General features: G+C 64.7%; 143 protein-coding genes, 1 other RNA gene and 3 pseudogenes. 70 read left to right on the plus strand and 77 right to left on the minus strand.

Annotated elements, in window-relative coordinates; all coding sequences use genetic code 11:
- Positions 1-4 precede the first annotated feature (4 nt).
- Positions 5-841, plus strand: coding sequence for a hypothetical protein (locus EJV47_RS09300; protein ID WP_126692872.1), 837 nt, complete (start codon positions 5-7; stop codon positions 839-841).
- A gap of 6 nt (positions 842-847) precedes the next feature.
- On the opposite strand, the gene EJV47_RS09305 is transcribed toward EJV47_RS09300, so the two are convergent.
- Positions 848-1,594 (minus strand): hypothetical protein, encoded by a 747-nt coding sequence (locus EJV47_RS09305; protein WP_126692873.1) that lies wholly within the window; start codon positions 1,592-1,594, stop codon positions 848-850.
- 217 nt (positions 1,595-1,811) lie between these two features.
- Here EJV47_RS09305 and EJV47_RS09310 point away from each other — a divergent pair, with 217 nt between their 5' ends.
- Positions 1,812-2,501 (plus strand): hypothetical protein, encoded by a 690-nt coding sequence (locus EJV47_RS09310; protein WP_126692874.1) that lies wholly within the window; start codon positions 1,812-1,814, stop codon positions 2,499-2,501.
- A gap of 109 nt (positions 2,502-2,610) precedes the next feature.
- On the opposite strand, the gene rny is transcribed toward EJV47_RS09310, so the two are convergent.
- The 7 genes from rny to radC all read right to left on the minus strand — a co-directional run bounded on the left by rny (position 2,611) and on the right by radC (position 9,839).
- Positions 2,611-4,275 carry a ribonuclease Y gene (rny, locus tag EJV47_RS09315; protein ID WP_126692875.1) on the minus strand — a complete coding sequence of 555 codons (1,665 nt, stop codon included), beginning with the start codon at positions 4,273-4,275 and terminating at the stop codon, positions 2,611-2,613.
- Positions 4,276-4,500: 225 nt separating this feature from the next.
- Positions 4,501-4,791 (minus strand): cell division protein ZapA, encoded by a 291-nt coding sequence (locus tag EJV47_RS09320; RefSeq protein ID WP_111480020.1) that lies wholly within the window; start codon positions 4,789-4,791, stop codon positions 4,501-4,503.
- Positions 4,792-4,837: 46 nt separating this feature from the next.
- Complete coding sequence (locus EJV47_RS09325) at positions 4,838-5,134, minus strand: hypothetical protein (RefSeq protein WP_126692876.1); 297 nt, start codon at positions 5,132-5,134, stop codon at positions 4,838-4,840.
- A 155-nt stretch (positions 5,135-5,289) separates the two neighbouring features.
- The gene (gene pheT / locus EJV47_RS09330) at positions 5,290-7,728 is read right to left on the minus strand and encodes a phenylalanine--tRNA ligase subunit beta (protein WP_126692877.1); all 2,439 of its coding nucleotides are present in this window, start codon (positions 7,726-7,728) and stop codon (positions 5,290-5,292) included.
- Positions 7,729-7,957: 229 nt separating this feature from the next.
- Positions 7,958-8,581: a DUF1684 domain-containing protein gene (locus EJV47_RS09335; protein WP_126692878.1), complete on the minus strand. Its 624-nt coding sequence runs from the start codon at positions 8,579-8,581 to the stop codon at positions 7,958-7,960.
- A gap of 155 nt (positions 8,582-8,736) precedes the next feature.
- Positions 8,737-9,018, minus strand: a complete 282-nt coding sequence (locus EJV47_RS09340) for a GIY-YIG nuclease family protein (protein ID WP_126692879.1) — start codon at positions 9,016-9,018, stop codon at positions 8,737-8,739.
- A gap of 92 nt (positions 9,019-9,110) precedes the next feature.
- Positions 9,111-9,839 carry a RadC family protein gene (gene radC / locus EJV47_RS09345; protein ID WP_165903687.1) on the minus strand — a complete coding sequence of 243 codons (729 nt, stop codon included), beginning with the start codon at positions 9,837-9,839 and terminating at the stop codon, positions 9,111-9,113.
- A gap of 128 nt (positions 9,840-9,967) precedes the next feature.
- Between radC and EJV47_RS09350 the strand changes: the two genes are divergently transcribed.
- From EJV47_RS09350 to EJV47_RS09370, 5 genes are all read left to right on the plus strand, one after another.
- Positions 9,968-11,218 (plus strand): metallophosphoesterase, encoded by a 1,251-nt coding sequence (locus EJV47_RS09350; protein WP_126692881.1) that lies wholly within the window; start codon positions 9,968-9,970, stop codon positions 11,216-11,218.
- Between the two features lie 114 nt (positions 11,219-11,332).
- The gene (locus EJV47_RS09355) at positions 11,333-12,016 is read left to right on the plus strand and encodes a hypothetical protein (protein ID WP_126692882.1); all 684 of its coding nucleotides are present in this window, start codon (positions 11,333-11,335) and stop codon (positions 12,014-12,016) included.
- A 110-nt stretch (positions 12,017-12,126) separates the two neighbouring features.
- Positions 12,127-12,927: a carboxypeptidase-like regulatory domain-containing protein gene (locus EJV47_RS09360; protein WP_126692883.1), complete on the plus strand. Its 801-nt coding sequence runs from the start codon at positions 12,127-12,129 to the stop codon at positions 12,925-12,927.
- 227 nt (positions 12,928-13,154) lie between these two features.
- Positions 13,155-14,075 carry a UV DNA damage repair endonuclease UvsE gene (gene uvsE, locus EJV47_RS09365; protein ID WP_126692884.1) on the plus strand — a complete coding sequence of 307 codons (921 nt, stop codon included), beginning with the start codon at positions 13,155-13,157 and terminating at the stop codon, positions 14,073-14,075.
- Between the two features lie 19 nt (positions 14,076-14,094).
- Positions 14,095-14,457: a hypothetical protein gene (locus EJV47_RS09370; RefSeq protein ID WP_126692885.1), complete on the plus strand. Its 363-nt coding sequence runs from the start codon at positions 14,095-14,097 to the stop codon at positions 14,455-14,457.
- A gap of 269 nt (positions 14,458-14,726) precedes the next feature.
- On the opposite strand, the gene EJV47_RS09375 is transcribed toward EJV47_RS09370, so the two are convergent.
- Both EJV47_RS09375 and EJV47_RS09380 read right to left on the minus strand, forming a co-directional pair.
- On the minus strand, positions 14,727-16,046 hold the full coding sequence (locus EJV47_RS09375) for a cystathionine gamma-synthase family protein (protein ID WP_126692886.1): 1,320 nt from the start codon (positions 16,044-16,046) through the stop codon (positions 14,727-14,729).
- A 128-nt stretch (positions 16,047-16,174) separates the two neighbouring features.
- A complete protein-coding gene (locus EJV47_RS09380; RefSeq protein WP_126692887.1) occupies positions 16,175-20,383 on the minus strand; it encodes a T9SS type A sorting domain-containing protein in 4,209 nt (1,402 codons plus the stop codon).
- Positions 20,384-20,849: 466 nt separating this feature from the next.
- Here EJV47_RS09380 and EJV47_RS09385 point away from each other — a divergent pair, with 466 nt between their 5' ends.
- On the plus strand, positions 20,850-22,220 hold the full coding sequence (locus EJV47_RS09385; protein WP_207895865.1) for a cytochrome ubiquinol oxidase subunit I: 1,371 nt from the start codon (positions 20,850-20,852) through the stop codon (positions 22,218-22,220).
- Between the two features lie 507 nt (positions 22,221-22,727).
- Here EJV47_RS09385 and EJV47_RS09390 read toward each other — a convergent pair.
- The 8 genes and pseudogenes from EJV47_RS09390 to EJV47_RS09425 form a co-directional block, all read right to left on the minus strand.
- Positions 22,728-24,362: a glycoside hydrolase family 32 protein gene (locus EJV47_RS09390; RefSeq protein WP_126692888.1), complete on the minus strand. Its 1,635-nt coding sequence runs from the start codon at positions 24,360-24,362 to the stop codon at positions 22,728-22,730.
- A 235-nt stretch (positions 24,363-24,597) separates the two neighbouring features.
- On the minus strand, positions 24,598-26,163 hold the full coding sequence (locus tag EJV47_RS09395; RefSeq protein ID WP_126692889.1) for a glycoside hydrolase family 32 protein: 1,566 nt from the start codon (positions 26,161-26,163) through the stop codon (positions 24,598-24,600).
- 97 nt (positions 26,164-26,260) lie between these two features.
- A complete protein-coding gene (locus EJV47_RS09400; protein WP_165903678.1) occupies positions 26,261-27,289 on the minus strand; it encodes a carbohydrate kinase family protein in 1,029 nt (342 codons plus the stop codon).
- Between the two features lie 92 nt (positions 27,290-27,381).
- Entirely contained in the window at positions 27,382-28,716 is a 1,335-nt protein-coding gene (locus tag EJV47_RS09405) for a sugar porter family MFS transporter (RefSeq protein WP_243651094.1), read from the minus strand.
- A 452-nt stretch (positions 28,717-29,168) separates the two neighbouring features.
- Positions 29,169-30,890: a RagB/SusD family nutrient uptake outer membrane protein gene (locus tag EJV47_RS09410; protein ID WP_126692891.1), complete on the minus strand. Its 1,722-nt coding sequence runs from the start codon at positions 30,888-30,890 to the stop codon at positions 29,169-29,171.
- A 263-nt stretch (positions 30,891-31,153) separates the two neighbouring features.
- Entirely contained in the window at positions 31,154-31,444 is a 291-nt protein-coding gene (locus EJV47_RS09415; RefSeq protein ID WP_165903679.1) for a TonB-dependent receptor, read from the minus strand.
- Positions 31,445-31,484: 40 nt separating this feature from the next.
- Positions 31,485-31,946 (minus strand): annotated as a pseudogene (locus tag EJV47_RS29135) (substrate-binding domain-containing protein); the annotation flags it as partial.
- Positions 31,947-31,955: 9 nt separating this feature from the next.
- Entirely contained in the window at positions 31,956-32,231 is a 276-nt protein-coding gene (locus EJV47_RS09425) for a hypothetical protein (protein WP_126692893.1), read from the minus strand.
- A gap of 433 nt (positions 32,232-32,664) precedes the next feature.
- On the opposite strand from EJV47_RS09425, the gene EJV47_RS09430 reads away from it, so the two are divergent.
- The 5 genes from EJV47_RS09430 (at position 32,665) to EJV47_RS09450 (ending at position 39,624) form a co-directional block, all read left to right on the plus strand.
- A complete protein-coding gene (locus EJV47_RS09430; protein ID WP_126692894.1) occupies positions 32,665-32,868 on the plus strand; it encodes a hypothetical protein in 204 nt (67 codons plus the stop codon).
- A complete protein-coding gene (locus EJV47_RS09435) occupies positions 32,868-33,737 on the plus strand; it encodes a UDP-2,3-diacylglucosamine diphosphatase (protein ID WP_126692895.1) in 870 nt (289 codons plus the stop codon). The genes EJV47_RS09430 and EJV47_RS09435 overlap by 1 nt, the downstream gene beginning before the upstream one ends.
- Positions 33,738-33,762: 25 nt before the next feature.
- On the plus strand, positions 33,763-34,809 hold the full coding sequence (locus tag EJV47_RS09440; RefSeq protein WP_126692896.1) for a glycosyltransferase family protein: 1,047 nt from the start codon (positions 33,763-33,765) through the stop codon (positions 34,807-34,809).
- A 175-nt stretch (positions 34,810-34,984) separates the two neighbouring features.
- A complete protein-coding gene (locus EJV47_RS09445; protein ID WP_126692897.1) occupies positions 34,985-36,442 on the plus strand; it encodes a GH1 family beta-glucosidase in 1,458 nt (485 codons plus the stop codon).
- Positions 36,443-36,885: 443 nt separating this feature from the next.
- Positions 36,886-39,624 (plus strand): choice-of-anchor I family protein, encoded by a 2,739-nt coding sequence (locus EJV47_RS09450; protein ID WP_126692898.1) that lies wholly within the window; start codon positions 36,886-36,888, stop codon positions 39,622-39,624.
- A gap of 124 nt (positions 39,625-39,748) precedes the next feature.
- Here the strand turns inward: EJV47_RS09450 and ssrA are convergent.
- The 3 genes from ssrA to EJV47_RS09465 all read right to left on the minus strand — a co-directional run bounded on the left by ssrA (position 39,749) and on the right by EJV47_RS09465 (position 41,773).
- Positions 39,749-40,119, minus strand: a transfer-messenger RNA (tmRNA) gene (gene ssrA, locus EJV47_RS09455).
- A gap of 109 nt (positions 40,120-40,228) precedes the next feature.
- Positions 40,229-40,999: an outer membrane beta-barrel protein gene (locus tag EJV47_RS09460; protein WP_126692899.1), complete on the minus strand. Its 771-nt coding sequence runs from the start codon at positions 40,997-40,999 to the stop codon at positions 40,229-40,231.
- 264 nt (positions 41,000-41,263) lie between these two features.
- Positions 41,264-41,773, minus strand: coding sequence for a hypothetical protein (locus EJV47_RS09465; RefSeq protein ID WP_126692900.1), 510 nt, complete (start codon positions 41,771-41,773; stop codon positions 41,264-41,266).
- Between the two features lie 237 nt (positions 41,774-42,010).
- Between EJV47_RS09465 and EJV47_RS09470 the strand changes: the two genes are divergently transcribed.
- From EJV47_RS09470 to EJV47_RS09490, 5 genes are all read left to right on the plus strand, one after another.
- On the plus strand, positions 42,011-44,050 hold the full coding sequence (locus tag EJV47_RS09470; protein ID WP_126692901.1) for a DNA polymerase III subunit gamma/tau: 2,040 nt from the start codon (positions 42,011-42,013) through the stop codon (positions 44,048-44,050).
- A 288-nt stretch (positions 44,051-44,338) separates the two neighbouring features.
- Positions 44,339-47,392, plus strand: a complete 3,054-nt coding sequence (locus tag EJV47_RS09475; RefSeq protein WP_243651086.1) for a M16 family metallopeptidase — start codon at positions 44,339-44,341, stop codon at positions 47,390-47,392.
- Positions 47,393-47,796: 404 nt separating this feature from the next.
- Positions 47,797-49,062, plus strand: coding sequence for an NADP-dependent isocitrate dehydrogenase (icd, locus tag EJV47_RS09480; RefSeq protein WP_126692902.1), 1,266 nt, complete (start codon positions 47,797-47,799; stop codon positions 49,060-49,062).
- 142 nt (positions 49,063-49,204) lie between these two features.
- Positions 49,205-49,699 carry a hypothetical protein gene (locus tag EJV47_RS09485; RefSeq protein WP_126692903.1) on the plus strand — a complete coding sequence of 165 codons (495 nt, stop codon included), beginning with the start codon at positions 49,205-49,207 and terminating at the stop codon, positions 49,697-49,699.
- Positions 49,700-50,190: 491 nt separating this feature from the next.
- Positions 50,191-50,598, plus strand: coding sequence for a hypothetical protein (locus tag EJV47_RS09490; RefSeq protein WP_126692904.1), 408 nt, complete (start codon positions 50,191-50,193; stop codon positions 50,596-50,598).
- A gap of 109 nt (positions 50,599-50,707) precedes the next feature.
- On the opposite strand, the gene EJV47_RS09495 is transcribed toward EJV47_RS09490, so the two are convergent.
- Complete coding sequence (locus EJV47_RS09495; RefSeq protein WP_126692905.1) at positions 50,708-51,424, minus strand: hypothetical protein; 717 nt, start codon at positions 51,422-51,424, stop codon at positions 50,708-50,710.
- 393 nt (positions 51,425-51,817) lie between these two features.
- Here EJV47_RS09495 and EJV47_RS09500 point away from each other — a divergent pair, with 393 nt between their 5' ends.
- Both EJV47_RS09500 and EJV47_RS09505 read left to right on the plus strand, forming a co-directional pair.
- Positions 51,818-52,114, plus strand: a complete 297-nt coding sequence (locus tag EJV47_RS09500; protein WP_126692906.1) for a hypothetical protein — start codon at positions 51,818-51,820, stop codon at positions 52,112-52,114.
- Between the two features lie 189 nt (positions 52,115-52,303).
- Complete coding sequence (locus tag EJV47_RS09505) at positions 52,304-53,176, plus strand: pirin family protein (RefSeq protein WP_126692907.1); 873 nt, start codon at positions 52,304-52,306, stop codon at positions 53,174-53,176.
- A gap of 279 nt (positions 53,177-53,455) precedes the next feature.
- On the opposite strand, the gene EJV47_RS09510 is transcribed toward EJV47_RS09505, so the two are convergent.
- The 13 genes from EJV47_RS09510 to EJV47_RS09570 all read right to left on the minus strand — a co-directional run bounded on the left by EJV47_RS09510 (position 53,456) and on the right by EJV47_RS09570 (position 71,871).
- Entirely contained in the window at positions 53,456-53,989 is a 534-nt protein-coding gene (locus EJV47_RS09510) for a DinB family protein (RefSeq protein ID WP_126692908.1), read from the minus strand.
- Between the two features lie 101 nt (positions 53,990-54,090).
- Positions 54,091-55,149 (minus strand): class 1 fructose-bisphosphatase, encoded by a 1,059-nt coding sequence (fbp, locus tag EJV47_RS09515; RefSeq protein ID WP_126692909.1) that lies wholly within the window; start codon positions 55,147-55,149, stop codon positions 54,091-54,093.
- Positions 55,150-55,459: 310 nt separating this feature from the next.
- On the minus strand, positions 55,460-55,957 hold the full coding sequence (locus tag EJV47_RS09520; protein WP_126692910.1) for a nuclear transport factor 2 family protein: 498 nt from the start codon (positions 55,955-55,957) through the stop codon (positions 55,460-55,462).
- A 123-nt stretch (positions 55,958-56,080) separates the two neighbouring features.
- A complete protein-coding gene (locus EJV47_RS09525) occupies positions 56,081-57,442 on the minus strand; it encodes an MFS transporter (protein ID WP_126692911.1) in 1,362 nt (453 codons plus the stop codon).
- A 3-nt stretch (positions 57,443-57,445) separates the two neighbouring features.
- The gene (locus tag EJV47_RS09530) at positions 57,446-58,123 is read right to left on the minus strand and encodes a beta/alpha barrel domain-containing protein (RefSeq protein ID WP_126692912.1); all 678 of its coding nucleotides are present in this window, start codon (positions 58,121-58,123) and stop codon (positions 57,446-57,448) included.
- A gap of 25 nt (positions 58,124-58,148) precedes the next feature.
- Positions 58,149-59,165 carry a sugar kinase gene (locus EJV47_RS09535; RefSeq protein ID WP_126692913.1) on the minus strand — a complete coding sequence of 339 codons (1,017 nt, stop codon included), beginning with the start codon at positions 59,163-59,165 and terminating at the stop codon, positions 58,149-58,151.
- Positions 59,166-59,316: 151 nt separating this feature from the next.
- Positions 59,317-60,759: a glucuronate isomerase gene (uxaC, locus tag EJV47_RS09540; RefSeq protein ID WP_126692914.1), complete on the minus strand. Its 1,443-nt coding sequence runs from the start codon at positions 60,757-60,759 to the stop codon at positions 59,317-59,319.
- Positions 60,760-60,872: 113 nt separating this feature from the next.
- A complete protein-coding gene (locus EJV47_RS09545; RefSeq protein ID WP_126692915.1) occupies positions 60,873-62,525 on the minus strand; it encodes a UxaA family hydrolase in 1,653 nt (550 codons plus the stop codon).
- A 195-nt stretch (positions 62,526-62,720) separates the two neighbouring features.
- Positions 62,721-64,241, minus strand: a complete 1,521-nt coding sequence (locus tag EJV47_RS09550; protein ID WP_126692916.1) for a tagaturonate reductase — start codon at positions 64,239-64,241, stop codon at positions 62,721-62,723.
- A 16-nt stretch (positions 64,242-64,257) separates the two neighbouring features.
- Entirely contained in the window at positions 64,258-66,330 is a 2,073-nt protein-coding gene (gene pelA / locus EJV47_RS09555; protein ID WP_165903680.1) for a pectate lyase, read from the minus strand.
- A gap of 39 nt (positions 66,331-66,369) precedes the next feature.
- A complete protein-coding gene (locus EJV47_RS09560) occupies positions 66,370-66,714 on the minus strand; it encodes a cupin domain-containing protein (RefSeq protein ID WP_126692918.1) in 345 nt (114 codons plus the stop codon).
- An 8-nt stretch (positions 66,715-66,722) separates the two neighbouring features.
- Positions 66,723-68,603, minus strand: coding sequence for a RagB/SusD family nutrient uptake outer membrane protein (locus tag EJV47_RS09565; RefSeq protein WP_126692919.1), 1,881 nt, complete (start codon positions 68,601-68,603; stop codon positions 66,723-66,725).
- Positions 68,604-68,622: 19 nt separating this feature from the next.
- Complete coding sequence (locus tag EJV47_RS09570; RefSeq protein WP_126692920.1) at positions 68,623-71,871, minus strand: SusC/RagA family TonB-linked outer membrane protein; 3,249 nt, start codon at positions 71,869-71,871, stop codon at positions 68,623-68,625.
- Between the two features lie 382 nt (positions 71,872-72,253).
- Here EJV47_RS09570 and EJV47_RS09575 point away from each other — a divergent pair, with 382 nt between their 5' ends.
- Positions 72,254-73,273: a LacI family DNA-binding transcriptional regulator gene (locus EJV47_RS09575; protein WP_126692921.1), complete on the plus strand. Its 1,020-nt coding sequence runs from the start codon at positions 72,254-72,256 to the stop codon at positions 73,271-73,273.
- 246 nt (positions 73,274-73,519) lie between these two features.
- On the opposite strand, the gene EJV47_RS09580 is transcribed toward EJV47_RS09575, so the two are convergent.
- Together EJV47_RS09580 and EJV47_RS09585 are read right to left on the minus strand one after the other, a co-directional pair.
- On the minus strand, positions 73,520-75,460 hold the full coding sequence (locus tag EJV47_RS09580; protein ID WP_126692922.1) for a glycoside hydrolase family 88 protein: 1,941 nt from the start codon (positions 75,458-75,460) through the stop codon (positions 73,520-73,522).
- Between the two features lie 185 nt (positions 75,461-75,645).
- Positions 75,646-77,298: a glycoside hydrolase family 28 protein gene (locus tag EJV47_RS09585; RefSeq protein WP_126692923.1), complete on the minus strand. Its 1,653-nt coding sequence runs from the start codon at positions 77,296-77,298 to the stop codon at positions 75,646-75,648.
- Positions 77,299-77,846: 548 nt separating this feature from the next.
- Here EJV47_RS09585 and EJV47_RS09590 point away from each other — a divergent pair.
- The 5 genes from EJV47_RS09590 to EJV47_RS09610 all read left to right on the plus strand — a co-directional run bounded on the left by EJV47_RS09590 (position 77,847) and on the right by EJV47_RS09610 (position 83,279).
- On the plus strand, positions 77,847-79,394 hold the full coding sequence (locus tag EJV47_RS09590; RefSeq protein WP_126692924.1) for an aldehyde dehydrogenase family protein: 1,548 nt from the start codon (positions 77,847-77,849) through the stop codon (positions 79,392-79,394).
- Between the two features lie 147 nt (positions 79,395-79,541).
- On the plus strand, positions 79,542-80,501 hold the full coding sequence (locus EJV47_RS09595) for a hypothetical protein (protein ID WP_126692925.1): 960 nt from the start codon (positions 79,542-79,544) through the stop codon (positions 80,499-80,501).
- A 61-nt stretch (positions 80,502-80,562) separates the two neighbouring features.
- A complete protein-coding gene (locus tag EJV47_RS09600; RefSeq protein ID WP_126692926.1) occupies positions 80,563-81,795 on the plus strand; it encodes a pyridoxal phosphate-dependent aminotransferase in 1,233 nt (410 codons plus the stop codon).
- A gap of 148 nt (positions 81,796-81,943) precedes the next feature.
- Complete coding sequence (locus EJV47_RS09605; protein WP_126692927.1) at positions 81,944-82,597, plus strand: cytochrome b/b6 domain-containing protein; 654 nt, start codon at positions 81,944-81,946, stop codon at positions 82,595-82,597.
- 154 nt (positions 82,598-82,751) lie between these two features.
- Complete coding sequence (locus tag EJV47_RS09610) at positions 82,752-83,279, plus strand: hypothetical protein (protein WP_126692928.1); 528 nt, start codon at positions 82,752-82,754, stop codon at positions 83,277-83,279.
- On the opposite strand, the gene EJV47_RS09615 is transcribed toward EJV47_RS09610, so the two are convergent.
- On the minus strand, positions 83,276-83,878 hold the full coding sequence (locus EJV47_RS09615; RefSeq protein ID WP_126692929.1) for a GldM family protein: 603 nt from the start codon (positions 83,876-83,878) through the stop codon (positions 83,276-83,278). The two genes, EJV47_RS09610 and EJV47_RS09615, sit on opposite strands and share 4 nt — an antisense overlap.
- Positions 83,879-84,273: 395 nt before the next feature.
- On the minus strand, positions 84,274-85,317 hold the full coding sequence (locus tag EJV47_RS09620; protein WP_126692930.1) for an NAD(P)-dependent alcohol dehydrogenase: 1,044 nt from the start codon (positions 85,315-85,317) through the stop codon (positions 84,274-84,276).
- A gap of 119 nt (positions 85,318-85,436) precedes the next feature.
- Between EJV47_RS09620 and EJV47_RS09625 the strand changes: the two genes are divergently transcribed.
- On the plus strand, positions 85,437-85,730 hold the full coding sequence (locus EJV47_RS09625) for a DUF3817 domain-containing protein (RefSeq protein ID WP_243651088.1): 294 nt from the start codon (positions 85,437-85,439) through the stop codon (positions 85,728-85,730).
- 191 nt (positions 85,731-85,921) lie between these two features.
- Here EJV47_RS09625 and EJV47_RS09630 read toward each other — a convergent pair whose 3' ends face one another.
- The 4 genes from EJV47_RS09630 to EJV47_RS09645 form a co-directional block, all read right to left on the minus strand.
- Complete coding sequence (locus EJV47_RS09630; RefSeq protein ID WP_126692932.1) at positions 85,922-86,614, minus strand: DUF1990 domain-containing protein; 693 nt, start codon at positions 86,612-86,614, stop codon at positions 85,922-85,924.
- Positions 86,586-87,161 carry a DUF1990 family protein gene (locus tag EJV47_RS09635; RefSeq protein ID WP_126692933.1) on the minus strand — a complete coding sequence of 192 codons (576 nt, stop codon included), beginning with the start codon at positions 87,159-87,161 and terminating at the stop codon, positions 86,586-86,588. Before EJV47_RS09635 ends, EJV47_RS09630 begins: the two co-directional genes overlap by 29 nt.
- 66 nt (positions 87,162-87,227) lie before the next feature.
- Complete coding sequence (locus EJV47_RS09640) at positions 87,228-87,878, minus strand: phosphoribosyltransferase (RefSeq protein ID WP_126692934.1); 651 nt, start codon at positions 87,876-87,878, stop codon at positions 87,228-87,230.
- 114 nt (positions 87,879-87,992) lie between these two features.
- Positions 87,993-88,637, minus strand: a complete 645-nt coding sequence (locus EJV47_RS09645; protein WP_126692935.1) for a dienelactone hydrolase family protein — start codon at positions 88,635-88,637, stop codon at positions 87,993-87,995.
- 168 nt (positions 88,638-88,805) lie between these two features.
- On the opposite strand from EJV47_RS09645, the gene EJV47_RS09650 reads away from it, so the two are divergent.
- From EJV47_RS09650 to nfi, 3 genes are all read left to right on the plus strand, one after another.
- Positions 88,806-90,374 (plus strand): serine hydrolase, encoded by a 1,569-nt coding sequence (locus tag EJV47_RS09650; protein WP_126692936.1) that lies wholly within the window; start codon positions 88,806-88,808, stop codon positions 90,372-90,374.
- Positions 90,375-90,418: 44 nt separating this feature from the next.
- A complete protein-coding gene (locus tag EJV47_RS09655) occupies positions 90,419-90,865 on the plus strand; it encodes a hypothetical protein (RefSeq protein WP_126692937.1) in 447 nt (148 codons plus the stop codon).
- A 119-nt stretch (positions 90,866-90,984) separates the two neighbouring features.
- The gene (nfi, locus tag EJV47_RS09660) at positions 90,985-91,674 is read left to right on the plus strand and encodes a deoxyribonuclease V (protein WP_126692938.1); all 690 of its coding nucleotides are present in this window, start codon (positions 90,985-90,987) and stop codon (positions 91,672-91,674) included.
- 10 nt (positions 91,675-91,684) lie between these two features.
- On the opposite strand, the gene EJV47_RS28390 is transcribed toward nfi, so the two are convergent.
- From EJV47_RS28390 to EJV47_RS09685, 3 genes are all read right to left on the minus strand, one after another.
- Entirely contained in the window at positions 91,685-92,599 is a 915-nt protein-coding gene (locus EJV47_RS28390; protein ID WP_207895866.1) for a glutamate--tRNA ligase family protein, read from the minus strand.
- 148 nt (positions 92,600-92,747) lie between these two features.
- A complete protein-coding gene (locus tag EJV47_RS09680) occupies positions 92,748-93,197 on the minus strand; it encodes an organic hydroperoxide resistance protein (protein WP_207895867.1) in 450 nt (149 codons plus the stop codon).
- A gap of 32 nt (positions 93,198-93,229) precedes the next feature.
- A complete protein-coding gene (locus EJV47_RS09685; protein ID WP_126692940.1) occupies positions 93,230-93,679 on the minus strand; it encodes a MarR family winged helix-turn-helix transcriptional regulator in 450 nt (149 codons plus the stop codon).
- A gap of 273 nt (positions 93,680-93,952) precedes the next feature.
- On the opposite strand from EJV47_RS09685, the gene EJV47_RS09690 reads away from it, so the two are divergent.
- The 8 genes from EJV47_RS09690 to EJV47_RS28885 all read left to right on the plus strand — a co-directional run bounded on the left by EJV47_RS09690 (position 93,953) and on the right by EJV47_RS28885 (position 104,831).
- A complete protein-coding gene (locus EJV47_RS09690) occupies positions 93,953-95,269 on the plus strand; it encodes a serine hydrolase domain-containing protein (protein WP_126692941.1) in 1,317 nt (438 codons plus the stop codon).
- A gap of 403 nt (positions 95,270-95,672) precedes the next feature.
- Entirely contained in the window at positions 95,673-96,188 is a 516-nt protein-coding gene (locus EJV47_RS09695) for an LVIVD repeat-containing protein (protein WP_126692942.1), read from the plus strand.
- A 6-nt stretch (positions 96,189-96,194) separates the two neighbouring features.
- A complete protein-coding gene (locus tag EJV47_RS09700) occupies positions 96,195-96,962 on the plus strand; it encodes an LVIVD repeat-containing protein (protein WP_126692943.1) in 768 nt (255 codons plus the stop codon).
- Positions 96,962-97,669: a hypothetical protein gene (locus EJV47_RS09705; RefSeq protein ID WP_126692944.1), complete on the plus strand. Its 708-nt coding sequence runs from the start codon at positions 96,962-96,964 to the stop codon at positions 97,667-97,669. Before EJV47_RS09700 ends, EJV47_RS09705 begins: the two co-directional genes overlap by 1 nt.
- Before the next feature lie 231 nt (positions 97,670-97,900).
- Positions 97,901-100,330, plus strand: coding sequence for an alpha/beta hydrolase family protein (locus tag EJV47_RS09710; protein WP_126692945.1), 2,430 nt, complete (start codon positions 97,901-97,903; stop codon positions 100,328-100,330).
- 336 nt (positions 100,331-100,666) lie between these two features.
- The gene (locus EJV47_RS09715) at positions 100,667-101,083 is read left to right on the plus strand and encodes an OsmC family protein (RefSeq protein ID WP_126692946.1); all 417 of its coding nucleotides are present in this window, start codon (positions 100,667-100,669) and stop codon (positions 101,081-101,083) included.
- A 240-nt stretch (positions 101,084-101,323) separates the two neighbouring features.
- Entirely contained in the window at positions 101,324-103,078 is a 1,755-nt protein-coding gene (locus EJV47_RS28880; protein ID WP_126692947.1) for an OmpA family protein, read from the plus strand.
- Between the two features lie 172 nt (positions 103,079-103,250).
- Positions 103,251-104,831: an OmpA family protein gene (locus EJV47_RS28885; protein ID WP_126692948.1), complete on the plus strand. Its 1,581-nt coding sequence runs from the start codon at positions 103,251-103,253 to the stop codon at positions 104,829-104,831.
- On the opposite strand, the gene EJV47_RS09730 is transcribed toward EJV47_RS28885, so the two are convergent.
- Complete coding sequence (locus tag EJV47_RS09730; protein WP_126692949.1) at positions 104,828-105,058, minus strand: hypothetical protein; 231 nt, start codon at positions 105,056-105,058, stop codon at positions 104,828-104,830. The two genes, EJV47_RS28885 and EJV47_RS09730, sit on opposite strands and share 4 nt — an antisense overlap.
- A 109-nt stretch (positions 105,059-105,167) precedes the next feature.
- Positions 105,168-105,770 (minus strand): nitroreductase family protein, encoded by a 603-nt coding sequence (locus EJV47_RS09735; protein WP_126692950.1) that lies wholly within the window; start codon positions 105,768-105,770, stop codon positions 105,168-105,170.
- 208 nt (positions 105,771-105,978) lie between these two features.
- Between EJV47_RS09735 and EJV47_RS09740 the strand changes: the two genes are divergently transcribed.
- The gene (locus EJV47_RS09740; protein WP_126692951.1) at positions 105,979-107,319 is read left to right on the plus strand and encodes a hypothetical protein; all 1,341 of its coding nucleotides are present in this window, start codon (positions 105,979-105,981) and stop codon (positions 107,317-107,319) included.
- Between the two features lie 63 nt (positions 107,320-107,382).
- Here the strand turns inward: EJV47_RS09740 and EJV47_RS09745 are convergent, their stop codons facing one another.
- Positions 107,383-108,366 carry a BsuBI/PstI family type II restriction endonuclease gene (locus EJV47_RS09745; protein WP_126692952.1) on the minus strand — a complete coding sequence of 328 codons (984 nt, stop codon included), beginning with the start codon at positions 108,364-108,366 and terminating at the stop codon, positions 107,383-107,385.
- Positions 108,359-109,930 carry an Eco57I restriction-modification methylase domain-containing protein gene (locus EJV47_RS09750; RefSeq protein ID WP_126692953.1) on the minus strand — a complete coding sequence of 524 codons (1,572 nt, stop codon included), beginning with the start codon at positions 109,928-109,930 and terminating at the stop codon, positions 108,359-108,361. The genes EJV47_RS09745 and EJV47_RS09750 overlap by 8 nt, the downstream gene beginning before the upstream one ends.
- On the opposite strand from EJV47_RS09750, the gene EJV47_RS09755 reads away from it, so the two are divergent.
- On the plus strand, positions 109,913-110,320 hold the full coding sequence (locus EJV47_RS09755) for a type IIL restriction-modification enzyme MmeI (RefSeq protein WP_424321756.1): 408 nt from the start codon (positions 109,913-109,915) through the stop codon (positions 110,318-110,320). The genes EJV47_RS09750 and EJV47_RS09755 overlap by 18 nt on opposite strands.
- Positions 110,321-110,749: 429 nt before the next feature.
- Here the strand turns inward: EJV47_RS09755 and EJV47_RS09760 are convergent, their stop codons facing one another.
- The 7 genes from EJV47_RS09760 to EJV47_RS09790 form a co-directional block, all read right to left on the minus strand.
- Positions 110,750-111,232: a hypothetical protein gene (locus tag EJV47_RS09760; RefSeq protein ID WP_126692954.1), complete on the minus strand. Its 483-nt coding sequence runs from the start codon at positions 111,230-111,232 to the stop codon at positions 110,750-110,752.
- A gap of 426 nt (positions 111,233-111,658) precedes the next feature.
- Complete coding sequence (locus EJV47_RS09765) at positions 111,659-114,898, minus strand: efflux RND transporter permease subunit (protein WP_126692955.1); 3,240 nt, start codon at positions 114,896-114,898, stop codon at positions 111,659-111,661.
- 308 nt (positions 114,899-115,206) lie between these two features.
- Entirely contained in the window at positions 115,207-116,451 is a 1,245-nt protein-coding gene (locus EJV47_RS09770; protein WP_126692956.1) for an efflux RND transporter periplasmic adaptor subunit, read from the minus strand.
- Positions 116,452-116,603: 152 nt separating this feature from the next.
- Positions 116,604-117,965, minus strand: a complete 1,362-nt coding sequence (locus EJV47_RS09775) for a TolC family protein (RefSeq protein WP_126692957.1) — start codon at positions 117,963-117,965, stop codon at positions 116,604-116,606.
- Between the two features lie 214 nt (positions 117,966-118,179).
- Positions 118,180-118,914, minus strand: a complete 735-nt coding sequence (locus EJV47_RS09780) for a DUF72 domain-containing protein (protein ID WP_126692958.1) — start codon at positions 118,912-118,914, stop codon at positions 118,180-118,182.
- Between the two features lie 324 nt (positions 118,915-119,238).
- Entirely contained in the window at positions 119,239-121,617 is a 2,379-nt protein-coding gene (locus EJV47_RS09785; RefSeq protein ID WP_126692959.1) for a SulP family inorganic anion transporter, read from the minus strand.
- Positions 121,618-122,126: 509 nt separating this feature from the next.
- Positions 122,127-123,173: a methyltransferase domain-containing protein gene (locus tag EJV47_RS09790; RefSeq protein WP_126692960.1), complete on the minus strand. Its 1,047-nt coding sequence runs from the start codon at positions 123,171-123,173 to the stop codon at positions 122,127-122,129.
- A gap of 210 nt (positions 123,174-123,383) precedes the next feature.
- Here EJV47_RS09790 and EJV47_RS09795 point away from each other — a divergent pair, with 210 nt between their 5' ends.
- Entirely contained in the window at positions 123,384-124,340 is a 957-nt protein-coding gene (locus EJV47_RS09795; RefSeq protein WP_126692961.1) for a 1-phosphofructokinase family hexose kinase, read from the plus strand.
- A 76-nt stretch (positions 124,341-124,416) separates the two neighbouring features.
- On the opposite strand, the gene EJV47_RS27980 is transcribed toward EJV47_RS09795, so the two are convergent.
- From EJV47_RS27980 to EJV47_RS09805, 3 genes are all read right to left on the minus strand, one after another.
- Positions 124,417-124,557, minus strand: a complete 141-nt coding sequence (locus EJV47_RS27980) for a hypothetical protein (protein WP_165903681.1) — start codon at positions 124,555-124,557, stop codon at positions 124,417-124,419.
- A 153-nt stretch (positions 124,558-124,710) separates the two neighbouring features.
- Positions 124,711-126,714, minus strand: a complete 2,004-nt coding sequence (locus tag EJV47_RS09800) for a T9SS type B sorting domain-containing protein (protein ID WP_126692962.1) — start codon at positions 126,712-126,714, stop codon at positions 124,711-124,713.
- 160 nt (positions 126,715-126,874) lie between these two features.
- The gene (locus EJV47_RS09805) at positions 126,875-127,468 is read right to left on the minus strand and encodes an HPP family protein (RefSeq protein WP_126692963.1); all 594 of its coding nucleotides are present in this window, start codon (positions 127,466-127,468) and stop codon (positions 126,875-126,877) included.
- Between the two features lie 326 nt (positions 127,469-127,794).
- Here EJV47_RS09805 and bla point away from each other — a divergent pair, with 326 nt between their 5' ends.
- The 9 genes from bla to EJV47_RS09850 all read left to right on the plus strand — a co-directional run bounded on the left by bla (position 127,795) and on the right by EJV47_RS09850 (position 136,508).
- On the plus strand, positions 127,795-128,541 hold the full coding sequence (gene bla, locus EJV47_RS09810) for a subclass B1 metallo-beta-lactamase (RefSeq protein WP_126692964.1): 747 nt from the start codon (positions 127,795-127,797) through the stop codon (positions 128,539-128,541).
- 475 nt (positions 128,542-129,016) lie between these two features.
- The gene (locus EJV47_RS09815; RefSeq protein ID WP_126692965.1) at positions 129,017-129,730 is read left to right on the plus strand and encodes a hypothetical protein; all 714 of its coding nucleotides are present in this window, start codon (positions 129,017-129,019) and stop codon (positions 129,728-129,730) included.
- Positions 129,731-129,857: 127 nt separating this feature from the next.
- Positions 129,858-130,631 carry a DUF3800 domain-containing protein gene (locus tag EJV47_RS09820; RefSeq protein WP_126692966.1) on the plus strand — a complete coding sequence of 258 codons (774 nt, stop codon included), beginning with the start codon at positions 129,858-129,860 and terminating at the stop codon, positions 130,629-130,631.
- A gap of 328 nt (positions 130,632-130,959) precedes the next feature.
- Positions 130,960-131,181 (plus strand): type II toxin-antitoxin system Phd/YefM family antitoxin, encoded by a 222-nt coding sequence (locus tag EJV47_RS09825; RefSeq protein WP_126692967.1) that lies wholly within the window; start codon positions 130,960-130,962, stop codon positions 131,179-131,181.
- The gene (locus tag EJV47_RS09830) at positions 131,178-131,441 is read left to right on the plus strand and encodes a Txe/YoeB family addiction module toxin (protein ID WP_126692968.1); all 264 of its coding nucleotides are present in this window, start codon (positions 131,178-131,180) and stop codon (positions 131,439-131,441) included. The genes EJV47_RS09825 and EJV47_RS09830 overlap by 4 nt, the downstream gene beginning before the upstream one ends.
- Before the next feature lie 344 nt (positions 131,442-131,785).
- Positions 131,786-132,301, plus strand: coding sequence for a GNAT family N-acetyltransferase (locus tag EJV47_RS09835; RefSeq protein WP_126692969.1), 516 nt, complete (start codon positions 131,786-131,788; stop codon positions 132,299-132,301).
- Position 132,302: 1 nt separating this feature from the next.
- The gene (locus EJV47_RS09840) at positions 132,303-132,842 is read left to right on the plus strand and encodes a hypothetical protein (RefSeq protein WP_126692970.1); all 540 of its coding nucleotides are present in this window, start codon (positions 132,303-132,305) and stop codon (positions 132,840-132,842) included.
- Positions 132,843-132,970: 128 nt separating this feature from the next.
- Positions 132,971-135,583 carry an ATP-dependent chaperone ClpB gene (gene clpB / locus EJV47_RS09845; RefSeq protein WP_126692971.1) on the plus strand — a complete coding sequence of 871 codons (2,613 nt, stop codon included), beginning with the start codon at positions 132,971-132,973 and terminating at the stop codon, positions 135,581-135,583.
- Between the two features lie 79 nt (positions 135,584-135,662).
- A complete protein-coding gene (locus EJV47_RS09850) occupies positions 135,663-136,508 on the plus strand; it encodes a toxin-antitoxin system YwqK family antitoxin (protein WP_126692972.1) in 846 nt (281 codons plus the stop codon).
- A gap of 36 nt (positions 136,509-136,544) precedes the next feature.
- Here the strand turns inward: EJV47_RS09850 and EJV47_RS09855 are convergent, their stop codons facing one another.
- Both EJV47_RS09855 and EJV47_RS09860 read right to left on the minus strand, forming a co-directional pair.
- The gene (locus EJV47_RS09855; RefSeq protein ID WP_126692973.1) at positions 136,545-137,129 is read right to left on the minus strand and encodes an ATPase; all 585 of its coding nucleotides are present in this window, start codon (positions 137,127-137,129) and stop codon (positions 136,545-136,547) included.
- Positions 137,130-137,133: 4 nt separating this feature from the next.
- Complete coding sequence (locus EJV47_RS09860; RefSeq protein ID WP_126692974.1) at positions 137,134-137,343, minus strand: hypothetical protein; 210 nt, start codon at positions 137,341-137,343, stop codon at positions 137,134-137,136.
- 78 nt (positions 137,344-137,421) lie between these two features.
- Here EJV47_RS09860 and EJV47_RS09865 point away from each other — a divergent pair.
- Positions 137,422-137,682, plus strand: a pseudogene (locus EJV47_RS09865) (hypothetical protein); the annotation flags it as partial.
- Between the two features lie 56 nt (positions 137,683-137,738).
- On the opposite strand, the gene EJV47_RS09870 reads toward EJV47_RS09865, so the two are convergent.
- The 3 genes from EJV47_RS09870 to EJV47_RS09880 all read right to left on the minus strand — a co-directional run bounded on the left by EJV47_RS09870 (position 137,739) and on the right by EJV47_RS09880 (position 139,544).
- Positions 137,739-138,146, minus strand: coding sequence for a putative toxin-antitoxin system toxin component, PIN family (locus EJV47_RS09870; RefSeq protein WP_126692975.1), 408 nt, complete (start codon positions 138,144-138,146; stop codon positions 137,739-137,741).
- Positions 138,146-138,364, minus strand: a complete 219-nt coding sequence (locus EJV47_RS09875) for a hypothetical protein (protein WP_126692976.1) — start codon at positions 138,362-138,364, stop codon at positions 138,146-138,148. The genes EJV47_RS09870 and EJV47_RS09875 overlap by 1 nt, the downstream gene beginning before the upstream one ends.
- A gap of 193 nt (positions 138,365-138,557) precedes the next feature.
- Positions 138,558-139,544, minus strand: coding sequence for an L-threonylcarbamoyladenylate synthase (locus tag EJV47_RS09880; protein ID WP_126692977.1), 987 nt, complete (start codon positions 139,542-139,544; stop codon positions 138,558-138,560).
- A 221-nt stretch (positions 139,545-139,765) separates the two neighbouring features.
- On the opposite strand from EJV47_RS09880, the gene EJV47_RS28650 reads away from it, so the two are divergent.
- Positions 139,766-139,966, plus strand: coding sequence for a hypothetical protein (locus EJV47_RS28650; RefSeq protein WP_243651092.1), 201 nt, complete (start codon positions 139,766-139,768; stop codon positions 139,964-139,966).
- Positions 139,967-140,051: 85 nt separating this feature from the next.
- Here the strand turns inward: EJV47_RS28650 and EJV47_RS09890 are convergent, their stop codons facing one another.
- On the minus strand, positions 140,052-140,495 hold the full coding sequence (locus tag EJV47_RS09890) for a hypothetical protein (protein WP_126692979.1): 444 nt from the start codon (positions 140,493-140,495) through the stop codon (positions 140,052-140,054).
- A 532-nt stretch (positions 140,496-141,027) separates the two neighbouring features.
- Between EJV47_RS09890 and EJV47_RS09895 the strand changes: the two genes are divergently transcribed.
- Positions 141,028-142,032 carry an SMP-30/gluconolactonase/LRE family protein gene (locus EJV47_RS09895; RefSeq protein ID WP_165903682.1) on the plus strand — a complete coding sequence of 335 codons (1,005 nt, stop codon included), beginning with the start codon at positions 141,028-141,030 and terminating at the stop codon, positions 142,030-142,032.
- 36 nt (positions 142,033-142,068) lie between these two features.
- Here the strand turns inward: EJV47_RS09895 and EJV47_RS09900 are convergent, their stop codons facing one another.
- Together EJV47_RS09900 and EJV47_RS09905 are read right to left on the minus strand one after the other, a co-directional pair.
- Positions 142,069-142,497, minus strand: coding sequence for a hypothetical protein (locus EJV47_RS09900; RefSeq protein ID WP_126692981.1), 429 nt, complete (start codon positions 142,495-142,497; stop codon positions 142,069-142,071).
- Positions 142,498-142,618: 121 nt separating this feature from the next.
- Complete coding sequence (locus tag EJV47_RS09905; RefSeq protein WP_126692982.1) at positions 142,619-143,050, minus strand: hypothetical protein; 432 nt, start codon at positions 143,048-143,050, stop codon at positions 142,619-142,621.
- A gap of 96 nt (positions 143,051-143,146) precedes the next feature.
- On the opposite strand from EJV47_RS09905, the gene EJV47_RS09910 reads away from it, so the two are divergent.
- Positions 143,147-143,761: a HupE/UreJ family protein gene (locus tag EJV47_RS09910; protein WP_126692983.1), complete on the plus strand. Its 615-nt coding sequence runs from the start codon at positions 143,147-143,149 to the stop codon at positions 143,759-143,761.
- Between the two features lie 72 nt (positions 143,762-143,833).
- Here EJV47_RS09910 and EJV47_RS09915 read toward each other — a convergent pair whose 3' ends face one another.
- The 4 genes from EJV47_RS09915 to EJV47_RS09930 form a co-directional block, all read right to left on the minus strand.
- Positions 143,834-145,609 (minus strand): FG-GAP-like repeat-containing protein, encoded by a 1,776-nt coding sequence (locus EJV47_RS09915; protein ID WP_126692984.1) that lies wholly within the window; start codon positions 145,607-145,609, stop codon positions 143,834-143,836.
- A gap of 368 nt (positions 145,610-145,977) precedes the next feature.
- Entirely contained in the window at positions 145,978-148,410 is a 2,433-nt protein-coding gene (locus EJV47_RS09920; protein WP_126692985.1) for a TonB-dependent receptor, read from the minus strand.
- Positions 148,407-149,315, minus strand: a complete 909-nt coding sequence (locus EJV47_RS09925) for a DUF4249 family protein (protein ID WP_165903683.1) — start codon at positions 149,313-149,315, stop codon at positions 148,407-148,409. Before EJV47_RS09925 ends, EJV47_RS09920 begins: the two co-directional genes overlap by 4 nt.
- Positions 149,316-149,320: 5 nt before the next feature.
- Positions 149,321-150,382, minus strand: coding sequence for a hypothetical protein (locus EJV47_RS09930; RefSeq protein WP_126692987.1), 1,062 nt, complete (start codon positions 150,380-150,382; stop codon positions 149,321-149,323).
- Positions 150,383-151,001: 619 nt separating this feature from the next.
- Between EJV47_RS09930 and EJV47_RS09935 the strand changes: the two genes are divergently transcribed.
- The 9 genes from EJV47_RS09935 (at position 151,002) to EJV47_RS09975 (ending at position 157,487) form a co-directional block, all read left to right on the plus strand.
- Positions 151,002-153,356, plus strand: coding sequence for a M1 family metallopeptidase (locus tag EJV47_RS09935; RefSeq protein WP_126692988.1), 2,355 nt, complete (start codon positions 151,002-151,004; stop codon positions 153,354-153,356).
- A 218-nt stretch (positions 153,357-153,574) separates the two neighbouring features.
- Positions 153,575-154,138: a Crp/Fnr family transcriptional regulator gene (locus tag EJV47_RS09940; protein WP_126692989.1), complete on the plus strand. Its 564-nt coding sequence runs from the start codon at positions 153,575-153,577 to the stop codon at positions 154,136-154,138.
- 178 nt (positions 154,139-154,316) lie between these two features.
- Complete coding sequence (locus EJV47_RS09945; RefSeq protein ID WP_126692990.1) at positions 154,317-154,706, plus strand: RidA family protein; 390 nt, start codon at positions 154,317-154,319, stop codon at positions 154,704-154,706.
- Between the two features lie 86 nt (positions 154,707-154,792).
- Entirely contained in the window at positions 154,793-155,179 is a 387-nt protein-coding gene (locus EJV47_RS09950; RefSeq protein WP_126692991.1) for a hypothetical protein, read from the plus strand.
- Positions 155,176-155,625: a helix-turn-helix domain-containing protein gene (locus tag EJV47_RS09955; RefSeq protein WP_126692992.1), complete on the plus strand. Its 450-nt coding sequence runs from the start codon at positions 155,176-155,178 to the stop codon at positions 155,623-155,625. The genes EJV47_RS09950 and EJV47_RS09955 overlap by 4 nt, the downstream gene beginning before the upstream one ends.
- The gene (locus EJV47_RS09960) at positions 155,622-156,005 is read left to right on the plus strand and encodes a VOC family protein (RefSeq protein ID WP_126692993.1); all 384 of its coding nucleotides are present in this window, start codon (positions 155,622-155,624) and stop codon (positions 156,003-156,005) included. The genes EJV47_RS09955 and EJV47_RS09960 overlap by 4 nt, the downstream gene beginning before the upstream one ends.
- Before the next feature lie 77 nt (positions 156,006-156,082).
- A complete protein-coding gene (locus EJV47_RS09965) occupies positions 156,083-156,457 on the plus strand; it encodes a PH domain-containing protein (protein WP_126692994.1) in 375 nt (124 codons plus the stop codon).
- Between the two features lie 131 nt (positions 156,458-156,588).
- Positions 156,589-156,990: a hypothetical protein gene (locus EJV47_RS09970; protein WP_165903684.1), complete on the plus strand. Its 402-nt coding sequence runs from the start codon at positions 156,589-156,591 to the stop codon at positions 156,988-156,990.
- A gap of 83 nt (positions 156,991-157,073) precedes the next feature.
- Positions 157,074-157,487, plus strand: a complete 414-nt coding sequence (locus EJV47_RS09975) for a hypothetical protein (RefSeq protein WP_126692996.1) — start codon at positions 157,074-157,076, stop codon at positions 157,485-157,487.
- 107 nt (positions 157,488-157,594) lie between these two features.
- Here the strand turns inward: EJV47_RS09975 and EJV47_RS09980 are convergent, their stop codons facing one another.
- Positions 157,595-158,971, minus strand: a complete 1,377-nt coding sequence (locus EJV47_RS09980; RefSeq protein ID WP_126692997.1) for an NAD(P)/FAD-dependent oxidoreductase — start codon at positions 158,969-158,971, stop codon at positions 157,595-157,597.
- A 356-nt stretch (positions 158,972-159,327) separates the two neighbouring features.
- Positions 159,328-160,002 (minus strand): carboxypeptidase-like regulatory domain-containing protein, encoded by a 675-nt coding sequence (locus EJV47_RS09985; RefSeq protein ID WP_165903685.1) that lies wholly within the window; start codon positions 160,000-160,002, stop codon positions 159,328-159,330.
- A 120-nt stretch (positions 160,003-160,122) separates the two neighbouring features.
- On the opposite strand from EJV47_RS09985, the gene EJV47_RS09990 reads away from it, so the two are divergent.
- The 4 genes from EJV47_RS09990 (at position 160,123) to EJV47_RS10005 (ending at position 162,649) form a co-directional block, all read left to right on the plus strand.
- Positions 160,123-160,518 carry an ArsR/SmtB family transcription factor gene (locus EJV47_RS09990; RefSeq protein ID WP_126692999.1) on the plus strand — a complete coding sequence of 132 codons (396 nt, stop codon included), beginning with the start codon at positions 160,123-160,125 and terminating at the stop codon, positions 160,516-160,518.
- A gap of 147 nt (positions 160,519-160,665) precedes the next feature.
- Positions 160,666-160,986: a (2Fe-2S) ferredoxin domain-containing protein gene (locus tag EJV47_RS09995; RefSeq protein ID WP_126693000.1), complete on the plus strand. Its 321-nt coding sequence runs from the start codon at positions 160,666-160,668 to the stop codon at positions 160,984-160,986.
- A 41-nt stretch (positions 160,987-161,027) separates the two neighbouring features.
- On the plus strand, positions 161,028-161,720 hold the full coding sequence (locus tag EJV47_RS10000; RefSeq protein ID WP_126693001.1) for a YjjG family noncanonical pyrimidine nucleotidase: 693 nt from the start codon (positions 161,028-161,030) through the stop codon (positions 161,718-161,720).
- Entirely contained in the window at positions 161,720-162,649 is a 930-nt protein-coding gene (locus EJV47_RS10005) for a hypothetical protein (protein WP_126693002.1), read from the plus strand. Before EJV47_RS10000 ends, EJV47_RS10005 begins: the two co-directional genes overlap by 1 nt.
- 14 nt (positions 162,650-162,663) lie before the next feature.
- Here EJV47_RS10005 and EJV47_RS10010 read toward each other — a convergent pair whose 3' ends face one another.
- A complete protein-coding gene (locus tag EJV47_RS10010) occupies positions 162,664-163,380 on the minus strand; it encodes an SIMPL domain-containing protein (protein WP_126693003.1) in 717 nt (238 codons plus the stop codon).
- 124 nt (positions 163,381-163,504) lie between these two features.
- Between EJV47_RS10010 and EJV47_RS10015 the strand changes: the two genes are divergently transcribed.
- The 3 genes from EJV47_RS10015 to EJV47_RS10025 all read left to right on the plus strand — a co-directional run bounded on the left by EJV47_RS10015 (position 163,505) and on the right by EJV47_RS10025 (position 166,848).
- The gene (locus EJV47_RS10015; protein ID WP_126693004.1) at positions 163,505-164,410 is read left to right on the plus strand and encodes a hypothetical protein; all 906 of its coding nucleotides are present in this window, start codon (positions 163,505-163,507) and stop codon (positions 164,408-164,410) included.
- 87 nt (positions 164,411-164,497) lie between these two features.
- Positions 164,498-166,168, plus strand: a complete 1,671-nt coding sequence (gene pruA, locus EJV47_RS10020) for an L-glutamate gamma-semialdehyde dehydrogenase (RefSeq protein WP_126693005.1) — start codon at positions 164,498-164,500, stop codon at positions 166,166-166,168.
- Between the two features lie 92 nt (positions 166,169-166,260).
- Entirely contained in the window at positions 166,261-166,848 is a 588-nt protein-coding gene (locus EJV47_RS10025; RefSeq protein ID WP_126693006.1) for a hypothetical protein, read from the plus strand.
- A 4-nt stretch (positions 166,849-166,852) separates the two neighbouring features.
- Here the strand turns inward: EJV47_RS10025 and EJV47_RS10030 are convergent.
- Positions 166,853-167,386 (minus strand): annotated as a pseudogene (locus tag EJV47_RS10030) (Uma2 family endonuclease); the annotation flags it as partial.
- A 25-nt stretch (positions 167,387-167,411) separates the two neighbouring features.
- The coding region (locus tag EJV47_RS10035) for a transposase (RefSeq protein WP_165903686.1) at positions 167,412-167,582 on the minus strand (171 nt) is incomplete at its 5' end.

Below are 167,582 nucleotides of genomic sequence, written 5' to 3' on the forward strand. Positions count from 1 at the left end.
GCCCTTGAACCGTCTTGCCACATCCCTGGCCGCGCTGCTGCTCGCTGCGGCTTGTTCCTCGCCCGATAAACCCGCCGAGCAGGCGACTGAGGCCCCATCCTCGGCCCCGACCACCCCGCCGCCGGCCGCAGCTCCGGATACCGTCGGCACTGCCCTACAACGCTTCGATTGGGAGGACGACGTCTGCCGCTACCACGGGTATTTCGCCCCGGGCAAGTACTCGGCGGCCCAGCTGCGCGACTCCTACGTGCTGGTGAACTTTCCGTACGCGACGCCGACCCACCGGGAATCCATCTGGGAAATTGAGCAGTTCGCGCCCGATTCCATCACCGGCCGCCTGCAGCGCCTGGAACAGGAGCACCAGAAAGAGCGCGCCGAGCTGCAGGCGCTGCAAGTGGTGCCCCTGCCCTACTGGCAGCGCCTGAAACAGCTGCGCCAGCGGGAAGAGGAAGAAATGTACCAGCTGCGCAAGCTCACCCTGCGGGCTTACTTCGAGCCGCAGCTGCTGCTAAGCGCGCCGCGGGCGGGCAAGTGCCAGCGCTACGTGCAGGCGCTGACGTCGCCCGACAGCCTGCAGCTGCTACGGGCCTGGCGGGAACTGGTGGATGAGCAGAAAAAGAACAACGGCTTGCCGGAAAACCTGGAAGCCGAATACCAGATTCAGCTGGCCTCGGCCCAGCCCCTGCGCTACGCCCGGCTGCGGCTGATGCTGTTTGGCTGGTGGAACTGCGCCAACGAGCACCGGCAGTACGTCGACGTGGCCGACGAGCAGAAGCCTTGGGTGGCATTCGAGAAGCTGTTCGCCAAGATTGACCGCACGGACTGCGAGGACGTGGATTAGCGCCTGCTACTGCGCTTTGCGGCGCAGCAGGTGCGGGCGAATGACCACACTGAGCGTCGTGTAGAAGGTGCTGAACTTCGCCCGGTGCATGGGCAGGTCCAGTATGATGTCATCCATTAGCCGCTCCCGCGGCCCGTGCGCCATCGACAAACCCACCGACAGCTGCGCCTGAATGGCCCCCGCCTCGGTGCGGAGGTCGTCGCCGGCCCGCACGAAGAGCAACGGCTCACTGCGCACCACCGAGCGTACCGTCGTCGGCAGCCCCGCGTTGGTGAAAGTGGAGTAGCGCACCTGGTTCAGGCGGTAGCTCGTGCCCAGCGCTACGTAGGGTGAAATGTAGTGGTGCAAATACACCTCGCCGTAAGAGCGGCGAAACCGCGCCCGGTAGTCTTCCAGTTCGGCGCTCTGCGGGTAATGCAAACGACTCCGGCCCGCGGCCAGACCACCGAGGCCGCCGGCCAGCCAGTGCTGACCTAGCGGCCAGTAAGTGCCCAAGCCGCCCTCGATCTGGCCGCTGGCAAACTTCAGCGTAGGCCCGCTCGCTGGCAACGGCGTGCCGCCGCCGGCTACGCGCACCATCACATGGTTTAGTGGGGCGTACACAGCCGAGCCCTCGACATGCGTGCTCATGCGCACTCCCAGGCCAGCCTGCATCTGCCCCTTGGCTTGGATATCCGGCGCCGGCGGCTGCAGGGGCGTGTAGATGGTGCAGGCCGTCAGAGTTGATAGGAGAAGCGGAATAGCGTGGCGCATCGGGGCGGGAGTATCAGGCCTCAATAGCAGAAAAAGCAGGCAAAAGCGCAAGCCGCCGGGCGGCAGCTTGTGCCTGCTTTGTAATTTCCAATCAGGTGCTTGCGTCTGACAAGTCGCCGCGGTCCATCTGCCGGCGCCGGCGGCCAGTCAGCACACGGCTTATGGAATAGCCGCGGCGGGCGCATCCTGAGGTCAAACTGATCCTTCTCCCCGCCTGATGCGCTACTGCTTCCCACTGTTGCTCATGCTGCTGCTGACTACCGGCCCGCTCGCGGCCCAGTCGCTCGACACGCCCACCCGCAAGGCCTGGCAGCCCGGTCAGCCTGTGCTGCCCGCCGACTTTCAGGCCCCGCCCTCAGCCAGGCTCCGCGAGCTGCAGCTCAAAGCCGGCCTGCAGGCCGACTCCCGAATCAGCCTCAGCTCCGTGCTCGACGTGCCCGCCCGGCGGCGCGACCGGGGCCCTGGGCTGGAAAAGGCCTATTTCGCCGCCATCTGGCTGAAAGACCAATCGGCCACGCTCAGCACCGACACGGCCGTGCTGGCCCGGGAGCGGCTTGTCTTCGACCTGGCCGAGCTGGCGGCCCGGCAGGCCCGGCGCACCCTGCAGCGGCTGCAGGACAGCACCCGCGCCTACGGTACGGTGTACATCCACTACGTATCGGTAGCCAATGGGGCCTGCGCCTGGTACCACCAGCAGGTCGACGCCTTCACCCGGGCCCTGTACATCGACCGGCAGCCCGACGCCTACGCCACTTGGCGTCGGCAGGTCAGCGCGGCCCTGCGGGAATCGGCGGCCTGGGCTACCCCGACCCCAGCGGCGCAGCGGCTGTTGGGCGGGCAGCCGGTAGAGCCGGGCTACATCAAATCGCCGACGGTGCTGGGGCAGTTGGGCTGCGGGCAGCCCTGAAACGACGCCGGCCCGCCGCAACAGCTGTTGCGGCGGGCCGGCGTCGTTCTGATCAGGTCGTTCAACGATAGTGGGGCCACGACTTTCGGAGTCGTGGCACCACTTCGCTCTACTTGGCATAAGCCACGGCGCGCATTTCGCGGATGACCGTGACTTTGATCTGGCCGGGGTACTGCATTTCCTTCTCGATTTTCTGCGAAATCTCGCTGGACAGCTCCTGGGCGCGGTCGTCGGTCACGTTGTCGGCATCCACGATAACGCGCAGCTCGCGGCCGGCCTGGATGGCGTAGCACTGGTTCACGCCCTTGAAGGTGTGGGCGGTTTCCTCCAGCTGCTTGAGGCGCTTGATGTAGCTTTCCATCATCTCGCGGCGGGCGCCGGGGCGCGAGCCGCTGATGGCGTCGCAGGCCTGGATGATGGGCGAAATCAGCGCGGTCATCTCGATTTCGTCGTGGTGGGCGCCGATGGCGTTGACCACGTCGGGGTGCTCCTTGTACTTCTTGGCCAGCTCCATGCCCAGGATGGCGTGGGGCAGCTCGGGCTCCTCGGTGCTCACCTTGCCGATGTCGTGCAGCAGGCCGGCGCGCTTGGCGTGCTTCACGTTCAGGCCCAGCTCGGCGGCCATGGTGGCGCAGAGGTTGGCCACTTCGCGGGAGTGCTGCAGCAGGTTCTGCCCGTAGGAAGAGCGGAAGCGCATGCGGCCCACCATCTTGATCAGCTCGGGGTGCAGACCGTGGATGCCGAGGTCGACAATGGTCCGCTCGCCGATTTCGACGATTTCCTCCTCGATGTTCTTGCGCGTCTTGGCCACGATTTCCTCGATGCGGGCCGGGTGAATGCGGCCGTCCTTCACCAGCAGGTGCAGGGAGAGGCGGGCAATTTCGCGGCGCACCGGGTCGAAGCCCGAGATGATGATGGCCTCGGGCGTGTCGTCGACGATGATTTCGACGCCGGTAGCGGCTTCCAGGGCGCGGATGTTGCGACCCTCGCGGCCGATGATTTTGCCCTTGACGTCGTCCGACTCGATGTTGAACACCGACACGCAGTTCTCGATGGCGTGCTCGGCAGCGGTGCGCTGAATGGTTTCGAGGATGACCTTCTTGGCGTCCTTGGTGGCCGTGAGGCGGGCCTGGGCCACGGTATCCTTGATGTACGAGCTGGCCTGAATCTGGGCCTCGTTCTTCAAGGATTCGACCAGTTGCTCCCGCGCCTCGGCGGCGGTGAGGCCGGCAATGGCTTCGAGCTGCTGCTGCAGCTGGTGGCGCAAGGCGTCGGCGGCTTCCTGGTCTTCGCGCAGCTGGGCTACCACCTGCTCGTGCATCACGCGGCGCTTTTCTTCCTGGGCTTCCAGGCGTTCCTGCTGGCGCTGGGCGTCGTTGCTGAGTTTCTCGCGCAGCGTGTCCAGCTCTTTCTCTTTGCGCTGCACCTGCTCCAGCTGACGCTGCGAGGCCTGGGTGAGCTGCTTCACGCTGGCTTCCTGCTGCACCACTACTTCGCGGCGCTGGGCTAGGTCCTGGTCGGCCTCCTGGCGGAGGCGGCGGATTTCCTGCTCGGACTCATTGCGCACCTGGCGGGCCTTGTCCTTGGCCTGCTGAATGCGCTCCTCGCGGATGCGGTTGGCCTTGGCTTCGGCTTCCTGCAAGAGCTCGGCGGCGCGGCCCTGGGCCTGCGCCTCTACGTCCTGCCGGGCTTTACCGGCCACCTGCCGGCCGATGAAGAAGCCCGCAACGAGGGCGACTACCGCGGCCAGCACGATGTATATTATTTCGGGCATGGTATGGTGATGTTGGGGAGGATGGAACAAGCACCATAGCCTGCGTCGAATGGGCTGCCGCAACGGCAGATATACCAGACCGGGCCGTCTGCCCAGGGTCCTTTTGGGTTGTAGTCGGCCAAAAGCGGCGAGCAAGTCAGACGGCCAGGGAGGGTTATTGGCCTGGGGCGCGGGCCCAAATCGTGACTACTCGGCACCAGCGGCCAAGTACCTATGCTACTACTGTCAGGCTAGTACCACCGACGAGAGCAGCTGATCGAGGCGTTCGAGGCGTTCGGTCAGCGCGGCGTCGGTGCCGTCCTTTTCCTTGGAGGCTTTCATGCGGTCGGCCAGGGTGGTCAGCGCAATCATGGCCAGCAGGTCCTGTTTGTCCTGAATGCCGTACTGCTCGCGAAACTCCTTGATCCGCTCGTTCAGGAGGCGGCCCGCCAGGCGGAGACGCTCCTCTTCCTGCGGCGACACCCGCAGGGGGTAGTCACGGTCGGCAATGCGGATTTTGATGGATAGTTCGGTCACGGTCGGCGTGGGGGCGTTTCGGGTGGGGTCGGCGTGGTGGTGCAGGTTATTCCCTCAAATAGGCAAGGCACTTATCTAGTTCGCGGATGTATTCGTTGAGACGTTGTTTCAGCTCGGTTGCGGTAGCCGGTTCGGCGGCTATGGTATTAGCAAGTTTAACAATATTTTCCTGGTTCTGGTGCTCCCGTAGCTGCCGGTCCCGGTCGCGCACTTCCGCCTGCAGCTGCTGAATGGTGGTGTGGGCATCGGCCAGCTCCTCGCGCATCTGCTGATAGGCAGCCACTAAGGTGGTTACCTGCCGTTCCAATCGGTCGAGCTGCGCCAGCTGCTGGGATGAGGCCATAATCAGGGAAATTGTAGGGCAAAATACATGGTAGCGCGGACTTCAGTCCGCGTCCTCTATATAGTAATCTAAAATCGTCGGGGAATCCAACGGATAGAAACTACTATCTGAAGGACGCGGACTGAAGTCCGCGCTACAGCTGGGCTAGGGCCTCGTTACTTGCGGATAACGGCGCCGACCTGCTGCTCAAACTGGGCCATGAGCTTCTGCATCACCTGGTCGATGGCCTGGTCGGTGAGGGTCTGCGTCGGGTCTTGCAGCAGGAAGCTCAGCGAGTAGCTTTTCTTGCCCGCGCCGAGGTTTTCGCCCTGGTACACGTCGAACACGTTCACCTCGCGCAGCAGCTTGCGCTCCGCTTTACTGGCAATCTGGCGGAGCTGGTCGAAGGTCACGGCCTGATCGACTACCAGGGACAAGTCGCGGCGCACTTCCGGGAACTTGGGCAGCTCCTGGGCGGTCATAGCGCCGCGGTACTTGCGCAGCAGCCACTGCCAGTCCAGTTCGGCGTACCACACGGGCTGGGTCACGTCGAGCTGCTTAAGCACTTTCGGCGAGACGGAGCCCAGGTGCACCACGGGCTGGTTGTTCAAGAGCAGCGTCAGGCCGCCGTTCAGGTACGGGTGTTGCACCGGCTGCTGGCCCGAGGGCGCGAAGCCCAAGCTGCGCAGCACCTGCAGCACTGCGCCGGCCAGGTGGTGGTAGGCGGTTTTCTCGTCCTTTTGCTGCCAGCTTTCGGCCTGCACGTTGCCGGTGAGGTAGATGGCCAGCGTGGGCCGCTCCTTGTAGCTGCCGTCGTCCTGGCGCTGGTAGCTGCGGCCGAACTCGTAGAGCTTCAGGTCGCGCTGGCGGCGGTTGACGTTGTAGCGGATGATTTCCAGGCCCGAGTGCAGCAGCGAGGGGCGCAGCACGTCCAGGTCGGCCGAGTTGTAGTTGAGCACGCGCACCAGTTCGGCGGCGGGCTGCTCGGGCGTCTCAAAGTAGCGGGAGTTGACCAGCGAGTTCGTAATGATTTCCGAGTAGCCCTGGCCGCTGAGCAGCTGGGCCACGTCGCGGCGCAGCACTTCGGGGTCGGGCGAGGGGAACTTCGCCAGGAAGGCGGCAGCGTTGAAGGAGCGCAGCGGCACGTGGTCGTAGCCGTAGATGCGCAGGATTTCCTCCACCACGTCGGCCTCCCGGGTCACGTCGACGCGGTAAGGCGGCACCGACACCAGCCACTCGGCGGCGCCGGTTTCGGTGGTGCCTTCCTCGGTGATGAGGATGTCGAGGTCGGTGAGAATCTGGCGGATGCGCTCCGGCGCGATGTAGTGGCCGATGAGCTTCTCCACCCGCGGCAGCAGCAGGCGCACCGGCGTGTGCTCGATGTGCTTGGGGTACTCGTCGACCACCGGGGCGGCCACGCGGGCGCCGGCCACTTCCTGCAGCAGCAGGGCGGCGCGCTTCAGGGCCAGCGGCACCATGTGCGGGTCGGTGCCGCGCTCGAAGCGGAACGACGCGTCGGTTTTGAGCTGGTGGTTCTGGGCGGTCTTGCGGGCCACGGCCGGCTCGAAGTAGGCGCTTTCCAGGAACACGCGGGTGCTGGCCTCGGTCACGCCCGAATCCTTGCCCCCGAACACGCCGGCCAGGGCCAGCGCCTTGCCACTCGCGTCGGCAATGACCAGGTCCTCGGCTTTCAGGCTCCGCTCGGTGCCGTCGAGCGTAGTCAGCTTCTCCCCTACCCCGGCGCGGCGTACCCGGATGCCCTGACCGTCAATCTTATCGGCGTCGAAGGCGTGCAGGGGCTGGCCCAGCTCGTGCAGCACGAAGTTGGTCACGTCCACCACGTTGTTGATGGGCGAGAGGCCGATGCTGCGCAGGCGGCGCTGCAGCCACTCCGGCGAGGGGCCTACCTGCACGCCTTCCAGCAGCAGGCCGGCGTAGCGCGGGCAGCCCTCGGCATCCTCGATTTCGACGCCGATATTCCCGGCCGGCACTTCGCTCGGGGCGTGGAACTGGCTCACGTCGGGCAGCTGCACGGGTTGGCGCAGCAGGGCGCGCAGGTCGCGGGCCACGCCGAAGTGCGAGGCGGCGTCGGCGCGGTTGGGCGTCAGGCCTATTTCGATGATGTGGTCCGAAGTCAGGCCGAAATACTGGGCGGCCGGCGTGCCATTGGGCAGGTCGGTATCCAGCACCATGATGCCGGCGTGCGAGGCCCCGAGGCCGATTTCGTCCTCGGCGCAGAGCATGCCTTCGGAGGCCGCGCCGCGGATTTTCGACTTCTTGATTTTGAACGGCTCCCCGCTGCTGGGGTGCAGCGTGGCGCCTTCCAGGGCCACCACCACGCGCTGACCAGCGGCCACGTTGGGGGCGCCGCACACGATGTTACGAATGGTGCCGTCGCCCACGTCCACCGTCGTCACGCTGAGCTTGTCGGCGTCGGGGTGTTTGTCGCGGGTGAGGACGGTGCCCAGCACCACGCCCTGCAGGCCGCCGGGCACGCTTTCCAGCTCCTCCAAGCCTTCTACTTCGAGGCCGGAGCTGGTGAGCAGGGCCGAAATTTCGGCGGGCGACTTATCGGTGGGGAAGAGCGTGCGGAGCCAGTCGAGGGAAATCTTCATAGTTGTCAGGTGTCGGTTGCCAGTTGTCAGGCTGGGCTGACGGCGGCAGCGGAACGGCAAAGATAGACCACGGCGGGGCTATGCTGTTGATGAAATGCGCTTGCGGCGCGGGGGTCAGGTTCCCGCAGAGGTGCGCAGAAGAGACGCGGAGGTAGGCAGAGGCCGTTCTGGTGTCGCCGTTCTACGTTAGGGGCCCTCCGCTTCCAAGGTCGCAGGGCTACTCTGGCAATTAGTCCTTATAGCTCTTCTCCCCCGCCGGCACTTCGATGTTCAGCCAGTTTTCCTTGGGCGGCATGGGGCAGGAGAAATTGCCACCGTAGGCGCAATAAGGGTTGTAGGCGCGGTTGAAGTCGAGGATGACTTGCTCGTCGCGGCGGCCGGGCGTTTCCACGTCGAGGTAGCGGCCGCCGCCGTAGGAGCCGCGGCCGTTGGTGCGGTCGGTGAAGGGCAGAAACAGCGTGGAATCGGTTTTGCTCACCCGGCGCAGCAGGGTTACCGTCTGCTGGTGGCTTTGCCACTGGAAGGAAGCCCTGGCAAAGCGGGTGTACTTGTCGGCCCCGCCCTCGGTGAGCGGCAGGCTGATGGTGTCGCCGGGGGGCAGGCGCTGCAGCTCGGCCGTAACGCGCCACAGCGCCTGCGGCGGGTAATAGCGCAGGCTGTCGAAGTTTTCGTGCAGCTCCTCGGGCAGCGGAGAAGTGCGGTGGCCGCGGAACTGCTCGTTTTTCTGCTTCCGCTCCTGCTTGAGCTTGAGTAGGTACTGGTCGTCGTTGAACAGCAGGTCGGTAGCCACGTAGCCCACGACGAAGACCAGGCCGAGACCAAGCAGGATTTTGGGGGCGGAGAGAATAGCCATGCGGCAAAGGTAGACCGCGGATAGACTATGATGATGGCCGGATAAGCATGATGCAAGCGGCGGTTCACCCTGCTGTCATTGCGAGCAACGCGAAGCAATCCTTCCTCCCGAGGCACGACGGCGCAAAACGCACTAACCGAAAACCGGCAGCATGGCTACACCGGCAGCAACTCCGCCCAGTCAGGATTCGTGCTATTCACCAAATCCAGCTTCTTCTGCCTGGAACCAGCTTTCATCTGCTTTTCCCGCGCAATGGCCGCTTTAGCATCGGTGTATTCCTCGAAGTAAATGAGCTTGTTGAGGTTGTAGCGTTTGGTAAAGCCCTTGTGCTGGGCTTCCCGGTGTTCGGCCACGCGGCGCGTCAGGTCATTGGTGACGCCGACGTAGACTACCGTGTGGTTTTGGTTCGTAAGGATGTAGACGTAGTAGCAGTGCATAGTCCTTATCGGTTTGTGCTGCTCGTACCGTTGTGCCAGGAGAGGAAAGATTGCTTCGCTTCGCTCGCAATGACTGCTACCCGAACCGCCGCTTACAAAATCCCCTCATCCGCGAAGCTGTAGTAGCCCCGGTCGGTGTAGATGAGGTGGTCGAGCACGGGTAAATCCAGGAAACCGCCGGCTTCTTTCAGCTTCTTGGTGAGCATGATGTCGGCGGCGGAGGGCTGGCGGTTGCCGCTGGGGTGGTTGTGGACGAGGATAATCGAGGAAGCCAGCTTTTCCAGGGCCTGCTTGAAAATCATCTTGGGGTCGGCTACGGTGCCGGCCACCCCGCCGCTGCTGATTTTCTCCTGGCGCATCACCACGTTGGCCCGGTTAAGCATAATCACCCAGAACTCCTCGTGCGGGAGGTCCTGCAGATTGGGCCGGATGAGGTTGTAGATATCGGTGGAGCAGGTGATGGTGACGCGCTCGGCGGCGGCCGTTTCCTTGCGCCGCCGGCCCAGCTCCAGCGCCGCCACAATGGTTATGGCCTTGGCCTCGCCGATGCCCTTGTGGCGCATCAAGTCCTTGATGGACAGCCGGGCCAGCTCGTTGAGGTCGTTGCCGGTGGCGGCCAGGACGAGCTTGGCCACGTCGACGGCCGACAATTTGGTGGTGCCCGAGCCGAGCAGAATGGCCATCAGCTCGGCGTCGGAGAGGGCGGCGCGGCCCTTGAGCAGCAGTTTTTCGCGGGGGCGGTCCTCCTCGGCCCAGCTCTTGATGCTGAAGCTTTGCGGGGCCTGGTAGGCGGCGGGCGGGGTTTCTTCCCCGGCCAACATATCGAGCGAATTCATAGGGCACTGGAATTGTTATGCCCGTTCAAGTAAAGTAAAATTCCGGCTCGTGCGTCTATTCGCGCAGCCAGCGGGCCGAACCAAACGTACTTCGGCCGGTTTGCCTTTCAACTATGTCAAGAAGCCTGTTTCCCCTGCTCTTTTTTGGGCTGGTCATTTTCGGCGAGTGGTACGGCTTTCAGGCCGTGCGCGCCCTCATCCAACACTCCGAACCCGCTACTCGCCGCCTCGTCACGGCCGTCTACTGGGTTCTGACGCTGCTCATCTGGGGCCTGGGCATCTGGGCCATCAGCACCGGCCGCCGGGAGCACGCCTCCACCAAGGCCTACCTGGGCGGCCTGCTGCTGGCCATGATTGCCGCCAAGGTCGTCGTGGTCATTCCCCTCTTGCTCGAAGACCTGGTGCGCCTGGGCCGCTGGGCCTACTCGCTGGTGTCGCCGCCGGCCGGGGCGGGCAGCGGCGGCCGCAGCATTTCGCGCTCCGAGTTTCTGAGCAAAGCCGCTTTGGTGGCCGGCGCCGTGCCCTTCGTGTCCCTGCTCTGGGGCATGGTGAAGGGCGGCACCGACTACACCGTCAAGCGCGTGGTGCTGCGCTTCCCCAACCTGCCCGTGGCCTTCGACGGCTTCAAGCTGCTGCAGATTTCGGACCTGCACACCGGCTCGTTTCAGAGCAAGGAGCCGCTGCGCCGGGCCGTGGATATCATCAACCAGCAGGGCGCCGACCTGGTGTTCATGACCGGCGACCTGGTCAACAACTTCGCCCACGAGGTGGAGGAGCACATCGACACGCTGGCCGGCATCAAGTCCCAGCTGCCCATCTACTCCATCCTCGGCAACCACGACTACGCCGACTACGTGAACTGGGAGGAGCTGGGCGGCCGCGACGCCAAGGCCGCCAACCTGGCCCGCATCAAGCGCAACCACGCCCAGATCGGCTGGGAGCTGCTGCTCGACGAGGCCCGCACGGTGGAGCGCGGCGGCGAGAAAATCAGCATTCTGGGGGTGCAGAACTGGGGCGCCCGCGGCTTTGCCCAGTACGGCAACCTGCAGAAGGCCCACGCCGCCTCGGGCGACGCGCCCTTCAAGATTCTGCTTTCCCACGACCCCTCGCACTGGGACGGGCAGGTGCACCAGTACCCCGACATCGACCTGACCCTCTCGGGCCACACCCACGGCATGCAGTTCGGCGTGAACCTGCCGTTTATGAAGTGGAGCCCGGTGCAGTACGTCTATAAGCAGTGGGCGGGCCTGTACCAGCGCGGGCAGCAGTACCTGTACGTCAACACCGGGCTGGGCTTTATCGGCTACCCCGGCCGGGTGGGCTTCCTGCCCGAAATTACGGTATTTGAACTGCGTCGGGGCTGATTTATAGCCGAGTAAGTAACGCTTCATTTTGGGCGGCGTATAAGGCGACAGGACAATTCTTCCGGGATTGTCCTGTTCTGTTTCCGACCTTTTCCAAGCCCCTTTTCACTTCCCATGAAAAAGTACCTGATGCTGCTCTCGTGCGCCGGTGTGCTCACGATGGTATCTTGCTCGCAGGATAAATCGGCCGACACGGCCACCACCGACACCACCACTACAACCACCGATGCCACCGGCTCGGCCGCTATGGGCGGGTATTCGGATGCCGACTACAACAGCCGCGCCGACCGGATTTCCAGCGACATGGCCACCCGCATGAAGCTCGACGAGGCCACCCGCGCCAAGGTGCGCACGGCCTACTACAACCGCTCCAAGCGCCTAGGTGAGTTGCACAGCAAGTACACCACCGACACCACCGGCATGGCCGCCGAGATGCGCAGCGTGTACTCGGATACGGACACGGAAATGAAGAGCATCTTCACCGACCCGGCCCAGTATTCGACCTATGAAAGCGCCCGGGGTGAGTACATGGAAGACCGCTACATGAGCACCGACGGCGCGATGTCGGATGGCTCCAGCATGAGCACGGATGGCTCGATGTCCTCGGACATGAACGGCACCAGTACGGGCAGCACCGGCACGAGCATGGGCGCCGACACCGATCCGGCTAAGGTGAAGGTGCAGCGCGACGGTGACGTGAAGATCAAGGACACCGACGGCAGCAAAACCAAAATCGACGCCGACGACGCGACGGTGAAGGACAAGCCGGCCGCCGGCGGCAAAACCGTCATCAAATAACGGCCCTTGGTCGATTTTGAGCCCGCACCGTGCCACGGTGCGGGCTTTTTTTGTCTCCCTGAGGTGCGGCTTGCTACTTTGCGGGCCGTTTGAATGTTGTGCCGTTCTGCATGAGTACTGATTTGCGCTACTGGATGAAGAAGCCGGGGCCGCTGGCCGGCGCCCTGCTGTTGCTGCTGGCCTTGCTGATAGCGGTCCGCCCAGCCGCCGCCCAAACGCGGCTGGTGCGGGTGACGGGCTCGGTCAGCGAGAAGCAGACCCGCAAGCCCGTGCCCGGCGCCTCGGTGGTGAACCTGAGCACCCGCCGCGGCGTGGTGGCCGACGAGCAGGGCGACTTCGACATCAAGGTCAACAGCACCGACACGCTGGAATTCCGGGCCGTGGGCTTCGAAGCCTACCGCCTGCCGCTGGGCGGCACCGGCCTCTCCCAGCTTATCGTGCAGGTAAAGCTGGAGCGGGCCAGCGTGCAGCTTACCGGCGTGACCATCCGCCAGGGACGTCCCGACGACCAAACCATTGCCCGCGCCCTGCGCAACGTGCGCCGGCAGGCCCCGCCGCCCAACTCGGTGAAGCGCCCACCCAAGCCCCAGCCCCTGTTCCCGGTGGATTCCACGGCGCCCAAAGCGCCGGTGGCAACCCTGGAAAACCCGCTCAGCCTGCTCTACGACCAGTTTTCGCGCGAGGGGGAGCAGCGCCGGAAGATGGAGGAAATCAACGAGGAGAAGCGCATCGAGGCCGAGCGCGCCAAGCGCCGGGCCTACAACCGCTACTTCCGCATCAACAAGGGCTACGAGGTGGACGACTCCACCCGCCGCCCCGTGACGGCGCCCTGGTACCTGCCCGCCCCCGCGCCCGCCGTGCCGGTGCAGCCCATGCAGCCGCCCGCCGGCGCCCTGGCGCCCAAGCAGTAAGGCTGGCGCCGGTTTAGCCGTCGAAGACGGCGTAACCGGTGTCTAAAATCAAGCAGGTTTTCAACCTGCGTGGAACGTAGTTACGTCCCAACGGCTCATCTGGCCGCCGGCCGCAGGCTGAAAGCCTGCCTTATTTCCGGCACCGGTTACGCAACTTGCAGTTGCTAAACCGGCGCCAGAGCCAGACGCGGCAAACCCCGCGCCGCCCGCTGGCGTAAGCCTGGGGTATGAGAATCGGGTATCCCTGCGTCAACGAGTCGCTCGACTGCACTTCCACCAGCACCTTCCGGCTGGCTTCGTACTCCGATGAGCGGGTGGAGCAGGCCGTGCGCAACAACCTGGCCTGCCTGCAGCGCATTCTGGAGTACAACGTGCAGCACAACCTGCGCTTTTTCCGCATCGGCTCGGGCATTGTGCCCTTCGGCTCCCACCCCGTCAATACCTTTCCCTGGCAGACGCACTTCGCGGCCGAGTTCCGGGCCATCGGGGACTACATCAAGGCCAACGACTTGCGCGTGTCGTTTCATCCCGACCAGTTCGTGGTGCTCAACTCGCCCGACGCGGGCATCGTGCAGCGCAGCATCGACGAGCTGGTGTACCAGGGCTCCATGCTCGATTTGATGGGCCTCGACGGCACGGCCAAGCTGCAGATTCACGCCGGCGGCCTCTACGGCGACCGGGAAGCCGCCCTCGCGCGCTGGATTGCCACCTACAAAACCCTGCCCGAGGCCGTGAAGCGCCGCCTGGTGGTCGAAAACGACGACCGGCTGTACTCCCTGCAGGACTGCCTGCGCCTCTACGACGCGGTGGGCGTGCCCGTGCTTTTCGACAACTTCCACCACGAGTGCCTGAACAGCGGCGAGCCGATGAATATGGCCCTGCAGCTGGCCGCCGCCACCTGGCACCCCACCGACGACGGCCCGCTGATGATTGACTACAGCTCGCAGGCCCCCGGCGAGCGGAAGGGCAAGCACGTCAACACCATGCAGGAAGACTTGTTCCGCGCCTTCCTGGAGAATTTGCGCGGCATTGATGCCGACATCATGCTCGAAATCAAAGACAAAGAAGCCAGCGCCCACCGGGCCTGCACCATCCTCGTTGGCCTGGGCCGCATTGCGCCCGTGGCCGCCCCCACTCCCACCCTCTGAGCTATTTTCCAATTCCGACATGGCCCACCTTCCTTCCGACGCCGACCTGCTCGCTGACACCATTCACGCCCTGCAAAGCGGCCTGACCTCCTTGCCCCTGAGCCAGGTAATGGACACCACCGAAGCCTGGCAGCAGCAGTTTCTGCAGAGCGGCATTCCCGAGCTGCAGAACATTGCCCGCGAAATCGGCAACTTCCAGTCCCTGCTCACCAGCCAGCCGATGGATGGCCCTTCCATCGGCCGTAGCCTGGGCATGATGGGCGCCCAAATCAGCGACCTGCTGCCCCACGCCCCCGAGGACCGGAAGCTGGGCCTCTCGCAGCTAAGCACCCTGCTGCTGCGCCTCGGCGGCGAGTTGGAAGACGACAACAACGGCCGGTAAACGACTCACTCCGCTGTCATTGCGAGCGAACCGAAGGTCGACGTAGTCAAGCAACCGCAGGAAGTCGTAGCCAATCTTTCCTCCTAAGGCAGAAACAGCCCCGCTGGAAACTCTACAGTTTCCAGCGGGGCTGTTTCTGCTCTGGCGCTTTACAGTTGGCGAGTATTGCGTCGGCGGTGCTACTGGAGCATGGATTGGCTACGACTTCCTGCGGTTGCTTGACTACGTCGACCTTCGGTTCGCTCGCAATGACAACCAACCGCCCCGCCTTAAATCACCGCGTCGTACTGGGCCTGGGCTTCGGCGGGCACTTCCACTCCGGCAAAGGCCTGGTCCAGGTCGGCCATTAGGTCGTGCGGATCTTCCACCCCGATGCTCAGGCGTATCATGCTACTGGTGATGCCCATGTCGCGTTGGGTAGCCGGCTCAATGTCGGAGTGCGTCATGGTGGCCGGATGCTCGGCCAGGCTTTCGGTGCCGCCCAGGCTCACGGCTAGCTTGATGAGTTGCAGGCGGTTGAGGAAAGCAAAGGCATCGGCCTCGCCGCCGCGGATGTCGAAGGAAATCATGGAGCCGGGTGAGAGGCACTGGCGGCGGTAGATGTCGTACTGGGCCGCGTCGTGCTCCAGGTGGCCGAGGTAGTAGGTACAAGTCACCTGCGGGTGCTGGCGCAGCCAGTCGGCTATCAGCCGGGCCGACGCGGCAGCGCGCTCCATGCGCAGCTTCAGGGTTTCGAGGCTGCGCATAAGCATCCAGCCGGTGTTGGGGTCGCACATGGTGCCCATGAAGGTGCGCATGGCCCGTACTTCTTTCATCAAAGCCTTCGAGCCCAGGGCGGCGCCGGCAATCAGGTCGGAGTGCCCACCCAGAAACTTGGTGGCCGAGTACAGCACTAGGTCGGCCCCGTGCTTGAGCGGGTGCTGAAACACCGGCCCGAGGAAGGTGTTGTCGACCACCACGCGGCAGGGGCGCTCCGCGGAGCCAGCCCGGCGGGCCGCCGCCGCGCAGGCATCCAGGTCGACGAGGTGGTTGGTGGGGTTAGCCGGAGTTTCCACGTAAATCATGGCCAGCTTTGGGCCGAGGGCGGCGGCGCAGGCCAGCAGTTCCGGGGCGGGCAGCGTGGGCGAGAAGCCCTCCGCGGTGATGCCATAGCGGGGCAGCACGTTCTTCAGGAAGAAGTCGGTACCGCCGTATACCGGTTCGGAGTGCAGCACCACGTCGCCGGGGCGCAGCAGGGCCAGCAGGGTGGTGCTGATGGCGGCCATGCCGGAGGCAAAGGCGGCGGCATCTTCGGCCCCGTCCCAGAGCGTGAGGCGGTCCTCCAGGATTTCCAGCGAGGGGTTGTTCAGGCGCGAGTAAATCAGGCCCATTTCCTCGCCGGGCTCGGGCTGGCGCAGGCCGTAGGCCAGTTCAAAAAAGGCTTTGCCCTCCTCGGCTTTGCTGAAGACGAAGGTAGACGTCTGAAAGATGGGGCACTTGATGGCGTTTTCGCTCCACTCGGGCCGGAAGCCGTAGCTCATCATCAGGCTTTCGGGCCGCAGGGCACGCCCGTTCAGCTCCGCTTGGTTGCGCAGTTGTTTTACTTTCATGGGTGGGAAGGAAGTGGGGAGACGCCACGAAGGTAGGTTTTTGCCCACACCCCCGCTCCGCGGCTACGCAAAAGGCCGCCCCCGAAGCTCGGGAGCGGCCTTTCTTGCGGGCTTGATGCAGGCAGGGCCTACTGCTTCACGAAGCGGCGCGTCAGCACTTTGCCGCTGGCCGTGTGCAGGCGCAGCAGGTAGGTACCGGCCGGCAAGCGGCGTACGTCGAGGTTGGCGCTGGCGCGGCCGTCCACGGGCTGGCGGCTCACTTGCTGGCCCAGCGTTGAGTACACCACCAGCTCCGTCAGCGCGTCGGCGTCGAAGGGCAGGCGCACGGTCAGCTGCTCGGTGGCCGGGTTCGGGTAGAGCACGGCCTCGGCCACGTCGCCGAAGCGCACCGGCTGCACGGCCGAGTAGCTGAACGTGCCGTCGGTATCCACCTGCCGGAGGCGGTAGTACACCGTGCGGCCCAGGCGGGCAGCGGCCTTGTCGGTGAAGCCGTACTGGCGCGCGACGCTGCTGTTGCCGGCGCCCTGCACGCGGCCGACCGGCTCGAAGCGCACCCCGTCGGCGGAGCGCTCCACGGCGAAGTATTCGTTGTTGATTTCCTGGGCGGTGGCCCAGCTCAGCTGCGCGTCGAGGCCGGCGGGCTTCGCGTCAAAGCGCGTGAGGGTGATGGGCAGCGGCGCGCTCGATACGCGGGTGGCGCAGAGCACCGACTGCGGCACCAGCACCAGGTTGTCGCCGGTATCGGGGCCGGAGTACGACAGCGTCATCACGTTGCCGCCGCCGCCTTCGCCGTACACGATGAACAGCGGGTAGGTGCCGGGGTTCAGCGTGAGCGTGGCCGAAATGGGCCGCGGGGCGTGGCCGCCGCCGTTGTTGATGATGGCCCGGCTGATGGACAGCGGCGTTTCGCGGGCGCCGTTGCCCAGCCACAGGTAGGAGCCGTCGTCGCTGTTGAGGGTGAACGTGTAGGAGCCGCCCGCCGTGATGGTGATGATGCCCTGCATCCGCGCTGAGTACTGGTCGGGGTTAGTGGCCGAGCCGTTGGCCAGGGCCGCGAAAATGTCGCCCCAGCTGTCGTCGGTGGGGAAGTTGACCGCGCCCTCGGTGCGGGTCACGTCGGCGGTGCGGTTGTTGAAGAAGTTCAGGTTGTCGCCGTGGTAGTTCTTGAAGTACTCGGCGTACAGGCCCTGGGTGGCCGCCGCGTTGCCGGCGGTGGTGCCGCTGCAGTTGCCGGTGGGCAAGGTCACCAGCGTGGTGACGGTGGCGGTGCTGGCCGTGCCGTTGTTGTTGGCCGGTACGGCGTCGGTAGAAGTAGACGTGCTGACGATGCGGCCGCTGACCGTCTGGTTGTTGTTGGGCAGGCGGAAGGTGATGGGGAAGGTCTGGCTCACGCCCGATTCCAGGTTGCTCAGGGTCGGCAGCGTCAGGATGCCCGAGTTGGCGTCGTAGGTGCCGCCCGTTACCTCAAACAGGGCCCGGGGCAGCTGCACGGTAGTGGCTACCGACGTGGCCGTCAGCGGACCGTTGTTGCGCACCGTGGCCGTGTAAGTCAGCGTCGACAGGGCCGCAAGGGTGGTCGGGCCGCTCAGCGTGGCCTGTACGTCGGCCGAGGGCGTCACGTTGATGCTGGCCGAGGCGCTGTTGTTGGCCTGGTTGGTGTCGGCCGCGTCGGAGTTGACGGTGCTGGTGGCCGTAACCGGACCGGTGCCCGGTGCCGTGAAGTCGATAACCAGCGTGGTGGAGCTATTGGCCGCCAGCGTGAAGCCCGGCGTATTGTAGGTTACCAGCCCGGTGCTGCTGTTGTACGACCAGCCCGTGGGCAGCGCTACGCCCGGCAGGTTGGCCGGCAGCTGCACTTCGCGCACCGTGTTGGTGGCGGCCGTGCCCGAGTTGTTGGTGAACGTCACGGTGAACTGCGCCGGCAGCCCGCCAGCCACCGTCCCGTTCTGGGCCACCACGCTGGTCGACAAATCCAGGGCCGTGTTGGTGATGTTCACCGCGAAGGTGTAGGTATCAGGCGCCGTGCCGCCGCCGCCGCCCGGGGCCTGCGTAGTAGTAGTGCCCGTGGTGCTCTGCAGGTTGATGGAGCCCGCTTGGTTGGGCGTGCGGAAGGTAAAGTTGAAGCTGTTGCTGGCGCCAGCGGCCAGCGAAGTGGCCGTGCCGAAGTTGATGGTAGTGACGGCGTTGCCACCGTTTCCTTGGGTACTGGTGGTGGCGCCCTGCGGAATCGTCACCGCACTCACGCCGGGCGGCAGGACTACGCGCTGCGTCACGCTCTGCGCCGTCGAGGGGCCGTTGTTGGTAAACGTGGCCGTGTACACGTTCGAGTCTACGTTGCGCGGCTGCCCGTTGGGGCCGCTGATGGTGGTCGTCACGTCGGCCACCGGCGTCACGGCAAACGAAGCCGTTGCCGCGTCGGGGTTGGTATTGGCGCCCTGCCCGGTCGTAGTAGATACGGCGCTGCTGGCCGATACCGAGGCCACAGCCGGGGTCAGGAAAGAAATCGTGGAGGAGAACGTCTGGTCCGGCGTCAGGCTGGTCAGCCCGTCGTAGCTCACTACGCCGGTGGCGGAGTTGTACACGCCGCCGTTGCTCACGCTCACGTTGCTCAGGCCCGTGGGCAGCGTCACCGTGCCAACCACGTCGTTGGCGCCGGTGGTCTGGCTGGTGTTGCGGAAGGTCACGGTAAAGCCGCCCGACTGGCCGGCCAGGGTGGGGTTGCTGGTAGGCGCCAGCGTGGTCGTCACGTCGGCCTCGGCGCACTGCGGATTGAACAGGAAGGTGCGCACCTCGCCGCCGCCACCGGCCGTCGCGCCGTTGGGCGGAAACTCCGTCAGCGAGGGAGAGTTGGTCGTGCCGTTGGCCCCGCCCGGCGCGAAGCCGTTGAAGCCCGTGCCGCTGTTGGTAAACAGCAGCAAGCCGCCGCCGCCGCCGCCGCCCGGCCCCTCCGACTCGGTGCCGGTGGTGCTCTGCGAGTTGCCGGCGCCGCCCGCGGCCGAAGCCGTAATGCCCGAAATGGTGCCTTTCACATTCAGCACGATGGTGCCGCCGCCGCCGCCGCCGCCGCCGGCATCCTGCCCGCTGGAAGTGGTAAAGCCCGGCCGGGCTCCGCTGCCCCCGACGGCCTGTACGCTGCCCGTGCCCGAGAGCGTGCCTTCGGTGAGCAGGAATACCAGGCCGCCGCCGTTGCCGCCGGACGTGGCGCCGCCGTTGTTACCGTCGCCGGCGCCGCCGCCGCCGCCCAGGAACACGCGGGCCCGGGTATCCAGTGGCCGGCCGCCGAAGCCGCCCAGGTTCTGGCGGCGGTTGCCGCCCCAGGCCGTGTTGCCGGGGCCCTGGGCAAGGGCGTCGGCATTGGAGCTGGCGTAGCTATAGCCCCCGCGGCCGCCCCCCGAAGAGGTGCGCGTGGCAAACCCGGCGCTTTCCAGGTTCCAGGCCGCGTCGTAGGCATTCGACGCCCCGCGGTTAGGGTTGCCGAGACCCGTCCAGGTACCCGTGCCGGCATTGGCGCCGCCGCCGCCAGCGGCGTTGTGCGAGTTGCCGCCGCCGCCCCCGTTGGCCGGAGCCCCGCGACCGTAACGGCCGAGGCCGCCGTCGTACACCTGCTGGTCGCCCACGATACTCTCGCCCTTCTCGCCGCCCACCAGCGGGGAAGTGCCGCGGTAATCGGTGATGGACAGGCCCGCTTCGTCGGACTCGTTGTCGATGGCCCCGCCGCGGAAGCCCAACGCATTCACGTTGATGGAGCCGTTGAGCACGGTGTTGCCCGACACCGTGGCGGCCATTACGCCGCCGGTGGTGCCGTTCCATGCCTGCGCCGTAATCGAGGCGCCGGAATTAACGGTCAGGGAGCTGTAGCGCGCCAGGCGCACCACCTGCGTGCGGCCGGCCGCGCTGTAGTTGTACTTCAGGCCGCAGCTGAGGTTGATGGTGTTGCTGCCGCTGACTGAAAGCACCTGGGCCACCTCGTAGCGGCCGGCGTTGTTGTAATTGGTAATGGTGCCGTAGGCCGACGTGTTGGTCACGTCCATATCGGCGCCCTGCATCTGTATGATCAGCACCACGTCGCCGGCGCCCAGCGCCGTAGAGCCAAAGCGGCCATTGGCGTTGAGGTTGTTGCTGGCCACCGTGAGCGAGGTGGCACCAGCGGCAGCATTGGCCGTCAGCGCCGTGTACTCGTTCACGACGGTATTGGCGGTGGTGATGGTAACGGAGTTGCCAGTTTGGGCATGCACCGCGTAGGTGGGCAGCCCGGCTATGGCACCGGTAATGAGCAGTTGCGCCGCGCGGCCTGTCAGCCACTTCCGCCACCCCGAACTGGGTAAACTGTGAGTCATAGATTGAAAAAAGCTTTTACCAGCCCGAGGCACACTAGTCTCAAACTGAGATTTTTGCACGTAAAAATGATTCAAATTCTCTAATAAAATTCTATCAAATATTATTTTTCAGTTTTCTGCCTGAAACCTGCGGACTTTACAGCAAGGCTTACTCTTAAAAAAATCACAATTACAGCCGGTAATTCCAGGATTTTTCCGCAGATAAGCGGTTGTTTCGCCCCATTTATCCCCAATTAGGGAATCCGGTGAATCTGTTGCGGCTGGGCTTTGCTGCGGGGCCAGCTGGGCCGCCAGCCGAGGGCGCAGTAGCCCGCGCAGTGAAACAAAGCCAGCGGCCGGGCACTTACTTTCGGATGCCGGACGGGGCTGCCCGGCCACCGCCTGCTTCACCTCGCTGCCATGGATGATTTCCTCGCCGCCCGCTCGCAGATGGCTTTGTCGCTGGGGCTCCTACTCCTGCATCGGCATGGTGATGCCGTTTTTTATGGCCGTGGCGCACCTGCGCTGGCTGCGCACCCAGGACGCGACCTACCGCAACATCACCAAGGCCTGGAGCAAGGGCGTGGCCATTTTCTTCGCCACCGGGGCCGTGTCGGGCAGGGTGCTGTCGTTTGAGCTGGGGCTGCTCTGGCCGCGCTTCATGGAGCACGCCGGGCCGATTTTCGGCATGCCCTTCTCCCTGGAAGGCACCGCGTTTTTCATCGAGGCCATTGCCCTGGGCTTTTTCCTGTACGGCTGGGACCGGTTTCACCCCTGGTTTCACTGGCTTACCAGCGTGGTGGTGGGCCTGAGCGGACTGGCCTCGGGCATCCTGGTGGTGGCGGCCAACGCCTGGATGAACAGCCCCGCCGGCTTCGACTACATCAACGGGCAGTACCTGAACATTGACCTGATCAAGGCCATGTTCAACGACGCCTGGCTTTCCCAGGCCCTGCACATGACCATTGCCGCCTTTGCCGCCACGGGCTTCGCGGTGGCCGGCGTGCACGCGCTGATGGTGCTCAAGGGCCGCAACCTCACCTTCCACCGCCGGGCCTTTACCATTGCCGCCGGCTTCGGGGCGGTGGCGGCGCTGCTCCAGCCCCTGAGCGGCGACTTTTCGGCCAAGGACGTGGCCCGGCGCCAACCGGCCAAGCTGGCGGCTATGGAGGCGCACTTCCACACCGAAAAAGGCGCCGCGCTGGTACTCGGCGGCCTGCCCGATGAGCAGGGTAAGAAAGTCGACTACGCGGTGAAGCTGCCCGGGCTGCTGAGCTTTCTGGCCCACGGCGACCTGGACGCGGAAGTCACCGGCCTGGACCGCATCCGGCTCGAGGACCAGCCGCCGGTGCTGGTACCGCACCTCGCGTTTCAGGTGATGGTGGGCCTGGGCACCGTGATGATGGGCATTGCGGCGGTGTACTTTCTGGCCTTGTGGAAGAAGCGCACCTGGCTGCGTAGCCGCTGGCTGTTGTGGCTGTTTGTCCTGGCCACGCCGGCCGGCTTTATTGCCGTGGAGGCGGGCTGGACGGTGACGGAAGTCGAGCGGCAGCCCTGGATTATTCAGGGCGTGATGCGCACGGCCGACGCAGTGACGCCCATGCCGGGCATTGCCTACTCGTTCTACCTGTTCACGGCCGTGTACCTGTCGCTGAGCGTGGTGGTGGTGTTCCTGCTTTACCGGCAGATTCGCATGGTGCCGCGCCTCTACGACGCTCAGGTTCACGCTGGTCTCGTCCACGAACTTGAAGCGCGTCACGTCTTCCCCCGCCAGGGCTTCGAGGAACGCCCGGCGCAGCCCCCTCACGCGTTCGGTGTCGCGCTCGGCGGCGTGGACGCTCTTTATTTTACGCCGTAAGTCCAACTGCTGCAACGCCTGCCAGATGGTGGTGCGGCCCGCCGGCCGCCACGAGCAAGGCGCGCAATTCGGCGAGCGTGGCGTCGGGCTGCTGGGCCACGCAGGCCGCTAGTTGGGTGCGGGCTGCCTCATCGAGCAGCGGCGCGGGGCCGCCCCGGTGCGGCAGCGCCGCTACCCCGCCGCCCGCCCGCCCGCTGTCGCTGCAGCAGCTTGTTAACAAAGGATAACGAGACGCTAAACCGGGTGGCGACCTGGCCGCGCGTGCTGTCCCCAGCCACACAGGCGACTGCAACACGCTCTCGTAAATCAGCGGAGTACGGCTTCATCCCGCAAAGAAAACCAGATTCACCATATACACTGACCGCGAAAATGCTCTAGGTCGTTGGGAGCGACGCCGCTTTTATCGTTCTGGCTGATTAGCGTTGGCGCGTTGTTATCAGCGGCGCTGCAGGGTGCGAGGAAGGTCCGTCCTTCGTCAGGATGACGTTCTTATTTCTTCAGCCAGCATCAGGGCTTGCTCACGGTGATGTTGCGGAACGTGGCCGTGCTGTTATCGACGAAGATGCCCCAGCTGGTCCCGGGCGCCCGGTAGATGCGGGCCGACAGGGCCGCCACGTTGTCGAGGTAGACCACCACCATGGAGTTTTCGAACACGATGTCCACGTTGTACTCGGTGTTCGGGCTCATGGGGAAGGGCACGTCGGTGACGGGCGCGGTGCTGCTGGTCAGCGCGGAGCGTTTCACCTTGTCGAAGCTAAAGCGCTGCTGGCCGGGGACGAAGCGCAGGCTGTACACGTCGTCGTACCCGTCGCAGGCGCCGAGCAGGAAGCCGAAGTCCTTGGCGGCGCTGCTGTAGGATACGGTGCAGTGTAGCTTGTAGCGCCGCGGCGCCAGCGGTTCGAAGAGCACGTTGGCCACGTCCTTGTCGGCCGGGCTGCTGAGGGTGTAGGAGTGCGGGCCCGGGCTCAGGCTCGTGACGTTGCCCCACTGGCTGTTTTTCACCAAGGGCTCGTTCTGGGCCTCCGCGTGGTTTTTGAGCGTGTGCGGGATGGTCACGGCCAGGTCCTGGTTGCTGCGCTGGTAGATTTTGTGCACCACCAGGTTGCCGCCCCATTGCCAGGCACCGGCGTCGGCGTTGCCGGCCAGGCGGTTGGTCCAGCCGAACAGGTACCGGTCGCCGTACTGGTCGAGGGCGGTTTTGGCCGCGTAGATGCCCTTGCCCTCGAAGCGGGCCGCCCCGCTCGGGCTGGTCCAGGGGCCAGAGAGGGAGCTGCTTTTGCGGTAGAGCAGGTTCTTGCTGTCGATGTCGGAGAAGAGCAGGTAGTAGGTCGAGCCCATCCGGAACAGCTCCGGCGCTTCGAGCATGAAGAAGTTGTCGGGCCCGCCGTCGTAGAGCAGGCCCTGGTAGGTCCAGCTGAGCAGGTCGGGGGAGGTGTACTTCACCACCACCCCGCGCCAGGTGCCACTCACGTTCTTGCGCGCCGCGGCACTCAGGTAGTAGGTAGCAGAGGCGTCGTCGAAGTACACGAACGGGTCCCGGAAGTTGTCCTGCTCGTCGAAGCCCTGCCCGGTGGGGGCGTAGATGGTGGCGAAGCCGCTGCTCTTGGTGAACTGCTGGTTCAGCCCGGGGGCGGTAGCCAGCATGATGCCTTCCTTGCGCGTCACGCAGCTCGATGGGTAATTGGGGTTGTGGCCGGTGTAAAAGGCGTAGTAGGTGCTGCCCTTCTTCACGATGTGGCCGGTGCCCAGGGCATAGTCCTGCTGGCAGGGGTTGGTGCTGCAGGCCAGTATCTGCCCCGCCGACAGGCCCGAGTAGCCGTAGAAATTCGAGGTTTTGAGTTCGTACCAGGGGTGGCGCTGGTGGGTGGCGTCGTTCCAGATGTCCTTGAGGTAGTACACGTTGAACTGCCCGGTGGCCGCGTCGTAGTAGGGCATCACGTCGCCGATGGGGGCCGAATTGTCGCCCAGGGGATAGAACTGGTAGTCCGGGTTTTCGGCCCGCGGGGTGCAGGTCAGGGCGTTGCTGGCGGTGGTGGCAGGCGGCGCGGCCGGGCGGGCGGCGGTTTCCTTCTGGCAGCCGCCCAGGCACAGGGCCGCCGCGACGATGCCGACCAGCGGCAGCGCGGAGTAAAAACGGTTCATGATGGTTGGGGCCTCACCCCCGGCCCCCTCTCCGAAGAGAGGGGATGCCAGACGATGCGGGCGTTTTGGGTTGGGAATGCGAAGCCCGGCCACCCGCTCCGGCAAGGCGGAACCAGGTGAGGCAGGCTTTCGGGTTGGGCAAGGCAAAGCCCCACCGCCGCGCTTCCGGCCGGAGAAGCGGAAATCAGCAGCAGTGGGGCTGGGAAGCAGCAGAAGCGGGCGTAATGCCTCCCTCCTACTTGGTCGGGGTCAGCAGCCAGGTGTACTCCACCGAATCGAGGGTGAGGCCGGGGGTGGGGCGCAGGCGCAGGGAGGTGAAGGGCGCCGAGGGGAAGAAGATTTCCGTCATGGCGGTCAGCCCGCCGTCGGCAAACAGCTCCACCGAGGCCGCGTCGAAGAAGAGGGTGAGGTCGGCGGCGGGGGCGCTGCTCAGGCGCGGGGCCACGTGGCGGGCGGCGAATTTGGGACTGAAGCCGCTGGGGCCGGCCTTGCTGCGGTCGATGAAGTACTGGTTGGCTTTCTTGTCGAAGCCGATGAGCAGCTCCTCGCCCTGGGCGTTGCTGAGTACCAGGGTCATGTCCTGTAGCTGCCGGGCGCGCAGCTGCAGGCGGCTTTGCGGGCGCCACTGGGTCTGCATCTGCTGCAACAGGTCGATTTCGCCCTTCACGGCCAGGTCGGTGAGCGGCTGGGCGGCGGCGCTGGCCTTGCCCGCGTTGAAATTGGTGAGCGGGCGGATGCGGCTGCTGGTTACCATCGAGGCCACTTCCTTCACCGGGGCCGAGGTCAGGTAGAGTTCCTTGCCCACCTGGCGCAGGCCCAGTTCGCGCGGCAAAGTCATGGCGCTGCGCCAGGGGGCGGTGGGCACCTGCTGGGCGTAGTCCCAGTTGCTCATCCAGCCCAGGAAGAGGCAGCGGTTGCCAGTATTGGCGAAGGTCACGCCGGCGTACTCGTCGGGGCCGTAGTCGGCCCACTTGGTCGTGTTGGTCTGGGGCCGGAAGGTTTTGCCGTCGAACTGGCCGACGAAGTACTGGGTGGCCGAGCCGCCGTTGGGGCCGCCGGGGTTCAGGTTTACCAGCAGCACCCAGTAGGTCTTCTTGTCGAGGGTAAGCGGAAACAGGTCGGGGCACTCCCACACGCCGCCGTGGGCGCCCACCTGCTCCCCAAACTCGCTTTCCTTGGTCCAGTCCTTGAGGTTGGGCGAGGAGTAGAACGTAATGCGGTCCTTGGTAGCCAGGGTCATGATCCACTTCCGGGCCTGGGCGTTCCAGCTCACTTTCGGGTCGCGGAAGTCGGGGATGCCGGGGTTTTTCAGCACGGGGTTGCCGGCGTACTTCGTCCAGGTTTTGCCCTCGTCGAGGCTGTAGGCCAGGCTCTGGGTTTCGTGCTTGCCGGTCTTCTTCTTTTCCTCCTCGGGGTCGTGGTGGGTGAAGATGGCCACCAGCGCGTTCTTGCCGAAGCCGGCGGTGTTGTTTTCGTCGACCACGGCCGAGCCGGAAAAGATGTAGCCCAGCTTATCGGGGTAGAGGGCAATGGGCTGCTCCTGCCAGCGCAGCAGGTCCCGGCTGGTGGCGTGGCCCCAGTGCATGGGGCCCCAGCTCATGCCGTCGGGGTAATACTGGAAAAACAGGTGGTAAGTGCCGTTGAGGTACACCATGCCGTTGGGGTCGTTCATCCAGTGCGCAGCCGGCGCGAAGTGGTAGGCCGGGCGGTACTGCGGCGTGGGCGCGGGCGTCTGGGCCGTTTGAGCCTGGCCGATGGCAGGAGCCGTCAGCAGTGAAAGGGCCAGCAGGAGTCGTTTCATGGGAGTTGACCCCACCCCCCGGCCCCCTCCCCTCCGGGAGAGGGGGAGCCAGATCGGTGCAGGCATTGAGGTGGGAAGTTGAAGAAAGCGGCGTTTATCAGGACGCGTCTGCGACGTGTTTGCTAACGTTCGGCTCCCCCTCTCCTTTTTCATGTCGCGCATCAAGCGAGGGAAGGGGGCCGGCCCCGGAGGGGTCCCGTGAGGCGGAGGCCAGCAGCTCGCGCACCTGGGCTTCGGTGAACGTGGGCGTGGCGCCGTAGTGCTTGGCTACCAGCGCGCCGGTGGCGCAGGCCAGGCGCAGACACTCGCCCGGCTCCTGCCCGGCCAGCCAGCCCTTCAGCAGCGCGGCCAGAAACGAGTCGCCGCTGCCGATGGTGTCTTTCACCTCCACCCGCACGCCGGGGGCGCGGTAGAGCTGATTGTTGGTCCAGAGCAGGGCCCCGTCGGCGCCGCAGGTCACGCACACGGCCTGCAGATTGAAGCGCGTAGCCAGCCACTGCATGGCGGCGGGGCGGTCGGCCTCGGCGCCCAGCTCCTGCCCAAACCAGCCGCTGATTTCGGCCAGCTCGTGGTGGTTCATCTTCACCAGATCGGCCTTTTGCAGCAGGTACTTTACCACGTCCTTGGTGTAGTGCGGCGGGCGCATGTTCACGTCGAACACGTTGAAGCGGGCGTGCTCCAGGAGGCGGTACAGCGTTTCGCGGGTGGCGGGGCTACGGGCGGCCAGGGAGCCGAACACGAACATATCGGCCCCGGCCACCAGCGCGTCCAGGCCTGGCTCGTGCTGAATGTAGTCCCAGGCCACCGGCTGCACGATTTTGTAGGTCACTTCCTGCGCGTCGTCCACGTTGGCCTTCACCACGCCGGTGAGGTGGGTGCGGCCCAGCTGCACGTAGTCGGTGCTGAGGCCCTTTGAGGCCACGAAATCGAGCAGCTCCGCGCCGAGGTCGTCGTCGCCGACGCGGCTGATGAGCTGGGTGGGCACGCCGAGCTGGTGCAGGTGCACGGCCACGTTGAAGGGCGCGCCGCCGGGCTGCTTGCCCGAGGGCAGCACGTCCCAGAGAATTTCGCCGAAGCAGGTTACCTGGGAGCTTAGGAGCTTGGGGGCTTGGGGGCTTAGGTTCATGGGGCTTGGTTTTATGGATCTTGGGGATTAGGAAGTGAGTACGGTCTGGGGCGGAGTCGGCTGATCTAAATGACAGCCAAGCCCCCAAGACCCTAATGCAGTACCAGCGTCTTGTCCAGCTGTTCGAGCGAGGTGCCCTTGGTTTCGGGCATCAGGCCCAGCACAAACAGCAGCTGCAGCACCATCATACCGCAGAAAAAGGCGAAGGTGTTGCCGCCGCCGAGCTGCTCGGCCAGGGGCGGGAAGGCAAAGGCAATAATAGCGGCCATAACCCAGTGCGTGCTGGAACCCAAAGCCTGCCCCTGGGCGCGCACCGTGTTGGGGAAGATTTCGGAGATGAACACCCAGATGACGGCGCCCTGCGAGAAGGCGAAAAAAGCAATGTAGACGAACAGCAGCCCCGGCACCAGCATGCCGCCGAAGGCCGTGAAGTTTTCGGAGTAGAAGGCCCAGGCTACCAGGGCCAGAGTCGTAATCAGCCCGAACGAGCCGATGAGCATGAGCTTGCGGCGGCCAAACCGGTCGATAACCTGCCGGGCCAGCAGGGTGAAGATGAAGTTCACCAGCCCCAGCCCGGCCGAGGAAAGCAGGGCCGAGCTTTTGCCCAGGCCGGTCATTTCGAAGATGCGCGGGGCGTAGTAGATGATGGCGTTGATGCCCGACACCTGGTTGAACAGCGCAAAAAGCACGGCCAGCATCACCGGGGTGCGGTACTGCCGGGCCAGCAGGGAGCGGCCGCCCTCGGCCTGGTCGGCGGCGTTGGTGGTCAGCACACTGGTTACCAGCTCATCGGCCTTGGCCTCGTCGATGCGGCGGAACACGGCGCGGCCCTCCTCCACCCGCCCCTGCCCGATCAGCCAGCGCGGGCTTTCGGGCACCCGGAACAGCAGCAGGAAAAACGCCAGCGCCGGCGCAGCCTGCACGCCCAGCATCCAGCGCCAGTCGTTTTCGCCCAGGCCGGTGAGCAGGTAGTTCGACAGGTAGGCGGCCAGGATGCCGAACACGATATTGAACTGGAACATGGCCACCATCTGCCCGCGCTTCTCGGCCGGGGCCACCTCCGAAATGTAGAGCGGGGCCGTGACGGACGAAGCGCCCACGCCCAGCCCGCCCAGGAAGCGGAACAGCATGAAGGCGTACCAGTTGGAGGTCAGCGCCGCGCCCAGGGCCGAGACGAGGTAGAGCACCGCAATCCAGATGAGCGTCTGCCGCCGCCCGAGCCGGTCCGACGGGATGCCGCCGAAAATGGCCCCGAACACCGTGCCGATCAGGGCCACGGCAATAGTAAAGCCGTGCTGCACCGAATCGAGGCCCCAGAGCTGCTGAATGGCCTTCTCGGCCCCGGAAATCACGGCCGTATCGAAGCCGAACAGGAAGCCCCCGAGCGCCACGACCAGGGACCAGAAAAAGACGTTGTTGTTCTTCACGGCGGAAAAGTTGCGGAAGCCGCCCGCGGAGGAAAGCAGCGGTTTCCAGTTATACAATGGTGAAATGGTGATTGGTGAAATGGTGAGTTTTGATGTTTGGGAGGCACGGTGTTGCGCATTTCGCGCAAGCGGCACGACACTCACCATTTCACCATCTCACCAGTTCACCGCCCGAAGGGAAAGCCGTACCGGGCGCCACCGGGGCATCCACTGCCGCCGCGTGTCAAGCCCGTTCACTCACCAGGCTCCCCTATCCCCAGGAGCGGCGGCGGATACTGGCTCGCGCCATTCCCACAACCCGGCCCGGCACCCGGCACGGCCCGTCCTTCGGATGGTGAACTGGTGAAATAGTGAAATGGTGAGTTGACGTTCTGGCGGCGCGGAGTCGCCCGTTTGCGCATGTCGCGCCAGCAGCCCGGCACTCACCATTTCACCACTTCACCATCTCACCGCTACCAGCCCGGGTTCTGGCGGTAGAGGCCTTTGCTGAAGTTGATCTGGTTCAGGGGGATGGGCAGGTACTCGTCACGGCCGCGGGTGAAATTAGCGTTCTGCAGGTAGTTGCGGCGGGTTTTCTCGATGCGGAAGTACTCGTTGAGGTAGTCGGCGGCAATGCCCCAGCGCACCAAATCGAAGAAGCGGGAGCCTTCCATGGCAAACTCCAGGCGCCGCTCCCAGCGCAGGGCCTCGCGGGCGTACTGCTGGCTCCACACGCCGGCCGGGTACTGGCCGATGCGGTAGTTGGAGCTGGGCTGCCCGTTGGCCTGGCGCAGCAGCTGGGTGCTGTTCTGGGCGCGCTGCCGGATCTGGTTGACGATGGGCAGGGCCTCGGCCGGGCGGCCCAGCTCAATGAGCGCCTCGGCCTTCATCAGCAGCACGTCGGCGTAGCGGATGACGGCCCAGTTCTTGGTGCTGCTCATGAAGGGCGGCAGCTTCTGGAAGCTCGGGGCACCCGGCCCCACCAGTTCCTTTTGCGACATAAACTGCCCGTATACATCCGGCAACCGCACCCAGCTGCGCTGAAACACGAACGAGGGGTCGTACTTCCAGGGGTGGGTCGGAATGGCCACGGTGTGGTCCAGGCGCGGGTCCACGGTATTGGTCTGGAAGTCGGCCGGGGCCGTCAGGCTGGTGGCGTTGAAGGTGCTGAACAGGGGCAGCCCCTGCGCGTCGGTCTTGAAGGCGTTGACCAGGTTCTGGCTGGGCTGGTGGAAGCTGCAGCAGCCGAATTCCGAGTTCATCGGGTAGTTCAGCTTGTTGCCCTGGTTGATGCGCCCGCGCGGCGAGCCGTCGTCCTTGGAAAACTGGATAGCAAACACCGACTCATTCCCGTTGTCGAAGGCCGACATGAAGTTGTTGCCGAAGTCGGTGTACAGGCTGTGCTTGCCCGAGCTGATAACCTCGTCGGTGAGGCGCACTACTTCCTGCAGCTTGGCCTGGTCGATGCTGGTGACCTGGTGCGTCTCGCTCTGCACGTAGGCCTGAAACAGCCGCACCTTCGCCAAGTAAGCCTTGGCCGCCACCCGGCTGGCCCGGCCCACTTCCGGCTGATTTACCGGCAGCGCAGTAGTCCCGGCCTGGAAGTCCTCGGCAATCTTGTCCCAGAGCTGCTGGCTGGTCAGGGCCACGTTCGAGACCTGGTCGTAGGTTTCCACCGGCACCGTCTCGTCGAGCCAGGGCACGCGGTCGAACAGCTCCTTGAGGATGAAGTAGAAGTGCCCGCGCAGGAAGCGCGCCTCCGCGATGCGCACCTGCCGGTTGGGCATCTGCGCGTCCGTCACCGCATTGAGCCGGCGCAGCGCCTCGTTGGCCCGGCCGATGCCCACGTAGAGGCGGAACCACACTTCGTCGGTGTTGCCCACGTCGGTGCGGTTGTAGGTGAAGGTTTCGTAGAAGTGGAAGCCCTCAATGTCGCCGATGCCGCCCCCGCCCTTGTAGGCGTCGCCGGAGCGCAGGTTGCCGTAGGGCCACAGGGAGGTGTAGGGCACCGTGAAGCCGTCGTTGGCCAGGGCCGAGTAGGCGGCAATCAGCTGCTTGTCGGCGTTTTCGGGCGTGTTGAGCTGCTCGTCGCTGAGCGCCCCGCGCGGGGGCACGTCCAGGAAGTCCTTGTCGTTGCAGGCCGTGGTGCCCAGGGCCAGCAGCGCGGCCAGCGTGAGTAGTTGTATGGATTTCATCGTGGGAAGCAGTGGTTGGGGAGGTGGGAGTTGGGCGGCCAATCGGCAGGCCGTCATGCTGAGCTTGTCGAAGCATCTCTACCGCTTCGTTGGCTCAGTTCAGGCCGTCATGTCGAGCATGTCGCGCATCAAGCGAGGATCGAGACATCTCGCGTGCTGATGTTGGATTCACTATCTGACGAAGCAGTGGAGATGCTTCGACTTCGCTCAGCATGACGTTCTGGTGTGGCCGTTCTTTACTGGTCGTTCTAGAGTCACCCGTTCTAGAACGTCACGTTCAAACCCGTGCTGAAAGCCGGCGCGATGGGGAAGCCCAGCAGCTGCACTTCGGGGTCGGGGCTGGTGTAGGCGTTCGGGCCTTTGCGGTCCTTGAAGGTGAGCAGGTTGGTGCCCTGCACGTAGAGGCGCAGCTGCTGCAGGCGCAGCTGCTCGGTCAGCGGCTTGGGGAAGCTGTAGCCCAGCTGGGCGTTGCGCAGCTTCAGGTAGGAGCCGTTTTCCACGAAGTAGGTGGAGGGCCGCCACTCGTTGTTCTGGTTCAGCAAGGACACCGCCATCGACGCCGATAATGCGGATGCGCCGCTCCAGGCCCAGCTGCTTGCACACCTGGTAGGCACCCAGGGCCATCCGGTCGTTGTGGGCGAAGATGAGGTCGACATTGGGGTTCCGCTTCAGCACCGTCGGCAGCCGCTCCAGCACCGAGGGACGCTCCCAGTTGCCGTTCACCTGGGCCACCAGCTGCAGCCCGGGGTAGGCGGCCAGCGCCTGCGCGAAGCCCCGGTGCCGGTCGACGGCCGGGGAGGCGCCGGGGGCGCCGAGCACCTCCAGCACCCGGCCCTGCCGGCGCAAGAGGCCCGCCACGTAGTGCCCGGCCTGCTGGCCCACTTCCACGTTGTTGCCGCCCACATAGGCCGTGTAGAGCTTGGAGGTGGTGCGCCGATCGAGAATGACCACCGGAATGCCGCGGTTGTAGGCTTCCTCCACGATGGGCGTCACCGGCTCGGCTTCGTTGGCCGACACGATGAGCAAATCCACGCCCTCGCGCAGAAACTCCTTGATCTGCTGCTCCTACCGGGCGCTGTTGTCCTTGGCGTCCTTGATGCGGAAGGAGACTTCGGGGTAGAAGCTCAGCTCCTTTTTCATGCCCGCCACCATGGCCAGGCGCCAGGCGTCGCCGTTGGTGCACTGCGAAAACCCGATGCGGTACTGCCGCGCCGGGGGCTTGGCGCAGCCCGCCAGCAGCAGGAGCATCAGCCCCAAAGCCCAGCCCACGCGCCCGGCCCGGCCGCCGGACAGCAGCGGCCAGCAAAGCAGGCGCAGGAGCAGACGACGGGCTTGAATCATGGCGGTTCTTACAAATCTAGGCATTCCGCCGACCTTGCCGCAACCGCGGTGAGTAGCGGCTCACCGGCTTTGGGGCGGAGCCGGTTACAGTGCCGCTCGGCCGCTACAGGGAAGAAGCCCACTCGAAAAAGCCGGAACCATGCTCTATCTGGCGTCCATCTCGAAGGAAGGCCTAGCCAAGCATCTCTACCGCTTCGCCTGGCTCCCCCTCTCCTTTTCGGAGAGGGGGCCGGGGGGTGAGGCGCACGCGAGGCGCACGCAAAGCGGTAGAGATGCTTCGGCTAAACTCAGCATGACGCCCTTTCTGGTCCCCCGATTCCCCAGCCCGGCGCTTAACACCAAGCTCATCCAAACGTGACCAAACGGTAACGCCCGCGTCACAGCGGAGTAACGGGCCGGCGCGTATTTCGCCTTGAACTTTAACCACGTGGTTATGAGCCGTTCCGTGCTTGATTCGCCTTCTTCGGCCCCGGCCTGGCTGCGCCGCCTGGGCTACGCCGCCGTGGAAGTGGCCCTGCTGCTGGCCTACCGCACCGGCAGCCTGATGGCCTGGCAGCGCAGCCTGCACGGCGCCGGCCGGCAGCTGTGGCGCCCGGCCCGGGCGCGCCGCCGCTACCAACTCCGCAGCGCCGCCTGATGAGCCGCCCCAAGAAACGCCGCCTCGACGTAGCCGTCATTTCCGACGTGCACCTGGGCACCTACGGCTGCCACGCCCGCGAGCTGCTGCGCTACCTCAAGAGCATCAAGCCCCGGGTGCTGGTGCTCAACGGCGACATCGTCGACATCTGGCAGTTCAGCAAAAGCTACTGGCCCGCCGCCCACATGCAGGTGGTGCGCCACCTGGCCGGGCTGGCCGCCAAAGGCACCCGCATCCACTACCTCACCGGCAACCACGACGAGCTGCTGCGCCGCTTCGCCGGCACCCGCCTGGGCGCCCTGAGCATCGAGAACAAGCTGGTGCTCGACCTGCCCCACGGCCGCACCTGGCTGTTCCACGGCGACGTGTTCGACGTGACCATGCGCCACTCGCGCTGGCTGGCCAAGCTCGGCGCCGAGGGCTACGACCTGCTGATTCTCCTCAACCGCCTCGTCAACTGGGGCCTGCAGAAGCTGGGGCGCCCGCGGGTGCAGCTGTCCAAGGCCGTGAAGGACCGCGTGAAAAGCGCCGTGAGCCTGGTGAGCGACTTTGAGCAGACCGCCGCCACCATTGCCATCGACGAGGGCTATGCGTTCGTGGCCTGCGGGCACATCCACTGCCCCGACATCCGCCCGATCAGTACGCCCAAAGGCCAGGTCACCTACCTCAACTCCGGCGACTGGGTCGAAAACCTCACCGCCCTGGAATACACCGCCGAAGCCGGCTGGCGCCTCTACCGCTACGCCGACGACGCGGCCCTGCAAACGCCGGAGCTGCCCGAAGAAACCGAAGCCGCCGAAGCCCCTTCTTCGGCCCTGCTGGACGAGCTACTGGCCGAATTCCGCATCCACCGCAGCCCTAATTCTTAATTGTTAATTACTAATTATTAATTAATTGACCCCGCCCCGCATCCTCTACGCCATTCAGGGCACCGGCAACGGCCACCTCGCCCGCGCCCTCGACGTGGTGCCCCTGCTGCAGCAGCGCGCCGGCCGCCTCGACGTGCTGGTGAGCGGCCCGCCGGCCGATCTGCCCCTGCCCTTCGCGGTGCGCTACCGCTGCCACGGCCTGGGCTTCATCTTCGGCAAAAAGGGCGGCGTGGACTTCGCCCGCACCTTCTGGCAGCTGAAGTCGGCCCGGCTGCTGCGCGAGATTGAGCAGCTGCGGGTGCAGGACTACGACCTGGTCATCAGCGACTTTGAGCCGGTATCGGCCTGGGCCTGCCAGCTGCGCAGCGTGCCCTGCGTGGCCCTGAGCCACCAGAGCGCCGTGCTGCACCCCCAGGCCCCGCAGTCCAAGAAGCTGGACCTGATGGGCCGGGCCGTGTTGCGCCACTACGCCCCGAGCACGGCCCGCTACGGCTTTCACTTTCAGGCCTATGCGCCCGGCATCAGCACGCCCGTCATCCGCCGGCAAGTGCGCGAGCTGACGCCCACCGACGAGGGCCACTACACCGTGTATTTGCCCGCCTTCGACGAGGAAACGCTGGTGCAGCGCCTGCGCTACCTCAGCCGCTCGGTGCAGTGGGAGGTGTTCAGCAAGCACAGCCAGCAGGAATCCGAGCACGGCAACGTACGGGTGCGCCCCGTCAGCGGCGCGGCCTTCCTCGATTCGCTGGCCCGCAGCACCGGCGTGCTCTGCGGGGCCGGCTTCGAGACGCCCGCCGAGGCCCTGTATCTGGGCAAAAAGCTGCTGGTGGTGCCCATGAAAAACCAGTTTGAGCAGCAGTGCAACGCCGCCGCCCTGGCCGCCATGAACGTGCCCGTGGTGCGCGGCCTCAAGGACAAGCACCTGCCCGCCCTCGACTACTGGCTGCACCACGGCGAAACGGTGCCCGTCGACTACCCCGATCAGACCGCCGCCGTCATCGATAAGCTGCTGCTGGAGCAGCTGCCCGCCGGCGTGCGGCCGGTGGTGCAGTCATCCGCCTTGCTGGTATGAGGCGCTGAAAAAGAACGTCATGTCGAGCTTGTCGAGACATCTCGCGTGCTGACGCCCAATAGTAATGTTCAACGAAGAAATTACTATCCAGCGAGATGTCTCGACTTCGCTCGACATGACGGGCCGATTTACCTGTTCCGGGTACCCGCCACCCGCTTTCCTCGTTCAATCCGGCATGTCCGATTACCTCTCACCGGCCCTGCCGCCCGCCTTCTTCCCGTCGACTTCGCCCGCCAGCTACTCCCGGGCCGATTTCGGCCCCGATTTTCACTGGGGCGTCTCGACGGCGGCCTACCAGATTGAGGGCTCCGGCGACTGCGACGGCAAAGGCCCCAGCATCTGGGACGACTTTGTGCGGCGGCCCGGCAAAATCAAGCGCGGGGAGCACGGCCACGAGGCCTGCGACTTTTACCGCCGCTGGCCCCAGGACCTCGACCTGCTGCGCCAGCTCGGCGTGCCCAACTACCGCTTCTCGGTGGCCTGGAGCCGCGTACTGCCCCAGGGCACGGGCGCGGTCAACCAAGCTGGCCTCGACTACTACGAGCGGCTGGTCGACGGCTGCCTGGAGCGCGGCATCGAGCCCTGGCCCACGCTCTACCACTGGGATTTGCCCCTGGCCCTGCAGCAGCGCGGCGGCTGGCAGAACCGCAGCGTGGTGGGCTGGTTCACCGATTACGCCGAGCTGCTGGCCCGCCGCCTCCACGACCGGGTGCGCCACTGGATGGTGCTCAACGAGCCGATGGTGTTCGTGGCCGCCGGGCACCTGCTGGGCATCCACGCGCCCGGCAAGCGCGGGCTGGGCGCCTTTCTGGCCGCCACCCACCACGCCACCCTGACCCAGGCCGAGGGCGGCCGGGCCCTGCGCGCCGCCCTGCCGGCCACGGCGCAAATCGGCACTACCTTTTCCTGCTCCTACGTCACGCCCGCGCGCCCCGGCCTGCCCCGCGACGAGCGGGCCACCCGCCGCGCCGACGCCCTGCTCAACCGCCTGTTCGTGGAGCCGGCGCTGGGCCTGGGCTACCCCGTGCAGGATTTGCCCTTCCTGGGCTGGCTGGACCGCTACGTGCAGCCCGGCGACGAGGCGCGGCTGCCCTTCGATTTCGACTTTCTGGGCGTGCAGAACTACACCCGCGAGGTGGTGCGCCACTCCCCCTTCGTGCCCCTGCTCTGGGCCACGCTGGTGGGCGCGGCCAAGCGCCGGGTGCCGCACACCGAAATGGGCTGGGAAGTCTACCCCGAAAGCCTTTACCACATGCTGCGGCAGTTCGCGGCCTACCCGAACGCGCCCCGGCTTATCGTGACGGAAAACGGCGCCGCCTTCCCCGACGAGCCCACGCCCGACGGCCGCGTGCCCGACCCGGCCCGGCAGGCTTACCTGCAGGCCGCCATCGGGCAGGTGCTGCGCGCCCGGCGCGAAGGCGTGCCCGTCGACGGCTACTTCGCCTGGTCGTTTACCGACAACTTCGAGTGGGCCGAGGGCTACCGGCCGCGCTTCGGCCTGGTGCACGTCGACTACGAAACCCAGCGGCGCCGCATCAAGGACTCGGGCTACTGGTATCGGAATCTGCTGGCGGGGCTGCCGGCCGGCAACCCGGCGGCAGTACCTCCAGGAGCTATTCGCTTGTCCCGATAACGGTCCTGGAATTTACGGTCGGAGCTACAGCCGCAGCGCGGCGCCATATTGATAGAAGCCGCGCAACCCGCCCGAGCGGAGCTGCAGCGCAGCGGTATGGCAGAGGTGTCGCGTGAACGTTAATGGCCGCTCAACGTCAGCAACCTCAGCAGGGCCATGCCGCTGCGCTGCAGCTCTCACCTTTGTTTTGGCGCTTGGGCTACCGACATGACGCCGCGCTGCGGCTGTGGAGCCAGGGATGGACGTCGGAGTTGTGGCCTAACTACGTCGGTCTAGGTGCCCCAAGTGACTGATCGTGTCGGCGCCTAACCCCTACTCTGCCGCCATGATTTATTCCTGCTTCCCGGCGCGGCGGGGCTTCACGAATCGGTAACGCGGGCGTAATTCTGTGGCAACGGGCCGGAAATAGCTTTGGCGCCACGTTTCACCCTCCGTTGCCGCCTATGCACCCCAACCTGTACTTACTTGTTTCCGCCACCTTCGCCTTGGGCCTGAGCGCCGGCGCCGCCCGCGCCCAGAGCAGCAGCCAGGGCTTCGAAGGCGCCGCCTCCGATACCTGGACCTACACCGCTACCCCGGCCACCTACAACGTGCCGGCCGACAACGACCAGTGGGCCATCCTCAGCGACGTGGGCACCACCGGCGCCAACGGCGTGCAGGCCCCGCCCGCCACGGGCACCAAGCTCTGGGGCATGCGCGACTTGCAGGGCCCGCCCACCGGCGACGTGTCCATCTGGCACTTCCTGGACTTCGCGCCGGTAGCCGTTCAGTCGGGCAGCGGGGCGGCCACCACGGTCACGTTCAAGTACTTCTCCAACGCCTTCGACACCTCCGACTCGCTGGCGTACGCGGTGCAGTTCGACAACGGCACGACCTGGCCCGCCACGCGCACCTATACCCAGCTCAGCAAAGATACCCGCGCCTGGACCACCGTCACGGTGAGCATCCCCGCGGGCAGCAGCCACGTGCGCCTGCGCCTGGCCGCCCGCCAGAACGGCAACGACGACTGGGCCGCCTGGGACGACGTGGCCCTGACCAATGCCGCCCCCGCCCTGCCCACGCTGCGCCTCAGCGCCGCCACCGCCGTGGTCGATGAGGCCGCCGGCACGGTCAGCATCCCGGTGAGCATTCAGAACGCCGGCGCCGCAGCCGCCACCGTGCAGGCCGTGCTGGTGCCGGGCCTGAGCACCGCCACCGCCGGCACCGACTTCACCTACGCCGCCGCGCAGACGCTGACTTTCCCCGCCGGCTCCTCGGCCAACCAGACGCTGACCATCCCCATCAGCAACGACACCCAGGCCGAAGCGGCGGAGTACTTCACCCTGCGCCTGCAGAACCCCTCGGGCGCCACCCTTACCACCGGCGCCACCGACGTGCTGGTGTTCATCAAGGACAACGACGCCACAGCCCCCACGCAGGGCCGCGACATTCGCCTCAACCACCTCACCAGCTACCAGAACGGCGCCAGCGGCACCAATTCGGCCGAAATCATTGCCCACGACCCCACCACGCAGCGCCTGTACGTGGCCAACTCCATCGGCGGCAAGCTGGATATCCTGAGCATCAGCGGCACCCCAGCGGCCGTGACGCTGACCCCGGTGGCCTCCATCAGCATGGCCCCGTACGGCGGCATCAACTCGGTGGCCGTGCGCGGCGGCGTGGTGGCCTGTGCCGTCGAAAACGCGGCTCCGCAGAGCCCGGGCGCGGTGGTGTTCTTCAACCAGGACGGCACGTTTCAGAAGCAGGTGACGGTGGGCGCCATGCCCGACATGATTACTTTCTCCCCCGACGGCCAGTACATTATCACCGCCAACGAGGGTGAGCCGAACGCCGCCTACACCAACGACCCCGAGGGCTCGGTATCGGTTATCGACTTCGCGGGCGGCCTGGCCGGCGTGACGCAGGCCAGCGTGACGACGGTGGGCTTCACCGGCTACAACGGGCAGGCCGCCGCGCTGCGCACGGCCGGCATCCGCCTTTACGGCGGCACTGCCACCGCGCCCTCCACGGTGGCCCAGGATTTCGAGCCGGAGTACGTAGCCGTCAGCGCCGATTCGCGCCTGGCCTACATCACGCTGCAGGAAAACAACGCCATTGCCACGCTGGACCTGCAGACCAAGCAGTTCACCGGCATCCGCACCGTGGGCTTCCAGGACCACAGCCAGCCCGGCTTCTCGCTCGACGCCTCCGATGAATCGTCGGAGGTGCTGATGGCCAACTGGCCCATCCGCGGCCTGCGCCTGCCCGATGCCCTGGCTTCGTTCCAGGTGCAGGGCACGACGTACCTGATTACGGCCAACGAGGGCGACGCCCGCGAGTACACCGCCCTGACCGAAGGCGTGCGCCTGAACAATGCCTCGTACGTGCTCGATGCCACGGCCTTCCCGAATGCCGCCCTGCTGAAAAACAACAACGCCCTGGGCCGCCTGAACGTGACCAACAAGCTCGGAGACACCGACGGCGACGGGGACTTCGACGAAATCTACGCCTTCGGGGGCCGCTCCTTCAGCATCCTGAACGCCAGCACCGGCGCCGTGGTCCACGACAGCGGCGACCTGCTGGAGCGCCTCACCAGCACCGACCCGACCTACGGCGCCATCTTCAACGCCAGCAACTCCACCGGCAACCCGGTGCGCAAGAACCGCTCCGACGACAAGGGCCCCGAGCCCGAGGGCGTGACCACCGCCGTGCTGCGCGACACCGTGTACGCCTTCGTCTCGCTGGAGCGCATGGGCGGCGTGGCCGTATTCGACGTGAACAACCCCGCCCAACCCCGCCTGGTGCAGTACGTGAACAACCGCTCCATCACCACCGGCAGCGGCGACCAGGGCCCCGAGGGCATCGTGTTCGTATCGGCTCAGAACAGCCCCACCGGCCAGCCCCTGCTGCTGCTGGCCAACGAAGTCAGCAGCACCGTGGCCGTGTACGGCGTGCAGCAGCGCGGCACCGTCACGGCCAACCGCCCGGCCCGCCGCGCCGAGCCGCTGTACCTGTACCCCAACCCTGCCCACGGCGGCACCGTGCGCCTGAGCCGGGCCGTATCGGGTACGCTCTGCGACGCGCTGGGCCGCCCCGTGCGCCAGCTCTCGCAGGCCGACCGCCTCGAAACCGCGGGCCTCGCCGCCGGCGTGTACGTGCTCCGCGCCGACGACGGGGCTACCCGCAGGATGGTGGTGCGCTAAGCTCAGTCGCCCATAACAAAACGCCCCGGCTACTGCAGTCGGGGCGTTTTTTATGCAGCAGAGTATTGGCAGAAGTAAGGGCAATAAATAAAAAACCCGCTCTGCGCAGTGCAGAGCGGGTTTTCAGTGGAGCTGCAGGGAGTCGAACCCTGGTCCAGACAAGGAGAGCGACGAGCCTTCTACGTGTGTAGCTATGCTTGAATTTTCGAAGCAACCGAGGCGCACATCAGGCCTATGGGTTACCCTTATCTGCTAGAGTTTCGCCTGGGCGTCGCAGCGCCACCCAGACTATCCTAATGCTTTCGACACCCCGAACTCACCCGTGAAAAGGAAGACGGATGCGGGATGATGGCTAGTGCTTAGTACCTAGACTAGGCAGCCATGGCGTACGAGTAGTCGCCAGTTGTGTTTCGGATGATTTTTTGGCGGGAGATTCGTCCAACTCCCGACACGCTTACTCGCGACCTGCGCAAGCTGTCAATTCCGGTCAGCCCCAAATGTGTAAGAACGATGCCCCGGCCAGCGGAGCGGGCTGCGAAGGTAGCGCAGCTGGGGAAATAACGATGCTATAAGGGTAAAAAGTTTCGCCGGCTGGCGGCAAACCTCACTCTCCGCCCTGAATCGGCGCTTTTTGCCGGCCCGCCACGCGCACCGGTACCGTCAGGGCAAAGCCGAGGGCGGAGCTGCGCGCCGTCAGCTGCGTCTCGTAGGCTTCGCCGTTCAGGGTGTAGTCCAGCCGGTAGCGACTCAACGGCGTGAGGCCCCACACGAGGTAGAGGCTGAGGTGGGCCCGCTCGCGCCCGCGCCGGTAGTAGCGCGCCTGCGCCCCCAGGTACACCGAGGCCCCCCAGCGCGCCGAATCGGTCTGGGCGCGTCGCCACGTGATGCGGTTGCCGGACGAGGACGAGAAAACCTGTGTTCTTCCGTCGTATGGATCGTAGTCGAACGCCTGCCAGTCGAGCTGGGGGCCAGCCGCTAGCGCGAGGCGTAGGCCGTGTCCGGCCGTAGAAGTTTGCCCGAACCGGTAGCCGATTTGGAAGGGCACATGCAGCACATTGCTGGACCATGCATCGGAGGCATTAAATGCCGCAGAATTGCCACGTAGAGCAGTGGAGGGAATATGTGCTCTAAAGCCGGCGCTTGCGCCGCCCATCCGCGCACCGGTGCTCAATTCCCAACGGCTGTCCAACTGCACCCGGGCCATCAGGCCGTAGGTCGGAGATTTGATGGACTGCTTGCTCAAATGCTCGGCATCCATCGCTGCACTGACTCCGGCCGACCACTGCAAGCCGATGGACGGGTCCAGGTAGAAGGACTGGGCCCGCAAAGCGCAGGGCAACAGACATAGTGATAGAACACCAATAGCGGCGCGCATAACGTGATGCGAGGTTAAGCAGTGTCACGTCGAGCTTGTTGGCGCATCCGCGTGCGGATGCAAGACCCTAATCTGACGAGTGGATGTATTACCCAGCCAGATGTCGCGGCAAACCCGCCATGACGGTTCAGGAACTTCCCAAACAGCGGCACTTGCAGAACGCTTCACGGGCCGGAACGCATGTTCTAACCGGGATAAAAAATTCGCCGGCCGGCTACTGAAGGACTTTCAGCAGCCGGCCGGCGCAGCTTTCGGCGGGGCCGCTCAGCCAATGGCGGGCGTGTTGCGGCCGGAGCGCAGCGGGGCGGCCAGGGCCGGGCCGTAGAAGCGATAGGCCATGTACAAAGCCAGCGGCACTTCGACGAGCAGGGCCAGCTTGCGCACCCAGTCACTGTGGATGAGCAGGTTCACCATGTCGTTCTGGCTCCACCAGGCCGTCAGCGGCGCGAAGCCGAGCAGGTAGACGCCCCAGGCCAGCAGGTGACAGGCCAGCACGGCCCCTAGCAGCCCGCGCGGAATGGCCGGCGGGCGGTTGGCCATCAGCGCCAGCACCACCAGGGTGAGCAGCACGGCCGGCAGGGTGAAGGGAAACCAGGAGCGGCCGGAGTCGGCCATGTTCCAGGCGGCCAGGTCGGCGGCGTTCATGAAAGAGCCGGCCTCCGACAGGCTGCGGTAGCCTTGCCACTCGGTCAGCACGGCGGCCAGGAGGCAGTAGAGCGTCAGGGCGAGGTAGGCGGGAAACAGCCAGCGCGCGGGAGAGTATGATGCGTTCATACGGTGGGAATGGTTGGGTAGTAGAAGCGCCGCCTGCTCGACCGGCAAAGCGGCAGTTGAGCAGGAATAAGATAAACATATTATTAACATATGTCAATATTTTATGTCTATATTTCTAATAATAATCCGTTTTGCCGGCAAAGCCCGTATAAGGCCCTCTGGCTGTGCGACGGGGCAAAGCCGCCGAACTTTCCTTTCCCGGCCCGCCTTTTAGGGGTATCTTTGTGGCTAGGAGTTATGGAGAATTTTGTCGTTTCGGCCCGCAAATACCGTCCCGCCACGTTCCGCAGCGTGGTCGGGCAGCAGCACGTAACCACCACGCTGCAGAACGCCATCGTGACCGGCCACCTGGCCCAGGCGTTTCTGTTTTGCGGTCCGCGCGGGGTGGGCAAAACCACCTGCGCCCGCATCCTGGCCAAGACCATCAACTGCACCAACCTCACGCCAGAAGCCGAGGCCTGCGACACCTGCGACTCCTGCCGGGCCTTCAACCAGAGCGCCTCGTTCAACGTGCACGAGCTGGACGCGGCCTCGAATAACTCAGTCGAAGATATCCGCAGCCTGGTGGAGCAGGTGCGCTACGCCCCGCAGCAGGGCCGCTACAAGGTGTACATCATCGACGAGGTGCACATGCTCTCGAATGCGGCCTTCAACGCCTTTCTGAAGACGCTGGAGGAGCCACCGGGCTACGCCATCTTCATCCTGGCCACCACCGAGCGGCACAAGATCATTCCGACGATTCTCTCGCGCTGCCAGATCTTCGACTTCAACCGCATCAAGCTCGACGACATCGTGGGGCACCTGGGCTACATTGCCGGCAAGGAGCAGGTGACGGCCGAGGAAGATGCCCTGCACCTGATTGCCCAGAAAGCCGACGGCGGCCTGCGCGACGCGCTGAGCATCTTCGACCAGATGGTGACCTTCTCGGGCCATCAGCTGAGCTACCGGGCGGTGGTGCAGAATCTGCACGTGCTCGACTACGAGTACTACTTCCGCCTCACCGACTACTGCCTGCGCCAGGATTTGAGCCAGACGCTGCTGCTGCTCGACGAGGTGGTGCAGAACGGCTTCGACTTGCACCAGTTCGTCATCGGGGCGGCGGAGCACCTGCGCGGCCTGCTGGTGTGCAAGGACCCGCAGACGGTGCAGCTGCTGGAAGTGTCGGAGGGCCTGCGCCAGCGGTATGCCGATCAGGCAAGACAGGCCCCGCTGAGCTTCCTGGTGACGGGCCTGAACCTGCTCAGCCTCTGCGACCGGGAGTTCAAAGCCGCCAAAAACCAGCGCCTGCACGTGGAGCTGATGCTCATGAAGCTGACTTACCTGCGCAATGCGGTGCAGCTCACGCAGGACATGGTAGCCTCGGCCGGTAACGGCGAGGCTAAAAAAAAAACTGACGGTATAGCTCCGGCCGCCCCCGCGGCGGCGCCCAACGGGTCGAATGGCAGCTACGCCGGCAACGGGCCCGGCGGCGGTGCCCCGGCGGCCGGGCCGCGCGTGGCTCAGCCCCTACCCAGCCCGCAGCCAACGGGCAGTCAGCCGGCCAATGGCCAGCCCGTGCACGCGCCGGCCGCGCCCGAGCCCATTGTGCCGGTGCAGAGCGGGGTGGAAGAGCTGCACCCCACGCCCAGCATCGAAAACGAGCTGGAGGAGCGGCCCTCCACGCGCCGGCAGCTGGTCGACACGCTGCCGCACGTGGACGCCGGCCGGCCCAGCGTGGCGGGCCACGAGCCAGGCAGCCGTCCGCTGGTAGCCGCGGCCGACCCGGTAGCCACCGCGCCCGGCATGGCCCGCCCGGCCGCCAAGCCCCTCGCCATTCCGAAGATGAACCTGCAGGCACTCAAGAGCCAGGCCACCCAGCGTCAGGAAACGCAGGCCGCCGTGCTGGAAGAAGAAGCCGCCGCGCCCGTCACCGGCTCCATCGACCAGCAGCGGCTGCAGCAGGTGTGGCGCGAGCTGGCGGAGGCGCGCAAGCAGATCAGCATGAGCGAGTTTACCATCCTGAACCGCCCCATCCAGGCCGACGCCCAGCACGTGGTACGCCTGCAGCTGGAAAACACGGTGCAGCTCGACCAGTTCAACGCTTTCAAGCCCGAGTTTATCGGGGCCCTGCGCCAGCGCACCGGCTACCGCAGCCTCACCATTCAGACCGAGGTGACGCACCAGGAGCAGAACGCCATGCGCCTGTACACCTCCTCGGACCGCTTCGAGTACCTGGCCCAGAAATTCCCGGTGCTGCTGGAAATGAAGCAGAAGCTGGGCCTGGACACGGATTTCTAGGGGCCTCCCCCCGGCCCCCTCTCCTAGAGGAGAGGGGGAGCATGAAGTCAGCACCCTCAGCAACGACAGCGGGAGCCATGAGCGTTAGGCTCATGGCTCCCGCTGTCTTCAGTGCTACCTGAGTTTCTGTAAAACCAAAATCGTCCGCGGCGGGGTGGCTGAGCCCGCGCGAAGCCGGCCCGCATCGTTGCTGACGCCAGGCTCCCCCTCTCTACGGGAGAGGGGGCCGGGGGGTGAGGCCCAATAGCTACCTTTGGCCTCCCTCCTACCGAACCCATTCCGCTATCCGTGAAAAAAACCTCTTTGCTCCTGCTCCCCGCCGCGCTGGGGCTGCTCACCCAGTGCCAGTCGGGCAAGCCGGCCGCTACGGTCACGCCCCCCGCCGCCACCGCCCCGGCCGCCGCTGAGGCGCCCAAGCCCAAGGAATATAAGTACACCACCGTCGAGGGGGACCCGCTCAAAACGCGCATCTACACCCTCGACAACGGCCTGACGGTGTACCTCTCCGACTACGACGACGCCCCGCGCATTCAGACCTACGTGGCGGTGCGCGCCGGCTCCAAAAACGACCCGCACGACGCCACCGGCCTGGCCCACTACCTGGAGCACATGGTGTTCAAGGGCACGTCCAAGCTGGGCGCCCAGAACTTCAGCGCCGAGCAGCCCGAGCTGGCCAAAATCGAGGCCCTGTACGAGCAGTACCGCGGCACCCGCGACGCGGCGCTGCGCAAGAAATACTACCACCAGATCGACTCGATTTCGGGCGTGGCGGCCAAGTACGCCGTGGCCAACGAGTACGACAAGCTGATGGGCGCCATCGGGGCCAAGGGCTCCAACGCCTACACCTCGGTGGAGCAGACGGTGTACCAAGAGGACATTCCCTCCAACCGCGTGGAGCAGTGGGCCGCCGTGCAGGCCGAACGGTTTGGGGAGCTGGTGCCGCGCCTGTTTCACACCGAGCTGGAAGCCGTGTACGAGGAGAAAAACCGCGGCCTCGACAACGACTTCAGCAAGGAGTTCGAGGCCCTGAACCGCAGCCTGTTCCAGAAGCACGAGTACGGCACGCAGACCACCATCGGCACCATCGAGCACCTGCAGAACCCCTCGATTACGGCCATCAAGGCGTATTTCGACAAGTACTACGTGCCCAACAACATGGCCGTGGCCATGAGCGGCGACCTGGACTTCGACCAGACCATCCGCCTCGTCGATAAGTACTTCGGCCAGCTCAAAAGCAAGCCGGTGCCGGCCTACACGCCCGCCCAGGAAGCGCCCCTTACGGCGCCCATCGTGACGGAGGTGAAGGGCCCCAACGCCGAAAACGTGATGGTGGGCTTCCGCTTCCCCGGCACGGCCACCAAGGACGCGCTGGTGCTGCGCATGATTGACAAGATTCTGACCAACGGACAGGCCGGCCTCATCGACCTGAACCTGAACCAGAAGCAGGCCGTGCTCGAAGCCCAGAGCTTCGCCGACCTCAACAACGACTACTCCACCCACGTGCTGTTCGGCACGCCGCGCCAGGGCCAGACGCTCGACCAGGTGAAGACCCTGCTGCTGGCCCAGCTCGATAAGGTGAAAAAGGGCGACTTCCCCGACTGGCTCATCCCGGCCATCATCAACAACGAGCAGCTGCAGCGCACCAAGAGCTACGAAAGCAACGAGGCCCGCGCGGGCGCGTTCGTGTCGGCCTTCGTGGCCCGCGAAGACTGGAAAGACTACCTGCAGCAGTTCGAGGACTTCGGCAAAATCACCAAAGCCGACGTGATGCGCGTGGCCAATCAGTACTACGGCCCCGGCTACGCCCTCATCTACAAGCGCACCGGCAAGGACACCAGCACGCCCAAGGTCGTCAAGCCGGCTATTACGCCCGTGTCGGTGAACCGCGAGGTGGCCTCCAACTACTACCAGCAGGTGGTGGCCCTGCAGGCGCCCGAGCTGCAGCCGGTGTTCCTCGACTACAAAAAGGACATCCAGCAAACCGAGCTGAAACCCGGCCTGCCGCTGTTCTACACCAAGAACTCGGAAAACAACCTGTTCTCCCTGTTCTACGTGCTCGACCTGGGCACCAACAACGACCCCAAGTTGGGTCTGGCCGCCGACTACCTCAAGTACCTGGGCACCGGCCAGTACTCGGCCGCCCAGCTGCAGCAGGAGTTCTACAAGCTCGGCTGCTCCTTCGACGTGAGCAGCAGCCCCGACCGCGTGTTCGTCAGCCTTAGCGGCCTCGACAAGAACATGGAGCCGGCGCTGCAGCTGTTCGAGCAGCTCTTAAACAACCCCACGCCCGACCCGCAGGCGCTGAAGGACATGACGGCCGGCATCCTCAAAAACCGCCAAGACGCCAAGCTCAACAAGGGCGTCATCCTCAGCCAGGCCATGCTGAACTACGTCAAGTTCGGCCCCAAGAACCCCTTCACCAACATCGTCAGCGCCCAGGAGCTGAAGACGCTCAAGCCCCAGGAGCTAATCAGCCGCATCAAGCAACTGGAGACGTACCAGCACCGCGTGCTGTACTACGGGCCGCGTAATACGGAGGGACACGGCGAAGTCGTAGTTGGAACCGTCGGCTCTAATGGTCAAGTAGCGCCGACCAACAATCCGCAAATGCAGGCCGATGGCATAGCTGATGTGCTGCGTCGTATGCACAAGACGCCCGCTAAGCTCACCCCCACCCCGCCCGCCAAGGACTTCGCCGAGCTGCCGCTGAAGGACCGCAAGGTGTACTGGACCGACTTCAACATGGTGCAGGCCGAAATCCTGTTCCTCTCCCGCGGCGACGCCTACGACAAGGCCCTGGTGCCCACCGTGAGCCTCTACAACGAGTACTTCGGCGGCAACATGGGCAGCATCGTGTTCCAGGAGCTGCGCGAGTCCAAGGCCCTGGCCTACTCCGCCACCTCCCGCTACGCCAACGCCGACAAGGTGGGCCGCTCCAACTACCAGCTCAGCTACATCGGCACCCAGGCCGATAAGCTGCCCGAGGCCATGGCCGGCATGGAAACCCTCCTGAACGACATGCCCATGGCCGAAGCCAACCTCAACGTAGCCCGCCAGAGCATCCGCAACAGCATTGCCACCGAGCGCATCACCAAGTCCGACGTGCTCTTCGCCTACGAGCGGGCCAAGCGCCTGGGTCTCGACTACGACCTGCGCCGCGACGTGTACGAGCAGACCGCCAAGATGAGCCTGGCCGACCTCAAGAAGTTCCAGGAAGCCCGCGTGAAAGGCCGCCCCCAGACCATCCTCGTCATCGGCTCCAAAGACCGCCTCAACTTTAAGGAGCTGGCCAAGTACGGCCAGGTGCAGCAGCTGAGCCTGAAGGAAATCTTCGGGTATTAGGGCCTCCGCGGCCTCACCCCCCGGCCCCCTCTCCCGTGGAGAGGGGGAGCCTGAAGTCAGCAACGATTGCGGCAGCCATGAGCTTGGGCTCATGGCTGCCGCTTTTTATATCCTATCCAACAGTGAAAAAACCGTCCGCGGCGGGTCGGCGCAGCGCGAGCGGAGCCGACCCGCACCGCCTGCTGACTCTGCTGACTTCCGGCTCCCCCTCTCCACGGGAGAGGGGGCCGGGGGGTGAGGCCGCGCATATACGACATTTTTTCCAAACACTTGTTTCCCCCCGATTTTAGTCGGTGCTTTGCATCCTGTTTCGGCCCGGCGGCACCCGCTCCCCCGGCCGAAATAGCTGTTTCAACCCTAACCAGAACCCTTAAATCCCGCGTCATTCCCTGACCACGCAAGATATGCCAGACCAGAAGATTACCATCAAGAACGGCAAACTCAACGTTCCTGACCGCCCCACCATCCCGTTCATCGAAGGCGACGGTACCGGTCCCGATATTTGGGCGGCTTCCGTGCGCGTATTCGATGCCGCCGTCGAAAAAGCCTACGGCGGCCAGCGGAAGATTGAGTGGAAAGAAGTGCTGGCCGGCGAAAAGTCGTACAAGCAGCTCAACAACTGGCTGCCCAATGATACCCTCGATGCCTTCCGCGAATACCTCGTCGGCATCAAAGGCCCGCTGACCACCCCCGTGGGCGGCGGCATCCGCTCCCTCAACGTGGCCCTGCGCCAGGAACTCGACCTCTACGCCTGCGTGCGCCCCGTGCGCTGGTTCCAGGGCGTGCCCTCCCCCGTCAAGCACCCGGAGCTGACCGACATGGTCATCTTCCGCGAAAACACCGAGGACATCTACGCCGGCATCGAGTACATGAACGGCACCCCGCAGGCCCAGAAAATGCTGGAATTCCTGCAGGACGAGATGGGCGTGAAGAAAATCCGCTTCCCCGAAACCTCCTCCTTCGGCATCAAGCCCGTCAGCAAGGAAGGCACCGACCGCCTCGTGCGCGCCGCCATCCAGTACGCCATTGAGCACAAGAAGCCCTCCGTGACGCTGGTGCACAAGGGCAACATCATGAAGTTCACCGAAGGCGCCTTCAAAACCTGGGGCTACGACCTGGCCGAGAAGGAATTCGGCGACAAAGTCTTCACCTGGAACCAGTTCGACAAGCTCGCCGCCAAGCACGGCGCCGACGCGGCCAACGCCCACATGAAGAACGAGGAGGCCGCCGGCAAAATCATCATCAAGGACAGCATTGCCGACGCCTTCCTGCAGCAAATCCTGCTCCGCCCCGCCGACTACTCCGTGGTAGCCACCCTCAACCTCAACGGTGACTACATTTCCGACGCCCTGGCCGCCATCGTGGGCGGTATCGGCATCGCGCCGGGCGCCAACATCAACTACCTCACCGGCCACGCCATCTTCGAGGCCACCCACGGCACCGCGCCCAAGTACGCCGGCCAGGACAAGGTGAACCCCGGCTCCGTTATCCTCTCCGGCGCCCTCATGCTGGAGCACCTGGGCTGGCAGGAAGCCGCCGACCTCATCTACAAAGGCCTCGAAAACGCCATTGCCGCCAAGCGCGTCACCTACGACTTCGAACGCCTCATGGACGGCGCCACCCTCCTGAAAACCTCCGAGTTCGGCGACGAGATTATCAAGAACATGTAATACCTTGGCTTAGGCCAAAAAGAAACCCCGCGTTGGTGCAAGCCGGCGCGGGGTTTTGTTTTGTTGGCCCAACGGCTTAACGGTTATGGGAGTGATTTATCGTATCCTACGACGCTATCTGTGGCTCCTGCCTGTTTTATCGATGCTGCTATTTCTGAACAGCTGTTGCCACTGTTCTGATGACGGCATTGAGCTTATGCATTTCAGGTTTGATCCGGACAGCTTGAGCAGCCGCGGCTTTCGGAGCGCAGAAATACGAACGGCCTATATGATTCGCTACACCGATGCCCAAGCCACTGAATTGCTAGATACATTACGGCAGCCACCCCGCCAGTACATGCTGCCGCCCGATTCGGCCTATTTCTTTGTGACCTACCAACCCCGCAGTTCTATCGACTTCACTTTTCTGCTCTTTGGATTTGGCTCAACTGTCAATGGCAAAACGGTAAAAAGCTACCGGGTAATTGTTCCGGCCACTGGCACTTCCTACGCCATCACGGACGTCGACTTGGCCTTGAAAAACTCCGATTTGCCGCTCAGTTGTGGCTGTAGCACCGTTAAGCGCAAAAGCTTCATTCTCAATGGCCGCAAAGTGGATTTAAAAAAGCGCAACGAAGAAACCATTCTGAGCCGCTAAGTGCACTATTGGCTCGAATGGCACACAACTGACGCGGGTTTAGCGCCGCGTAACTTGTGCCCAATCGTAATGCGGAGGTTGTACCGCCGGTGCTGCCCCAGCGGCAATGCGACTCCGTCGATACAGCCTAATCACTAACATTTGTCCAACCCCAGCAGGCAACCGGCCTACTGATAAAACCAACGGCGGTCAGGGCCGAAGCCCCAACCGCCGCCGTCCTACGGACGTTCAAGCCAGTGACTTATCACATCTCGAATGGCTCCTCCCACCGCTGCTTTACACAGCTCCAAGAGGATGCGGAACCAACCAGCCTCGCCAGTCGGTTTCGCCTTCACACGCTTACCCATAAACTTACCAGGTTGAGGGTGCTCTACTCACCCACTTCCTGAAGCCCTGGCCGAGCCACCGGCCGGGGCTTCGTCTTTTACAAGACGACGCGCCCGTCGGGGTGACAACTGTGCGAATCCGCCCAAGATAGCCCACCGACTCCCATGACCAAAGCCGAAGCCAAAGACCTGCTGCTGCACCACGCCTTCAGCCACGACGACTTCGACAACCCCAAGTCCCAGCGTGGCTTCCTCGGCATGTTGCGCCCGTTCAACGGCACGCTGGAAGAGGCCAACTACCACGAAATCATGGCCGCCCTGCGCACCCTGGCCGACGACCTGGACCACCCCACCATCGACCGGGAGGTCGTAGCCGCCCTCTGGGGCATCTGCCACTTCGCCCGCGCCTGGGGCCTAGCCCCCGAAGGAATGCTCCGCCGCAACAACCTCATCAGCCCCGCCCAAATCCAACAGCTCGAAACCTGGGTCGACAGCATTTCCTACGCCACCTGCTGCCTGCTCGATGGCTCCGGTCCCGCCGAAGCCTTTGCCGACTACCACCCGCCCCAATAGCCCACCCCACAAAAAAAGCAAGGCGCCCCACCCGGAGCACCCTGCCAATCAAACCTCGTTGAACGCCCCCCCCTATCCATTTTCGGAGAGGGGGCCGGGGGGTGAGGCGCTACGCCGGTCCGCCCGGCTTCTCCTCCCGCTCCCGCCGCACCCGCTTCAGCAGCTGCGCCAGCGTGTAGTGCTTCACCTTGGCCGCATCCACGCCCCGGTACAGGCTCTTGCCGTCGGCCATCAGCTCCTGCATCAGCTGGTACAGCCGGTTCAGCACCTGCGTCGAGGTCTGCGTGAGCGTCTGCTGCGTCGTCTGCGCCACGTCCTGGGCGGTGCTGCCGCTGGTCAGGGCCGTGCGCAGGGCGCGGAGCTGCTCGGTTTCGGCGGGCAGGTGGCCCTTCGCCTGCAAAGCCGCCGCGTTGGCATCCAGGTTCTGCAGCAGCACCCGCAGCGTCTCGGCCACGGCCTCCACGTCCTTGGAATCCAGGGCCGCCCGCACCTGCCGAATCCCGAACGCCTGCCGGCTCACCTGTAAGCCCTCGGCCCGCCGTACGCGCGCTTCCAGGCGGTTGAGCTGCCGCGGCAGCTCGTCCAGCTGCGTCTGCACCTGCTGGCCCAGCTGCTGGCTCAGGCCCGTGGCCGAACGGCGGCTCACCGCCTGTTCCACCGCCGCCAGGCGGGCATCGAAATCGGTCAGAAACTGCTTGCCGTACTCCTCCGGCAGCAAGTCCACAAATTCGGCCTCATCCTCCTGGTAATGCGCCCGCAGCAGGCGGGCCAGCGGCGCCACTTCCTCGGCGCGGCAATTAAACAACGGTACTACTCGATCTGACATAGTGGGAGCGTTAAAGGTGTAAGGTTGAGCTTAATGCTACCCATTGCCCCGCTCATTTGCAATATCCCTCGCCCGTCCCCCTCGTAATAATTTACGACACGCTACTGAGTCCCTTCGATACGTTACTCGGTTTCTTCGATACGCTACTCGGTCCCTTCGACACGTTGCTCGGTTCCTGCGACAAGCTACTCGGTCCTTACGATACCGTTTCCGGCGTCTTCGACACGCTACTCTGCCCCTACGATACGCTTTCCGGTCCTTCCGACAAGGTTTCCGGCGCTTTCGACACCCTTGCCACCCGCGCCGCCTCATCCCAAAGCCGCCCCCAGGCCCCCATCTTACGTATTCCCTTCGGTTGCCGCGCCCCTATTCACCTTACCTACCCCCCACAAGATGAAAAAAGCGCTTTTCCTGGGCCTGGCCGCCACCGCCCTCACCCTCGCCAGCTGCGGCGCCGACAACGCCAACAGCGGCGCCAGCGGCAGCCCCAGCGCCACTGACCAGGCCGCCCCCGGCACCACCGACAGCCTCGAACAGGGCGGCGCCAGCACCACCGACGGCCCCGCCAGCATTGAGGGCACCGACCCCACCACCACCAACAACGGCTCCACCGTCACCGGCGAAGGCACCTCCCGCAACACCACCACCGCGGGCAACGGCACCACCGCCGGCAGCACCACCGGCCAGTAGCCCCGCCCAGCAGCCCCAAGGCCGGACTTCCCCCGCGGGAAGCCCGGCCTTATCGTGACGCCCGCACCCTGTACCGCCGGCCGCGTCGAACAATTTTCCTATCCTGCCACTTCTTTCCTACCTCGCCTCTCCGCCACCGCCCTGCCTAGCGCGCCGCTTCGCCTCCCCTACCCCCTTCCAACCACAGCTATGACCAAGCCCTTCCGGCGCATTTTCCAGGTTATCGACGGCGTCAAAAAGCTCGTCGGCGACGGATTCGACGTGTGCAGCCCCATGCCCGGGGCGCGCATCCGCCAGCTCAGCCCCTTCCTGCTGCTCGACCACACCGGCCCTATGCCCGTACGCCCCACCGACTCCCCGCTGGGCGCCCATCCGCACCCCCACCGCGGCTTCGAGACGGTGACGGTGGTGTACCAGGGCGCCCTCGCCCACCGCGACACGGCCGGGCACCGCGGCCACCTCGGCCCCGGCGACGTGCAGTGGATGACGGCCGGCGCGGGCCTCCTGCACGAGGAAATGCACGAGCGGGAATTTGCCCGCCGCGGTGGCACCCTGGAGCTGATTCAGCTCTGGGTGAACGTGCCGGCCAAGGACAAAATGGCCCCGCCCGCCTACCAGGAGCTATCCGCCGCCGACATTCCCAGCGTGGCCGTGGCCGACGGCCGGGGCTACGTGCGCGTCATTGCCGGCACCTACGGGGGCGTCACCGGCCCGGCCCGCACCTTCTCTCCCCTGCTCCTGCTCGACGCCCACCTGCTCGAAGACAGCACCACCACCCTCACCCTGCCCGCCCACTACAACGTGGGCCTCTACGTCGTCACCGGCGACGTGCTCATCAACGGCGGCCGCCCGGCCCACACCAAGCAGCTCGTCGTGCTCGGCTGGGACGCCCCCGACGTCGAAATCACCTGCTCCCAGGACAGCGTGGTGCTCGTCATGGCCGGCCTGCCCATCGAGGAGCCCCTGGCCACCTACGGCCCCTTCGTGATGAACACCAACCAGGAGTTGATGCAGGCCATAGCCGACTACGAAAACGGCCGCCTCGGCTCGTTTAGTGAGTGACGAAGGAAGAGTGAGGAAGAAGGGGAAACCAGCACGTCATCCTGAGCGCAGCGAACCGAAGGAAGGCGAAGCCAAGGACCTTCCTCGCACCCTGCACCGCCGCTGCCTACGAAGTGCCGACGCTTTGTACCGATGGGAACAGGAAGCGCAGCCACCGACAGTAGTGGTAGTGGCTGCGCTTTTATTGTTCTGATAGAGCAACGTCGGCACGTTGGCATCAGCGGCGGTGCGGGGTTCGAGGAAGGTCCTTCGCAAGCTCAGGATGACGTTCTTCCTTCCTCATTCTTCCTTCGCTCCGCCAACCACCCGCGCCGTCACCAGCAACTGGCCCAGGTGGCGCATGGTGTGCTCGGCCGCGTGCGTGAGCAGCCCGATAACCGTGGAAGGCAGCTGTGCCCGGCCTACGCCCCGGATGTCGGTCAGCGTGGCCGCATCGGTGGCGCGCAGCTGGGCCAGGGCCGCCTCCACCTGCGCCCCAAAGGCCTGCACCAGCGCGGCCGGCGTGGCCTCGGCGGCGGGCTGACTCTCGGCGGCCAGGTAGGCCAGCTGCTCCGGCGTCAACGCCTCGGCGCGGGCGTAGGTCAGTAGCCGGTCGAGCACGCCGGTGAGGTGCCGCAGGTGAAAGCCTACGGAAGCCACCCCGGCCGGCTGCTGCCAAAGCCGCTCGGTGGGGAAACCGGCCAGGGCCGCCTGCACTTCTTCGCGGGCCTGCAGCAGGGCGTGGGCCACGGGCTGCAGCAGCGGGGGCATGTCGGGCAGGGGGCCGCGCAGCCATACTTCGCGGGAATCGGGGCGGGTAGCGGGAGTACTCATGGCACTCAAACCGCCCGGCGCCGGGCTTGTTGGCCGCCCGGCCCAAAAAGCCCGGCGCCGGGCGGAGGGCTTTTGGTAGGGTATTATCTGGCGCCGGGCTGCTAGGCTACCACCGCCGGCGCGGGGTGCGGGTGCTGGTCTTCGGCCTCCGCGCAGGCCTGGTAGGCCGTCACCATATCCTTGGAGCCGATGTAGAGGGCGCTGCGCTGGTGAAAGTCGATGGGCACGATGTCGAGCACCGCGCTGCCGTCGGCCAGGGCCTTGCCGCCGGCCTGCTCGATAACCAGGGCCAGCGGGTAGCTTTCGTAGAGCAGGCGCAGCTTGCCGCTGGGGTTTTTCTTGGTGGGCGGGTACAGGTAGATGCCGCCGGTGAACAGGTTGCGGTGGTAGTCGGCCACCAACGAGCCCACGTAGCGGCCCGAGAAGCGCTGCTGCTTGCACCCGGTGAGGTAGGTGCGCACGCACTCGGGGTAGTCGAACCAGTTGCCCTCGTTGCAGGAGAAGGTTTTGCCGGCCTCGGGGATGCGGATATCGGGGTGCGAGAGGAAAAATTCGCCCAACGAGGGCTCGTAGGTGAAGCCCACCACGCCGTGGCCGGTGGTGTACACCAGCATGGTGCTGGAGCCGTACAGGATGTAGCCGGCGGCCACCTGCTGCCGGCCGCCTTGCAGGAAGTCGGCGCGGGTGGCCTTGGAGCCCACGGCCGTCACGCGGCGGTAAATCGAGAAGATGGTGCCGATGCTGACGTTGACGTTGATGTTGGAGGAGCCGTCGAGCGGGTCGATGGCCACCACATACTTGCCCTGGTCGTTGCCGGTGTGGATGATTTCGTCCTCTTCCTCCGACAGCACCGCGCAGGCCTGCCCGCCGTTGCGCAGGGCGCGGATAAAGCGGATGTTAGCCACCACGTCGAGCTTCTGCTGCTCCTCGCCCTGCACGTTCTGCTGCCCGTAGGCCCCGGCAATACCGGCCAGCCCGGCCCGGTTTACCTCGCGGTTGATGATTTTGCCGGCCAGGGCAATGTCGCGCAGCAGCTGCGACAATTCCCCCGTGGCAAAGGGAAACTCGCCCTGCTTCTGCATGATGTAGCGCTCCAGCGTGGTGCCCACGGGCGAGGCCAGGTGGTTGTCGGCCGGATTAGGGGTAGACGTGTTGTTCATGTGGGGAAATGAGGAAGTAAATCAGCAGGGAATACGCCGCCAAACCGGCCGCCGGGCGGCCGGGGGGAAAGGCGGAAATCGGGTAAGCGAAAGGGCCGAAAAGCAGGGTGCTGAGCTTGCCGAAGAGGGGCTTGCCGGCCGCCGCGGAAAGTCTCCCGCTACCCACAGCAAGTTCTTCAACTAGCTCAGCACCACTGTTCTGGACTCTACTGCCCGCACAGACCGGAAATGGTCCGGACCGGTAGCTTGCACGACCAAAATAGCGCCGGCCCAGCCACTCCGGTTGCGCGGGTTTGCGCCGTCCGGGCGCTTAGCTTTTGGCGTCGGGCTGCTTCTGACTCTGCCACAGCACCACCTGCCAGCCCTTCTTCGGGTCCTTGATCTGCACCACCACGTACTTGAGGTGGGCAATGTTGGGCGTGCCGTCGGGCTTGTTGGGCAGGGTGATGGTGATGGTGCCGTTGACCACGGCGGCCTTGCCGTCGTTGTAGGCGCGCACGTTCAGGGCCTCCACGTCAATCTTGTCGTACTGGCTTTTGCCGTCCCGAATCGACTGAATGTAGTCCGGCTTGCCGTTCTGCTTGCCGTTGGAGTGGGTGTACACCAAATCGTCGGCGAAGACCTTCTCCAGAAAGGCATAGTCCTTTTTCACCTGGGCCTCGAAGCGCTGCCGCTCCAAAGCTTCCACTTCCTTGGCCGCCGCCGCGTCCTTGGCGCTGGGCTTAGCCGATTGGCCGTGAATGGTGGTGAAGGCCGCCAGCCCTAGGATGAGCAGCGCGGCAAGGGAAAGGGAGAGGAAGCGTTTCATGGGATGGTAACGACTAAAGAACGTCATGTCGAGCTTGTCGAGACATCTCGCGTGCTGACGCCCGGTACTAATGTCATGCTTCATCTGGCGTCCGCTTGTCGAAGCATGACGTTCTTTTCATTCTTACGCCCGCTCGTCCAGCTGAATCGGCTTCATGCGCGGCACCAGGAAGTGCATGATCAGCCAGGCCAGCAGGTAGGCCCCGCCGCAGATCCAGAACATGATGAAGTAGGCCTTGTCGAGCTGGCCGATGCTTTCGTAGTACACGAACATGCGCTTTTGCACCAGGGCCGACAGCAGGATGCCGCCCATACCGCCGGCCATGCCGCCAATGCCCGTCACCGAAGCCACGGCCCGCTTGGGGAACATGTCCGACACGGTGGTGAAGATGTTGGCGCTCCAGGCCTGGTGGGCCGCCGCCGCAATGCCGATAACCAGCACCGCCAGCCACATATTCATCTGCCCGAGCTGCTGGGCAAACACAATTGGGAACACGCACAGCGCGATGAGCAGCATCGAGGTCTTGCGGGCCTTGAAGGGCGCCCAGCCGTTCTTGATGAAGTTCATCGGAATCCAGCCGCCGCCCACGCTGCCGATGCTCGACAGCACGTACACGGCCGCTACCGGCAGGGCCACTTCGGTGCCTTTCAGGCCGTACTGCTTGTTGAGGAAGTCGGGCAGCCAGAACAGGTAAAACCACCAGATGGGGTCCGTGAGGAACTTGCCGAACACGAAGGCCCAGGTCTGGCGGAAGGTCAGCAGCTTAAACCACGACACCTTGGGCTCGGTGGTGATAGAAGCCGCGGCCAAATCGTCCACGTCGCTGTGGATGTACTCAAATTCGGCCTTGGTGAGCTTGGCGTGGCGCGCGGGCACCTCGTAGAGCATAAACCAGAGCACCAGCCACACGAAGCCCAGGGCCCCGGTGATGATAAAGGCCCACTGCCAGCCGATGGTTTCGGCAATCAGCGGGACGGTGAGCGGGGCAATGATGGCGCCCACGTTCGAGCCGGAGTTGAAGATACCCGTTGCCAGGGCGCGCTCCTTCTGCGGAAACCACTCGGCGGTGGTCTTGATGGCCGCCGGGAAGTTGCCGGCCTCCGTCACGCCCAGGAAAGCCCGGGCCACGCTGAAGCCCATGGTGCTGCTCACGAAGGCGTGGCCGATGGCCGCGAGGCTCCACAGGAAGGTTGACAGCGCGTAGCCAATCTTGGTGCCGAGCTTGTCGATGATGCTGCCCACGCCGAGCATACCCAGGGCGTAGGCCAGCTTGAAGGCAATTTCGATGTTGGCGTAGTCGCCCGCGTTCCAGTTGAAGGCGGTTTCGAGGTAGGGCTTCAGCAGCGAAATAACGGCCCGGTCGAGGTAGTTGACCGTGGTGGCGAAGAACACCAGGCCGCAGATGGTCCAGCGGTAGCTACCGATGGGGCCGGCGTTCTGCACGGGTGGTTTAGCGGCGCTGGCCGCGGGCGAAACTGTGGCCATGCGCTACTTCTTTACGGTGTCCACAAAAGCCATCAGCTCGCTGATGCGGCCAGCCAGGGCGTCCAGGTCGCTGCTGTCCTTGAACAGCTGCGAGCCCATGCCCACCGCGCTGACGCCGGCGCCAAACCAGCCGCCCAGGCTTTCGATGGTCGGCTCCACGCCGCCGGTCACCATCACCTTCACTTTCGGCATGGGGCCGTGCACCGCCTTGATGTAATCTGGGCCGAGCACGCCGGCGGGGAAAATCTTCACCATGGCCGCACCCAGGCGGGTGGCGTGGAAGATTTCGTTCAGGGTCATCACGCCGGGCACCCAAGCAATGTCGTAGTGGCGGCAGATGGCGGCCACGTCGGCCGTCGTAATCGGCTGCACTACGAAGTCGGCGCCGGCGAGGATGAAGGCCTCCGCGTCCTTGGCGTTGTAGATGGTGCCGATGCCCAGCAGCATGTCGGGGCAGTTTTCGCGCACGTAGGCGCGCAGCTTCGTGAACACCTCGAAGGCGTTGTCGCCGCGGTTGGTGAATTCGAACACCCGGATGCCGCCCTGGTAGCAGGCCGAGAGGATGTTCTGCGCGTACTCCACGTCGGCGTGGTAGAACACCGGAATGACCGGGGCCTGCAGCACGCGGCTGAGCACTTCTTTGGAGGCTATCTGCGGAACGTTATCGGTGTCGAAGGGCATACAAGTTGGGTGGGTTTAGGGTGAGTTATCGGAGCAGGCGGCCGGTGGTGTTGCCGGCCATGATGTGCTCCACTTCGGCCACGGTGGCCAGGTTCACGTCGCCGTGAATGGTGTGCTTGAGCGCCGAGGCGGCGGTGGCAAAGCTCAGCGCCGCTTCGGCCGAGTCCAGCTTGAGCGTGCCGTAGATGAAGCCGGCAATGAAAGCGTCGCCGCCGCCGATGCGGTCCACCACGGGCGTGATGTCGTAGTAAGGCGTCTGCTGGTAGCCCTGCGCCACGTCGTAGAGCATGCCCTTGATCCGCTCGTGCGAGGCGCTCTGGGTTTTGCGCTTGGTGGCAATAACCCGCTTGATCTGCGGAAACCGCTCGGTGAGCTTCTGCGCCATCGAGGCGAAGCTGTTCTCCGCGTCCTCGTCGGCCCGGATGCCGAACAAATCGTCGGCGTCGCCCTCGGAGCACACGACCACGTCGCAGCCGGCGGTCAGCTCGGGCATTACGTCCTGGGCGCGCTGCCCGTACTGCCACAGGTTGCGGCGGTAATTCACGTCGGCCGACACGGTGATGCCCAGGCGGCGGGCGGCGGCAATGGCCTCACGGCAGGCCTGGGCGGCCGTAGCCGACACGGCGGCGGTAATGCCCGTCCAGTGCAGCCACTGGGCGTCCTGCAGGATTTCATCCCAGTTGAAGGCGGCCGGGTCGAGCTTGGCGAAGGCCGAATCGAACCGGTCGTAGACGATGGTGCTGGCGCGCAGCGCCGAGCCCACTTCGAGGAAGTACAAGCCCAGGCGGGTATTGGGGGTGTACACCGTGCGGCTCATATCCACGCCGAGGCGGCGGAACTGCTGGGTGGCGGCGCGGCCGAGCTGGTGGTCGGGAAAGCAGGTGACGTGGGCGGCGGGCAGGCCCAGGCAGGCCAGCGAGGCGGCCACGTTGGCGTCGCCGCCGCCGTAGGTGATTTCGAGGTCGGCGGCTTGCTCCAGACGGTAGTTCAGCGGCGGCGAGAGCCGCATCATGATTTCGCCGAACGTGACGATTTGCTTCATTCCTAGGGCAGAACGACGCCCCTCGGGGCGTCGCGCGGGGTTGAGGGTAAGGGGTGCTACCGACAAGGTCGGCAGGAAACGGCGCTAAACAATCGATTGCGCCCCATAAAAACTCCGGCAACGTTGTCGCAAACGTTGCCGGAGCATTGGGTTACTGAACGTCGGCCGTTGCCGGGGCCGGGGCCGCTACCGGCTCGAAGCCGAAGTATTCCTTGGCGTTGCCGTAACAGATGTTCTGCACCATCTGGCCCAGCAGCTCCATGTCGGCCGGCAGCTCGCCGTTTTCCACGTCGTTGCCGAGCAGGTTGCAGAGGATGCGGCGGAAATACTCGTGGCGCGGGTAGCTCAGGAAGGAGCGCGAGTCGGTGAGCATGCCCACGAAGCGGCTCAAGAGGCCCATGTTGGAAAGGGCGTTGATCTGCCGCTCCATGCCGTCTTTCTGATCGAGGAACCACCAGCCCGAGCCGAACTGCATCTTGCCCGCCACCGAGCCGTCCTGGAAGTTGCCAATCATGGTGGCGAACAGCTCGTTGTCGGCCGGGTTCAGGTTGTACAGAATCGTCTTGGCCAGCTTGTCCTGCGTGTCCAGCCGGTCGAGGAACTTGGCCAGGGCCGGGGCCTGCGCGAAGTCGCCGATGGAGTCCCAGCCGGTGTCGGGGCCGAGCTGGCGCAGCATGCGGGCGTTGTTGTTGCGCAGGGCACCGAGGTGAAACTGCTGGGTCCAGCCCTTCTCCCAATCCAGCTCCGCGAGGAACACCAGCATGGCCGACTTAAACTGCAGGATTTCCTGCGGCTCCAGCTTCGCGCCGCCGCGCACCTTGGCGAAGATGGCGCTGATGTCGGCCTCGGTGTAGTCGGCGGCGTAAATCTGCTCCAGGCCGTGGTCGGAGAGGCGGCAGCCCAGGGCGGCGAAGTAGTCGTGGCGCACGCGCAGGGCCAGCAGCAGGTCCTGGTAGGTGAGGATTTCCACCGCCGCCGAGGCGCCCAGCTTATCCAAGTAGGCGTTATAGGCAGCCGGGTCTTCCGGCGCCATGGCCTTGTCGGGGCGGAAGGTGGGCAGCACCTGCACCTCGAAGCCGCTGGCGGCAATGGCGCGGTGGTGCTCCAGCGAGTCGGCCGGGTCGTCGGTGGTGCAGAGCGTGGCTACGTTCATCTTGCGCAGCAGCCCGCGCACGGAGTATTCGGGCGTGCGCAGCAGGGCCGAGCAGTGGTCGTAGATGCGGCGGGCGGACTCCTTGTTGAGCAGCTCGGTCACGCCGAAGTAGCGCTGCAGCTCCAGGTGGGTCCAGTGGTAAAGCGGGTTGCGCAGGGTCTGCGGCACCGTCTCGGCCCACTTCTCGAACTTCTCCCAGTCGGAGGCGTCGCCGGTGATGTAGCGCTCCGCCACCCCGTTGGTGCGCATGGCCCGCCACTTGTAATGGTCGCCGTAGAGCCAGATCTGGGTCAGGTTCTCGAACTGCTTGTCCTCCGCTATCTGGTCGGGCAGCAGGTGGTTGTGGTAGTCGATTATCGGCATCGGCTGCGCAAACTCGTGGTAGAGCGTGCGGGCCGTTTCCGTCTGCAGCAGGAAGTCGGGGCCGAGGAAAGGCTTCATGGTGGGGAAAGTCGGAATGTAGCGCGGGCTTCAGCCCGCGTTTGGCTGGTCGATGTTCGGAAATGACCGGGCCGAATAGATTACTACCTGACGGACGCGGGCTAAAGCCCGCGCTACAGGCTTACGCCGCGCTTCCAGGGAATGAAATCGGTCTGGCCGTGGCGCACGGCGGCCACTTCCTCGCCGCTGGCGACGCGGATGACGTAGTCGAGAATCCGTTCCCCGGCCTGCTCGATGGTTTCTTCGCCGTCGATGATGGTGCCGGTGTTCAGGTCGATGATGTCGGGCATGCGCTTGGCCAGCGGGGTGTTGGTCGAAATCTTCACCACCGGAGCAATGGGGTTGCCGGTGGGCGTGCCCAGGCCGGTGGTGAACAGCACCACGTTGGCGCCCGAGCCCACCTCGGCCGTGGTCGATTCCACGTCGTTGCCGGGGGTGCAGAGCAGGTTCAGACCCGGCTTGGTCACGGGCTCGGGGTAGTCGAGCACGGCCACCACGGGCGAGGAACCGCCCTTGCGGGCCGCGCCGGCCGATTTCATGGCGTCCGTCAGCAGCCCGTCGCGGATGTTGCCGGGCGAGGGGTTCATGTCGAAGCCCGAGCCGACTGCTACGGCCGAGTCGCTGTAGGCCTTCATCAGGGAGCTGAACCGCTCGGCGGTTTCTTTATCGACGGAGCGGTCTACCAGTTCCTGCTCCACGCCGTTCAGCTCGGGGAATTCGGCCAGGATAACCGAGCCGCCCAGGGCCACCAGCATGTCGGAGACGTGGCCCACGGCGGGGTTGGCCGAGATGCCCGAGAAGCCGTCGGAGCCGCCGCATTCCAGGCCGATGCACAGCTTGCTCAGCGGGGCGGGCTGGCGCTGCAGGGCGTTGGCCTGCATCAGGCCGGCGAAAGTCTGGCGCAGGGCGGTGCTGACCAGGCTTTCCTCGGTACCGATTTTCTGCTGCTCCAGGATGTAGAGCGGCTTGCTGAAGTTGGCGTCGCGCTTGCGGATTTCGTCCTGCAGCATCGATACCTGCGCGTTCTGGCAGCCCAGGCTCAACACGGTAGCGCCGGCCACGTTCGGGTGGGTGATGTAGCCGGCGAGCAGGCCGCAGAGCGTCTGGGCGTCCTGGCGGATGCCGCCGCAGCCGCCCTCGTGGGTCAGGAACCGCACGCCGTCTACGTTCGGGAACAGCCTGGGCTTCTGGTGCTGGTTTAGCGCGGTTTGCAGGTCGGCCTGCAGGATTTCCTCCACCGACTTACCGGCCTGCATCAGCTGAATCAGCTCCTGCGTCTGCGGCTGGTAGCTTTTCTTGCGGCCGTAGCCCAGGTCATGCACCAGGGCTTCTTCCAGTACCTGGATGTTGCGGTTTTCGCAGAACACCAGCGGGATGACCAGCCAGTAGTTGGCCGTGCCCACCTGCCCGTCGGCGCGGTGGTAGCCCATGAAGGTGCGGTCCTGCCACTTCTCCACGTTCGGCACCGGCCAGGAAGCGCGGTGCGCGCCGTGCTCGTCGTAGGAGTTGGTGGCGTGCTTGATGTTCGAGGTCGTGAGCAGGCCGCCCTGCGGAATGGCTTCGCGGACTTTGCCCACCAGCACCCCGTACATGGTCACGGAGTCGCCGACCTGGAAGTCCTGCAAAGCCAGCTTGTGCTTGGCCGGAATGGCCGCTACGGTCTTGATGGCGCCATCTTCCCACGGAATGGTGGTGCCGGCCGGCAGGTCCTGCAGGGCGACGAGTACGTTGTCGTGGGGGTGGATTTTGGCTACTAGGTGTTTCATTGCTGGGTTCTCCTGAACGTCATTCCGAGCGAAGTCGAGGAATCTCGCGTGCTGACGTCCGGGAGTATTTTCTGTTCAACGAGGAAGTCACTATCAAGCGAGATGTCTCGGCTTCGCTCGACATGACGGGCTTATTTTAACTGAACAACGAAGCGGTAGAGATGCTTCGCGGGCTCAGCATGACGTTCTAACAAACTACGCCGTGACTTCGCTGTTGAGCTGCTTGGCCACGGTGGCGTACACGCCTTCTTCCAGCATCTGCTGCAGGTAGCTGGCTACGGCGGCGGCGAAGCCGGGCAGCGCGTTCAGGTCGTGGTTCCACAGCACCTGGTTGTGCAGCACGATGGTCACCAGCTCGGCGGGCGTGAGGCGCTGCCAGAGGTCGGCGAAGTAGCCGGCCTTTTCGTCCTGGATGGGGTACTCCTCCCCGCTCAGCTCGCCGTACCAGGTCTGATCTTTCTGGTGGGTGCCGCGCATAAACAGCAGGTAGGCCGCGAAGCCCAGCGCGGCGCACTGCGGTACCTGGCGCGTTTGCTCGTAGTAGTGCACCAGCGTGGCCACGTTGCGCATCTGCATCTTGGCCGTGTAGTTCAGCGTGATGGCCAGCCAGCGGTGCTCGATGAAGGGGTTGCGGAACCGGTCGAGCACGTCCCGGGCAAAGGCCCGCGACACCTGCTCATCAATCTTGTAGGGAATGCCGGGGCGCAGGTTGTCCAGCATCAGCTTGCTGATGAACTGGCCCAGCACTTCGTCTTCCATCGCGCCGCGCACCGTCTCGAAGCCGCTCAGGAAAGCCAGGCCGCAGCTCAGCGTGTGCGTGCCGTTGAGCATCCGCAGCTTCAGCTCCCGGAACTGGTTGATGTCGGGCTGCACAATGACGCCCTTGTCGGCCTGCTCGAACGACAGCACCTCACGCACGTGCTCGTCGCCCTCGATGGCCCAGAGGCGGTATACCTCCGACATGGTGAGCAGGTCGTCGTCGTAGCCCAGCTCCTCGGTGAGGGCGTTGTAGGCGGCCACGTCGGGGCGGCCCGGCACGATGCGGTCCACCAGGGAGTTGCAGCAGGTGTTGGCCGCTTCCAGCCAGTCGATGAAGTCGGCTTCCAGCTCGTTGCGGTGGGCCAGCTCCAGCAAGATGGCTTCGAGCTTGCGGCCGTTGTCGGGCACCAGCTCGGTGGGCACGATAACCAGGCCCTTGCTCTTGTCGCCCTTGAAGGCCTTCCAGCGCACGTAGAGCACGGCCAGCAGCTTGCCGGGGAACGACACCGGCGGCGACTGACGGATGTCGTCGGCCACCAGCTGAATGCCCACTTCGGTGGTGTTGCTGATGACCACCTGCAGGTCGGGCGTCTGGGCGAAGCGCAGGATTTCGGCCCACTGGCTTTTGGCCGACAGCACGCGGCTGATGGCCGAGCTGACCACGTTTTCTTCCACCTGCTGGCCGTCCTCGATGCCACGAATGCAGAGCGTATACAGCCCGTTCTGGCGCGCGAAGGCGTTGATGTCGCCGCCGTCGGTGCTTTTCACCACCACGATGCGGCCGTTGAAGATGCCCTGGCGGTTGGCTTTGTCGATAAGGTAGTCGGGCAGGCCGCGCAGCAGCACGCCGGTGCCGAACTGCAGGACCTTTTCGGGCAGGTCGAGGTGGGCCGCTTCGGGAAGCGAAACTGCCGGGCTGGCAGCGGCCAGGGCCGTGGTGCGAGACAAGTAGCTCATGGGTGGTATTCTCTTCTTATAGTCTGCTCTTTCCGTTCACCCACTGGTGTTGCCATTTGGGGTATGCTTTGACCAGGATTTTCTCCGGCCAGGTGCCGTTGTAGGCGTAGCCCACGCGGCGTTCGTGCTCGATGTCGGCCAGGGAGGCGTGCTTCACCCCGTCGCGGCCAACGTAAATCGGCTGATTGGTTTCCAGGTCGTAGAAACGCGCCCACAAAGTAGCGCCGGGCTCGGCCACGACTCTCCTGTCCTTACCTGTTGGCTGCGCCGGGTCGTCCACGTCCTTGACCGCAAAGCCCGGCATTTTCACCGCGTTCAGCCAGGCCACGGCAGCCTCTATGCTGCGCTTGATTTCGGGCGTGGGATTGTCCACGTCCATCAGGAACTCCACGATGCCCACCGTCTCCATACCGCTCAGCGAAGCCAGCTCAAAGGCGCGGGCCTTGCAGGGCAGCAGGGTGCGGCGGTCGTGCTGGGCACACCAGGCGGTGAGCTTGCCCTTTTGCACGTACTGGGTGCGCAGAATGCAGCTGATGCCGCGCTGCACGGCCTGCTGGGCCTGCGGCACCAGCGAGAAGTCCACCAGGGCATAGTCGCCCTGCTTGTCGGCCACGCCCTTAAGCAGGCGCAGGGCCCGGATCATGGCGTTGTCGTTGTAGGTAATCTGGGCGCGGTAGGAAGACGAATCGGGGTAAAACTGCGGGAAGCCCCCGTTCTTGTGCTGCATCAGCAGCAGGTAGCGGATGCCGCGCTCGGCCGCCTGCCGGTAGGCCGGGTTGCTGGTGCGCTTGAAGGCCCCGAGCAGGTAGGTTATTTCGCGGGTCGTGGCGTTGTTGTCGATGGTGGCGTCCTTGCGGCCGGCGTCCTTGCGCGTGGCGGCCCGCTCGGCCGTAGTCATCGGGTGCGAGTAATCCACCTTCTTCTCCCCTACTGCCTTGGGCCAGCCCCCGATGGCGCGCTGGTACACCAGCATGCGCTCGGCCATGGAGTCCTGAGCAACGGCCACCGCCGGCGCGGCAGGTGCGGCCGGAGCAGCTTGCTGGGCGCCGGGCGTCTTGCTCTCCGGGTTCCAGCGGCCGCCGAAGGTCCAGGCGGCGTTAATCTGCTTGGCCGTCGGGGCGCCTTCGGCCGTGCTCAGGTTGTCCCGGTGCCAGGCGAAGTCGCCGCCTTTGCGGTGGCAGCCCGAGTAGTACACCCGGCGGCCCCACACCGGCGTGCCGGGGCCGGAGGGCGCGTGGTAGATGTCGGCGTCGGCCATGTTCTGCGGGAACTTGCAGCCGATGAGGTAAAACTGCGACTCGCGGTGGTAGCGGCCCAGCTTGAAGCCCGGGTCACCCTCGAAGCGGCAGTTTTTGAGGACGGTCTTGGAGTCCTTATGGCCGGAGCCGTCGTGCCAGATGGCGGCCGAGGTGTTGTGGCAGATAAAGCGGCAGTTTTCGGCGTAGGCCCAGCCGCGCGGGCAGTAGAAGTCCACTCCGCCTTCCATGGTGCAGTCTTTGAAGTAGAACTGTCCGCCCTCGGTGTCCCAGGGGCTGACGGTGTCGCCGCCGTAGGCCCGGAAGGTACACCGCACAAACTTCATCCGGGGCGAGCCGGCGAAGGTGCGCAGGGCCATCTGGTGGGTGGTCTTCGTCAGCTTCTTCTTGCCCGTGGGGTCGGTGGGGCAGTTGATTTCCTGCTGCTCGGGCGCGTCCAGTCCGTAGCTGTTCACCACGGTCAGGTTCTCGAAAGTCAGGTCCGGCGCGTTGCGCACATTCACCGTGGCTACGCCCCAGTCGTCCTGGTTGCCGGCGCAGCGGGCGGCTTCGCGGGCCAACGACACGGTGATAATCGTGCTCTTCTGGCTCTGCCCGCGCAGGGTCAGGTTCGCCTTGCCGTCGATGTAGAGCTGCTCGCGGTAGGTGCCCTTCTTGACGAAGATGGTGCGGGGCTTAGCGGCCTGGGCCGGCAGGCTGTTGATGGCCTCCTGAATGCTGCGAAACTGCCCCGAGCCGTCGGCGGCTACGGTGATTTGCTGGGCCGCAGCCGGGCAAGTCACGATAGTCAGCAGGCCCACGGCCAGCAGCAGGTTGGTCAGCCATTGTTTCATCACAGCGCGCATCACATTGCTCCCCGTCAGCCGGGGCCGTTACACAAAATCTTCCCGCAGCGGGCTGAACGAGTCCAGCAGCACGCCCGCCTGCCGGCAGGTGGTGCCGTGCAGGGTGTTGCCGGGCACGAAGCAGGAGTCGCCCGGGCGCAGCACGCGGGTTTCGCCGGCTATGGTATACTCAAACTCCCCGCTTTCCACGTAGCTGGTCTGCGCGTGCGGGTGCTGGTGCTCGGCGCCCACGGCGCCGGTTTCAAACGTGACCTTCACCAGCATCAGCGCCGGGCCGTAGGCCAGCACCTGCCGGCGCACGCCCTCGGCCACGACCTCCCCCGCGGGAAGGCCGTGGCCGGCGTGAAACAGCACGTGGGGTTCGGTGCTCATCCGCTGGGTTAGTAGCCGGCGTTCTGCTTCAGGGCCGGGTCGGCCACCAGCGTCGACGACGGGATGGGCAGCAGCTCCTTGCCCTGGCCGGGCACGTACTCGGCCGCCAGGCCCGAGCCGATGCTGGTCGAGGTGGTGGTGGTCGAGCCCAGGGTCAGCGAGTACACGGTACCGGTGGGGCGCAGGTTGGCCAGGTAGGCCGCGTCGATGGCCTGGCGCCAGTTGACGCGGGTGGTGGTGCCGCTGGGCGGGGTAGCCGGGGCCGGCCGGTAGAACGAGCGGACCCACTGCACGGTGCTGGTGGTCGGGGTGCGGAAGTACATGTACTGGGGCACGTTCTGGTAAGGAGCCTGGTTGCGGGCCATCTTCTCCAGGTTGGCCTTGGTTTCGGCCAGCTTGGCCTCGAACAGGTTCCAACGCAGCAGGTCGTACTTACGAATGCCTTCCGAGCCAAATTCCAGCAGACGCTCGTTCACCAGAGCGTTGAAGAAGTCGGCCTTGCTGCCGAGCGAGAAGCCGGCGGCGGTCAGCGTGGCGGTGGCGCGGGGCTGGTTGCCCCCGAAGGCGCGGGTGCGCACTTTCATGAAGGCATCCTGGGCGGCGGCGGTGGGGCCGTTCAGCTCGTTCTCGGCTTCGGCAAACATCAGCAGCACGTCGGCGAAGCGGATGATGGGCCAGTTGTAGTTCAGGTAGTTGCTCTGCCCGGTCAGCGGAGGATTGCGCCAGTCGCGGCGGAACTTGCCGTCGGTAATGGCGCTCAGGGCCACGCCCGACTGGAAGTTGCTGTTGTTCGGGATGGTGTAGGTGGTGATGGTCACGTCGCGGCGCGTGTCCGTCGAGTCGAAGGCGTAGAAGTAGGTCGGCACCACGTTCACGGCGCCCTGCGTCGAGCCGTAGGTGCCGTTGACGAACTGCAGGCGCGGGCCGTTGTAGTAGCCCAGCTTGCTATCCGAAGCGGCCGTGGAGCCGCCCATGCCCACCTGGAAGATGATTTCGTTGGCACTTTCCGAGCGCAGCTCGTTGATGCTCTTGAACACCTCCAGGAAGCTCGGGTTCAGGTTGTGCTCGGTGGGCCGGTTCATCAGCTCCAGGCACTCCTGCCGCGCAATGCGGTAGTAGTCGAGGTAGTCGGGCTGGCGCACCATGGCCAGGTCCTTGAGCCAGTAACCGCCGCGGTACAGGGCAATGCGGGCGCGCAGGGCCTTCACGGCGCCTTTGGTAATCCGCTCCCCGGTCGCCGAGGTATTGGCGTTGCTGCGCCAGGGCACCAGTTTTTCGGCAATGGCCAGGTCCGCCACCAGGCGGGTCAGGGTCTGGGCGCGGTCGGCGTTGGGCAAGAACACGTCCTGGCCCGAAACGGTGGGCGTAAACTGCGCGGGCACGTCGCCCCAGTTGCGCACCAGCTCAAAATAGTACTGGGCGCGCAGGGTCAGCGCTTCGCCGTGCAGGCGGTGCATGGCGGCGGTATCGGCCGGCGAGCCGCCGTTGTACAGCTCCGAGGCCGGAATCTGCTGGATGCAGATGTTGGCGCGCTCCACGCCCTGGTACAGGGTGTTCCAGGGGTTGGTAATTTCCGTGTTGGTCGAGAGGGACTTGTAGCGGGCAATGCTGCGGCGCGCCCCGTCGGTGGCCCCGGGCGAGCCAATCATCTCGTCGGAGTCGTAGGGGAAGTACATGCTCACGCGGGTGCCGTAGCTCTGGTCGCCCGAGAGCGGGTCGTAGGCCCCGATGACGGCGGCCGTCGCGCCGGCCACCGTGCTGAAGGTATACTCGGTCGTGTTGAGCGCCACGGGCTCCACGTCGAGGTAGTTGCAGGAAGTCACCAGCCCGGCGGCACCCACCAGCACACTGGCGGCCAAAGCGGCGCGGAACGTAAATGCGGATTTCATAGGAGAAGCGGGTGGGGAATTAGAGGGAGAGGTTCACGCCGAACAGGAAGGCGCGGCTGCGCGGGTAAGCGGCGTAGTCGACGCCGGGGGTCAGCGGCGTGGCGCGGCGGGTGTTCACCTCCGGGTCGTAGCCCGAATACTTGGTGAAGGTGTACAGGTTGTTGAGCGTCACGTAGAAGCGCAGGTTCTGCACGTGGGCGCGGGTAGTCAGCGTCTTGGGCAGGGTGTAGCCCATGGTGAAGTTGTTCACCCGCAGGAACGAGCCGCTTTCGATGGCCCAGGAGTGCAGGAACAGGTTGCCGGTCGGGCGCCAGATGTTGGCGTTCTGGTTGACTTCGCGCAGGCGGTCCAGCGAGGTGATGGGCGTGCCATCGGCCTCCAGGATGCGGTAGCGCGAGTTCATGTCGTCGAGCACGTTGCTGAACACGGTGTTAGCCGTGTTCGTGGTAAACTCAATCTTGTTGGCGTTGTAAATGTCGTTGCCCAAGACAAAGTTCAGGAACAGGCTGGCGTCGAAGCCCTTGTAGGTAAACTGCTGGTTCAGGCCGCCCACCACTTTGGGGTTGGCGTCGCCGATGACGGTCTGGTCCAGGTCGTTGATGAGCCCGTCGCCGTTGAGGTCCTTGAGCTTGAGCAGGCCGGGCTGGGCGGCCGTGTTGTCGGGCGTGCCCGCGGCCAGAATGCCGGCCTTGGGTACCCAGCGCTGGGTGGTGGTGTTGTAGCTCTCGAAGTCGTCGGCGGTGTAGTAGCCGTCGGTGACGTAGCCGTACATCTGGCCCACCGGCTGGCCCACGCGGGCCACGAAGTCGCGGGTGAGGGCGGTGCCGCCCCAGCCCGAGGTGATGCCGGGCAGCTCCTGCAGGTTGTCGCCCAGGCTCTCAATCTTGCCGCGGTTCAGGGCCGCGTTGGCCGTGGCCGTCCAGGTGAAGTTGGCGTTGTTGACGATGGTGCCCGTCAGCTGCACTTCCAGGCCGCGGTTGGAGGTCTTGCCGATGTTCTGCAGCTGCGAGGTGTAGCCCAGGAAGGGCGGAATCGGCCGGTTGATCAGCAGGTCCGAGGTCGTGTTGTAGTACGCGTCGACGGTGAGCTGAATGCGGTTTTCGAGCAGGGCCAGGTCCAGACCGATGTTGCGCGAGGTGGTGTTTTCCCACTTCAGATCGGGGTTGGGCAGCGACGACGGCGCCGAGCCCAGCACCTGCTGGCGGTTGATGAAGTAGGGTGCGCTGCCGGCCGAGAACAGCTGGTCGGTCAGGAAGTCGCCGATGCGGTTGTTGCCGGCCAGGCCGTAGCTCAGGCGCAGCTTCATGTCGTTGACGGCCGAGAAACCTTTGAAGAAGTTTTCCCGCGAGATGCGCCAGGCAAACGAGGCGCCGGGGAAGTAGCCCCAGCGGTTACCCTCCTTGAACTTCGAGGAGCCGTCGGCGCGGAAGGTACCCGTAAACAGGTACTTATCGTCGTAGGAGTAAGTCAGGCGGCCGAAGCCCGAGAGCAGACGGTAATCCTGCGGCACGCTGGTGCTGGGCAGCACCGGCTGCGAGGTCTGGCCGGTGGGCAGCACGCCCTGGTTGATGTTGGCCCAGGCCCGCTCGGCGGTAATGTCCAGCGGCAGGAAGTTGGTCTGGATGTACTGCTGGGTGTTGCGCTGCTGGTAGATTTCTTCCCCCACCAGCACGCCCAACGAGTGCACGCCCGATTTCAGGCTGTAGTCCAGCACGTTGGAGTTGTTGAGCGTGTTCTGCACGCCCGAGGTGATGGAGGCCGTCGGCAGGTTCTGGTAGTTGCCGGCCGGCTGGCGCAGCAGCGGCGAGAAGCGGCCGTTGAAGGTGTTCACGGCGGCGTTGGTGATGTCGAAGCCGGCCGTGGAGCGGAACGTGAGGTTCTTCAGCAGGTCGAAGGCGATGGTACCGCCCACGTTGAAGGTCTGGCGCTTGTCCTCGCGGAACTCGTTGTCGATGGCCACCGTGGGGCTCACCAGCGTCGACACGGCCAGGAACTCTTCGTCGAAGGTGTTCGGGTCGAGCACGGCGCCGGAGAGGCGCGGCACGGTCAGCGGCATGTACTGCACCGCGTTGCGCAGGCGCGAGGTGGTGTTCGAGCCGGTGGAGGAAGTACCCGCGCCGTTGGTTTTCTGGTCGTTGAAGCGCAGGTTCAGGCCCACCCGGAACCGCTCCGAGGCTTTGGTATCGAAGCGGAAGTTCACCAGCTTCCGGTCGTAGTCGGAGCCGCGCTGAATGCCTTCTTCCTTGTTGCGCGTCAGGCTCAGCGAGTAGGTGGTGCCCTTCACGCCGCCGGCCACCGACACGTTGTGCGTCTGCTGGAACGCCTCGCGGCCGAACACCTCGTCCTGCCAGTCGATGTTGGGCGCGTTGCGGGCCCGCATCAGGGTGTCGCTGTTGAAATTGGAGCTGCCGAACAGGGAGCGGAACGAGTTCAGCCCGCCCGCGCCGGTGGCACCGGCCAGGAAGGCACGCTCGTACTGGTAATCGAGGTACTCGCTGGGGTTCATCACGCCCAGCTTCTTGGTGATTTTGCGCACCCCGGCAAAGCCGTTGTAGCTCACCACCGTGCGGCCTTCCAGGCCCTTCTTGGTGGTGATGATAACCACGCCGTTGGCGCCGCGGGCGCCGTAGATGGCCGTGGCCGAGGCGTCCTTCAGCACGTCCACCGACAGGATGTCCTGCGGGGCAATAACCGACAGCGCATTCTCAATCTGAATGCCGTCGACCACGTACAGCGGCGAGTTGTCTTGGGTGATGGAGCCGCCGCCGCGCACGCGCACCTGCACGCTGGGGTTGCCGGGGGTGCCTTCCGAGGAAGTCAGCTGCACGCCGGCCAGGCGGCCGTTCAGGGCCTCGGCGGCGGAGTTGACGGGAATGTCCTTGAGCTGCTTGGCATTGACCGAGGCCACCGAGCCGGTTACGTCCTTCCGTTCTACGGCCTGGTAGCCGATTACCACCACGTCGCTCAGCGTCTGGGCGTCCTCCAGCAGCTTCACGTCCACGCTGGTCCGGTCGCCGACTTCCACGCGCTGGGTGGCGTAGCCCACGAAGGAGAAAACCAGGGTGGAGCCGGGCGCCACGTTCAGCGTGTACATGCCCTCGGTGTTGGTCGTGGCGCCGTTGGTGGTGCCGGCTACTACCACGGTCACGCCGGGCAGCGCCTCCCCTTGGTCGGAGCGAACCACGCCCGACACCGTCCGGGTTTGCTGAGCTTCGGCCACCACCGCTACACTTAGTAGCGACCCGGCCAGCAGTAATTGTTTTTTCATGGTAAGAACGAAGTGGGAATCAAAGGCAGTTGAGAGGAGTAGCGCAGCTGGGGCGGCGCTCCGGGCCGAACCCGCGGCGGCAGGTGCCGACCCGGCGGGCTCCGATTGCGGGAGCAGTTAGTACCTTTCCGGGGCCGAAACAGCGGGTGAGGCAGTGCTTCCTTACCGGGCGGTTTGTTAATTTTCATAGCTCCCCCGACAAAAGAAACCGCACCTCCGACTTTATTTGCGCAATCGTTGTCGGGAACGTTGCCAGTTCGCAAAGCCAAGCCCTTGCCGCTGCTTCGGCCTTCCTTACCCTGCTGCACTCTCCTGCCCCGGCGTAAAAAAAAGCCCGTAGCTACGCCCCGTCAATAATTGCACTTTCACCAGCCCACCTGCTTTGGATACCGTCACCATCAAAGATATTGCCCGCGCCCTGAACCTGTCGACTTCCACGGTTTCGCGGGCCTTGCGCGGCAGCTATGAAATCAACCCCGAGACGAAACGGCTGGTGCTGGAGTACGCCGAGCGGCTCAACTACCGGCCCAACCCCATTGCGCTCAGCCTCAAGGGCAGCTCCTCGCGGGCCATCGGCGTCATCGTGCCGCAGATTGCCAACTACTACTTCTCGCAGGCCATCAACGGCATCGAGGCCATTGCCTACAACCGCGGCTACCACGTCATCATTTTCCAGACGCACGAGTCGTACGAGCGGGAGGTGGCCAACGTGCAGCAGGCCCTGGCCCGCAAGGTCGACGGCCTGCTGATTTCGCTGTCGAGCGAGACTTCCGACGTGGAACACCTGCGCGAATTGCAGGAGCGCAACCTGCCCATCGTGCAGTTCGACCGCGTGTCGAACGAGCTGAACACGACCAAGGTAGTGGCCGACAACTTCGCCGGGGCCTTCGCCGCCACCGAGCACCTGATCAAGTCGGGCCGCAAGCGCATTGCCCACCTCACCATCCCGCCGTGGATCAGCATCACGCAGGAGCGCCTGGCCGGCTACCGCGCCGCCCTGGAGCAGTACGGCCTGGAGTACGACGAGAACCTGGTGCGCTACGGCACCTTCGGCCCCGACGAGGCCGACAAGCTGGTGGACGAGCTGCTGGCCCAGTCGCCGCGCCCCGACGCCTTTTTCACCGCCTCCGACCGCCTGGCCCTGGGCGCCCTGGCCGCCCTGCAGCGCCGCAACATTGCCATTCCGCAGGAAGTCTCGCTGATCGGCTTCACCAACCTGAACGTAGCCGATCTGCTCTCCCCCTCGCTGAGCACCGTGGTGCAGCCGGCCCAGGAAATCGGGCAGATGGCCGCCGAGCGCCTGATCGAGCTGATCGAGCGGAAGCAGAAAGCCGCCCCGCCCAGCACCATCGTGGTGCCCTCCCACCTGGCCGTGCGCGAGTCGACGCGGGTGAGTGAGTAGGTGAGTACGTAAAAGAACGTCATCCTGAGCATGTCGCGCATCAAGCGAGGACGAAGGACTTTCCTCACACCCGGCACCAACTGAGAAGCGCAGCCACCAACGCCCTGCTGTTGGTGGCTGCGCTTTCTCGTTCTGGCTGCTTGGCGTCAGCGCGTTGGCATCAGCGGCGGTGCGGGGCTAAAGGAAGGTCCTTCGCTCTGCTCAGGATGACGGGCTTGTTACCTACTCACCCAATCCCCTAATCACTCACTTAGCCTGCTGCAGCAGCCAGGTGGCCAGGTCTTTGGCGGCGTTGAAGTTCTGGAACTGGGCCGGAATCTTGCGGCCGTCGACGTACTCGGTGTACAGCCACGGGTCACCCACGGCGAAGACGGTGCCCTTGCCCACTTTGGCGGTGGCCATGATGACGTACTTACCCTGGCTGATGAGCGGTTTGGCGGGGCCGCTGAGGGTGAGCGGGGCCAGCTCCTTGATGTAGGCGGCGCGGGCGGTTTTGAAGACGGCATTGCCGGCCGGCAGCTCCACCAGGCCCTGCTCAAACTGACTGCCCTTGACCATGTTCAGGTTTACTGCGTCGAAGTGCATGCCGAAGGCTTCGGCCAGCTTGTTGAAGCGCGGAATTTCGCAGTTGGAGGTGTCGTTGGCCATCAGCACCAGCACGCCGCCGGCCTTTACCCAGTCGGTTACGGCCTGCACGTCGGCGGGCTGCACGAAGTTGGGCTTGGCGGTTTCCTTTTTCGTGTCCGGGTCGACGATGATGTACACGTCCACGTTCTTGAGCGAAGCCGACGTGGGGGCCGTCGTCACGTAGCTCGTGCGGGCGCCCAGGTCGCGCCACTGCGTGCCCCAGAAGTAGAAGCCGCCGTGCGTACGGTCGTCCCAGGTGTAGTGCCAGGTTTCTTCCTGCCCGCTGATGGGGTTCTTGCGCAGCTCGTGGTTGAAGTAGTTGTCCACGGCCACGGTTTTGCCCTGGCCCACGGCCTGCCCGGCGGCCGTTTCCATCTCCACGCTGGCCAGGATGAACGGCCCGACGCCCTTCAAATCGTTTTTGCGCAGCGGCTCCGAGAGGTAGTACTCGAACGAGCCGTCCCGGTACGGGTTGCCGCCCAGGCCGCCCACGCTCACCGTGCCGTTCAGGGCCAGCGCGCCGCCGTCTTCGGCCACGAAAGTCTTCAGCAGCCCGTCGTAGCCCTTGCGGGCGGCCTCGGCGTACTTCTTGTCGAGGTAGCCCATGCGCACGCCCTTCTGCAGGAAGTACACGAACATGCTGCTGCCCGAGGCCTCGGCGTAGTTGCCCTTGCGCGCGGCCTGGTCGACCACCAGCGCCCAGGTGCCGGTCTTGGCATCCTGGTACTTCACCAGCACGGGCGCCAGGCGCTGCGCGTACTTGATGAGGTTTTTCCGCTCGGGGTGGTCCTGGGGGAAGTAGTCGAGCACGTCCACCAGGGCCATGGCGTACCAGCCCATGCCCCGGTCCCAGAAGTTCGGCGACTGGCCGGTCTGCTTGTTGGCCCACTTCTGCTCCCGGCTTTCGTCGTAGCCGTGGTACAGCAGCCCGGTTTTGGGGTCGACGAGGTTCTTCTCAATCAGCGCAAACTGCTTGGCCACGTCGTCGAAGCCGGCGGGCTGGTTGAAGACCTTGCTGTACTCGGCGTAGAAGGGTTCGGCCATGTACAGGCCGTCGAGCCACATCTGGTTGGGGTACACCTTCTTGTGCCAGAAGCCGCCGGCCTTGGTGCGCGGCTGCCCTTCAATCTGCTGGCGCAGCAGTTGGGCTGCCTTTACGTACTTCTGCTGGGTGGCGGCGCTACCCAGGCTTACCTGGCTCAGCAGCAGCACGGCGTGGCCGGTGGTGAGGTTGTCGAGGTTGTAGTCCTCCAGCTTGTAGGTGCGGATGCTGCCGTCGGGCCGGATGTACTGGTCGAGGTCCTTTTGGATGTAGGTGAAGTACTTCGGGTCGCCGGTTCGCTGCCACACGCGCTCCAGGGCCTTCATCATCAGGCCCTGCTCGTAGTCCCAGCGGGCCGTTTTGCGGTTGCCGATGACGATGGAATCCGGAAACCAGCCGATAAACGCGTCGGCCATGCGCTGCGACATGGCCGGCTTGGCGGCTGGCGCCTGCTGGGCCTCGGCGGCGGGAGCCAGGGCCAGCAGGCTCAGCAGCGGGAGAAGAAAGCGGTTTTTCATAGAAATGGAGAGACGGAACTGGCGCCGGTTTAGCAACTGAAAGTTGCGTAACCGGTGCCGAAAATCGGGCAGGCTTTCAGCCTGCGTTTGGCGCCCGTCGAGCAGGAGTTACACGCAGGCTGAAAGCCTGTTTTATGGCGGGCACCGGTTACGCGGTCTTCGACAGCTAAACCGGCGCCAGCGCCCTAGCTTTTCGAAATCGACACGGCTTTCTTGGGGGCATTGGCCCCCATTTCCACGTCTTTCTTGGCCGATTTGGTGTTGGTGTTCTGCACCTTGATGTTCTTGGTCCGGTCGCCGCTCACGCGCAGCATCACCTCGGCCCCGCCTGCGTAGCGGATGCCGTCGAGGGTGATGTCGCGGGCGTTCTGGATTTCCATCACCGGCTTGGTTTCCTTCGAGAGCAGGGTTACGTTCTTGAGGCGGATGTTCTCGGCCTCCTGGCACACCAGGCCCTTGTCCGACTCCAGCACCGCGTTTTCGATGCTCACGTTCTTGATGGCCATTTCGGGCAGGCCGCGCACCAGAATGCCGGTTTCGGCGCCCTTGCAGGTTACGTTTCTGATGGTGAAGTTGCGCAGCTGCGGCGTGCCCTCCCCGACCGGCTCGGCCTTCATTTCGGGCGGCGCCGTCGACTCGCCTTTCAGCGGCACGGGGTCCTTGGCGGCGTAGTACATATCGAACAGGATGGCCTGGCCGGCAATGTCGGTCATGTCCACCCCGTCGATGAAGATGTTCTCCACCACGCCGCCGCGGCCGCGGGCCGTCTTGAAGCGCAGGCCCACGTCGGTGCCCATGAAGGTGCAGTTCTGCACGTACAGGTTGCGCGCCCCGCCCGACATTTCCGAGCCGATGACGAAGCCGCCGTGGGCGTGGTACACGCGGGTGTTGCGGAAGATGAAGTTCTCGGTGGGCACGCCGCGCTTGCGGCCCTGCTCGTCGCGGCCCGACTTGATGCAGATGCCGTCGTCGCCCACATCGAACAGGCAGTCCTCCACGATGCCGTTGCGGCACGACTCCAGGTCCAGCGCGTCGGTGTTCTGACCGTACCAGGGGTTTTTGGCCGTCACCCCGCGGATGATGATGTCGTCGCAGAGCAGCGGGTGGATGGTCCAGGCCGGGGAGTTCTGAATGGTGAAGCCTTCGAGCAGCACCCGCTTGCAGCGCTGCAGGCTAAGCATGTTGGGCCGCAGGAAGTCCTTCACGTCCTCGAAGTCCTTCACATCCTTTTTGTCAGCCGTGAGCACGCCCGGCAGCTTCACCGTGGAGGCTTTCAACGACTGCGCTGAGGGGTACCACATGTCCTTCTTGTCGTTGAGCGCGCCGCCCGAGGCCACCAGGTTGTCCCACTGCGTCTCGCTGAGCTTGCTCTTCTTGACCGGGCGCCAGGCGTCGCCGGCCCCGTCGAAGGTGCCCTGGCCGGTAATGGCAATGTTTTCCAGGTCGGCGCCGTAGAGCGGCGAGAGGTTGCGCACCGCGTCGAGGCCCTCCCAGTTGGTTTTGATCAGCGGGTAGTCGGCGCGGTTGGCCGAGAACTGCACCAGGGCGCCTTTCGCCAGGTGCAGGTTCACGTTGTTCTTGAGCACGATGGGGCCGGTCAGCCACAGGCCGCGGGGCACCAGCACCACGCCGCCACCGGCCTGCGAGCAGGCGTCGATGGCCTTGCGGAAGGCCTCGGTGTTGAGGGTCTGGCCGTCGGCCACGGCGCCGTGCTTCACGATGGAAATCGTGTCGGCGCGGAAGGCGGTGGTCTTGACGGCGGGGAGGTTGGGGGTTTGGGCCAGGGCGGCCAGCGGGCCGAAGCCGGCAAGCAAACCGGCCAGCAATAATGCTTTCATGGGCAGCAGCGGGGTGGGAAAAAAGGGACGGACGGCGCGGCAGCACGCGGGCCTGGGCGCACGACCTGCGCCCGGCAGGAGCGGCCGAAAACAACCGCCACCACTGGCCGCACGACGCACGGCGGCCATTCTAAAAGCTGATATTAGGCCAAAGCCGGCGGGCGGCACGAAACGGGTCAGGGTTTTATTTGCGCAAACGATGTCGGGAACGTTCTCAAAAACATTCCCGCGGCCTAGGCTGTAGGAGCATAGATTTTTCCGCGTTCTTCGAGCGGTTGAACGTCAACGCTAGTCCGGTTGCCCCTTCGAACGTCATGTCGAGCCCCGCGAGACATCTCGCGTACTTCGTTGACCGACGCCGAAGGAACCTCATGTCGGGCGAAGCCGGGACATCTCGCTCGATAGCAATTCCTTCGTTAAACGATTGGGTTACTATTCTGCGTCAGCCCGCGAGATGTCTCGGCTTCGCTCGACATGACGTTCGACGAACCGCGTAAGTCCCATACCACAACCCGCCGCCTGCGTTGCGGCGCCCTTCTTCCCTACCCATGCCTAAAATCGTTTCCCCGCAGGTCGAATTCAGCGGACTGCTCGCCCAGATCAAGCAGGTCACGCCCGAAATCTTCGCCGACAACGGCACCAACTACCTCAACCTGCTGGAGGGCCGCTGGCAGGAAGCCGGCAAGCCCCAGGACTTCGTCTCGCCCATCGACGGCAGCACCCTGGGCCAGCTGCCCATGCTGGACCGCGCCACCGCCCTGCGCGCCGTACAGGCCGCCCATAAGGAAGCCGCCGACTGGGCCAAGGTGGACCTGGATGAGCGCAAGCGCCGCGTGCAGGACTGCCTCGACCAGCTGCGCGCCAACGTGGACCTCATCGGCAAGCTGCTGATGTGGGAAATCGGCAAAACCTACAAGCTGGGCTTCACCGACATCGACCGCTGCATCGACGGGGCGCAGTGGTACGTGGACCACATCGAGGACATGCTCGGTAAGCGCGAGCCGCTGGGCGTCGTGTCGAACATTGCCTCCTGGAACTACCCCTTCTCGGTGCTGATGCACGCCGTGCTGGTGCAGGTGCTCTGCGGCAACGCGGCCGTGGCCAAAACGCCCACCGACGGCGGCTTTATTTCCCTGAGCCTGGCCTTCGCCCTGGCCCGCCGCGCCGGCCTGCCCGTGACGCTGGTCAGCGGCTCGGGCGGGGAGCTGAGCGACGTGCTGGTGAAGGACCAGGCCATCGACTGCCTGAGCTTCGTGGGCGGGCGCTACAACGGCCGCAACATCGCCGATGCCTTGGCCTCGGTGCACAAGCGCTACATGCTGGAAATGGAGGGCGTGAACACCTACGGCATCTGGAACTTCACCGACTGGAACTCCCTGGGCGAGCAGCTGAAGAAGGGCTACGACTACGGCAAGCAGCGCTGCACGGCCTACGTGCGCTTCGTGGTACAGCGCAGCGCCTTCCCGCAGTTCCTGGAAACCTACCAGACGGCCATCCGCAGCCTGAAAGTGGGCAACCCCACGCTGGTCGATAACCCCGACGACAAGCTGGCGGACCTCGCGTTCGGCCCGGTGATTAACGCCCGCCAGGCCGAGGACCTCGACCGCCTCTACGCCGACGCGCTCAAGACCGGCGCCACCCCGTTCTACGAGGGCCAGCTGGACGACTCGCTGTTTTTGCCCGGCCAGGACCGTTCGGCCTACCGCGCCCCGCGGGCCCTGGTAAACCTGCCGCGCCAGAGCGAGCTATACTTCAAGGAACCCTTCGGCCCCATCGACTCGGTGGTACTGGTGGACCGCGTGGAGGAGTTGGTGGGCGAAATGAACATTTCCAACGGGGCCCTGGTGGCCGCCGTGGCCTCCGACGACGCCAAGTGGGCCGAGCGCACGGCCAAGGAAGTACGCGCCTTCAAGGTGGGCATCAACAAGCTCCGCTCCCGCGGTGACCGGGAGGAAGTATTCGGCGGCCTGGGCGAGTCGTGGAAGGGCGCTTTCGTGGGCGGCAAGCTGCTGGTGGAAGCCGTGACGCAGGGCGCCCCCTCGGAGCTGGTGCTCGGCAACTACGAGGACGCCATCCTACTGCCGGAGACGACCTGAGTGCAACAGATTTAGTAAAAAACCCGTCGGCTGCTTCAGCTGACGGGTTTTTGGTTTTTGGTGGAAACCTTGAGCCGGCCTCTATATTGCTCCCCAGGGTTCCGTGCTTTCGGCGGCCGCCCGCGTTTGCTGCGTTAGCCATACCGTATGCCTGTTTTCTACTCCCGCTACCTGCACGCCGCGCCCCTGCTCCTGAGTGTCTTCCTGCTGCTGGCCGGCGCCCTGCTGCTGACGGACGCCACGCGCGGCGGCTTCCGAACGACAAGCGCCCCGGCGGCCGGCACGGAGCAACAGACGCTGGCCGAGCCCAAGCTGCACACCGTTACCGTACACCAGGGCCGGGTGGTAGCCCGCAACGGCCAGCCCGTAAGCCCCGACTCCACAGCGCCTGTTGCGGCGGCTGCCTCAGCGCCGGGGCGGGGCTCCTGGCTGGGCGTCAGCAGCGGGCCGGGGCGCCTGGCGGAGGGCTTTCTGGGGCTGCTGAGCCTGCTGCTGGGCTCCTTTGGAATGCGCCAGGTCTACCGGGCCCGGTTTGCCCCCGACTTCGGGCAGTGGGCCGCCGAAGGGCAGCCCGAGGCGCCCGTGTTTGCCTTCGAGGACGCGCAGCTACGACTGCTGCGCCCTTACCCCTTCGCGGCGTCGCGGCTGGCGGGCCGAGGCTGGGTGGCCGCCGGGGAGTTGACCGAAGTCGGTGCCGACGGCCGCAGCGCCGTGCTGGCCGGCGACGAGCTGATCTTCTTTCCGGCCGCCGAGCCCGGCGCCCTGCACGCCTTTGCCCGGCGCAACGGCCTGCCCGTGGTAGCGCGGCCTGATGTGTGGCACCTGCTGGCCGCGCCCCTGGCCGCCGACTACGACGCCACCGAAGCCGGCAGCCTCGATGCGCAGCTGCACGCCCAAGGCCTCGGTGCGGCCGAGCAGCGGCGCATCCGCCGGCAGCTGCGCGCCTGGTGGCTGCTGCAGCCCTGGCGCTGGCCGGCCCTGGCGGGCGACGCGGACGACCTTCACTACGACCACGCCGAAGTGCTGCACCTGACCGGCGCCGGGCTGCTGGAGCGGCGGCGCTGGTACTGGTACACCATGGCGGTAGCCCTGCGCGCGGCGGCCTGAGAAAGTGGCCGCGCCGGGGCCGGATGGCGCAAGTGCCATCGGCCGCCTATATTTAGGCACCATGCCCAAGCTCTCCGACCGCGGCCAACGCCTGCCTTACTCGCCTTACCGCAAGCTCACGCCCTACGCCGACGCCGCCAAGGCCCGCGGCGTCCACGTGCTCCACCTCAACATCGGCCAGCCCGACATCGAAACGCCGCCGACCATGCTGGCGGCGGTGCAGCAGGCCAGCATCCGGGTGCTGGAGTACAGCCCCACGGCCGGCTACCCCAGCTACCGTCACAAGCTGGCTGGCTACTACCAGCGCATCGGTATGCCGGTGGTGGCCGAGGACATCCTGGTGACGACCGGTGGCTCCGAGGCGCTGCTGTTCGCCTTCATGTGCTGCTTCAACCCCGGCGACGAGGTGCTCATCCCGGAGCCGTTCTACGGCCCCTACCTGGGCTTTGCCGAAGTCACCGGGGTGCGGGTGGTGCCCGTGCCCTCCTACCTCGACGAGGGCTTTCAGCTGCCGCCCATCGAGGAGCTGGCCGCCCGCGTGACCGAGCGCACCCGCGCCATTCTCATCTGCAACCCCAACAACCCCACCGGCTACGTGTACCGCCGCGACGAGCTGCAGCAACTGCTGCAGCTCTGCCAGCAGCACGATTTGTACCTGCTTTCGGACGAGGCCTACCGGGAGTTCTGCTACGAGGCCGAGTTCGTCAGCCCGCTGCAGCTGCCCGGCGCAGCCGAGCACGTGGTGGTGCTCGATACCATTTCCAAGCGCTACAGCGCCTGCGGGGCCCGCATCGGGGCTTTCGTGACCAAGAACAAGGCGCTGTACCAGGCCGTCTTCAAGTTCGCGCAGCTGCGGGTGAGTCCGCCCGGCCTGGGGCAGCTCTTCGCCGAGGCCGCCGCCGAGCTGCCGCCCAGCTACTTCGACCACACCAAGGCCGAATACCGCGCCCGCCGCGACCTGGTACTCCGGCGTCTGCGCGCCATGCCCGGGGTGGAGTGCCCCACCCCCAGCGGCGCCTTTTACATCATTGCCCGCCTGCCCGTCGACGACTCGGAGCGGTTTGCGCAGTGGCTGTTGGAGGAGTTCAACCACCAAGGAAAGACGGTGATGATTTCGCCCGCGGCGGGCTTCTACGCCACGCCCGGCGCCGGCCGCCAAGAGGTGCGCCTGGCCTACGTTATCAACCAGGACGCCATCAACGCCGCCATGAACTGCCTGGCTGCCGGTCTGCTGGCCTACCCCGGCCGCGTGCTGCAGGAAGTAGGGTATGAGGGTGAGAGGGTAGGAGTGTAGGAGTTATTGAGTTTGCGAGTTTAAGAGAGTGGAAGTTTAAGAGTTATCGACCAGACAGCTCCTGCCCCCCTAAACTCAATAACTCCCAAACTGATAAACTCAAACAACTCCTACCCTCACACCCTCCTACCCCCATACCCTAACAAAAATGTCTCAATCTGACGCTGTGCCGGCCGAGGTGCCGGCCACCAAGAAATACTCCGCCGCCCTGCGCCTGTGGCACTGGAGCAACGCGGCCATCATTTCGGGGCTGTTCAGCACCATCCTGTTTTTGCGCTACATCATCAACATGCGCGGGCTGCGCGGCAAGATTCAGGAGGTGGGCAACCTGAGCGAGGAGCAGGCCCGCAGCATCGGGCGGCTGGTGAGCCACCGCATCTGGGACTGGCACATCTACCTGGGCGTGACGCTGGCCGTGCTGCTGGGCTGGCGCCTGGTGGCCGAAATGGCCGCCCCCGCGCTGCAAACCTTCCGCCACCGCCTGCGCCGTTCCAAGGAGCACCAGCAGGAGCAGCCCCGGGCCGCGTTCCGGCTGCGGCACTCGGTGCTGGTGAAGTACTCGTACCTGGTGTTCTACCTGCTGCTGACGGTGATGGTCGTCACCGGCCTCATCCTCACCTACGCCGACGACGTTAAGGCCCTGCACGACATCGAGCACACGGTGAAAGAAATCCACAACGTGAACATGTACCTGTTGCTGGCCTTCGTGGCCCTGCACCTGGGCGGCGTGGTGTGGGCCGAGCTGAACAAGGACAAGAACATTACCTCCGACATGATTCACGGCGGCGAAATCCGGAAGTAGCGGCCCTGAGTCAGCCGTACCCGGCCCGGCGCTCCTGGAACAGCACGTTTCGCGGGCGCCGGGCCGTTTTTTGTACGTCGCTGGCACGGTTTTGCGTTGACGCCCGGGCAGCTTGTCGTATTTTCGGCAGCGGCCCGCTTTTCCGCCTGTGCTTATGAATCCGTTGCGTCGGCCCCGCGTCCCTTTCCTGCTCGGCCTGTTGCCTCTCTTGCCGCTGCTGGCCCTCACCGGCCCTGCCAGCCGGCCGCCGCAAGCCCTGCCCCACCGCCTCACCCTGAAGCTCAACGGCGCTCCGGTGCCCGTCGATACCGCCTACTCGCGCATCGAGGTGTCGCAGGGCGCGGGCAAGGTGCTTACCCTGAACCTGATCCGCCGCGACGCCCCCGACGACCCGGGCCTGACCATCTTGGTGGACGAGTTCAAGCCCGTGCCGGCGGTGTACCGCTTCAAGGAAATTCTGAGCGCCCACGTCACCGAGGCCACTTACCGAGTGGGCAGCGAGGTAGCCGAGTCGCAGGCCTGCGGGGTGAATCAGGGCGAGGTGCGCGTGACGGCCGTGGACACCAAGCGGCAGATTCTGACGGGCACGTTCCGGGCAGTGGGCTGCTCCACCAATGCGCCCCGCAGCGGCAAGAAGTACACGTTCGAAGGCTCGTTCCGCTGCGCGTACGAACTGCGTTAGCGCGGCACTGTCAGCCGGAATTGCTGAGAGCAGGGGGTACGTTCTATTTCGCCCCGGAAGTTCATCCGTTGCACGTCCTGTACCTGCACGAGCAGTTGGTCATCAGCTTGTAGCTGTACGGGCAGCTGCGCTAAGTCAATTTCCCCGTCGGCGGGCCGCACAGATACGACGGGCAGCCCGCCGCGCAGCACCGTCAGCTGAAAATGGCCAACGCGGTAACGGGCATCTACGGGCATTGTAGTAGAAAAATCCGCCGCCGGTACTGCTTGCAGCACTACTCCAAAGCGCCTGTTAGGCTGCCTGACGGTATCAGGAGCACCGCCTTGGTCGATGGTAGCATTGCGCATGTCACTCAGCCAGCATCTGACCTCGGGCAGCGGCGGCACAACAGCATCAAATTCCCGGCGCGCCAGCAGTTTTGGTCCGCGCTTCACCAGTAATACCACCGTTGCCGCCGTGGGCACAATCAGCAGCTGCCGGTGCGGCTTATCCAGCGTCACCGTAGCGCCTTCCGCCGAAAACCGCAGCTTACCCCGCTCCGTCGGCACGCGCAACCGGTTCTCACATCGCAACACCAGCTGCGCCGAATCGGGCGACACGGAGTAAAGCGGAATGAGCGGCCGGGGCCGGCAGGTGGGTTGGGGAGCTGCTTCGGCGGATGCCGCGCTCCAGCCGCTGTTGGCGCTGTTCCATCGGTCGTGCGCTTCCGTGCAGGGGTCGGGGTAGCGCCAGAGCTGCGCCCGCGCCGCCCCCGGCAGCAGGCTGCTCAGTACCAGCAGGAAAGCAACGACACGCATAGCGGTAACAGCAAGACCTAAACGCAACAACGCCACCGCCGGCCTTTTATGCAAGGCCAGCGGTGGCGTTGTCGGTAGCTGCGTGGATTGACGGTTGGTGCGAGGTGCGAGGAAGGTCCTTGGCTTCGCCTTCCTTCGCTTCGCTCGGGATGACGTTCTTTTTTATCCGCTCACCTACTCACCCGCTCATCCAACATCTACAGCGTCGCCACGTCGATGACGAAGCGGTACTTCACGTCGCTGCGCAGCATCCGCTCGTAGGCCTCGTTGATGTAGTCGGCGGCAATGACTTCCACGTCGGAGGTGATGCCGTGCTCGGCGCAGAAGTCGAGCATTTCCTGCGTCTCGGCAATGCCGCCGATGTGCGAGCCGGCCAGGCGGCGGCGCTGCCCGACGAGCGGGAAGATGCCGACCTGCGGGGGCGTGGGCGGCAAACCCACCATCACCATCGTGCCGTCGAGGCGCAGCAGGCCCAGGTAGGGGTTCAGGTCGATGTTGGAGCCGACGGTGTTGATGATCAGGTCGAAGTAGTTGCGCTCCTGCTTCATGGCTTCGGCGTCCTTGGTCACCACGAAGCGGTGGGCGCCCAGGGCGCGGGCGTCGGCTTCCTTGGCGGGCGAGGTGCTGAGCACGGTGACTTCGGCGCCCATGGCGGCCCCGAGCTTCACGGCCATGTGGCCGAGGCCGCCCAGGCCCACCACGCCCACGCGCTTGCCCGGACCGGCGCCCCAGTGCCGCAGCGGCGAGTAGGTGGTGATGCCGGCGCAGAGCAGCGGGGCCACGCCGGCCAGGTCGAGCTTGTCGGACACGCGCAGCACGTAGTTTTCGTCGACCACAATCTGCTGGGAATAGCCGCCGTGGGTGCGCGTGGTGCGGTCCTGCAGGGTGCTGTTGTAAGTGAAGCTGATGTGCGTCTCGCAGTACTGCTCCAGGCCGTCCTGGCAGTTGTGGCAGTGCCGGCAGGTGTCCACCATGCAGCCCACGCCCACCAGGTCGCCGGCCCGGAACTTGCTCACCTCAGCCCCCACGGCGGCCACGCGGCCCACGATTTCGTGGCCGGGCACCATGGGGAAGGTCGAGCCGCCCCACTCGTCGCGGGCCTGGTGCACGTCGGAGTGGCACACGCCGCAGTACAGAATGTCGATTTGCACGTCGTGGGCGCCCACGTCGCGGCGCTGCAGGCTGAACGGGGCCAGGGGCGTGGTGGGGGAAGTGGCCGCGTAGGCTTTGGTCTGGGTCATTAGAAGGTTGGAAGTGTGGTATTGACAAAAATCACCGGCCCGGCGCGGCCACCGGGCGGGCGTGGGGTGGTAACTTTGCGGCGGTTGGTTTTGTTGGCCCGCTGCTGATGTTTGCTCGTATGTTTTCTTCCTCTCTGGGCCGCCTGCGGGTGGTCGGCTTCCTCGAAGGCCTGTCGTTTCTGGTGCTGCTGGGCATTGCCATGCCGCTGAAGTACGTGTTCGGCCAGCCCGAGGCCGTGCGCCACGTGGGTATGGCCCACGGCCTACTCTTCGTGCTCTACGTGCTGCTGGTCATCGGGGCGGCGGTCGAGTACCGCTGGTCCTTGCGCAAGGCCGCGCTGGCGTTTGTGGCTTCCCTGGTGCCGCTGGGCACGTTCTGGGCCGATAAGAAGCTGTTTCGGGAGGAGAAATAAGCGGTAATCCTGAAGCGCTGCACTGAATAACAGAACGTCATGCCGAGCTTGTCGAGGCATCTTGCGTGCTGACTTCCACAAGCAATTCCTCTCGTCCAACGAGAAGATATGTTACCGGATATCAGCACGCGAGATGCTTCGCTGCGCTCGGCATGACGTTCTTGCGTTTGGCCCAACAAGCAGCATTCCGCTCAGCTCGCTGCCGGCTTGCCGCCCTTCCGCAGCGCCTCCCCTACCAGCATCCGCATCCGCTTCATCGACTCGCGGGCAAACTTGCGCTGCAGGCTCCGGCCGAACAGCTTGAAGCCGATGCGGTAGAAGATGTTCTTGATGCGGTCGGGCTGGGAGTAGGCTTTCACCTGGAAGCGCACCTTGCCGGTGTTCAGGTTTTTGTGCACTGTGAAGGTGATTTCGCCCTTTTCGAAGTGGCCTTCCAGGGTGCGGTAGTTGTAGCCCCACACCTGCTCGGGGCCGGCGGGCGTGTCCTGCTGCTCGTCCGTCACACCGCCGATGCGCACGCCGAACCAGAACTTAAAGAACAGGAACTGCGCCCGCAGCAGCATCACGCGCTCGGCCAGGGGCTGATCGGGCACGAAGATGCCGGTAATCAGGTCGGGCGGCGGGAAGGAGTAGTTTAGCAGCACCTGCTTGGCTGCCTCAAACGAGCCGCCGGGCTGGGGCGGTCCGGGCGGCTCGGCGGGCAGCTCGGTGTGGTAGTCGTCGAGGCGCCAGCCGGTTTCGGCGGTGTACTCGTGCACGCGCTCCAGATCGTAGTTGACCTTGGCCTCGCGGTACGACTCCAGCTGGGCCTTGTACTGCTCCCACAGCGGCGGGGCGGTGGGGCGGCCGGTGGCGCTAGCCGCGTTCGTGGTGCTCGTGCTCATTACCGTCGTCGGTGTGTTCGGTGGTATCGACCTGGACCGGGCCCAGCGGCTCCCCGCCGCTTTCCTCGGCCACGCGCTGGCAGAAGGTCACCCAGGTTTGCTCCTGCACCTGCTTGCCCACGCCCAGGGTGGTGTAGGCAAAGGCCACCAGCCCGTCGCGGGAGCGGGCCTGGGAGCGGATTTCGAAGCGCAGCGTGTCGGGCCGGCCGGGCAGCTGGCGCAGGGCGAAGCGGATGTTGCCGGCCTCGGGGTGGCCTTCGAGGGTGCAGAGCGAGAAATGCTGGTCGGCCACTTCGGTCACGCGCACCGAGCCGTTCCAGGGCCCCAGAATCTTGATGTGGTACTCGTCGCCGACCTGCATGCGGTTCTGCTGCCCCTTCTTCTTCTCGAAGTCGGCCAGCAGGTCGGGCGAAAACTCCTCCGGGTGGGCCTGAATGCGGCGCATCAGCTCGGTAACGCCAAGCTTGGGACGGGCAACATCGATGTAGTAGCGCCGCTCGGTAAACGGCCCGGCCCCCTCGTCGGCCGGCTGCACTGATTTGGACATAAGACTAGGCGGCGCGGCGAAAAAGTCCGCGCTGCCCCTTCGCAAACGTGCCCCGGCGCCGCCGGGTTAGGCTTCGGTGGCCCCGGTGGCCGCGGCGCCGGCTTCGCGCAGGGCCTGGCGCACCTCCTCGTCGGTGGTTTGCCGGAAGTAGGCGTAGTACTGGCCCACGGCCCGAAAATCGGGTGGGGCGAGCAGGCAGAGCACCTCGTCGGCCAGGGGCTGCAGGCTGACCAGGGCGGCGGGGGCGGCCACGGGCACCGCTACCAGCAGCCGCGCCGGCCGCTGCTCCCGCAGCAGCTCCAGCGTGGCGCGCAGGGTGTGGCCGGTGGCCACGCCGTCGTCGGTCAGCAGCACGGTTTTGCCCGTCAGGGGCAGTGGTTCCCGCTCACCCAGGTAGGCCTGCCGGCGGGCCAGCAGCTCGGCCCGGATGCGCCCGACTTCGGCGGCCAGGTAGTCGTCGGGCAGGTACAGGCCGGGCTCCAGCACGTAGCCTCCGGCACTGACGGCGCCCACGGCCAGCTCGGGGTTGTCGGGGTGGCCGATTTTCTTGGTCAGGGCCAGATCCAGCGGCCAGCCCAGCGCCCGGGCCAGCACCGCCCCGATGGGCACTCCGCCGCGCGGCACGGCCAGCACCACGCCCGCCGGGCCGTGGCGCAGCGGCGACGGGTGGGCCGCCAGCTGCTGGGCGGCGTCGAGTCGGTCGAGAAAGGCAGGCATCGGCGGGTAGGGTCAGGTGCGGTATGCCGGTTGTCATGTCGAGCGGCGCGAGACGTCTGGGTCAGGACGCCTGGCGGTTTCACCCCGATGTCTCGCGCCGCTCGACATGACAGATTACCGCAGGTACTGCTGGCACCAGTCCACGGCCAGGTCGGCCACTTCGTCGAGGGTGCCGGGCTCCTCGAACAGGTGGCCCGCGCCGGGCACCACGCACAGGTCCTTGGGCCCAGTCAGGGCCGCCAGGGCCTGCTCGTTGGCGCCGAGGATGGGCCAGTCCTGCCCGCCCACGATGAGGCGGGTGGGCGCCTGCACCCGGGCCAGGGCCGGCTGGGCCAGATCGGGCCGGCCACCGCGCGAAATAACCAGGCTGACGCGGCTGCCCAGCTCGGCCGCCGCGTTCAGGGCCGACGCGGCGCCGGTGCTGGCCCCGAAGAAGCCCAGGCGCAAATCGTGCAGGCGCTGCTCGCGGCGCAGCCAGCTGGCGGCGCCCAGCAGCCGGCGCGTGAGCAGGTTGATATCGAAGCGGGCCTCGAAGGCGCGGTCCTCCTCGGGCGTGAGCAAATCCAGCAGCAGGGTGGCGAAACCGGCCTGCTGCAGGCTGCGGGCCACGTACTGGTTGCGCGGACTAAGTCGGGAGCTGCCGCTGCCGTGGGAAAAGATGACGACGCCGGAGGCAGCGTGCGGAATGCACAGGTCGCCGCAGAGCGTGGCGTGGGGCAGCTCCAGCCGCACGGGCTTGGGCGCAAGAAGGGCGAGCATGGCAGGAATGCGGGTGTAAAACACGCGGCTGAGTGGAAGGTACGCAAACCGCGAGCAAACGGCCGGGCGCGCCGGCCGAAAGCCGGGCGGCGCGCCCGGCGGCGGTGTGGCCGCAACTGCGTAGGTTTGGTGGTGTCTTTGCATTCCTTCCTTACCGCTACTTCGTTGATGCGTCTTCGTTACGTTCGCCCGCTGCTGGTGGGCGGCTTGCTGGCCCTCACCTGCGCCCGCCCCGCCGCGGCCCAGTCGTCTTCTTCCCCCACTGCCGCCGCCGGCTCCCGCTTCGTGGCCGACAGTCTCGATCAGTACATCCGGCGCGGCCTGCGCCAGTGGCAGATTCCGGGCCTGGCCGTGGTGGTGGTCAAGGACGGCAAAGTCGTGGTCAGCAAGGGCTACGGGGTGCGGGCCCTGGGCAAAGCCGAGCCGGTGGACGAGCAAACCCTGTTCCTGATTGCCTCGAACACCAAGCTCTTCACCGGTACGGCCCTGGCCAAGCTGGAGCAGGAAAAGAAACTCTCGCTCGACGACAAGGCCACCAAGTACCTGCCCGATTTCCAGCTCTACGACCCCGTCAGCACCCAGCTCACCACCGTGCGCGACCTGCTGGGCCACCACCTCGGCACCAAGACCTTCCAGGGCGACTTCGCCTTCTGGGATTCGAACTACTCCCGCGAGGACATCATCCGGCAGATGCGGACTCTGAAGCCGCCCTTCCAGTTCCGGCAGGAGTACGGCTACTGCAACGCGGGCTTCCTGGCCGCCGGGCAGGTTATTCCGGTCGTGACGGGCGGCACCAGCTGGGAGCAGTACGTGGAGCATACCATGCTGCGCCCCCTGGGCATGACGAACACCTACATGCTCACCAAGGGCTTCGCGCAGCGGCCCAACGTGGCCCTGCCCTACTCCAACGCCTACGGCCCGCTGGCCGTGCTGCCCATTGATGAGGTCGACAACCTCGGGCCGGCGGCCAGCATGGTATCGAGCGTGGGCGACCTGGCCAAGTGGCTGCAGTGCCAGCTCGACAGCGGCAAGTACCAGGGCCAGCGGGTGCTGCCCTGGGCCGCCCTGCGCCGCACCCGCGACGTAAACACGCCCGTATCGGCGCGCAAGTCCAGCCTGCTGCCCGAGCACTTCCGCACCTACGGCCTGGGCGTATTTGCCGCCGACTACAACGGGCGGCAGGTGTACTGGCACACCGGCGGGGCCACCGGCTACGTGAGCAACACCTGCTTCGTGCCGGAAGAGCGCCTGGGCATTGCCATTCTGACCAATCAGGACAACCAGAGCTTCTTTGAGGCCCTGCGCTACCAGCTGCTCGACGCCTACCTGGGCATGCCCTACGTGGACCGCAGCCGGCAGCTGTGGACCCGCGTGGCGCCCGGTTACGCCGAGACGCTGGCCGAGGTGCAGAAGCTGGCTGCCCGCGCGGACAAGGGCAAGAAAAGCAAGCCCGAGCTGCCGCTCAAAAGCTACGCCGGCCAGTACACGCACCCGGTCTACGGCCCCATCACGGTGGAAGCCAAGGGCAAGCAGCTGCTCATCCGCTTCAGCCACCACCCCGAGCTGCGCGCCACCCTGGACTACATGGACGGGCAGCAGTTCCGCGCTACCTACTCCAACCTGACCTACGGCATCTACCCGGCCACCTTCACCACCGAAGGCGGGCAGGTGAAATCGGTGGAGCTGCGCGTGAACGAGGGCATCGACCAGGACCCGTACGTGTTCGTGCGGGGCTGATTTGGCTTCTGGACACTGGTATTGGCCGCCGCTACACTCAAATTATGCCTCTACTGAATTTTACCAGCTTCCGCAGGGCGAGTGGCCTGTTCGTTCTGCTGTTGCCCGTTGGGCTGAGCGCCTGCACCTCTTCGGTCGACAGCGAAACCGCCATTATCAACGGCACTTCGCGGCCGCTGCGGGTGCGGCTGATTGGCCGTTTGCCCAACGACGCCATCATCATGGCCCGGCCCCGCGCTTCCCACCGGCTGCAGGGCTACGTGGAAGTACCGGCCGGCGAGGCCTTACCGGTAGGCTACCGCCAGGGCAAACGCCTGCTGCCCAGCCGCCCTATCCCATTCGATTACGACACGGTGATGGTCGAACGGCCCGGCGCTCGGCCGCTTCTGCTCACGCCAGCCACCATCAACCAGGCCATTACGGATACCATCGGGCCCGAACGCTGCTTCAACTGCCAACCCACCCGGCACTATCACGTGGTGGTGCGCTGAAGCGGGGACCGGAGCGGGCGGAATTCGACCTTGCACATCCGGTTGCCTGGAGTGGACCGACCGGTACCACCGGCGCGGGTAGCGTGCGTATAGGGCAAGAAACCCTCCCTCTCCCCCGCATGGCCTACTACCGCCCTTACCACCCGCCCGCCGACCCCGAGCTGGTCCGCACCCTGACCCAGCAGCAAAACGAGATGCGTCAGCGCCAGCGCCTGGAGCCGCTGGCGCACCCACCCCGGCTCATTGCCGGCCTGGACTCGTCGTTTCCCACCGAAGACACCATTCTCTCGGTCATCGTGGTGCTGCGGTTTCCGGAGCTGGAGCTGGTGGAGAAAGTGTACAGCCACGGGCCCGTGACCATGCCCTACGTGCCGGGCTTCCTCTCCTTCCGCGAGGCGCCCAACCTGGTGCAGGCCTTTGCCAAGCTGCAGCACCAGCCCGACGTGCTGATGGTGGACGGCCACGGCTACGCCCACCCACGCCGCATGGGCATTGCCGCCCACATCGGCATTCTGCTCGACAAGCCCAGCTTCGGGGTGGCCAAGCAGGTGCTGACTGGCCAGCACCCCGAGCCCGAGGCCGAAGCCGGCAGCACCGCCCCGCTCACCGACAAGAAAACCGGCGAGTTGCTGGGCGAGGTTCTGCGCACCAAAAACCGCGTCAAGCCCGTCTTCGTCAGCCCCGGCCACCGCATCGACCAGGACACGGCCACGGCCCTGGCCTGGCACTGCACCCGCGGCTACAAGCTGCCCGAGCCCACCCGCCTGGCCGACCACTGGGCCGAGCAGTTTAAGCAGGAAATTCGCTGAGCCCGGCCGCTTACGCGCCGTACGGCTTTAGCCACGGGTAAACCGGCATGCAGAAGCTAAGCTCGGACAGGGAGCGGACCGGTCCCGGAGCCAGTCCCCAGAGTTGTGCCACCGCCTCGTATACCAGCTGCGGCCCTGCCTCCGCCCCCAGCACACCCCGGTCCAGGGGTTGCTGCTGCGACTTGCTGAGCTTGCGCCCGTCGGGGCCGGGCAGCAGGGGGTGGTGCAGAAAACGGATACGAGTGGCGTTGAAGGCGGCCGTTTCGGGCAGCTGCCGGGCCAGCCAGAGCTGGGCGGCGGTACTGGGCAAGAGGTCCAGCCCGCGCACGATGAGCGTGGTTCCCAGGCGCAAATCGTCGGCCACCGAGGCCAGCTGGTAAGCGGCCACGGCGTCCTTTTTGCGCAGCACAAAATCGGGCATGGCGCGGTCCAGCTCCGTTGTTACCGGGCCCTGCCAGGCATCCTCAAACGCCAGGCTGGTGCCAGCGGGCACCACCGCCCGCCAGGCCACGCCGGGCTCGTCGAGGCTGGCGGGCACTTCGGCGGCATCGGTGCGGGAGCGGGTGCTGGCGTGCAGCAGGCCGGGCCGCTGGCGCAGGCGGCGCAGCAGGCGGTTGTAGTCGGGCAGGTGCAGCAGCTGGGAGTGGTGGCGCAAAAAGTCGTCGGGGCCGCTGGGGCCCTCGTCGTAGTCGAGGCCCAGCCACTCGATGGTGCGAAAAATGCTGTCGAGGTAGGGCCGGCGCAGGCGGTTGCGGTCTAGGTCGTCGATGCGCAGGTGCAGGCGCCCCCCACTGCGGCGCACCAGCAGCCAGGTCAGCACGAAGTTCACGGCATTGCCCAGGTGCAGGTAGCCGCTGGGCGTGGGCGCCAGCCGGCCCACCAGCGGGGCCGGCCCCGCAGACGAAAGCGAATCAGCCGGATTCATGGCCCGAACTTACGCAGCGGCGGCCGGCCCGGAGCTGCCGCTATAGCCGCAAACCGCATAGCCCGGGCAGAAACGGGCCGCCGAAAAAGCAACAGGTGACGGCCCGCCGGGTAGCGGGCCGTCACCTGTTGCTTTTTCGGCGGCTGGCTTAAGCGACGGGCTGAGCCGCGTTGGTGGTCGTGTGCAGGTTCACTTCGATGTTGCCACGGGTAGCGCGCGAGTATGGGCAGATGCCGTGGGCAGCTTCCACCAGCTCCTCGGCCTGCTTTTGCTCCACGCCGGGGATGTTCACGTGCAGATCAGCCGCAATACCGAAGCCGCCGTCCTCAGCCTTGCCGAAGTGCACGAAGCTTTCGATGCTGACGCCCTGCAGGGCCACTTTGGCCTGGCGGGCGGCCACGCCCAGCGCACCCTCGAAGCAGGCGGCGTAACCGGCGGCAAACAGCTGCTCGGGGTTGGTGGCGCCAGCTTTGCCCATGCCGCCCATAGCCTTGGGCGTGCTCAGCTCCAGCGTCAGGGCATTGTCTTGGGTGGTTACCTGGCCGTTGCGGCCACCGGTCACGTGGGCTTGCGCCGTGTACACTTTCTCGATTTTCATCGCAGAGAAGAGAGAAAAAGGCTTTCCCGGAATTAGGAAAGCAGGGTTAAGATGCGGTTGAGTTGCCCGCGCAGGGCGTCGAATTCAGTTGGGGTGAGCTGCAGCTTTTCGGCCAGCTGCTCGGGAATGCAGCGCGCCCCGGCCTGCAGGGCCTGCCCGGCCGGCTGCAGCGCGATGATGACGCTACGCTCATCCTGCGGGTCGCGGCGGCGGCTGAGCCACTGGCGCTGCTCCATGCGCTTGAGCAACGGGGTGAGCGTGCCCGAGTCGAGCAGCAGCCGCTCGCCCAGCTCCTTTACCGTCAGCTCGCCGTGCTCCCACAAGAGCAGCAGCACCAGGTATTGGGGGTAGGTCAGGCCCAGCTGCTGCAGGTGAGGCTGGTAGGCCTTGGTAAACTGCCGCGACACCGCATAGAGCGGGAAGCACAGCTGATTTTCCAGCTTCAGAATGGGGTCGGCAGTGGGCAGCGTGGGTTTGTTCATGGCGTTCGGATGGTAAAAGCGGTAAGCGGGTCTTATGTTTGGTTGTGCACAATTAAATTTTTAAAAATAATTTCAACTACCTGATTTGCAGCTTCAAATTTTTAGCGTCACGTGAAAAGGATTTGTCTAAAGCTCTTGCCGGCCGTGGTTTTTCCTTGCGCTCCTCCCGGGTGCTTCATGCAGCCTGAACCGGCTGTATTAATAATCTTCTATATCGACTAAACCCGCGGGGCCCGCACAATTCTAAGCGCTACTTTACGCCGCTTTCGCCCTATGACCCGACTTCTGCTCTGCTGCCTGTGCCTGCTCGGCTTGCTGCCCGCGGCCCAGGCCCAAACGCCCCTGTACTTCCCGCCCGCTGGCACCACCTGGGCCAGCACTTCGCCGCAGAGCCTGGGCTGGTGCCAGCCCCAGCTCGATACCCTGCTGGCCTACCTCGGCCGCCAGCACACCAAGGGCTTCATCGTGCTCAAGGACGGCCGGCTGGTGGTGGAGCAGTACTACGGCACCTTCACCCGCGACTCGCTCTGGTACTGGGCCTCGGCGGGCAAGTCCCTGACCGGCACGCTCGTTGGCATTGCCCGCCAGGATGGCCTGCTGAGCCTCTCCGATTCGGTGTCGCGCTTTCTGGGCCGGGGCTGGACGGCGGCCCCACCCGCCAAGGAGCGGCTGATTACGGTGCGCCACCTGCTCAGCATGAGCAGCGGCCTCGACGACACCCCACCCCTGCCCTGCGACAACGAAAGCACCACTGCCGCCTGCCTGCTCTACCAGGTCGATGCGGGCACCCGCTGGGCCTACCACACCGGCGCCTACCGCAAGCTGCAGCCCCTGCTGGCTCAGGCCAGCGGCCTGACGCTGAACCAGTACACCAACCAGAAAATTGGCAGCGTCATCGGCATGGGCGGGGCCTGGGTCAACGACGTGTACTACAGCCGCACCCGCGACATGGCCCGCTTCGGTCTGCTCATGCTGGCCCGCGGCAAATGGAACGGCACCCCCGTGCTGCGCGACACGGCCTATTTTCGGCAGATGACCACGCCTTCGCAGGGGCTGAACCGCAGCTACGGCTACCTCTGGTGGCTCAACGGCCAGGCCAGCCACATGCTGCCGCAGACGCAGCTGGTCTTCCCCGGCGCCATCACCCCCACCGCCCCGCCCGACATGATTGCGGCCCTGGGCAAAAACGACCAGAAAATCTACGTGGTGCCCAGCCAGGGCCTGGTGGTGGTGCGCACCGGGCAGTCGGCCGGACAGTCCCACCTGGCTTTGTCCTCGTTTGATACCGAGCTGTGGCGCCGGCTCATGGCCGCCGTGCAGTGCCGCCCCACGGCCGGCGCCGCGTCGGCACCACTGGCCGACTTCGCGGCCTTTCCCGTGCCCGCCGCCGAGGTGCTGACGGTGCAGCTACCCGCCAGCCCGGCCGCCACCCTGCGCCTCACCGACGCACTGGGCCGCCCGGTGCAGCAGCAGCCCGCCACCCCGCCCCGGCAGCAACTAATGCTGCAAGGCCTTGCGGCTGGGGTATATTTCCTGCAACTACTTGACGAAAAAGGTAATATCCTGGCTACGCGCCGGGTGCTGCACTAGGCCTGGGCAGCACGTATCCGTGCTAGCCCCATGTCAAAAACCCGGGAATCCACGGATTGTCTGTCGAGCTGCAGCGCGCTTTCTTTGTCTTTGTCAAGTCGCAACTTGTCCGCTCACACCAACCTTCACTAGTCCAGTACCAGCCGCCTGTCGCAGGCTTTCCGGTCTTTCTAGTCAATTCGTGGCTTATTCTAGATGCAAGAGCAAGCCCCTCCGCCGGTACGGAGGGGCTTTTTTGCGTTCGGGGCGTTGATTATTTCGCCTCGGGCCCTTTTCTGCCCGGCGCGGGGCCGCTATTTTTGTTAGCAGCCCACCCCGGACTTGCAACTTTTGCCCACCGTCCTGGCTCCTGCTTACGCCCGCCGCGCTGTGCTGACCGCGGGCGTACGGCAACTTCCCCTTTATGCCCAAAGTTTACCTTCTGCTGGCAGCCCTGGCCCTGTGCACCGGCCTGTCGGGCTGCTTCACCAACTTCGACGACCGCAGTGATTTGCCGGTGTACCGCCCGGTGCTCATGGCCCGCACCTCGCTGGAGCAGTCGGTGAGCCTGGTAGCGGCCCGCGACATGCACAACACCGGCAAAATCTACCGGCAGGGCACCTACGTGTTCATCAACGAGCGGTACGAGGGCCTGCACATCATCGACAACCGGGACCCCAGCCGGCCCCAGAACGTGGGCTTTTTGCGCATCCCGGGCAGCCTCGACGTGGCCATGCGCGGCACCACGCTCTACGCCGACAACGCCGTGGACCTGGTGACCCTGGATTTGAGTAACCCCGCCAACGTGCGCGTAATCAGCCGGGTACGCGACGCATTTCCGGAGCTGGCCCCGCCCGAGGCGTCCAGCATTGAAGAGAGCTACCGCCCCGAAAACCGCCCGGCCGACGCCGTGGTGGTCGGCTGGCAGAAAGTCAAGTAAGCCGTTATGAAGCCGTTTTCCTCCCTTCTTCGTTTCGGCCGCGCCCACGCCTGCTGGCTGCTGCTGCTCGGCGGCTGCGCCGACGCCAGCGTGGCGCCCTCTACCGCCAACGTAGGCCTGGCCGGCTCCATGTCGCGCTTCGCCATCCTAGGCAATACGCTCTACACCGTCGACAGCCGCAGCCTGCGCGTATTCGACCTCGGCAGCGTGAGCAACACCAGCCAGGCGCCGCGCCTGCTGCGCACCACCACGCTGGGCGTCGACATCGAAACTATTTACCCCTCGGGCAGCTACTTGTTCATCGGCACCCAGTCGGGCATGTACATCTTCGACGCGGCCGACCCGCAGCAGCCCCGGCAGGTAGGCTTCTACCAGCACGCCGTCAGCTGCGACCCGGTAGTGGTGGACGGGCGCTGGGCCTACCTCACGCTGCGCACCGGCCGCAGCTGCGGCGGCGGCCCCAACCAGCTCCAGGTTATCGATTTGCAGAACCTGAACCAGCCGCGCCTGGCGCAGTCGTACCCCATGACGCAGCCCTACGGCCTGGGCGTGGACGCGGGCCTGCTGTTCGTGTGCGACGACGGGCTCAAGGTATTCGACACCAGCCAGAGCCCCGCGCTGACCCAGCGCGACCAGTTTGCCATCGATGCCTACGACGTCATCCCGTCCAACGGGCACCTGCTGGTAATCGGCCGCCAGGGGCTCTATCAGTACCAGTACGCCGGCCGGGCGCTGCAGCAGCTGAGCTTCCTGCCCATCACGCCCCGCCCCTGATGCGCGCCGTCCTGCTCCCCCCCGGCCTGGGCGCGTTGGCCGTCCTGCTCCTGCCCGGCGGGCCGCTGCTGGCTCAGCAGGCCGACCTACCGCCCGCCGCCGCGCCCCAACCGCAACGCCCGCCCACGCTGGTGGTTAAATTCAACGTGTTTCAGCCCCTGGTGCGCGGCTACCACCTCGAAATCGAGAAAACCTTGCGGGCCTTTCCGCGGCACAGCCTGGGCCTGACGCTGCAGGGCTACTGCGGCCCGGTGACGGAGCTGACCGCCCGCCGCGACGTGCAGCCCGATGAGCGGGTGCGCGGCTACGGGGCCGAGCTGCTGTACCGGCTCTACTTCCCCGGCACCAACCCCGACCCGCTCATGGGCTTCTACCTGGGCTTGGGGCCGCACGTGCAACGCTTCGAGCTGCACTTTCAGGCCGACGGCTGGCAGCAGCAGCTGGCCGACGACGGCCTGAAATACTACCAATACGGTCCGCTGCCCTACCGCGAGACCATCCGCCGCCAAGGCGCGGCCGTGGTGGCCGGCTACCAGGGGCCGCTGGACCTGGGTCCGCTCACGCTGGATTTCTACGTGGGCCTGGGCTGGCGGCAGTCCAGCTTCCGCTCGTCCTTCGCCAGCAGCCGCTACCGCTCCTCCGATTTCGACTACGGGGCCCGCGGCTTTTACTTCCCCATTGGATTTAAGCTAGGCGCGGCTTTATAGCTCGTCTATCTACCATTAATAAAACAACATTTAATCAATCAAAAATATCAGTACATGCATACTATTTTCCGAGTTGACAGTCAGCGCGTTTGACGGCTACGCATTTTTATCCCGATTCAGCGGCTTATTTGCCCGATACGGGCATCCGACAATTGGCGGGTAGTAGCAGCTGGCGGGCAGATTAGTATCTTTGCGGCGCCGCGCCTTGTTGCCAGTCTTCCCCCCAACTGCATGAAACACATTCTACTCGCCGGATTGCTCGGCCTCAGCGTCGTGGCTCAGGCCCAGGACGTGACGTACCGTACCCCGCCCAAGGCCATTGCCGACCTGGTGGACGCCCCGCTGACCCCGCGCGTGAGCTTGTCGTCGGACGGGAAGTGGCTGGCGCTGCTGGCAGTGCAGGCCATGCCCACCATTGCCGAGCTTTCGCAGCCCGAGCTGCGCCTGGCCGGTATGCGCATCAACCCGCGCCTGAACGCGCCCAGCCGTACCAGCTACGCCACCGGCCTGATGCTGCGGCGCCTGGAAGACGGCAAGGACATGGCCGTGCTGAATCTGCCCGCCCAGCCGCTCATCTCGGACGTGGTGTGGTCGCCCGATAACAGCAAGCTGGCCCTGACCATTGCCACGGCCACCGGCGAAGGCCGCACCGAGCTGTGGGTGGTCGACGTGAATACCTTCTCGGCCCGGCGCATTGCCGGCGTGTCGCTGAACTCGGTATTCGGCACGCCCTTCGAGTGGCTGTCGGACAACCAGACGCTTATCGTGCGGGCCCTGGTGGCCGGGCGCGGGGCGGCTCCGAGCAGCACGGCCACGCCCACCGGCCCGGTGGTGCAGGAAAACGTGGGCCGCAAGGCCGGCGCCCGCACCTACCAGGACCTGCTGCGCAACCAGACCGACGAGCGGCTCTTCGATTACTACGCCACCTCCCAGATGGTGAAGGTGACGCTGGAAGGCAAGCTGCAGCCCATCAGCCAGCCCGGCCTGATTCAATCGGCGGTGCCCTCGCCCAACGGCCGCTACCTGCTGGTGAAGACGCGCCACCGGCCCTTCTCCTATACCCTGCCCAGCAGCAGCTTCCCGCTGAAGGTGGAAGTATACGACGTGGCCACCGGCGACCCGGTGAAGCTGCTGGCCGACCTGCCCCTGGCCGACGAAGTGCCCACGGCCTTCGACGCGGTGCCCACCGGGCAGCGCAGCCACGGCTGGCGCGCCGACGCGCCGGCTACGCTTTACTGGGCCGAAGCCCAGGACGGCGGCGACCCGAAAGCCACCGCCGCCATCCGCGACAAAGTATTTACCCTGGCGGCGCCCTTCAACAGCGCGCCGGAGGAGTTTGCCTCCCTGCCCCTGCGCTACGACGGCATCAGCTGGGGCAACAACTCGGTGGCGCTGGTGTACGGCTCGCGCTGGGCCGACCGCAAGGAAATTACCTGGCGCGTGACGCCGGGCGCGCTGCCCTCGCTGACGGTGCTGTTTGAACGCTCGTCGCAGGACAAGTACAACAACCCCGGCACGGCCTACATGCACCGCAACGCCCAGGGCAAGCAGGTGCTGCTGACCGACGCCCAGGGCAAGACGCTGTACTTCCTCGGCCAGGGCGCTTCCCCGCAGGGCGACCAGCCCTTCGTCGACGAGCTAGACGTGGCCACCAAGAAAACCACCCGCTGGTGGCGCTCCGAGGCCCCCTACTACGAGGTGCCGCTGGCCATCCTCGACGAGGACAAGCACCGCCTGCTCACCCGCCGCGAATCGGTGGACCAGGCGCCCAACTACTACGTGCGCGACCGGAGCGGCAAGCTCACGGCCGTGACCAAGTTTCCGAACCCCTACGCGGCTTTCGGGGGCAGCTTCAAGAAGCAGGTGCTGCACTACAAGCGCGCCGACGGGGTGGAGCTGACGGCCAACCTGTATTTGCCGCCCAACTACAAGCCCACCGACGGGCCGCTGCCCACTCTGATGGAAGCCTACCCGGTGGAGTTCAAGGACAAGGCCAACGCCGGGCAGGTGTCCGGCTCGCCCTACACTTTTACCCGCGTGGGCTACGGTTCGCCCATTTTCTGGGTGACGCAGGGCTACGCCGTGCTGCAGGGCGCCAGCATTCCGATAGTGGGTGAGGGCGACAAGCAGCCCAACGACACCTACACCGAGCAGCTGGTGAGCAGTGCCAAGGCCGCCATCGACGAGGGCAAGCGCCTGGGCGTGGTAGACCCGGCCCGCGTGGCGGTAATGGGCCACTCTTACGGGGCCTTCATGACGGCCAACCTGCTGGCGCACTCCAACCTGTTCAAGGCCGGTATTGCCCGCAGCGGCGCCTACAACCGCACCCTGACGCCCTTCGGCTTTCAGGGCGAGGAGCGCACCTACTGGCAGGCCCCGGAGGTGTACAACGCCATGTCGCCCTTCAATTACGCCGACAAGATCAAGTCGCCGATTCTGCTGATTCACGGGGAGCTGGACAACAACTCCGGCACCTTCCCCATTCAGAGTGAGCGGTTCTACAACGCCCTGAAGGGCAATGGCGCCACCGCCCGCTACGTGGTGCTGCCGGCCGAGTCGCACGGCTACGCGGCCCGCGAGAACATCATGCACATGCTCTGGGAGATGAACGCCTGGCTCGACAAGTACGTGAAGGCCCCGCAGACGGCGGCCGCCAACTAAGCTGGTCGCATCCAAACAAAAAGCCCCGAATCCGGCCGGATTCGGGGCTTTTTGTTTGGATGCTTTATCACAGTCGGGCAAAGCGTGTCGTCTGCGTGAGTCGTTCATCGGGCGCACTCGCTCGGCTATTGCCGGGTGAGGCCTACGCCTGAGGGGCTATGCCCCGAATCCGGCCGCGCCACCTCGGTGGTTCTCGTTTATGCGGCGCGGCACCGCGCTCGGCACAGCCGAGCCACGTACGGCTCACTCGGTAATAGCCGAGCGAGTGCGCAATTGATCTGCCAACCATGCGCGGCCGCCGCGGTTATGCCCGTACACCTTCTTCCCCCGACTGCCATGCCCACCATCACCGGCCACCTCGCCTCCGCCGACCGTTACGTCACCGATCTGACCACCGACAGCGGCCACGCCCTGCTGGCCGACGAGCCCCTTATCGACGGCGGGGAGAACATGGGGCCGAGCCCGGGCGAGCTGCTGGCCGCGGCGCTGACGGCCTGCACCTGCATTACGGTGCGCATGTACGCCACGCGCAAGGGCTGGCCGTTGCGTGAGGTACGGACCGAAGTCAGCTTTGAGCGCCCCCCCGACCACGTGGTGCGCCACCTCACGCGGCAGCTGCACCTGCTGGGCGAGCTGACGCCCGAGCAGCGGCAGCGGCTGCTGCAGGTGGCCAACGCCTGCCCGGTGCACAAGGCCCTGACCGGCGGCGTCAGCGTCGACACGCAGCTGGGCGGGGAACCGGCGGGAATCTAAGACGGCCCATTGGCGCGGGCGGCTAGTGCAATACTTCGCGCCGGCCGGGCACGGGCAACGTGAAAAAACCGGGCAAGAAAACTACGGGCGGTTTGGGGCCGGATGGTTGCGAAAGCGCCTGGGCTGGCGTATGTTTCGTACCCGGCCGCCGGCGCCCCACCCCGCCCCCAACTTTCCCCGCTGCGCCGGGTATAACTAAGCGTGCCCAAGGACCACTCGCGCCTTTAATCCCCCGCCCCGATGAAGCACCATCTACCCAGTCTGCTGCTCCCGCTGGTTCTGCTGACGACGCTGCCCCGCACCGGCACCGCCCAGAACGCCGACCGCCGCACGGGCGTGAGCCTGAACCTGAACGTGCTGCAGTACAAAGGCGACTTTGGCTCTGAGTACTGGGATTTCAGCCACAACAACTACGCCCCGGGCCTGGCCATCAACCAGTACCTGGGCCGCGGGCTCGATTTGCACGCGCAGCTGCTCTACGGCACGCTCTCGGGCCGTCGTAGCGCGGCCACTTACTTCAATACCGACGTGGTCAACGTCAACCTTGGGCTCAAGCTCAAGCTCAACAACGGCTGGGCGCTCAAGGAAAAATCGTTTCTGCAGCCCTACCTGCTGGTGGCTCCGGGCTGGACGTTCGTCAACCGCGCCGGCTACTACAACGGGGAGCGAATCGACCTCAATAAGGGCTATTTCGACCTGTTCGGCGGCGCGGGCCTGGGCTTCCGCCTCGGGGGCGGGGTGAGCTTGTTTGTGCAGAGCGCCCAGCATCTGCCGCTGGATGCCGATTTCGACGGCGAAACCAAGGCCGGGGCCAAGCGCTGGAACGACCAGTTTATGCAGCACACCGTGGGGCTGACCTTCAACCTTGGCCAGGCCGCCGACGAAGACCAGGACGAAGTGCCCGACCGCAAGGACCGCTGCCCCGGCACCGCGCCGGGCACGCCGGTGGATGAGTACGGCTGCCCGCTCGACGCCGACCACGACGGCGTGCCCGACGCCCAGGACCAGTGCCCCGGCGACGCGGGCACCGCCGAGCTGCACGGCTGCCCCGACCGCGACAACGACGGCCTGGCCGACCCCGATGATGCCTGCCCCGAAGTGGCCGGCAAACCCGAGCTGCAGGGCTGCCCCGACGCCGACAACGACGGCGTACCCGACCGCGAAGACAAGTGCCCCGACACACCCACCGATACCCACGTGGACGCCGACGGCTGCCCCGTAGCCGACGCCCCCGCTACGCCCGCTCAGCCTGCCGCGCCCGCCCCGGCCCCCACCCCCGCTACGCCCGGCGACGCGGACAACGACGGCGTGCCCGACGCTGCCGACCGCTGCCCCAACGCTGCCGGCCCGGCCAGCAACAAGGGCTGCCCCGAAGTGAAGGCTGAAACCCGCCAGCGCCTGCGCGAAGCCACCCGCTTCATCAGCTTCGAGCCGAACAAGGCCACGCTGCTGCCCTCGTCCTACCCCACGCTCGACGGCATTGCCCAGATCCTGCGCGACTACCCCGACTACACCCTCAGCATTGCCGGCCACACCGACAGCAAGGGCCCGGCCGCGTTCAACCAGCGCCTCTCGCGGGAGCGGGCCGCCGCCGCCCGCGCCTACCTCGTAGGCCCGGGCATCAGCGAAAGCCGCCTGCAGCTGCGCGGCTACGGCCCGGCCCACCCCATTGCGCCGAATACCACCGAGGCCGGCCGCGCCCGCAACCGCCGCGTGGAGTTTGACCTCTACCTGACCGGCGACCGGAACGCGGCCGAGGTGAAGTACGGCAAGGAGCCCGGCGCCGCGCCGGTGAAGCCGAAAGCCCCGGCGAAAAAGGCGCCGGTACGCAAGCCGGCGGCGCGTAATGCTGCGGTGAAAAAGCCCGCCGCGGCAGTGCGAAAAGCCCCAGTTCGGCCCACCGCCAAGCCGGCGCCGACGAAGCCCGCCGCCCCGGCGAAAAAGGCCCCGGCCCGGCAGCCGGCCCAAACGACGCCCGCGCCGCCCCGTCGTTAGGCGCTTCCCATCTTCCTTCTTGTTGCAAGACGGCCAGCTCTTTACGGGGTTGGCCGCCTTGCTTTGGGCATGAGGGCCGGATGGAGCGTAGCCCAACACTACAAACCTTGGAAGGAAAACAGGGGTATACCCGGGCAGTCGTGGGCCAGATGCCCGCACAGTACCGTTCCGTATGAAACACCTTATTCCCAACTCCCGCAGTTGGCTGCCCTTGGCGTGCCTAACTGTACTTCCCCTCCTCAGCCAGGCCCAGACGGCCGACAAGAAGACCAGCATCGGCCTCAACGTCAGCGCCCTGCAGTACAAGGGCAACTACGGCTCCGACTACTGGGACTTCAGCCGCAACCGCTACGCCCCCGGGCTGGCCATCAACCACTACCTGGGCAAGGGCCTCGACGCCAACCTGCAGGCCTTTTACGGCGAGCTGAAAGGCAGCCGTAGCGCCAACACGTTCTTCGCCACCAACATCGTGAACGTGAACCTGGGGCTGAAATTCAAGCTCAACAACGGCTGGGCGCTGAAGGAAGACGCCTTCATTCAGCCCTACCTGCTGGCCGCCCCGGGCTGGACCTACACCTCGCGCGAGGGGCAGTTCAACGGTACCCGCATCGACCAGGACAAGAGCTACTTCGACCTGTTTGCCGCCGCCGGCATCAACTTCCGCCTGGGCGAAACCGTGGGCCTGTTCGTGCAGACCGGCCAGCACGCGCCCTACTACGCCAATTTCGACGGTGACCAGACCCGCGACGACAACGGCTGGGACGACCGGTTTCTGCAGCACACCGTGGGGCTGACCTTCAACCTGGGCCAGGCCAAGGACGAGGACAACGACGGTGTGCCCGACCGCAAAGACAAGTGCCCCGGCACGCCCGCCGGCGTAGCCGTGGACGCCAACGGCTGCCCGCTCGACCGCGACAAAGACGGCGTGCCTGATTACCAGGACCAGTGCCCCGACGAAGCCGGTAAGGCCGAGCTGCAGGGCTGCCCCGATAAAGACAACGATGGCGTGGCCGACAAGGACGACGCCTGCCCCGATACGCCCGGCAAGAAGGAGCTGCAGGGCTGCCCCGACGCGGATAACGACGGCGTAATCGACCAGAACGACAAGTGCCCCGGCACCCCGGCCGGCGTGCAGGTGGATGCCAACGGCTGCCCGCTCGACCGCGACGGTGACGGCGTGCCCGACTACCAGGACCGCTGCCCCGACCGCCCGGGCCCCGCTTCGAACCGCGGCTGCCCCGAAATCAAGGCCGAGGCCAAGAAGCGCCTGCAGGAAGCCACGAAGTACATCAACTTCGAGTTTGACCGCGCCGTGCTGCTGCCCTCCTCGTACCCGACCCTGGACGCCATCGTGCAGATCCTGAACGAGTACCCGGACTACACGCTCAGCATTGCCGGCCACACCGACAGCAAGGGTTCTGACCCATACAACCTGCGCCTCTCGCACGACCGCGCCGCCGCCGCCCGCGTGTACATGCTCAGCAAAGGCATTCCGGACGCCCGCATCGAGGCCCGCGGCTACGGCGAAACCAAGCCCATTGCCGACAACGCCACCGACGCCGGCCGCGCCCTGAACCGCCGCGTGGACTTCGACCTGTACCTGACCGGCGACCCGAACACGGCCGAGGTGAAGTATGGTCCCGAGCCCACCATGCCCGACATCGTCATCCCGACGACGCCGGTGAAAAAAGCCCCCGCCAAGAAGGCCCCGGCCCGCAAGGCGCCCGTGCGCAAAGCCGCCCCGCGCCGCTAGGCTCCGGCCCGATTGCCAATTAAAAAAAGGCCCGCTGCACGATGCAGCGGGCCTTTTTCGTGAATGATGCGAATAACCAGAACGTCATCCTGAGGCGCAGCCGAAGGACCTTCCTCGCACCCCGCACCGCCGCCGATGCCAATGTGCGGCCCCCTTTTTTGAATAGCTGAAGCAACTAAAAAGCGCCGCCACCAACGCTCGTTGGTAGCGGCGCTTTTATCGTTCACGAATTAGCGTCAGCACTTCGTAGGTGGCGGCGGTGCAGGGTTGGAGGAAGGTCCTTCGCTCTGCTCAGGATGACGTTCTGATTTCAGACGTGCTATTACCCCCGCGCCCCTACTCCGTTACCCAGGTCACTTTCTCTTCGATGGGCTTGCGCAGGTTGCGGCCGGGCTGCTTTTCCACGTAGCCGAGGTAGAAGAAGCCCAGCAGCTTGTCGTCGGGGCCGAGGCCGAAGAAGGGCTTGGCTTCTTCCACGTAGGTCACGCCGCCCGAGCCCCAGTAGCCGCCCACGCCGTTGGCCACGGCCGTCAGGTGCAGGTTCTGCACGGCGCAGGCCACGGCCTCGATTTCCTCGATTTCGGGCAGCACGTGGTGGCGCTTCATGCCGATGGCAATGACGTGGGAAGCCAGCAGCGGGTTCTTGGCCAGCTTCTCGTATTTCTTCTCGTCGACGAACTCGCCGGCCTGCTGGCGGTACAGGTTGGCCTGGAACTCAGCCAGGCGGTGCAGCCCTTCGCCCTTGAACACCACGAAGCGCCAGGGCTCGGTACGCTTGTGGGTGGGCGCCCAGTTGGCGTTTTCGAGCAGCCGCTCGATGATGTCGTCGGGGATGACGCGGCCGGGCTCGAACTGGATGGGCTGAATGCTGCGCCGGGCGCGGATGAGGTTGTCGAACTGCTCGGGGGTGGGCAGGGAAAGGGTTTCGTCGGTGGACATGCCGAGGAGGATGGAAATGAGGAAGCAGGTGCGGGAACAGCCGGCCCGGCAAAGAAAGCCGGTTGGGCGGCCGAATGTTTGCCGGCCACGCCTGGGCCTGCTTACCGATTTCCGTCGTTGCCTTACCAAAAGCCCGCGGTGGCTGCTATATCGCCGCATCCCGGGGGCGGGCGCGTGACCTTTGGTCAGCACCTTATCACACCGCCCCATGCTGCGTCCGCCCTACGCCTGCCTGTTGCTGCCGCTGCTGCTCGGCGCCACCACCGCCCTGGCCCAAACGGCCGGCTCGGTCGGCATCGGCACCAGCTCGCCCAACGCCAAAGCGGCCCTGGACATCAGCAGCACCGACAAGGGCCTGCTCATTCCACGCCTCGACTCGCTGCAGCGCGCCAGCATCAGCAGCCCGCCCGATGGGCTGATGGTGTTTCAGACCGACGGCCGCCGGGGCTTCTGGTACGCCGTGGGCGGCCAGTGGGTGTACATTCCCGACAAGACCAAATCCGGCGACAACCTGGGCAACCACTCCGCCACCCGGGATATAGGCCTGAACGACTTCGACCTGCGCCCGCGCGGTGCCTCCGACACCGGCCACGGCCTGGGCTGGTACGGCGTGGCCAGCAGCAGCAAGAACTGGCTGGGCCAGAACATCGACGGGCCGGTGCTCTACGGCTACGCCGGCGGCGCGCTGGGCACCAGCAACGACGGCACCCGCCTCTCCGTGCTGGCCTGGCGCAGCAACGGCCGGGTGGGCATCGGGGCGCCGAGCCCGGCCACGCGCCTGAGTATCACGCCCACCGTCGCCGAGGCCAAAATCACGCTCTGGGACGGCGGCAGCACTACCGACCACTACGGCTTCGGCATCAGCAACAGCCAGCTCAACTACCACGTCGATGCGGCCGGCGCCAGCCACGTCTTCTACGCCGGGGGCAAAAACGGCAACGGCGCCGAGCTGCTGCGCATCCGCGGCAACGGCCGCGTCGGCATCGGCCAGAGCAACCCGCAGCAGGCCCTCGACGTGACGGGCCGCGTGCAGGCCAGCGCGGGCTTCGTGACGCCGCCGGCCCAGAGCTACGCCTACAGCGCGCCGCGGACCCAGTACCTAACCCTGAGCGCCTTCGCCTTTGCCTCCGCCGACCCGGCCGGGTCGCCCAGCAATACCGTGTTGTCCACGGCCAACACCCCCGCCGAAATCTACCTGACCGGCAGTGGCAGCGGCCGGCTGCTGGCCCCGGTGCAGCTGCCGCAGGGCGCCACCATCACCGGCCTGCTGCTGCGGGGCTTCGACAACGACGGCACCAGCGCCACGGTGCAGGCCCGGGTGGTGGGCATCACCAGCCAGACGGGCGGCACCAGCTACCCCGCGGCGGGTGGCTCCCCCTTCGCCGCCTTCAGCGCCGATGTCTACGCCTTTCAGGAAGCCAGCCAGACGTTCAGCGTGCCGGTCGACAACACCCAGTACGGCTACTTCGTGGAGGTGCTGCTGCCGCGGCACCCGCTGGCCTCGGTGGTCAACGTACGCCTGACCTACACCGTGACGCAGGCGGAGTAGGCGGCGGTTTATCTGACTGGCCCGACCGCCGCTCCTGCCTCAAGGTGGTGGCGGCCGGGCTTTTTATGCCGTTTCTGGTCTTGGACCCATAAACCGGTCGCCATTAAAGTGGATTAGGTGAGGCGGAGCATCAGCAATCCATACTTCCGTATCCCACGCTATTTGAGCCGCGTACTTCCGAAAAGCCTCCTGATTGAGGAAGGCCGTTACGAATATCTTTCCCGCATCACATTCGGCGCTCCAGGTTTTGAGTTGAAACAGTCGCTCCGGGCTGATGGGGCCATGCGTTGTGACGGCTTCGATTAGAAAGAGCCAGTGCTGCTTTTCATCGTAGAGTACTACGTCAGGGATTTTGTCGTGCGTGTCACAGTTGAGCCGTAGTCGCTCTAGTAGCTCTTCACTTTTGTATAGGTCCTTTTTGGCCGTATCCCCTACATACACGACCTGCGACTCACGGGCAAACTCGGCGCGAAATTGCTCTAAGATTGCCTTTTCTAGCTCGTTGTGCTTTCCTGCCGATAACTCCAGCACCATCCCATCAGGAAGCGTGGCTAGCACTAAGCTGGATTTTCGCTTACCAGCGTAAAGCTCCAGCAAACTTCCTTGAGTAGCAACAAAATCCCGAACCGCATCTTCCCACTGGGGTTGACCATACGCACGCAGCACCGGTAAAACCGCTGCGGTCAACCGATAATGAAAATCCTGGCTGTTAGTTGATAGTCCACCAGATTCTGGATTAACGTCTATGACACCGGCGCGGATAAACTGCCGAAGTGTCTCCTTTCGAAAGGCCTCGCGGGAGTTCTGCTCGTAGCGGATATCATAAACTGGCGCAAGATACTCGTTGATAAACCGCATGATGCCGGGATATTTGCCGGACTCTCCGCGCCCCACCACGCCCATACTTAGCGCCCGGCTATCAGCCCAGTCCGCTTCCTCTGTTACGCCAGCCAACGCCAGCAAAATCAACGCGGAACGATCATTCTGTTGCGCCTTAGGCAGCCCTAATGCCTTTAGAATAGCCTGCGCCTGTTCTTTCTTATTCATGGATGATGGCTGGTAACCCTACTATTTCCGTGATGACCGATTCCGTATCGACGGTTGGGTTATCTAGTACTTCGCGCCCGATAGCGTGAATGTCCGTCAAGGGTGGTAGCGGCATATTCCGCAACTCCGTGGCGCTGACGTTGGTGTTGCCGTTGAAGGTGCGAAAGTAGCTATCGAACAATTTGCTATTAAGCAGCACTGCCAGACCTACGGCTTCCTCATCAGGCATGGTGCTAGTCGGGCGGTAGAGGTAATTCAGCTTGTTTTCAAAGCCAACCCACTCTGATTCGACTACACCTGGAGCCAAATAAGGGGCCGCTACCAGCCGGCTCTTGTCGTCCTTAGCACTAAAGCGCCGCAACAGCACACATGTGCGGTTCGGTTGCAACACGCGTTGGGTTTCAGCCCGTACCTGAATGTAAGATTCCTTGCCGGGCCGAGGATCGGGCCAACGCACCTGCATAGCGCAGACGTTGTGCAGCCAGAGCAACGCCGTCACGGGTGCGTCCACCTCGTCGGAGCGCAAATAGTCGCGGGTGCGGAAGGCCACTACCGGGCCGGTAGAAATCCGCAAACCATACGCATCCAATGAGCCCGTCCAGCCCCGAAACAACTGTACCACTTCTTTTTCGGCTTCGCCGGCCGGCAAATAGAGCATCCATTCCGTCGTCGTGCGGTCCAGCACTTCGCGCAATGGGCGCCGGTCGATGCGGCGCTGCGCTATATCCCGACTGCCGGCCGATTCAGATACCGTAACTGGTGCCTCATCCCGCCCGCGCTCCAGGCGCATGATGATAGTTTCCTGCAGCACGTTGTCACGCTCGAAGGCTTCCCGTCGGGAGGCAAATAGATGGATGTGGCGGGGCGCCAGCAGACCGAAAAAATAGCGGCGAAAAGCCCGGAAATAGCGCCCCGCCGAGAAGCTGCGCGGGGTAATGCAGACCAATTGCCCAGATGGCGCCAGCATCGTGGCGGCAATACTGAGAAACAGCGCGTAGATGTTGGCCTGGCCGTCGACCACCGGGGCGCATAGCCGCACCCGGGCATCGTCCTTGTTTAACTTGAAGTAGGGCGGGTTCGTCAGCACGATATCAATAGCTGGGGCCTCCGGGGCCCCAAACTGCAGTGGTTTCGGCGTGAGCAGCCGGCCGTATTCAGCAACAAAATCGGCTGTATCCACCTCATACCGCACCACGATGCCCCGGTTCGCAGCCCAGGCTTTGGCATGTTCCAGCGCCCGCACCGCGTAGGGTAGCACCGCGTCATCTGTTTCGAACGCCAGAACATGAATTTCTTTCACCATCGGCGCCGTAGCCACTAACTGTTCCACCACGGAACACGCCAGGACGGCCACGCCGCATCCTGGATCAAGCACCCGGACCACCGGCTTGGTAGGCGCGTCCAGCAACGAGGCCATAAACTGGCCGATAGCGGCCGGCGTGAAAAACTGCCCCCGTTCTTTTTTGTGAGTTGGTGATACACTAGCGGCGTACTGCTGCCCTAATTTTTCCGCGAAGGCACTTGGCAATTCCACTACCTCCTTTTTCTGCGCACTCGACATCATCCTTCAAAGGTAACCCCGGCTGCTGAAGCAACCAATTCCGCTACTCCGGCACTCTGGTCTACAACAACTTCCTCCTTCCCCGCCGCCCCCACGCCCAAGCCGGTAGCCGCCGTGGAAGCCAAGGCCCGGCAGGTGCTGGCGGTGCGGGCCGAGTTTCCCACCGAGTCCCTGGCCACCCTCTACGACCCGCTGACCATGCCGCCCGCGCTGGTGAAGGCCCACCAGGAGCTGGACCGCGCCGTGGACCTGTGCTACCGCTCCGCCGCCTTCCCCACCGAGCTGAGCCGGCTGGAATTTCTCTTCGAGCAGTACCGGCAGCTCGCCGCCCCGCTGCTGCCCCCGCCGCCCGTCCCCAAGGGCCGCCGCAAAGCTGCCCCCGCCGCCGAGTAAGCCCCGCCGCCCGCCCCACCCAGTTCGGGTCCGACCCAAACCAGCTAGGGTCCGCCCCCAACTAGTTCGCCAAAAAGGGAGGCCAGCTGCGGTCGGACCCCAACTGGTTCACTAAAAAGGATAAGCAGTTCGGGTCGGCCCCCAACTGGTTCGCCAACCAGGGCGGCCCGTTGGGGCGGCCCCGCGCTACAGCGGTTTTGCGAACCATGTAGCGCGGGCTTGAGCCCGCGTCCACCCGGAGCCGCCCACCCGGTGCGTGGTGGCCGAACGCGGGCTCAAGCCCGCGCTACACCGTTCGGGGCCGCCCCGACCTGGTGCGCCAACCAGGGCAGCTGCTTGGGAGCCGACCCCAGCCAGTGCGCCCAAAAACAAAACCCGTTCGGGTCGGGCCTGAACGGGTTCTGTGGGGTGGGCCAACGGGCGGGCGGCTTACTTGGCTGGCCGGTCGGCGTCGCCTTTGGGCTTGCCCTGGCCGGCAAAGCGGGCTTTCAGGTCGTCGAAAGCGGCCTGGGCGCCGGGCTGCTTGTTCTCGGCCATGAACTTGATGTTCTGGTAAATGGTCAGCGCGTTGACGTAGGCTTCCGAGCCGGCCACCATTACGGTAGAATCGGCGTCGAGGGCCAGCTGCTGGAGCTGCCGCTGAATGGGCAGCAGCGCGGCCACGCCGGCCGCGTCCTGCTTCAGCTCGTCGAGCTTCACGAACGGGGGCACGAAGGCGGGCGTGGTGGTGGCGTAGTCGGCGGCTTTCTGCACAAAGGCCACGGTTTTGTCGCCCATCCGGGGCATGGATTTGCGCTCCTCCGGGGTGAGGGAGAGGAGCACGGGGCCCAGCTCGGTCTTGAGCACGTCGAGGGCGTCCTGGATACGCTGCAGCCGGGCGGCGGCAAGGTCCTGGTTGAATTGGTTGGCCATAGTTGGCGGGTACTTGGAAAAGATTGGTGGGAAAAAGACAGGCGGCCGGGGCGGGGTACTGGCGGTGTGTAAGGGGGCCCGGGCCAAGCGGATAGGGAGCGGCGGTAATGCGGGAAATATTGACATAAAAGCGCATCAGCGCAAGTGTGCGTGCAAGTATTGCCAGGTTGCCGTTGAAATTTTATCGATTTATCATCCCATTGATGCTGGTTGCTCGTCTTTCCCGGCGGCGGTTATGGACCGGGCAGCCGGCTACTAACCGCACCGCTGACGTACTGCCTACTGCCCGAAAACAGCTCCGCTCGAAACCAGCATCTATGGTTTCGGGCGGTGCCGTTTTGGGTTCGTAGGTATTGCGTCGGCGGTGCTACTAGAGGAAGGATTGCTTCGTCCTTCGTCCTCGCAATGACGGCTACCCAAGCTGGCTTACGCGGGCTGGGGCTGGCCGGAGTGGTTGCCTTCCCCGGCCGGCTCCTCCCCTTCCTGGTCGGGGTGGCCGCCGTGCTCCTCGTCGGGCTTGTAGTTGGCTTCCAGTTCGGCCAGCTTCTCCTTGCCGTAGGCCAGGCGGGTGATGATGACGTAGAGCACCGGCACGATAAAGATGGCCAGCAGCGTGGCCGAGAGCATGCCGCCGAGCACCGTCCAGCCGATGGTCTGGCGGCTCTGGGCGCCGGCCCCGGAGGCAAACACCAGCGGCAATACCCCCAGGATAAAGGCCAGCGAAGTCATGACGATGGGGCGCAGGCGCAGGCGCACGGCTTCCAGGGTGGCTTCTACCAGCGGCATGCCCTTATCCACGCGCTCCTTGGCGAATTCGATGATCAGAATGGCGTTTTTGGCCGACAAGCCGATGAGCGTAATCAGGCCGATCTGGGCGTAAACGTTGTTGGTGAGCTTGGGCAGGAAGAACAGGGCCAGGATGGCCCCGAAGGCGCCCAGCGGCACGGCCAGCAGCACCGAGAAGGGCACCGACCAGCTTTCGTAGAGCGCGGCCAGGAACAGGAACACGAAGATCAGCGAGAGGGCGAAGATGTACACCGTCTGCCCGCCGGCCAGCAATTCTTCCCGGCTCAGGCCCGAAAACTCGTAGCCGTAGCCCTGGGGCAGGTTCTGCTCGGCCACTTCCTGCAGGGCCTTGATGGCGTCGCCGGAGGAGTAGCCCGGGGCGGCGTTGCCGTTGATTTCGGCCGAGCGGAACAGGTTGTAGTGCGAAATCAGCGGGGCCGACTCGGTGCGCTTGTAGCTGGTGAGCGTGCTCAGCGGCACCATCGCGCCCTGGTTGCTGCGCACGAAGTACTGGCCCAGGTTGCTGATGTCGGCGCGGTACATGCTGTCGGCCTGCGTCACCACGCGGAAGTTGCGGCCGTAGAGCGTGAAGTCGTTCACGTAGGCCGAGCCCAGGTAGGTGCGCAGGGCCGTGCCGATGTCGGAAATGTTCACGCCCAGCTTCTTGGCCTTTTCGCGGTCGATGGTGAGCTGGTAGCCGGGGGTGTTGGCGGTGAAGAACGAGAACGGGCCGGCCAGCTCCTTGCGCTGCCGCAGCGCCCCCAGGAACTTCTGCAGCGTCGCGTCGAAGTTGCGGATGTCGCCGCCGGCCTCGCGCTCCTGCAGCACGAAGGAAAAGCCGCCCGTGTTGCCCAGACCCGGAATGGCCGGGGGCGAGATGACCACGATGTTGGCTTCCTTGAAGCGGCTCAGGCGCTTCTGCACCGTCTCGATGAGCCCTTGCAGCTGCACTTCCTTGTCCTTGCGCTCCTCCCAGGGCTGCAGCTGGCAGAACACCGTGCCGCTGTTCGACTTGGAGGAGAAGTTCACCGCGTTCAGGCCGCCGAGGCCGGCGTAGTGCCGAATGCCCTTCACCTGGCTCAACTCCTTCATAATGCCGTTGAGCGTGGCCACGGTGCGCTCGGTCGAGGCGGCTTCGGGCAGGTTGAAGGTCACGATGAGGCGGCCTTCGTCTTCGGTCGGGATAAAGCCCGAGGGCTTGGCCCGGAACAGCAGCCCGGTGCCCGCCACGATGCAGAGCAGGATGATAACCACCAGGCGCGAGTGTTTGATGCCGCGCTGCACGCCCCGGCCGTACTTGCCGGTTACGCGGTCAAACCAGGCGTTGAATCGGAAGAAGAACTTGTCGAGGCCCTTGGAGTTTTCGTCGCGCTTGTGGGGCTTGAGCAGCAGCACGCACAGGGCGGGCGTGAGCGAGAGGGCCACAAAGGCCGAAATCAGCACCGAAATGGCAATGGTAATGGCAAACTGCTGGTACAGGCGCCCGGTGATACCCGGAATGAAGCCCACCGGCACGAACACCGCGGCCAGAATCAGGGCAATGGCAATAACCGGGGCCGAAATTTCGCGCATGGCCTCCAGCGTGGCCTCCAGCGGGTTCAGACCCCGCTCGTTCATGTTGTGCTCCACGGCTTCCACCACCACGATGGCGTCGTCGACCACGATACCGATGGCCAGCACGAAGCCGAACATGGTCAGGGTATTGATGGTGAAGCCCAGCGGGATGAAGAACAGGAAAGTGCCCACGATGGACACCGGAATGGCCAGCACCGGAATGAGCGTGCTGCGCCAGCTCTGCAGGAACAGGAACACCACGATGACCACCAGCACCAGGGCCTCCACCAGCGTGTGCAGCACTTCCTCGATGGACACTTTCACCACCGAAGCAGCTTCGAAAGGCACCACGTATTCCAAGTCGGCGGGGAAGCTCTTTTTGAGCTGCTCCATCGTCTGGTTCACGTTCTCGTAGGTTTCCAGCGCGTTGGCACCGGGGGCCTGGTACACCAGCAGGTAGGCGGCGCGCTTGCCGTCGACAAAGGAGTTGGAGGCGTAGTTGAACTTGCCCAGCTCCAGGCGGGCCACGTCCTTAAGGTACACCAGGGAGCCATCCTCGGGCCGGGTTTTCACCACGATGTCGCCGAACTGCTCGGTGCTGGCCAGGCGGCCCTGCACGAACACGATGTACTCAAAGGTCTGCCCGGTCTGGGCCGGCGGCGCGCCGATGGAGCCGGCCGCAATCTGCGCGTTCTGCTCCTGAATGGCCGCCGACACTTCCTGGGCCGTCACGCCCAGCTGCGAGAGTTTATCGGGGTTGAGCCACACGCGCATCGAGAAGTCGTCGGCCCGGCTCACGATGTCGCCCACGCCCTTGGTGCGCAGCAAGGCGTCCTTGATGAAGACGTTGGCGTAGTTGTCGAGGAAGGTGGTGTTGTGCGAGCCTTTGGGCGCGTACAGGGCCACCAGCATCAGGATGCTGGGGTTACGCTTGCGCACCGTCAGGCCCAGGCGCTGCACTTCCTGCGGCAGCGTCGGCAGGGCAATGCCCACGCGGTTCTGCACGTCGAGGGCGGCGATGTTGATGTTGGTGCCCACCTCGAAGTTCACCGTCATGCTCATCTGCCCGTTGCTGGTGCTGTTGCTCTGCAGGTAGGTCATGCCGGGCGTGCCGTTCACCTGCACTTCCACGGGCGTGGCCACGGTCTGCTCCACCGTCTGCGCGTCGGCCCCGATGTAGTTGCCCGACACCGACACGGTGGGCGGCGTGATTTCCGGGTACTGCCCCACGGGCAGGTTCAGGATGGCCAGCACCCCCACCAGCACAATCACCAACGAAATGACGATGGCCGTGACGGGGCGCCGAATAAAGGTTTCTGCAATCATATGGACCTCACCCCCCGGCCCCCTCTCCGCGGGGAGAGGGGGAGCCTGACGATTGGGGGTCGATTACGTCAGTTTGATGCGTGGTTAAGTCGGAAGTGCGCTAGAATTTTAGCTCCCCTCCTCAGATGAGGAGGGGTTGGGGGTGGTTGAAAAGCTAGACATACAACCAGCTGTCATGTCGAGCTTGCCGAGACATCTCGCGTGCTGACGTCCGAGAGTAATTTCTAGCTCTAGCCCTTCAACCACCCCTAGCCCCCCGCCGCTTGATGCGCGGAATCATCTGAGGAGGGGAACTAGCTCTAGCTTGTCTAGCGCGTGGCGCTGCTGCTGTTGGCGGCCGGCGGGGTGCCGGTGCTGGCGCCGTTATTGGCGGCCGAGCCGGCGCCCTGGCCGCCCGCGCCGTTGGGCTGACCGGGGGCACCGCCGGCAGCAGCCTGCCCGGGCGAGCCGGCCTGAATCAGGCCGCCGTCGCGCAGGCGATTCAGGCCCTCGGTTACCACCTGGTCGCCCTCCCGGATGCCGTTGAGGATGACAATCTGGTCGCGCAGGCGGGGGCCGAGCTGGACTTTGCGCTGCACGGCCTTGCTGCTGTCGCCGGCCACGAAGACGAAGTTTTCGCCCATCTGCTCGGTCACGGCCTTGAAGGGAATGACGATGCGCTGGCCGGAGGTGCGGTTGAGCACGCGCAGCACCGAGCTCATGCCGTCCTTGAGCTTGCGGTCCGCATTCGGAAACTGCACGCGCACCGTGGCCGTGCCCGTTTGCTGGTCGATGCCCCGGTCGATGGCCAGAATCTTACCCGAGGCGGCGTAGCGGGTGCCGTCGGGCAGCTCCAGGCGGAAGGTGGAGTCCTGGCTGCCGCCGCCCTTGCCCTGCAGCTCGGCAAAGCGGCTCAGGTCGGCTTCGGGCACCACGAAGTCCACGCCCATCGGGTCCTCGCCGCTGATGGTGTTCAGCAGGGTGCTGCCGGGGCTGACCTGGGAGCCCAGCCGCACCTGCGAAATGCCGATGCGGCCGGTAAACGGGGCGGTGATGAGCGAGTAGCTCAGGTCGGTGCGGGCGGCGGCTACGCTGGCTTCGGCGGCGGCTACCTGGCTCTGGGCGGTGGCGTAGGCCGTGCGGGCGTTGTCCACGATCTGCAGGGCAATGGCGTCCTGCTTGGCCAGCCGCTCGTAGCGGTCCAGGTTTACCTTGGCGTTCTGCACGGTAGCCTGGGTGCTGCGCAGCCCGGCCAGGGCCTGCTGGTAGGCCGCCTGGTACTTGCGCCGGTCGATTTCGTAGAGCGTCTTGCCCTTGGGTACCACCTCGCCCTCCTTGAAGAAGATGCCGGTGATGAAGCCCGCCACCTGGCTGCGCAGCTCCACGTTGTTGAGGGCCACCACGCGGGCGGGGTACTCGTCGTAGTAGATGGCCGCGGTGGTGCGGGCCTCCACCAGCGTCACGGGCGTGGCGGGCGGCGGGCCGGCGGCGGCTTTGTCGGCCTCTTTGTTGCCGCAGCCGCTGAAGCTCAGCAGCCCCGCGGCGTAGGTGAGGGCGAGAAGGGTTTTATTCATGTTGAGGTAAGAGCCTTGAGGGTAGGAGGGTAAGAGGGTATGGGGGTAGGAGTTTTGTTAGGGTATGAGGGTAGGCGGGTGTGAGGGCAGGAGTTTAAATCTTTCCCCTTCTTCAACCGACTCCTACCCTCTTGCCCTCCTACCCTCACACCCTAATACTGGGTGGGCAGGGTGCCCTGGGCGCGCAGCAAATCCACCTTGCTGGTCAGCACCTGAAACAGGGCCTGGTAGTAGTTGAGCTGGGCGGTGCGCAGCGTGGTTTGGGCCACGATGACGTCGAGGTAGGTTTTGATGCCTTCCCGGTACTGCAGCTGCACCACGTCGTACACTTCCTTCGAGAGGGCCAGGTTCTGCTTGCCGGTGAGGTAGTCGGCGTAGTTGCCCTTGTAGGCCGACAACGCCTGCTCAAACTCGGTGTTGATGCGGTTGCGGGTGGCTAGCACGTCCTGGTCGATGCGCTGGTCGATGAGGCGGGCGCGGCGCAGGTTCTGCAGGCGGCGCGTGCCCTGGAAGATGGGCAAGCTCAGCTGCAGGCCGGCCAGGGAGTTGGGCAGGCGCTGGTTGTAGAGCGTGCTCAGCTCGTTGCTCAGAAAAGCCGCGTTGTAGTTGCCGAAGGCCGACACCGCGGGCAGCCAGCCGTAGCGGTAGTAGCTGATCTGCGCGCTCTGCAGGGCCTTTTGCGTCTGCAGCTGCTGAAACTCGATGCGGTTGTTAGGCTCCAGCGCCACGGCCGTGTCCACCACCGCGTCCTGCATCAGGCGCAGGGTGTCGTACTGCAGGGTCAGCGGCTGCGGGGCGCTCAGGCCCATCAGCTCCTTGAGGTAGGCCGACTTGGCGTTGATGGCCTCCAGGGCCTGCTTGCGGGCCACCAGGGAGTTGTTGAGCAGGATCTGGGCCTGCTTGTAGTCGATTTTATCCACGATGCCCGCGTCGTAGCGGGCCTTGGCGTCCTGCAGGCTGCGGCGCAGACGCAGGATGTCCTCGTCGAGCACCTCCAGCTGCCGCTGCGACAGGAGCACGTCGTAGAAGGCCTTGCTCACGTCCGATACCACGTCGATGCGCACGGCCACGATGTTCTGCTGGGCCAGCTGCCGCGAGGGCGAGGCGCTGCGCAAAGCCAGGCGCACGTCGTTGTTGTACAGGGCCTGGGTGGCGGCCAGCCCCACCGTCGACTGATTGCGCAGGCCGAACTGCCGGGGCGTGTTCACCCCGTCGATGGGAATAACCGAGTAGGGCAGCTGGAAGTAGTGCTGGGCCGAGGCGTTCAGGGCAATCTGCGGCAGCCAGCCGGCCAGCCCGATGCGGATGCTGGCCTCGTTGGTTTCCTCGTCGATGCGGGCCTGGCGCACGGCGGGCTGGTTTTGCAGGGCGAATTGCAGGCACTGCTCCAGGGTAAGCACGCCGCCGGGCGCCGGCGGCGGGGTTTGCTGGGCCTGCACTGCGGGCGCCAGCAGGGCCAGCAGCAAGCCGCTAAGTAAACCAGCGGCCCGGGCCGCCAGAGGGGAATAACGCATGTAGCTCAGTCGCGCCGGAAGCACGAAGTTGGGGGTGGTTGGGGGCTGTATAACCGGCTTAGCAGGCTGACGCTCAAGGCCCGGCCGGCCTTGTAACGCAATGCCCGGCTCCCCGGCCGAAAGCCGGGCGACGCAGGCCGGAAATAGTGGGTGGGTGGTAAGATGGGCGGGCACTGTTCAACCACCGACGAGGCCAAAGGTTTTGCCCGGGCCGTTAATTTCGGGCCGCTCCCACGAGCTGCTGCAGTTGCCGGGCGTTGTGAATGGCCGAGGCGTCGATGTCGTTGTTAAAGTACAAAAACGCCTGCTGCACGCCCGGGGCTGCATCGGCCGCCGCTTTTACCTCTTGCAGGAAGCTCAGCTCGTAGGGCGACTGGTACAGGTTGGGCACGCCGTGAAAGCGGTAGTACAGCGTCGGCGCGGTGGCAATCAGCGCGTCGGGCAGCTGCGGGTGGCTCTGCCCGCAGAAGCTCACGCCGCGCTGCTGCAGCTGCTCGTACACGGCCGGCTGCCACCAGCTCGTATGCCGAAATTCGAGCACGTTCTGAAAGCCCGGGTGCAGCGCGTCGAGGATGCGCCCGAGCCGCTCCGGGGTGTAGGCGGCCCGCGGCGGCAGCTGAAACAGCACCGGCCCAAGCTTCTCCCGCAGCCCGTCCTGCAGGGTGGAGTAGAAGTCGGTGAGCAGCCCGCCCACCTCGTTGAACTGCTTGTAGTGGGTTATCAGCCGCGGGGCCTTCACGGCAAACAGGAACTCGGGCGGACTGATCTGGTGCCAGTTCTGCAAAAAGCTCAGCTGCGGAAAGCGGTAGAAAGTCACGTTCAGCTCCAGCGTGCCGAAGTGCTGGCTGTAAAACTCAAACCAGCGCCGCACGGGCAGCTTGTCGGGGTAAAAGCGGCCGCGCCAGTGGCGGTAGTGGTAGCCGGAGCAGCCGATGTGGTAGGTGGGCATGGGCGCAGGTAGGAAACGGCCCGCCCGGGCCCGGTCGCGCGGACCGGCCCGATGGGCACTGTGCATCAACCAAGCGGCAACCGGCGGTATACGCACCAAACCGGCGCCCCAGCCCACCGCGCACGAAAAAGCCCGCCGCTTTTCAGCTACGGGCTTCTTTGGGTTGAGGCTTCCAGCCCGTCATGTCGAGCTTGCCGAGACATCTCGCCGGATAGTATTCTGCTCGTTGAACGATTAATTTACTACCTGCCGTCAGCACGCGAGATGTCTCGACTTCGCTCGACATGACGCCCTGAGTGTATGGCGGATGCTTCTAGCGGTGCCTTACGGCGCGCCCTGGGGCGCGTCGCTTTCGAAGGGCGGCACGGCAATGATGGAGCGGCCGGTGCCGGTGTACACCGAGTACATGCTGGGCGGCTGGTGCAGGTTGCCGGGCAGGCGCACCAGCCCGTCGGCCTGCACCTGGTAGCGCAGGTCGGTGTCGTATTCCTCGAAGGCGCGGCGCACGTCCACCTCCAGGTCGCGCAGCTGGGCGCCCTCGGTGTCGTACACCCAGCCGTGAATCTGCACCGGGCGGCCTTCACGGGCGGCCTGCTGCAGCACCGAGGTCTGGTGCAGGTTGTACACCTGCTCCACCACGTTCAGCTCCACCAAGCGGCGGTACCGCTCGTCCTCGGTTTCGAGGGCCGCCAGCTGCTGCTGGTGCCGCTGCATCACGCTGCGCACGTTGCCCAGCCAGCTGCCCAGCACCGAGCCAGTGGGCTCGTCCATGGCCACGCGCACCCCGCCGCAGCCGTAGTGCCCGCACACCACCACGTGCTCCACGCCCAATACCTCCACCGCGTACTGCAGCACGGCCAGCAGGTTCAGGTCGGTGCTGACCACCAGGTTGGCCACGTTGCGGTGCACAAACACCTCATCCGGGGCCACGCCGGTAATCTGGCTGGCCGGCACCCGCGAGTCGGAGCAGCCGATGAAGAGGAACTTCGGCGCGGGGTCGAGGCGCAGCTCGGCGTAGTGGGGCTTGGTGGTGCGGCGCAGCTTCTCGGCCACCCAGTTGCGGCTCTGGCCGAAGAGCTTGTAGTAGGTTTCGAAGTCGGTGTCGGTGCCGGTGGTTTCGCGCTGGGCGGCCAGGTTCTGGGCGTACTCCTGGCCCTGGCGCAGGAAAATCAGCCGGATGTCCCGGGCCCGGGCCGTGTCGCGGAAGTTCTCGATGGCGCTGACCACGTCGCGGTCGATAAAAGCCGAGCTGGTGCCGTCGATTTCCACGGTGCTGCCCGCCGGGGCGCTTTCAAGCACCCGCAGGATGCTGGCTTTGTTGATAAACGAGACGGTTTTGCCCAAATCGATGCGAATCCGCTCCTGCCCTTCCACCACCAGCCGCTCGTGCCGGTGGGCGCTGCGGTAGTTTTCGCGCAGCACGAAGAACACGCCCACGGCCGCCCCGATGCCGATGCCAATCAGCAGATCGGTGGCCAGGATGGCGGCAATGGTGACGACGAAGGGGGTGAAGGCGGCCGGGCCTTCGCCGTAGAGCTGCCGGAAGATGCCCACGCGGGTGAGCTTGTAGCCCGTCACGAGCAGAATGGCGGCCAGCGCGGCCCAGGGCACGTAGTTCAGCAGGGCCGGAAACAGCAGCACGCTCAGCAGCAGAAACGAGCCGTGCAGCAGGGCCGCCAAGCGGGTGCGGGCCCCGGCGTTGATGCTCACCGAGCTGCGCACCACCACCGAAGTCAGCGGCAGGCCGCCCAGCAGCCCGCTCAGCAGGTTGCCCACGCCCTGGGCCTTCAGCCCCCGGTTGGTGGGCGACTTGCGCTTGAGCGGGTCCAGCTCGTCGGTAGCTTCCACCGACAGCAGGGCTTCCAGGCTGGCGACCAGGGCAATGGACAGGGCCGCGCCGTAGAGCTTGGGGTTGCGGAGCTGCGAGAAGTCCGGCAGGGTGAATAAGCCCAGGAAGTTATCCAGGCTCGTCACCACCGGCAATTGAACCAGGTGCGCCCCCTGCAGCGCCGCCGCGGGGCTGAATACATTCACCATCTGATTCACCCCCACACCCAGCAGCACCACCAGCAGCGCACCCGGTATTTTCGACAGCACGGGCTGTTTTTTCACGAAAGGCTGTTCCCAGAGCACCAGCACCGCCAGCCCCAGCAGGGCAATGGCCAGGGCCGTGGGGCTGATGTGCCCGGCCGCCAGCTGCAGCTGCTCCCCAATGCCGGTGCCCTGCCCGCGGAACAGGCTGATGGACTCCACCGCGTCGGCGTCGTAGCCGAGCACGTGGGGCAGCTGCTTCACGATGAGAATCAGGCCGATGGCGGCCATCATGCCCTTGATGACGGAGGAAGGAATGAACTGGCTGATCATGCCGGCCCGGGCAAAGCCCAGCCCGATCTGCAGCAGGCCGGCCACCACAGTGGCCATCTGCACCGCCACAAACGAGCCCAACGACGCCGAGGCGCTGAGCACGACCAGAATCAGCCCGGCTTCGGGGCCGGAAATACTCAGGGCCGAGCGGCTGAGCGCCCCCACCACCAGGCCGCCCACGATGCCGGCAATGATGCCCGCAAACAACGGTGCCCCCGACGCCAGCGCAATGCCCAGGCACAGCGGCACGGCCACCAGAAACGACACGAAACCGCCCTGTAAATCATTCTTCCAGTGCGTGAGGTCCCAACTGCGGTGGGTGGAGGCGGTTGTTTCCATCGGGTTGGGGGAAAGGCGTAGGGGTAGCTGCGCGGCATCCAGAAGGATGTCGCCAGCACTGGCGGAGCGGGGAGGTAAAAGCAGCCGGGTGCCCCTGCAAGGGGGGCCAACTGGTGGAGGTCCGGCGGTTCTGCTACCGGATTGAAGGCACGGCGTCCGGGCCTTCGCCCGCGACAACCTCAACTCAATCCAACTTTGTTTCGCAGCAAGTCCTACCAATCCAAAGGTACGCGCGTTTAAGCCTTTAGTAATTAATACGTAGTTAAAAATCAGTTATAATAGCATTAAAACGATATTATAGCGAAATTAAAGAGAGAAATACGCATGATTAAAATAGCTTTTAATCTCACAAACCACCTTTCCATACCATACTTACCACGTTAATTAAATTAGTTTAATACCATTTTAACACATACCCAGCTTTTCATTCATCCCCGCAGGCAAACGCGCTTTCCCCGGCTGTGTGGTGCCGGGAAAAGCGCGCGACATAGCTGCTGCTTTTCAGCCTATTAGCAGCCGCAGGCGGCAGCGGCCGTGCCGGGGGCCCCGGCGGCGGGAGCGGGCCCGCAGGGAAACAGCCCGAAGTGCCGCTCCTTCTCCCCATTGATGCGGAAGTAGCGGCCGTAGCGGGTGCGGCTGAGCATGTCGGCGGTGTTGCCGCACACCAGCACCGGCCGGCCGGTTTCAAAGAAGTGGTGGTCGTCGAGGGTGAAGCCGTGGGGCGCGTCGGGGGCGGTGCCGAGGTAGGTGGCCACCTGCCCGTAGTCCTCGCACTGGTCCTCCAGGTCGAGCTGGAAGGCCCGGCTGGTCATGGAGTAGAACTTGATGTTGCCCACCTGCCGCTCAATGGCGGGGTTGTCGATGCTGAGGCGGCGCTGGGCGGTGAGGCGGTAGTCGCGGAGGCCCAGGCCCAGCAGCAGGCGGCGCAAGTCCTCGATGTACAGCGCCCCGCCGAGGCATTCGCCGTAGGGCACCAGGTCGTGGCGTAGGGCTTCGGGCACGCGGCGGTCGGCAAACACGCCAGCGATGAACAGCTCGCCGCCGGGCTTGAGCACCCGGAAAATCTCGCGGTAGGTGGCGGCTTTGTCGGTGCTCAGGTTCAGCACGCAGTTGCTCACCACCAGGTCCACGGAGTTGTCTTCCAGCCCCGCCGCGGCCAGGTCTTCGATGTAGTCGTGGCGAAACTCCACGTTGGGCTGCCGGTAGCCGAAGCGGGCGGTGTGGGCGGCCACGTGCCGCCGGGCCACGGCCAGCTGCTCCTCCGTCATATCCACCCCGATGACGTGGCCCTGCTCCCCTACCAGCTTCGAGAGCAAGTAGGCGTTGCGGCCCGAGCCGGAGCCCAGGTCGAGCACGGTGAGGCCCTCCACGGCAGGCGGAATGCACACGCCGCAGCCGTAGTATTTTTCCAGCACCTCGGGCTCCAGCTCGGCCAGGATGCGCTTGTAGGCGGCCGGCACATCGTCGGTGCAGCAGGCGTTGGTTTTGAGGTCTTGGTTGGTTTGCAGGGCCGAGCCGTAGTAGTCCTGCACTTGCCGTTGGATGGTCGAAGCCATTGACGGGGGATAGAAGCGGTGAAAAAGCGGCCGGCAGCCGGCCCGCCCAGACAAACGTAACCAATCGGCCACCGGCCTTGTTGCCCCGAAAATTCTGCTGCTGCCGGCTCCTGCGGCCCGCCGGCGCTACCGGGGCATAACCCGCTGCCGCCCGGGGCAGTACATTGCCAGCGTTGTTCCGCCGGAAGCCCCGGCCTTTTCCTTTTGCTGATGAAGCGTATCGTCACCCTGACCCTGAACCCCACCGTGGACAAAAGCACCACCGTGGACAAGATTGTGCCCGACCAGAAGCTGCGCTGCGAGATGCCCAAGTTTGAGCCCGGCGGCGGGGGCATCAACGTGTCGCGGGCCCTCAAGCGCCTCGGCTCCGCGTCGGTGGCGGTGTTTCCGGCGGGCGGGGCCACCGGTGCCCGGCTGCAGGAGCTGCTGGCGGCCGAAGCCGTGGAGCAGCTGCCCGTGCCCGCCGCCGGCTGGACGCGCGAAAACTTCATCGTGGTCGATTCGTCCTGCTCGCAGCAGTACCGCTTCGGCATGCCCGGCACCCCGCTCTCGGGCGAGGAGCAGCAGCAGGTGCTGGCCACGCTGCGCAGCATGTCGCCCGCGCCCGATTACCTGGTCATCAGCGGCAGCCTGCCCCCCGGCGTCGAGCCCGACTTCCTGGTTGACATCGTGCAGCTGGCCCACGCCACCGGTACCAAGGTGGTGGCCGATACCTCGGGCCCGGCCCTACAGCGCGTCATCGAGGCCGGCGTGCACCTGATCAAGCCCAACCTGGGCGAGCTAAGCAAGCTGGCCGGCGTGGAGGAGCTGGACAGCGCCGCCCTGGCCGCCGCCGCGCAGGGCCTCATCGGCCAGGGCCGCTGCGACATCGTAGTGGCTTCGCTCGGGCCACAGGGCGCCTGCGTCATCACCCAGGACATGGTCGACCACATTCCGGCCCCGGCCGTGAAAAAGCGCAGCACCGTGGGCGCCGGCGACAGTATGGTGGCCGGGCTGGTGCACGCGCTGGCGCAGGGGCAGCCGGTGCGCGAGGCCGCCCGCCTGGGCGTGGCCTGCGGCACGGCCGCTACCATGAACCCCGGCACCGAGCTGTTCCGCAAGGCCGACGTGGACAAGCTCTACGAGTGGCTGATTCAGACCATGCCCGCCGACCGCGCCGCCGCCTGATTGCCTTCGAATGAAACGCGCGCCGCCCGGCAGCTATGGCTACCGGGCGGCGCGGCTGTTTCCGGCGCTGCCGACCTCAGTGGGCCGGAATGACGCCCGTCAGGCGCAGCACCCAGCCGAGCAGGTAGAACACGCCCAGCATCAGCAGAATAGCCCACCACGGCATGCCGCCGCGCAGGCCTCCGAATCCCTGGATTCGCTTGGGTTTGGTTTCCATAATAGAAGGTCCGGATGAAGGTTAGACCTAGATAATATACTATAATATATTCGTATTTTCTATATATACCTTTCACCAATTGCCTGATTCTGACTACCCCGACGGGTTGCAGGGCCAGTAGGGCGCCCAACAAGGCCGTTTTCAGCGCCGGCCTCAGCGCAGCAGCTCAAACCAGCCCTTAAACGTGCGCCCGTCGGGCACCTGCAGCAGGTAGTAGTAGATGCCCGCGGGCTGGGCGTCGCCGCGCCAGTCGTTGCGGTAGTCGGCCGTTTGGTACAGCTCGCGGCCCCAGCGCGAGTAGATGCGCAGGCGGCTGCCGGGGTGGTACTCCAGGTGCTCCACCACGAAGGCGTCGTTCAGCCCGTCGCCGTTCGGGGTAATGACGTTGTAAAACGCCAGGCAGGCTTGGTCGGGACTGATAAGCAGCTGGCCGGGACAACTGCCGCCCGCCACGTCAAGCACGCGCAGGGTGGCGGTGCGGCCGTTGGGCACGTTCACCTGCACCTCCGCCGTGCCCTGTCCGCTCACCACGCTGCCCCCGTTGTCGATGCTCCACTGGTAGTTGCTGCCGGGCTGGGCGGGCACGCTGAAGCGCATGCCGCGGCCGGCCTGCGGGCAGTACACCGCCGCCCCGCTGATGGGCAGGCCGGGCGTGAGCGTCACCGGCTGCGTGACCGAGTCGGTGGGGCAGCCCAGGGCCGAGAGGCCGTAGGCCGTCAGCCGCCCGCTGGGCCCAGCGCCCCACTCCACCTGCACCGCCGCCCCGTTGGTGGGCCCGATGATGCGCCCGCCCCGGATGCGCCACCCGTAGCTCGGCGAGCTTGGCCCCTGGGTTTCGTAGCGGCCGGTAAGGTAGCCGCAGCCGCTGCTGGGGCCGCTCAGGCCGGTGGGGCCCGCCGCCCGCGTCACCCGAATCTGGAATATCTCGGCCACGTTGCGGCCGCCGCAGCTATTGTTCTGCGCCAGGACCACCACGTCGTAGGGAGCGGGGCGGGCCGTGCCGCAGCCCGCCCGGAAGCGGAAACGGCCGCTCACGGTGCCGGTACCACTCACCGTCACCGCGCCCACCGTGCCGGCGTTTGGGGTACCGGTGCTGTTGTTGAAGGCGGCATCGAAGGGGCCGGGACCATCGAGCAGGATGCTGCTCACGCGCAGGGTCAACGGCTGGCCCGGCAGCTGGGCGGTAATGTCGAAGCCCACGTCCTGTCCTTCCTCAATGGTGTAGCTGCGGGTAGCCAGGGTGGCAGCCGTCAGCGAGGGGGCGCGGGTGGAAGTCAGGCCGCAGGGCCGCACCACCAGCTGCATATCGCGCCGGATGGTGTTCAGCAGCACTTCCTGCCCGCCAATGGTGCGGTACTCGCGCACGTCGACGGCCACCACGTAGCGGCCGGCCTGGGTGGCGAAGTAGCTGGCCAGGCCCGTGGCCGGATTGATAGCCGTGTAGCCGGCCGGCCCGAAGGGCTGCTGCACGCTGAAGCCGGTGTTGTAGTTCACGGAGCCCATACCGGCGCCGGTGCCCCCGCTGTAGGGCGTGCCGAAGCTGTATTCCAGCCTATCCCCGTCGGCATCGTAGGCGTTGTTGAGGATGAAGGTGGTATCGTTCTGGCAAATCAGGGCCACGGCCATGTCCGAAAACACCGGCGCCGTGTTGACGATGGGCATGGGCGGCAGGTGCACCGACAAGCCCATGGCCGTAGAGCCGGCGCTGAACAGGTTGGTAATGTCGATGTTGCGGGCCGATTCGGAATAAACCAGCACGTAGCCGCTGGTCGAGGCCGGCACGTACAAATCGGCCGAGTAATTGGCCACCGTCACGCGCGGAAACACCAGGGAGCAGCCGGACGGCTGCAGCGGGCTCATTTCATAGAAGCTGTTGCGCGTGACGGTCAGCCACCGCTGGGAGCCGCGCACCGGGTCCTTGTCGACGACGCTGAACATGAGGGTGGGCCGACCATCGGGCGCCACCGAGTTGGGCTCCTTGCTGAAGTACACCGTGGCCGTAATCAGGTAGTGGTAGGGCGCGTTGGCCGGGCCGTTATTGCCCAGGTACTGGTAGCTCATTTCGCCGCCCACCAGGTGCGTGGCCGCGGCGGGCCGCACCAGCAACAGCAGCAGGCTCAGCCAGCCAATAAAACAGTAGGAATAGCGGTGCAGCATACGCGGGGGGGGGGGAATAAAGGGCAGCGTACCGGGCTGCCTGCTTGAAAATAAGCTTCCGACGCCAATCCGCCGCGGGTTATTTTCACCCGCCGGCGGGCCCCGGCGCCGGGCAGCCGGCTAGCAATGCTAATGACCCGATTCCCAGCGCGTACGTTGCTCAGCCGCCCAGCCCCCGGTAGCGCCGCTGCCACACCCGGTACCAGTGCCGGTTGGTGGGGTAGCGGCGCGTGCGGCCCGCGTTGTTGACGACCAGGGCCACGGCCAGCAGCAGCAGCACGCCCGTCAGCACCGGCATGAGCACGTACCAGTAGCCCAGGGCCTTGAGCGCCGGGGAGCCGATAACGGCAATCAGCGCGGTGGCGCCGCCGGGCGGGTGCAGGGTTTTGGTTATCTGCATCGTCACGATGGACAAGGACACGGCCAGCGCCGCCGCCAGCCACAGCTCCCCGCCCACCAGCCGCTGCACCGTCACGCCCACGCAGGCGCTCAGCACGTGGCCGCCGAGCAGGTTGCGCGGCTGAGCCAGCGGGCTGTTGATGTGCCCGTAAATCAGCACCGAGGAGGCCCCGAACGAGCCCACCAGCAGCAGGGTATCGGCCGGGCCCAGCAGGTAGCGGTTGAGCAACCCGATGAGGGCAATGCCCACGAACGAGCCCAGAAACGTCCAGCAATGCTCCCGGTAATCAAACAGCGTTTCCCGGTAGATAATCAGCCGCGCCCGCCGCGCGGGGCCCCGCAGTCTTCTTCGCATAATCCGGTGGCGGAAGGGCCCGCCGTGGTTCCTCCGAACGCAAAGGTAGCCCTGCCTTGCCGTTGTGGCGGCCCTTATTCAACGGGACCGGCCCCAAGTGGTGGCGCTGCTCCGCCAGCCCGCTCCCCTACCTCGACCACACAGCCAGGCGCCTGGCTGTGTGGTCGGCTGGTACTCGCTTAGCGGGGTGCGTAATTACCTGCCCATCTTTCTGGCGGCCACGGCTGGCTGTACCCTGCTCGTCTTCGTGTTGCGCTGCGCCTACGCGCTGCTCCGGGCCGCCGGCCGCCGGTAGCCCCTGCTCCGATTTTCCCCTTATTGCGCCCATGAAAACCCTGCTTGCCCTGCTCCTCTGCGCCGTACTGGCCGGCCCGGCCACGGCCCAAACCGCCGCTTACCCGGCCAAAACGGTGTACCAATCGGCCGCGCTGACGATTACGCAGGTTTCCCCCAATGCCTTCGTGCACACGTCCTTTCTGCAAACCGATTCGTTTGGCAAGGTGGCCTGCAACGGCCTCATCGTCCGCAGCCGGCGCGAGGCCGTCATCTTCGATACGCCGGCCACCGAAAGCGACTCCCGGGAGCTGCTGGCCTGGCTCCGCAAGGAGTTGCGCTGCCGGGTCAAGGCCGTCATCCCGACGCATTTTCACGAAGACTGCGTGGGCGGCCTGCCGGAGTTCCGGCGCCAGCGCATTCCCTCCTACGCCAGTCAGCAAACCATTGCCTACGCCCAGCAGCGCCGCGCCCCCGTGCCCGAGCGCGCCTTCACCGACAGCCTGACGCTGCGCGTCGGTACCACCAAGGTGCAGGCCACTTTCTTCGGCGAAGGCCACACCCGCGACAACGTGGTGGGCTACTTCCCGGCCGAGCAGGTGATGTTCGGCGGCTGCCTCATCAAGGAGCTGAACGCCCCCAAGGGCAACCTCGCCGACGCCAACGTGCAGGCCTGGCCCGCCACGGTGCAGCGTGTGCGCCAGCAGTACCCGCGGGTGCAGGTGGTAGTGCCCGGCCACGGCCAGGTCGGCGGCCAAAGCCTGCTCGACTACACCATCCAGCTGTTTCAGCAGCCCTAGCCGCTCACCTCATTCCTGGGGTGATGGGTGTGACGTGGGTAGTTTGAATGAGCTGTTGCTACCGCCAGCGGCATCGGGTCCGATGCGGAGCAACTTTTCCCAAAGTCGGTTACGAACCACCAAGGCGGGGAACGAATCACCAAATGCTTCGCCCCAGTCCTCCAAAGCTTCGCCCCAATCGTCCAAAGCCGGGTCGCACGTCCCAAAGCCCTGCCCCAGTCGTCCAAAGCTTCGCCTCCACCCGCCAAAGCTTCGCCGCGGTTGTCCAAAGCTATGTCCCAATGCGCCAAAGCTTCGCCCCGACCGTCCAAAGCTTCGCCTCGGTCGTCCAAAGCTAAGTCACACTTTTTCCAGCGGTGGCGCACCAAAATATTCCCGAATATTTCTATTCTTGGGTACTGCTCTATTCTGCCCTGCGCACCCCTATTGCTCGTCGTTTGCCTCCCTTTTTTCCACCAATACCCACATTCCCAATATGCTTACCGCCAAACAAGACAACCGGCTCACCGCCGCCGAAAACGCCCTGGCCGCCCTGCAGCAGGACGCCACCCCCTACCAGCAGGATAAAGCCCTGCAACGCATGATTGCCGAGCTGCAACAGCTCACCAACGACCTCACCCCCCTGCGCCGGGATACGCAGCGCAAAGCCAGCAAACCCAAAACCGCCGCCAAAACCGACCGCCGCGAATTACTCGCCACCAGTGCCAGCGAAGTGGCCGGTGATGTGTACGCCTACGCCATCGACCAGCAGGACCGCACCCTGCAAAACGCCGCCAACCACAGCTACGGCACCCTGCTGAACCTGCGCGCCACCGCCCTCACCGATACCGCCCAGGACATCCACGACCAGGCCACCACCCACGCCAAAGCCCTCGAAGACTACGGCGTGACCCCGGAGCGCCTGCAGGAGTTGAAAGCCGCCATCAATGCCTTTAGCGGCGCCAAGAACGACCCGCGCCAGCAAATCAGCGAAGGCAAGGCCGCCCGCCTAGCCATCAGCGCCAAATTCAAGCTCCTGGCCGCCCTGCTCGAAGACCGCCTCAACCCCAGCCTGCGCAAATACGCCCGCTCCCACCCCGAGTTCTTCCAGCGCGTCGAAGCCGCCCGCAAAGTCATCGACCGACCGGGCAAGCGAAAAGGCGGGGATGATGCAGGCCAGCCGGACGCGCCGCAGCAGCCGCAGAAGTAGTTAGAACGTCATGTCGAGCCCTGCGAGACATCTCGCGTGCTGACGCCAGCTAGTAACCGCAACCGCTTACCATGAGAAAAGCCGCTCCACGCACGGAGCGGCTTTTCAAGTCTATCCAAACCGCCTTATGTATCTACTCTACGTTGATGAAAGCGGCGACATCGGCCTGCAAAACAGTCCAACCAAGTATTTCGTCCTGACCGGCCTGGTCCTCCACGAAACTCAGTGGCGCAATATCCTTAACGACCTCGTCGCCTTCCGTCGCCACCTGCGCACCACCAAGGATTTAAAGCTGCGCGAGGAAATCCACGCCGCCCCGTTCATCAACAATCCCGGCCCCCTCGTCCGCATCAAACGCCACGACCGGCTCGATATCCTCAAGCAGTGCATTGACTTCCTCGGCAACCGCACTGATGTCAGCATCATCACCGTCGTAGTCAACAAAACCACCAAGCCCGCTACCTACGATGTCTTCGAAGCAGCTTGGCAAACCCTGATTCAGCGCTTCGAGAATACCATCCGCCACCGCAACTTCCCCGGCGCCTTCCCCGACCAGCGCGGCCTCATCCTCCCCGACAACACCGACGGCGGCAAGCTTACCGCCCTGTTGCGCCGGATGCGCTATTACAACCCCGTTCCCAGTCAGGGCTACTACCAGCAACTGGGCAGCACGTACCGCAACATGACCCTGCAGTACGTCATCGAAGACCCCTTCCTGAAGGATTCTGCCCACTCCTTCATCCACCAGCTCATCGACGTGGTAGCTTATTGTGCCCGCCAGCTCTACGAGCCCAACGCCTACATGAAAAAGAAGCAGGGCCACAACTTCTACCGCCGTTTACTCAGCGTCATCAATCCCCACGCCACCCGCAGCCACGCCCTGCACATCGTAGAGCTATAAAAGAAAAGGGGCTGCCAAAGGCAGCCCCGGAGGAATCCTACTAGGGCGACTAGCACCCGTCCAGATTCGTTGCAAGTATAACGAAAGTTCAGCGCAGGCAGTTCGCCGGCTACGCAACAGCAGCTCCACCGGCAGCTCCAAGTTCAGCCGAAACGCCGCCGCCCGCACCACGCCCCGCGCTTCTTCCTCGTTCAGGAGCTGCAAGCCCTACAACCTTAGCTCCCTGAACTCAGCGCCACGTCTTGGTAGCCAGCCGTGCAGAAAGGCCACAGAGGCAAAATTGCAGCGCCGTTGGGAACCTGCTTCGAATAAGCTAGTTTTGACTAGTATGAAAATCACGCTCGAAGTCCCCGACCACAAAGCTGCCTTCGTGATGGAGTTGCTGCAGAGCATTCCCTTCATCAAAGCCAAAGCCGTGCGCAGCAAAGCCAAGCCGCAGGATGAAACCGAGTACCTGCTGAGCACCGAAGCCAACCGCAAGGCCCTCACCGCCTCCATCGAAGCCCTTGAACGCGGCGAGTTCACCCAGCACGACCTGATTGAGGGATGATACTCTGCTGGGACGCGGCTGCCTGGCAACAGTACCTCCACTGGCAGGAAACCGACAAAGCCCTCCTGCGCAAAATCAATGACCTCGTCAAGGAGTGTATGCGCACACCCTTCACCGGTACCGGCAAGCCCGAACCCCTGAAAGGCAACTTCCGCGGCTACTGGTCGCGCCGCATCACCCACGAGCACCGCCTGGTCTACAAGCTCGCCGGCGACGAGCTACGCATTGCCCAGTGCCGCTTCCACTACGACGATAAGTAGCCGTAGCTCTACCGGCCTCCGCCTGGAAAACTGACTTGACGCCCCGCCCGCCGGCAACGTAGCCCCGCCCCTGTGGCTGCTGCGGCTGCTTAGAGGCGCGGTGTGGGAAGGTTCGGCAGAAACGCCGCCCGCACCACGCCCCGCGCTTCTACCTAGTTTGGTTGCTGCTTGTCGGTTATGCCGAGCAGATTGTCTTCGAGTGCATAGGTGTATCACTACGCAGGCACTACTTGCAGATAGATTTGTCTTCGTAGATTGGCCTTGACGAAAACGGAAGCCTAAAAGGCTTCGAATGGCTGTCTGTAAACGCAAATGATTTCTCAAAAACTAAAGACAAGCACACCATGGAGATTATTCTAAACAATGTAAACCACAACGACAAAGACTTTATTCGCAAACTATTTAATGACAATTTAGTCAAAGAATACATAATACTACCATCTGAAATACGCCATGACCCTGCGTTACTCGTAGACGTATGGCTAGACAACGACAAGAACAATTCCGGCGCTACATATATAATTTCTGTTGTAGAGGTAAGTCCCTACACAAGAAATGAGATTTTTACTCCGTGCGGGTTTATATCATTTGAACGACAATCTATCAATACAGGAAATATTGCGTTTGCCCTATCTGAGAATTTCAGAGGAAAGGGCATTACAAAAACAGCAATGGGGCTTGTTTTAGACGTCTTAACAAATGCCAAAGTACACAAAGTAGAGGCTGATATTGACAAAGACAATATTGCGTCCGAGAAGATTGTTGAGTTATTCGGCTTTACAACAGATAGAAGCAAAGTATACTTTGACTTAGAGAATGGAGCCAAATTAAGGAACAAATGGTATAAAACCCTGCAATAACATGCATATCGATTTATTCAGAGTAGCTCTTTCAAGAATCGAAAGCAAGTATTTCGACCTTCAAGTGGCTTACAAGCAAAACCATATTATTCGTGAGAGAATATTTTGCTATGAACTTTATCACCAATTAAGAGCATTATCCCAACATTTGCCTTTGACAATAAACGGTGAACCTGACAAAAGATTCCACGACCACATCAACAGATTAGATTGGCGAAACCCAGATTTTATTGTACACAAACCAGGATCTTGGCATGACAACACGTTGATATGTGAAGTCAAAGGAATTTTAAACTCAAAAGACACTAGAGGGATTTTCAAAGACATTCAAACTTTACTAATATACACCAATAAATATAAATATAAAGCGGGGCTGTTCATCTTATACAACCACAGAATGGATGAATTGACAACTTTATTAAAAGACAAAAGGCACAAAATTGCTAATACTTATGAATATGACTCTGTATATCTGATGACAGCAGAATCTGCGGGAGATGTAGAAGGTCCCATTAGTTTAGCTGAAGTTTTACATACCTGAAAATTTGTCTACACTCAGCCAAAGCAACACATCAAAATCAGCCAAAAAGTCCGAATCCTCCCTTTAGCCCACCATTTGCTAAGTCCGTATCAGCTTTTACCCAAAGCACCTGACTCAGACTTAGACACATGAACTTCAACAACTTCACCATCAAGGCCCAGGAGGCCGTGCAGAAGGCCACCGAAATTGCCGGCGGCCAGCAGCAGCAGGCCATCGAGACGGGCCACCTCCTGAAAGGCATCTTCCAGGTGGATGAAAACGTGACCGGATTTCTGGCCAAGAAGCTCGGCGTCAACCTCAATATCCTCACCCCGCGCCTGGATGCCATCGTGAACGGCTATCCGAAGGTAAGCGGCGGCTCGCCCTACCTCGCCAACGAAGCCGCCGCCGCCCTGCAGCGCGCCAACGGCTTCCTCAAGGAGTTCGACGACGAATACGTATCCGTGGAGCACCTGCTGCTGGGCATCCTCACCGGCCGCGACAGCGTGGCTACGCTGCTCAAGGACACCGGCTTCAATGAGAAGGACCTCAAAGCCGCCATCAAGGAGCTGCGCGGGGGCCGCAAGGTCACCTCGCAGTCGGCCGAGGACCAGTACCAGAGCCTCAGCCGCTACGCCCGCAACCTCAACGAGCAGGTGCGCTCGGGCAAGATGGACCCGGTGATTGGCCGCGACGAGGAAATCCGCCGCGTGCTGCAAATCCTCTCGCGCCGCACCAAGAACAACCCCGTGCTGCTCGGCGAGCCGGGCGTGGGCAAAACCGCCATCGTGGAGGGCCTGGCCCAGCGCATCGTGGCCGGCGACGTGCCCGAGAACCTGAAGGACAAGACCATCATGTCGCTCGACATGGGCCTACTCATCGCCGGCGCCAAGTACAAGGGCGAGTTCGAGGAGCGCCTCAAGTCCGTCATCAAGGAAGTCACCGACGCCGAGGGCCAGATCATCCTGTTCATCGACGAGATGCACACGCTGATTGGCGCGGGCGCCGGCGGCGAGGGCGCCATGGACGCGGCCAACCTGCTCAAGCCCGCCCTGGCCCGCGGGGAGCTGCACGCCATCGGCGCCACCACGCTCAAGGAGTACCAGAAGTACATCGAGAAGGACAAGGCCCTGGAGCGCCGCTTCCAGGCCGTGACGGTGGACGAGCCCACGGTGGAGGACGCCATCAGCATCATGCGCGGCATCAAGGAGAAGTACGAGCTGCACCACGGCGTGCGGATTACGGACGACGCCGTCATTGCCGCCGTGGAGCTGTCGAGCCGCTACATCACCGACCGTTTCCTGCCCGACAAGGCCATCGACCTGATGGACGAAGCCGCCGCCAAGTTGCGCATTGAGCTGAACTCCATGCCCGTGGAGCTGGACGAAGTGCAGCGCCGCATCATGCAGCTGGAAATTGAGCGCGAGGCCATCCGCCGCGAGGACAACAAGGACCGCGAAGCCGTGCTCAACAAGGAGCTGGCCGAGCTGGGCGACAAGCGCGACTCTTTGAAAGCCCGCTGGGAATCGGAGAAATCCGTGCTGACGGGCATCCAGGAGCAGAAAGAGGCCATCGAGCGGTTTAAGACCGAAGCCGAGCAGGCCGAGCGCCAGGGTGACTACGGCCGCGTGGCCGAGCTGCGCTACGGCAAAATCCAGGAAGCCGAAGCCAGGCTCAAGGAGCTGCAGAACCAGGCCAACCAGAACAAGGACGGCGGCTCCATGCTGCAGGAAGTGGTAACCTCCGAGGACATTGCCGAGGTGGTGGCCAAGTGGACCGGCATCCCGGTCAGCAAGATGCTGCAGTCGGACCGCGAGAAGCTGCTGAATCTGGAAGCTGAGCTGGGCAAGCGCGTAGCCGGGCAGTCGGAAGCCATTGCGGCCATTTCGGACGCCGTGCGCCGCTCCCGCGCCGGCTTGCAGGACCCCAAGCGGCCCATCGGCTCGTTTATCTTCCTGGGCACCACCGGCGTGGGTAAAACCGAGCTGGCCAAGGCCCTGGCCGAGTACCTGTTCAACGACGAAAACGCGATGGTGCGCATCGACATGTCGGAGTACCAGGAGCGCCACGCCGTGTCGCGCCTGATCGGGGCGCCTCCCGGCTACGTGGGCTACGACGAAGGCGGGCAGCTGACCGAGGCCGTGCGCCGCAAGCCCTACTCGGTGATTCTGCTCGACGAAATCGAGAAGGCCCACCCGGACGTGTTCAACATCCTGCTGCAGGTGCTCGACGACGGCCGCCTCACCGACAACAAGGGCCGGGTGGCGAACTTCAAGAACACCATCATCATCATGACCTCCAACACCGGGGCCGACCTCATTCAGAAGAACTTCAAGGAGCTGAACGAGTACAACCACGAGGAGGTCATCGACCGCACCCGCGAGGAAGTCATCGAGCGGCTGAAGCAGCACATGCGCCCCGAGTTCCTGAACCGCATCGACGAAATCGTGATGTTCCAGCCGCTCAAGCGCAAGGAAATCCGCAAAATCGTGGATATCCAGTTCCGGCAGATTCAGCAGCGCCTGGAAGGAGCCGGCATCCGCCTGGAAGCCACCGACGCGGTGCTGGACTTCCTCGGCGAGCAGGGCTTCGACCCGACTTTCGGCGCGCGGCCCCTCAAGCGCGTGCTGCAACGGCTGATCCTGAACGAGCTGTCGAAGGAAATCCTCTCCGGCCGCGTCTCGAAGGACGCCGTGGTGGAAGCCGAGCTGGAAGACGGGCAGATTCGCTTCGTGAACGTAGAGCTGCCAACCGTGGAGTAACACGTTCGTCAATAAGTAAAACGCCCCGCCGGCACAGTGTCGGCGGGGCTTTTATATATCAAACCCTTATCTTGACCTCATGAGATTAATTTTCAGCTACATAGCGTCATTACTTCCGCTTGTATGGCTTCACCTAATGCCTGGAGTGGTGAAGGCCCAACCGGGACTGCCTATTCATACTATAAAAATCAAGGACAAACACGTACGCAAAGGGGCCGGTAACACGGATAAGGAAATATTTAACAGTGTGACGCTAGAAAATAAAGCAGACAATGCTTATGTCATAAAAATAGGGTATGGAGATATGGGCGTGGCTTTCTCATATGGCTACGTTCTTAAAGACAGCTTACCTGACGGTATCTACCAACTAGTCATTAATGGCACGATTGAATCAGAAACACCTTTCATTAACGGCAAAAAAGAGGGAGTAATAAAGGAATATAACCACGGAATCCTCAAAGCCGAAATAGCTTTTAAGCAAGGCATTAAAACCGGATATAGTCGTTATTACAAGAAAGAAACAAGTCCTTTTACAATTCTTGTGTACACATACAATGGCTTAGACTATCTTAACACTACCTTAGATTCTAATAATCAAGTTGTAGCCAGAGTTTACTCCGTTAATGGCCTTATTTTTCGCAGGGAAGTAAAAAGGATTCCTGAATACAAAAAGGAGATTTACACCGATAAGGCATTCGGACTGGAGGACACTTGGGTGAATGTATCAGGTATGCCCGGCCGTTACCTGAGCAAAAATGATGTAGAAGCCCAGGGCGGTATACGAAACGGCCTGTACGAACTGGTTACACCTTATGGGAAGTATCAATTGTTTTTCGAGCTTGATACTATCAAGTGGTGGAAATGGCTGGATAAAGAGGGGAAGCTGGTAATAGAAGTTCACGCGGAACCGGGTCAGCGTTTGTGAGGGGCACTTCCAAAAAGCTTTAGCTGGCTCAGCAAGTTAGCCCAGGCGCCCGTACACCCTTTCCATCCGCGTGATATGCGCCAGCACCGGCGCGGCCCACGCCGGTAAATCGGCTACCGCCGTCGGCACTTGACCGGGCACGAACTCCAACACTTCCCGCGGCAACGCGGTATTGTCGTACAGTTGCAGCCGATCGAAGGCGCGGTAATGGAGTTTCAGCAGGGAAAGACTGTTGGCGTAGCGCTGGGCAACGAGGGCGGCCGGAATGTCGTGGCCGCCTTCGCGCACGCGCTGGGCTACCCGCTCCCGGCACAGCGCCACCGATTCGAGGCAGACGAAACGCAATTCTACCCGGTAGCCCGCCTGCCGCAGCGACTGAAACAGGCTGTAATCCCGCTCCGTGGCGGCATTGGTTTCGATAACGAACGAAGTGCATTGCGCCACCCATTCTTCCTGCTGCTGACGTAGCGTGGCCTCAATGGTCAGCGCATCAACACCCTGCTGATACAGCGCGTCGCCGTTCAGGCGCGGCACGTCGGCGGCTTCGTACCAATAGATGGACGTTTTGCCGACGCCGTTGGGCCCGGCCAGCACGTACACTGTCGGCACCGTTGCGCTCATGCGGCTACTCCGCCAGGATTTCCACGCGGCCGGTGGCGGGCCATTCGCGCACCAGGCGCCCTTGCTGGTCACGGTACGTCAGCGAGGAATTAGCGGCTTTGGCGCGGTTGGCTACGCTGGCCCGGAACCCGCGCTGAAACTCCGGCGTAGCTACCCGCTCGGCCAGATTGGCGAGGTTATCGAGTTGTTGAGCAACGTTGGCAGCGGTATCCATAGGTGAGAGTCCGACTTCGATGAGCTTAAAGCTAACGCCAAAAGCCGCCAATAGGTGCTCCTACTTGCAACTCAACCGTTCCGGCAGAGTCAGCAGCGGCTGGAAGCAGCCGGCATCCGCCTGGAAGCCACCGACGCGGTGCTGGACTTCCTCGGCGAGCAGGACTTCGACCCGACTTTCGGCGCGCGGCCCCTCAAGCGCGTGCTGCAGCGGCTGATCCTGAACGAGCTGTCGAAGGAAATCCTCTCCGGCCGCGTCTCGAAGGACGCCGTGGTGGAAGCCGAGCTGGAAGACGGGCAGATTCGCTTCGTGAACGTGGAGCTGCCGACGGTGGAATAGGCAGTTTCTGTCAGATGCAAACCCGCTCCGCTGGCTGTGTGCCGGCGGGGCGGGTTTTATGGCATCGACTGCAGAAACTGCTGCAACGTCACAGTTCGGACTCTCGGAAACTCGATTTGCTGCAGCACCTCGAAATGCCGGTCGTTGGTTACCAGCACATCTGCGCCGGCGGCAATAGCGACGTCTACGAACTTGTTGTCGTCGGGGTCGGCTTCGATGAGCTGCCAGTTGTAGTAGGCTTCCCGAAAGTGCGTATTGGGAGCGGTCAGTAGAATCTCCACCACACGTTTGGCGGTATCGACCGCGTAATGGCTGGTTAGTACTTCCTCGTACTCGGTTACTATCTCATTGCTGAGTACCCACCCAAATGCTTCGCTGGCGAAAAGCTGGTATAAGCGGTGGTAGGGACTCCGGCGGTTAAGCGACGCGAGCAGGCAATTGGTGTCGACAACGGCCCGAAGCATCAGGAAGGGGCATTGAGCATCCGCTCGTAGTCCTCGGTCGTGTAGCCGCGTTCCGCATCAATGCGCTCCACTTCATCCAACATCTTCTGCGACATATGCGCTACCAGCACCCGCCGCAGCTCCAGCACTTCTTCATCACTCATGCCGCGCTCGAACAAGCGCAGCAAACTGATTTGCAATTCGTTTAGCTTGGTGGGCTGATTGGAAGAAGAAACCATAACGGTAGGAATGCTGGTGCTATGGCAAGATAACGCCGGTCATCCGGAAAAAGGTTTTCAATCCGAGCCGACGTTCAGTTCCGCCAGCTTCAGCAGCGGCAGGCAGAAGCCGGCAGCCGCCTGGAAGCCACCGCCGCGGTGCTAAGCTTCCTTGGTAGGCAGTATTTCTGCCCAATTTCTCCTTGTTAGCCCGCTACCCCCGCGCCGCCGCTTTTTCCAGCCGCTCGTTCAGGGCCAGGCCCAGGCCGGTATTGGGCAGGCGCTCGGCCAGCAGCAGCTGCAGGCCCAGGGCGTCGAGGCGGTGCAGGGCGGCGTAGAGGGCGTGGGCGGCTTCGGCCAGGTCGCCGCGGCCGGGGCTGAGCACCACTTGCCGCGCCAAGGGCAGGCCCGGCAGCGGCATGTGCAGGGTGAGGGCGCCGGTGGTGGCGGGGTCGAAGGCGGGCAGCGCGGCCAGGCCGGGGCCGAACAGCTGCAGCGGGGTGTGGGGCGAATAGTGGTAGGGCAAGAGGCCGGGACTGGCGGACCGTTGCGTTTTTTCGGCGGCGGTGCGCAGGCGCGCGGCGGGCACCACGGCCCGCAGCTGCTCCAAGGAAATGGCGCCGGGCCGGTACACTACCGGCTCGCCCGCGGGCCCGAAGCCCACCACCGTGCTTTCGATGCCGGCCTGGCAGGGGCCGCCGTCGAGGATGTAGGGAATGCGGCCGCCGAGCTGGCGCAGCACGTGCCCGGGCAGGGTGGGGCTGATGTAGCCGAACGGGTTGGCCGAGGGGGCGGCCAGCGGGAAGTCGAGGCGGGTCAGCAGCTCGCGCACCAGCGGGTGGGCCGGGATGCGCACGGCCACGTCGGGCAGGCCGGCCGTGACGGTATCGGGCACCACGGCGGGCTCGCGCGGCAGCAGCAGGGTGAGCGGCCCGGGGCTGAAGGCGGCCAGCAGCGCGTGGGCGGCGGCGGGCACGGCGTCGGGGCGCACGTAGCCGCTCAGGTGCGCGGCGCTGGCAACGTGCAGAATCAGCGGGTTGCTCAGCGGCCGGCCTTTCACCGCGAAGATGCGGCGCAGGCTGTCTTCGCGCAGGCCGTGCCCGGCCAGGCCGTACACCGTTTCGGTCGGAATGGCCACCAGCTCGCCGGCCCGGAGCAGGGCGGCGGCGTGGTCGAGGTCGGTACCCAGCAGCGTATCCATAAGGCAAGTAAACCGGCGCCGGTAGGTCGGGGCGGCCGGCAAAGGTACGGGCCCGGCCGTAACCCGGCCATAACCCGGCCACGCCCCCGCTGGCCCCCGGCCCGGCCGGGGGCCGCGCTGCCCCGCCTCGGCATCCGGGCGGGGGCCAGCCGGCTGCGTCCCGGCGGCAGGTGTGCCGCGGCTGGCACAAGCCGGCATCCGCCGGGGAAGCCACCGCCGCGGTGCTCGGCTTCCCCGGCAGGCAGGGCTTAGCCCCGGCCTTCGGCACCCGCCCGCTCAAGCGCGTGCGGCAGCGGCTGAGACTGAACGAGCTGTCGAAGAAAATCCTCGCCGGCCGCGTCAGCAGGGATGCCGCGGGGGAGGCCGGGCTGGCAGGTGGCAACATCCGCTTCGGTAGCGCGGAGCTGCCCACGGTGGAGTAAGGCGGCCGAATCAATGGGAACGGCCCCGCTGGCTACCTGCCGGCGGGGCCGTTTTATGTTAGCGGCTAGCTGCACCAGCCACCGGTTAGGGCACAAAATGCCGGGCTTTGAGCTGCCGCCGGATGCGGCGCGGCAGCGGCTCCCCGTTTTCGTAGCGCTGAATCAGCCGGGCCTCGTGCCGGGCGCCATAGCCCCCGGATATGTATCCGCCGACTCCAATGGGGACGGAGGCCGCTATCAGACTCAGGCCGATATACATTCCGGGGGTATCAAGGTAATAACCGCTGTATTTGTTGCGCTCCGCCACGATACCGCCCGCGGCCAGGCAAGCGGCCGTTCCGCCGCCCCAAATGGCCAGCCCCCAACCGCGCCGGCGGGCATACAGGTGCCGGATGGCCCGGATGGTATCCGCGTCGGCCAGCCGCGGCGGCCGGGGCAGAGCGGTGCTGGGCGTGTCGGCGGGCACTGACTGGGCACTGCTGCCATGGGCAGCGGCCAGCAGCAGGATGATAAAGCACAGGTAACGCATCGGGCGCAGGTAGCAAGGATGCGGTGAAAGTAAGCTTCAGCCGCGTCCGTTCCACCAATTGCGCTTGCCGGCTAATGCCCGATCCAACGCGCTGATTGTGCCGCCGGGCTTCTGTACAGGCCGGCTTTTGTACCTAGGCACCGCGTACTGAAAAAGTCAGAAAGCAGTCCATATTGGGTCCGCTACTGCGGTGGTCCCATAAGTTTCCCTTGGTAGCAACTACCAGTGGCGGGCAGTATTTCAACGCTGCCGTGCTCAGCAACACCTCCGGCTGCCTTCTACCCTGCCAGCGTGTACGCGCTGCACGTAGCCCCATTGATACAGCCCAGCATCCTCCGCTTGGTGCGGCAGTGGCGCCTGTTGCGGCTGACTTGCGCCGGCGGGGCGGTTGGCTACTGCCCGCTCTGCTGGCCGCCAGACTCACCGGCCCTTAGGCTGGCACTTACCCCCGGGTCACCTGCAGGACATGGCCGCGGCGGCGACCGGCGCGTATAGCATCTCACTGAAACGCCGCCCATTAACCCCTCAGCCTATGCCGCCCCTATACACCGCCCTGCCCCGCCTGCTGCGCCTGCTCATCCTGCTGCTGCCCTTACTCGCCTTGCTGCCCGGTTGCGACAACGACGACGATAAACCCGTGCCGCCGCCCAACCCCGAGCGCATCACCGTGCCCCAGGCCGCTCTGCACCCCGAGGGCATTCAGTGGGACGAAAACAACCGGCGCTTCCTCGTCAGCTCGCGCACCCGGGGCCGCATCGGCACGGTGACGGACGACAGCGTGTACACCCAGCTGGCCGACGACCCGCGGTTGATTTCGACCATCGGGCTAAACCTCGACGCGGGCCGCAACCGCCTGCTGGCCGCCGTGTCGGATGCCGGGGTGAATCCCAGCCGCACCTCGGCCACCACGCTGCGTAAGCTGGCGGCCGTGGCCATCTTCAACGCCACCAGCGGCGCGCTGACGTCCTTTGTGGACCTGGGCGGGCTGCGGCCCGTTTACCCCCAGCACTTCGCCAACGACATTGCCGTGGACGCGCAGGGCAATGCCTACGTTACCGACTCCTTCGCGCCCGTCATCTACAAAATCGATTTACAGGGTACGGCCTCGGTATTCCTGGAAAACGCCCAGCTCAGCGGCGGCACTGCTTTCGGCCTGAACGGCATCGTGTACCACCCCGACGGCTACCTGCTGGTGGCCAAAGCCAACGACGGCGCCCTGTTCAAAGTCCCCATCAGCAACCCCACGGGCTTTACCCGCGTGACGACTGCCCAGAACCTGACCGGGGCCGACGGCCTGCTGCTATTCGATAATCAGACGCTGCTGGTGGTGGCTGGCAGCCAGGGCACCGTGTACCGCCTCAGCAGCACCGACGCCTGGACCAACGCCGCCGCGGCCGGCAGCTTCGCCACGGGTGCCGTCAGTCCTACCACCCTCACGCGCCGCGCTAGCCTCAGCGGCGGCGCGGCCGATGCCTACGTGCTTTACCCTTATCAGGCCACCTCGCCGCGGTTTGCCATTGTAAAGGCGCGCTTCTAGCCTCTACGCCAGCCCCGGGTGCCTGCGGGCGGCGCCTCACCGGCCGTCGGCCCGGAAGTGCTCGGGGCGGAGGTGGCGGCGCACGTAAGTGGGCAGCGGTTCGCCCTGCAGGTAGGCGGCTACTACTTCGTCGCGGTGCTTGCGGCTGAAGCGCAACATGCGGGGCAGGCTTACCCCGGCGCCGATGGCGCCGGTCAGCAGGCCGGCGCCGACGAGCCCCTGCTTCACGCCGCCGCTACCGAGCGAAATAGGCAGCAGGGCCGCTATGCCCACGCCGCTGAGCACGCCCAGGCTGCGCGCCAGCAAGGCGGTGGCCGCGCCGTCGCGCTTGTCGAACAGCCGCCGCACGGCGTAGGCCGTGTCTTCGAGGGTATAGCTGCGAGTCGGCGCGGGTGCCAGCAGCGGCCGGCGCAGCTGGGCGCGGGCCGGGTGGCGGCCTAGTGCCAGGCTCAGCAGCAGGGCCATACTCAACACAACTGGCCACCCGCGACGCGGAATCAATCGGGGCATAGCAATCAGGCTTTCCCCCAGGAGCCGCCCCGGCCGGCCAAGGTTGACTCCGGGCGGGAAAAATCGGCTGGCCGGCTTAGCGCGCCGGGGCGAACAGCTCGGCCCGCAGGCGGCGGCGGATGTTGGCGGGCAGGGGCTTGCCGGCCTGGTACTGCTTGATGATGGCGTTTTCGCGCTTGTGGCCGAAGCGCACCAGCTTGCCGATGCCCACGGCCAGAAACGGCGCCGATATGGCCACCGAGGCGGGGGGCTCCAGCGAAAAGGGCCCCGCCAGCACGCCCGTCGCCAGCACTAGCCCGCCCACGCTGGTGTAGGCCGTGCCGCCGTTGCGGCGCCGACGAAACAGGTTGCGCACGGCCTGGGCCGAGTCGGTGGCCGGGTTGAGCAGGGTGGGGTCGGGCGCGGGCTGGGGCACGGCGGGCAGCACGGGCGTATCCTGGGCGTAGCCAACTGCCGCCGGCAACAGCAGGGCCGCCATCAGCAGGAGCTTGCGCGGGGAAATGACCATAGAATGGAGCGGGTTAGCGGCGCAAGATAAGCGCAGTGGCAGTAGGTACGCCGAAGCGCCGCCGCGCGTTTTGGCGGGCCGGGCTAGCTTTGCGGCATGTCCGTGTTTCAGACCTACCTCCAGCTCGGCTTTTTCCACATCTTCAACTTGCGGGCCTACGACCACCTCGTGTTCCTGCTGGCGTTGTGCGCCCCCTACGTGCTCAGCGACTGGCGCCGGGTGTTGGCCCTGGTCACCAGCTTCACCCTCGGCCACTCGCTCACGCTGGCCCTGGCCACGCTGGGCATCCTCGCGTTGCCCACGGCCCTCATCGAGGCCCTGATTCCCGTCACCATCCTGCTGACCTGCGCCCTGAACCTGCGGCAGGCGGGCCGCGCCGGCCTGAGCCGCCCCCAGCGTCGCCGCCCCGAATCGGTACTCTGGACGCTGCCCAATGCCCTGGCCGCCGGCTTCGGGCTGATTCACGGGCTGGGCTTCTCCAACTACCTGCGCGAGCTGCTGGGCCAGCAAAGCCGCCCGGTGCTGGAGCTGCTGGCCTTCAACGTGGGCGTAGAAATCGGGCAGCTGCTCATCGTGGGGCTGATTCTGCTGCTGGGCCTGCTGGTGCTGCGCGGGCTGGGCGCCGCCCGCCGCGACTGGGAGCTGGTCGTCAGCGGGGCCGCCGCGGGCATTGCGCTGGTGCTGCTGCTGAATCAGCTGACGGGCGCGTAGGAATGCAAAAAGCCCGGTCCAACCTGAGTTGGGCCGGGCTTTTTTGCTAGCGCCGCTGGGGGCTAAAGCAAGTTACTCCACCATAAACTGCCGGGTAGCGGTGCCGGCCGCGGTGCTCACGCGCACCAGGTACATGCCCGCCTGCAGGCTCTGCAGGGGCAGCTGCACGCGGCCGTTGCCGGCTACCGTGGGCGTAAAGCTGCGGACCCGCTGGCCCAGAGCACTAAGAATTTCCACCGTAGCGCGGCCCGAGCCGCCGGGTAGCTCCAGCGTCAGCTCTTCGCGGGCGGGGTTGGGGTACACGGCCAGGGGCAGCTCCTCGCGGGCCGCTTTCTTGGCCGTCACGCGGGCATTAGTGCGCAGGCTGTAGGTGAAGTTATTGCGGTTGATGGTGAGCAAATCCAGGGTGCCGTCGTTGTTGAGGTCCCCCACCGCCATATCCACCGGAATCAGGTCGACGGGTACGGGGCTACCCGCCGTGAAGGCGGCCTGCCCGCCGTTGAGCAGCACGTTGACCACGTCGGCGGGGAAGGGCGCCGCGCCGGTGCGGCCGTTGTTGGCCACCAGCAGGTCCAGGTCGGCGTCACCGTCTACGTCGGCGGCCTGCAGCTTCATGGGCGTGCGGCCGCTGGTCAGGGCCTGCGTGCTGGCCGCCGCGAAGCCGCCGCGGCCGTTGCCCAGACTCACGCTCACGCTGTTGGCGCTGGTGCTGGCCGTGGCCACGTCCAGATTACCGTCGTTGTTCAAATCGGCCAGAATCACGCTGCCCGGGTTTGCGCCTACGCTCAGCGCCGCGGCTGCGGACACCGTAAAGCCGCCGGCCCCGTCGCCGAAGTAGGCCTGCACCGTGCTCTGGGTGAAGTCGGCCAGCACGAAATCCATCTTGCCGTCGTTATCGATGTCGCCCGTCGCCATTACTTTACTGGTGGTGCCCATGGGCAAATCGGGGAGGGCCGTGAACTGGCCCGTGCCGTTGCCCAGCCGCACGCTCACGGTGCGAGGGTCGAGGGAAAAGGTCGGCGGGCCGTTGAAGGTCAGAATATCCAGGTTGCCGTCGCCATTTACGTCGACCACGGCCATGCTCTGGATAATGCTGGGCAGCGTCAGGGCCACGGGCGTACCAAATGCCCCCTGCCCGTCGCCGAGGGCCACGTGCACGTAGCGGGTCACGCCGCCGTTGTTGCTCACCACCAAATCCAGCTTGTTGTCGTTGTTGACGTCGGCGGTAATGATCTGGCCTGGAATGGTGCCGAAATTGTAGTTGGTAGAAGCGCCGAAGCCCCCCTGCCCGTTGCCCAGGCGCACGTCCAGGTTGTTGCCGAGGCCGTCGCCGAGCACCAGGTCCAGGTTGCCGTCGCCGTTGAGGTCAGCCACCTGCACGGCGCTCGGGGCCCCGGCGTTGTTGCCGATGGCCGTATTGGTCGTGCCGCTGAAAGTGGCCGTAGCCGGCGCACTAGCGGCGCGGAACTGGTACACGTAGGGCGTGGCCGCGGCTCCGGCGGTACCTTGCACTGTGGCCGGCACCGTCACGCTCACCTGCTCACCGGGCATAAAGGCCTGCTGGGGCTGAAACGTCAGCGCGCTGCTGCCGCCCCCGCTCAGTGTGCCTGTGCGCAGGCCCTGCCGCATCGAGCCGAACACGCGCACGTTGCCGGCGGAGGCGGCGCTGACGGCCTGGCTGAAGGTGAGGCCCACGCTGCCCGCAGCCGGCACGGCCACCGCGTTGCGGGCGGGCGACGAGCTAACGAGGGTGGGCCCTTGGGCGGTGGCCGTGCCGCTCAGCAGCGTGGCCAGGATGGTGGGGGCCAAGGGCAGCAGCCTAGGGCGGGAGGGTATCAGTTGCTTCATATTGTAGATGAAAAAATACAGTTCGGGCTAAATATAAGTACAAGGACCTGATAGGCTAAGCATTTCCCGCGCAGGGCATTGCCAATTTGTGTATATCCTTCTGGCAATCAATTAGCTGACTCTCAACCCAGAATACTTTGCGCGGTTAAACCGGATAATTGCGCCGCCCCGCGCAACCCTGGTGCGTTGCCGGTGCGCTCCGCCGGACGGTGGTGCAGCAATCGGTTGAGTGCTATTCGTCACGGCGGTCTGGGTGCCGGGACAACTGACGCTGCGCGTGGCCGGAGCCGCCCGCCGTCACCGGGAACTGGTCGTTGGAGGGCTTTGAATCGGCAATGCTAGCGGTTTTAGCGGCGCGTGGAGGTCAACTACCAGCGCCGTACGTAGCTCACGGCGGGCAAAATCGGGAAGAGGGCCAGCTGATAGAGGTGCCAGCGGCCGGCCCGGTCGTTGTCGAAGTACAGGTAATAGGGATTCTGGCGGCTGTAAGCGTTGTAGAGCCCCACTTGCCACACCCGCTCGCCGTGGCGCACGCGGCGCGGGAAGGTGGCGCCCACGTCGAGGCGGTGGTAGGCGCGCATGCGGAAGCCGTTGCGCGGACCGTACAGCTCGGCGCGGGCGGGCTGGAAGCGGCTGCCGGGGTCGGCGGGGGGCAGGTCGGGGTTGGTGGTGCCGGGCTGCGGGGCCGTGTACTGGGCCAGAGCCAGGGTGAGGGCGTTGCCGGTGCTGTACTGCCAGGTGGCCGTCAGCTGCACGCGCTTCTTCAGCTCCCGCATCAGCACCACCGAGGCGGCGTGGCGCTGGTCGTACTTGAAGGGAAACCAGCCCCCGGCGTTCAGACCCTGAAAACGCCGCTCGTTGCGGCTGAGCGTGTAGCCCACCCAGCCGGTGGTGCGGCCCTGCTTTTTGCGGGCCAGCAGCTCCAGCCCCGCCACGCGCCCCTGCCCGCCCAGCTCCAGGCGCTCGGCCCAGCGCAGGGTGCTGTGGTAGAAGGTGGCGCCCTCGCGGAAGTCGATGAGCCCGCGCAGCTGCTTGCCGAACAGCTCGGCGCCCAGCTCCAGGCCGGCCGGGCCGGGCACGGCCCAGGTGGCGCCGGCCGTGGCCTGCACCGCGCGCTGGGGCGGCACCTCGGCGGTGGCCGGTACCCACAGGTCCAGGGGCAGGCCGGCGCCGTTGTTGGTGAGCAGGTGCACAAACTGGCGCATGGTGGCCACCGAGGCGGTCAGGCGCAGGTGGTCGCGCAGGGCGTACACCACCGACAGGCGCGGCTGCGCCGACAGCCAGTGGCGGCCCGCCGGGGCGTAGCGCACCAGGTGCAGGCCGCCGTTGAGGGTGAGGCGCGGGCTGGGCTGCCAGGTGTCTTCGGCGTACAGCATCAGCTCGGTGGCCCGCACCCGGGGCGCCCCGAAGGTGCTGTCGACGGCGGGCTCGGCCTGCCCGGCTTCCTGCACGAAGTAGTGGTTGAGGCCCGGCCGGAAGTCGTGGAGGGTGAGGCCGGCCCCCAAGCGCAGGGCGTGGGCGGGGTGGGCGGCGTAGGTGGCATCGGCCCGCAGCAGCCCGTCGGTAATGCCGGCGCGGAAGCTGGCCTCGGCGTCGGTGCGCTGGCTGCGGCTGCCCGTGTACACGGTGGTGCGCGAGGTCTGGCCGTTGCGGTAGAAGAAGCTGCTGACGCCGGCCGTAAAGGTGGCGCCCAGCCGGGCCGACAGCTCGTGCTGCCAGCGCAGGGCGGCCAGGCGGCTGCCGTAGCGCAGGTCGCTGCCGCCGCTGCTGAGCGTGCGCCCGCCGCCGCTGCCGATGGCCCGGGTTTCCTGCTCCTTGTCTTTGATGAACAGCCGGTCGGCGCCGGTGAAGGCCAGCAGGCTCAGCTGCTGGCGCGGGCTCAGGCGCTCGGTGAGCTTGAGGGTGGCGTCGTGGAAGGCGTAGCCGGCGGTGCTGCGGCCCTCGGCGCTGCGGAAGCTCAGGGGGCGCGAGAGCAGGTCGAGGTTGCCGCGCCGCACCGTGAGCAGGGCGGTGCTGCGGCCGGGGCGCAGGGGGCCGTGCAGGGCCAGGCGGGTGGCCAGCACCCCCAGGGCGGCTTCGCCGTGCCACTGGCGGGCGTCGCCCTCGCGCAGCTTCACGTCGAGCACCGAGGACAGGCGCCCCCCGTAGCGGGCCGGAAAGCCCCCTTTCACCAGCTGCACGCTTTCCACGGCGTTGGCATCGAGCGTGGAGAGGAAGCCGCCCAGGTGGGTGACGGAGTACACGGGCACCGCATCGAGCAGCACCAGCGTCTGGTCGGGGGAGCCGCCGCGCACGTACAGGGCGCTGCGGCCCTCGGCGCCGCCCTGCACGCCGGGCAGCAGCTGCAGGGGGCGCAGCACGTCGGTTTCGCCCAGCAGCGGAGGCATGCGCTTCAGCTCGGCCCGGCTCAGGCGCAGGGTGCTCAGGCCGGGCGTGGTGCCGGCTTCTTCGGGCCGCTGCCCGCGCACCTGCACTTCGCCCAGCGTGGCCGTGGCGGCCGGCAGACGGAAATCCAGCCAACTGGCGCGGCGCGCGGCCAGCGTGGCCGTTTGGGGGGCATAGCCCAGCAGGGTAGCCGTGAGGCGCACCGAGTCGGCGGCGGGCAGGGTGAGCGAGTAGCGCCCGGCCGCGTCGGTGGTGGCGCCGCGGCCCGAGCCGGGCAGCACCACGGCGGCCCCGGGCAGGGCCTCGCCGGTGCGGGCGTCCACCACGTGGCCGCGCACCGTGATGGTGGCGGGGGCCTGGGCCCGGGCGGCCGGGGCGGCCAGCAGGGCAGTGGCGAGCAGCAGGTACTTGCTCATCGGCGCCAGGGCAGCGGGACGGTGCGCTCGTGGAAGCAGGCCAGCACGCCGTAGCCGCCCCGCACGTTGGAGTAGAGCGGAATCGGCTCGCCCTGCCACACCACCTGCAGCCGGTCGCTGGGCAAGGTGGTCTGGTTGTAGGCGTGGCGCGTCCACGTCTTGCGGTAGCGGTAGTATGAGCGGCTCGTCGTGCGTACCAGAATTAGGGCATTGTCGGGAGTTGGCGGTGGAAAGTAGGTATTGCCGTTGAATCCCCGCAATTGCAGTTCAGCGGTACGGTCGGCAAACAGCCGATCAGAGAAAAACAGCGTCGTTGGCTTGAACGCCTCATCGGCTTCGGCCAACAGCACCGGGTCTTGCGCGGTTAAATCCAGTCCGGCATACATGTTCCTAGGAGAATTGAGCACCTCGTAAAAACTCCGACCAGGCAAGTCAGGCAACGTCAGGTACACGGTCATATAGATGGTGCCGTCTTCGCGACTGATGCCCGTGGGCCAGCGGAAGTAGGCGCTGGTGGCCGGGTCGGGCGGGGCGGGCACCGTGTCGGTGGCCTCGGCCGCGGGAAAGCCCGGGGCCAGGGCCCGCAGGCGCACCACCTGCCCGGCCTGCAGCTTGAGCGCGGTGTCGGCCGCGTAGCGCCCGTTGCGCACGTGGGGGAGCACGGCGGCCAACTGGTCGTCCAAGTACAGCTCCACGCGCGCGTCGGCCACGTGGCGGCGGGCGCTGTCGGCCAGGGCCGTCACCCGGCCCACGTAGGCCTCCACCGGCCTGCCGGCCTGCCCGAAGCAGCCCAGCACCAGCCGTTTTGGCGGGGCCGGCAAATCCGAATCAATTTCTTGGATACACCCGCAGGTGCATCCAAGAAATATCGACGTAAGCAAAGAGTAGGTAACGGTGCGTTGCAAAGCAGTTATTTAGTGATGGACAAATACAAACCGTTGCCACCGCGTACGCCCACTTCCCAGAAGCCCTGGGTTATCTCGTACTGATCGGCAAAGCCATAGCCGAAAGGCGCCGTGAACGTGCCGTTCAGGTCGGGGTATTCTGCCCGGCGCGCGTTGGAGCAGTAGGACACGTCGTTTTCGTGGAAGTTGTCGGTGAGCGTGTAGCTGTTTACGGTTGTCTGGTTGGTGTTCAGGTCAATCAGGGTGTAGAAGTAGTTGAGCGAGGAGTTGAAGTAGTGGATGCGCCCAGCGCAGTCGGCCGCGACCCAGTTGCCCCAGGTATTTTTCCGCTGGCATAGCACATCGTGGTAGTAATTCACTAAGTTATTGTTAGACCCAAAGCTGGGCAGATCAGAATAAAAGTATACTGACATGTAGACTCGACGACTATCGTTGGAGTAAAAAGCAGGCCAAAGACCTTTGGAAACGTTATGCCCCGAACCGGTAGCAGGCTTCAAAAGGTAAGTAATCAACGGTTCGGGCTGGTCGTTTTGTGGATTGCTCCGAATAGCGCCTAACTGCTCCAACTGTTCGTTGCGGGCGCTCTTAATCTCCAGGTCGGCGGAAGCTCTTGGGTTAAGCAATTCATTTTTCCGGCGCAGGTCCCCGGTCTTCAGCAGGTAAAAACGGTCGGCTGCATAACGATACAAACTGTCGCCTATTGCCACGATACCATCCGAATTGATGGCCCGGGCCACGGCCGGGTTGAACGTGTTCATCCAGGTGGAATGTGAACCGTCCGGCTCGCGCACGTTCAGAATGGTGCCGGCGGCTTCGTATTGCCGGTACGCCGCCGAGTGCGGCTCGGGCTGGCCCGCCAGGGCCGTTTGCTGGGCCGGCGTCAGGCTGCTGATGATACCGGCCTGCAATTGTTCATCCGCCTGCATAGCTGTGGTATAGGCCCGCTCCATTGACGTGAACTGGTGGGCACTCTCCCACTGGTCGGCCGCCCGCTCGTTTTTGCTTGCCCGCACCAGGTAGTTGCTCAGCGCCCGGCGGTTGCGAAACCGCAACACTCCGTCTTCCACTCGAACGTCGCTGTCGAGTGTTACCGGCGTGGGTGCGGGCGTTTCTACCGTTTCCTTTTCACAGGAAATCAGACCAAAAAATTAGCCCACAAGTCAGGGCTGCTACGACATACTTTCTCATTGTGTTGGTAGGTTGGAAAAAAGTGAATACTAAGCACATAGATAAGATTGGCTCGGGTACTTTTCAAGGAACAAGGTGCCGCTTAAATGATTTGTTTAATTTCAATATTGACTTGACACAAGAGAGGCTGAGCTGCTTTTACAAGCGTTTTTTATTGCAGGATCATAACGCGCACTGGCTTAATTTACAACAGTATGTGACATTGAATTTATTGAATACTTTCAGCCTTTCAGCGAATTACGCATCGGTATGACAGCGGTGCCGTTCTGGCCTCCAACAGTAGCGGGTAAAGGTCTGCGGCCTCAACGGCGGCAGCGGTAATTTAGTACCGGCCCGGGCACTTTGCGGCAACTTCCGCCGGTTCTGTCCGCGCCCCGCGCAACCCTGCCCGCGGCCCGGCGTCCTTGGCATCCGCCAAGATTTCCTGGGGCCCGCCGGCCGCGGCTTTTCCCCCGGCCGGCTGTAACTTACTGCTTCATTTCGCCCTTTTTCCACCGTATGCGTTTCCGCATCCTACTCGCTACTGCCCTGGGCGCCCTGCTGGCTGGCCCCGCGCTGGCGCAGCAAACCCACTCCGGCACCGACAAATTTGCCCAGCTCGGCACGGAGCTGCCCACGCCCACTACCTTCCGCACCGCCTCCGGTGCCCCAGGTAAGGACTACTGGCAGCAGCGCGCCGACTACAACATCCGCGTGACGCTCAACGACGAGACGCAGAGCATTACGGGCACCGAGGACATTACCTACACCAACCTCTCGCCCGACAAGCTCAGCTACCTCTGGCTGCAGCTCGACGCGAACATCTACGCCCCGAACTCCATGACGGCGGCCACCCAGACGGCCTCCTTGCAGGACAAGATGTCGTTCGGGGCGCTGGAGTACATTCAGCGCACGGGCTTCGACGGCTCGTTCAAGATTGACGATATCCGCATGAAAGGGGCCGGCAGCCAGCTGCCCTACACCATCAATTACACCATGATGCGGGTGGACCTGCCCCGGCCCCTGGCGCCCAAGCAGGCCGTGACCTTCACGGTGAAGTGGCACTACACCGTGAACGACCAGCCCAAGGTGGGCGGCCGCTCGGGCTACGAGTTTTTCCCGGAGGACAAGAACTACCTCTACGAAATTGCTCAGTTCTACCCCCGCATGGCCGTGTACGACGACGTGAACGGCTGGCAGCACAAGCAGTTCCTGGGCCAGGGCGAGTTTACCCTGCCCTTCGGCGACTACCGGGTGAGCATCACCGCCCCGGCCGACCACGTGGTGGGCGCCACCGGCACGCTGCAGAACGCCGAGCAGGTGCTGTCGGCCACGCAGCGGCAGCGGCTGGCCCAGGCCAAGAATGCCGCCAAGCCCGTGGTCATCGTGACGCAGGACGAGGCCACCAAGGCCGAGCAGGGCCGCGCCAAGAACACCAAAACCTGGGTGTACGCGGCCAAAAACGTGCGCGACTTTGCCTGGGCGTCCTCGCGCAAGTTTATCTGGGACGCCATGGGGCTGACCATCGAGGGCAAGCCGGTGCTGGCCATGTCGTACTACCCCAAGGAGGCCAACCCGCTGTGGGGGCAGTACAGCACGCAGTCGGTGGCGCACACGCTGCGCTCCTACTCCAAGCGCACCATTCCCTACCAGTACCCGGTGGCCATTTCGGTGCACGGCTCCATCGGCGGCATGGAGTACCCCATGCTGTGCTTCAACGGCTACCGCCCCGAAAAAGACGGCACCTACTCGGCAGCTACCAAGTACGGGCTGATTTCGGTGGTGATTCACGAGGTGGGCCACAACTTCTTCCCCATGATTGTCAACTCCGACGAGCGGCAGTGGACCTGGATGGATGAGGGCCTGAACACCTTCTGCCAGTATTTGGCTGAGCAGGAATGGGAACGGGGCTACCCCTCGCGCCGCGGGGAACCGGCCCAGATTGTGCCCTACATGAGCATGGCTGCGAACCTGCAGAACCCGATCATGACCAACTCGGAATCGGTGCTGCAGCTGGGCAACAACGCCTACGGCAAGCCCGCCACGGCCCTGAACATCCTGCGCGAGACGGTGATGGGCCGGGAGCTGTTTGACTACGCCTTCAAAACCTACGCCCAGCGCTGGGCCTACAAGCACCCGACGCCGGCCGACTTCTTCCGCACCATGGAGGATGCCTCGGGCGTGGACCTCGACTGGTTCTGGCGCGGCTGGTTCTACGGCACCGAGCACACCGACCTGAGCATCGAGAACGTGCAGTGGTACAAGGTGGACTCGAAGAACCCCGAAATTGAAAATGCCCGCCGGCGCGAGGAGCTGAACGCCGCCCCGCAGACCCTCTCGCAGCAGCGCAACCTGCAGGCCATTCCGAAGACGCTGGTGGACGAGCGGCCCGAGCTGAAGGACTTCTACAACGGCTACGACGCGCTGGCCGTGTCGGACACCGACAAGGCCCGCTACCAGCAGTACCTGGCGAAGCTCACGCCCAAGGAGCAGGAAACCCTGAACAAGGGCCTGAACTTCTACCAAGTGAGCCTCAAGAACCTGGGCGGCCTGGTGATGCCCGTGGTGGTGCAGATGACCTTCAACGACGGCACGCAGGAGGTGGTCAACATCCCGGCCGAAATCTGGCGCAAGAACAACGCGGAGGTAACCAAGGTGTTCGTGACCGAGAAGCCCGTGGCCTCCTTCACCCTCGACCCCTACCTGCAGACGGCCGACACGGACCTCTCCAACAACGGCTTCCCGCGCAAGCTGGCGCCTTCGCGCTTTGAGTTGTTTCAGCAGCAGCAGCAACCCGCTACCAACCCCATGCAGCAGCGCAACGTGTCGTCGCAGCAACCGCAGCAGGGTGGCGGCAGCACCGGCGGGCGGTAAGCCGACTTCGCCTTTTCGGTTAGCTTCGGACGGCCGGGCCCCGTGTGGGGTCCGGCCGTTTTGTTGTCGGAGCGGCTGCGGTAACTGTTAGTCCGTCATGTCGAGCGAAGTCGAGACATCTCGCGTGCTGACGTTTAAGGGTAACCTCACGATTGGAATTACTATCCAGCGAGATGTCTCGACAAGCTCGACATGACGTTCTTGCCTCCTTGGAACAGATGCAGCAACAACTACGGGCCCATATCGAACGAATCGTGCCGCTGACCGACGACGAGTTTGCCTTCGTCGGGTCGCATTTCACGGCCCGCACCTTCAGGCGTCACCAGTTTCTGATTCAGCCGGGGGAGCCGGTGCGCTACTTCTACTTCGTGGTACAAGGGCTGCTGAAGCTGGTGTACACCGACGACACGGGCAAGCCGCACATCATTTCCTTTGCCCTGGAAGACTGGTGGGAAAGCGACTTTCAGGCGTTTTACTTGCAGACGCCCGCCACCCTCTCGCTGGAATGCGTGGAGCCCACCGAGGTGCTCGGCATTACTCTGGCCGACTACCGGAGAATGTGCGCCGGCCTGCCGAAAATGGAGCATTTCTTCCTGGAAAAGGCGTTGCTGGGCAATATGGCCGCCCAAAACCGCATCCTATCCTTCCTGACCACCAGCGCCCAGCAGCGGTACGAGCAGCTGGCCCGCCGCTCCCCCCAGCTGATTCGGCGGCTGCCCAAGACGCTGCTGGCTTCCTACCTGGGCGTGTCGCGCGAAACGCTGAGCCGGCTGTCGGGTTGAGCGGGGCCTAACATGTGCCCGGCGTGTGCCCCAGGTGTGCGCTAGGTCACAGCGTAATCGTGCGGCAGGTCACGGGCGGCGCCGGGCTACGCGCCGGAATTTTGCGGGTGAATAACCGGCCGCTGTCAACGCTGCTTAAAGCGCGGCGGGCGGCCTCACCCCAAACCCAACCAAGCAAATGGAAAAGCGTCTGATAAACCCCTGGCAGTGGCAGGATGCGCGCGGCTACGTGCAGGCCGTGGAAGTGAAAAACGTGAGCGGCACGCTCTACTGCGCCGGCCAGGCCGCCGTGCTGCCCGACGGCACTTCCAGCGACGCCGACATGGCCACCCAGCTGCAGCTGGCCATCGGCAACCTGGAGCAGGTCATCGAGGAGGCCGGCTACGAGCCCGCGGGCATCGTGCGGCTGACGGTGTACACCACCTCGCACGAGGAATTTCTGCCCTGCTTCCCCCAGCTCATCGAGTGGGTGACGCGGCACGGCATCAAGCAGGCCACCACGCTGCTGGAAGTCAAAAGCCTCTACGAAACCCTGAAAGTGGAGCTGGAAGCCACCGTGGTGAAGTAGCCTTTCCGGCAGCGGAAAATGCTTCTTCTTTCGGTTAGATTTGAACAGCCGGGCCCGGTGCGGGTCCGGCTGTTTTTTCCTCTTCCATGCCGAATTTCTATCACCTGCTCATGGGCGTGCTGCTGATGCTGGGCCTGACGGCCTGCACGGCCCGGGGCCAGCAGCCGGCCGAGGTAAGCGGCACGGTGCTGGGCTGGACCTGTCGCGAAGGCCTTATCATCGAAGTCGACCAACAGTACCCTATTGGGCGGCCGGTTTGCACTACGCATGAAAATCACCGGGACGCCATTGTGGGCCGTAATGCCATTGCCGCGGTCAACAACGCGGACTTTCGGCGGCGCCAAGGGCAGCGGCTGCGTTTTCGTTATGCGCCAGCCGATAGCGTGGCTGGCCGCGTGTGCCCGGGCTGGCACCAGCGGCAGCCGACGGGCTTACTCTATTTCACCATTCAGATAACCGATTCGCGCTTATGAGCAGCTACTACCAACAGGAGCTGCACCGCCTGCGCGCCATCGTATTTCCGCACGCACACCGACGCCAGCAAGTGCTGCAGGCCCGGCAGTTCATCGAAGCGCACTACGCCGAGCCCATCGGCCTGCCCGACGTGGCCGCGGCGGCCGGCTGCTCCCGGTTTCACTTCCTGCGGCTGTTTCGGCAGTACTACGGCCGCACCCCGCACCAGTACCTGACGACGGTGCGCCTGCGCGAGGCCCGGCGGTTGCTGCTGGCCGGGGCCTCGGCTACGGAGGCCTGCTTTGCGGTGGGTTTCGACAGCGTGAGCAGCTTTACGGCCTTGTTTCGGCAGCAGATGGGCTGCCCGCCGCGCACGTTTGCCGTCCGGGCCGGGCAGAAAAGCAATTTTGGAGAAGCCCCGCGGCCGGAGGCTGCCGATTCTTGCGCCCAAAACGCCTCTTTATGAACATCAAAGTCACCAGCGTCATGGTCACCGACCAGGCCCGCGCCCTGCAGTTCTACACCGAAGTCCTGGGCTTCGTCAAGAAAACCGACATTCCGCTGGGCGAGCATAGCTGGCTGACCGTGGTGGCCCCGGATGAGCGCGACGGCGTGGAGCTGCTGCTGGAGCCGCTGGGCTTCGCGCCGGCCCGCACCTACCAGCAGGCCCTGTTCGAGGCCGGCATTCCGCTGGCGACCTTCAATGTGGCTGACGTGCAGCGTGAGTACGAGCGGCTGCTGGCCCTGGGAGTGCGCTTCAGCATGCCGCCCACGCCCATGGGCGCCGTCACCCTGGCCGTGCTCGACGACACCTGCGGCAACTACATCCAGCTCGTACAGGTGTAGCCGCGGCCCCAGGCCAGCCCACTCCGCGCCGGATATCCTATCATTGCGTTGCCCAACCCTTTCAGCCCCTTCCCGCTATGAGCATCTTCGACGGCCTTCTCGGCAACGCCTCCGAAAACGACAACCAGGACACCCAGCAGGAGCTGACGCGCATCCTGGCCTCCGACGAGCGGGTGGAAAAAGCCTACAGCATCATCCGCGACCAGATTATCTTCACTAACAAGCGCCTTATCCTGGTGGATAAGCAGGGTGTGACGGGCAAGAAGAAGGAGTATCTGAGCGTGCCTTACCGCAGTATCGAGCGGTTTTCAATGGAAACCACCGGCCACTTCGACCTCGACGCGGAGCTGAAAATCTGGGTGCGCGGCCAGACCGAACCCATCAGCAAGACCTTCCGCAACGACCAGAACATTCACGACATCAGCCGCGCCCTGGCTGAGTACGCGCTGTAACGGTGACTGAGTGATTGAACGACTGAATGATTGAATATTGTCTGGGACCACCAAGACGCGAGTCCCAGCCTCAGTCTTTCGCTCCTTCAATCCTTTACCTGGTCATTCCACCTTCCAATCATTCCCCCGCTATGACTATGCGTTTGATTCCGGCTTGCCTGTTGGCGGCTGGCTTGCTTCTCCCCCTCGCCGCCTGCCAGGACGACGACACGCCCAAGGCGCAATGCGTGGAGGCCACCGTGGTAGGCCGCCATTGCAGCAACTCCAGCGGCTCCTACGGCTTCGTGCTGAGCCTCAGCCAGCCCAACGGCAATGCCCAAGGCTGGGTGGATTCCGTCGGCAACCAGTACAGCTACGCTGTGACGGCCCTCAACCTGCCCGCTACTCTGCGCCGCCCCGGTCAGCGGGTATACTTGCTGGCTCACCAGGCCACCCCCGACGAAATCAGCGCGGCGGGGCCGCGCACCACCCAGTGCGCCGCCCCACCGCCGCTCGTCACCCTGGAAGTAGTGCAGTCTACGCCCTGCAACTAAGCTCCCGATGATTTTCCCGGGCCCGTACAACCTTCCCGGGCAGGAGGCAGCTCCTTGCGGCGTACCCTTATTCCTTCCTGCTCATGAAAACGTACTGGCTTCTGGCCCCCCTGGCGCTGCTCAGCAGCTGCGACCTGGTTACCTGCGAAAAGCCGCCCCAACCTACCTGCAATGCCGATACGGCCGGCATTGTCCTGGGCAAGACCTGCATGGCCGGCACCCTGGTGCAGCTGACCAACTCCACCGCGGGGCAGACGGTGCGGCTCAACCTCGACGGCGCCGGCCTGAAAACCTACGAGCACGTCGTCTCGACCCACACGGAACTGGGCCCTTTTGCGGCCGCGGGCACCAACATATACTTTAACCTGGTGCAGGGCGGCCGCCGCCCCGCCGTGCAGTGCGAAGCCTACGACGCCCCCGCCGACATGCCGCTCTACACGCTCTGCAACGTAACGCCTACTCCCTGCGAGCGGGCCCCCACGGCAGGTAACAACTAACCTCGCCTCTACTCAGCCAAACGGCCCGCCAACCACCAGGTTGACGGGCCGTTTTTCGTCGGGGGGCAGCACGACACTCACTATTTCACCAACTCACCATTTCACCGCTACGCCGCGGGCGTCTGGATGGCGGGCGGCGTGGGGTTGTACTCGGGCGTGGCAGCCTGGTGCTCGGCGGCGCGCTTGCCCCGGTCGTCCTTCATGTCGCGGCGGTTGAAGGGGCGGATGATGAGGCGCAGGGCCTTGTCGGAGTTCCAGTAGCTGAAGGCCCAGTCGATAAAGGCCACCACCTTGTTGCGGAAGCCCACCAGCGTCATCAGGTGCACGAACAGCCAGGTCAGCCAGCCGAAAAAGCCGTTAAAGTGCAGGTCCTTGGGCAGGTCCACCACGGCCTTGTTGCGGGCCACGATGGCCATAACGCCCTTGTTGAAGTACTTGAACGGCTCGGGCTGCTGACCTTTGGCGAGGCGGCGGAAGTTTTCGGCCAGGTGGTCGGCCTGCTGCTGGGCCACGGGCGCCAGCATGGGCAGGCCCTTGGGCATGTCCTCGGTCACCATGTTGGCCACGTCGCCGATGGCGAAGATGCCGGGCAGGCCCTCCACCTGGTTCCACTGGTTCACGTTGATGCGCTTGTTGCGCGTGATGGTGGCCTCGGGCAGCCCCGGCAGGGCGGCCCCGTTCACGCCGGCGGCCCAGATCAGGTTTTCCGTCGGGATAAACTCCGTATCGGAATAGTAGGCCCGACACTCCTCGAAGCGCTTGATGCCGGTGTTCAGGCGCACTTCCACGCCCAGGTTCTGCAGGTAGCGCAGCGCATCGTCCTGCGACTTTTTCGACATCGGCCCGAGCAGAGCCGGCCCGGCCTCCACCAGGATGATTTTCATCTGCGAGAGGTCCAGCTCGGGGTAGTCCTTGGGCAGCACGGTGCGGCGCATTTCGGCCAGGGAGCCGCTGATTTCCACGCCCGTCGGGCCGCCGCCCACCACCACGATGTTCAGCAGGGCCTGCCGCTGCTCGGGGTCCGATTTGAGCAGGGCCTTCTCGAAGTTCTGGAAGATGTAGCTGCGCAGGTTCAGGGCGTTCGGGATGCTCTTGATCTGCATGGCGTTGCGCTCCAGGCTCTCGATGCCGAAGAAGTTCGTCAAAGAGCCGGTGGCAATGACCAGGTAGTCATAGCTGATTTCACCGATATTGGTGTGTACCAGCTTGGTGGCGGGGTCCACGCGCTCCACGTCGGCCAAGCGAAAAAAGAAGTTTTTCTGCCCGGCGAAAATCTTGCGGATGGGGTAGGCAATGCTGTCGGCCTCCAGCGCGCCGGTGGCCACCTGGTAGAGCAGGGGCTGGAAGTTGTGGTAGTTGTGGCGGTCGATGACTACCACCTGCACCGGGTCGTGCTTGAGCTGCTGGGCCAGGCGCAGGCCGGCAAAGCCGCAGCCGATGATAACCAGGCGCGGGTGCGCAGTTTTCGGAAGGTTCGTATCCATAAGGCAAACCTGGGGGTTGGGGCGGGCAAGCAGCGCCCGCGGTGGCACATAGCGGCCTGGTCTGACTTTACCGGAAAACCGGTTGGCTGGTTACGAAGCAGAGGCGCCGCCGCCGGTAAAACAGCCAGCGGCGGCAGCGGTTCGGGTGGCAGTCATTGCGAGGCGCAGCCGCGGCACCCGCAGGAAGGCGTAGCCAATCTTTCCTCTCGCGGCACGACGGTACAATACGCACCAACCAAAAACAGCACCGCCCGAAACTGCAGCAGCAATTTCGGGCGGTGGGTATTGAGTCGGCGGTGCTACTAGAGGAAGGATTGCTTCGCTTCGCTCGCAATGACTGCCACTCGAACCGGCCGTTAGTCCTTCTTCTTGAACTCGCCGTTTTTGATCTGGTTGATGAGCTGCAGCCAGCTGAAGGGGTTCAGCAGGGGGTTGTTGCTGTACGGGTTCGGGGCGGTGCCGAAGCGGCGCTGCTGGTCGAGCTGCTGCATCTGCATGGTCTGGCGGTAGTTGGCCATGCTGGTGACCGGGGCGTTGTTGAAGATGCGGCGCAGGATTTCCTCGTTGAGGTTTTCGGCGGTGCGGGTGCCGCGCTCCTGGGGCAGCTTCAGGGCCAAAAAGGCGCGCTTGAAGTCCTTTTCCGTCACGTAGGGGAAGATGCGCACCTCGGGCAGCACCGTGGCGTCTTCCTTGAGCTGCACAATCACCGAGTAGCTCTGCCGGGGGTAGTCGGCCGGGATGACCACGTACTGGTTGCGGTAGCCCAGGCTGCGGATGACGATGGAGTCGCCAGCCAGCACGGGCAGCGAGAAGTAGCCGTAGGCGTTGGTGGCGGTACCGCGGCCGGCTTTGGGGAGGAATACCGTGGCGCCGGGCACGCCCAGCAGCGAGTCGCCGGTGGCCACGATGCCCGAAAACTGCACCACCTGCCGCTGGCCCTGGGCGTGGGCGCCGTGGGGCAGCAGCGCGGCCAGGCCAAAAGCGGCGGCTAGCAGGCAGAGGCTGAGAAAGAAACGAAAACGGGCAATCAAGGGCATGTCGGCGGGTGGCGGTATAAGCAAAGATACGGCTCTTTGATGAGGCGCGGGCAGGCTCGGCGTACCTTCGTAGCCGAGGGCCGCCGGCTACATAACCCGGCGGCTAACCAAAAGATGCGTCTCAAACACTTTTCCGTTGCATTCGGGCTCGGCTTATATAAAGCCCTGGGCGACGAGTCGCGGGTGCGCATCCTGCATTTGCTCTGGCGTAACCAGGAAATGTGCATTTCCGACCTGGAGCAGGTGCTGGATTTCACCCAGACGAAAGTTTCGCGGCAATTATCCACCCTGAAGAATGCAGGTTTGGTGAATTTCCGCCGCCTCGACAACTGGATGTTCTACTTCATCAAGGAAGAGTACGCCGAGCTGCTGCAGCAACAGCTCGGCTATATGGAGCGCGACCAGCAGCTGCAGAAGGACCAGAAGATTTACCAGACGCTCTGGTCGAACCGCGAGCTGGCCGCGTATAAGCTGCAAAACCGCCACTGGACCGGCACGCCGCAACCCTAGCACGACATTAATGGAACGTCATGTCGAGCTTGCCGAGACATCTCGCCGGATAGTAATCTACTCGTTGAACGATGAGGCTGCTATCAGAAGTCAGCACGCGAGATTCCTCGACTTCGCTCGGAATGACGGCCTGACGGGAAGCCCACTATGAAATACCAGCACCACGTGTTCGTCTGCACCAACCAGAAAAGCGAGGTTGGCAAGGACGTGGCCAAGGCCATCAAGAAAGAGTTGAAAAAGCAGGACTTGAAAAGCCTGCTGCTCGGCGGCAAAAAGCGCAAAAACCGGGTGCAGACCGCCGGCTGCCTCGATGTGTGCAAGCACTGCAAGAAAGGCCCCGGCGCCGCCCTGGTGGTGTATCCCGAAGGCATCTGGTATGGCGACGTGCAGCCCAAGGACGCCGCCGACCTCGTGGCCGAGCACCTGGGCCACGGCAAAGTGGTGAAGCGGCTGCAGATTGAACCGTAGCCCGCAGCAGTAATTTTTAATTTTTCATTCTCAATTTTTAATTGAAAACCTACCGCCACCTCTTCTTCGACCTCGACCATACCCTCTGGGACTTCGAGAAAAACGCCGACGAAACCCTACGCCACCTCTACGCGCTGCACGGCTTCGCGCGCTACGGCTTCACGGTCGAAGAATTCATTGCCCGCTACAGCGAAGTGAACCACGCCCTGTGGCGCATGTACCAGGCCAACAAAATCAGCCAGCAGGAGCTGCGCGACATCCGCTTTGTGCGCAGCCTGCATAAGCTCGGCGTACCCGAAAACGAGGTACCAGCCGAAATTTCGGCCCAGTTCACCGATCTGCTGCCGCTGAAATCGGCCGTATTTCCGCACTGCTACGAGGTGCTCAACTACCTGCAAGGCAAATACACGTTGCACCTGATTACCAACGGCTTTCAGGACGTGCAACACATCAAGCTGGCCTCGTCCCGGCTGACGGACTATTTCCAGGAGGTCGTCACCTCCGAGTGCAGCGGCTGCCTGAAGCCCGACCGCCGCATCTTCGAGCACGCCCTGGAGCGCGCCGGCACCACGGCGGCCGACAGCCTGATGATTGGCGACAACTTGGAGTGCGACGTGCTGGGCGCCTACAACGCCGGCATCGATCAAGTGTACTTCAACCCCGCTCAGCGCCGGCACTCGGCCGAGGTGACCTACGAAATCAGCTGCCTAAGCGAATTGAAGGACATTTTGTAGTGGCTGACCTTCCCAATGAGTCGCCGCCTTCCCGGCTAACCAGCCCCGTCTTCTGGGCCCTGACCCTCATGGTGGCCGCGCTGCTGTTGTGGCCTTACGCCTGGCAATACCTGGCGGCCCGCGGCCCCCTGCGCGAAGCCCGCGTGGAAGAGTTGCGCCGGCAAAACCAGAAAGGGAAACCGGATTTCGTGCTGGACGTGGCCTTCGCCATCGGGCCGGGCGACACGGTGCGTACCGCCGTGCCCAGTACCAGTTGGCTCTCGGAGCAGCTGCGGCCGGGCGACGCGGTGCCCGTGCAGTACCCCGCCAGCCGCCCCGCGCTGGCCAGCCTGGCCGGCACCCGGCCGGACCCCTTCAAGCTTTACATTCCGGCCGGGCTGCTGCTGCTGCACCTGTTCTCCTCGTTCCGCCGCGGCTCCAGTTCCCTGCGGCAGCAGCCCCTGGGGGCGGCCGCGCTGGCCCTGATCGGGCTGGGGGCGGCCGCCGCGTCCCTGCCGCTGTTTTGGGCCGAGGGGCGGCGGCAGGCGGAGTTTGGGGCCTACACCTACGGGCAGCGCGCCGACCTGCAGCTGCTGAGTCTGGATTATCCGCGGCCCGGCGGCGTGCCCACGGCCACGTTCCGGATGCCGAGTGACGGGTACGTGCCGGCCACCACGCTCACGCTGCGTCAGCCCCTGTACGCCGAGGAATACGCCTACCTGCTGGCCCGCCTGCGTCGCGGCGAGGTCGTCCGGCTGCGGCAGGAAGCTTGGTTTTCCGACTTCGCCGCCGAACGGGCGGGGTGGCAACGCCACGGCCCGGCCCGGCAGGCGGCCTCCTGGGGCTACTGGCCGGCGGTACTCCTGCTGCTGGGCGGCGCGGGGCTGCTGGCCTGGGGCCTGTCGCGCAGCTGGGACCTGTGGCGCCCCGCCGAAGCTGATTTCGACTGAGCCGCGGCCAGCGCTTACTCCAGCGCCACCGCGGCCTGCACTACCCCGCCGAAGTGCATCAGCTCCGGCGTGATTCGGAAGCTGCGGCCGCCCATGCCCTTGCCGTACAGCTCCATATCCACCGGGCGCGGCCGGCCCCAGCCGTCGTTGTCGCCGGAACTGCCGTAGCCCTCGGTGACTTCCAGCACCGCCCCGCGCTTGGTGCCCAGCACCCCGCACAGCTTGTCGGCCGATTTGAGGGCGTTGCGCAGGGCAATCATGTGGGCTTCGCGGCGCAGGCTGTCGGCCCGGGAATGGTCGTACGTCAGGCTCTTGATGCGGCTGATGCGCGTCTGCAGCAGGGCTTCCATGTAGGCTTCCAGGCGGTTGAGGTCGGCCAGCTGCACGGTGAGGGACTGCGTGGCCTCGAAACCCACGAAAACCTGCTTTTCACGCACGTAGTCGTACTCTTTGTTGGTCGAGACGTGGCTGACGCGCAAGTCCTCGGGCTTGTTGATAAAGGGGCGCGAGGCGGCAATGACCTGTTCCACCACCGCCTGCGTTTCCACGGTGGCGTCCTTGAGCCGGGGCTTGGTGAAGGACACCTCCACGGTAATTTCGGCCAGATCGGGGTAGGCCGTGACGGTGCCGTAGCCCGATACTTTAATTTGGCGCACGGGCGCGGTAGTGGTGGTTTGGGGCGCACAGGAAGACAGGGCCAGCAGGCCACCGAGGCAGAGCAGTAGACGCATAAAGCAGCAGGGTTTTGCAGCCGAACGGCCGGGTGCGGCCGGGTATTGTGGCCGGCCTGCTACGAATTACCAGTCAGCGGCTTATGAATGCCGATGAAGCCCCGCGCCCTGCCTATCTTCCGCCGTGACCACGCCCTCCCCCACCCCTGCTTCCCGCGCCGGTAGTTTTATCAGCAACTTCATCGGCTACGGCTTCATCGGCCTGGTGCTGCTGATCATCTTCGGCGTGGCCGGCTGGACTATCATGCAGCGGCTGGCCGCCGCCCGCAGCCCGGTGCAAACGGGCCGGGTACGGCAGCTCTACCACGTGCGCCGGGCCCAGCGGGAGCCGGAATACAAGGCCGTCGTACGCCACCTGCCCGCCGGCGCCGCCGATTCCGCGGAGGCGACGGTGACGGTATCGGCGTGGCTGTACCCGCAGTTGCGCCGCCACGATGTGCTGCCCATCCAGGTGGCACCGGGCCACGCCTGGCTGGCCCAGCTGGCGGGTACTGAAGGCTTTGAGCGGCCAGCGGCCTGGTGGCTGCCGCCCGCGCTGCTGGCGGCGGGGACACTGCTGAGCCGGCGGCGGCCGCAGCTGGCTGCAGTGCTGAGCGGCGGCGTCGTGCTGTGGGGTCTGGGCCTGTTTGCCTACACGGCCTGGCTGGATGCGCGCTACCAGCTCTACCAAGCCGGGGCCGATGTGCCGCTCACCCTGATTCAGCTGGAGCCGCCCACCCCAGGCGAGCCGGCCCGCGCCACGCTACGGCCCGCCGGCACGGCCGCGACCGAATTAGCAGCTCTGCGCGCCGATGAGTACGCCTATTTGTTTGTCAGCCAGCACCGCGCCACCCCCTTACCGCTGACGGGCCGGCGGCCCTGGTTGGGCGGCGGCCCGGTGCGCTGGGAAAAGCAGCTGGCCGAAATCCGCCGCGCGGCGCCGGGCTACGGGCCGGCGGTATTCTGGCTGCTGGTGGGTGGGGCGGCCTTGTACTGGCAGCGCCGCCGCCCGAATCCGGGCGCGGCGGCCAACATCCCGGCGGCCTCCTAGTTATTCGTCCGCGCCGCATAGTCGGACTGCGGTCTATCTTTGCCCGCTCAACCCAAGCCTTCACAAAGCCCCCTGACATTCCCCGCTATGGCCAACGGCTTTTTCAACGTCCCCGCCCCCAAGAACGAGCCCGTGAAGGGCTACGCCCCCGGCTCGCCCGAGCGCCGCGAGCTGCAAGCCATGCTCAAGCAGCTCAAGCAAGAGGAAAAGGACATTCCGATGTACATCGGCGGCGAGCAGGTGCGCACCGGCAACCTGCAGCGCATCAGCCCGCCCCACGACCACCAGCACACCCTCGGCCACTTCCACCTCGGCTCGGCCGAGCACGTGCAGCAGGCCATCGACGCCGCCCTGGCCGCCCGCACTCGGTGGGCCGAGCTGCCCTGGCAGGAGCGCGCCGCCATTTTCCTGAAAGCCGCCGAGCTGCTGGCCGGCCCCTACCGCGCCAGGCTGAACGCGGCCACCATGCTGGGCCAGAGCAAAAATGCCTTCCAGGCCGAAATCGACTCCGCTTGTGAGCTGATCGACTTCTTCCGGTTCAACGTGCACTTCATGCAGCAGATCTACCAGCAGCAGCCCGAGTCGGCGCCCGGCATGTGGAACCGCCTGGAGCACCGCCCGCTGGAAGGTTTCCTGTTCGCGCTGACGCCGTTCAACTTTACCTCCATTGCCGGCAACCTGCCCACCGCGCCCGCCATGATGGGCAACGTGGTGGTGTGGAAACCTGCCAACACCCAGGTGTACTCGGCCCAGGTGCTGATGGAGCTGTTCCAGGAAGCCGGCGTGCCCGACGGGGTCATCAACCTGGTGTACGTCGACGGCCCCACGGCCGGGGAGGTCATCTTCAAGCACCGCGACTTTGCCGGCATCCACTTCACCGGCTCGACGGGCGTGTTCAACAACGTCTGGAAAACCATCGGCGAGAACGTGGCCACCTACCGCACCTACCCCCGCGTGGTGGGCGAAACCGGCGGCAAGGACTTCATCATTGCCCACAGCTCGGCCAATGCCAAGGAGGTATCAACGGCCATCAGCCGCGGCGCCTTTGAGTTCCAGGGCCAGAAGTGCTCGGCCGCTTCGCGCGTGTACATTCCCTCGAACCTGTGGGATGACGTGCGCGGCTACCTCATCGAGGACCTGAAGTCGATGAAGATGGGCGACGTGGAGGACTTCTCGAACTTCATCAACGCCGTTATCGACGAGAAGTCGTTCGACAAGCTGGCCCGCTACATCGACGCGGCCAAAAACGACGACTCGGTGGAAATCCTGGTTGGCGGCGGCCACGACAAGTCGAAGGGCTACTTCATCGAGCCGACCATCCTCGTGGCCCAGGACCCGCAGTACGTGACCATGTGCGAGGAGCTGTTCGGCCCGGTGCTGACCCTGCACGTGTACGACTCGCAGCAATTTGAGAAAACCCTGGAGCTGGTGGACGGCACCTCGCCCTACGCCCTCACCGGCGCCGTTTTCGCCAAGGACCGCTACGCCGTGGACCTGGCCACCAAGAAGCTGACCAACGCGGCCGGCAACTTCTACATCAACGACAAGCCCACCGGCGCCGTGGTGGGCCAGCAGCCCTTCGGCGGGGCCCGCGCCTCCGGCACCAACGACAAGGCCGGCTCCATCCTGAACCTGCTACGTTGGGTGTCGCCGCGCACCATCAAGGAAACCTTCGTGCCGCCCGTGGACTACCGCTACCCGTTCCTGGGCGTGGACAACCACGAGGACCTGAACGTGACCGGCAAAGGCGGCTTCTAAACGGCCCGGCTGGTAGAAACACAAAGCCGCCCCGGGTGACCGGGGCGGCTTTTTTGTGGTATTATCGAGTAGATTGGGCTACTTTGAAATCTATGCTGAACCCTTTAATGAAGCTATTTGCGTTTCTCATAGTGCTAGGCTGGTGCTGTATAGGCTGCTCACATCCCTTGCCGCATCATCTCCCTGATTCAAACTATTACAAGCAGCAAGAAGTCAGTCTGTTGGCGGCAGTTTGTGACCAAGTAATGAAGCCGCCGCTTTACATTGCCCCAATTACTAAACAAGACACAATCGGCATTTACGACTCGCTAAACTTCCCACACCTTTCTCAGAAAGCAATGGCGAAGCTTGATCAAGAACATCAGTTATCAGCTGATTTTATCCGCGTACTAAATGATAGCACCAATTGGTCGCAGGCGCGTCATTCGACAGTTACGCCTCCTGTTCTGCAAATAGCAGCCCATGTAGCTTTCACGCCAAAGCTTATTGTGCCCAAAACTGATGCTCCCGCTGCCTATCGGCTATCCAGAGTGGTTTTCAACGCGAATTTTTCCCGAGCGTACTTTCAGCTCACTTGGGCCGATGCAGGAGGCGGTACTAGCAAATATGTTTTTTGTCAAAAGAGTGATGCTGGTTGGGTAGTGCAGTTAGCACCTACTCTCAACTCGTTTAAATTTTAGTCAGTTACAAGCTTGGCGGATTATTAAGCGTCGGCTGAATATCCAGCTCCGTATAAATATCCGCCAGCGGCAAGCTTAGCCCTAACTCTGGTACCTGCACTGCGTCATCAGCTCCCGCCAGTGGCGTGTACGACCACACCCCCGACGGCTCCCGTCGAAACCATTCCACCAGCCAGTTGTCGACCGATACCAGCAGGTAGTGCTGCAACGACGGCAGTTGGGTGTAGCGGTTGAATTTCCACACCCGGTCGTGGCTGGCCGTGCTGGGCGACAGGACTTCTATCACCATCACTGGATGATACATCGTCCCGTTATTTGGCGTATCGTCGGGGTGGCACGTCACCATCACATCTGAATAGGTGTAGCCTTCGCCTTCCATAACAGCTAAGCGGATGTTCTCGACGAAGACCCGACAACCTTTTCCGCGCAGGGCAGCACGGAGGCTGATGGCGCAGTTCTGTACAGCTATGTTGTGCGTACCAAGTCCGCCCGACATGGCATAAATCTCCCCACGGTAGAATTCGTGGCGCACCTCGGAGGTTTCCTCTAGAGTCCGTGGACAGTCAGCGCATCCAGTCGAGTGCCGCGAGCAGGTGAGCGAGGGCCCAAAAGGAGGAGGCTGTTTTTTCGTAGCGGGTGGCCAAGCCGCGTGCCTCTTTCAGTCGGCCGAAGAAGCGTTCTACTTTGTTACGGTCGGCATATAAGTTGGCATCATACGGGCGTTGGTCGGTGCG

The organism is Hymenobacter gummosus (genome assembly GCF_003970915.1).
Classification (GTDB): Bacteria; Bacteroidota; Bacteroidia; order Cytophagales; family Hymenobacteraceae; genus Solirubrum; species Solirubrum gummosum.

Bases quoted from the DNA above. Each gene is read 5' to 3' on its own strand.
- EJV47_RS09415 (WP_165903679.1), bottom strand. From the start codon at position 31,444: ATGGCGGTGTCCTTGCTGAACCAGAACAACGAGTGGCGGCCCTCCACC.
- EJV47_RS09935 (WP_126692988.1), top strand. From the start codon at position 151,002: ATGCGTTTCCGCATCCTACTCGCTACTGCCCTGGGCGCCCTGCTGGCT.
- EJV47_RS09625 (WP_243651088.1), top strand. From the start codon at position 85,437: ATGTTTTCTTCCTCTCTGGGCCGCCTGCGGGTGGTCGGCTTCCTCGAA.
- EJV47_RS09790 (WP_126692960.1), bottom strand. From the start codon at position 123,173: ATGGCTTCGACCATCCAACGGCAAGTGCAGGACTACTACGGCTCGGCC.
- EJV47_RS09560 (WP_126692918.1), bottom strand. From the start codon at position 66,714: ATGAGCACCGAACCCCACGTGCTGTTTCACGCCGGCCACGGCCTTCCC.
- rny (WP_126692875.1), bottom strand. From the start codon at position 4,275: ATGCCCGAAATAATATACATCGTGCTGGCCGCGGTAGTCGCCCTCGTT.
- EJV47_RS09605 (WP_126692927.1), top strand. From the start codon at position 81,944: ATGTCTCAATCTGACGCTGTGCCGGCCGAGGTGCCGGCCACCAAGAAA.
- EJV47_RS09360 (WP_126692883.1), top strand. From the start codon at position 12,127: ATGAGTACTGATTTGCGCTACTGGATGAAGAAGCCGGGGCCGCTGGCC.
- EJV47_RS09995 (WP_126693000.1), top strand. From the start codon at position 160,666: ATGAAATACCAGCACCACGTGTTCGTCTGCACCAACCAGAAAAGCGAG.
- EJV47_RS09800 (WP_126692962.1), bottom strand. From the start codon at position 126,714: ATGCTGCACCGCTATTCCTACTGTTTTATTGGCTGGCTGAGCCTGCTG.
- EJV47_RS27980 (WP_165903681.1), bottom strand. From the start codon at position 124,557: ATGGAAACCAAACCCAAGCGAATCCAGGGATTCGGAGGCCTGCGCGGC.
- EJV47_RS09590 (WP_126692924.1), top strand. From the start codon at position 77,847: ATGCCTAAAATCGTTTCCCCGCAGGTCGAATTCAGCGGACTGCTCGCC.
- EJV47_RS28880 (WP_126692947.1), top strand. From the start codon at position 101,324: ATGAAGCACCATCTACCCAGTCTGCTGCTCCCGCTGGTTCTGCTGACG.
- EJV47_RS09860 (WP_126692974.1), bottom strand. From the start codon at position 137,343: ATGGATACCGCTGCCAACGTTGCTCAACAACTCGATAACCTCGCCAAT.
- EJV47_RS09900 (WP_126692981.1), bottom strand. From the start codon at position 142,497: ATGGCCCTGCTGCTGAGCCTGGCACTAGGCCGCCACCCGGCCCGCGCC.
- EJV47_RS09770 (WP_126692956.1), bottom strand. From the start codon at position 116,451: ATGAATAAAACCCTTCTCGCCCTCACCTACGCCGCGGGGCTGCTGAGC.
- EJV47_RS09835 (WP_126692969.1), top strand. From the start codon at position 131,786: ATGGAGATTATTCTAAACAATGTAAACCACAACGACAAAGACTTTATT.
- EJV47_RS09655 (WP_126692937.1), top strand. From the start codon at position 90,419: ATGCCTCTACTGAATTTTACCAGCTTCCGCAGGGCGAGTGGCCTGTTC.
- EJV47_RS09390 (WP_126692888.1), bottom strand. From the start codon at position 24,362: ATGAACCGTTTTTACTCCGCGCTGCCGCTGGTCGGCATCGTCGCGGCG.
- EJV47_RS09840 (WP_126692970.1), top strand. From the start codon at position 132,303: ATGCATATCGATTTATTCAGAGTAGCTCTTTCAAGAATCGAAAGCAAG.
- EJV47_RS09895 (WP_165903682.1), top strand. From the start codon at position 141,028: ATGCCGCCCCTATACACCGCCCTGCCCCGCCTGCTGCGCCTGCTCATC.
- pelA (WP_165903680.1), bottom strand. From the start codon at position 66,330: ATGAAACAATGGCTGACCAACCTGCTGCTGGCCGTGGGCCTGCTGACT.
- EJV47_RS09785 (WP_126692959.1), bottom strand. From the start codon at position 121,617: ATGGAAACAACCGCCTCCACCCACCGCAGTTGGGACCTCACGCACTGG.
- EJV47_RS09610 (WP_126692928.1), top strand. From the start codon at position 82,752: ATGAATCCGTTGCGTCGGCCCCGCGTCCCTTTCCTGCTCGGCCTGTTG.
- clpB (WP_126692971.1), top strand. From the start codon at position 132,971: ATGAACTTCAACAACTTCACCATCAAGGCCCAGGAGGCCGTGCAGAAG.
- EJV47_RS09380 (WP_126692887.1), bottom strand. From the start codon at position 20,383: ATGACTCACAGTTTACCCAGTTCGGGGTGGCGGAAGTGGCTGACAGGC.
- EJV47_RS28885 (WP_126692948.1), top strand. From the start codon at position 103,251: ATGAAACACCTTATTCCCAACTCCCGCAGTTGGCTGCCCTTGGCGTGC.
- EJV47_RS09570 (WP_126692920.1), bottom strand. From the start codon at position 71,871: ATGAAAAAACAATTACTGCTGGCCGGGTCGCTACTAAGTGTAGCGGTG.
- EJV47_RS09760 (WP_126692954.1), bottom strand. From the start codon at position 111,232: ATGGCCAACCAATTCAACCAGGACCTTGCCGCCGCCCGGCTGCAGCGT.
- EJV47_RS09945 (WP_126692990.1), top strand. From the start codon at position 154,317: ATGGAAAAGCGTCTGATAAACCCCTGGCAGTGGCAGGATGCGCGCGGC.
- EJV47_RS09890 (WP_126692979.1), bottom strand. From the start codon at position 140,495: ATGCGTTACCTGTGCTTTATCATCCTGCTGCTGGCCGCTGCCCATGGC.
- EJV47_RS09815 (WP_126692965.1), top strand. From the start codon at position 129,017: ATGCTTACCGCCAAACAAGACAACCGGCTCACCGCCGCCGAAAACGCC.
- EJV47_RS09535 (WP_126692913.1), bottom strand. From the start codon at position 59,165: ATGAAGCAAATCGTCACGTTCGGCGAAATCATGATGCGGCTCTCGCCG.
- EJV47_RS09400 (WP_165903678.1), bottom strand. From the start codon at position 27,289: ATGAACCTAAGCCCCCAAGCCCCCAAGCTCCTAAGCTCCCAGGTAACC.
- EJV47_RS09470 (WP_126692901.1), top strand. From the start codon at position 42,011: ATGGAGAATTTTGTCGTTTCGGCCCGCAAATACCGTCCCGCCACGTTC.
- EJV47_RS09965 (WP_126692994.1), top strand. From the start codon at position 156,083: ATGAGCATCTTCGACGGCCTTCTCGGCAACGCCTCCGAAAACGACAAC.
- EJV47_RS28390 (WP_207895866.1), bottom strand. From the start codon at position 92,599: ATGAATCCGGCTGATTCGCTTTCGTCTGCGGGGCCGGCCCCGCTGGTG.
- EJV47_RS09595 (WP_126692925.1), top strand. From the start codon at position 79,542: ATGCCTGTTTTCTACTCCCGCTACCTGCACGCCGCGCCCCTGCTCCTG.
- EJV47_RS09880 (WP_126692977.1), bottom strand. From the start codon at position 139,544: ATGGATACGCTGCTGGGTACCGACCTCGACCACGCCGCCGCCCTGCTC.
- EJV47_RS09500 (WP_126692906.1), top strand. From the start codon at position 51,818: ATGAAAAAAGCGCTTTTCCTGGGCCTGGCCGCCACCGCCCTCACCCTC.
- EJV47_RS09920 (WP_126692985.1), bottom strand. From the start codon at position 148,410: ATGAGCAAGTACCTGCTGCTCGCCACTGCCCTGCTGGCCGCCCCGGCC.
- EJV47_RS09495 (WP_126692905.1), bottom strand. From the start codon at position 51,424: ATGTCAGATCGAGTAGTACCGTTGTTTAATTGCCGCGCCGAGGAAGTG.
- EJV47_RS09910 (WP_126692983.1), top strand. From the start codon at position 143,147: ATGTCCGTGTTTCAGACCTACCTCCAGCTCGGCTTTTTCCACATCTTC.
- EJV47_RS09305 (WP_126692873.1), bottom strand. From the start codon at position 1,594: ATGCGCCACGCTATTCCGCTTCTCCTATCAACTCTGACGGCCTGCACC.
- EJV47_RS09950 (WP_126692991.1), top strand. From the start codon at position 154,793: ATGCCGAATTTCTATCACCTGCTCATGGGCGTGCTGCTGATGCTGGGC.
- EJV47_RS09745 (WP_126692952.1), bottom strand. From the start codon at position 108,366: ATGAATAAGAAAGAACAGGCGCAGGCTATTCTAAAGGCATTAGGGCTG.
- EJV47_RS09875 (WP_126692976.1), bottom strand. From the start codon at position 138,364: ATGGTTTCTTCTTCCAATCAGCCCACCAAGCTAAACGAATTGCAAATC.
- EJV47_RS09520 (WP_126692910.1), bottom strand. From the start codon at position 55,957: ATGAAACGCTTCCTCTCCCTTTCCCTTGCCGCGCTGCTCATCCTAGGG.
- EJV47_RS09955 (WP_126692992.1), top strand. From the start codon at position 155,176: ATGAGCAGCTACTACCAACAGGAGCTGCACCGCCTGCGCGCCATCGTA.
- uvsE (WP_126692884.1), top strand. From the start codon at position 13,155: ATGAGAATCGGGTATCCCTGCGTCAACGAGTCGCTCGACTGCACTTCC.
- EJV47_RS09975 (WP_126692996.1), top strand. From the start codon at position 157,074: ATGAAAACGTACTGGCTTCTGGCCCCCCTGGCGCTGCTCAGCAGCTGC.
- EJV47_RS09750 (WP_126692953.1), bottom strand. From the start codon at position 109,930: ATGATGTCGAGTGCGCAGAAAAAGGAGGTAGTGGAATTGCCAAGTGCC.
- EJV47_RS09340 (WP_126692879.1), bottom strand. From the start codon at position 9,018: ATGCACTGCTACTACGTCTACATCCTTACGAACCAAAACCACACGGTA.
- EJV47_RS09465 (WP_126692900.1), bottom strand. From the start codon at position 41,773: ATGAACGCATCATACTCTCCCGCGCGCTGGCTGTTTCCCGCCTACCTC.
- EJV47_RS09685 (WP_126692940.1), bottom strand. From the start codon at position 93,679: ATGAACAAACCCACGCTGCCCACTGCCGACCCCATTCTGAAGCTGGAA.
- nfi (WP_126692938.1), top strand. From the start codon at position 90,985: ATGGCCTACTACCGCCCTTACCACCCGCCCGCCGACCCCGAGCTGGTC.
- EJV47_RS09325 (WP_126692876.1), bottom strand. From the start codon at position 5,134: ATGGCCTCATCCCAGCAGCTGGCGCAGCTCGACCGATTGGAACGGCAG.
- EJV47_RS09940 (WP_126692989.1), top strand. From the start codon at position 153,575: ATGCAGCAACAACTACGGGCCCATATCGAACGAATCGTGCCGCTGACC.
- EJV47_RS09690 (WP_126692941.1), top strand. From the start codon at position 93,953: ATGACCCGACTTCTGCTCTGCTGCCTGTGCCTGCTCGGCTTGCTGCCC.
- EJV47_RS09395 (WP_126692889.1), bottom strand. From the start codon at position 26,163: ATGAAACGACTCCTGCTGGCCCTTTCACTGCTGACGGCTCCTGCCATC.
- radC (WP_165903687.1), bottom strand. From the start codon at position 9,839: ATGTTGGCCGGGGAAGAAACCCCGCCCGCCGCCTACCAGGCCCCGCAA.
- EJV47_RS09805 (WP_126692963.1), bottom strand. From the start codon at position 127,468: ATGCGAAGAAGACTGCGGGGCCCCGCGCGGCGGGCGCGGCTGATTATC.
- EJV47_RS09705 (WP_126692944.1), top strand. From the start codon at position 96,962: ATGCGCGCCGTCCTGCTCCCCCCCGGCCTGGGCGCGTTGGCCGTCCTG.
- EJV47_RS09620 (WP_126692930.1), bottom strand. From the start codon at position 85,317: ATGACCCAGACCAAAGCCTACGCGGCCACTTCCCCCACCACGCCCCTG.
- EJV47_RS09550 (WP_126692916.1), bottom strand. From the start codon at position 64,241: ATGAGCTACTTGTCTCGCACCACGGCCCTGGCCGCTGCCAGCCCGGCA.
- EJV47_RS09490 (WP_126692904.1), top strand. From the start codon at position 50,191: ATGACCAAAGCCGAAGCCAAAGACCTGCTGCTGCACCACGCCTTCAGC.
- EJV47_RS09680 (WP_207895867.1), bottom strand. From the start codon at position 93,197: ATGAAAATCGAGAAAGTGTACACGGCGCAAGCCCACGTGACCGGTGGC.
- EJV47_RS09600 (WP_126692926.1), top strand. From the start codon at position 80,563: ATGCCCAAGCTCTCCGACCGCGGCCAACGCCTGCCTTACTCGCCTTAC.
- EJV47_RS09435 (WP_126692895.1), top strand. From the start codon at position 32,868: ATGAGCCGCCCCAAGAAACGCCGCCTCGACGTAGCCGTCATTTCCGAC.
- EJV47_RS09960 (WP_126692993.1), top strand. From the start codon at position 155,622: ATGAACATCAAAGTCACCAGCGTCATGGTCACCGACCAGGCCCGCGCC.
- EJV47_RS09635 (WP_126692933.1), bottom strand. From the start codon at position 87,161: ATGTCCAAATCAGTGCAGCCGGCCGACGAGGGGGCCGGGCCGTTTACC.
- EJV47_RS09645 (WP_126692935.1), bottom strand. From the start codon at position 88,637: ATGCTCGCCCTTCTTGCGCCCAAGCCCGTGCGGCTGGAGCTGCCCCAC.
- EJV47_RS09505 (WP_126692907.1), top strand. From the start codon at position 52,304: ATGACCAAGCCCTTCCGGCGCATTTTCCAGGTTATCGACGGCGTCAAA.
- EJV47_RS09530 (WP_126692912.1), bottom strand. From the start codon at position 58,123: ATGCCCTTCGACACCGATAACGTTCCGCAGATAGCCTCCAAAGAAGTG.
- EJV47_RS09410 (WP_126692891.1), bottom strand. From the start codon at position 30,890: ATGAAATCCATACAACTACTCACGCTGGCCGCGCTGCTGGCCCTGGGC.
- EJV47_RS09850 (WP_126692972.1), top strand. From the start codon at position 135,663: ATGAGATTAATTTTCAGCTACATAGCGTCATTACTTCCGCTTGTATGG.
- pruA (WP_126693005.1), top strand. From the start codon at position 164,498: ATGGCCAACGGCTTTTTCAACGTCCCCGCCCCCAAGAACGAGCCCGTG.
- EJV47_RS09565 (WP_126692919.1), bottom strand. From the start codon at position 68,603: ATGAAATCCGCATTTACGTTCCGCGCCGCTTTGGCCGCCAGTGTGCTG.
- EJV47_RS09830 (WP_126692968.1), top strand. From the start codon at position 131,178: ATGATACTCTGCTGGGACGCGGCTGCCTGGCAACAGTACCTCCACTGG.
- EJV47_RS09630 (WP_126692932.1), bottom strand. From the start codon at position 86,614: ATGAGCACGAGCACCACGAACGCGGCTAGCGCCACCGGCCGCCCCACC.
- EJV47_RS09585 (WP_126692923.1), bottom strand. From the start codon at position 77,298: ATGAAAGCATTATTGCTGGCCGGTTTGCTTGCCGGCTTCGGCCCGCTG.
- EJV47_RS09335 (WP_126692878.1), bottom strand. From the start codon at position 8,581: ATGGCTATTCTCTCCGCCCCCAAAATCCTGCTTGGTCTCGGCCTGGTC.
- EJV47_RS09855 (WP_126692973.1), bottom strand. From the start codon at position 137,129: ATGAGCGCAACGGTGCCGACAGTGTACGTGCTGGCCGGGCCCAACGGC.
- EJV47_RS09715 (WP_126692946.1), top strand. From the start codon at position 100,667: ATGCCCACCATCACCGGCCACCTCGCCTCCGCCGACCGTTACGTCACC.
- EJV47_RS09370 (WP_126692885.1), top strand. From the start codon at position 14,095: ATGGCCCACCTTCCTTCCGACGCCGACCTGCTCGCTGACACCATTCAC.
- EJV47_RS09525 (WP_126692911.1), bottom strand. From the start codon at position 57,442: ATGGCCACAGTTTCGCCCGCGGCCAGCGCCGCTAAACCACCCGTGCAG.
- EJV47_RS09510 (WP_126692908.1), bottom strand. From the start codon at position 53,989: ATGAGTACTCCCGCTACCCGCCCCGATTCCCGCGAAGTATGGCTGCGC.
- EJV47_RS09580 (WP_126692922.1), bottom strand. From the start codon at position 75,460: ATGAAAAACCGCTTTCTTCTCCCGCTGCTGAGCCTGCTGGCCCTGGCT.
- EJV47_RS09710 (WP_126692945.1), top strand. From the start codon at position 97,901: ATGAAACACATTCTACTCGCCGGATTGCTCGGCCTCAGCGTCGTGGCT.
- EJV47_RS09700 (WP_126692943.1), top strand. From the start codon at position 96,195: ATGAAGCCGTTTTCCTCCCTTCTTCGTTTCGGCCGCGCCCACGCCTGC.
- EJV47_RS09825 (WP_126692967.1), top strand. From the start codon at position 130,960: ATGAAAATCACGCTCGAAGTCCCCGACCACAAAGCTGCCTTCGTGATG.
- EJV47_RS09820 (WP_126692966.1), top strand. From the start codon at position 129,858: ATGTATCTACTCTACGTTGATGAAAGCGGCGACATCGGCCTGCAAAAC.
- EJV47_RS09695 (WP_126692942.1), top strand. From the start codon at position 95,673: ATGCCCAAAGTTTACCTTCTGCTGGCAGCCCTGGCCCTGTGCACCGGC.
- uxaC (WP_126692914.1), bottom strand. From the start codon at position 60,759: ATGAAGCCTTTCCTCGGCCCCGACTTCCTGCTGCAGACGGAAACGGCC.
- EJV47_RS09450 (WP_126692898.1), top strand. From the start codon at position 36,886: ATGCACCCCAACCTGTACTTACTTGTTTCCGCCACCTTCGCCTTGGGC.
- EJV47_RS09425 (WP_126692893.1), bottom strand. From the start codon at position 32,231: ATGATTCAAGCCCGTCGTCTGCTCCTGCGCCTGCTTTGCTGGCCGCTG.
- EJV47_RS10010 (WP_126693003.1), bottom strand. From the start codon at position 163,380: ATGCGTCTACTGCTCTGCCTCGGTGGCCTGCTGGCCCTGTCTTCCTGT.
- EJV47_RS09430 (WP_126692894.1), top strand. From the start codon at position 32,665: ATGAGCCGTTCCGTGCTTGATTCGCCTTCTTCGGCCCCGGCCTGGCTG.
- EJV47_RS09780 (WP_126692958.1), bottom strand. From the start codon at position 118,914: ATGCCCACCTACCACATCGGCTGCTCCGGCTACCACTACCGCCACTGG.
- EJV47_RS09915 (WP_126692984.1), bottom strand. From the start codon at position 145,609: ATGAAGCAACTGATACCCTCCCGCCCTAGGCTGCTGCCCTTGGCCCCC.
- EJV47_RS09740 (WP_126692951.1), top strand. From the start codon at position 105,979: ATGCTGCGTCCGCCCTACGCCTGCCTGTTGCTGCCGCTGCTGCTCGGC.
- EJV47_RS09350 (WP_126692881.1), top strand. From the start codon at position 9,968: ATGTCAAGAAGCCTGTTTCCCCTGCTCTTTTTTGGGCTGGTCATTTTC.
- EJV47_RS09485 (WP_126692903.1), top strand. From the start codon at position 49,205: ATGCTGCTATTTCTGAACAGCTGTTGCCACTGTTCTGATGACGGCATT.
- EJV47_RS09970 (WP_165903684.1), top strand. From the start codon at position 156,589: ATGACTATGCGTTTGATTCCGGCTTGCCTGTTGGCGGCTGGCTTGCTT.
- pheT (WP_126692877.1), bottom strand. From the start codon at position 7,728: ATGAAGATTTCCCTCGACTGGCTCCGCACGCTCTTCCCCACCGATAAG.
- EJV47_RS10025 (WP_126693006.1), top strand. From the start codon at position 166,261: ATGCTGAACCCTTTAATGAAGCTATTTGCGTTTCTCATAGTGCTAGGC.
- EJV47_RS09355 (WP_126692882.1), top strand. From the start codon at position 11,333: ATGAAAAAGTACCTGATGCTGCTCTCGTGCGCCGGTGTGCTCACGATG.
- EJV47_RS09375 (WP_126692886.1), bottom strand. From the start codon at position 16,046: ATGAAAGTAAAACAACTGCGCAACCAAGCGGAGCTGAACGGGCGTGCC.
- EJV47_RS09775 (WP_126692957.1), bottom strand. From the start codon at position 117,965: ATGCGTTATTCCCCTCTGGCGGCCCGGGCCGCTGGTTTACTTAGCGGC.
- EJV47_RS09765 (WP_126692955.1), bottom strand. From the start codon at position 114,898: ATGATTGCAGAAACCTTTATTCGGCGCCCCGTCACGGCCATCGTCATT.
- EJV47_RS09735 (WP_126692950.1), bottom strand. From the start codon at position 105,770: ATGTCCACCGACGAAACCCTTTCCCTGCCCACCCCCGAGCAGTTCGAC.
- EJV47_RS09460 (WP_126692899.1), bottom strand. From the start codon at position 40,999: ATGCGCGCCGCTATTGGTGTTCTATCACTATGTCTGTTGCCCTGCGCT.
- bla (WP_126692964.1), top strand. From the start codon at position 127,795: ATGAAAACCCTGCTTGCCCTGCTCCTCTGCGCCGTACTGGCCGGCCCG.
- EJV47_RS09870 (WP_126692975.1), bottom strand. From the start codon at position 138,146: ATGCTTCGGGCCGTTGTCGACACCAATTGCCTGCTCGCGTCGCTTAAC.
- EJV47_RS09385 (WP_207895865.1), top strand. From the start codon at position 20,850: ATGGTGATGCCGTTTTTTATGGCCGTGGCGCACCTGCGCTGGCTGCGC.
- EJV47_RS09640 (WP_126692934.1), bottom strand. From the start codon at position 87,878: ATGCCTGCCTTTCTCGACCGACTCGACGCCGCCCAGCAGCTGGCGGCC.
- EJV47_RS09980 (WP_126692997.1), bottom strand. From the start codon at position 158,971: ATGGATACGAACCTTCCGAAAACTGCGCACCCGCGCCTGGTTATCATC.
- EJV47_RS09990 (WP_126692999.1), top strand. From the start codon at position 160,123: ATGCGTCTCAAACACTTTTCCGTTGCATTCGGGCTCGGCTTATATAAA.
- EJV47_RS09545 (WP_126692915.1), bottom strand. From the start codon at position 62,525: ATGAAACACCTAGTAGCCAAAATCCACCCCCACGACAACGTACTCGTC.
- icd (WP_126692902.1), top strand. From the start codon at position 47,797: ATGCCAGACCAGAAGATTACCATCAAGAACGGCAAACTCAACGTTCCT.
- EJV47_RS09795 (WP_126692961.1), top strand. From the start codon at position 123,384: ATGAAGCGTATCGTCACCCTGACCCTGAACCCCACCGTGGACAAAAGC.
- EJV47_RS09905 (WP_126692982.1), bottom strand. From the start codon at position 143,050: ATGGTCATTTCCCCGCGCAAGCTCCTGCTGATGGCGGCCCTGCTGTTG.
- fbp (WP_126692909.1), bottom strand. From the start codon at position 55,149: ATGAACAACACGTCTACCCCTAATCCGGCCGACAACCACCTGGCCTCG.
- EJV47_RS09310 (WP_126692874.1), top strand. From the start codon at position 1,812: ATGCGCTACTGCTTCCCACTGTTGCTCATGCTGCTGCTGACTACCGGC.
- EJV47_RS09445 (WP_126692897.1), top strand. From the start codon at position 34,985: ATGTCCGATTACCTCTCACCGGCCCTGCCGCCCGCCTTCTTCCCGTCG.
- EJV47_RS09650 (WP_126692936.1), top strand. From the start codon at position 88,806: ATGCGTCTTCGTTACGTTCGCCCGCTGCTGGTGGGCGGCTTGCTGGCC.